The sequence below is a fragment of the Stenotrophomonas sp. 59 genome, assembly GCF_030291095.1.
GTDB classification, from domain to species: domain Bacteria; phylum Pseudomonadota; class Gammaproteobacteria; order Xanthomonadales; family Xanthomonadaceae; genus Stenotrophomonas; species Stenotrophomonas maltophilia_Q.
The window spans coordinates 3,260,072-3,488,793 of sequence record NZ_CP127408.1; the positions used below are offsets into that span (position 1 = coordinate 3,260,072).

Genomic DNA, 228,722 nt, shown 5'->3' on the forward strand with positions numbered 1-228,722 from the left:
GCGCCAGGACCGGCTGAACTTCGCACCGGGCACGCAGTACCGCTACAGCAACAGCGGCTATGCACTGCTGGCACTGATCGTGGGCCGCGCTTCCGGCCAGGATTTCGCCGCCTTCCTGCAGCAGCGCGTCTTCGCACCGCTGGGCATGGCCCACACCGTGGCCCACCAGGACGGTGTCGATACGGTGCCAGCACGTGCCTATGGCTACAGCTGGATCGACGGCCGCTGGCAACGCACCGACCAGAGCACCACCAGCGCCGTGCTCGGCGATGGTGGCATCTATTCCTCGCTGGACGATCTCGCCCGCTGGGACGCCGCGCTGTATGACAACCGCCTGCTGTCGAAGGCGTCGCGCCGCGCGATGTTCAGCCCGGCCACGACCACATCGGAACCGGACGTGCCGCATTACGGCTTCGGCTGGCGCCTGAACGGCCCGGTGCAATGGCACAGCGGCGAGAGCATCGGCTTCCGCAACGTGATCGTGCGCCACCCGGAAAAGCACCTGACCGTGATCGTGCTGACCAACCGCAACGACCCCGAACCCTATCCGCTGGCACTGAAGATTGCCCAGCGCTGGCTGGACACCCTGCAATGACTGCCGCTTCCGACGCCCTGCTGGGCATCCACCACGCCGCACTGATCTGCAGCGACTACGCGCGTTCGAAGGACTTCTACGTACGGATCCTCGGCCTGCGCGTACTGGCCGAGAACCACCGCGCCGCGCGCGACTCCTGGAAGCTGGACCTGGCGCTGCCCGATGGCAGCCAGCTGGAGTTGTTCTCCTTCCCCGCGCCGCCGCCCCGGCCCAGCCGCCCCGAAGCCCAGGGCCTGCGCCACCTCGCGTTCCGGGTCGCCGCGCTGGAGCCGTTCATCGAACGCCTGGCCAGCCACGGCGTGGACTGCGAACCGATCCGCGTGGATGAATACACCGGCCGCCGTTTCACCTTCTTCGCCGATCCGGATGGTCTGCCGCTGGAGCTGTACGAAGTCGATTGACGCCCCCGGGGGTCAGAACCCTTTTCCGACGGAAAAGGGATCTGACCCCGCCGCCGCCACCGGAAACGCCATCCACGCATGGCGTGGATCTACGTGTCGACCAAGGTCGACACCCACCAAGAGAGGCCGTGCCATTCCGACAGATCTCCGGAAACTGTCGAAGGCGGGGTGGGTCCGGTTGCGGGGGTGTCCGCGGCATGGATGCCGCGGCCAAGCCCCCAGGGACGGGTTCACGGCGTCCCCCGCAACCGGACCCACCCCGCCATCCCGCGGAATGCTGGCTGTTGCTGTTGCCTTCGCCTCTGCGGGTGCCGGGTGCAACCCGGCCAACGCCCCCCTTCCCCATACCCCGCCGAATGGGTATACAGTCGACCCGTACCGGCATCGTGCCGGAATGAACCCTGGGAGGGGACCATGCGCAAGACCTTCAAGACCCTGCTGCTGGCATTGCCGCTGTGCCTGGCCGCGCTCTCGGCGCAGGCCGCCGATGGTGCCGCCGGCCGCTGGAAGACCATCGACGACAAGACCGGCAAGGTGAAGTCGATCGTCGAGATCACCCAGGCCGCCAACGGCACCCTGACCGGCAAGGTGGTCGACATCCTGCACTCGGACAAGGGCCCGAACCCGGTCTGTGACGGCTGTGAAGGCGCCAACAAGAACAAGCCGGTGAAGGGCATGACCATCCTCTGGAACCTGAAGGCCGACGGTGCCAACAAGTGGTCCGGCGGCACCATCCTCGATCCGGCCAATGGCAAGACCTACAAGTCGAAGATGGAACTGCAGCCCGGCGGCACCAGGCTTGACGTGTCCGGCTGCATCGCCTTCATCTGCCGCGCGCAGACCTGGCAGCGCGAATAAGCGTCCTGGCCCCCGCTCCATCCCCGTGACCCGGCCCCGGCCGGGTCACCTCGTTGCGAGGCATGCGATACTCTGCGGTTCCCCTCGGCTTCACCCCGCGACCATGACCCGTACCGCCCTCGTCACCACCGCCCTGCCCTACGCCAACGGCCCGCTGCACCTGGGCCACCTGGTCGGCTACATCCAGGCCGACATCTGGGTGCGTGCACGGCGAATGAGCGGCGGCAAGGCCTGGTTCGTCTGCGCCGACGACACCCATGGCACGCCGATCATGCTGGCCGCGGAAAAGGCCGGGGTCACCCCGGAAACCTTCATCGCCAACATCCAGGCCAGCCACGAACGTGACTTCGCCGCGTTCGGCGTCGCCTTCGACCATTACGACTCGACCAATTCGGCGGCCAACAAGGCGCTGACCGAGCAGTTCTACCTGAAGCTGGAAGCGGCCGGCCACATCAGCCGTCGTTCGGTGGCACAGTTCTACGACCCGGCCAAGGGCATGTTCCTGCCCGACCGCTACGTCAAGGGCATCTGCCCGAACTGCGGCAGCCCCGACCAGTACGGCGACAACTGCGAAGTGTGCGGCGCCACCTATGCGCCGACCGACCTGAAGGAGCCGCGTTCGGTGATCTCCGGTGCGACGCCGGAAATGCGCGATTCGGAGCACTTCTTCTTCGAGGTGGGCCACTTCGACGCGTTCCTGCGCGAATGGCTGGCCGGCGACGTCGCCCTGCCGGGCGTGAAGGCCAAGCTGGGTGAGTGGCTCAATGCCGAAGGTGGCCTGCGCGCATGGGACATCTCGCGCGATGCGCCGTACTTCGGCTTCCAGATTCCCGGCCAGCCGGGCAAGTACTTCTACGTCTGGCTGGATGCGCCGATCGGCTACCTGTCCAGCTTCCAGACCCTGTGCGGGAAGATTGGCGAGGACTTCGAAGCGCACCTGCGTGCCGGCACCAGCACCGAGCTGCACCACTTCATCGGCAAGGACATCGTCAACTTCCACGGCCTGTTCTGGCCGGCGGTGCTGCACGGCACCGGCCACCGCGCGCCGACCCGCCTGCACGTCAACGGCTACCTGACCGTGGACGGCGCCAAGATGAGCAAGTCGCGCGGCACCTTCGTGATGGCGCGCACCTTCCTCGACGCCGGGCTGGAACCGGAAGCGCTGCGTTACTACTACGCGGCCAAGTCCGGCGGTGGCGTCGACGATCTCGACCTGAACCTGGGTGACTTCATCGCCCGTGTCAACGCCGACCTGGTCGGCAAGTTCGTCAACCTGGCCAGCCGCTGCGCCGGCTTCATCAGCAAGCGCTTCGACGGCCAGCTGGCCGCGCAGCTGCCCGATGCGGCGCAGTACCAGCGCTTCGTCGACGGCCTGGCGCCGATCCGTGAAGCCTACGAGCGCAACGACCCGGCCGCGGCGATCCGCCTGACCATGACCCTGGCCGACGAAGCCAACCGCTACATCGACGACGTCAAGCCGTGGGTGATCGCCAAGCAGGAAGGCGCCGATGCGCAGCTGCAGGCCGTGTGCAGCCAGGGCCTGAACCTGTTCCGCGTGCTGGTCACCGCCCTGAAGCCTGTGCTGCCGGCCACCGCCGCGCAGGCCGAGGCCTTCCTGGCCGCGCCGGTGAACGACTGGACCGACCTGGCGCAGCCGCTGCTGGGCCACCGCATCACCGAATACACCCCGCTGTTCACCCGTATCGACCCGAAGAAGATTGACGCCATGATCGACGCCTCCAAGGACACCCTGCAGCCGGCCGCTGCCGCCGCCCCCGCCGCCAAGACCGAAGCGGTCAAGCCGGCCGCACCGGCACCGGCCAAGGAAGAAGCCAAGAGCGCCGACGCCCCGGCCTACATCGGCATCGACGATTTCGCCAAGCTCGACCTGCGCATCGGCAAGGTGCTGGTCTGCGAGTTCGTGGACGGTTCGGACAAGCTGCTGCGCTTCGAACTGGATGCCGGTGAACTGGGCAAGCGCCAGATCTTCTCGGGTATCCGCGCCAGCTACGGCGAGCCGGAGAAGCTGGTCGGCCGCAGCGTGGTGTTCATCGCCAACCTGGCCCCGCGCAAGATGCGCTTCGGCCTGAGCGAAGGCATGATCCTGTCGGCCGGTTTCGACGGTGGCGCGCTGGCGCTGCTGGACGCCGACAGCGGCGCACAGCCGGGCATGCCGGTCCGCTGATGCCTGCAGCGGGCGTGGTTGCGGCCACGCCCGCCGGCAGCACCGACCACGGGGCAACGCGATGGGAGGCAACGGAATGGAACTGGCGCTGTTCGACTTCGACCACACCGTGACCACCTGCGATACCTATGGCCGTTTCCTGCGCCGCGTGGCCACCGCCGAACAACTGGCACAGGCGTGGTGGAAGGTCGGCCCGTGGCTGCTCGCGTACAAGCTGAAGCTGATCTCCGCCGAACGCATCCGCGCGCGCGTCACCCGCCTGACCTTCAGCGACCGCCACAGTGACGACATTGCCACCCTGGCCGCCGGCTTCTCGCGCGAGTTCCTGCCCGACGTGGTGCGCCCGGAAATGCTGGAGCAGATCCGCTGGCACAAGGAACAGCAGCACACCGTGGTGATCGTGTCCGGCTCGCTGGACCTGTACCTGCGGCCGTGGTGCGAGCAGCTGGGCCTGCAGTTGATCTGCAACCGGCTGGAAAGCCAGGACGGACGCCTGACCGGCCGCTACGCCGGTGGCGACTGTGGCCCGCGCAAGGTCGAGCACATCCGTCGCCAGTTCGATCTGTCGCGTTACGTGCGCATCCATGCCTACGGTGACAGTTCCGAAGACAAGCCGATGCTGGCGCTGGCCCACGAGCGCTGGTTCCGCGGCAAACCCCTGAAGTAACCCAACGCGCAGCCTTCGCCACGCATGAGCCTGATCCCGCCCCTGACCGAACGCCTCGACCGCCTGCTGCCACAGACCCAATGCGGGCAATGCGGCTACGACGGTTGCCGCCCGTATGCGCAGGCGATGGCGCGTGGCGAGGCAGGCGTGGACCGCTGCCCACCGGGTGGCGATGCCGGTGCACGTGCGCTGGCACAGGTACTGGGCGTCCCGGCGATTCCGTTCGATCGTTCGCGCGGCCAGCACAAGGCGCCGCAGGTGGCGTTGATCGTGGAAGCCGACTGCATCGGCTGCACCAAGTGCATCCAGGCCTGCCCGGTGGACGCCATCGTCGGCGGCGCCAAGTACATGCACACGGTGATCGCCGATCTGTGCACCGGCTGCGAGCTGTGCATCCCGCCGTGTCCGGTGGACTGCATCGAGATGCTGCCCGTGCAGCTGGGGTCAGATCCCTTTTCCGGAGGAAAAGGGATCTGACCCCGCAAGACGGTTACGGCACCGCTGCCGTCACTACGATCTCGACCTTCCACTCGGCGTGGGCCAGCTTGGCCTCGACCGTGGCGCGAGCCGGGGTCGCACCTTCCACCACCCACTCATCCCATGCCTTGTTCATGCCGTCGAAGTCGGCCATGTCGGCCAGAAACACTTCGGCGCGCAGCACATGCTGGCGATCACTGGCCACCAGCGCCAGCAGCTTGTCGATCTCCGCCAGCACCTGCCGGGTCTGCCCGGTGATGTCCTGGCTGGTGTCTTCCGGAATCTGGCCGGAGAGGTAGGCGACCTTGTTGTACACGGTCATTTCGGACATGCGCGGTCCGACGTCGTAACGCTCCATCATGGGCGTGGCTCCTGCGGGTGATCAGGCCTGCATTGTCCTCCAAACCGGTCAACAATGGGTGCAGGGCAGCCGTCCACGCACGGTCACTACCGGCTTCCGACAGCGACGCTGGTCAAATGCCAGCGACAGGCGCACGATGCGCCACGGCTGCATTGACACCGCCCTCGCCCTCCCTGACGCACGCTTGCGCCGATGACCGAAACCACCGAACCCGCCACCGCTCCCTCCACCCCGGCATGGAAGCGGGTCCTCACCATCGTCGTCCCGCTGCTGATCCTTGCGCTGGCGCTGCACGGCCTGGCCAACGAGTTCGATGAGAACGGCTACCGCGCGATCCGCCATGCCTTCCACCAGCTCAGTGGCACGCAGATCGCGCTTACTGTCGTGCTGGGCCTGGCCAGCTATGCCTGCCTGATCGGTTTTGATGCCATCGGCCTGCGCCGCAGCGGCATCCGCGTGCATCCGGCGCGCATCGGCATTACGGCATTCCTGGCGCACACGCTCGGCCAGACCGTGGGCTTTGCCGCGCTGACCGGCGGTGCGGTGCGCCTGCGCGGCTACCGCACCGCCGGCCTGGACCTGGCGCAGATCGGCCAGGTCGTGCTGATGAGCACGCTCGGCTTCGTATTCGGCGCCTGGCTGCTGATCAGCGTGGCGCTGTGCATGGAACCGGCGGCCGCGGCACTTGCACTGCCACTGGACCCGGATGCGGTGCGCGTGGTCGGCATCGTCGCGCTAGTGGCCTATGCGGCCACCCTGCTGCTGGTCGGCCGCGATGGGCGTCAGTTCAGCGTGTTCGGCCATGCGCTGTGGCTGCCCGACCGCCGCACCATGATCGGCGTCACCGTGCTCAGCGTGATTGAGCTGGTACTGGCCAGCGCCGCGTTCTATGTGTTGCTGCCGGACTCGACGCCGACCGGCCTGCCCGGCTTCGTTGGCCTGTACCTGGTCGCGGTGCTGGCCGGACTGGTTTCGACCGTGCCCGCCGGCCTCGGCGTGTTCGAATGGAGCCTGCTGAAGCTGCTGCCACAGGTCGCACCAGCTGCGGTGCTGGCTGCGGCGTTGATCTACCGCGTCACCTACTACGTGCTTCCGCTGCTGCTGGCCACCCTGCTGGCGCTGGCGCCGGCGCTGCGGCAACCGCTGCAGGCCAGTGCCGGGGCAACCCGTGCCGGCTGGAACGCATTGCGACCGTGGCTTCCGCAGATCATCGCGCTGGCGGTGTTCAGCATCGGTGCTGCACTGGTCATCGATGGCACCTTGCCCACGCCGCGCCGCCACCTGGTCAACGCATCACTGCCGATCCTGGAAACGTCCCATCTGATCGGCAGCCTCAGCGGCGTCGCCCTGTTGCTGATCGGCCAGGGCCTGGCCCGGCGCAGCCATGCCGCGTGGATGCTGGCGATGGCCGTGTGCGTGATCACCCCGTTGCCACTGTGGCTGCGCGGTGGCCAACCGTTGATCGCGGTCTCCGCCCTGCTGGTGGCGATGGCGCTGTGGGCCGCGCGCCGCGAGTTCTATCGCCAGGGTGCGCTGCTGGATGAAGCATGGTCGTGGCCATGGCTGCGCAACCTCGGCCTGGTGCTGGTGGCGGTCACCTGGCTGTTGTTCTTCACCTACAGCCATGTCGAATACCAGAACGAGCTGTGGTGGCAGTTTGCGATATCCGGCAACGCACCGCGTGCACTGCGCGCCCTGCTGGTGGTGGCCATTGCACTGGTGATGTTCGGCCTGGCGCGGCTGCTGCACAGCACCCGCAGCCCGCTACCACCGGCCGACGAAGCCACGTTGCAGTCACTGGCTCCGGTCCTGGCCGGTGCCACCGACACCCAGGCCTGCCTGGTGCTGACCGCCGACAAGGCGGTGCTGCGCGATGACGCGAAGCAGGGCTTCGTGATGATGCAGCGCTACGGCGGATCGCTGATCGCGATGGGCGATCCGGTCGGCCCGCCCGAGGTCGCGCGCGCGCTGATCTGGCGCTTCCGCGAGGAAGCCGACCGGCTCGGCCTGCGCCCCGTGTTCTACCAGATCGGCGAGACGTACTGGCAGACCTATCTCGACCTTGGCTTGGGCCTGGTCAAGCTGGGCGAAGAAGCGATCGTGCCACTGCACGACTTCGGCCTGGAAGGCCGCGAACGCGCCGACCTGCGCCAGGCCTGGAACCGCGGCAAGCGCGGCGGCCTGTCGTTCCGCGTGGCACCGGTGGAAGAGGTTCCCAGCCTGCTTCCGCGCCTGCACGCGATCTCCAACGCGTGGCTGGAAGACAAGGCCGGCGACGAGAAGGGTTTCTCGCTGGGCAGCTACGATCCGGATTACCTGGCGCGCTTCCCGGTGGCACTGGTCGAAGCCGAGGGCCAGATCGTGGCATTCGCCAACCTATGGCAGGCACCGGCCGGTGCCGAGCTGTCGGTGGACCTCATGCGCCACGTCAACGAGGCACCAAAGGGCACGATGGACTTCCTGTTCATCGAGCTGTTCCTGTGGGGACGCGCGCAGGGCTATGCGCGGTTCTCGCTGGGCATGGCGCCGCTGTCCGGGCTGGCCCAGCACCGCCTGGCTGGGCGCTGGAACCGGCTGGCCGGCCTGCTGGCGCGGCATGGCGAACGCTTCTATGGATTCAGTGGCCTGCGCCGGTTCAAGTCGAAGTTCGACCCGCAGTGGCGGCCGCGTTACCTGGCCGCGCCGGGCGGCATGCACCTGCCGGCGGCGCTGCTGGATGCCACGCGGCTGATCTCGCTGGACCCGCGGCGGAACTGACGCGCCGACCCGCCGGGCATGGCCCGGCGCTACCAACTCGCTCTGGTGGGTGCGAACCGTTGGTTCGCACGCCCTCCGCTTTACGCGCCGCCCTTGAGGATCACTTCGGCCAGGCGGTCGTAATCGCCATTGAAGTGATGGTCGCCCGGCAGCTTCACCTTCTGCACGCCGTCGTTGGCCGGCAGGTCCGGGCACAGCGCATCGTCATCCTTGTCGCCATACACGCAGAGGGTCTTCGCCGCCGGCAGCTTCGCCACTTCCGGCGCGATCGGTAGGCCGTCGCCGCCGCCACCCAGCCAGTTGCTGACATGGAATTCGAAGTCAGCCTTCTTGCCCACCGACAGCAGCACGATGCGGTCCAGCGCGTCACGTGTGCCGGCATCAAGCTGGTTGATGGTGGCCGGCAGCACGTCGGCGCCCTGCGAGAAACCGATCAGCATCACCTTGTCGCGATGCCACTGCTGGCGGTAGTGATCGATGATCTTCTGCAGGTCAGTGGCGAAGCCCTTCGGCGTGCGCTCGCTCCAGAAGTAGCGCAGCGAGTCGATGCCGACCACGGCCACGCCATGCTCGTTGAGCGACGATGCCACGTCCTTGTCCAGGCCGGCCCAGCCGCCATCGCCGGAAACGAACACGGCCAGCGTGTCGCCATTACCGGCAGCGGGTACCTCCACCACGGGCAGGCCCTTCAGCGCGGCCGGAGGCGGTGCCAGGCTGACGCCCACCTGCGCGCCCATCACCCGCGCCGCCGCCACCAGGCCCGGTGAAGCATCGCCGCGTGCGGTGCGCTTGAACTCGCGTGCCATCGCCACCTGCTGCACGAAGCGGCTGGCCTCGCCAACCTTGCAGCCATGGTCGCCGGCGGCGCTCAGCCACGGAAAATTCAACTCGGCAGGCTGCAGCTTGTTGTGCTTCACACCGTCGCCGCAGACCATGCGCTCGTGGCTGTGGTCCGGGCAGAAGCCGGTGGTCAGCAGGCCAGCGAACACCTGGGTGTCGGCCTGTGCGGCCAGCGTGTAGGCCATCTCGGCGCCTTCGCCATCACCACCGACCAGCGGCAGGTGGTAGCCGGGCAGATGCAGGGAGGCCTGCAACCAGCGCGAGAAGTTCTCGACGTCGCCGGAACCGAACGAACAGGTCGGATCACCCTCGCGCTTGAGCACGCTGCGCAGGTGCGCGATGTCCACCGCAGCGACCATCGCGCCATCGGCACGCAGGGCCTCGATCGGAAGGCGGCTGGTATCACCACCGGCGGTGGGTTCATGGAACCAGATCACCACCCGCTGCGGCGTACCGGCCGGCATGTGCACCGGAATCTGCTCGAACCGCCCGTGGCTGAACTGCTGCACGTTGGCCGCCGCCATTGCCGGCAGCGCTGCCAGCGCCAGAACCACACCCATTGCCCTGCCCAGCCCTGCACGCTTCATATCGCATCCCCGATGGAATGCGCACACGATACGCCGCCGCCGCGTGCACGGCACGTACCGGCGCAGGCCGTTGGGGATTCAGTGGGCCGCGGTACGGCGGCTGCGCCGGTACAGCGCCAGCGCCAGGTACAACAGCCAGCCCACGATCACGACGATCACGGCCTTCTGGCCCAGCCCGCGCGGCGGGCCGGCGCGCCACAACACATGCAGCCACAGCAGTACGAACGCCAGCCAGGCCCAGCCCCAGAGCAGGCCGGCGGCGGATTGCCAGCCCGGTTCACGGCGCAGGTACCAGGCCTGCAGCAGCATGCCCACGCTGGCACACAGGAACGCGGTGTTGGCCGCCAACCCATGGATGAACGGTGCAAGCAGCGGAGTCGCTTCAGGCAGCCAGCTGTCACCGATGGCGACCGTCGCCAGCCCCAGTGCAGAGACAGTGAACAACAGCGGCGCCGCCGCACTGCGCCGCGGGCCGATGCTGCCGCGATACAGCGCCATGCCAAGAACCGCGATGGCCAACGCCAGCAGGCAGTACGCAGCGCGCAGCGCCAACCCCCACGGCCCGTGCAGGTAGAGGCTGAGCGTGGCCCGCACCCAGTCCAGATCGCTGCGTGCGAACTGGGTCCACAGCGCGGTGGCGACGAACAGCAGCAACGCCACCAGTGCCAGCACTGCCGCCGGGCGTGCACGGTTCATGGCGTTGCCTCCGGATGCCGTGCCTTCCATTCGGCCAGCGCCTTGCGATAGCGCTGCAGCTCATCGGCATACAGATCCAGCACGCACAGCGGACAGCCGCTGCCACAGCACTCGTTGGGACCGGGCTCTTCGGGGGGCAGCGGGCGGGGATCGGGATCAGGGACGGACACAGTCGGAAGCGGCAATCGGTGGAAGCAGGCTCCAGTGTACCGGGCCGGCTCAGCGGGCCAGCTGCCGGCGCAGGTTTTCCCGCGCGGCCGCGTCCAGGCGCTGGTGGAAGAAGTCGCTGAGGAAGATGCGCGGCGCACGCAGCAGCCCCTGCAGGAAACGGCGACGCCCGGCGCGGTACAGGAAGCCCGGCACGACCCCCTTGTACTCTTCGGCCACGCCACGATCGTAAGCGGCGAACACCGGCTCGGGCGCGGCCAGGATCGCCATGTCGCAGTCCAGGAACAGCGCCGCCTCGGCATCAACGTCGCCCGGGCCCAGATCGCCATGGCGGGCGGTCAGCAGGATCAACTGCTCGACCCGTGCGGCGTCGACGCCGGCCAGTTCCGGGGCCCGTGCGATCGCCTGCAGGGCCAGCGCCGCCGAACGCGCTTCGTTGTCCTTGCGCCCCGCCACATAGATCGCGTCGTGGTAGAGCACGGCCAGGTACACCTCGGCGGGCCCCTGCCAGCCCGGGCCGTCAGCCACGTCCTGGCAGTGCTGCAGCACCGCGCGTACGTGTCCGAAGTGGTGGTAGGCGCGGGGCGGCGTTGCGTAGCTGTCCTGCAGCGCCTGCCACTGCGCTGGAGCCAGCGTCAGCGGAGAGAAATCCATACCCGGATCATCCCGCCTGCGCTGCCCTGCGGCAAGCTGGCTGTTTTTTCACCACGCACTCACAACGCTTGCCCGGTGAGGCCTGGACGCGGTTGTCCACAGCTTTGTCGAGCGCTGGTCCACATCGGTTGTGGATGAAACGCCGTGCCGGCCACGCGCCGACCAACGGTCACTGCGGCGCGGCGCCGCCGGGTCTACACTCGCTGCAGGCGGGAGCGCCCGCCGCTGCCGGGAACTGTCATGTACCGCCCTGCCGCCCGCATCTTCGTCCTGGCCCTGGCCGCCTTGATGGCCGCGCCACTCTGCGCACAGGACCACCCGCGCACCGATGCAATCCCGCCCATCGGAAGCATCACCCCGGTGGAGATTCCCTCACCGGAACAGGTCTTCGCGATTCCTCCCGCAATGCGCGCGATGCTGCAGGCGCAGGTGATGGACCGCAGTTCATCGCGCGAGCAGCGGCTGCAGGCGCTGGTGGAAATGATCTTCGGCCGCCAGGGACTGGACCTGCAGTACGACGCGAACGCGACCTACACCGTGGGCGAAGTCTGGCAGCAGCGCCGCGCCAACTGCCTCGCCTTCACCCTGATGTTCGTGGCACTGGCGCGCGAGGCTGGCATCCAGGCCCGCGTGCAGGAAGTCGGCCAGGTCGTGTCCTGGTACCAGGACCAGGACGCCGGTGTGGTCTACAGCGTGGGCCACGTCAACGCGGGCGTGGAGATCGCGGGGCGTTACGCCACGGTCGACCTCGATCGCAACGTGCTCTACGACCGCCATGGCCCGCAGCCGGTCAGCCGCGCGCGCGCACTGGCCCACTTCTACAACAATCGTGGTGCCGAACGCATGGCCGATGGAGACCTCGTCGGCGCCCGCGCGTTCTTCGATGCCGCGGTCGTGCAGGACCGCGCGTTCCCCTCGGTCTGGAACAACCTGGGCGTGCTCGACAACCGTGAGGGCAACACCGATGCGGCGCGGCAGGCACTCGACCGCGCCCTGCGCCTGGACGGCCGCCATGATGCGGCGCTGACCAATGCCAGCGCGTTGTATCGGCGGCTTGGGCTGGATGCGCAGGCCAAGGCCCTGGAGCGACGCTTGAAGTCGGTGCAGCGTGAGGACCCGTTCGCGCAGTACATGCTGGGCACGCAGGCCGAGCAGGCCGGAAGGCTGGCCGAAGCCATCCGCCATTACCGGCAGGCCGTGCGCCTCTATGACACCGCGCACCAGTTCCACTTCGGGCTGGCGCGCGTGTATTTCCTGTCCGGCCAGCTCGAGCGCGCCGACCGTGAACTGACCCGCGCGCAGCTTCTGGGCGGTGCACCGGAGCAGGCACGCTACCAGGCCAAGCTGGACAGCCTGGCCCGCTGGCGCGCGCAGCAGCAGGCCAGGCGCTGAGACCGATCAGGCCTTCTTGAGGAAGCAGGTCTTCAGGACCAGGCCCTTGATCTTGTCCGAGTTGCCTTCGATGTGCTCGGCATCATCTTCGACCAGGCGGATGTTGCGGATCACGGTGCCCTGCTTGAGCGGGATCGAAGACCCCTTCACCTTCAGGTCCTTGATCACGGTGACGGTGTCGCCGGCCTGCAGGGTATTGCCGTTGCTGTCACGCACGACCAGGGTCGAACCGGCGCTTTCCTCGGCGGTCCATTCGAAACCGCAATCGGCGCAGATCCACAGCGCGCCATCGGCATAGGTATTTTCCAGGGTGCACTGCGGGCAGGCGGGAACAGACGACATCGGCAAGTACCTCAAAGTGAATCAACAGCGGCCATTGTAACCGCCCGGCTCCCCGGGCCTTTTTCGGGCAGTACCCGGCTGCTCCTCGAGCCAGTCAGAATTTCCGAACCGGAACCGGAAGCTGCGGGAACTTGCAGTCCGCGGCGAACTGCAGCAGAGTGCGCGGCCCCTGATCGCCCCCGGAACTCCCCATGCGCCTCGGCATCGACTTTGGTACCAGCAACTCCGCCGCCGCCATCGTGCATGAGGGGAAACTGCTGCCGATCCGTTTCGGCGACGCCGAGCAGTTCCGCACCAGCGTGTACTTCCCTGGCGTGGTGCCCGACCCGGACGACTTCCAGCTCGATGACGGCCAGGAACACCAGCTGCAGCAGATGATCGACAGCGCCGCGCGTGCAGCCCGTGCCGCCGGCCAGGAACGCACGCCGCAGGCGCTGCGCCGCGAAGCCCTGCGCGCCCTGCGCCGTGAATGGATGGAGGCCCGCGCCGGCCAGGAACGCAGCGCCAGCGACCTGCTGCAGAACGCGGTCTACGGCGACGAAGCGCTGGAAGCCTATTTCGAGGAACACGAAGGCAACCTGGTGCAGAGCCCGAAGTCGATGCTCGGCTACAACCTGCACCCGCGTGCGAAGCAGACCATCACCGGCATCGCCGCGCACATCCTCGAACACATCCGCCTGACCGCCAGCGCCCAGCTTGGCCAACCCCTGCGCTCGGCCCTGCTCGGGCGCCCGGTGCAGTTCCGCAGCTCGATCGGCGCGGCCGGCAACGACCAGGCGCTGGACATCCTGCGCGAGGCCGCCACCCAGGCCGGCTTCGACCAGATCGATTTCCTCGAAGAACCCGCCGCGGCGGCCATGCACTACCACGCCGAAAGCCGCGAGCGGCACCAGGCGGTGATCGTCGACATCGGCGGCGGCACCACCGATATCGCGCATGCCGAAGTCGGCGGCGACGATGCCCCGCGCATCCACCGTGCCTGGGGTATCGCCCGCGGCGGTACCGACATCGACCTGGCGCTGAGCCTGTCCAGCTACATGCCGCTGTTCGGCCGCGGCATCACCCGCGTGCCGGCCCACCACTATGTGGAAGCGGCCACCGTGCAGGACATGACCCGCCAGCGCGAGTTCCGCCTGCACAAGTACGACCATGTGGACGCACCGTGGGGCGACCGCCTGCAGGCGCTGCAGGACACCGGCAATACCGCCCGCCTGTACCGCGATGTCGAACGCGCCAAGATCGCCCTGAGCGCTGCCAGCGAGCACCGCAGCACGCTGGACTACATCGCCCGCGATCTGCATGCCGACAGCAGCGCCGACGGCCTGGCCGCCGCCGCCCATGGCTACCTTGAGCAGATCCGCGAACTGCTGGCCCAGGTCCGCAGCGACATCGGTGGCGACCCGGATGCGGTGTTCCTGACCGGCGGCATGTCCCGTGCCGGCTACCTGCGCCAGGCCGTGGCCGAAGCCTTCCCGGGCGCCCGCATGGTCCACGGCGAACCCTCGCTGGGCGTGGTCCAGGGCCTGGCGCTGGCGGCAGCCAGCCAGGATTAACAAAACGTTACGCGGTCTAAGTTACTCTTGGTCGGCTAGATCCCAGCTGCACCTTCCACCGGCCACGCCGGTGTGTCCACCGTGCAGCCCGGCCCGCCCTGCGGGCCTAGCGGCCATGCCTTCCTGGCTCGTTCATGGTCCGCGTACTACCGGAGCCGCCATCGAGACCCGCTTTGGGCACCCGCCAGGCCCCTGAGGCCTTACAACCTGACGCAACACCTGCACCCATCGACTGCCGCCGTTGTGACGCGGTCTGTTGCCGGCTGCCCGTTCTGCTGCAGCCCGGCGACCAGGTGCCCGGCCAGTTCCTCTCGCGCGACGCGCACGGCCATGCCGTGATGGCGCGCAACGAGGAAGGCTGGTGCGCGGCGATCGATCCCTATCACCTGCGCTGCACGATCTATTCGCAGCGCCCGGCGATCTGCCGCCAGTTTTCGATGGGCGGCGATGACTGCCGCCGCGAGCGGCAGGACTACCTGCACCAGGCCGATGCCTGGGCGCTTTCCTCCCCTTCCACCTGACAGGAGCAACCATGCCCCGCAAGGCAAAGACCCCCGCGAAGGCCAGCAACAGCATCCGCAGCGAACGCAAGGGCGCGGCCGCCAGCACCGTGGTCAGCAGCGATTCGATCGCTTCGGACCTGGCAGCGTTCCGCAAGGCCGGTGGCAAGATCGAAGTCCTCGGCACCACCTGGGCGCTGAAGAAAGCCAGCTGACCCAGCTCCGACCGCGGCGGCGCTGCCGCCGCGGCCTGCCGGACCGTGCTCAGCGGTCCAGCCGCACCCGCACACTGCCCGAATGCGACTGGATGCGGATGTCTCCATCACCGCCGCCCAGACGCGTATCGAGATGGCTGCCCGGCCCATAGCGCGGCCGCTCCACCTGACCGGCATCGCTGTTGATCGAGCCGCTGAAGCTGTTCACCGACAGCTGTGCCGACACCGTGCGCGGCAGGCTCAGCGTGACCGAGGCACTGACCGATTCGACATTGATGCGGCCGCCGGGCGCCAATCCGGCTGCTGCCAGGTCGATGCTGCCCGAGACGGTCTCCACCGCCAGCCGCTGCACGCGCCCGGCGTCGACCTCGACCCGTCCGGACACCGTCTGCGCACCGATATCGCCGGATACCCCACCGCCGGCCTCGATCCGGCCACTGACGGTGTTCACATCCAGCTTCGGCGTCTGCAGGCGTGCGCTGACGCTGCCACTGACCGTGTTGAGCTTGCTGTCGCCACTGCGGCCAGCCGCGCTCAGGCTGCCGCTGACCGTGTCGGCCTGCAGCCGTCGCACGTCGATGCCGCTGATGTCCTGGCTGGCGCTGACCGTGCTCAACAACAATTCCACCGAGCGCGGCACGTTCAGCACCAGCGTGGCCCCACCGTTGTTGTTGCGGCGCGGGTATTCGATCTCCCAGCGAACGCGGTTGGCGCTTTTCTCCTGGCGCAGCTGCAGGCCGTCGCTGAGCGTTCCGGTCAGCTGCACGTCATTCCGGTCCCAACCACGCACGGTCACCTTGCCGGCGACGTTGCTCAGCTCGATGCGACCGCCCGCGGCCAGGGTATGGCGCTCGTCGATGCGGGTATCGGCCAGCGCCACGGCAGGGGCCAGCAGCAGCGCGACACAGCAGGAAATCAGGGTTCGGGTCATGGGGGTCTCCTCAGGTCGTCAAGCCGGACTCGGCGGCATAGGCCGCCTGCCGGGTCAGTTCCAGCCGCAGCGTGTAGGTACGCTTGAGCTGGCCAAGCAGGTGCGGCGCACGCGGGTCCTGCGCCAGGGCGGCACGGATCTGCGCCGCGCTTTCATCCAGTTCATGCAGGGCCGGCTGCCATTCCGGCGCCCGTCCATCGGGCAGCGCGGCCACGGCCTGCTGGTACTGCTCGGTCATCGCCGCGGCCTGCAGCTGCAGAGCGGACGGCACCGGCGTATCCGGCTGCGCATGCCGCCACGGCGCCACCGCATACAGTGCCAGGCTGGCAGCCAGGGCAGCACCGACCGGCAACCACCAGCGGCGCCGCGAACGCACCGGCAGGGCCACCACGTTGCCGGTGGTCACCGGAGCAGCCTGCGCTTCGCGTGGCGGCAGCCTGGCCGACAGGCGTGCCCAGCCATCGGCGGGTACATCGCGCTCGTTCGGCAGCGCGCGCAGCCGGGCCAGCAGGTCGTGATCGGAATCGTGTTCGTGTGTACTCATGTCATGTCTCCCAGCCGTGCGCGCAACAGGCCGCGCGCACGATGCAACTGTGCCTTGGAACTGCCGACAGCCATCTGCAGCTGCTCGGCGATTTCCTGGTGTTTCCAGCCTTCGATGTCGTGCAGTACCAGTACCGCACGCGCCCGTGGTGGCAGTGTCGACAATGCGCGCTCCAGGTCACGCTCGGTACCCGCGCAACGGTCATGCACCGCCAGTTCCTGCAGGCCACCGTCGATATCATCGAGGCTGTCGTGGTCCTGCCCGGCAGCGCGACCGCGCAGTTCCATCAGTGCGGCGTTGACCCCCAGCCGATGCAGCCAGGTCGACAGGCTGCTCTCGAAACGGAACCCTGGCAGGGCTTTCCAGGCCTGCAGGAAGGCCTCCTGCAGCGCATCCTCGGCACGTGCCTGCTGGCCGCCACACAACCGCCACAGGACAGCGAATACACGCGGCGCGTGACGCCGGTACAGCAGTTCATAGGCAGCGGTGTCGCCCGCGGCCGCCGCCCGCACCAGAGCGGGTTCGTCGACGGCGTCGTTGGCGGCAGGCGGCGCGGGCATGGTGGTGTCGAGCATATCCCTTGGATGCGGCGACCCGGAAAAAGGTTTAGAGCCGATCAACGGCCGATGCCATGCAACCTTTTCGACGGCTGCTGCATCCATGGAAGGTCCTTCGCGAATCTGCCGTCCAGGAGCTCTGTCATGTCCAGCCCATCCTGCGCCGCCTTGCTGGTGATCACCGCCTGCGTACTGCTGCAGGCATTGGGCCTGTCCTTGCAGCTGCGTCCAGACAACGGCCGCGCCTGCCTGCAGCAGCACCGCCAGGAACTGATCTGCCTGGCCTGGACCCCGGCGGTCGAATCCACTGCACGCGCCGGGTAACATCGAAGGCCGTTATTGCCACCTGTCGTCGCCCCCATGATGTTGTCGCTGAAGGATCACCTGCCGGCCTGGACCTACCCTTGGCTCCACGACGCGGGTATCGCCGTGAAGATCCTGCTCACCCTGCTGGCCGCGTGGCTGTTGCGGGTTCTGGCACGGCGCTTGATCCGCCGCTTCGCCGAGCACTACACACTGCCGCCGGAGATGGCGATGGGCGCGCGCCGGATCAGCAGTTTCGTGGTCTATTTCAGCGCAGTGCTGTATATCCTCAGCCTGCTCGGCGCATCGCCTTCGGTACTGTGGACCGCGTTCACCGGCTTCGCAGCCGTGGGCGCAGTGGCCTTTTTCGCGGCCTGGAGCGTGCTCTCCAACATCTTCTGCACGCTGCTGATCTTCACCACGCGTCCGTTCCGCCTGCATGACTACATCGAGGTACTGGAGAACGGCGAGAAGCCGGGCCTGAAGGGGCGGGTGATCGATGTGAACCTGATCTACACCACGCTGCAGGAAACCGGCGACGGCCACGAGGGCACCGTGCTGCAGCTGCCAAACAACCTGTTCTTCCAGCGCACGGTGCGCCGCTGGCGTGATCCGGCGCAGGCACCCGGCGGCATCCAGGGCGACGGCTGAGGGAGTTTTTCTTTGCAGGGCTTGCAGCCCTGCCGAACCCCCTTACCTCAGCTGGCTGTCCTTGCTGCCGCGCCGGTTGTAGCCGGCATGCGCCTGCGCTTCGTCGTCATGCGCCTGCTGGCACGCCACGCACAGCCGTACCCCGGGCACAGCCCGGCGCCGCGCCAACGGGATCGGCGCGTCGCATTCCTCGCAGTGTTCCAGACCCGGGCCCTCGCGCAGCTGGCGCCGCGCGCGGGCGATCGCATCGTCGACGGTGGCGTCGATCTGGTCCTGGACCGCGCCGTCTCCCGCCCAACCGGTGGCCATGGCCATCCTCCGCAGGTGTGTCGCCTGATATGGGGACGATACACCCGCGCCCAAAGGAGCAGACCTGGGTTGAGCCGAGCCATGCTCGGCGAGCCTTCAGCAAGCCGAGCAGGAAGTGGACGGATCCGACCAGGCCGATTGCGACTTAATCCCCTCCGTCCCCTTTTTGATTACCAGACCAGGTCGTCGGGTACCTGGAACTGGGCGTAGTAGGCGTCGTCCTCGGCGTTGCCGGTGGAGATCTCGGCAGTCGAGCCCGGCTGGCCGTGGTCGACGATGATCGCCTCCGGGGCGCGTTCACGTACCTTCTCGGCGGCGGCGCGCGGCAACAGGGCGTAACCGTCGCCGTGGGCAACGATGACCAGCACGCCGACCGACAGCGCCTTGCGCAGCTTGGGGTCGATCAGCAGGGTGCGGATCGCTGCGCCATCGCTGAAGCGGTACTCGTCGTCGCCCTTGTGGGGCACAGCGTGGGCGCTGATGATCTGCCGGGCCTGGGCTTTCTGTTCAGCCTGGCGGGCCTGCGCATTGCGCTCGGCGGCCAGCGCGCGGTCGCGCTCGATCTTTTCGACACGGGCGCGTTCGGCCTCGCGCTGGACCTCGGCCGAGGTCGATTCGGCCTTGCCCTGGCGGGCCTTGGCCTGCGCGCTCGCGGCGGCGCTTGCCTGGGACTTCTTGGCCAGGCCGGCCTTGAGCAATTGTTCCTGCAGCGCGTTGGGCTTTGCCATGGTCGATGCGTACCGCGTGTAATCTTGGATGCCCCATTCTACCGACGCCCCGCCGCCCCTGCATGGCAGTCCTGAAGTACCTCACCGGCTATCCCGAACCCCTGGTCGCCCAGGTCAGCGAACTGCTGGCGCAGGGCAAGCTCGGCCCCTGGCTGCAGCAGCGCTACCCCGACCCGCACGAGGTGCGCAGCGACCGCCAGCTGTACGACTACACCCAGGACCTGAAGGATCGCTACCTGCGCAAATCGGTGCCGCTCAACAAGGTCTGCTACGACAACACGCTGGAGGTGATCAAGCATGCGCTGGGCACCCACACCGCCATTTCCCGCGTGCACGGTGGCCGCCTCAAGGCCAGCCGCGAGATCCGCATCGCCACCGTGTTCCGCCAGGCCCCGGCGGCGTTCCTGCGCATGATCGTGGTGCACGAGCTGGCCCACCTGAAGGAAGCCGACCACAACAAGGCCTTCTACCAGCTGTGCCAGCACATGGAGCCGGATTACCTGCAGCTGGAGTTCGATACCCGCCTGTACCTGACCGAGCTGGCCAACCGCGGCCAGCGCTGACCGGCCGCAGCAGCTACACTGCGCGCCCCCTGCCCGACCTGCCCGCCATGGAACCGATCCGTCTCGACAAACACCTGTCCGCCCTGCTCGGTATCCCGCGCGGCGAAGCGCGGCGCTACATCGAGGGCGGCTGGGTGACGGTCAATGGCGACGTAGTGGAACAGCCGCAGCGCCCGGTCGATGACAGCGCGGTGATCGTAGTGGCGGAGCAGGCCAGCGATGAAAAGGCCGAACGGGCCAGCATGCTGCTGCACAAGCCCGCCGGTGTCGCCGCCGAAACCCTGTGCGCGCTGGTCAGCAGTGACAGCCGCAGCGAACTCGATGCCAGCGACATCCGCCCGCTGCAGCGGCATTTCCACGGCCTGCAGCTGGCCGCTGCACTTCCGGCCAGCGACAGCGGCCTGGTGGTGGTCAGCCAGGACCCCGCCACGCTGGCCCATCTGCAACGCAACCTGGGCCGCACCGAACAGGAATACCTGATCGAAGTGGCCGAGGGCGGCCCAGAGCGCGGGCCCTGGTTGATGGCGCGCTTGCAGCAGGAGGCCGGCGGCGGCAAGGTCAGCTGGCAGAGCGAACAGCGGCTGCGCTTCGCCGGCAAGGGGCTCACCGCCAAGGGCCTGCGTGCAGCGGTGACGGCCGCCGGGCTGCAGGTGACCGCGGTGCGCCGGCTGCGCATCGGCCGCGTGGCGCTGGGGCCGCTGCCGCCGGGCCAGTGGCGCTACCTGGGCAGCGACGAGCGCTTCTGAGGCTCCGGGGTCAGAGCCCTTTCCTGTGGAAAGGGATCCGCCCTCATCCGTGACGCCCGCCGGGGTCGGATCCCTTGCCGCAGGCAAGGGCTCTGACCCCAGATTGATCCTGCAGATCTTCTTCCACGCACGGCGTGGATCTACCATCGGGGCATGAGCCTGTCCAAGCCCTTATGGCGACGCCTGCTGCGCGTCGTTGCGATCGTCCTTGCCGTGCTGTTGTTGCTGGTCCTGTCCGGCCTGCTGCTGGCCGACCATCTCACCCCGCAGGCACGGGGCACGCCCTCGCAGGTGCTGCCGCTGCAGCCGGCACAGACCCGCATCGACCGGGAGATCGAGCCGCTGCAGGACGCCCATCCCGGCAAGTCCGGCGTGGCCTTCCTCAGTGATGGCATGGATGCCTTCGCCGCACGCGCGATGATCACCGCGCGGGCCGGCCGCAGCCTGGACCTGCAGTACTACATCTGGCACGACGACCTGATCGGCCACCTGATGGCCAAGGCGTTGTACGACGCCGCAGAGCGCGGCGTGCGCGTGCGCATCCTGCTCGACGACATGAACGCCAAGGACAAGGATGCGTTGATGATGGCGCTCGATGCGCATCCCAACATCGAGCTGCGCCTGTACAACCCGTTCCGCAACCGCAGTGGCATCGCGCGCACGCTGGAGCTGGTGCAACGCGCCTTCAGCGTGAACCACCGCATGCACAACAAGAGCTGGATCGCCGATGGCCGCATTGCGATCGTCGGTGGCCGCAACATCGGCGAGGAGTACTTCAGCGCGCGCAACGACGTGAACTTCCAGGATCTGGACCTGGTTGTGGCCGGGCCGGCGGTGCAGCAGGCCAGCCGGATCTTCGACGACTACTGGAACAGCAGCGCGGCCGTCCCGATTTCCGCGCTGGCCTCGTATACCGATGCACAGTTGCAGCAACTGGTACGCCAGTCGGACCTGGATGCGATGCATGCCAAGGCACAGCCCTACCTGCAACGCGTGGCCGAATCACGCCGCCTGCAACGCCCCAGCCCGGATCCGCTGCACTGGAGCGCAAACGTGCGCATCGCCTCCGATCCGCCGATGAAGCACCGTGGCGATGATCGCCGCAGCTGGCTGGTCAGCACCCTCAGCGACGAACTGCACAGCACCCGCAGCAGTGCGCTGTTGATCTCCCCCTACTTCGTGCCTGGCCATGATGGCGTGCAGGCGCTGTCGGCGCTGGCCGCGCGCGGTGCACAGGTTGGCGTGGTCACCAACTCGCTGGCCGCCAACGACGTGGCCGCAGTACACGGCGGCTACATGGGCTACCGCGTTCCGCTGCTGAAGGCCGGCGTGCAGCTGTACGAACTGAAGGCACACGGCAGGCCCGATACCAGCCTGTTCGGCAGCAGTGGCGCCAGCCTGCATACCAAGGCGTTCGTGGTCGATGACCGGCGCGGCTTCGTCGGCTCGTTCAACCTCGACCCGCGCTCGGCCTATCTCAATACCGAGATGGGCGTGCTGTTCGACGACCCCGTACTGGGGGCGCAGCTGCGCAACGAATACCTGCGCCTGGCCAGCCCGGAACACAGCTGGTGGCTGACGCTCGGTCACGACGATGACCTGCGCTGGCTGGAACGGCAGCCACCACCGCACTGGGTGGAACCAGAGCCCGGTGCCGGCCTCGGCAAGCGCTGGACCGCGCGGGTGATCAGCTGGCTGCCGGTGGAATCGCAGCTGTAACCCCACCCTCAGCGCACCGGACCGACCTCTTCCTGGCCGGCGTCATCCCGCGTCTCCACGCTGCGCCCATGCAGGCGCCGCCAGATCCAGCGCAGCGCGTGCGGCGGCGCCGACGGCAGTTGTTCGAGCAGGGCCAGCATGCGGCTCTGGCTGGCATGTCCATGCCGGCACAGCAGGCTGGCCGCCGCCGCAGCGCTGGCCAGACGCAGGCTGTCGGCGAGTGGGCCATCGGCCTCCGGCGCCAGTGCCTGGTGCACGGGCTCGGGCAGCTCCCAGGCTGCAGCCACGCGTTGTGCCAGCGGCAACGACCATTGCTGGAGCAGTTGCAGGGCCAGCGCCGGCTCCACGGTTTCGTCGCGCGCCTGCGCTTCCTGCAGCAACTGGCGCATCACCAGCGCTGATCCCAGCCCCTGCACCAGGCCCAGCCACTGCGCAGCGAAGGCATCACCGAAGGTGACCGTGCGCGCGTGATCGGCGGCCGCACGCGAAGCCAGCAGTGCGTGTTCCCAGATGATCGTGCTGAACTGCGGAAACATGCCGCACTGCACCTGCATCACCGGCTGCACCAGCACCGCGCTGATGATCTGGCGCACGCCCTCGGTACCGACCAGGGTCACCGCACGCTGCAGGCTTTCCACCGGCCGCTCATGCACCTTGTAGGCCGGGCTGTTGGCGATGCGCAGCAGATTGCCGGTCAGCACCGGGTCCTGGCCGATGATCGCCGCCATCACCCGTGCCGAGGCGGCATCGTCGTTGACGGTCTGGATCAGCTGCGGCAGCAGTTGCGGGCGCCGCGGCAGGTGCCGGGCGGCCCAGTCACGGTCCTGCAGCGCGCGCGCCACCGCTTCGCCCAGTGCCGGATCCTGGACGGGGGCAGGCTCGCCGGCCAGCCGTGGGTACAGGGCCAGTGCGTGCAGGCCGCGCTGCAGGTGCGCGGCGATCTCACCGGCCTGCAGGGCCTCGCCCTGCAGGCTGGCTGCGGCAGCAGCTACGGCCTGTCGCGATACGGCCGCCAGGCGCAGCGGAGCCGCCCCGGTCGACCGCGCCAGCCAGGCGCGCAGCGATCGCCACCAGGCCGGCCTCATCGCCGCCCGCCCTGTCGTTGTGGTGCCCTTGCCGTCACTGACCGCCCTGCCTCTTCACGCGAATCCGGCCACCCGCCGTCGTCGCAGCATCGGCCGCACTTTCATCTTCTTTAACCGGAAGGCCGCCGATGTCGACGGCAGCGGCCGGGGGAATGGACTAGAATGGCGCCGCGCGACCCGTCCCCCTGCACTGACGACGTCGCTTTTTTTGTTTTGGGACCCTACCGTTCACTGGCCGTTCGCTGCAGTTCGCCGCTGTTCGCGCCATCGGAGACGCCATGCTATTCGAAACCCTCGCCACCACCGGCCACGAACAAGTGGTGTTCTGCCACAACCACGATGCCGGCCTGAAGGCGATCATCGCCATCCACAACACCACCCTGGGCCCGGCCCTGGGCGGCGTGCGCATGCGCCCTTACGCCAGCACCGACGAGGCGCTGGCCGATGCGCTGCGGTTGAGCCGGACGATGACCTACAAGAATGCGCTGGCCGGGCTCAACGTGGGCGGCGGCAAGGCGGTGATCATCGGCGACCCGAAGACGGACAAGACCGAGGTGCTGTTCCGCGCCTTCGGCCGCTACGTCGATTCGCTGGGCGGCCGCTACATCACCGCCGAGGACGTTGGCACCGACGTCAACGACATGGAGAACATCTACCTGGAGAGCCAGTTCGTGACCGGCGTGCACCAGGTCCACGGCGGCTCCGGCGATCCGGCGCCTTTCACCGCCTACGGTGCGCTGCAGGCGCTGATGGCGGCGATGCGCTTCAAGTTCGGCCACGAGGAAGTGGGCAAGACCAGCATCGCGGTGCAGGGCTTGGGCCACATCGGCATGGAGCTGGTGAAGCTGCTGCGTGACCGTGGCGCCAAGCTGTACGTCACCGACCTGGACAGTGCGCTGGTCGATCGCGCGGTCAGCGATTTCGGCGCCGAGGCGGTCAAGCCGGACGAGATCCACGAAGTGAACGCCGACGTGTTCGCGCCGTGCGCGCTGGAAGGCGCGATCAACGCCGACACCCTGCCGCGGATCAAGGCCAGGATCATCTGCGGCACCGCCAACAACCAGCTGTCGAGCCTGGAAATCGGCGACGAACTGCATGCGCGCGGCATCCTGTATGCGCCGGACTATGCGGTCAACGCCGGTGGCGTGATGAACGTGTCGCTGGAGATCGATGGCTACAACCGCGAACGTGCGATGCGCCTGATCCGCAGCATCTACCACAACCTCACCCGCATCTTCGAACTGTCGCAGCGCGAGAACATCGCGCCGCAGCGCGCGGCCGACCGCATCGCCGAAAGCCGCATCCTGTCGATCGGCAAGCTGAAGATGCCGCTGGGCCGCAGCACGCCGCGCCTGGGCAACCTGCGCGGCGGCTGAGCCTGCAGACGTCGCGCCGGGAGTCTTCCCGGCGCGACCGATTGCTCAGAACCCGGTGCTGTAGCGCAACGCAGCCTGCCGCGCGCCCTCGCCACCGATACGCTGGTCGAAGCCCAGGCTCAAGCGGCCATTGCGGCCCCACCACGATTCCAGCGCCAGGCCGATCAGCGCACTGCCACGCGGCGCATTCCAGCCTGCCAGCGGCGCCCATGCATCCACGCCGACAAAACTGGCCTGCCAATCGGCGTCACCGCCGTCCAGCCGCTGCTGCCACTCGGCGTGTCCACGCAGGGTCCAACGCCCCCATCCACGCTCGCCGCGGATGCCGGCCAGCATCTGGCTGCGCTGCACCCGGGTGGCATCACCCCGCAGGCCGAAGCCGAAACCGCCCAGCTCATTGAACGCATCGGTATCGACACGCGTAGTGCTGGCACCAAGGTAGGGCGTCAACGAAGCGCCTGCGCGGCCCAGCCGATATCCGCCTTCCACGCTGGCGCTGCTGAAACGCCCGCCGTAACGCGCCGAGACACCGTAGACGCCCGCACCCAGCAGCAGCTGGCGATCCAGCGCGCGGGTGAACTGGCCACTGCCGAACTGGGCCAGCGCATAGCCTCGGCCCAGGCTCCAGCCAGCGTACAACTGTGCCTGCGCCTGGCGGTCACGCCCACGATCACCGCCGAAACTGCTGCCACCATTGCTGCGGGTCTCGCCGAAGGCAACGCCCATCAGGCCGTTGCCGCCCAGCGGCAGATCCTGTCCGGCCATCCAGCCACGGCTGTCTGCGCTGTTGCCGGCAAAGCTGCCCTGCCCGGCCTCGCCCAACGCGCTCTGCCAGGTGCCCCGCAGGCGCGGGGTGGCCTGCACGCGGTCGAAGCGCTCGGCAATCGCACGTCGCGACATGTCGATGCTGTCGAAGGTGGCGGCCTCGGCGCGCGCATGCGCCTGGCCGGACAGGCTCTGCAGGCTGTCGGCCAGGCCCTGCTGGCCGCCGCCGGTCCACTGCAGCGCACCGGCTGCCGCACCGAAGGGCGATCCCTGCAGGCCGGTGTTGCCGTCGAGCACTGCGAATGCGCCTTCCAGGCGCTGCGCGGCCACCTGTGCGGAAGCGCTCAGCCCGCTGGCTGCGGCGGTGACGCTGACCTGGGTCACGTTCAACCAGGCGTTGTTGCGGTCGTAGCCATAAGTGGGCGCCACCAGGGTCAGTCCCTGCAGGCCGGTGGACGTGGCCTCGGTACTGAAGATGCCGTTCAGCCCCCCCGCGGCGTGAATGAGGTCCTGGCGGGTTCCGTTCTGCGGCACATAGCCGGAGACGAAGCCATGCACGCGCACACTGCCATTGATCGTTGCGCTGCCGGTGACCTGCAGGGCGTTGGCGCCAAGGGCGATCATCAGCTGCGCGCCGGGCTGCTGGGTATAGTTGCCCTCGATGGTGCCGGTGGTGTTGCCGGTGGTGAGGAACACGCTGCCGCCGTTGACCACGTTGCCGATCACCCGCGGCGTGCCACCGTTGAACTGCAGACCGGTGGAATCCGGGTCAGGCTGGGCGAGGATCGTCACGTTGGAACGGATCACGCCTCCGTTCTGCAGCGCCAGGATGCCGCGCTCGACACGGGTGGCACCGGTGTAACCGTTGTTGCCGGTCAGCACCAGCTTGCCGTCCCCCTGCTTGACCAGGCCACCGCTGCCGGTGATGTCGTTGCTCCACGTCGAACCGGTCGAACCCGCATCCACATTGGCGGCCACATCACCCCAGTCGAAGCGGCCGGGACCATTGATCGCGCGACCGATGTCGAGCAGGCCATAGCCGAACACCGGATCCACACCGGGCGCGCCGATGTCCTTGGCGGTCCCCAGCAGGGTCTGCCGCACCAGATCGTTGTTGAAGTAGGGGAAGCGCTGCCAGACCAGCGCAGCCGCACCGGAGACCAGCGGCGCGGCGAACGACGTACCGTAGTTCCAGTAGTAGCTGCCACCATTGGCATCCGGGTACACCGCGCTGCCCGGCGCCGCCAGGCAGTAGCGGGCCGCCTGGCCGCAGGCATTCGAATAGCTGGCCAGCGTGCCCGGCGTATACGGGTCCACCGCCGTGGCCACCAGCCAGCCGCGCTCCAGGTCGGCCGCCGGAAGCGTGCCTGCCACGCCCTTCTGGCTGGGCAGCGCGGCCAGGCTGCTCGGCTCGCTGCGGCCGTCATTGCCGGCGGCAAACACCACCAGGCCGCCGTGGTTGATCACGAACGGCCGGTACTCGGCGGCCACCTGCGCGGTGGTCGGCAGGTCGGTCCAGTACAGGCCGCCCCACGAGTTGTTCATCACCTTCACGTTGTAGCTGATCAGGTCCTGGTGGACCTGGGCCACGCCCAGCGGCCCACTGAAGGCATTGCCCTGGCCACTGCCGTCATCGGTCGGCGGCTTGTCGGAAATGATCCGTGCCGAGACGATCTGCGCACCTGGCGCGATACCGCCCGGCCAGCTTCCCACTGCTGCACCGGCAGCGAGGCTGGCCACGGCAGTGCCATGCCCGACCACGTCATCAACCCCCAGGTTGTTCCTGGCCGGATCGATGTAATTGAAGTTGGCCAGCACGCGACCATTCAAGGCCACCGCATTGCGCTGCACGCCCGAATCGACGATGCCGATGCGCACGCCCTGCCCGGTCAGGCCGGCGGCCTGTGCGGCGCGCGCGTTGGTGACTGAAAGATGCGCATCAAAGGCCGGCTCCTGCGGCTTGGCCGGCGGTGGTGTCGTCGGGGGAGGCGTGGTCGGAGGTGTCGGCGTGGTCGGGGGCGGGTCGACACGCACGTTGCTGCCGCCTCCGCCGCCGCCGCCACAGGCCGTCAGCGCCATCGCCAGCGCGGTTGCCAGCACAGACCTCACCATCATCGTGCGTTCCATCGATTCCTTCCCGTGAACGTTGGCCTGCCTTCATCCCGGCAGGCGTTCGGCGCCGCACAGCGGCAGCCCTCCCCGACCCTCTATACTTGGGCCGACCCCCACGCAGTCTGCCGGGAAACCGGGGCGCATCCAACGGCCTCCGGTCTCCTTTCCGAACATTGCTTACGCATCAACGAGATTGCCATGTCCAACATCGTCATCGCCGCCGCCAAGCGCACCGCCATCGGCTCCTTCCTCGGCCAGTTCAACGGCGTGCCGACCCCGACCCTCGGCGCGGCCGCCATCGCCGCCGCCCTGGAACAATCGGGTGTCCCGGCCAGCGACGTTTCTGAAGTCCTGATGGGCTGCGTGCTGCCGGCCAACCTCGGCCAGGCGCCCGCCCGCCAGGCGGCGATCGCCGCCGGCATCCCGCTGTCGGCCGGTGCCACCACGCTGAACAAGGTGTGCGGCTCGGGCATGAAGACCATCATGCTCGGTCATGACCTGATCAAGGCCGGCTCGGCCAGCATCGTGGTCGCCGGCGGCATGGAATCGATGTCCAACGCCCCGCACATGCTGCCAAACTCGCGTACCGGCAACCGTTTCGGCAACTTCCAGGCGGTCGACCACATGGCCCACGATGGCCTGGTCAACGCCTACGACGGCAAGGCAATGGGTGAATTCGCCGAGTGCGCGGTGGACAAGTACCAGTTCAGCCGCGAAGAGCAGGACGCCTATGCGATCGAGTCGGTCAAGCGGGCGCAGGCTGCCCAGGCCAATGGTGCGTTTGCCGATGAAATCGTCGCGGTGAAGGTCGCCACCCGCAAGGGTGAGGTCGAGGTCGCTACCGACGAGCAGCCGGGGCGCTCCGACATCGCCAAGATCCCGACCCTGCGTCCGGCCTTCAAGAAGGATGGCAGCGTGACCGCCGCCAGTTCCTCCAGCATTTCCGACGGCGCCGCCGCGGTGGTGCTGCTGACCGAAGAGGACGCCGCCGCGCGAGGCATCACGCCGCTGGCCCGCATCGTCGGCCACGCCACCCACTCGCAGGAACCGGAGTGGTTCACCACCGCCCCGATCGGCGCGCTGCACAAGCTGCTGGACAAGACCGGCTGGTCGCTGGACCAGGTCGATCTGTTCGAAATCAACGAAGCCTTCGCTGTGGTGGCGATGGCCCCGATGCGCGAACTGGGCATCCCTCACGACAAGCTCAACGTGAATGGCGGCGCCTGCGCACTGGGTCATCCCATCGGTGCCTCCGGCGCACGTCTCGTGGTGACCTTGGTCAACGCTCTGCGCACGCGTGGTGGCAAGCGCGGCATTGCCACCCTCTGCATCGGCGGCGGCGAAGCAACGGCAATCGCCATCGAATTGATTTAAAAAGATTTAACGATGATTTCGCAAAAATGAATGCGGGATCGCTTGACACCCAATCTTGGCTTGTCATCATGTTGTCGGCGCGCAGCATGCGCGTTGCCTAATTCTAACGACGAGGATTTACACAATGAGCATCAACAAGCTGCTGGTCGCGATGTCCCTGGCTCTGGCCCTGGCCGCCTGCTCGAAGCAGGAAGCTGCCCAGGACGCCGCTGCTTCGGCCAACGAAGCCGCCACCGAAGCCCAGGCTGCTGCCGACCAGGCCGCCGCTGCTGGCGCCCAGACCGCCGACGCTGCCCAGCAGGCCGCTGACACCGCCGCCACCGCTGCTGACGCTTCGGTCGACGCTGCTGCCCAGGCTGGCGCTGCTGCCACCGACGCCGCTGCCGGCGCCGCTGCTGACGCTGCCAAGGCTGCTGAAGGCACCGCTGAGAAGGCCAAGGACGCTGCTGAAGAAGCCAAGAAGTAATAACTTCTTTCTTCACGCTGTTCTGGAAAAGCCGCTGGTTCGCCAGCGGCTTTTTCTTTGCGTGGATGCCGGCGATCAAGCCCCTGCATCGCGACCCGGTCTTCACAACGGCATGAATAGGCTGGCGTCCCCATCCATTGCAGTGCCGGAGACCGCCATGAAGATTCGTCCGATCACCACCACCCTGCTGGCCGCCTCCCTGCTGCTGGCCCTGGCCGCCTGCAAGGGCCCGGAAGCCGAACAGGCCAAGCAGGACGCGCAGCAGGCGGCCGACAGCGCCGGCGCTGCCGCCCGCGACGCCGTCGACAAGGCTGCTGCCGCCACCCGCGAAGCCGCCGACAAGACCGCCGCCGCTTCCGAGCAGGCCGCCGCCGATACCCAGCAGGCGCTGGACAAGGCCGCAGACGCCACTGCCAACGCCGCCGACAAAGCCAAGGACGCCGCAACCGACGCCGCTGCGCATGCCAGCGACGCCACCGCCAACGCCGCGCAGAAGGTCGCCGACAAGGCCCGCGATGTCGCCAACGACGCGAAGGCAAATGCCGCCAAGGAAGAAGCCAAGCACTGAGGCCTCCGCGTTCGCCGGGTATGACCCGGCGCTACCGGCCAGCCGGGCATGCGCCCGGCGTTACAGGAAAAGCCGCGGCACTGCCGCGGCTTTTCGCTTTTCGCTTTTCGCTCTCCGCCTTCTCTGTTGATTCCGTGGTGGACGCGCGCGGAAAGTGTCCAAGGCCGCGCGAGTGGGTTGCGCAGGGGTGTCCGCGGCATGGATGCCGCGGCCAAGCCCCCAAGGACGGGTTCACGGCGTCCCCTGCGCAACCCACTCGCGCGGCCTCCGCCGATATCAGCGCCCACCACGAGGGGCTCCGCCGCTGGCCGTCCCCTACGGCATCGCGCGCGCCAGCATCACCGACAGATCCAATCCCGCCGGCAGCGTCCCGAATGCCAGCCCGTGCTCCCCGTCCAACCGGCTGCGCACGAACGCCTCCGCCATTGGACTGCGCGCACGCAGCAGCAGCGCCGCCTGCAGCAGCAGCGCAGTGCGCTCGCAGAACAGCCGCGCCTGCGATTCCCCAGGCGCTGGCGCCGCTGCCCAACGCTGCAATGCAGCTGCATAACGCGCATCGAGATCGGCCACCGCGGCCAGCTCGCTGCGCAATGCCGCCATTGCTTCCGGCTCGCGTGACAGCGCGCGCAGGACGTCCAGGCACTGGATGTTGCCGCTGCCTTCCCATATCGAATTCAACGGCGCCTGGCGGTACAGCCTCGGCAGCATCGACTCCTCAACGTAACCCGCACCGCCCAGGCATTCCTGCGCTTCGTTGACGAAGGACGGCGCGCGCTTGCACAACCAGTACTTGCCCAGTGCAGTCCCCAGCCGCGCCAACGCGGCTTCGCTGGCATCCTCGCCGGCGCGATCCACCGCCCGCGCGATGCGCATCGCCAACACGGTTGCCGCTTCCGACTCCAGCGCCAGGTCGGCCAGCACATTGGCCATCAACGCATGCTCCACCAACAACTTGCCGAAGGTGCGCCGATGGCGTGCATGATGCAGCGCCTGCGCCAGCGCCATGCGCATCTCCGCGGCCGCACCCAGCATGCAGTCCAGGCGGGTCATCATCACCATGCCGATGATGGTCGCCACGCCACGCCCTTCTTCGCCCACACGCCATGCCTGCGCGCCACAGAACTCGACCTCGCTGGACGCATTGGCCCAGTCGCCGAGCTTGTCCTTCAGCCGCATCAGCCGGAACGCATTGCGGTCACCGTCGGCCAAGCGGCGCGGCATCAACAGGCAGGTCAGTCCGCCCGGCGCCTGCGCCAGCACCAGGAAGCCATCGCACATCGGCGCGGAGAAGAACCACTTGTGGCCGACCAGGCGGTAGCGTTCGCCATCGATCGGCTCGGCGCGCGTGCTGTTTGCGCGCACATCCGAACCGCCCTGCTTCTCGGTCATGCCCATGCCCAGAGTGATGCCGGCTTTGTCCGCCACGGGCACATCACGCGGGTCATAGACCGGCGCGGCGGCCTTGCGCGCCCATTCGGCCAGGTGCGGCTGCGACTGAAGCACTGCCACCGCCGCATGGGTCATGGTCAAGGGGCAACTGGTACCGGCTTCGGCCTGGTGGTGCAGATAGCTCAGTGCCGCACGCGCCACATGCGCGCCGGACTGCGGCTCATGCCAGGACAAGCCCGCCACGCCATGCTGCTTCGCTGCGGCCATCAGCTGGTGGTACGCAGGATGGAACTCGACCGTATCAATGCGATGGCCCTGCGCATCGTGCGTGCGCAGGCGCGGGCGATCACGGTTGGCGTCAAAGCCGAGCCGGTACAACTCGTCGCCGGCCAGTGCCCCGTACACGGCCAGGCGTGGCGCGAAGGCACCGCCCCCCTCACGCTGCACCGCCTCCGTCAACGCCACATCGTCGGTCCACAGCTGGCGGCCCGCGAACGGTGGCGGCTGGTTCAGCACCACATGGGTTTCAAACGGCGCGTTGATGCTGAAGCTGGGTCCACTCATCCGGTCCATCCTGGCGGCAAGAGGTATGCGGTCCGATTGTGCCGCATGCACCGCCAAGCCCGTGTTCAGGCCGGTTCTCACCCCGTGCACGAGACGCACGCCACAGTGGCCGCATGGCAGGCAATGATGATCTGGTGGTGCTGCGCCCGGAAGGGCTGTACTGCGCAGCTGGCGAATTCCATATCGACCCGTGGCGCCCGGTCCCGCGCGCGGTCATCACCCATGGCCACGGCGATCACGCGCGCCCGGGCATGGGCGAGTACCACTGCAGCGAAGGCAGCCTGCCCATCCTGCGCTGGCGGCTGGGCGATGTGCCGGTGCAGGTGCATGCCGAAGGCGTGCCGTTCCGCCTGGGCCGGGTGCAGGTATCGCTGCATCCTGCCGGCCATGTGCTCGGCTCGTCGCAGGTGCGCATCGACGATGGCGAACAGGTCTGGGTGGCGTCCGGCGACTACAAGCGCCAACCGGACCCGACCTGCACGCCCTTCAAAGTGGTGCCCTGCGATACGTTCATTACCGAAGCGACGTTCGCGCTGCCGATCTATCGCTGGCCGGACACGCCTGCGGTGGCTGCGGAAATCGTGGCGTGGCGCCGCGAATGCGAACAACGTGGCGAAGCGGCGATCCTGCTGTGCTATGCACTCGGCAAGGCGCAGCGGGTGCTGGCCGAGCTGTTGCCACTGGACGACCGCCCGGCCTGGCTGCATGGCGCGATCGCCAATGGCGTGGCGGTCTATCGGCAGGCCGGCGTGCCGATGCTGGAGACGCTTACCGTGGCCGAACAGGGGCGACATCCCGATGCCGCCGGCCAGCTGATCCTGGCCCCGCCCTCGGCCGCAGGCACGCCATGGATGCGCCGCTTCGGACCGCATCAACTGGGGTTCGCCTCGGGCTGGATGCAGCTGCGCGGCAATCGGCGGCGACGCAACGTCGACCGTGGCTTCGTCATTTCCGATCACGCTGATTGGCCCGCGCTGCTGCAGACCATCGAACAGACCGGCGCACGGCGGGTCATCGCCACCCATGGCAATACCGATGCGTTGATTCCGTTCCTGCGCGAGCGCGGCGTGGCGGCTGAAGCCTTCCGCACCGATTTCGGGAGCGAGGAATGAAGAGCTTCGCCGCGCTCTACCAGCGCCTGGACCGCAGCACCGCCACGCTGGACAAGCGTGCGGCGCTGGTCGACTACTTCCGCCAGGCGCGCGTGCATGACGCGGCGTGGGCGATGTACCTGCTCAGCGGCGGCAAGGTGGGCGGCGCACGCCGGAAGATCGCCGCCAGCGGCGAACTGCGCGCGTGGGTGAGCGAGGAATCAGGCCTGCCGCCATGGTTGGTGGAGGACAGCTATGCGCAGGTGGGCGACCTGGCCGAAACGTTGACCCTGCTGCTGGATGACCCGGCGCAGGTTGCCCCCGACCGCCCGCTGGCCGACTGGATCGAACAGCACCTGCTGGCCGTCGCCAACCGGCCGGAGGAGGAACGCCGGGCCGCCGTGCTCGCGGGGTGGCGACAATTGCCGGCCAGCGAACGACTGGTGTTCAACAAGCTGCTGACAGGCGCCCTGCGGGTGGGTGTTTCGCAACGCCAGGTACAGCAGGCGCTGGCCGAATGGTCCGGCCTGGACATCGCACGCATTGCCCAGCGCATGCTCGGCGAGTGGGTGCCCTCGCCGGGTGTGCTGTCCGAGCTGCTGTCGCCGGACGAGCTGCCATCGGACCGGCAGCAGCCCTATCCGTTCTTCCTCGCCTCGCCGCTCGAAGGCGACCCTGCCGAGCGCCTCGGGCCCATCGACGACTGGCTGCTGGAGTGGAAATGGGACGGCATCCGCCTGCAGCTGCTGCGCCGCCGCGGCGAGGTGGCGCTGTGGTCCCGCGGCGAGGAACGACTGGATGGCCGCTTCCCCGAGATCGAGCACGCAGCGCTGGCGCTGCCGGAGGGCTGCGTGCTGGACGGTGAGCTGCTGGCATGGGACGAAGCCGGCAACCTGCCGCGCGCGTTCACCGCGCTGCAGACCCGCATCCAGCGCCGCAAGCCGGGCGCGGCGACGTTGCGCAATACGCCGGTGCGCGTACTGGCGTACGACCTGCTGGAACGCGAGGGCGAGGATCTGCGCGGGCTGCCGCTGCAGCAACGGCGAGCACAGTTGGCCGAGGTCATCGGTGCCCTGGGCGATACGCGCATCCAGCTGTCGCCCGACGTACCCGCGGAAGACTGGGTGCAGGCCGCCGCATTGCGGGAGGCCTCCCGCGAGCGGGGCGTGGAAGGGTTGATGCTGAAACGTCGCACGTCCACCTACCAGTCGGGGCGACGGCGCGGCGACTGGTGGAAATGGAAGGTCGATCCGCTGACCATCGATGCGGTGCTGCTGTACGCGCAGGCCGGCCATGGACGGCGCAGCACGCTGTACACCGATTACACCTTCGGGGTCTGGGACGGCGACACGCTGGTGCCGGTGGCCAAGGCCTATTCGGGATTGGACGACAAGGAAATCCTGGCCCTCGACCGCTGGATCCGCGCCAACACCCGCGAACGGTTTGGCCCGGTGCGCAGCGTGCGTGCCGAACAGGTATTCGAACTGGGCTTCGAGGAGGTCAACCGCAGCAGCCGGCACAAATCCGGTATCGCCGTGCGCTTTCCGCGCATCCTGCGCTGGCGCCACGACAAGCCTGCTGTCGAAGCCGACCGGCTGGCCACGCTGCAGGCGCTGGCGCGATGACCCGCCGCCAGGCGTTGCGCCGGCTGGAAGACTGGTTCGCCGCGCGCGGTTGGCGCTCGCTGCCGTTCCAGCGCGCGATGTGGCGGCACTATCTGGCGGGCGACTCCGGTCTGCTGCACACGCCCACCGGCAGCGGCAAGACGCTGGCCATGTTCGGCGGCCCGCTGCTGCAGGCGATGCTCGATCCGCCGCCGGCACCGCGTCGGGCCAGTGCGGTGCGGCCGCTGCAGGTGCTGTGGGTGACGCCGCTCCGCGCCTTGGCCAGTGATACCGCACGTGCACTGCAGACGGTGATCGACGGGCTGGGGTTGGGCTGGCGGGTCGGCCTGCGCAGCGGCGATGCCAGCAGCCGCGAGCGCCGGCAGGCGCGCGAGGGCCGGGTCGACGTGCTGGTGACCACGCCCGAATCACTGGCACTGCTGCTGAGCTATCCCGACACGCTGCCGCGCATGCGCCAGCTGCGCTGCGTGGTGGTGGACGAATGGCACGAACTGCTGGGCAACAAGCGTGGCGTGCTGCTGCAGCTGAACCTGGCGGTGCTGCGCGACGCCGCCCCGTCCCTGCAGCTATGGGGACTGTCGGCCACGCTGGGCAACCTGGCGCAGGCCCGCGACGTGCTGTTGCCCGGCCAACCGGACGCGCCGATCGTGCAGGGCGTGCGCCCGCGTGCGATCAGCGTGCGCAGCCTGCTGCCCGCACCCGGCGAACGCTTCCCGTGGGCCGGCCACCTCGGGCTGGCGCAGCTGCCACGCGTGCTGGATGCGCTGATGGCCGCACGCAGCAGCCTGCTGTTCACCAACACCCGCGCACAGGCCGAGCTGTGGCACCAGGCGCTGGCAGCGGTATGGCCGGAAGATGCGGACACGCTGGCGCTGCATCACGGCTCGCTGGACCCGGCCCTGCGCCAGCAGGTGGAGGACGGCCTGCGCGCAGGCACGTTGCGCTGCGTGGTGGCGACCTCCAGCCTCGATCTCGGCGTGGATTTCCCGGAGGTGGAACAGGTACTGCAGCTGGGCAGCCCCAAGGGCGTGGCGCGGCTGCGCCAGCGCGCCGGGCGAGCACGCCATCGTCCCGGCGCCAGCGGTGCCATCGTCTGCATTCCCAGCCACGCACTGGAACTGGCCGAATATGCGGCGGTGCGCCGCGCACTGCACGACGGCGTGGTTGAAGCGCGTCCGCCACCGACGCTGTCACTCGACGTGCTGGCACAGCATGCGGTCAGCCGCGCGCTCGCTGGTGGCTTCGACAGTGATGCGCTGCTGGCGCAGGTGCGTCGCACGCATGCCTTCGCCACGCTGGGCGATGAACAATGGCAGGCCGTGCTGGAGTTCATCGTGCAGGGTGGGCAGGCGCTGGCGCAGTATCCGGATTTCCACAAGGTCGTGCGCGATGCCGATGGCAGCTACCGCATGCATGATCGCCGCCAGGCGCTGCGCCACCGCTTGTCGATCGGCACCATCAGCAGCGATGGCAGCGTGCGCGTGCAGTTCCTGCGCGGTGGTGGGCTCGGTGCGGTGGAGGAACAGTTCGCCAGCCGCCTGCGCCGGGGCGATCGCTTCCAGTTCGCCGGGCGCCTGCTGGAACTGGTGCAGCTGCGTGACATGACCGCCTTCGTGCGCTTGGCGCGCGGACGCGGTGACGGCGTCGTGCCGCGCTGGCAGGGCGGCCAGCTGCCGCTGTCGATGGCGCTCGGCCGTGAACTGGAAGCGGTCCTGTCCGGTTCCGATGACAGCGCCGAGTCACGCTGGCTGGCGCCGCTGCTGGCATTGCAGGCGCAGTTGTCGGCGCGCCCCGGTGCGGATCATCTACTGGTGGAAGACGTGAGGCGCCGCGATGGCCAGTTCCTGTTCGTCTATCCCTTTGCCGGCCGCCACGTGCACGAAGCCCTGGCCGCGTTGCTGGCGCTGCGCTGCACCCGTGGCCAACGCAACAGCATCGGCTATGCGGTGAACGATCACGGCCTGGTGCTTGCACCGGCGCAGGCCATCGAACTCGACCTGCCGCAGTGGCGCGCCTTGTTCAGCCGTGAACAGCTGCTGGAAGACCTGCGTGCGGCGGTGAACCTGGGCGAGCTGGCCCGCCGCCAGTTCCGCGGCATCGCGCGCGTGGCCGGCCTGCTGGTTCCCAGCCTGCCCGGCGGCATGCCGCGTTCGCTGCGCCAGCTGCAGGCCTCGGCGGGATTGCTCTACGATGTGCTGCGCGAGCACGATCCGGATCACCTGCTGCTGGCACTGGCCGAGCGCGAAGTCCTGCACGACAGCCTCGACCTGCCGGGCCTGCAGCAGGTCCTGGACCGGATCGGCACACAGGCGCTGTCGCTGCAGCAGCCGGCATCACTCACACCGTTGGGCTTCCCGCTGTGGGCCGAGCGCCTGCGCGGGCAGTTCAGCAACGAAGACTGGCGCACCCGCGTGCAGCGTGCCGCGCAGCAGCTGGAGCGGCGTCATGGTCGATGAGCAGCTGCTGCCGCTTGCCGGCGAGCCCATGCGGTTGCTCGGCGCCCGCGCACTGTACTGGCCCGCGCGGCAGGCCCTGCTGATCGCCGACCTGCACCTCGGCAAGGCAGATATTTTCCGTCGTGCCGGCATCGCCCTGCCCCGTGGCGGAACCGTTGACGACCTGTGCCGCCTGCAGCGGCTGCTGGATACGCATGCCTGCCGCGAACTGTGGATCCTCGGCGACATCCTGCATGGGCCTGCGCATCGCGCGGCGTGGTACCAGCACTGGCTGGGCTGGCGCGAACGCAATGCCGCGCTGGACGTGCACGTGCTGCGCGGAAACCACGACCTGCATCTGCCGCATGCACAGCTTCAAGTGCAGATCCACGACGCGGTCCGCCTGCCGCCGTTCCTGCTTCGGCATGAGCCGATGCCCGATGCGGCGTTGCACGTGATCGCAGGACATCTGCACCCGCAGATCGCTCTGGCGCCCTTGCGAAGGCGCTTCCCCGCATTCTGGTTGCGTGACCGGATGACGATCCTGCCGGCCTTCTCCGCATTCACTGCCGGCATCGTGCCTGCCCCCGCCCGCGGCGAACAGATGATCGCCTGCGTGGAGAGCGGTCTGGTGGAACTGCCGGTCGCCTGACTCAGGCCGGGCGAATGCCCAGCTGTGGCATCAACTGGAAATCAGGCGTGTCGTCCTCGCGCCGCCGCGGCAAGGCCTGGATTGCCGCCAGCATCTCCTGCGCGCAGGTGCGGATGCGTGCGTGGTGTTCCGGTGACGCATGGCTGATCAGGCTGCCGACATGGAACTCGAATACATCCTCCAGTACGTCGGGCTGGTCCTCGTGCAGCATCTGCAGCAGTCCGCGCAGCTTGCAGATTTCCGATTCCAGCTCCTCGACCGCGAACAACATGGCATCCTCCTCTTCAACATCAGGCGGCACGTCCGGGCCGCAACAGGCCGCAACGGCAGCGTAGCCCGGGCCACGCGCGATGTTGATCACGGAAAGGAAAACGGGCGACGCGCAGTCGCGTGCAACCTACTTCTCGCACATCCGCGGTGAGGCAACCGTTAATTCACGTGATGGCTCGCTTCACGCGCTGGCCGTGACCACGTTGCTGCGAGGCATGTCCATCGTCGTGGCCAGTGCGTCGATGAAGGCCGGATCCAGCGTGAGCGAACCGAACCAGCCCTGCTGCGTTCCACTGAGCACGCGCAGCATGTGGCCACGGCCTCCGGGCAGGCGCCCCATCGGGCCCAGCAGCACGTCGCGCGCCTTCGCCCAGGCATCGCGGTCGGACTGGAACAACGGCGTCAGCCAACGGCTCCAGCGCTGGTAGACCGCAACATGCGCCCTGCGTTGCGCCTGGTACGCCTGCAACGCTTCGGCACCACCGCCATGCGTGCGAACGGCATCGCGCAATGCCAACGCATCGAGCAGCGCCATGTTCACCCCCTGCCCCAGCTGCGGGCTCATCGCGTGCGCGGCATCCCCTGCCAGCACCATGCGGCCCTGGTGCCAGCGCGTCATCACTGCATCGCGATAGACCGCGCGCGCCAGCTGGCCGGCATCGCGCAAGTGGGCGAAGCGCGCACTGGCCTGCGGCCACAGCGCATGCAGCTCGTCCAGCCAGGGCGTCATGCCATCGGCCTGCCAGCGCTCGAAGTCGGCGCGTGGCAGGCTCCAGAAGAAGCTCAGGCGCGGCGTGTCATCGCCGGGGCGCGTACCGACCGGCAGCAGGCCGATCATCTTGCGCGCGGCCACGTAGCGCTGCCGCAGCTCCTGCACGTGCGGCCAGTCTTCGGCCGGCAACAGGCACCACAGCGCCCCCCACGGGTACACGCGGTCCAGCCCGGCACCGCCGGCGATCGTGCCGCGCAGCGCAGAGGCCGCGCCATCGGCGGCCACCACCAGATCGAACGGGCCATGCGTGCGCCCATCGCTGTCGCGCAGGCGTCCGTGCCCGGCATCCACCTCGGTGATGGTGGTACCGGCATGCAGCTGCCCAAGCCCGCCACGGGCATCATCCAGCAGCGAGAACAACGCCCCACGCTGCATGCCCAGTCCGTGCAGGCGCGCATCCAGGCCGTCGTAGCGCATGTCCATCACCGCGCGCTCGCATGGCGTGTCGCCATACAGGCGGTGCACCGGCGCCGCATGCGCGCGCACCGCATCCAGCAGGCCCATCTGCCACAGCACCTGCAGGCCGCTGGGCTGCAGCAGGAAACCTGCACCCACCGGCCCCGGCGTGGGCACGCGTTCGAAGATCTCCACCTCGTGGCCGTCACGGGTGAGCAGGATGGACACTGCCTGTCCAGCGGTGCCGTAGCCGATCACGGCGATACGCAGTCGTTCCGTCATGGCCGCATTGTGCCCGAGGCGGGTGGATCGCGAACGGCCCGCGGGCACGCCGCGCAAAAAAAACCCCGCCGAAGCGGGGTTTTCAACGCACTGTCGAGTGGATCACTCGGCCGGCGTGATGTTCGAAGCCTGGGCACCCTTCGGGCCCTGGGTCACGTCATAGGTGACACGCTGGCCTTCCTGCAGGCTGCGGAAGCCCTTGGAGTTGATGGCGGAGAAGTGCGCGAACACGTCGGCGCTGCCATCCTCCGGCGAGATGAAGCCAAATCCCTTGGCGTCGTTGAACCACTTGACGGTACCGTTCGGCATGGTGATGCGAGACCTTATGCAATGAATGGGTGGTGTACGCTGAACCCGCGCACAAGCTGAGTATGCAAAGCTTGCTCGGGGAAGACAATCACCCCCGCGCCAATTCGCCCACCAGTTCCGGAAGTCCGTTGCTCGCCGCCTGTACGTTGGCCAGCACTTCGGCCATCGTAATCTCCTCGCCATCACCGCAGCCCGCCGCCCAGTTGGCGATGATCGCCAGGCAGGCGTAATCCAGCCCAAGCTCCCGTGCCAGCGCGGCTTCGGGCATGCCGGTCATGCCCACCAGATCACAACCATCGCGGCGCATGCGGGCGATCTCGGCGATGGTTTCCAGGCGTGGGCCCTGCGTCGCGCCGTAGCAGCCACCGTCATGGACCGTGACACCGGTCACTTTGGCCGCCGCCAGGATCTTGCTGCGCAGCATCGGCGTGTACGGGTGGCCGAAATCGACGTGGACCACGTCGGTGCCTTCTTCTTCACAGATGGTGCTGATGCGGCCCCAGGTGTAGTCGATGATCTGGTCCGGGCAGGCCAGCACGCGCGGACCGAAATCCTCGGTGATGCCGCCGACCGTGTTCAACGCCAGCACGCGCTGCGCGCCCAGCTGCTGCAGCGCGGCCAGGTTGGCGCGGTAGTTGATCTTGTGCGGCGGCAGCGAGTGGCCTTCACCATGGCGCGCCAGGAACGCGACGCGATGGCCGAGCAGCGTGCCCACGCGCACCGGACCGGACGGGCGGCCGAAGCGGGTGTCGACCTCGTGGGTCTGCACGTCGTCGAGCTTGGCCAGGTTGTAGACACCGGTACCGCCGATCACGGCCAGGGCGATCTGTTGCATTCGAAGCACTCCATGAAAAGACGAACGCCGGCACCCGAGGATGCCGGCGATGGAAGAAGACGCGCCGCAGGCGGCTGCGCCGTTATTCCTTCATTGCGTAGATGGCCGGCACGCAGCGCAGGGTTTCGTTGACGTCCATGCCGAAGCCGAACACATAGCGGTCCGGCAGTTCGATGCCGGCGTAATCGGCGGTCACGTCCGGCAGCGCGCGGTCGTGCTTCTTCACCGTCATCGCGGCGATGCGCACGTCGGTCGCGCCTTGCTCCAGGCACCAGGTGCGCACGCCCTGCAGGGTGTAGCCCTCGTCCAGGATGTCGTCGACCAGCAGCACGCGGCGGCCGAACAGCGAGGTGGCCGGCTTGTGCTTCCAGACCAGGTCGCCGCCGGTGGTTTCGCCACGGTAGCGGGTGGCGTGCAGGTAATCGAACTGCACGTCCTGCCCGCGCGCACCCAGTTCCAGCGCCAGCTGGCCGGCGAACGGCAGCGCGCCGTGCATGATCGACAGGAACAGCGGCACCTCGCCCTTGTAGTCGCGCGCGATGGCGTCGGCGATACCAGCAATGGCCTTGTCGATGGTGGGGCGGTCGACCAGCAGGTCAGCCTGGGCCAGGGCCTGGGAAATGGTGAGGTTGGGCATCAGACGGTTCTTCCAAGGGTTTCAAGCAGACGGGTTTGGGTATCGCCATGGCGGGCATCGGCCAGCAGGCCATCCCAGCCAAGCGCGCCGCGGCCGATCAGGCCCAGCAGCGCAGCGGTATTGAGGGAGCGTCCCTGCACCGCGTGCAGGGCTTCATCGACCAGCTCCGGGTGGCAGACCAGCACCACGTCGCAGCCGGCGTCCAGATGGGCGTGCACGCGCGCCGGTACGCCGCCGGCACTGTGCGAGGCGGCCATGCCGATATCGTCGGAGAACACCACGCCACGGAAGCCGAGCTCGCCGCGCAGGATGTCCTGGATCCAGCGCGGCGAGTAACCGGCTGGTTCCGGCGCCACCTGCGGGTAGATCACGTGCGCCATCATCACCGCGTCGGCACCGGCGGCGATGCCGGCCTGGAAGGGCACCAGGTCCTGCGCACGCAGCTCGTCCAGCGCGCGCGGGTCGATCGCGGTATCCACGTGGGTATCTTCCAGCACGGTGCCGTGGCCGGGGAAATGCTTGAGCGTGGCGGCCATGCCGACCGAATGCATGCCACGCACGTAGGCGGCGGTGAACGCGGCCACCACCTGCGGGTCTTCACTGAAGGCGCGGTTGCCGATGGCACGGTTGCCACGGCCAAGGTCGACCACCGGCGCGAAGCTCAGGTCCACGCCGCTGGCCCGTACCTCGCTGGCCATCAGCCAGGCGTGCCGTTCGGCCAATGCCAAGGCCTGCTGCGGGTCGGTGGCATACAGCGCACCAATGTCCTGCAGTGGCGGCAGATCGCTGTAACCCTCGCGGAAACGCTGCACGCGTCCGCCTTCCTGGTCCACGCAGATCAGCTGCGGGCGCGGCGCGGCGGCGCGGATGGCCGCGCTCAGATCGGTCACCTGCTGGCGCGAGGCGAAGTTGCGCTTGAACAGCACGACCCCGGCCACGGCATCGTGCTGCAACCAGTCACGTTCCTGGGCAGTCAGTTCGGTGCCGGCAACGCCGATCAGCAGCATGGTCGATCTCCACAACGCGCGCCCGCATGGCGCAGTGCCGCATTGTCGCAGAACCGGCCGACAGGCGCAGTGGTCAAGGCATATAGGACGTGTGGGGTCAGCGCCGCAGTGCGGATCTGACCCCGGAGTCGGATCCCCGCAGGGGCTCTGACCCCGCGCAGTTCAGACCTTGCAGCCGTCCGGGCCGCAGGCCTCGTCGCCATCGGCCGGGGGCTCTGGCGCGCCCTGCTCGGCGGCGATCTGGCGCAATGCGTTGGCGAAGGCCTCGGGCGGCTGCGCCCCGGAAATGGCCCACTTCCCATCGATGACGAAGGTCGGCACCGAAGAAATGCCCAGCGCATGGGCCTGGGCCAGCTTGGCGTCGACTTCGGCCAGGCCGCGATCGGAGGCCAGCATCTGCGCGATCTCACCCGCATCGAGGCCGCCAGCGACGCCGGCCTTGATCAACACCTGCGGGTCGGCCAGGTTCTGGCCCTGCTCGAAGTGGGCGCGGAACAGCGCCTCGCCCACCGCGTCCTGCACGTCGTGCTGCCCGGCCAGCCACAGCACCCGGTGCGCCGGCAGCGTGGTCACCCGCACCTGGCCCTGGCTGAAGTCCATTGGCAGCCCTTCGGCACGCGCGGTGGTCTGGGTCTGGCTGAGGATCTGCTCGGTACGTTCGGCACCGCCGAACTTGCGCACGTAGGCCTCGCGCAGCGGTACCGGTGTGGCGTCCGCGTCCGGATCCAGCTGGAACGGCTGCCAATGGATGTCGAGCTCAGGCGCGTCGGCGCCCAGCAACTGCACGCCCTGCTGGAAACGATGCTTGCCGATCCAGCACCAGGGACAGACCACGTCGGAGTAGATGTCGATTCTCATCCCCCCGACATGGGGCCCACCCTCGCCGAAAAAAGGGGACGGAGGGGATTAAGTCGCTCTCCGCACAGGCGGGGTAAAGACGACTTAATCCCCTCCGTCCCCTGTTCAGGGGTTCACCACTGTGAATAGGGGTGGCTGGCGAGCGCGACGTTGTAGTAGCGGGCGTCGTCGGTCACTTCGGCGCCAACCCAGTCCGGCAGTTCGATGACCTGGTCAGCGCTGTCCAGCTCGACCTCGGCCACCACCAGGCCGGCGTTGTCGCCGAGGAATTCATCCACTTCCCAGGTGAGCCCGGCGTGCTCGACCAGATGGCGGCGCTTGTCGATCAGGCCGCCAACACAGAGCGCCAGCAGCGCGCGCGCATCGTCCACCGGGATCGGGTAGTCGAACTCCTGTCGGGTGTGGCCGATGGTGCGCGACTTCAGGTTGAGCGCGGCGTGGTCGCCTTCGATGCGGACCCGCACCGAGGCATTCTGGGTGCCGCGGTCGAGCGCCCCCATATCGTTGATGTAACCCTGCGCCATCGGGATCACCCGATGCGCGGCGGCACGCCAGCCGTCATTGCTGACGAGGAATTTGCGTTCGATTTCGATGCCCATCGCGCCATTATGCGCGATGGGCATGACAGCCGATCAGCGCTTTTCGAACACCGCGATGCTTTCCACGTGTGCGGTGTGCGGGAACATGTCCATGGCACCGGCGCTGACCAGGGTGAAGCCCTGTTCGTTGACCAGATAGCCGGCATCGCGTGCCAGCGAGCCCGGGTGGCAGCTGACATAGACGATGCGCTTGAACTGCTTCAGCGGCAGCTGCTGCAGCACTTCGATCGCGCCCGAGCGCGGCGGGTCAAGCAGCAGCTTGTCGAAGCCCTGGCGCATCCACGGGGTGCTGCGCTGGTCCTGGGTCAGGTCGGCGCTGAAGAACTGCGCGTTGGCCAGACCATTGCGCTCGGCATTCTCACGGGCGCGCGCGACCAGGCCGGCATCACCTTCCACACCGACCACTTCGCGCACGCGACGCGCCAGCGGCAGGGTGAAGTTGCCCAGGCCACAGAACAGGTCCAGCACACGCTCGTCCTCACCCGGCTCCAGCAGGTCGAGGGCGTGGGCGATCATCTTCTCGTTGAGCTTGGCGTTGACCTGGATGAAGTCCAGCGGGCGGAACGCCAGCTCCACATCCCACGGCGCCAGCCGGAACGACAGCGGCACGCCCTGCCCGTCCAGCGGCTGCACGGTGTCCACGCCGCCGGACTGCAGGTAGATCACGAAACCATGCTGCTGGCCAAAGGCGGCCCAGGCGGCGCGGTCGGCATCGCTGAGCGGCTGCAGGTGGCGCACGGTCAGCACCACGGCCTGGTCACCGGCGATGAACTCGATCTGCGGAATGTCGCGCTTGCCATCGAGCGATTCGATGAAGGTCGACAAGGCCTCGACCTTGGTGCCGATCTCGGGGATCACAGTCAGGCACTGGCTCAGGTCGGCGACGAAGCGGGGATCCTGTTCACGGAATCCGACCAGGGTCTTGTCCTTCTTCTCGACCCGGCGCACCGAGAACCGGCCCTTGCGGCGGTAGCCCCAGCTCTCGCCGACCAGCGGCGCCAGCACTGCGCCCGGCTTCACGTGGCCGATGCGCTCCAGGTTGTCCATCAGCACGCGCTGCTTGGCGACGATCTGCTGCTCTTCGTCCAAGTGCTGCAGCACGCAGCCGGCGCAGGTACCGAAATGCGGGCACTTCGGGGTCACGCGCTGTGGCGAGGCCTGCAGTACTTCCACCGTGCGTGCCTCGTCGAAATGGCGGCTGCGGGCGGTCTGTTCGGCCATCACCACCTCGCCCGGCAGGGCGCCGCTGATGAAGGTGACCTTGCCACCCTCGCCTTCACGGCGGGCGACGCCGCGACCATCATGGCTGAGGTCGAGGATCTCGGTCTGGAACGGAGTACGGTCGATGCGGGAGCGGGATCGGGCCACGTGGCAACAGGCTGCGGGCAAAAATGGGGGCACATTGTCGCAGATCCTGACTGGCAGGGTCCGGACCCGCTTGCGCCCGCCGCCGCCGTGCTTGATGATTGCAGCAGCTGACATGGAGGCAGCCCTGATGCAGATGACCCCGCGGGCCAGCCGGCCCCGCTTCCTGCTTGTCGAGGACGACATCATCAGCCGCGGTTTTTTCAAAGCGGCGTTGGAAACGTTACCGGCGGACGTGGACACCGCAGATTCATTGGCCAGTGCGCTGGCCAGCGCCGAGCCCGGCGCGCATGACCTGTGGCTGATCGACGTCAACCTGCCGGACGGCAACGGCGCGCAGCTGCTGCGTGAACTGCGCCGTTCGCACCCTGATACCCCGGCATTGGCGCATACCGCCGATGGCGACACCTCCATCCATGCCCGCCTGCGTGAAGCTGGCTTCAGCGACACGCTGGTCAAGCCGCTGGGCCGCGACCAGTTGCTGAAAGCCGTGCGCCGCGCGCTGGTGAACAGCCCGGCGGGGATCTTCGTTGCCCCGGCCCCAGCAGCGGTCGAGCTGCAGGTGCAGGACTGGGACGAGACCGCGGCACTGGCCGCGCTCAATGGCCAGCGCAACCACCTGATCGCCCTGCGCGAGCTGTTCCTGGCCGAGTTGCCGGGGGTACGCGACGCGGTCGAGCAGGCCGTGGACCAGCACGACGAGCGCCAGCTGCGCAGCCAGCTGCACCGGTTGCAGGCCAGCTGCGGGTTTGTCGGCGCGGCTCGGTTGGGGCGTGCGGTACGCCAGCTGCATCATGCGCCGGAGTCTGGACAGGCGCAGGCCGGGTTCCGCGCCGCGGTGGCTGCCCTGCTGCATTGAGGGTTGCTCGGCAGGGCTGCGCCCTGCACCCGCAGAGGCTTCAAGCCAAGGCAACGGCAACGGCAACAGCAACAGCAAAAGCAAAAGCTGGCATTCCGCGGGTTGGCGGGGCGGTATCGGAGCGCGGGGACGCCGTAAACCCGTCCATGGGGGCTTGGCAGCCGCATCCATGCGGCTGACACCCCGCCCTCCGATACCGCCCCGCCTCTGACAGTTTTCCGCGATCGGGTAGATCCACGCCATGCGTGGATGAATTTCTGTCAGATATCGAAATCAATCTGGGGTCGGATCCGTTTTCCGAGGGAAAACGGATCTGACCCCGTCGGCATGTCCAACAGCTCGCGGAAAACTGTCGAAGGCGGGGTGGGTCCGGTTGCGGGAGTGTCCGCGGCATGGATGCCGCGGCCAAGCCCCCAAGCATGGGTTTACGGCGTCTCCCGCAACCGGACCCACCCCGCCTACCCACGGACAGCCAGCTTTTGCTTTTGACGTTGACGTTGATTCGGCAGGTGCAGGGCTGCAAGCCCTGCCGAACACCCCTACCGTCGGGGGGCCAGCTGCTCCAGCAGTTCCCAGGACTTCAGGCCGCGCGCACCCAGGTGATGGGCCAGCACCCGCCGCATTGGCAGGCGCAGGCTGGCCAGGTCGGCCGCATCGGGTTCTTCGTCCGCCGCCAGCGCCAGCAGCGCCGATCCTGTGGCCGCCGCCCGGCGTTCCCCGCCGCGCTCGCTGAGCAGACGTTGCGCCCCTTCCTGGGGATCCAGTTCGTAACGTGCCGCCGGGTCGATCGGCTGGCCGTCGCTGGCACTGTCCAGTTCGAAGCCCAGGCCCAGTGCGGTCAGCAGCTCACGCTCGAAACGACGCAGCGTCCAGGCCAGGCCGGCACCGACCGCCAGCCGCGCGCGCGCTTCGCCATAGGCCAGATACAACTCAGGCAACGGGTCCTGGCGAGGTGCCAGGCGCAGGGTCAGTTCACTCAGGTAGAAGCCGGCCAGCATCGCCTGGCCGACCAGCCGCGGTGCGGCGTCCAGCGCTTCGGCGCCGCGCAGCTGGGCCAGTTCACCGCGCTGCTGGGCACTGAAGCGGATCCACTGCAGCGGCTGCAGGGCGGCGCGCAGCACCTGGCCCTTGGCGGTGGACACGCCACGCGCGAGCAGGCCGATGCGGCCATGCTGCGCGCTCAACACCTCGACCAGCAGGCTGGTCTCGCGGTAGGCCCGCGCGTGCAGCACGAAGCCGGTGTCGTCCTCGATCATCATCGAAGCGACCGCAACGGCTTACTCGTAACCGAAGGCCTTCAGCGCGGCCTCGTCATCGGACCAGCCTTCACGCACGCGCACCCAGGTCTCAAGGAACACCTTGGCCCCGAACAGACGTTCCATCTGCAGGCGGGACTTGGCGCCGATCTCCTTGAGGCGGGCGCCGCCCTTGCCGATCACGATGGCCTTCTGGCCTTCGCGCTCGACCCAGATCACCGCACCGATGCGCAGCAGGTTGCCGTCCTCGGTGAAGCGTTCGATCTCAACGGTGGTGGCGTACGGCAGCTCTTCGCCGAGCTGGCGCATCAGCTGCTCACGTACCAGTTCGCCGGCCAGGAAACGCTGGCTGCGGTCGGTGATCTCGTCCTCGCCGAACATCGGCGGCGCTTCCGGCAGCAGCTTCAGCACGTCGCGCACCAGTGCTTCCAGGCCGTTGCGCTTCTGCGCCGAGATCGGATGCACGGCAGCGAAATCACGGCCCTCGGTCACCTGCTGCAGGAACGGCAGCAGCGCGCCCTTTTCCTTCAGGCGGTCGATCTTGTTGACCACCAGCACCACCGGAATGCCAGCGTCGCGCAGCACATTGAAGGCCAGGCTGTCTTCTTCATCCCAGCGACCGGCCTCGATCACCAGCAGGCCGGCATCGACGCCTTCCAGCGAGCCGCGCGCGGCGCGGTTCATCACCCGGTTCATCGCCCGCTTCTGCACCTTGTGCAGGCCGGGGGTGTCGACCAGCACCAGCTGGCCTTCCGGGTAGGTGGCGATGCCCAGCAGGCGATGACGCGTGGTCTGCGGGCGGTTGGAAACGATGCTGACCTTCGCACCGACCAGGGCATTGGTCAGGGTCGACTTGCCCACGTTCGGGCGGCCGATGACGGCCACGCTGCCGCAATGATGAGGGGTTTGTTCGCTCACTTGGAATCCAGTTGTTCTAGGACGGCAGCAGCCGCCTGTTGTTCGGCAAGCCGCCGCGAGGCGCCTTCGCCCTCTGTGCTGGCGGCCGGGTCGGCTACGTTGCAGCGTACCCGGAAGTGCTTGGCATGGTCGTCACCGGATTCTGACACCAGTTCATACTGCGGCAACGCCTTCTGTCGGGCCTGCAGCCATTCCTGCAGGCGGGTCTTGGGGTCCTTCTCGGGCCGGCCGGTGGACGGCAGTGCCTCGATCGAGGCGCCGAACCAGGGCAACACCACCGCCCGGCAGGCCTCGAAGCCGGCATCCAGATAGATCGCGGCCACCACGGCTTCCACCGCGTCGGCCAGGATCGAGTCGCGGCGATGGCCGCCCGACTTCATTTCACCCGGCCCCAGGGTCAGCCGCTCACCCAGTTGCAGGGTACGCGCGATCACCGCCAGCGCGCCTTCACGCACCAGTTCGGCGCGGGCACGGGTCAGCGCACCCTCGTCGGCCTTGGGCCAGCGCTGGTACAGCGCCTCGGCCACCATCATGTTGACGATGCTGTCGCCCAGGAACTCCAGGCGCTCGTTGTGCGGCGCGCCGGCACTGCGATGGGTCAGCGCCTGCTTGAGCAGGGCCGGATCGCCGAAGGGATGACCGATGAGGTCGCCGCGTTGGATGAATTTACTGGGCACCGCTTCGTGTCAGGTCCTGGGAAGAATCGAATTTGCCAACCACATCGAGGTTGCCGATCAGCTGGCGACGCACTTCGTAGTTGACCTTGAGGGTCCAGCCATTGTCGCGACGATCGAACTTCACGTTGGCCGGCTTCACATTGTCCGAGTAGTTGATGTACAGGCGCTTGAAGAACAGGTCCTGGATCCGCGACGGCTCCATGCTGCCCACGCCCGGCTCGTTGGCCAGGCTCTTCATCGCCGAGCGCACGGCGTAGTACTCCTGGTACATCGGGAACAGCTTCATGCCGATGTAGAGGAAGAAGCCGACCACGATCAGAACCGTCAGGAACGAGGTCAGGGTCATGCCGCGCTGCGTGTTCATCGCCTTCATTGCGTTCTCCCCAGATACGCGTTGGATGTGAAAGTACTCAGTTGATGCCCGATCAGTTGATGCTCGAGCCGATCCGCGACGGCTCGAAGCCATCCTTGCAGAACCAGCCCTGGCAGTTCAGCCAGATCAGGAAGGCCTTCCCGCGCAGGTTCTCTTCCGGCAGCAGGCCCCAGAAACGGCCGTCGTCGCTGTTGTCGCGGTTGTCGCCCATCACCAGGTACTTGCCGGCCGGCACGGTCCACTGCCCCTGGCCGCGCGGGTAGTCGGTCTCCAGCACGGTATGGGTGCGGCCCGGCAGGTGCTCGACCAGCAGATTGGCGCCCTCGCCCTGGCCCTTGTGGCCGGCGTAGATGCCCTTGTTGTCGTACTTCAGCGGCTCGCCATTGAGGATCACGCCGTCGCCTTCGAAGACCACGGTGTCACCCGGCACGCCGATCACGCGCTTGATGAAGTTCTCGCCCTTGGCCGGGTCGTTGTCGCTGTGGCCGGGGAAGTGGAACACCACCACGTCGCCACGCGAGGGCTCGCCGAACGGCACGATCTTGGTGTTGCTGATCGGCAGGCGCAGGCCGTAGGAGAACTTGTTGACCAGGATGAAATCGCCGATCAGCAGGTTCGGCATCATCGAGCTGGACGGGATCTTGTACGGTTCGGCAATGAAGCTGCGCACGATCAGCACGATCGCCAGCACCGGGAAGAACGCACGCGAGTAATCCACCAGCACCGGCTCGGAATCGAGCAGGCCGGCGCGCTGGGCGCGACGCTTGGCGAGGTACAGCTTGTCCGCAAGCAGGATCAGGCCCGAGGCCAGGGTCAGCACGACCAGGAGGATCTCAAACAGTTTCATTCAGGGTCCTTTGCAACGTCACCGGACGACCGGCCCCGCAGGGCCGGTGCGGGATTACTTGTTGTCCATCTGCAGCACGGCCAGGAACGCTTCCTGCGGAATCTCCACACGGCCGACCTGCTTCATGCGCTTCTTGCCTTCCTTCTGCTTTTCCAGAAGCTTCTTCTTGCGCGAAACGTCGCCACCATAGCACTTGGCCAGCACGTTCTTGCGCATGGCCTTGACCGTGGTACGGGCGATGATCTGCGAGCCGACCGCAGCCTGGATGGCGACGTCGAACATCTGGCGCGGGATCAGGTCCTTCATCTTCTCGCACAGCTCGCGGCCACGGCGGTCGGCATGGCTGCGGTGCACGATCAGCGACAGCGCGTCGACCTTGTCGCCGTTGATCAGCACATCCACGCGCACGAACGGGCCGGCATCGAAGCGCACGAAGTGGTAGTCCAGCGAGGCGTAGCCACGGCTGACCGACTTCAGCTTGTCGAAGAAGTCCAGCACCACCTCGGCCATCGGCAGCTCATAGCTGATCTGCACCTGGCTGCCCAGGTAGTTGATGCCGATCTGGCTGCCGCGCTTTTCTTCGCACAGCTTGATGATGTTGCCGATGTACTCCTCGGGGGTGAGCACGTTGGCACGGATGATCGGCTCGCGGATCTCCTCGACCTGGTTCACCGGCGGCAGCTTGGCCGGGTTGTCCATGTTGATGATCGAGCCATCGGTCTTCAGGACTTCATACACCACCGTCGGCGCGGTGCTGATCAGGTCCAGGTTGTATTCGCGCTCCAGGCGCTCCTGCACGATCTCCATGTGCAGCATGCCCAGGAAGCCGCAGCGGAAGCCGAAGCCCATCGCCTCGGAGCTTTCCGGCTCGAAGCGCAGCGCGGCATCGTTCAGGCGCAGCTTGTCCAGCGCTTCGCGCAGGTCCGGGTAATCCTCGGCATCGACCGGGAACAGGCCGGCGAACACGCGCGGCTGCATTTCCTGGAAACCGGGAAGCGGCTTCGGTGCCGGGTCGCCGGCCAGGGTCAGGGTGTCGCCGACCGGCGCACCGTGCACGTCCTTGATGCTGGCGGTGACCCAGCCCACTTCACCGGCACGCAGCGCCGGCAGCACTTTCCGCTTCGGCGTGAACACGCCTACGTTGTCGACCTGGTGGTTGCGGCCGGTGGACATCACCTGCAGCTTGTCACCGGCCTTGATCTCGCCCTGCATCACGCGCACCAGCGAGACCACGCCCAGGTAGTTGTCGAACCACGAGTCGATGATCAGCGCCTGCAGCTTCTCGGTATCGCGCGGCGTCGGCGGCGGGATGCGATGCACGATCGCTTCCAGCACATCCTGCACGTTCAGGCCGGTCTTGGCGCTGACCGGCACGGCGTCGGAGGCGTCGATGCCGATCACGGCCTCGATCTCGGCCTTGGCGCGCTCGATGTCAGCGGTCGGCAGGTCGATCTTGTTGATCACCGGCACCACTTCCAGGCCCTGCTCCACCGCGGTGTAGCAGTTGGCCACCGACTGCGCTTCCACGCCCTGGGCAGCATCGACCACCAGCAGCGCGCCTTCGCAGGCGGCCAGCGAGCGGCTGACTTCATAGGAGAAGTCGACGTGGCCGGGGGTGTCGATGAAGTTCAGATGGTAGGTCTGCCCGTCCTTGGCCAGGTACGGCAGCGACACCGACTGCGCCTTGATCGTGATGCCACGCTCGCGCTCGATCGGGTTGGAGTCGAGCACCTGCGCTTCCATCTCGCGGGCCTGCAGGCCACCACAAAGCTGGATGATGCGGTCGGCCAGCGTGGACTTGCCGTGGTCGACATGGGCGATGATGGAGAAGTTGCGGATGTTCCGCATCGAATCAGAAGACATAGGTGGCGGCGGCGCGCGGCGTCGTCAGGGTAACGGTCGATTATCGCATGCCCGGCGCCCCGCCGCGAAAGCGGTCTCATCGGGGGCCGCCCGGAACGGCCGAAGCCCCGCCAGGGCGGGGCTTCGGGGGACGGACAAGGGCCGCGGGGGCGGCCCGGGCAGGCCTTACTGGCCGGCCTTCACCGCCACGAAGGCGCTGTTGCCGTTGCCGGTGCGCACCAGCAGCATCACCACGTCGTCCTTCTTGTAGCTGGACAGCGCCCGGTTCAGGCTCTCCACGCTGCCGACCGGGGTGCGGCCGACCTGCAGGATCACCATGCCAGGAGACAGGCCGGCATCACGCGCCGCCTGGCCCTTGACCCCGGTGATGCGCACGCCTTCGTTGCCATCCAGGCCGAACTGCTTGCGCTGCGGCGCGGTCAGGTCGCTCACGTCCAGGCCCAGCAGGGCGTTGGCGCCGGCCTGCGGTGCCGCATCGGGCTTGGCGGCAGCCGCCGCACGGGCATTGCCCTGACCGTCTTCGCTCAGCGCCGTGAGCGTGGCACTGAGATCGCGCGGCTTGCCATCGCGGATCACACCCAGGGTGACACGGCTGCCCGGCGCCATCGCACCGATCAGCGGCGGCAGGTCGGACCAGCTGTTGACCGGGCTGCCGTTGACCGAACGCACCACGTCGCCGATCTGCACACCGGCCTTCTCCGCGGCACTGCCAGCGACGATCTGATTGACCAGCGCGCCTCGGCTGTCGGGCAGGCCCAGGCCCTGCGCCTTCAGCGCATCGATCGGCTCGACCACCGCACCCAGCTGGCCACGGGTGACCTTGCCGCTCTTCTTGATCTGCTCGACCGCGCTCATCGCCAGGTCGATCGGGATCGCGAAGCTGATGCCCATGTAGCCGCCGGAGGCGGAGAAGATCTGCGAATTGATGCCGACCACTTCGCCACGGGTGTTCAGCAGCGGACCACCGGAATTGCCCTGGTTGATCGCCACGTCGGTCTGGATGAACGGCACGTAGCGCTGGTCGGCGCCACCGGTGCTGCGGCCCAGTGCACTGACGATACCGGCGGTGACCGAGTGGTCGAGACCGAATGGCGAGCCGATCGCGACAACCCACTGGCCCGGCTTCAGCGTGTTGGAATCGCCCACGCGCACGGTCGGCAGGTTCTTGCCATCGATCTTCAGCAGCGCCACGTCGTACTGCTGGTCGCTGCCCACCACCTTGGCGTTGAACTCACGGCTGTCGCCCAGCTTGACCTTCACGTCGCTGGCATCAGCCACCACGTGGTAGTTGGTCAGCACATAGCCGTCGGGCGAGATGATGAAACCCGACCCCATGCCGCGGCCCTTGATGCTGGGGCCACCGTCCTGCCCACCCGGTCCCTGCCCCGGCATCGGGAAGTCCGGGCCGAAGAAGCGGCGGAAGAACTCCGGCATGTCGTCGTCACCGCCCATCGGGCCCCGCGAAGCCTGGCGGTTGTTGCGGACGATGGTGGTGTCGACGTTGACCACACCCGGCCCGACCTGTTCGACAAGGTTGGTGAAATCGGGCAGGCCGCTGACCAGCGGCTGTGCCGGCGCCCTCGGCGCGGCGGCCGAAGCAGCCTGGGTCGGAGCGGCAGGCGCCGGGGCCTGCGCGCAGGCCATCAGCGGCAGGGTCAGGGCCAGCAGGCCAATGGCCTGCGTGCGGAGTCGGGGAGTCATCGGACGGCAACCTCCGGATCGGATGGAAAGAGGAATACGGGCCCCGCCGGCGGCGGGGCGTGAAAGCGCCCGGCTCAGTCGCGCGGGCGCGGCGGCACCGGCAGGTCGTCCTGCAGGCGCGGCTCGAACGGGTAGAACGCGGCGCCACCGGTATGGGCCGGGAAGCTGGCATTGAGCGCGCCGCCAGCGGCAGGCGCCAGGCTGGAACGCGGCCACGGCCGGGCCTGCAGCCCACCAACCTCACCAAACGGCATGTTGCGGCCGGTACTGGCCGGTACGGTCGGGGTCAGCGGCGCCTGCGCAGAAGCCACCGCGCGCTGCGGCACGTCCTCACGCTGGGCGACACGCGCGGCCTGCTGGCTGCGGGTGGCACTGGCGCGGCGGCTGTCCTGGCGGCGACCGGCAGCGGCCATCGCCAGGGCGGGAGCCGCCGCCACGGCCATCGCGGCAGTGTCTGCAGAGGCCTCGGTCACCGGGGCAGGATTGGTCGGCGCGGCCGGCAGCTCTGCCTGGCTGGCGATCACCTGCGGTGCCAACGGCTCGCCCGGGGTGGCTTCCTTCAGCTTCTCACCGCCCATGAACAGCGCGACCGCCGCCACCGAAGCGGCCAGTGCGGCACCACCGCCCCAGGCCCGCCAGCCACTGCGACGCACCTGACGGCGTGGCTCGGCCTGCGGCGCTGGCTCGGCGGCGATGGCGGCAGCCACGGCGGCACTGAACCCGGCAGGCGCCAGTGCCGACGCCTGCCCGCGCATCACGTCGCCCAGCAGCTGCCAGCGCTCCTGGCAGCCGGCCAGTTCGGGGTCATGCTCCATCCGGCGCAGCAGGAAGCGCGCTTCATCGGCGCCCAGCTCGCCATCGACCAGGGCCGACAGCTGCTCGCGATGGCGCTGGTCCAGGCGCTGCCCGGCGGGCGATTGATGGTTCTGCGATTCGTTGAGCGGATTACTGGTCATACGCGGCTCTTCTCACGGGTGGCGCTGCCGATGTCCAACAGCGGCCGGAGTTCGGTGTCGATCGCCTCGCGCGCCCGGAAGATCCGTGAACGCACGGTGCCGATCGGGCACCCCATTTTCTGCGCGATTTCCTCGTAGCTCAGGCCTTCCACCTCGCGCAGGGTGATCGCCGACCGGAGCTCTTCCGGCAGCGCGTTGACGGCCTTCATCACCGTCTGTTCCAGCTCCTGGCGCATCAACTCGCGTTCGGGCGTGTCGGTGTCGCGCAGGCGCGTACCACTGTCGAACTGTTCGGCATCGCCGATGTCGATGTCATCGGTCGGTGGCCGTCGATTGTGTGAAGCCAGGTAGTTTTTGGCGGTATTCACGGCGATTCGATGCAACCAGGTTGAGAACTGGGCATCGCCACGGAAACTTCCGATCGCGCGGTAGGCACGGATGAAAGTGTCCTGGGCGACGTCCTGACATTCGCTCCAGTCGGCGATGTAGCGACCGACAAGGGCCACCACGCGATGCTGGTACTTGCGCACCAGGACATCGAACGCGGCGCTCTCGCCGTGCTGCACGCGCCGGACCAGTTCCAGATCCAGCTCCTGTGGTGTATCAACCTCGGCCATGAGGGGCCGCACTCCTGTCAGCCCAACCGACGTCGGGCAATGAGACTGCCAATCCCGGGAAAAGTTCAGTCGCCGATCACCCGGCGCCGCACCAGCTTTTAACCACCGTTCCGTTAGCGTCCCGGTCCACGGCCATGGATCCGGGGTCGCCACTCCCCTGCTATTGGGATTTGACGCGGGGGAAACAACCTCTGGATCATAGCCGCTTCTCCATACACAACCGGATGGAACGTCCATGCTCTCAGGCTTCGATGGTCTCCGCTTCAGCCACTGGCACCCCGAGATCCGCGACGACGGCGTGGTGGTCCTCTCCCTGGATCGTCAGGACAGCAGCGTCAACGCGATGTCGCAGGACGTGCTGCTGGAACTGGGGGACCTGCTGGAACGCATCGCGCTGGACCCGCCCAAGGGCGTGGTGATCCAGTCGTTGAAGAAGGCGGGGTTCATTGCTGGCGCGGACCTGAAGGAGTTCCAGGAGTTCGACCGCCGCGGCACCGTCAACGACGCCATCCGCCGCGGCCAGGCCACCTACCAGAAGCTGGCCGAGCTGCCCTGCCCGACCGTGGCGGCCATCCATGGCCACTGCCTGGGCGGTGGCACTGAGCTCGCACTGGCCTGCCGCTATCGCGTGGCCTCCAATGACAGCAGCACCCGCATCGGCCTGCCGGAAACCCAGCTCGGCATCTTCCCCGGCTGGGGTGGCAGCGCGCGACTGCCGCAGCTGGTGGGTGCCCCGGCGGCGATGGACATGATGCTGACCGGCCGCACCCTGTCGGCCTCGGCCGCGCGTGGCATCGGCCTGGTCGACAAGGTGGTGGCACCGGCGGTGGTACTCGATACCGCCGTGGCGCTGGCCCTGTCCGGCACCACCCGCCCGTTCAAGCAGCGCGCCACTGCGTGGGCGACCAACACCTGGCTGGCCCGCACCCTGCTGGCCCCGCAGATGGTCAAGCAGGTCGCGCGCAAGGCGAAGAAGGACCAGTACCCGGCGCCCTACGCGCTGATCAGCACCTGGCAGCGCAGCGGCGGCAAGCCGATCCAGGCACGCCTGGATGCCGAACGCCGTGCGGTGGTGAAACTGGCCAGCACCCCGACCGCGCGCAACCTGATCCGCATCTTCTTCCTGACCGAGCGCCTGAAGGGCCTGGGTGGCGGCGACTCTGGCATCCGCCACGTGCACGTGGTCGGCGCCGGCGTGATGGGCGGCGACATCGCCGCGTGGGCCGCGTACAAGGGCTTCGACGTAACCCTGCAGGACCGCGAGCAGCGCTTCATCGACCCGGCCATGGAACGCGCGCAGGCGCTGTTCGCCAAGAAGGTGCGCGACGAGAGCAAGCGCCCGGCGGTGGCCGCACGCCTGCGTGCCGACCTGGAAGGCAACGGCGTGGCCAAGGCCGACCTGGTGATCGAAGCCATCATCGAGAACCCGGAAGCCAAGCGTGCGCTGTACCAGACGCTGGAACCGAAGATGAAGGTGGATGCACTGCTGACCACCAACACCTCGTCGATTCCGCTGGTGGAACTGCGTGACCACATCCAGCGCCCGGCGCAGTTCGCCGGCCTGCACTACTTCAACCCGGTGGCGCAGATGCCGCTGGTGGAAATCATCCACCACGATGGCATGGCGCCGGAAACCGAGCGCCGCCTGGCCGCGTTCTGCAAGGCACTGGGCAAGTTCCCGGTGCCGGTGGCCGGCAGCCCCGGCTTCCTGGTCAACCGCGTGCTGTTCCCGTACATGCTGGAAGCGGCCACCGCGTATGCCGAAGGCATTCCGGGCCCGGTAATCGACAAGGCGGCGGTGAAGTTCGGCATGCCGATGGGCCCGATCGAACTGATCGATACCGTGGGCCTGGACGTGGCCGCCGGCGTCGGCCGCGAGCTGGCGCCGTTCCTGGGCCTGCAGATTCCGGCCGCGCTGCAGACGGTGGAACCGGACAAGCGCGGCAAGAAGGATGGCCAGGGCATCTACACCTGGGAGAACGGCAAGCCGAAGAAGCCGGACGTGGCCAGCGATTACCAGGCCCCGGCGGATCTTGAGGATCGCCTGATCCTGCCGCTGCTGAACGAAGCGGTGGCGTGCCTGCACGAAGGCGTGGTGGCCGATGCGGACCTGCTGGATGCCGGCGTGATCTTCGGCACCGGCTTCGCGCCGTTCCGCGGCGGCCCGATCCAGCACATCCGCGCGGTGGGTGCCGATGCGATCGTCGAGCGGTTGAAGGCGCTGCAGCAGCGCCACGGCGACCGCTTCGCCCCGCGCCCGGGCTGGGACAACCCCGCCCTGCGCGAACCGGTGGTGTAAGAGGTTTTATCGGCCGGGCCTGCGGCCCGGCACCCGCAGAGGCAACCGCCGAAGCAAAAACCAGAGCCAGAGCCAGAGCCAGAGCCGGAGCAACAGCCGGCTCTGGCTTTTCTGTTTGTTGGGCGGGGCGGTGTGGGCAGGCAGGACACGCCGTAAACCCATCCATGGGGGCTCGATGGCGCCATCCATGGCGCCAACGGTCCTGCCCACCCACACCGCCCCACCCCTGACAGATTTCCGGTGACGGTGGGTGAACTTCGATGACTTGTAGGTGTCGACCTTGGTCGACACGTTTGATCCACGCCATGCGTGGATGCGAGCGAAGCGGCCGGCGTTTGATTTTGATTTTCTTTTTTCTTCTCCGTGGCTGGACGCATACGGAAACTGTCAAAGGCCGGGCGGGTGGGTTGCGCAGGACCGTTGGCGCCACGGATGGCGCCATCGAGCCCCCATGGATGGGTTTACGGCGTGTCCTGCGCAACCCACCCGCCCGGCCAAGCACGAGATACGCAATGCGCGTCCAGCCACGAGGGGCTGCGCCGTTGGCTGGAACAACCTGTTACCCATACGGGGCATGTCCCCGTCACAGCTGCATGCGATGCTGATCACCTGATCCCTGCCAGCGAGAACGCCCGCATGACCACCATCATCGCCCCGCGCGTGCACGACATCGGCGGCCTCGAAGTCCGTCGCGCCGTCCCCACCCTGCAGGCCCGCAGCATCGGCTCGTTCGTGTTCGTCGACCAGATGGGCCCGGCACTCATGCACCCCGGCACCGCCATCGACGTGCGCCCGCATCCGCATATCGGCCTGGCCACGGTGACCTACCTGTGGTCGGGTGCGATCGGCCACCGCGATACGCTCGGCTCTGACCAGGTGATCCGTCCCGGTGACGTCAACTGGATGACCGCCGGCCGCGGCATCGCCCATTCAGAGCGCACGCCGCAACCGGACCGCGACCATGACAACCCGATCCACGGCATGCAGACCTGGGTGGCGTTGCCGAAGTCGCACGAGGAAATCGAACCGGCGTTCTACCACCACGCTGCGGCCACCCTGCCCGAGCAGCGCCGCAACGGTGCCTGGCTGCGCGTGATCGCCGGCCGCGCCTATGGCGAGGAATCGCCGGTGAAGGTATTCGCCGACACCCTCAACGTGGCGATCGATCTCGACCCGGATGCGGAAATCGACATCGACGACGGCCATCGCGAACGCGCGCTGTACATCCTCGAGGGCGAGGCGCAGCTGGATGGCGTGGACATCCCCGCGCAGCACCTGGTGATCCCGGAAGCCGGCGCGCGTGGCCGCCTGCGCGCGAAGACGCCGGTGAAGGCGATGCTGTTCGGCGGCGAGCCGCTGGATGGCCCGCGTCATCTGTGGTGGAACTTCGTATCCAGCTCGAAGGAGCGTATCGAGCAGGCCAAGCACGATTGGGAAGCCGGCCGCTTCGGCACCATTCCGGGCGACGACAAGGAATTCATCCCGCTGCCGCAGTACTGAACATCGCGTGTTGCACACATCCGAAGGTGTATCCCTGCACCCGGCGTTGACGCTACAGTCACCCGCTGATCACTGAAATGTGACATAAATCACACTTTCACCGTCAAAGGAGTGCAACACATGAGCATGGGTAAACGCTTGTCCGCCGAATTCCTCGGCACGTTCTGGCTGGTTCTGGGTGGCTGCGGCAGTGCGGTGCTGGCCGCCAAGTTCGGCGGTGACGGCAATCCGCTGGGTATCGGCTTCCTCGGCGTCGCCCTGGCCTTTGGCCTGACCGTGGTGACCGGCGCCTATGCGTTCGGCCATATCTCCGGCGCGCACTTCAATCCGGCGGTCAGCGTCGGCCTGTGGGCCGGCGGCCGCTTCCCGACCAGGGACCTCGTGCCGTACATCATCGCCCAGGTGGCAGGCGGCCTGCTGGCCGGCTTCATCCTGCTGCAGATCGCCTCCGGGGCCAGCGGCTTCGCCATCGACGGCAGCCAGGCCGGTGCGTTCGCCAGCAATGGTTATGGCGCGCTGTCGCCCGGCGGTTACAGCGTGGCGGCGGCCTTCCTGTGCGAAGTGGTGCTGACCGCAGTGTTCCTCATCGTGATCATGGGCTCCACCCATGGCAAGGCACCGGCTGGCTTCGCGCCGCTGGCGATCGGCCTGTCGCTGACCCTGATCCACCTGATCAGCATCCCGGTCACCAACACCTCGGTGAACCCGGCGCGCTCCACCGCCGTGGCCTTCTTCGCCGGCAGCGGTGCGGTCAGCCAGCTGTGGCTGTTCTGGGTCGCCCCGCTGCTGGGCGGCGCGATCGGCGGCATCATCTACAAGTGGATCGGCAACGACCGCTGAGGCCTGTACGAACCATTGCGGCCGACCTTCGGCCGCAATGGTTACGCTTGTAACCGCAATTTGTGCGAGCGCTCACGTTCCGTTAAGGTTGAGTTGACCGTCCGTGCACATGCCGGCCGGGGTGGCATCCGGGGATGGGATGCCAAGGCTGCCGGTCCATCCGGCGGAGCCAACGACACACCACCTTGGGGGATGCATGAAGTTCGCGCCTGTAGTGTTGTCGAGCCTGCTGTTCGCTGCGGCCCAGGCCGCCGCGCAGGCTCCCACCGAATGTCCTTCATTGCCGGCCAGCAGCGGCCTGCAGTGGCAACGGCAGGCACAGGCCGATTTCCTGGTCTGCCGCGCCAGCACCGGCGATGGCCGCGAGGTACTGACCCTGATGCTCAGTGCGCGCGATCCCAACCTTCCATTGAACCGCTCGCTGCGCCAGGAAAAGGGCAGCTTCGGCGGTGAATCGCTGTACTGGTACCAGCCCGATCTGGGAGGCCAGCAGCCGCCCGGTTATGCCGAGCGCCGCATCAGTGTGGTCAAGCTCGACAAAGGGCGTTACGCGCAGATTTCGCTGTATCCGGACAGCGCGCAGGAACTGGGCTCGCTGCAGCAGCTGGCGCAGGGCATGAGCCTGACCCCGTCGGCCGTGGCTGCCGGGAACTGACGATGGCGGGGATGACTGCCTGGCAGCATCCCCGCAGGATCCGACGCGCGGGACGTCCGCCGGGCATGGCCCGGCGGCGTTACCGGTTTCTTTCACCGGGCATGGCCCGGCGCAATCCGTCAGAACTTGCCTTCCTGGAAATCGACGAAGGCCTGCATCAGTTCCTGCCGCGTGTTCATCACGAACGGGCCATGGCGCATCACCGGTTCGCGCAACGGACGACCGGCCACCAGGATCAGCCGCGCACCCTCGCTGCCGGCCGACAGATGCAGCTGCTCGCCACCACCCAGCACCGCCAGTTCCTGGCGGGCGACATCGCGCGCCGCGTCCTGCTCACCCACGGTCACGCCACCTTCGAACACGTATGCAAAGGCGTTGTGCCCTTCCGGCAACGCATGGGTCCAGGCGCGATCCGGGGCCAGCGTGATGTCCAGGTACAGCGGCTCGGTGGCCGGCTGCACGATCGGGCCCTGCGTGCCATCCACGTTGCCGGCAATCACCTTCACGTCCACGCCCGCTTCCGGGTGCATCACCGGAATCCGCTCAGGGGCGAATTCCTGGTACTTCGGATCCGTCATCTTCTCCTTCGCCGGCAGGTTCACCCACAGCTGGAAGCCGCGCATCTGCCCACTTTCCTGCTCGGGCATTTCCGAATGCACCAGGCCACGGCCTGCGGTCATCCACTGCACGCTGCCCGGGGTCAGCAGGCCCTCGTTGCCGTGGTTGTCGCGATGCCGCATGCGCCCGTCAAGCATGTAGGTGACGGTCTCGAAACCACGATGTGGATGCTCCGGGAAGCCGGCGATGTAGTCCTCGGCACGGTCCGTGCCGAATTCATCGAGCAGCAGGAACGGATCCAGGTCCGGCAGCGTGGGGCCGCCGATGACACGGGTCAGGCGCACGCCGGCACCGTCGGAGGTGGGCATGCCACGGATGGTCCGCAGCACGCGGACCGGTTCGGGAAAGCTCATGGCGACTCCTGTTGGATGGATGCCACTGAAGATGGACGCCACACGGCTGCGCGCCAATGGACGGCGCCGCAACCGATTGTTCCATCCCTGATGTTCGCTGCACGTCAGCACAACAAGCGTACGACCAAAGTACTACCGCCGATTCGTCCTGTGCCAATTGACCCTGCCGAGGGCACGCGGGACTCTTTGACTGTCTTTCCGGGAGAGAGCACCTCATGAAAGGGTTTTCCAAAATAGGCTGGGCGGCCCTCGCCCTGCTCGGCGCCTTCTGTCTGGGCACCGTGGCCCTGCGCCGCGGCGAACACATCAATGCGTTGTGGATCGTCGTCGCAGCAGTTTCGCTGTACCTGGTCGCCTACCGCTTCTACAGCCTGTTCATCGCCAACAAGGTGATGCAGCTGGATCCGACCCGGGCCACCCCGGCGGTGATCAACAACGATGGCCTGGACTACGTGCCGACCAACAAGCACGTGCTGTTCGGCCACCATTTCGCCGCCATTGCCGGTGCCGGCCCGCTGGTCGGCCCGGTGCTGGCCGCGCAGATGGGCTACCTGCCCGGCCTGCTGTGGCTGGTGGTGGGCGTGGTGCTGGCCGGCGCGGTGCAGGACTTCATGGTCCTGTTCCTGTCCAGCCGCCGCAACGGTCGTTCGCTGGGTGACCTGGTGCGCGAGGAAATGGGCCAGGTGCCTGGAACGATCGCGTTGTTCGGCGCGTTCCTGATCATGATCATCATCCTGGCAGTGCTGGCGATGGTGGTGGTCAAGGCACTGGCCGAAAGCCCGTGGGGCATGTTCACGGTGATCGCGACGATGCCCATCGCGATCCTGATGGGCGTGTACATGCGCTACATCCGCCCCGGCAAGATCGGCGAGATCTCGGTGGTCGGCCTGATCCTGCTGCTGGCCGCGATCTGGTACGGCGGCAAGGTCGCCGCCGATCCGGTGTGGGGCCCTGCGTTCACCTTCACCGGCACCCAGATCACCTGGATGCTGATCGGCTACGGCTTCGTCGCCTCGGTGCTGCCGGTGTGGCTGCTGCTGGCACCGCGCGACTACCTGTCGACCTTCCTCAAGATCGGCACCATCATCGCGCTGGCCATCGGCATCCTGGTGGTGATGCCGGAACTGAAGATGCCGGCGCTGACCCAGTTCGCCGCCAGCGGTGATGGTCCGGTGTGGAAGGGCGGCATGTTCCCGTTCCTGTTCATCACCATCGCCTGCGGTGCGGTGTCCGGCTTCCACGCGCTGATCTCCTCGGGCACCACGCCGAAGCTGCTGGCCAATGAAGCACACATGCGCTACATCGGCTACGGCGGCATGCTGATGGAATCGTTCGTGGCGGTGATGGCACTGGTCGCGGCCTCGATCATCGATCCGGGCATCTACTTCGCGATGAACAGCCCGGCGGCAGTGATCGGTGCCGATGCCGCATCGGCAGCGCACTACATCACCAACACCTGGGGCTTCACCATCACCCCCGAACAGCTGACCGCGACCGCGGCGGCGATTGGTGAACCGACCATCCTGCATCGCGCAGGCGGCGCGCCGACACTGGCGGTGGGCATCGCGCAGATCCTGCACGAAGCGATTCCCAGTGGCAGCGACGCGATGATGGCGTTCTGGTACCACTTCGCGATCCTGTTCGAAGCACTGTTCATCCTCACTGCAGTCGACGCTGGCACCCGTGCCGGCCGCTTCATGCTGCAGGACCTGCTGGGCAACTTCGTGCCGGCGCTGAAGAAGACCGAATCGTGGACCGCCAACATCATCGGTACCGCCGGCTGCGTGGCGCTGTGGGGCTACCTGCTCTACACCGGCGTGGTCGATCCGTTCGGTGGCATCCAGACGCTGTGGCCGCTGTTCGGCATCTCCAACCAGATGCTGGCCGGTATCGCGCTGATGCTGGGCACGGTGGTGCTGTTCAAGATGAAGCGTGACCGCTATGCGTGGGTGACGGCAGTGCCAGCCATCTGGCTGCTGATCTGCACCACCTACGCCGGCTTCATCAAGATCTTCGACAGCAACCCGGCACAGGGCTTCCTGGCCCAGGCACACAAGTTCCAGGCCGCCCTCGCCAGCGACACCATCACCGCACCGGCCAAGTCGGTGGCGCAGATGAAGCAGATCGTGGTCAACGCCTACGTCAACACCGGCCTGACCGCGCTGTTCCTGCTGGTGGTGGGTGCAGTGCTGGTGTATTCGATCAAGACCATCCTGGCGGCACGCCGCAACCCGCAGCGCAGCGACCGCGAGACCCCTTACGTGGCCCTGAAGCCGCATGAAATGGTGGACCTGTGATGAGCACGCAACTGGTTCCCGCCGGCCAGTACCAGGCGCACCGCCGCATCTGGCGGCGCCTGGTGCAGACCGCACGGCTATGCTGTGGCATTCCTGATTACGACAACTACGTCCGGCACATGCTGGAAAAGCATCCGGACCAGGAGCCGATGGACTACAAGACGTTCTTCCGCGAGCGCCAGGAAGCGCGCTACGGCGGACGCAACGGTGGTCGCTGCTGTTGAGGGTTGGGTGCCGGGCTTGCAGCCCGGCGCCCGCGGAGGCAACGGCACCTGCAGAAGCTGGCTTCCTGAGGGATGGCGGGGCACTGTGGGTTTGCGGGGCCGCCGTGAACCCGTCCATGGGGGCTTGGTCGCGGCATCCATGCCGCTCACACCCCGCAAACCCACAGTGCCCCGCCTCTGACAGATTGCCGGTGACGGCAAGACACAACCGGGGTCAGATCCGTTTTCCTTCGGAAAAAGGATCTGACCCCATCTTGTTTGTCGACATCTGACAGATTTCATCCACGCATGGCGTGGATCTACTGGACGCCGGCCAACCGTCGAAGGCGGGGTGGGTCCGATTGCGGGGGCGTGAGCCGCATGGATGCGGCGACCGAGGCTACATGGACGTACTTGCGCCGTCCCCCGCAACCGGACCCACGCCGCCATCCTGCGGAATGCCGCTCTTGATCTGGCCGTTGCCGCTGCATTGAGCGGGTGCAGGGCTGCAAGCCCTGCTGACCTACTCCACCAGCGTGATCGGCGTCAGCGTGACCCTGGCGTTGTTCGCCGCGCCCATGCGATCGGTGTACGCCTGGCCACGCTGTACCAGGTAGAAGCTGTCCACGTAATCGATGTCGTTGGAGAACCACGACGTTGGCATCGCCTTCAGGATCGCACCGGCGATATCGGCGATCACTGAATACTCCGGCGCAAACGCGCCCAGTGCCGCCTTCACACCGTTGCTCAACGCCACCAGCAGGTCCTGGTAGTTGGTGTCGCCGTCATCCTCGAACAGCTGCACGTTGGCCGCGTTGAAGCGGTAGTTGCCCCACAGGATCAGCGCCTGTTGCGGGGTGTAGTCGGTCTTGTCGTAGTCCAGGTAGGGCATGTCGACCGTGGCCATTTCCGGCTCGGTCTTGCCGACCTGCAGCCCGGACACCACCGCGAACACCTCGGCCGCGCCCAATGCCCACGGCTCCTGGTCATCGGCCAGGCGGATGCGGTCGAGACGGGTGATATCCAGCGACGCGCGCGCGCCATCGGCAGACAGCTGGATGCGCTCGGGTGACTGCAGGCCGCGTGCGCGCAACCCGGCGTTGACCAGCGCCATGCCCTCCTGCACCGAACGGCGGGTATCAACATCGACGATCAGCACCGGAAATGACGGCGCACGCTTCGCATCCAGCACATGCGCGCGGCCCTGCGCGTCATAGGCGGTCAAGGTGGTCCAGTCCCGGTCGTTGCCGCGCGGCAGGCTGGCCACCCACAGCAGTTGCGGAGCGGTGTCCGCCAGCGACTGGCCCTCGGGAACATAGGCGCGCAGCTGCAGCAGGCCCTCACCCTGCTCCGGCAATCCCTTGGCCTGGCGCAACCGTTGATCGTTGCTGGCCAGGGAGACACTGGCCCGGGTACGAACATCCGGGTCAAAGCGCTCCATCACCGCATCCAGTGCCACGGCCTGCTCGGGCGATGCCACCAGCGTGCCGCGCACGATCTCGGCAAAGCCCGGTTGCGTGATCAGCGAAGCCACCTCGCGCGCACTCGCCTCGGTCACGGCCTGAACCTGGGCGCCACGCGCAGTTGCAGCACCTTGTGCAGCTGCCCCCGCACTGGCCAGCAGCAGCGCCAGCGCTGCAACCCCGCGAATCATCTGTCGTTGCGTCATTCCAGCCCCCGGCAACGTCGCTGCGGATGAGCGACAGGTGCTGCCTACGCTACGACGCTGACACCATACGTTCCGGTATGTACTGCACAGTTCCGCCTGCGGCCGGCAAAAAAAGAGCCGAGCATGGGCTCGGCTCTACATGGGACGCGATCCCACGGAGGCCCGGACTCAGCCGTTGGCCATCCACTTCAGGATCAGGCCAGTGACATAGGCCAGCCCGGTGCCGGTGGCATAGCCCACCGTACCCAACAGCACGCCCACGGGAGCGAGTGTCGGATGGAACGCCGCCGCCACCACGGGGGCCGAAGCAGCCGCACCGATGTTGCCTTGCGAACCGATCGCGAAGAAGAACAACGGCGCGCGCAGCAGCTTGGCCACCACCCACAGCACCAGCACGTGGGTGGCCATCCAGATCGCGCCGAGCAGGAACAACCACGGCCGGTCCAGCAGCGACAGCAGGTTCATCTGCATGCCGATGCAGGCGATCAGGAAGTACAGGAACACCGTGCCCAGCCGCGACGCACCGGCCGCTTCCAGCCGCCGCGCGCGGGTGAAGCTCAGGCCCAGGCCCATTGCGGTGGACAGCAGGATCACCCACACGAACTGGCTGTCCAGGCTGAACTGGCTAGCCCAGCTGACGTTGGCCTTGAACCAGCCCGACAGCGGCGCAGCGATGGCATGCGCCAGGCCGACACCGCCCAGTGCCACGCCGACGATCACCATCAGGTCGGTCATGCTCGGAATGCGTGCGTTCTGCGCCTCGTAGGCACTGATGCGCGCCTTCATCTCGTCGATGGCACGGGTATCGGCACCGTTGCGGGTGTCGATCTGCTGTGCGCGGTTGGCCAGGAACAACAAGATGGCCATCCACAGGCTGGCGCAGGCCACGTCGACCACGGCGAACTGGCCGAAGGTGGTGGCATCGGTGCCGAACACTTCGCGCATGGCGACCATGTTGGCGCCGCCACCGATCCAGCTGCCGGCCAGCGCCGCCATGCCGGCCCAGGTATCACCGGCCACGGTTTCCGGGTGGATCAGCTTCATCAGCTGGAACGAGACGATGGCGCCGAGCATGATGCCGGCGGTACCGGCGCAGAACACGATCAGCAGTTTGGGGCCGAGCTTGGCAATGCCTTTGAGGTCGATCGACAGGGTCAGCAGGACCAGCGCGGCCGGCAGCAGCACGTCGCGTGCAACCGGGTTGTACAGCGAGGTGTTGTGGCCATCGATGACACCGGCGGTGTTGTAGATGGCGGGGATGAAGTAGCACAGCAGCAGCGCCGGCACCCAGGCGAAGATCTTCTTCAGCAGAGGGGTCGGGCCACTGGCAGCCCAGAAGATCAGGGCCAGGGTGGCGGCAATCAGGCCCAGGCCAACGATGTCGTTGCTGATCAGGGCAGTAGCGGGTTCGGTCGGCATGGGATCCTCTGTCGATCGAAAGAGCGGGAAAAAAAAGCGCCGCATAAAGCGGCGCATCCGCAGATTAACATTGTCTTCACGCCGGGTCATGCTGCAGTGCCGGCTTCCCTTTCCCGGAGCCTCTCCCATGCAGCTCGGCGCCTTCTCCGTCAGCCTCTCGGTCAGGGACCTGTCGGCCTCCCGCACCTTCTACGAAGCACTGGGCTTCTCGGTGACCGGCGGCGAGCCGGCGCAGAACTGGCTGGTGATGCGCAACAACGGCATTGTCATCGGCCTGTTCCAGGGCATGTTCGAAGGCAACCTGCTCACCTTCAACCCGGGCTGGGACCAGAACAAGCAGGAACTGCCCCACTTCCAGGACGTGCGCGAGCTGCAGGCGGAGCTGGATGCGAAGGGCATCGAACTGGCGGTGCGCACCGATCCTGATGGGCACGGCACCGGCTACCTGCAGCTGGCCGATCCGGATGGCAACGTGATCCTGATCGACCAGCACGTGGCGCGGCCGGACAGGCGGTGATGCGGACGGCATGCCAACCAGGGTTGGCATGCCGCAGGACGGCCGGTTCAGCCCGGACGTGAGGCGCTGAAGTCGAGGGTGGCACGCGTGCCTCGCGGCTCACAGGGATGCAGCTGCAGGGTCCAGCCCAGGTGTTCACACAGTCGTGCGATCAGATCCAGGCCAATGCCGCCGCCACGGTCGGCACGCTCGCCACGGGCCATCCGCGCGTGGATCGCCGCAATCTCCTCCGGGCTCATGCCATGCCCGGGATCCTGCAGCGTCAGTACCGCCGACGAGCTCAGGCGCAACTCAATGTGGCCACGCCCACTGTTCTCGATGGCATTGCGCAGCAGGTTGCCGATCGCGGCCTGCACAACGGCCAGCGGCGCAACGATATCCACCGGGGCAGCCTGGATGCCGATGCTCAGGTCCTTGTCGCCGAGCAGATGACGATGGTCGTCAACGATTTCCGGCAACAGCTGGTCCAGCGCGATGCGCTCGGCGCGCGCGGCCAGGCGCGCCGGGTCACGGGCCAGCACCAGCAACAGTTCGATCAGCTGCTCCACGCTCTGCGCGGTGCGAAGTACGCGCTGCATCTGCTGGCGCGCGCGCTCGGGCAGGCCCGGCTGTTCCAGCGCCAGCTCTGCAGCACCGGTCATCACCGCGATCGGCGTACGCAGTTCGTGGCTGGCGGTGCTGATGAAGACCCGTTCGCGTTCGACGAACTGCTCGTTGCGGTCCAGGTAGTCGTTCAATGCATCGGCAATGGTATGCAGCTCGGAGCTGCCGCGCGGGTCGACCTCGATGCGCTGCCCCTGAACCCCCGGCCGCAGCGCGGCGATGTGCTGCGCCAGCAGGCTCAACGGGCGCACCATGCGCTCCATGCCGAACGACGCCATCAGCACGGTGACGAAGATCATGATCACCCCGGCCAGCATCACCCAGCGCGTGGCGAACTGTTCCAGGTCATGGAAGTCGGAGATGTCCAGAACCAGCGCGACCCGGCCCATCGGCTCGGTTTCGCGCACCATCACCGCCGTCTCGCGCCCCTTGACCATCACGCCGTCATGCAGCCCCGGATGCAATGTGCGCAGGCCCTCGGGCAGGTTGACCGCATCGAACCGGTACAGGCTGAGCGTGTCCGAATCCTGCCAGCGGTAATGCGGCTCGTGCTCGACGTGCTCGACGATGCTGTCCAGTTCGGAATTGAGCAGTGCGCGCCAGGCGGCATGCTCGGCATGTTCATGCACATAGTTGCCGACGCTGAACACCGCGATCGACAGCAGCGCCAGATAGCCCAGCAACCACCACACCACGCGCCGGTACAGCGGCCCCGGCTTACGCGCCTTCATCGTCAACCTTGCTCGCATCGCTGGCGGTGGTCACCGCCAGCCGGTAGCCCACCCGCGGCAGGGTATGGATCAGTTTCTCGGCGAACGGACCATCGACGCTGCGGCGCAGTTCGTAGACATGCGAACGCAGCAGATCGCCATCCGGCGGTTCGTCGCCCCACAGGGCGAATTCCAGCTGCTGGCGGGTGACCGCCCCCGGGCTGGCGCGCATCAGCACTTCCAGCAGCTTGCGGCAGGCCGGGTACAGGTGCAGCACCTGGCCCTCACGCTGGGCCTCCAGCGTCGCCAGATCCAGCACCAGGTCGCCCACCTGCAGGCGCTTGCGCGGGTTGCGGCCCTGCGCACGCAGCAGCAGCGCTTCCAGCCGCACCTCCAGCTCGGGCAGCGCGAACGGCTTGGTCAGGTAGTCGTCGGCGCCGGCGCGGAAGCCGGCAATCTTGTCCGGCAGCTCGTCACGCGCGGTCAGCATGATCACCGGCACTTCCGATGCATGCTCGGCGCGCAGCCGGCGCAGCACCTCCGGGCCCTCCATGCGCGGCAGCATCCAGTCCAGGATGACCGCGTCATACGGATGGCTTCCGGCCAGGTGCAGTCCGGTGATGCCATCCGGCGCCACGTCGAGCACATGCCCGCGCGACTCGAAATAGTCGAACAGGTTGGCCACCAGCTGGCGGTTGTCCTCGATCACCAACAGACGCATGCACGAAACATCCACGGAAGTTCGTACCATGGTAGCGCCGCACATGTCGGAATGCGGTCGCCCCGGCGTCGCTCTGACGCTTTTCCCACCCCCGCCACCTCAGAATGGCCGTTTTGCTCCCGGAGCCTGCCGTGCCCGTAGCCCTGCCCCGCCGTTGGCGCCTGCCCCTGTTGTGGCTGCTGATCATTGCTGCGCTGGCAGCGGGGATCGGCCTTCGGCAGCCGCAGCCGCCGGACGAGCCGCGCTTCGTGCTGGCGGCGAGGACCATGGTCGAGAGCGGGCAATGGCTGCTGCCGCACCGCGGCGTGGAGCTGTATGCGGAGAAGCCGCCGGTCTTCATGTGGCTGCAGGCCGCCGCCTACGAGATCGTCGGCAGCTGGCAGTGGTCGTTCCTGCTGCCATCGTTGCTGGGCGCCCTGCTCAGCCTGTGGCTGGTGTCGGACCTGGCACGGCGGCTGTGGTCGCCACGGCATTCCATCTACGCCCTGGCGGCGCTGTTCTGCACCCTGCAGTTCGGGCTGATGGCCAAGCGCGCGCAGATCGACATGGTGCTGGTGGGCATGACCACCGTGGCCCTGTGGGGCCTGATGCGCCACCTGTGCGAACGCCGCAATCTGCCCGCCCTGTGGCTGGCCGGCTTTGCCGCCGGCGTGGGTACCGTGACCAAGGGCGTGGGCTTCCTGCCGCTGCTGATGGTGCTGCCCTGGTTTGGCTGGTGGCTGTACCAGCGTCGCCGGGGGTACGCGGTGGAAGGCCCGCATCCGGCCACCCTGCTGTGGCTGATTCCGGCCTTCCTGCTGGGTGTCGGGGTGTGGCTGGCGCCGCTGGGCTGGGCCCTGCTGCACACGCCCACGGCCGAACTGCAGGCCTACGCGCATGAGCTGTTGTTCAAGCAGACCGGTACCCGTTACGCCAATGCCTGGCACCACCGGCAGCCCGCCTGGTACTACCTGCAGGTGATCCTGACCCTGTGGCTGCCGGGCAGCCTGCTGCTGCCGATGCTGTTCAAGCCCTGGTGGCGCCGTATCCGCCGCGGCGACCGCCGCCAGTGGCTGCTGCTGGGCTGGGCCGTGCTGGTGCTGGTGTTCTTCAGCGCCAGCCCGGGCAAGCGCGAGGTGTACCTGCTGCCGATGCTGCCGGCGATGGCCCTGGCCGTGGCGCCATTGCTGCCCGGCCTGCTGCGCCGCCTGTGCGTGCGCCGCTACCTGTTCGGCTACAGCGTGGTGCTGATGCTGGCCACCGGCACGCTGGGCGTGATGCTGATGACCGAACACCCGTGGGCGGTGGCCCAGCTGGAACGCCGGGCGATGCCCGACACCCTGCTGCCAGTGCTGGGTGATGGCCTGCTGACCTTCGCCATCGCGCTGGCGACGTTGATTGTCTGGTTGCGGGTGCGCCGCGCAGCGACGCTGGTGCTGCTGACCCACGGCATGCTGTGGATGCTCTACGGCCTGGTGCTGATTCCGGCGCTGGACCCCTACGCCTCGGCGTCGGCGCTGATGCGCCGGGTCGGCGCGCGGATCGGACCAGACGCCGAACTGGCGCTGGTGGCCTGGCGCGAACAGAACCTGCTGCAGGCCGACCGCCCGGTACGCGAGTTCGGCTTCAAGCGCCCCTGGGCCGAGCAATGGCACGATGCCGGCCCGTGGCTGGCCGAGGCACCGGACAAGCGCTGGCTGCTGGTGCTGGACGACGCGATGAGCCCCTGCGTGGATCCGGCCAAGGTGATCGACATCGGTGTCGCCAACAGGAATCGTTGGCAACTGCTTCCCGGTACTGCATGGAACCCGGACTGCCACGCCGAGCGGACAGGATCGACCGCCGAAGAAGACTGAACGTTGACATGTGCCGGGCAAGCATTAACCCGGCACGAACGAGCGTCCGACCCTTCTCCGACATCCAGGTGACGAGCATGACCGCGGATTCCCGAACCGCCCTTTCCCAGCATGCCCGTCCGTCCCCTTGATTCGGTAGCGCCGCTTGCGACATCGCCACTGGCGTCACGATTTGCCGTAACTCACCTCTGGCTGCCTGTCGCAATCGGTCTGCCCGTGTTTACGCTGCTGATGGGATTCGGCGGTGATCAATGGGTGGCCGACCACCTGTTCCGTCTTGAGGGCGGCCATTGGGCGTTGCAGGACGCCTGGGGCACCCGCACCCTGGTGCACAAGGCCGGCAAGTGGCTGAGCACGGCAGCGGCGCTGGTCGCGATCCTGCTGTGTTTCCACCACTGGCGTAAGGGTCGCGATCGCACCCTGCAATGGGCGCTGCTTTATGTCGTGATTGCCATGGCGCTGGGCACCGGCGTGATCTCCCTTCTGAAGTCGCTGGTGCCGATGGAATGCCCCTGGGACCTGCTCCGCTATGGTGGCAACCAGCCTTTCATCGGTCTGTTCACCACACGCCCGGCCGGCATGGCCGCGCAGGCCTGCTTCCCGGCAGGGCATGCCAGCGCAGGCTACGCGTGGCTCTGCCTGTATTTCTTCGCGTTGCTGTGGCGCCCGTCCTGGCGCTTGGCAGGGCTGTGGATCGGCCTCGGCACCGGCCTGGTATTCGGCATCAGCCAGCAGCTGCGGGGCGCCCATTTCCTTTCGCATGACGTTGCCACTGCGTTGATATGTTGGCTGCTTTCGCTGGGCCTGTATCTGATCGTCAAACGCGTCCTGACACGCCGTCAGCTGGACCGTCCCAACCGCCAGGAGGCAAACGCATGAGTGCATCGGTCCAACGCCCCGCCCGCCTCCCCGCGCTTGCGGGTCTTCGCAACTGGCGGCCGCAGCTTTCCACCGAAGCACTGATCGCGCTGACCAGCCTGTTCTTTGCGGTGGCCGGCAACGGCCTGTTCTGGCACAGCGCGATGGCCAGCCATCCGGGCAGCCTGCGCTACGGACTTTCGCTGCTGCTGTTGCTGCTGGGTGCACATGGCGTGCTGCTGGGCATCCTGGTCTGGCGCTGGAATGCCAAGGTGGTGATCAGCCTGTTGCTGCTGGTGACAGCGTTTGCTGCGCACTACATGAGCCGCTACCACATCTACCTGGATGCGGACATGCTGCGCAACGTGCTGGCGACCGACCCCAAGGAAAGCCGCGAGCTGATGACCGTGTCGCTGCTGTGGCCGGTGCTGTTGCTGGCCATCCTGCCGATGGTCGTGCTGTGGCGCGTGCAGCTGCGCCGCCGCAGCTGGGGCCGCAGCCTGCTGTGGCGCCTCGGCTTCCTGGTCGTGGCAGCGGTGACCGCCATTGGCGGTGCGCTGATCTCGTTCCAGGATGTCTCCGCACTGATGCGCAACCAGCGTGAAGTGCGTTACCTCGCCACCCCGGCCAACGTGCTGCTGGGCCTGCCGCGTGCACTGCGTGGCGACAACCCCGTGCAGCGCGCGCCGAAGCTGCCGATCGGCACCGACGCCAAGGCCACGCCGCGCGCTGCGGCCAGCAAGCCTCGCCTGCTGGTGATCGTGATGGGCGAGACCGTGCGTGCGCAGAACTGGGGCCTCAACGGTGGCCGCAACACCACCCCGGAACTGGCCCAGGCACCGGTGATCAACTTCCCCGACATGCACTCCTGCGGCACCAGCACCGAAGTGTCGCTGCCGTGCCTGTTCTCGCCGTGGGGACGCCACGAGTACGACGAGAAGAAGATCCGTGCACACCAGTCGCTGCTGCATGTGCTGAACCGCGCCGGCATCGCACCGCTGTGGCGTGACAACCAGTCTGGCTGCAAGGGCGTGTGCGAAGGCCTGGAGTTCCAGTCACTGTCCGATGCGACCACGCCGGGGCTGTGTGCCGATGGCCGCTGCATGGACGAAATCCTGCTGCAGGACCTGGCTACCCAGGTACGCGCAAAGCCCGGCGACCGGGTGGTGGTGCTGCACCAGCTGGGCAACCACGGCCCGGCGTACTTCGAGCGCTACCCGGCCGCCTTCGCCCGCTTCAAGCCAACCTGCGACACCCGTGACATCGGTCGTTGCTCGCGCGAAGAGATCACCAACAGCTACGACAACGCGGTGCTGTACACCGATCACTTCCTGAGCAAGACGATCGGCACGTTGCAAGGCATGCAGGATTACGACACGGCGATGATCTACCTGTCCGACCATGGCGAATCGCTGGGCGAGAAGGGCCTGTTCCTGCATGGCGTGCCGTATGCGATCGCCCCGGCCGAGCAGACCCGTGTGCCGATGACGATGTGGTTCTCGCCCGGCTTCGCCAGCAGCCGTGGGCTGGACCTGCAGTGCGTGCGCAAGCGTTCGGCAGCGTATACCGACCACGACAACCTGTTCCCATCGGTGCTGGGGCTGATGCAGGTGAAGACATTGCTGTATGAGCGCGACCGCGACGTGTTCGCCAACTGCGAAGGTTGAGGGTTGTTCGGCAGGGCTTGCAGCCCTGCACCTGCAGAGGCAACTGCAACGGCAAGTGCCGCAGCAACACCAGAAGCAGGTTTCCTGGGGATTGGCGGGGTGGGTCCGGTGGCGGGGGACGCCGTGAATCCGTCCCTGGAGGCTTGGCAGCCGCATCCATGCGGCTGACACCCCCGCCACCGGACCCACCCCGCCTTCGACAGTTTTCCGCGATCTGTTGGAACGACCTTGGGGTCGGATCCGTTTTCCTGAGGAAAACGGATCCGACCCCATTTTGATTTTCGATACCTGACAGATGTGTCGACCAAGGTCGACACCCACCAACGGCCGCCGCGATCTGTCAGAGGTGGGGCGGTGTGGGATTGCAGGACCGTTGGCGCCATGGATGGCGCCATCGAGCCCCCATGGATGGGTTTACGGCGTGTCCTGCAAGCCCACACCGCCCCGCCATCCCACGGATAGCCCGCTTCTGCTGTTGCTTCGGCCGTTGCCGTTGCTTCTGCGGGTGCAGGGCGCAGCCCTGCCGAACCCTACCGACTTCCGCCACTTGCGGTGGCAGCGGCTGCCCACTAGCCTTCGGCCGTCGTTCACCACCCAAGGACCGCCCGTGAAACACCGTCATCTCCTGCTGGCCTCGGCTGTCGCCGCCGCCACGCTGGCCCTGGCCGCCTGCAAGAAGGAACCCACCCCAGGCACCGATACCGCCAGCAGCAGCGCTCCGGCCGGCGAAACCGCCGACCAGTTCGTGGCCCGCATCAATGCCGAATTCAAGGCCGCCTACCCGGAGATGACCTCGGCGCAGTGGCTGTCCTCCACCTACATCAACAGTGATTCCGAACGCATCGCCGCCAAGGCCAACGAGCGCTCGCTGACCCAGCTCAACAGCTGGATCGAACAGGCTGCCAAATTCGACGGCAAGCCGATGAGCGAGGACAGCAAGCGCGCGATCCATCTGCTGAAGCTGATGTCCTCGATGCCGGCGCCGCGCGATCCGGCCAAGCTGGCCGAGCTGACCCAGATCGCCACCCGTATGGAAGGCAGCTACGGTGCCGGCAAGTACTGCACCGATGCCAATGATCCGAACTCCTGCCGCCAGCTTGGCGAGCTGGAGCAGGTGCTGGCACGCAGCCGCGACTACGACAAGCAGCTCGATGCGTGGCAGGGCTGGCACAGCACCACCAAGAGCATGCGCGGCGACTACCAGAAGTTCGTCGGCCTGGTGAACGAAGGCGCCAAGGGCATGGGCTTCACCGATGCCGGCCAGATGTGGCGCAGTGGCTACGACATGCCGCCGGAGCAGATCGGCCCTGAAACCGATCGCCTGTGGGAGCAGGTCAAGCCGATGTACGAACAGCTACACTGCTACGCGCGCGGCAAGCTGGACAAGACCTACGGCAAGGACAAGGCCGAAGTGGGCAATGGCCTGATCGCTGCGCACCTGCTGGGCAACATGTGGCAGCAGGACTGGTCCAACCTGTGGGACCAGCTGGAACCCTACCCTGGCGCCGGCAGCCTGGACATCACCGCGGCGCTGGAAAAGCAGTACCAGACCAACCTGAGCGCGGCACTGGCGAAGGCCGGCGGCAAGGATGCCAACGTGGCCGCCCAGTACAAGGCGCAGCGCGAGGCCGAACTGCGTACCGCCAAGCAGATGACCGAGCGCGCGCAGGACTTCTACGTGTCGCTGGGCATGCCGTCGCTGCCGCAGTCGTACTGGGAAAAAACCCAGTTCATCAAGCCCGATGACCGCGACGTGGTCTGCCACGCCAGCGCCTGGGACATGAACATGGAAGGCGATGTGCGCACCAAGATGTGCATCAAGCCGAACGAAGAGAACTTCACCACCATCTACCACGAGCTGGGCCACATCTATTACGACCTGGCCTACAACCCGCTGCCGCCGCTGTTCCAGGGCGGTGCCAACGATGGCTTCCACGAAGCGATCGGCGACACCATCGTGCTGGCGATGACGCCCAAGTACCTCAGCTCGATCGGCCTGGTCGATGCGCCGACCGAGAGCCGTGAGGCGGTCATCAACAACCAGATGCGCATGGCGCTGTCGGGCGTGTCGTTCCTGCCGTTCGGGCTGATGATCGATCGCTGGCGCTGGGGCGTGTTCGACGGTTCGATCACCGCCGACAACTACAACAAGGCGTGGTGGGACCTGAAGGCCAAGTACCAGGGCGTGGCCCCGGCCAGCACCCGTGGCGAGGAGTTCTTCGACCCGGGCGCGAAGTACCACGTGCCGGGTAACACCCCCTACACCCGCTACTTCCTGGCGCGCATCCTGCAGTTCCAGTTCTACAAGGGCCTGTGCGACGCGTCGGGCTACAAGGGCCCGCTGCATGAGTGCACCTTCTACGGCAACAAGGAAGCCGGCCAGAAGTACTGGGCGATGCTGAGCAAGGGTGCCAGCCAGCCGTGGCAGGCCACGTTGAAGGAGCTGACCGGTACCGACAAGCTCGATGCCGGCCCGATGATCGAGTACTTCACGCCGGTCAACGAGTGGCTGAAGCAGCAGAACGAAGGCCAGATGTGCGGCTGGCAGGCCAACGCGGCCCCGGCGGCGAAATGAAAGAAGGGGCGGGTCCGCGAGGATCCGCCCCTGATGTTTCCGGTAGCGCCGGGCATGCCCGGCGGCTCTTCATCGCACCGCTGCGCTCGCCGCGCATGGCCCGGCGCTACCCACGGCGGATCAGCTGTTCTTCTTCGCTGCCATCGCTGCGGCCAGCTCCGCCTTGAATTCCTCGAAGGTCTGGCCCTTCTCCTTGGCTTCGGCCTGTGCGGCATCGCGCAGTGCGTCGGAGTACACCAGGCGCACCGGCGTGCCATTGCGTTCGTGCAGCTCACCGGCCTGCATGATCAGCGCCAGCACCTGCGCCGCGCTCTCGCTGTGGCCGGCAATGCGGCCATCCATGCCCAGCACCCATTCGCCGTCACGGCGCACGACTCCGGCCAGCAGGGTGCGCTGTGCATCGCGCAGTTCCGCATGCGGCTCCACCGGCGAGGCCTGGGCAGCGGCCTTGTTGGCGGCCTGCTTTTCCTGGCGACGGCGCTGGTCGCGGCGGGTCTTGGAGCTGGTGGACATGGTGCGGTACCGCTGCGAAAGGGGGGCGCAAGGATAGCGCACCCCACCCGCCACGCCGCTTCACACCCCTCAGTCCAGCACTTTGCCGTGCCGCCAGTAGCCCATGAAGGTGATCGCGCGGCGGTCCAGCCCGCAGTCGCGGACCAGGTGGCGACGGATCGCCATCACCGCCCCCGCCTCGCCTGCCACCCAGGCATACAGCGGCCCGGCCACGCTGGCATCGGCCTGCTCCCAGAGGATCTGCGCGTCGACATCGATCTCCTCCAGTTCGTCACCAGCAGACACCGCCGAGGCCGCTGCCAGCCGCGACTGGACCGCCTGCAGCAGCGGCTGGCCGTGGGCCGCCTGTCCGCGTGGCAGCCAGACCAGCTCGGCCGTGTCCGGCGCCTTCAGCGGCACCGCATCGCCGGCCTGCGCCACTTCCAGCAGCGCCAGCGTGCGTGGCGGATCGGCCAGCGCGGCCAGTTCCTCGAGGATGCCAGCCACTGCCGGCAGCGCGGTTTCATCCGCCACCAGCAGCACCTGGCCGACACCCGCCGGCGGTTTCCATTCCCAGCCTTCGCTGCTGTCGGCACAGTCGGCATCGGGGGCCAGCAGCACTACGCGGTCGCCCGGCCGCGCGTGGATGGCCCAGCGCGAGGCCGGCCCCGTCTCGCCATGCAGCACGAAATCAACGTCGACCTCGCCCTGCTCGGCACGCAGCTGGCGGATGGTGTAGGTGCGCATGGGCGGGCGCTGATCGTCCGGCAGCGCCCGGTAGCGCGGATACCAGTCCTCGCCGCTGGGCACCTGCGGCACGTCCTGGCCGGGCAAGGGGAAGAACACCTTGATGCGCTGGTCCGGGCCTTCGGTCTTCATCCGCGCCACGTCGGCACCGGTGAACACCATGCGGTCCAGGGAAGGGGAAAGAACGCGGCGCTCCTTCAGCGCCACCTCGAACAGGCGGTAGGTCTGCTGCGCAGCCATGGGGGAACCTCATGCAACGACATCGGATCGGCTGGCTGTCGTGCATCCACGCACCGGCTGGCTGGAGTCCCCAGCCTAGTCCGGTCGTTCCTCGCCGCAAGCGTTGCTGGCATGACCGCCCACCCTACCCCTGCGCGCTGCTCAATGGCCCGTGCAGGCTGCCTGCGCCGCGCGTTCACGCTGGTGTTCCCAGTACCAGAACACGAAGCCGGCGCCGAAGAACGCGGCCTGGCCCAGTGCCAGGTGCAGCGGGCTTGCACTGAGCAGCGGCGACACCACGCCGGCCACCACCGTACTGATCATCAGCTGCACGAAGGCCTGCAGCGACGATGCCAGGCCACGCTGGTGCGGGTACATGTCCAGCACCGCCAGGGCCAGGATCGGGAAGATCAGCGACATGCCCATGCCGCCGAGGAAGATCGGCAGCACCGCCCACGGCAGCACGAACTGCGGCGACAGCGCCACGTAGCCGACATTCAGCAGCGCCGACAGCGCGCACAGGCTGAAACCGATGGCGACCTGGCGGGTGGGCGTGGTGTGCCCGGCCATGCGCCCGGACAGGAACGAGCCGGTGGTCATGCCGCCGATGGTGGGAATGAACAGCCAGGCGAAGCCCCCCTCGCCCAGGTGCAGGTGCTGCATCACGAACACCGGCGCCGAGGAGATGTACAGGAAGATGCCGCCGAAACCGATGCTGCCGGCCAGCGCCAGGCGCAGGAAGCGCGGGTTGAAGCCGATGCGCACGTAGTCACGCATCAGCACCCGTGGCGACAACGGTACGCGTGCCTCGACCGGATGGGTTTCCGGCAGGTAGCGCGCGGTAGCCGCCAGCAGCACCAGCGCGAACACCACCAGGAACCAGAAGATCAGCGGCCATCCGGCGCCGCTGAGCAGGATCCAGCCACCGATGATCGGCGCGATCGCCGGGGCGATGCCGAACAGCATCGACACCTGGCTCATCAGCCGCTGTGCGTCATGGCCGTGGTACAGGTCGCGGATCACCGCGCGGCCGACGATCATGCCCACACCCGCCGACAGGCCCTGCAGCGCGCGGAAGGCCAGCAGCGTGCTCAGGTCGGTGGACAGCGCGCAGCCGACCGAGGCGCCGACGAACACCACCAGGCCACCGAGGATCACCCGCTTGCGGCCCCAGGCATCGGACAGCGGGCCGTGCGCCAGGCTCATCAGGCCGTAGAACAGCAGGTACACGCTGATGGTCTGCTGCACCGCCACCTCGTCCACCGCCAGGCGCTGGGCCAGCTGCGGGAACGCCGGGAAGATGGTGTCGATCGAGAACGGGCCGAACATGGCCAGGCCGGCAAGCAGCAGGGCCATGCGGCGGGTGGAGGGAGCAACGGCGGCGGTCATGGAGGAAGCGTCCGGCAGGGCCATGCGGGGCACGCACGGCGGGCGCCGGTCCCGCTGCACGGGGACGGCGCCAGATGAATTCGGGTATCCGCCCATCATAGGCGGGGATTGCGCCCGGCGCCATGCAGCACTGCACAAAACGCACGCCCGGGCCATCGGCCATTCAGGCGCGGCGACCTGGGGCGGAGGCGGCCGCCGCGCCCGCAACGGGCTATAATCGGCGGGCAACACGGTGGGAGAAGCGGAACACCGCTGCCGAAGGCGCAACGCCCGTAATCGCTCAGGCCCGATACCACCCGTAACACAACTCTGGAGAGACCGGTTCGATCCGGCGCCGAAGGGGCACGAAGCTGCGGTTTTCCGCGCTTTTAAACTCTCAGGCAAAAGGACAGAGGGGCGCCCCGCAGACCGCCGACCGGCGGCTTGTGCCCGTGCGTGTGCCCTTTCCTGACGGATCCTTCGCCATGTCCCAGAACACCCCTTCCCTGCGTGAGCTTGAGCACCACAACGCGTTCGTCGAGCGCCACATCGGCCCCAACGACGCCGAGATCGCGCAGATGCTCGATGTCGTCGGCCACGCGTCGCTGGATGCGATGACCGATGCCATCGTGCCGGCCAAGATCAAGTCGCCGGCGCCGCTGGCGCTGCCGGAGTCGATGACCGAAGTGCAGGCACTGGCGAAGATCCGTGCGATCGCCGACAAGAACACCGTGCTGCGCAGCTTCATCGGCCAGGGCTACTACGGCACCCACACGCCGAACGTGATCCTGCGCAACATCCTGGAAAACCCGGCCTGGTACACCGCCTACACCCCGTATCAGGCGGAAATCTCGCAGGGCCGCATGGAAGCGCTGATCAACTTCCAGACCCTGTGCGCCGACCTGACCGGCATGGAAATCGCCAACGCCTCGCTGCTGGACGAAGCCACCGCCGCTGCTGAAGCGATGACCCTGGCCAAGCGTTCGGCCAAGTCCAAGTCGGACACCTTCTTCGTGCACGACGCCGTGCATCCGCAGACGCTGGAACTGCTGCGTACCCGCGCCGAGCCCATGGGCATCGTGCTGCGCGTCGGCACCCCGGCCGAAGCGCTGGAAGCGGAAGCCTTCGGCCTGCTGCTGCAGTATCCGGATACCTTCGGCCAGGTGGGCGACTACAAGGCGCTGGTCGATGCCGTGCACGCACGCGGCGGCCTGGTGGCCGTGGCCACGGACCTGCTGGCCCTGACCCTGCTGGCCGCCCCGGGCGAATGGGGAGCGGACATCGTGGTCGGCAACAGCCAGCGTTTCGGCGTGCCGTTCGGCTTCGGTGGCCCGCACGCCGCCTTCATGGCCTGCCGTGACGCCTACAAGCGCTCGATGCCGGGCCGCCTGATCGGCGTTTCGGTCGATGCCCAGGGCAACCCGGCCTACCGCCTGACCCTGCAGACCCGCGAGCAGCACATCCGCCGCGAGAAGGCGACTTCCAACATCTGTACCGCGCAGGTGCTGCTGGCGGTGATGGCCTCGATGTACGCCGTTTACCACGGCCCGGAAGGCCTGACCCGCATTGCCCGCCGCACCCATCGCCTGGCTTCGATCCTGGCCGCAGCGCTGCGCAATGCCGGCGTGCAGGTTGGTGGCGACTTCTTCGACACCCTGCATGTCACCGGCGTGCACGCCGATGAGATCCATGCCAAGGCCCGCGCCGCCGGCTACAACCTGCGCGCGATCGACAGCGACTCGGTCGGCATCAGCCTGGACGAAACCACCACCCGCGCCGACATTGTTGCCGTGGCTGCCGTGTTCGGTGCCGCGCTGGATGTCGATGCGCTGGATGCCAGCACCGCCGATGCGCTGCCGGCCGGCCTGCTGCGCCAGTCCGCGTTCCTGACCCACCCGGTGTTCAACACCCACCACAGCGAGCACGAACTGCTGCGCTACCTGCGCTCGCTGGCCGACAAGGACCTGGCGATGGACCGCACGATGATCCCGCTGGGCTCGTGCACGATGAAGCTCAACGCCACCGCCGAAATGATCCCGGTGACCTGGCCGGAGTTCTCGCAGATCCATCCGCTGGTGCCGGCCGACCAGGCGCTGGGCTACAAGGAACTGATCGATACGCTGGAAGCGATGCTGGTCGAATGCACCGGCTACGACGCGGTCAGCCTGCAGCCGAATTCCGGCGCGCAGGGCGAGTACGCCGGCCTGCTGGCGATCCGCGCCTACCACCGCTCGCGCGGTGAAGGCCACCGCGACATCTGCCTGATCCCGGATTCGGCGCACGGCACCAACCCGGCTTCGGCACAGATGTGTGGCATGAAGGTCGTGGTCACCAAGACCGATGCCAACGGCAACGTCGACGTCGAGGACATCCGCCTCAACGCCGAGAAGTACAGCGACCGCCTGGCCGCGATCATGATGACCTACCCGTCCACGCACGGCGTGTTCGAGGAAGAAGTTGTCGAGATCTGCGAGATCATCCACCAGCACGGTGGCCAGGTGTACACCGACGGCGCCAACATGAACGCCCTGGTGGGCGTGGCCAAGCCGGGCAAGTGGGGTTCGGACGTTTCGCACCTGAACCTGCACAAGACCTTCTGCATCCCGCACGGCGGCGGCGGCCCGGGCGTCGGCCCGTGCGCGGTCAAGGAGCACCTGGCACCGTTCCTGCCGGGCAAGCTGGGTGACAACGGCCCGGTCGGCATGGTCAGCGCCGCCAGCTTCGGCAGCGCCTCGATCCTGCCGATCAGCTGGATGTACATCGCGATGATGGGCCGCGAAGGCCTGCGCAAGGCCACCCAGGTCGCGCAGCTCAACGCCAACTACATCGCCAAGCGCCTGGCCCCGCACTTCAAGACCCTGTACACCGGTCGCAACGGCCTGGTGGCGCATGAGTGCATCCTGGACGTGCGCCCGCTGGAGAAGACCAGCGGCATCGGCGCCGAGGATGTGGCCAAGCGCCTGATCGACTTCGGCTTCCATGCCCCGACCCTGAGCTTCCCGGTGGCTGGCACGCTGATGGTCGAGCCGACCGAGAGCGAATCGCTGCACGAACTGGATCGCTTCATCAGCGCGATGATCCAGATCCGCGAGGAAATCACCGCAATTGAAGACGGCCGCCTGGACCGCGAGGACAACCCGCTGAAGAACGCGCCGCACACTGCGACCGCGGTGACCGCCAGCGAGTGGACCCACGCCTACCCGCGTGAACTGGCTGCATTCCCGCTGGCCAGCCTGAAGCAGAGCAAGTACTGGCCGCCGGTGGCGCGCGTGGACAACGTGTACGGCGACAAGAACGTGATGTGCGCCTGCATCCCGGTCGATGCCTACAAGGACGATGAAGTCGAGGCATGATCGACAAACGGCCCGCGCAAGCGGGCCGTTTTTTTTAAAGAGTGTGGACCAAGGTCCACACCCACCATGATCCGATCACGGGTCCGGCATCTGCCCCAGGCTCAACTGCCACGACACCCCGAAGCGGTCCTGCACCCAGCCGTAGCGGTTGCTGAAATCGTAATCGCCCACCGGCATCAGCCAGTGCCCACCCTCGCCCAGCACCCGCGCGGCGCGCTCGAACTGCTCGGCACCGGAACACTCGACGAACAGCGAGATCGACGGGCTGAAGGTGAAGTCGTGCACGTCCAGGCTGTCAAAGCACAGGTAGTGGGTGCCACCCAGCAGGAAGATGGCCTGGCGGACCTGCCCGGGCACGCCGGCGCCGGCGCCGGCGCCATCGGGATGGCGTTGCAGGGCCAGCAGGCGGAAATCGGCAAAGGCTTCGGCGTACAGGGCCAGCGCGGCCTCGGCCTGGCCGGTGAACATCAGGAAGGGACGGCTGCGCAGCATGCGGTACTCCCGGTCGACGGGCCGATGACGGCCTATCTGCACACAGTGCCACGCGGAATGTGTGCCCGCTGTAGAGCCGAGCCCATGCTCGGCCGGCGACCACGCAAACAGCAGCCGACCACAGGGTCGGCGCTACAGAAAACTCGGCGACCGCAGCCGACCGTGGGGTCGGCTCTACCCGATCAGGCCTCGCGCATGCGCCGGGCGATGGCGCTGCCGGCGGCGATGGTAGCGGTCAGCGCCACCATCGACAGGAACTGCAGGCGGGTGTGCGACTCGCTCAGCAGAAGGCCGAAGATCAGCGCCAGGATCGCCAGCGCGCACACCGTCAGCCACGGGAAACCGGCCATGCGGAACGGCAGGCGGGTGCCCAGGCGATCCGCGCGGCGGCGCAGCACCAGCTGCGAGACCAGCGACAGCGTCCACACCAGCAGGCAGGTGGAACCGACGATGTTCAGCAGCACCGGCAGCACCCGGTCCGGGAACAGCAGTTCCATCACGGTGGCGGCGAAACCGAACAGCACGCTGGCCAGCACGGCGATGACCGGCACCTGGCGCGGGTCGGTCCAGCCCAGCACGGCAGGGGCTTCACGACGCTGCGCCAGCGAATACATCATGCGCGAGGCGCCGTAGAGGTTGGCATTGAGCGCCGACAGCAGCGCGATCACCGCGATCAGGGTGATGGCGGTGCCCGCGCCCGGGATACGGGCGATATCCAGCACCGCAGCGAACGGCGATTTCAGCGCCTCGCTGGTCCATGGCACCACAGCGATGATCACGCTCAGCGAGCCGATGTAGAACACCAGGATGCGCCAGGCCACCGTGCGGATCGCACGGGCAATGCTGCGTTCCGGGTCTTCGGTCTCGGCAGCAGCGACGGCCACGATCTCGGTGCCGCCAAAGGCGAACACCACCACCAGCAGCGCGGCACCGATGCCGGCCAGGCCCTTCGGTGCGAAGCCACCGTGTTCGGTGAAGTTGCTCAGGCCCGGCGAGGTCACCTGCGGCAGCCAGCCCATCAGCAGCGCCACGCCGATGGCGATGAAGGCCAGGATCGCCGCGACCTTGAGGATGGCGAACCAGAATTCGAACTCGCCGAAGTTCTTCACCCCGAGCAGGTTGATCGCAGTGAAGAACAGCATGAAGGCCAGCGCCGCCATCGGTACAGGTACCGCTGGCCAGACGGTGGCCAGCAGACCGGCCGCCCCCACCGCTTCGGCAGCGATCACGATCACCAGCTGCACCCACCACAGCCAGCCCACGGTGGCACCGGCGGTGGCGCCCATGGCATCGGCGGCATAGACCGAGAACGCGCCACTGGTCGGTTTGGCCGCCGCCATTTCGCCCAGTGCGTTCATCACGATGATCACCAGCGCGCCAGCGACCAGATACGACACCAGCACCGCCGGACCGGCCGCCTGCACGCCCACGCCCGAGCCGAGGAACAGGCCGGCGCCGATGGCGCTGCCCAGGCCCATCATGATCAGCTGGCGGGGCTTGAGCGAATGTCCCAGGCGGGACGGCGAAGCGGTCGGAATCGAGTTGGGCATCGGCGGGGCTGGCGGCGGGCTACAGGGGCGACACCTTACCCTGTCCCATGCCCGCGGGGATAGGCACAGCGCAGCAGGCCGCTCAGGCCAGTGCGGGCTCGCCGACGTTGCCGCCGATACGGGCACGGTAGGCGCGCGGCGAGAAACCGGTTTCAGCCTTGAACTTGCGGGTGAAGGCGCTCTGGTCGCTGAAACCGCAGGCCTGGCCGATGCTGGCGATGCTCTCGTCACCGTGCAGCAGGTGCATGGCCATCTGGATCCGCAGCCGGGTCAGCACCTGCTGCGGGGTCATCTGGAACACCTTGCGGAAGCTGCGCTCCAGCTTGGACAGCGAAAAGCCGGTGATGTCCAGCAGGGTCTGCATGCGCACGTTCTCGGCGTAGTGCGCGTTGAGGTGGGCCAGTGCCAGCCGCAGCTGTTCGTACTGGGTACCCAGGCTGTCCTTCTGGCCAAGGTCGCGGGAAATGCCGATCAACCCCTCGATGGCCCCATCGACCACCAGCGGGCGCTTGCAGGTCAGGCACCAGCCCGGTTCGCGGTTGGCGAACAGGTGCAGCTCCATCAGGTTCTCGATGACCTCACCGGACAGCACGCGGGCGTCCTGATCGACGTAGTCCGCACTGAGGCCGGTCGGGTAGATTTCGGCCGCCGTGCGCCCGATCACGTCCTTGCGCGCGCGCAGGCCCAGCCGCCGCAGCATGGTCTGGTTGACGTGGGTGTAACGCCCCTGAAGATCCTTGATGAAGAACAGCACATCCGGGATGGCGTCGAACAGGGCTTCGATGTCGGCGGGCTCGACTCGCATGCGGCAAGCATAACCGAGGCCCCTTGCCGGTGCGATCACCCTTGCGGGACTTGCGCTTAACGCTGCCAGGCCCACCGTGGGGGCAGTTCCTGCCGGAGACCGGTCATGCCCCGCGGTGACAAGTCCGCCTATACCGAAAAGCAGAAGCGCCAGGCCGAGCACATCGAGGACAGCGAGCGCGAGCGCGGTGCCAGTAAAAGCACCGCCGAACGCATCGCCTGGGCCACCGTGAACAAGCAGGATGGTGGTGGCAAGCGCAGTGGCAGTGGGCGCAAGGTGGTGAAGAAGGCGTCGGCCCGCAAGACAGCCACGAAGAAGGCAACAAAGAAGACGGTGGTCAAGAAGGCCAGCACCCCCGCCTCGCGTAGTGCTGCTGCGAAGAAGGCGGCGAAGACCCGTGCGGCAAAGAAGACCGTGCGCAAGGTGGCGGCAAAAAAAGCGGCACGTACCCGCGCCCGTGGCTGAGAGCATCGTTCAGGTCGGCAGCGCCCGCACCCACGCGGCAACTTCGGCTGCCGCGGCATCAGCGCGCGCCTGCAGCAGCAGATGTGGTCCCTCCAGCGACACATGGCGGGCATCGGGCAACAGAGCCTGCAGCTCGGCCACACTGGGCGGCCACAGCAGGCGGTCCTGCCGGGCATGCAGGCATAGCGTCGGCAACACGAGTTCCGGCAGCAGTGCACGAACGTCCACCTGCAGTGTCGCCGCAGCACGTTGGCGCAGGGTTGCAGCCGGTACCTGCGTGATTGCCAGGCCCAGCTCGCGCAGGTTCGCGCGCGTCCGCCACTGCCCCAGCAGCAGCCGGGCCATCAACGCGAGTGGCGGCAACGGCCACGCCGGAGCCAGTATCCGTGCGCTTGCCGCAGGCAGCGGCACCGGCCGCCGTGCGAAGGTCGTACTCAGTACCAACCCACGCAATCCAGGCAGCCCGGCCGCCGCCAGTTCGATGGCCAGTGGCCCGGCGAACGATTCGGCCAGCAGCACGAAAGGAGATGCGGGAAGCTGCGGGCGCAGGATCGACGCCAACGTGGTGTAGTCCTGTTGCCCCCGCGCGGGCAACGGCAGCACCTGCATCTGGACGCCTCGCGCCTGCATCGCCTCCACGAAGTGTGCCGACAGCAGGCTGGTGCCATCCAGGCCCGGCAGCATCACGACCGGCAGCATCACAGCATTCATCACGTTGATCACCCTTCAGGTTTCTTCGCACGGCTCCCTGCCTGCAGCTTCACTCATTGGCTCGACCCAAGGAAGTGCACGGCGGCGCACGCGGCGCTACGCTGGTGGTCCCGACGGAACGGACAAGGCGGCATGCGCAAGCCACGCTGGCTCAGCTGGACCGGCATTGCCATATGCACACTCTATCTCGCGCTGACCGCCTGGCTGGTGCTCGATGCCCAGGCCAACAGCGATCCCAAGAGTGTCTACATCCTCATGCAGCTGCCGGTGATGCTGCAGACCGCAGCACTCGACGTCATCGGCATGGGTGGGTGGCTTTCCGGAAAGACCTGGACGACCGTCTACCTTCTGGTGATGCCCCCTACCCTGGCCGTGCTGTATGCCGTGGGGGCCATGCTCGGCAGTGTTCTTGAACAATGATGACGGTGTGCCCCTCTGTCTGGGCAGGCAATGGAAATACGGCCGCCCAAGGCGGCCGCATTCCTGTCACCGGGTCAGCAGCCTGCTCAGGCTGCGCGACGCGACACGGCTGAAGCCGCTGCGCCTTCCACCCTGAACACCGACACCGACGTGGTCAGTGCATGCGCCTGCTCCTCCAGCGCGCGGCTGGCCGCGGTCGCTTCTTCCACAAGTGCGGCGTTCTGCTGGGTCACCTGGTCCATCTGCACCACCACCTGATTGACCTGCTCGATACCGGCCGCCTGTTCCTTACTGGCTGCGGCGATGTCGCTCATCAGCTGGGTGGTGCGCGAGCTGGCCTGGGCCACGCGCGCGATCGCGGCTTCGGATTCAACGGTCACCGCCAGGCCACTCTTCACCTTGGCAGCGGCGTCTTCGATCAGTTCCTTGATCTCCTTGGCAGCGACACCGGCACGCTGTGCGAGCGTGCGTACTTCGCTGGCGACCACGGCAAAACCACGCCCCTGTTCGCCTGCACGCGCAGCTTCCACGGCAGCGTTCAGCGCCAGGATGTTGGTCTGGAACGCGATGCCGTCGATCACCGTGGAAATCTCCGAGATGCGCGCCGACGACTGGTCGATCTCACCCATGACCGACGCCATCTGTGCCATCGCCTGCTCGGTCTCGCGTACCGCGGCACCGGCGGCATGCGCCTCACTGTCGGCCTGTCGCGCCAGTTCGGCATTCTGGCGCACGGTGGAGGTCAGTTCCTCCATCGATGCAGCAGCTTCTTCCAGATTGGCGGCCTGCTGCTCGGTGCGGCGCGACAGGTCGTTGTTGCCGGCAGCCAGTTCCTGCGCCGCGTTGTTGATGCTGTCGGCAGCCACCTGGATGCCACGCACAATGCCGGTCAGCTGCGCGGTAGTGGTGTTGGCGTCGTCGCGCATGCGCGCGAACACACCGTCGTACTCGCCGTCCATGCGTGCGGTCAGGTCGCCGTGCGAGATTGCACGCAGAACATCGGAGACATCGGCGATGCTGGCCTGCGAACTGGCCATCATGCCGTTGAGGTGCTCGACCATCGCCTTGAACTGGTACTGGAACGCTGCGGCATCGCCACGCATGCTGAAATCACCGGCGCGTGCGGCGCGGGCCAGTTCATCGATCTGCGCGTTGATCGCCATCAGGCTCTGCTTCACCGCCGCCAGGGTGCGGGTCAGCGTGCCCTTCTCGCCCGGGTAGTCCGGCAGGTCACGGCTGAGGTCACCGATGGCGTAGCGCTGCATCACCTCGGCCATCAGCAGCTCCACCTGCACGTGCGATTCGACCAGGCTGTTGGTGGCCTGCACCATGCGGCCGAAATCACCGGGGAACGCACTGGCGTCCATGCGATAGCGGATCGCACCGGCCTCATGCTGCTCGGCCATCTGCAGCTGCGCGCCGATCGCCGCCTGCACGCTCTGCCGCACGCTGGCCATCGCCTCGCCCAGCTGGGTCAGTTCGTCACGGCCACCAAGGCGGAACTCCTGGTCCAGTTGGCCCTTGGACAGGCGCTCGGCCAGGTTCACCGCGCGGGCCAGCGGGCCGGTCAGGCTGCGGCCGATCATCACCGAGGCACCGATGCCCACCAGCAGCGCGACGCCGCCCAGCACCAGCAGCTGCAGTAGGCTGCGCTCGCCCAGGCGGATCGCCTCGGCGGCGGCGTTGCGGCTTTCCTTCTCTTCGAAGTCCACGCCATCGGACAGCGCCTTGTTCCAGCCATTGGCCGCTTCCTGCACCGGGCCCAGGGTCAGCGCCACGGCGCCGGGGTAGTCACCCTGCTCCATCAATTCGCTGGTCTGCTTGTTGAGCGGGCGCGCGACGGCACGCTTGGCCGCGATGGTTTCCGCGATGGCCTTGCCCTGGGCGTCGCTGGGCAGCGCTTGGTAGGCGGTCCAGCTGGCCTCGTAGCGCTTGACCAGATCGGCGATGCGCTGCTCGTCGTGACCGCGGTCTTCGCCCTGGCGGATCAGCATTTCGCGGCGCACCACCATCATCTGGTTGTTGGCATCGAGCATCTGCGACAACAGGCGCACCTTGGCCACGCTGACGTCGACCACCTGCTGCATCGCACGCTTCTGCACGACACTGGCGGTGGCGCCGGTGGCCACCACGGCGGCAACCAGCAGCAGCAACAGGCCAAAGCCCAGCCCAAGACGCCAGGCAACCCTGACATTCCTCAAGTAGTTCATCGGTACATCCAAAACGGGGGGATGCGCCCCTATCGGCAGCTTTGCGCCATGGCTTGATGGCAGCAATGCCATCCATCCGGGTACGGTTCAGACAGGTGATTGCCGATGTGAACCAACATCCGCGTTGGCGTTGCGTAGAAACACGAGGATGAAGAACACCGAGTGCATGGTCCCAAGAATTGATTCGACGATCACCGCCCACTTCCCAAGATCCGACTTCGGCACCATGTCACCGAATCCCAACGTCGTGAATGTCGCCGCGGAGAAGTACAGCGAGTCGATGAGACTCCCAATCGTCCAGCCTGACTGTGCGGCCGGACCAGCCCACGGGAACCTGGCGTAGTAGAAGGCAAACACACCGATGAGCATCGACGATGTCATCACATAGAGCAGGGGAGCAAAGATCCCATCCTTTTGCCGATAGCGCAGGCGGCTATTGGTGACATAGGCCATCAGCGCATAGCCCGCCAGCAGAAGCCCCAGCCCGATCAGCGCGGCGAGTTCCTGGGAACCGAATTGCATTACTTTCGCAGGTAGCATCGCCAGCATCATCAATGCGCCTGATCCAAGGATCCCTAGCCCTGCCTTGCGATCGATGCGCTTCCAATGATCGCAAACCCGTCTCATGATCCTGTTCAATCACCCCCTCCACTCTTGATGTTCATACATCCAAGATCGGCCGGGCCAGGTAACTCTTGAGATTTCAGTAGTCGCCGCCATTGAAATCGCATAACGAAAAAGCCCCGCTTTCGCGGGGCTTTTCCTGTCACCTACGCCGGGCATGGCCCGGCGCTACCTCAGGCGAACGGATCCTGCAGGACCATGGTGTGGTCGCGGTCCGGGCCGGTGGAGACGATGCTGATCGGGCAACCGGCCAGCTCTTCCAGCGAACGCAGGTAGGCACGGGCGGCCGGCGGCAGCTCGTCCCAGTTGGTGATGCCGTGGGTGTTCTCGCTCCAGCCCGGGAACTCCAGGTACACCGGGGTGCAGTCTTCCCAGCCCTGCGCGTCCAGCGGCGCGTACTCGGTACGCTTGCCGTTGTATTCGTAGGCGATGCAGACCTTCAGCTTTTCCATGCCATCCAGCACGTCCAGCTTGGTGATGCACAGGCCACTGATGCCGTTGATGGCCACGGCGCGCTTCAGCGCGACGATATCCATCCAGCCGCAGCGACGCGGACGGCCGGTCGAAGCGCCGTACTCGGCGCCGCGGTCACGGATGCCCTGGCCGACTTCGTCGTCCAGTTCGGTCGGGAACGGGCCGCCGCCGACGCGGGTGGCGTAGGCCTTGGCGATGCCCAGAACGTAGTCGATCGAATCGGCGCCAACACCGGAACCGGCCAGCGCGCCACCGACGGTGGTGTTGGAGCTGGTGACGTACGGGTAGGTGCCGTGGTCGATGTCCAGCAGCGCCCCCTGCGCGCCTTCGAACAGCACGCGCTTACCCTGCTTGCGCAGGTCGTGCAGGATGCCGGCCACGTCGGACTTCATCGGCTGCACGTACTCGCCGAAGGCCAGCGCTTCGTCGAAGGTCTTCTGGAAATCGACCGCATCGGTGTTCAGGTACTTGGTCAGCACGAAGTTGTGGTAATCCAGCGCAGTGCGCAGGAGTTCTTCCAGCTGCTTCGGGTAGTGCAGGTCGGCGATGCGGATGCCGCGACGCGCCACCTTGTCTTCGTAGGCCGGGCCGATGCCACGGCCGGTGGTGCCGATCGCCTTGCCGCCGGCAGCGCGTTCGCGCGCCTGGTCCAGGGCGATGTGGTACGGCATGATCAGCGGCGCGGCCGGCGAGATCTTCAGGCGCGAACGCACTTCCACGCCGGAGGCTTCCAGCTCGGCGATTTCCTTCTGCAGCGCGGCGGGCGAGATCACCACGCCGTTGCCGATCAGGCACAGCGCATCGTCACGCAGGATGCCCGACGGGATCAGGTGCAGGACGGTCTTCTTGCCGTTGATGACCAGGGTGTGGCCGGCATTGTGGCCGCCCTGGAAGCGCACGACGGCGCCGATTTCCTCAGTGAGCAGATCGACGATCTTGCCCTTGCCTTCATCGCCCCACTGGGCACCAAGCACTACGACAGACTGACCCATGACGGGCTCCTCATATGTTGCGGCCATCGGGGCCGCGGACGGGTAAACCGTGGCGGGGCTGGTCAGCACCTGGATGGCGGCTCCAAACGGGGAGCGCCGGCGATGGAAGGCCCAGACACGGAAAAAGCCGAACGGGGAGGCCCGTCCGGCTTTTGTGCATTATCCGGGTTTCCGGGGTCGGGTGCCACCTTTCCGACGGACGGCTTCACCCACCGGTCAGGGGCCCGAAACGGGGTCAGATCCCTTTCCTGCGGAAAGGGATCTGACCCCTGCTAATGCCTCACCCACCACAGCAGGCTCAGGCCGGCCAGCAGCACCAGCCCACCGAAGCTGCGCAGGGCCGGGCTGGGCAGGTCCAGCAGGCGCTCGGCCATGCGCTTCCAGGCGAACGGCGCGACGAACAGGAACAGGCCTTCCAGCACCGCCACCAGGCAGACGGCGGCGAACAGATCTTTCATGGGGGACTCCGGAAAAAACACGGGGCCCGGCATTCAGCCGGGCCCCGTGGGGTAATGCCCTGCGACCTCAGCGGTCGTTCTTCAGGTACTGCAGGAACGGGTCGTTCTTGTCCAGCACGATCACGCCGTTGCCGTCGGTCATGGAGCCACGGTAGGCCTCCAGGCTGCGGTAGAACGCGTAGAACGACGGGTCGGCCGAGCCGGCCTTGCCGTAGATGCGGGCGGCATCGGCATCGCCTTCACCGCGCAGGCGCTGGGCATCACGCTCGGCTTCGGCGATCAGCACGGTGCTGTCACGGTCGGCCTGGGCGCGGATGGTCAGCGACTGCTCCTCGCCCTCCGCACGCAGCTTGGCGGCTTCCTGCTTGCGCTGGGCGCGCATGCGCTCGTACACGTCGTTGATCACCTGGCTGTCGGTCGGCAGGTCCACCTGCTTGATGCGCAGGTCGATCATCTGCATGCCCAGGCCGGCAACGGCTTCATTGATCCCCTTCAGCTGCTCGGCGATCAGCTCGCTGCGGTCGCCGGACACCAGCTGCTGCAGGGTGCGCGAGTTGATCTGGTTGCGCAGCGAGTCGGTGATGATCGGTGCCAGGCGGGCATTGGCGATACGCGGATCGCCGCCGGTGGCACGGAAGTAGTCACCCACGTTGGAGATGTAACCGATGGCGAAGAAGTCGACGCTGACGTCCTTCTGCTCGGCGGTGAAGTAACGTGCCGGCGCGGTGTCGAGCACCTGGAAGCGGCGGTCGAAGACCTTCACCGTTTCCACCACCGGCACCTTGAAGTGCAGGCCCGGCTTGATGTCCGAACGCACCACCTTACCCAGGTTCAGCACCATGGCAGTCTGGTCCTCACGGACCACGTACACCGAGCCGAGCAGGCCCAGCACCACCGCCACGATCACGGCGATCCAGATTGGACTCTTCATCGGCTGCCCTCCTCACGGCCGCTCGGTCGCCCGGTCGGGCGGCCCACCGGCCGGCCCGGATCACGGGACTGTTCCACCGCCGTACCCGGCAGCGACGGCATCACCACCTCCGGGTTGGTCACCCCGGGCGGGGCAGAGGTGGTGGGACGGGTATCGCCGGTCATCGGCACGTAGATCAGCTGGCGGCCATCGCCGCCGATCACCTTGCGGTTCTCGCTCAGCACCTGCTGCACGGTCTCCAGCCACAGGCGCTTGCGGGTCACTTCCGGGGCGTCCTTGTACTGGGCCTGCAACAGGCTGAAGCGCTGCGCGTCACCTTCGGCCTTGGACACCACGGCCTGCTTGTAGCCTTCGGCGGTGGTACGGGCACGCGAGGCCTGGCCTCGGGCTTCCGGCACGACCTTGGCGGCGTAGGCCTGGGCTTCGTTGATCAGGCGTTCCTTGACCTGCTGGGCGCCGTTGACCTCGTCGAAGGCCGGCTTCACTTCTTCCGGCGGACGGGCGTCCTGCAGGGTCAGGCCGGTCACGGTCAGGCCGGTCTTGAACGCCTTCAGCAGCGCCTGCAGGCGCTCCTCGGCGGCCACGGCCAGTGGGCCACGGTTGTTCAGCACCGAATTGAGGTCGGCACGGCCGACTTCCTCGCGCACCGCGCTCTGCGCGGACTGCTCCAGCACCTGGTCGGCGTTGAAGGTACCGAACAGGTAGGTCTGCGGGTCGTCGATGCGGTACTGGACGTTCAGCGAGACGTTGACGATGTTCTCGTCACGGGTCAGCACCGGCACCTGGATCGAGAAGGTCTTGATCTCGGTGGCGTTGACCTTGGTGACAGACTCAATCGGCCACGGCAGCTTGAAGTTCGGGCCGGGCTGCAGGATGCGCGAGAACTGGCCGAAGCGCAGCACCACGCCACGCTGCTGTTCGCCGATCAGCTGGAAGCTGGAGAACAGCACCAGCAGCACCACGGCCGCCACCACCCAACGCACGATGCCGCCGTCGAACAGGTCCTTCAGTGGCCCGGGCAATCCGCCCCAGCCACCACCATTGCCACCGCCGCGTGACCCGAACGGCCCGCGTCGATTGTCCTCGGGGCCTTGTCCGCCCTTGTTGCCGCCGGGTGTATTCCAGGCCATGCACGCTCCATCAAGATTTGGGCTGCGGCGCGGGCCCTTCCCGCACCGCCAGCCGTGAAACCATCACCGATCATACAAGATGGGGCGGATCGGCAGGATCGAAAGGGGGGCAACGGGGTAAGGTGGCGTTTTCCTCGAAGTCAGGCAACGCCGATGGCCCCCACCACCCCGTTCACCGCCTTCCGCATCGAAAACGACGACGCCGGCTACCGCAGCGGCCTGGCCCAGCTGGGTGTCGACGACCTCAACCCCGGCCAGGTGCTGATCCGCGCCCACTGGTCCTCGGTCAACTACAAGGACGCGCTGGCCGGCACCGGCAAGGGGAAGATCCTGCGTCGCTTCCCGCTGGTCGGCGGCATCGACGTGGCCGGTACCGTGGTCGCCAGCTCCGACCCGGACTGGCGTGAAGGCGATGCGGTGCTGGCCACCGGCTGCGGCCTCAGCGAGACCCGTGATGGCGGTTACAGCCAGTACGTGCGGCTGGAATCGCGCGCGGTGATCGCCCAGCCGGCCGGGCTGACCCCGCGCGAGGCGATGGTGCTGGGCACCGCCGGCTTCACCGCGGCGCTGGCCCTGCTGCGCATGCAGGACAACCGGCAGACCCCGGAACTCGGCCCGCTGGCAGTCACCGGTGCCAGCGGCGGCGTCGGTGCGCTGGCGCTGTCGATCTTCAGCCGTGCCGGCTACAGCGTGCACGCGGTCAGCGGCAAGCCGGACCAGGCCGATTTCCTGCGCAGCATCGGCGCCACCGAGGTACTGCCTCGCGACGCGCTGGCCGATACCGGCCCGCTGCAGTCGGCGCGCTTCGGCGGTGGCCTCGACAATGCCGGAGGCGACATGCTGGCCAGCCTGCTGGCGCAGACCGTGCCCTACGGCAGCGTGGTCAGTGCCGGCCTGGCCGCCAGCCCGGCGCTGGACATGACCGTGATGCCGTTCATCCTGCGGGGTGTCTCGCTGCTGGGGGTGTCCTCCGCCAATGCGCCGCGCGGGCTGCGCGAAGAGGTGTGGTCGCGACTGGGCAGTGACTGGAAGCCGCAGCACCTGGAGCGCATCTGCACTGCCGAAGTCGGCCTGGATGGCCTGCCCGCCGTGTTCGAGCGGATGCTGGCCGGCGGCTCGCTGGGCCGCACCGTGGTGCGGATCGACTGAACGTCGCAGGCAGGCGACGGACGGCAGGCGCTCCCCTCCCGCCGGTAATGTGCCCGCACTACACTGCGGGCATTACATGGGGAACAACATGGCACGCATTCTGATCGTCGACGACTCACCGTCGCAGCTGTTGGGGATACAGCGCATCGTCGAGAAGCTCGGGCACCAGATCCTGACCGCCACCGATGGCGCCGCCGGGGTCGAAACCGCCAAGGCCGAGCTGCCCGACCTCGTCCTGATGGACGTGGTGATGCCCAACCTCAACGGCTTCCAGGCCACCCGCACCCTCGCCCGCGACGAGGCAACCCGCCACATCCCGGTGATCCTGGTGACCACCAAGGACCAGGACACCGACCGCATGTGGGGCATGCGCCAGGGCGCCAAGGCCTACATCACCAAGCCGTTCTCGGAAGACGAACTGTCCGAGGTGCTGGAACGGGTGTTCGCCGGGCAGGGCTGAAACATTCCGGTGGGTGCCAACCTTGGTTGGCACGCCTTGAACGGCCAAAAGGCGTGCGGACCAAGGTCCGCACCCACCAGAATCCACCTCAGATCGTTTCGCCGAACGCCTTGGCCAGGTTCCGGTACGCCTTCTTCTGCGCCTCATCGGTCGCGGCCGGGGCCACGATCTCGATCTCGACGATCTGGTCGCCTTCCGGATTGCCCGGCAGGCCACGGCCACGCAGGCGCAGCTTGCGCCCGGCATCGGAATCGGCCGGAATCTTCAGCTCCACCGCACCGCCCAGGGTCGGCACGCTGATGCTGGTGCCCAATGCGGCCTGCCACGGGGTGACCGGCAGCGTATAGAGGATGTTGCGGCCATCGACCTCGAACTGCGGGTGCGCGGCGTACTCCACTTCCAGCAGCAGGTTGCCGCCATGATTGCCCTGCCCGGCCAGCCGTATCACCTGGCCCGGACGGATGCCCTTGGGCACGCGCACGTCCAGCTGCTTGCCGTTGACGGTGATGCGCAGGCTGTCACCGTTGTAGGCCGCCTCCAGCGGTACCGACAGCTTGGCGCGGGTATCGCGATTGGGCGCATGGCCCTGGCTGCTGAAGCCCGGCCCGGGACCAGCGCCGCCACCGCCACGCTGGCGCGCGAACAGGCTTTCGAAGAAGTCGCTGAAGCCGCCGTTGGGGCCGCCGCCGCCGAACACTTCCTCGAAATTGAAGCCCCCGGCGCCGCCGTAGTTCGGCGGCACGTTGAACTCCTCGCCCGGGCGATAGCCCTGCGCGCGCAGCTGGTCGTAGGCCGCGCGCTTCTCCGGGTCACGCAGCGCCTCGTAGGCCTCGTTGACCGCCTTGAACTTGTCTTCAGCCCCGGCCTCCTTGCTGACGTCCGGGTGGTACTTGCGTGCCAGCCGGCGGTAGGCGGTCTTGATCTCCGCCTCGCCCGCGCTCGGTTCCACCCCCAGGGTGGCGTAGTAATCCTTGAATTCCATCCAGCTACCTCGATTCGCTTCGGCCGCGCCGGTGGCGCCGCCCCGGGTTCATTCTACGCGCCGGCGATGCTACGCCGCCCCTCGTGCGGCCCCGGTGAGGCCGACTGATCCTGCGCAATGCGGCTGCCATCCCCGTGCGCCACGCTGTGGCTGGAAGCCCCTGCCACAAAGCCTGAAGATGGGGCCTGCACACCGGGTTTCCAATGTCTTGACGCCCCTGTCCCATCCGGCCCACTAGCCTGCCCCAGCAAGGAGTTCCCCATGACCATCCACGTTGGCGACCGTATTCCCGAAGTGACCCTCAAGCGCATCCGCGAGGGCATCGAAACGCTCGATACGCATTCGCTGTTCGACGCGCGCAAGGTGGTCCTGTTCGCCGTGCCCGGTGCGTTCACCCCGACCTGTTCGGCCCGTCACCTGCCCGGCTACGTCGAAAAGTTCGAGGCCTTCCGCCAGCGCGGTATCGACGTCTACTGCGTGGCGGTCAACGATCCGTTCGTGATGAAAGCCTGGGCCGCCGACCAGCATGTGCCCGACGGCCTGCTGATGCTGTCCGACGGCAATGCAGAACTGACCCGCGCGCTCGGCCTGGAGCTCGACGCCAGCGCCTCGGGCATGGGCGTCCGCTCGCGCCGCTTCGCACTGTACGTGGTCGATGGCGTGGTGCGCGCGGCGTGGGTCGAACAGCCCGGCCAGTTCGAAGTGTCTTCGGCCGAGTACGTGCTGGAGCACCTGCCCACCTGATTCTCCACCGCAAGAGGAAACGGCCAGCCATGTCCAGCAAGCCAGCCAAAGCCAGCAAGCCCGCCGCGAGGATTCCCGGCATCAGCGACCGCAAGACCCTGCGTGATCGCGCCCGGCGCAACATCGAGGACGGCGCGATCACCGACAGCTACAGCGCCGACCGCAAGGTGGTGATCAAGCTGCTCAACGACGCGCTGGCCACCGAGTACGTCTGCGTGCTGCGCTACTACCGGCACTATTTCATGGCCAAGGGCATGCTGGCCGATGCGGTGAAAGCCGAGTTTCTCGAGCATGCACAGCAGGAACAGGCGCACGCCGGCAAGCTGGCCGAGCGCATCGTCCAGCTCGGCGGAGAGCCGGACTTCAACCCGGACACGCTGACCGCGCGCTCGCACGCCGAGTACAAGGAAGGCAGCGACCTGCGCGACATGGTGCGCGAAAACCTGGTGGCCGAGCGCATCGCCATCGACAGCTACCGCGAGATGATCAACGTCATCGGCGACCGCGACACCACTACCAAGCGCATCCTTGAGGAAATCCTGGCGCAGGAAGAGGAACACGCCGACGAGTTCGCCGATCTTCTGGATGGGTGGATCGGGGAATAGCTTCACCGGTAGCGCCGGGCCATGCCCGGCGTATGCAATGTGATCCGAACGGTTCCGCCGGGCATGGCCCGGCGCTACCGCAGCACGTTGAACCGCACCTGCGTCCATGCGCCATCAGCGGCCAGTGCGGTCAGGGTATGTGCGCCCGGATCGGCAAACTCGCGCTGCATCAGCTGCGCCCCACGGGTCTGCGCGATCCAACGGCCGTCCAGCAACCAGTCCACCGTCTGCTCGCTGCCCAGCGCGCGCAGCTGCAGGCGCACGCCATGCTCCGCATTGGGCGCGCGCGCCAGTGCGGCGCCGTCGTTGAGCCCGTCGATGTGCAGCGCGACGCTGGCCTCACGGCCATCATCACGGCAGTCCGGCGACAGCGCCGGCAGCTGCGAGGCCTCGCGCGTGGCCTTGGACAGCCACGGCGACAGCAACGCTGGCCAGCGCGCGATCTCGCGCGCGACTTCTTCGTGTGGCAAGCGGCAATCAGCCGACACGCGCAGCCCGGTACGCGCGTCGGCAAGGTAGCGCTGCCGACCCGGCTGCCAGCGCCGCGCCTCGCGCTCGGGGAAGGTCGGTGGTGCAGCCCCCTCCAGCAGATAGGCCGGCATCCGCCGCTGGCACAACGCAGCAGTCAGGCCTTCGGCACGCTCGCCGGTCGGCCAGCAGACGTCTTCCTGGCTGACGCTGGCCGGCATTGGCGCAGCGGCCGAGTCACCGCGCTGGCGTGGCAGGCTGTCCACCACTTCGAACATCAACGGCAACGCGGTGACCGCACCGTACTGCCCCGGCAGCGGTGTGCCGTCGGGCCGGCCCACCCACACGCCCACGGTGTAATGGCGGGTACTACCGATCGCCCACGCATCGCGGTAGCCATAGCTGGTGCCGGTCTTCCACGCAACACGCGGGCGGCCACCGACATCGAAGGTGCCGATGCTGTATCCCGGTCGCGGATTCGACTCCAGCATCTCGCGCACGATCCAGCTGGCACCCGGCGACGCGAGGCGCCGCTCGATCATCGGCTCGTCATCGGTGTAGCGCACGCGTCCGGCAATGCCGTTGCGGTTGAGTGCGGCGAATGCGCCGACCAGGTCTTCCAGGCGCGCACCGGTGCCCCCCAGGATCAGCGACAGGTTGGGCGTACTGCCCGGCGGGAACCGCAGCTGGATGCCGGCGTGCGACAGCCGCGCGGCGAAGCGCGCCGCACCGACCCGCTGCAGCAGGTCCACCGAGGGCACGTTGAGTGACAGCCGCAATGCGCTGGAGGCGCCAACAGGTCCATTGAAGGCCATATCGAAATTGCCCGGGCGATAGCTGCCGAAACTCTGCGGCGCATCGACCAGCAGGCTTTCCGAATGGATCAGGCCATCATCCAGCGCCATTGCGTAGAGGAACGGCTTGAGCGTGGAGCCCGGCGAACGCCAGGCCTGCACCATGTCCACGTGGCCAAGCCGCTGGCGGTCGCCAAAGGACAACGTACCTACGTAGGCACGCGCCTGCAGGGTCTGGTTGTCGACCACCAGCAGCGCGGCCGAGGTGCGTTCAGGCAGCGTCGAGAAATAGCTGGCCACGCGCTCTTCCAGGGTGCGCTGCAGGCCGATGTCGATGCTGCTCTGGATGCGTGCCTGGCCCGGATGCGCCGAGTGCAGGCGCTGCGCCAGCAACGCAGCATGCAGCGGCGGCCGCAGCGAGCGCGCCACCACGTTCTCGATGCGCGCGTCTTCCACCTCTTCCGGTGTCCATGCACCCAGTTCGGCCATGCGTGACAGCACCTTGTCGCGCGCCTTCTGTGCCGCTTCCGGATGGCGGTCCGGGCGCAGCCGGCTCGGCGCCTGCGGCAGCACCGCCAGCAGCGCGGCCTCGGCATGCGACAGCTGTGCCGCCGGCTTGCCCAGATAGGCCCAGCTGGCGGCTTCCACGCCTTCAATGGTGCCGCCGTACGGCGCGCGCTCCAGGTACAGGGCCAGGATCTGCCGCTTGCTCAGGTGCACTTCCAGCTGCACCGCACGCAGCATCTGCTTGAGCTTGCCCCAGGGGGTGCGCGTGTGCGGATCAAGGATGCGGGCGACCTGCATGGTCAGGGTCGAGCCACCGGAAACAATACGGCCGCCGCGCAGCAGTTGGCCGCTGGCACGCAGGATCGCCAGCGGATTGATGCCCGGGTGCCTCCAGAACCAGCGGTCCTCGTAGGTCAGCAGCGCCTGCAGGTACAGCGGTGAGACGCTGTCGATCGAGGCCGGATAGCGCCACACGCCCTCGGCATCGGCGAACGCACGCAGCGGTGTGCCGTCCGCCGATACCACCAGGGTGCTGGTATCGCGCTGCTTCGGCAGTGGCGGCGGGAAGGCGGCGTCCAGCACCAGCAGCAGCGTCAGCGTCGCTGCGGTGCCCCAGCGCAGCCACGGCCACAGCGGCCGCAGCCGGCGGCGCAGGGCCGCCAGCCGGGCCTTCATTGCGTCCTTCATTGCGTAGTGCCCGCAGGACGGGCCGCGCCGTCGCGGCCCATCCGTGGGATCACGGCTGCACCACCGTGATCGTGGTCGGGTTGCTGCGGCCAACGCCACGCAGCTGCGGCCGGTACATGTCCTCCACCAGCGGCGGCGGCACCGAGTAGGTACCCGGAGTCACCGCACGCACCAGGTAGAACACGTTGGCCTTGCTGCCACGCGAGAGCTTCAGCGCGGCCACGTAGCGGTCGTCGCGGAACTCTTCGTGCTTGGTATCGGCCGCTTCACCGCGATCACTGATGGTGATGCCATCGACCACCACGTCGGCCCACTGCTTGGCGTCGCCCAGGTTGAAGTTCTCGATCTCCAGGCCGGCCGGCAACAGGTCGGTCAGCAGTGCATCCGGCATGGTGGTATCGGCGGTGACAGTGACGCGCACGATCAGGGCTTCACCTTCCTTCAGCGGGCGCGGCGACCACGGCTTGCCATCGGTACCGTAGTAGCTGCGCTCGACGCCCAGCACGCTGTTGTCCGGCGCCGGTGCGCTGCGCGGGATGCCGGCCACGTCGATGCTGGCGAACATCGGCGGCTGGCCCTGCGGGGTGAAGCGCACGCCGCTGGCAAGTTCGCTGGCACTGAAGTTGCGGCCGAACAGCTTGCGTTCGCCGATCGCTTCGGTCGTGCCACCGATCACCAGTTCGCCCGCCACCAGTGCCTTCTGGTTGGCGGCGAGTGCCTTGCCGAGGCGGGCAATGGCTACCTGTTCCTGCGTGCTCAACCACATCCAGCCGGCACTGCGGCGCGCATCGAGGCCACGGCCCAGATCGACGGCACGTGCGTCCCAGGCCGGCTTGGCCAGCTTGTTCTCGTGCGTCAGCGCGATCATCAGTGCGTCGTCGCGGATCGCGCTGCCGTAGTCGCCGAAGTACGACGGACGTTCGCTGCTTGACTTGGCGAAGGCCGCCGCCAGCGCCGCCTGGCCACGCTTGGCATCGCCCTGCAGCGACAGCGCCACGCCCAGGTGGACCAGCGACAGGCCGCCGACTGCCTTGCTGCGCTCGTTGTCGTACAGCGCGCGCAGGGTACCCAGCGGTGCGCGGTTGACCCGGGCCAGCACATAGCCCGAATACGCCTTGTTGGAGAACGTCAGCTTCTCGCGGTCATCCTGGCCGTAGAACTGGTTGCCACCGGACAGCAGGTCCTCGCTGAGGCGGTTGAGTGCCTTCTGCAGCACGTTGTCGGGCACCGCGAAGCCGGCGTCCTTGGCATCGAGCAGGAACTCGGTGACATACGGCGTCAGCCACGGGTTCACGTAGCCATCGTCACCCCACATCGAGAAGTTGCCATTGGCCACCTGCATGGATGCCAGGCGACCGAACGCACCTTCCATGCGTTCACGGCGGGCCTTGGCGTCCAGGCCATCGGCGCCGAGCATCGACGACGTCGCCTGGTCCAGGATCAGCGCGGCGTAGCCCTTGCTGGTGGTCTGCTCGGCACAACCGTAGGGGTAGTTCAGCGCGCCCTGCAGTGCGCTGGCGAACGGAATCGGCGGCAGCGGGCTGACCAGCAACCGTGCGTTCACCGACTCGGACATCAGGCCCTCGGTCAGGCTGTTGTCGAGGCTGACCGCAGCCAGCGGATCCAGCGTGCGCACCTGCGAACGCAGCACCTGCGGCCATGCCGCACGCACCGGCAGGTCGTAGCGGCGGTCGGCCTTGAAGCCGTTGCCGTCCACGCGCACCCGCACCTTGGCCACGCTGTGGCCTTCGCGCGCGGACAACGGGAAGCTCAGCGTGGTCTTGGCATCGGCATTCAACTGCACGCTGCGGCTACCCTCGCCCAGGTTCAGCGGGCCCTCGGTTTCCACCCGCACATTGAACGCACCCGGCTTGCCGGTGAAGTTCTGCACGTCCAGGGTGACGGTGCTGCGGTCGCCCGGGGCGAGCACGCGCGGCATGCTGGCTTCGGCCAGGATCGGCGCGCGCACCACGGTTTCCACGTCACGCTTGCCGTACTGGTCATCGCTGTAGACCAGCGCCGATACCCGCAGCGTGCCGTTGAAGTCCGGCACCTTCAGGCGGATGCGGGCGATGCCCTTGGCGTCGAGCTGCACCGGTCCGGAGAACAGGTCCACGGTCTGCACGCGTGCGGTCGGGCGCTTGGCCTGCGGAAGTGCCTGCAGCGCCATGTCGCCACCGAACTTGAGCTTGCCGGCACCGCCGTCGAAGCTCTCGATCACCCGGCTGTAGATGTCGTAGGCATCGATGCCGAGGCGACGCTGGGCGAAGAAGTGCGCGCCGGCATCGGGCACCGGGAAGCGGGTGATGTTGAGGATGCCCACGTCCACCGCCGAGACGGTGACGTGCGCGGTCTTGCCGGCCAGCTGCGGTGCGCTGACCGTCACCGGCAGGTCCTGCTCCGGCCGCATCTGCTTGGGCGCGGCCAGGCCGACCGCCACGGTGCGGCCCTTGCGGTCCATCGGCACATGCACCACGCCCACGGCACGGGCCGGGGTGATCTTGCTCGGCGCACTGCCACCACGGAACACCAGCGCAGTGATATAGACGTCGTGGCGTTCCCAGTCGGCGGTGACCGGAATCTTGAAGGTCGAACCCGGCTTGGCGTCGATGTCCTGCACGTACAGCATGCGGTCGGTCTCGACCATCAGGATGCCCTTGCCGGCGTGCGGCGGGGTCACCGTCACCTCGAGCGTGTCGCCTGCCTTGTAGCCGGTCTTGTCCAGGCCCAGCTTGATCTTGTCAGGGCGCGCGTCCAGGCCACGATTGTCATCACCCCAGCTCCAACCGGCACGGAACGGGTAACGGCTGGTCAGGCCGGTGGACGGATCGAACACGTCCACCCGGTACTCGCCCCACTCCACCGGGAAATCAAAGGCGACCGCGCTGCTGCCGGCATCGACGGTGCGCGTTTCCTTGTTCTCGAAGCGGCGGGTGAAATCGTAGTCCCAGCGGTTGTCGTTGAAGGTCCAGTGGTAATCGCGCAGTTCGCGCACCAGGGTGATCTTCAGGCCCTTGGCCGGCTGCGGCGTACCGGCAGCATCCACGCGCATCAATTCGAAGCGCGCGTTGCCGTTGGAATCGGCGCCGTCCTCAGGGTTGAACAGCGGACGCACGCCCACCAGCGCATTGGCCGGCCACATCACCCGCTTCAGGGTGCGGGTGACCGTGCGGCCACCGGTCTCGTACAGGCTGCCGGACAGCACCACGGCGATCGGCGCCTTGGCCTTGGCCGCCTCTTCCGGCAGGGCCACGTCCTCGCGCAGCTGGCCGTTGGCCGGCAGCGTGGTATCGATCACGTCCTTGGCTTCGCGCGGCAGCTGCAGGGTCGGGTCGCCGAAGAAGTAGCCCGGCAGGCCTTCCACCGGCCGCTGCTCGGCGGCCACCGCCATCCGCGCGGTGAAGCGGTTGCCATTGGCCGGCGCACCGTACAGATAGGCGCCATTGGCCTGCAGGCGCAGTTCCTCGCCCGGCTTCAGCGTCTTCTGCGCACTGTCCAGGTCCAGCTTCATGCGCTCGGGCAGGAACTCCTCGATACGCAGGGTCATGCCCTGGATCGCTTCCTTGCTGGCCGGGTCGGTACGGAACTCGACCTGCCAGCGCCCGGTCGGCGCCTCGGCGGGGATGACCTGCTCGAAATTGATGTAGCCCTGCTCGCCCGGCTGCAGGCGGGTCTCGCGGAAGGTCTTGCCGTCGGGCTGTTTCAGGCGCAGGAACACCGGCTGTGCCTTGACCGGCTTGCCATCGTTGTCGCGCAGCAGCGCGGACAGGCGCACGGTCTCGCCCGGCCGGTACAGGTCGCGCCCGGACCAGGCGTAGACGTCGAACCAGGCATTGTCACGGCCGGCCACGGCGAATTCGCTCAGGTCCAGCGCCGGCTGGTTGAACGGCAGGAAGCTGGTGTCCTTGCCACTGCTGGCGACCAGCACGTGGGTGGCATCCAGCGTGTAGTTCAGCAGCGCATTGCCGTTGCCGTCGGTGCTGCCCTTCAGCACCACCTCGCCCTTGGCATCGAGCACGCGCAGGTCGATGCCCTTCAGCGGCGCACCGTCCTTCAGGCCGGCGGTGTGCACGAACAGCTTGTCCTTGTAGGCACGGGTATGCAGGCCGATGTCACTGACCGAGAAGAACGCGGTATCGAACTCGCCCTCGTAGTCACCGGTGCGCTTGAGCAGGGCGAAGTACAGGCCCGGCTCCTGCAGCTCCTTGATGTCCTGGGTCGGCAGGTAGGTCAGCACCCGCTCGTTCTTCTTGCCGCCAAGGATGAAGCGGTTGACGTAGACCGGCTCGGCCAGCTTGTTGATCGGGCTGCGCTCGTAGTCGCTGCTCAGTTCCCAGCTGCCGCGGCGGCCGCCGCGCTGATACTGGCTGAAGAAGGTTGGCAGGTCCTTCTCGCGCACGCGCAGGAACTCGACGTCGACCTCGGGCACGTTCACCGACACCACCGGCAGGCCACGGCTGTCCTTGGCCGGCAGCACGCTGCCCTGCGAAGCGAAACCGACCACCGGCTTCAGCTCGCCGCTGAACACCTTCTGCTTCAGTTCCTTGCCCAGCCTGCTGCCATCAGCGGCCAGCAGGTCTGGCGAGACCACCAGGCTGAATTCCTTGCCCGCCTCGACGAACGGGTAGCGCAGGGTCAGGCCGTCATCGGACAGCGTCCAGCTGCTGTCGTCGGTGCCGACCTTCTCCTCGAAGCGCACCAGCTTGTCGAAGTCCTGGGTGCCGACCAGCGGGCGCGAGAACTCCAGTGCCAGCGACAGGCCGTCATTCTTCTGGTCCGGGTAGGCACGCAGCAGGGTGAACTCCTTCACCTGCTCGGCCTTGGTGGTGATGGCTTCACCGCTGGCCTTGGGCAGCTGCCCGCTGTCGTTGCGGCAGCCGGCCAGGCCCAGCAACAGGCCTCCTGCCAGTACCGCCGCCGCCCATCCCCACCGCTTCCGCCGTGCCGGACCGCTCATGTCGTCACTCCTTGATCGAGGTGGCCATTATAGGCAGGCCGCGTCAAGGTGTTGACGCGGATTCGGCAGGAATGCATCGGAACGGTAGCGCCGGGCCACGCCCGGCGGTCCCCGGTAGCCGCCAACCTTGGTTGGCGTTGGGCCCGTGCCAACCAAGGTTGGCACCTACCAAAGCCGATCGAGCCACGTGCCCGGCAAGCAGGTGCGGTGTCAGACCCACCAAGGGGCGCCCTACCCCGGCAGGTACAGGTCCACGTAGTCGGTCACCGGCATCGCTGCCAGCGCCACCGGGTCCAGCGATGCGGCCAGGATGCGCTGCTGCTGGGCGGTCGGGAAGCGGTGGGCCAGGTGCCGGCGGAACTTGTCCATCAGCAGGGGGATACCTTCCTCGCGGCGTCGGGCGTGGCCGAGCGGATACTCCACCAGCACCTCCGGCAGTTCCATGCCATCGCTGAAGCGCACGCTCAGGCCGTTGGCGATGCTGCGCTTGTCCGGGTCCAGGTAATCGGCGCTGAGCTGCGGATCCTCATGGCAGGCCATCTTCGCCCTCAGGGCATCGATGCGCGGATCGGCGGCGACGTCGTCCTCGTAGTCCTCGGCCACCAGCCGCCCATGCAGCAGCGCGATGGCGACCATGTACTGCACGCAGTGGTCACGGTCGGCCGGATTATGCAGCGGCCCCTGCTTGTCGATGATGCGGATGCAGGCTTCCTGGGTACGGATGGCGATGTGCGCGATGTCCTCGACCCGCCGCCCCATCGCGCGCAGTTGCTGGTGCAGTGCAATCGCCGCCTCCACGGCAGTCTGGCCATGGAATTCGGCCGGGTAACTGATCTTGAACAGCACGTTCTCCATCACATAGCTGCCCAGCGGCCGCCCCAGCGTCAACGCCTGGCCGTGCATGGATACAGCCTCGAAACCCCATGTCGGTGCACTCAATACGCTGGGATAGCCCATCTCGCCGCTGGCCGCCATCAGCGCCAGGCGCACGCCGCGGCTGGTCGCATCACCGGCCGCCCAACTCTTGCGCGAGCCGGTGTTGGGCGCGTGCCGGTAGGTGCGCAGTGCCTGGCCGTCGACCCAGGCCAGTGACAGCGCATTGAGCATGCGCTCGCGGTCCAGGCCAAGCAGCTGCGCGACCACCGCGGTGGTGGCGACCTTGACCAGCACTACATGGTCCAGCCCGACCCGATTGAAGGAATTCTGCAGGGCCAGCACGCCCTGGATCTCGTGCGCTTTGATCATCGCCAGCAACACATCGTGCACGGTCGGCGGCGGCCGGCGCAGGGCCTGCGCGTTGCGCCCCAGCCAATCGCAGACGGCCAGGATTCCGCCCAGGTTGTCCGACGGATGCCCCCACTCGGCGGCCAGCCAGGTGTCGTTGAAATCCAGCCAGCGCACCATTGCGCCGAGGTTGAAGGCGGCCTGCACCGGGTCCAGCACGTAGTGCGTGCCCGGCACGCGCGCGCCGTTGACCACGCTGATGCCCGGCACCAGCGGACCAAGCAGCTTGCTGCAGGCCGGGAAGGACAGCGCCTCCAGCCCGCAACCGAGCGTGTCGAGCAGGCAATGGTGTGCGGTCTGGAACGCCAGCGGTGAGTCGATGCGGGCGTCGCGTACGTAATCGACGATGTCCACCAGCAGCGCATCCCACACTGCACGCTCGTTGGATGGGGTGTGGCTGCTGGACATCATGTGTTCTCCGGTAGCGCCGGGCCACGCCCGGCGGTTCATCGGCAGGGCCCGCTGCGCTCGCCGGGCGTGGCCCGGCGCTACCGCAATGAACCTGCCTTACAACGTATCGGCCGGCACCCGCACCTTGCCTTCCATCAGCACGCGGGCGCTGCGGCTCATGATGGCCTTGGTCACCGTCCACTGGCCGTCAACGAGGCCGGCCTGCGCGCCCACGCGCAGCGTGCCGGAGGGATGGCCGAAGGTCACCGCTTCACGTTCGCCACCACCGGCCGCACGATTGACCAGCGTGCCCGGAATCGCCGCTGCGGTACCGATCGCCACGGCGGCGGTCCCCATCATCGCGTGGTGCAGCTTGCCCATCGACAGCGCACGCGCATGCAGGTCGATCGCCGAGGCCGGAATGGCCTTGCCGCTGGACGACACGTAGTCCTGTGCCGGTGCCACGAAGGCGACCTTCGGTGTGTGCTGGCGGGTTACCGCGTCTTCCAGCGTGTTGATCAGGCCCATGCGCAGCGCGCCGTAGGCACGAATGGTCTCGAACTTCTGCAGTGCCGCCTTGTCTTCGTTGATCGCCGGCTGCAGCTCGGTGCCGGTGTAGCCGAGGTCGGCGGCGTTGAGGAAGATGGTCGGAATGCCGGCGGTGATCATCGTCACCTCGAAGCTGCCCACGCCCGGAACGTCCAGCGTGTCCACCAGATTGCCGGTCGGGAACATCGCGCCCGCATCGCCGTCATCGGATGGGTCGATGAATTCCAGTGGGATCTCGGCCGCCGGGAAGGTCACGCCGTCCAGCTCGAAATCGCCGATCTCCTGCACTTCGCCATCGCGCATCGGCACGTGGGCGATGATGGTCTTGCCGATGTTGGCCTGCCAGATGCGCACGGTGCACAGGCCATCGCGCGGCACGCGGGCGGGATCGATCAGGCCGTTGGCAATCGCGAACGGGCCGACCGCGGTGCTGAGATTGCCGCAGTTGCCGCTCCAGTCGACGAAGGCGGTATCGATCGAGACCTGGCCGTACAGGTAGTCCACATCGTGGTCCGGCACCGAAGAAGTGGAGATGATCACGCACTTGCTGGTGCTGGAGGTGGCACCGCCCATGCCATCGGTCTGCTTGCCGTACGGATCGGGCGAACCGATCACGCGCATCAACAGCGCATCGCGTGCGGTACCTGGCACCTGCGCGGCTTCGGGCAGGTCCTGCAGGCGGAAGAACACGCCCTTGCTGGTGCCGCCGCGCATGTAGGTGGCGGGAATACGGAGTTGCGGGAGGAAGGTCATGGATCAGTATCCTGGATGCGACGAACCAATATCGGGGTTGAGCTCCTCGTCTTCGAACAATGCTTCCATGCCCCGCGAAGCATTCCAGAGGCGCACGATGGAAACGTGCACAGGTAGCTCCACGTAGTAGACCAGGTAGCCGTCGAAGCGACGAACCGGATGAAAACGCAACGGCGCTGGCAGCGAGGGCAACAGACCCGCATGCAGTGTGGAACCAGCACCCGGGTGGGCCTCGATCAGCTTGACGACGGATTCCACCGCATCGATGAAGCCGATTTCCAGCACTTCTCCGCCCTGATCTGCATACCAGGCTGCTGCCTGGTCAAGATCTCGAACCGCTGCAGGAGACCAGTGCGAAGGTTTCACTTACGGTTCCGAGCACGCTCACGGAGCTTGTCGAAGTGATCCTGCGCCAGAGGCGCCGAAGGACCAGAAGACAGCCCCTCGGCAATCAGCTGCTTGAGCAGTGCTTCGGCCTTGCTGCGCTGGCGCTGGCGGATCAGGTCGCGCACATAGTCCGACGTGCTGGAGTAGCCGCCCTCGCGCACTTCTTCGTCCACGAACTGCTTGAGCGGATCAGTCAGCGAAATGTTCATGGTGGCCATGAAACTCTCCTTTGGCAGTTTTTGCCAAGCCAGTGTGCGCCGCGCCCGGGTGTCGGACAAGCCCGCCCCCGACCGTCGGGGGCGGGCATTCAGCCCACCATCACGCCACCTTGGCGCCTTCCAGGAAGTCCTGGGCGAAGCGCTGCAGCACGCCACCGGCTTCGTAGATCGCCACTTCCTCGTCGCTGTCCAGGCGGCAGGTGACCGGCACGATCACGTCCTGGCCGTCGCGGCGATGGATGACCAGGGTCAGGTCGGCGCGCGGAGTGCGCTCGCCGATCACGTCGAAGGTCTCGGTACCGTCGATGCCCAGGGTCAGGCGGGTGGTGCCCGGCTTGAACTCCAGCGGCAGCACACCCATGCCGATCAGGTTGGTGCGGTGGATGCGTTCGAAGCCTTCGGCCACGATCGCTTCCACGCCGGCCAGGCGCACGCCCTTGGCGGCCCAGTCACGCGAGCTGCCCTGGCCGTAGTCGGCGCCAGCGATGATGATCAGCGGCTGCTTGCGGTCCATGTAGGTCTCGATCGCTTCCCACATGCGCATCACCTTGCCTTCCGGCTCCACGCGCGCCAGCGAACCCTGCTTCACGCTGCCGTCGTCGTTGCGCACCATCTCGTTGAACAGCTTCGGGTTGGCAAAGGTGGCGCGCTGCGCGGTCAGGTGGTCGCCGCGGTGGGTGGCGTAGGAATTGAAGTCTTCCTCCGGCAGGCCCATCTTCGCAAGGTATTCGCCGGCGGCGCTCGAGGCCAGGATCGCGTTGGACGGCGACAGGTGGTCGGTGGTGATGTTGTCCGGCAGCACCGCCAGCGCGCGCATGCCTGCGAGCGCGCGCTCACCGGCCAGTGCACCCTCCCAGTACGGCGGACGGCGGATGTAGGTGCTCTGCGGGCGCCAGTCGTACAGCGGGCTGACCGCCGCGCCGTGCTCCACGCGCACGTTGAACATCGGGTTGTAGACCTTGCGGAACTGCTCCGGCTTCACCGCCGCCTTGACCACGGCATCGATCTCGGCGTCGCTCGGCCAGATGTCCTTCAGGCGCACCTCGTTGCCATCGGCGTCAACGCCCAGCACGTCCTTTTCGATATCGAAGCGGACGGTACCGGCGATGGCGTAGGCGATCACCAGCGGCGGCGAGGCCAGGAAGGCTTGCTTCGCATACGGATGGATGCGGCCGTCGAAGTTGCGGTTACCCGACAGCACGGCGGTCGAATACAGATCACGGTCGATGATTTCCTGCTGGATCGCCGGATCCAGCGCGCCGCTCATGCCATTGCAGGTGGTGCAGGCGAAGGCGACGATGCCGAAGCCCAGCTTTTCCAGGTCTGGCAGCAGGCCGGCCTCTTCCAGGTACAGCTGCACCGCCTTCGAACCTGGCGCCAGCGACGACTTCACCCATGGCTTGCGCACCAGGCCACGTTCATTGGCCTTGCGCGCCAGCAGTGCGGCGGCGATCACGTTGCGCGGGTTGGAGGTGTTGGTGCAGCTGGTGATGGCGGCGATGATCACCGCGCCATCGGGCATCAGGCCCTGCGCCTGCTCGGCCTTGCCCGCTTCCAGCTTGGCTTCGTCGGCAATGCCACGCTCGGCCAGCTCGGACACCGGCAGGCGGCGGTGCGGATTGCTCGGCCCAGCCATGTTGCGCACCACGCTGGACAGGTCGAAGCGCAGCACGCGTTCGTACTGCGCGGTGGCCAGATCGTCAGCCCAAAGCCCGGTGGTGCGCGCGTAGTTCTCCACCAGCGCCACCTGCGATTCCTCGCGGCCGGTCAGGCGCAGGTAGTCGATGGTCTGCTGATCGATGTAGAACATGGCGGCGGTGGCGCCATATTCCGGGCACATGTTGGAGATGGTGGCGCGGTCACCGATGGTCAGTGCCGCGGCACCCTCGCCGAAGAATTCGAGCCAGGCACCGACCACACGCTCCTTGCGCAGGAACTCGGTCAAGGCCAGCACCACGTCGGTGGCGGTAATGCCCGGCTGCGGGCGGCCGCTCAGTTCGACGCCGACAGTGTCGGGCAGGCGCATCCACGACGCGCGACCGAGCATCACGTTCTCGGCTTCCAGGCCGCCAACACCAATCGCGATCACGCCCAGTGCATCCACGTGCGGGGTGTGGCTGTCGGTGCCGACGCAGGTATCCGGGAACGCCACGCCGTCCTGCACGTAGACCACCGGCGACATCTTCTCCAGATTGATCTGGTGCATGATGCCGTTGCCCGGCGGAATCACGTCCACGTTCTCGAACGCCAGCTTGGTCCAGTCGATGAAGTGGAAACGGTCTTCGTTGCGGCGGTCCTCGATGGCGCGGTTCTTCTCGAACGCCTGCGGATCGAATCCACCGCACTCCACCGCCAGCGAATGATCGACGATCAGCTGTACCGGCACCACCGGATTCACCTTGGCCGGGTCGCCGCCCTTGTCGGCGATCGCATCACGCAGGCCGGCCAGGTCCACCAGCGCGGTCTGGCCGAGGATATCGTGGCAGACCACGCGCGCCGGGAACCACGGGAAATCGAGGTCGCGACGGCGCTCGATCAGCTGCTTCAGCGAGTCGCTGAGCGTGGCCGGATCGCAGCGGCGCACCAGGTTCTCGGCCAGCACGCGCGAGGTGTACGGCAGGGTGGCATAGGCGCCGGGCTGGATGGCATCGACGGCGGCGCGCGCGTCGAAATAGTCCAGCGCGCTGCCGGGGAGGTTCTTGCGGTAATCGGTATTCATGGGCTGGCGGAGTACTTGGGGCGGGCCGGGTGCCGGCGGTGCGGCGGCGAAAGCATCCGGCCGGCACAGGGCCGGCCGGATGGGAACAGCAGGTGGATCAGACGCGCTTGTCGATGGCGACGAAGTCGCGGTCTTCCGGACCGATGTAGTTGGCGCTCGGGCGGATGATCTTGCCGTCGATGCGCTGCTCGACGATGTGCGCGCTCCAGCCGGCGGTGCGCGCGATCACGAACAGCGGGGTGAACATCGCGGTCGGCACGCCCATCATGTGGTAGCTGACGGCGCTGAACCAGTCCAGGTTCGGGAACATTTTCTTGATGTCCCACATCACCGACTCCAGGCGCTCGGCGATGTCGTACATCTTCATGCTGGACTGTTCTTCGGACAGCTCGCGGGCCACGTCCTTGATCACCTTGTTGCGCGGATCGGAGACGGTGTAGACCGGGTGACCGAAACCGATCACCACTTCCTTGCGCTCGACGCGGGCCTTGATGTCTTCCTCGGCCTCATCGGGGTTGTCGTAGCGCTTCTGCACTTCGAACGCCACTTCGTTGGCGCCGCCGTGCTTCGGGCCACGCAGCGCGCCGATGCCACCGCAGATCGCGCTGTACATGTCGCTGCCGGTACCGGCGATGACGCGGCAGGTGAAGGTCGAGGCGTTGAACTCGTGTTCGGCGTACAGGATCAGCGAGGTGTGCATCGCCTTCACCCACGACTCCTGCGGCTTCTCGCCATGCAGCAGGTGCAGGAAGTGGCCGCCGATCGAGTCATCATCGGTTTCCACGTCGATGGCGCGGCCGTTGTGGCTCCAGTGGTACCAGTACAGCAGCATGGAACCGAGGCAGGCCATCAGCTTGTCGGCGATGTCACGCGCGCCCGGATGGTTGTGGTCGTCCTTCTCCGGCGCCACGCAACCGAGCACGGACACGCCGGTGCGCATCACGTCCATCGGGTGTGCCGACGGCGGCAGTTCTTCCAGCGCGGCCTTCACCGCGGCCGGAATGCCACGCAGCGACTTCAGCTTGGCCTTGTACGAGACCAGCTCGGCGCGGGTCGGCAGCTTGCCGTGCACCAGCAGGTAGGCGATTTCCTCGAATTCGCTGGTGTTGGCCAGGTCCAGGATGTCGTAGCCACGGTAGTGCAGGTCGTTGCCACTGCGGCCCACGCTGCACAGCGCGGTGTTGCCGGCAGCGGTGCCGGACAGGGCGACGGACTTCTTCGGCTTGAAGGTCGGGGTTGCGGTCGTATCGTTCATGTTTCCCTCCGAAAACTTGATGGTGCAGGGTACTGCTTATTTCTTGGCGGCGAACAGTGCGTCGAGCTGCTGCTCGAAGGCGTGGTAGCCGATGCGGTCGTAGAGTTCTTCGCGGGTCTGCATGGTCTCCACCACGTTGCGCTGGTGGCCATCGCGGCGCACCGCCTGGTAGACGTTCTCGGCCGCCTTGTTGGCCGCTCGGAACGCCGACAGCGGGAACAGCTGGATGGCGACGCCGGCCGAAGCCAGTTCATCGCGGCTGAACAGCGGGGTGGCACCGAACTCGGTGATGTTGGCCAGCACCGGCACCTTCACCGCGTCGACGAAGCGGCGGTAGGTGTCCAGGTCGTAGGCGGCCTCGGCGAAGATGCCGTCGGCACCGGCCTCGACGCAGGCGATGGCGCGCTCGATGGCCTTGTCCACGCCGTCCACCTGGATGGCGTCGGTGCGGGCGATCAGGAAGAAGTCCGGGTCGGTCTTGGCATCGGCGGCGGCCTTCACGCGGTCGACCATTTCACCCTGCGAGACGATCTCCTTGCCCGGGCGATGACCGCAGCGCTTGGCGCCGACCTGGTCTTCGATGTGGCAGGCGGCCGCGCCGGCCTTGATCAGCGACTTCACGGTGCGCGCGATGTTGAACGCGCTCGGGCCGAAGCCGGTGTCGATGTCGACCATCAGCGGCAGGTCGCAGACATCGGTGATGCGGCGCACGTCCACCAGCACGTCTTCCAGGGTGTTGATGCCCAGGTCCGGCAGGCCCAGCGAGCCGGCGGCCACACCGCCACCGGACAGGTAGATGGCGCGGAAACCGGCGCGCTTGGCCAGCAGGGCGTGGTTGGCGTTGATCGCGCCGATCACCTGCAGCGGCGATTCGGCAGCCAGCGCCTCACGGAAGCGGGCACCGGCAGAGAAAGGAGTGGAAGCGGTCATGCGGCAATCCAGGTTGGAGAACGTGTGTGTAGGCGCAAACACCATGCCAACCTGCAAGCGCTTGATTTCACGGGGATGACTGACCCGCATCAGTGAAACATATGAAACACTGAAACAGATGTATCATGAAACACCCCTCCCGGTCCGAGCCACCATGTATCTGCCCCGCTCGCCCCTGCGCCACACCGATGCCGACCCCGGCCGCCCGGTGATCTGGACGGTCAGTGTCTCGCGACTGACCGGCCTGCTGGGCGACGTCATTCCCGAGTTCGACCGCCGCGCTCGCATCGAGCAGATCAATCTCGGCTTCGAGGAAGCCGTCGAGGTGATCGGCCAGCGCCTGCGCCGTGAGCATTGCGACGTGGTGATCGCCGGTGGCTCCAATGCCGCCTGGCTGCGCAGCCGGCTGGAGCTGCCGCTGGTGCCGATCCAGGCCAACGGCTTCGACCTGATGGAGGCGCTGGCGCGTGCACGCCGCATCGCCAGCCGCATCGGCCTGGTCACCCACGCCAGCGACGTTCCGGTGTTCAGCAACTTCCAGCAGAGCTTCGACCTGGACATCGAACACCGCCGATTCGTCACCCGCGAAGACGCGCGCGATTGCATTGCAGACCTGCGCGCCAATGGCATCGAGGTGATCGTCGGCACCGGCATGGCCATCGACCACGCCGAACAGGCCGGCCTGCCCGGCGTTCTGTTGTACTCGGCCGACTCGGTGCGCCAGGCCTTCGAACATGCGCTGGAGCTGACCCAGACCCTTGCCCGCTCCGCTGGCAACCGCGCCGCGCCGCGCCGGCGCCCTGCAGCGCGCACAGACGCGCATGAACTGCTCGGCGACAGCGAGGCCATGGCGCAGGTGCGTGCACAGATCGCGCTGTACGCCCCGCATGACAGCACCGTACTGGTCACTGGCGAGACCGGCACTGGCAAGGAACTGGTCGCGCGCCAGCTGCACGCGGCCAGCGGCCGCCGTGGCCGCTTCGTGGCACTGAATTGCGGCGCGATCAGCGAATCGCTGCTGGAAGCCGAGCTGTTCGGCTACAGCGATGGCGCTTTCACCGGCGCGCGTCGTGGCGGCCGCGTCGGCCTGGTTGAAGCCGCAGACGGTGGCACCTTGTTCCTGGATGAAATCGGCGAGCTGCCGCTGCCGTTGCAGACCCGCCTGCTGCGGGTACTGGAAGAACGCGAAGTGCTGCGCGTGGGCGCCACCGAACCGACCCCGGTCGACCTGCGCGTGGTCGCCGCTACCCTGCAATCGCTGGAGCAGCGCGCAGCGACCGGCAGCTTCCGGCGCGACCTGTATTACCGGCTGGCGGCACTGCGCATCGCCCTGCCCTCGTTGCGCGCGCGACGCGGTGACGTTCCGCTGTTGGCACAGCATTTCTTCCGCCAGCTGCGTGGCGTCGATGCGCCGCTGGATGAAGAAGCACTGGCCGTGCTGACTGCCGCCGAATGGCCGGGCAACGTGCGCGAGCTGCGCAATCTGGTGGATCGCCTGCGCATCCACTGGCAGCCCAGTGAAGGCCCGATCGATGCTGCGCGACTGCTGCAGCTGGCGCCCGAGCTGGCAAGCGAAGGGGCGACGGCACTGCCGCTGGAAAGCAACGGCAAGCGCCCGCCGCGTGCGCAGCTGGAAGCATTGCTGCAGGAACACCGCAATGACCGCGAGGGCATGGCGCAGGCGCTGGGCGTATCACGCACCACACTGTGGCGCTGGCTGCGCGCGGAGGGCCTGTAGAGCCGAGCCCATGCTCGGCTGCTTCTACGGGGACAGCAGCCGAGCATGGGCTCGGCTCTACAGGATGCGTGCCGTCAGCGCGCCCAGCGCGCCTCTATCGCAAACCGGCCACTGCCCACCGCCGCCACCCACAGCAACAGCACACCCAACGGCACTTCGCTCAGATAGAAGAACCAGCTGAGCCAATCCGGCACGCTCAGTCCAGCGGGAATGCGCGCGATACCATCGGTCAGCGCCGCCACCGCGCAGATCGCCGCCAACAGCAGGGCCGAAGGGCGGCTCAACAGCCCCAGCACCAGCAGGCCACCCGCAATCCATTCAATCGCACCGAGCACCGGCGCACTGAACACCGGGAACGGGATGCCGGCATCGACCAGCGTATGCACCATGCGCTCGCGCCCGGCATCGGTGAACACCTTGTTCCAGCCGGAGACACAGAACATCACACCGGCGACGATGCGGGCGAGCAGCAACAACAACGCTTCCACGCCGCGGCGTGGTGGCGGCACGGCAAACAGGCAACGCCAGGAAGGCATGGCAACTCCGCAGATCGAGGGCATCGCAGCGAGTGTGCCCGTCGCCGACCTGCTCGCGCATGAAGCGGACCAGTCCGTTCGCGACAAACGCAGGCTTCTGTAGAGCCGAGCCCATGCTCGGTTGATGTTCTCGCAGGAGCAGCCGAGCGTGGGCTCGGCTCTACGGCAGCCCCAGCACCACCCCGACTTACGGGTACAGCAGGCGCTTGCTCCAGCGCCCTTCGGCACCGGCCTCATAGCACCAGCGCTCGTGCAGGCGGAACTGCGCGCCGTACCAGAATTCGATGCGGTCGGGCACCACGCGCAGGCCACTCCAGCCTTCCGGGCGCGGTACGTCCTTGCCCTCGAAGCGGGCCTCGATCCCGGCCACGCGCGCGTCGAATTCCTCGCGGGTCGCCAGCGTCTTCGACTGCTGCGAGGCCCACGCGCCGATCTGGCTCATGCGCGGACGGCTGGCGAAATAAGCATCGGCCTCGGCATCGGCAACCTGCTCGACACGGCCTTCAATGCGCACCTGGATGCCGGCTTCGCGCAGGCTGCGCCACAGGAACAGCAGCGCCGCCTGCGGATTGGCCTGCAGTTCCTGGCCCTTGTGACTGTCCAGATGGGTGTAGAAGACGAAGCCACGCTCATCGAACGCCTTCAGCAGCACGGTGCGTGCCGAGGGACGGCCCTGCGTATCGGCGGTGGCCACGGTCATCGCATTCGGCTCGACCTCGCGGCTCTGCTTGGCCTCTTCGAACAGGCCGGCAAACGTGGACAGGGCTTCGGCGTACAGGTCGCTCATGATTGCGTTCTTCTCACACGGATTGGGCTATTGTGGCTGCATGGCCGCTGCTGCGTATATGCCCCAGGTGAAAGGATTCCCCGAAACATTGGCCGAACAGGCGCTGGACGATGCGCTGGGCAGCGGCGCAGCGGTTCCAGTATTGGCGATCAGCGGCCTGCAGGGGAGCGGCAAATCGACGCTGGCCGCGCAGGTGGTGGCGCGTGCACAGGCGCGCGGCCTGAACGCGGCGACGCTGTCCATCGATGACGTCTACCTGACCCGCGCACAGCGCCAGCGGCTGGCCCGACAGGTGCATCCACTGCTGATCACCCGCGGTCCGCCCGGCACTCATGACCTGCCGCTGGCCCACGGAGTATTGGACGCCGTGGCCGCACGCCAGCCCTTCGCGATGCCGCGCTTCGACAAGCTGGCCGACGAACGCCTGCCCGAAGCGCAGTGGCCACGTATCGAGCAGCCCCTCGACCTGCTGGTATTCGAGGGCTGGTTCCTGGGCACCCCCGCACAGAACGATGACGCGCTGGACAGCCCGCTGAACGCGCTGGAACGTGAAGCCGATGCCGATGGCCGCTGGCGGCGCTGGTGCAACCAGGCCCTGGCCCGCGACTACCCGGCGCTGTGGCAGTGCTGTGATCGCCTGTGGTTCCTGCAGCCACCGGACTTTTCGGTGGTACCGCGCTGGCGCTGGCAGCAGGAGCAGAACCTTCAGGCCGCGCAACCAGGCCGGCACGGCATGAGCCGGCCGCAGCTTGAGCGCTTCGTGCAGTACTACGAGCGGGTCAGCCGGCAGGCGCTGCGTGCCCTGCCCTCGCTCGCCGACCACGTGGTGGTGCTGGACGGCCAGCGCCAGGTGCAGGACGTGCGCTGAGCGCGCCTACTCCACCAGGAAGGTCACCCGCAGGTTGACCCGCCATTCGGTGATCTCGCCGCTGCCATTGGTCACCACCTTGGTCTCGTTCACCCAGGCGCCCTGGATGCCCTTGACCGTCTCGGAGACCTTCTTCAACCCATTGCGCACAGCATCCTCCACGCTCTTCGGCGAGGAGGCGGTGATTTCGATGACCTTGGCGACCGTCATGACCTGTACTCTGGCTGATGCGGGAGGCCCGCAGGAATGTCCAGCCTGACGTGAAGAACGTAAAGGTCGGGACACGGAGGTGTTAGCATCACGGGGCATGAATCCTGCTCCGAACCTGATCCTAATCGGCCCGATGGGCGCCGGCAAAACCTGCATCGGCCGCCGCCTGGCCGAGCGCTTCACGCTGGACTTCGTCGATGTCGACCAGGTCATCGTCGATGCCGCCGGCGCAGGCATTCCGACCATCTTCGAGCACTCCGGCGAAGCCGGCTTCCGCAGCCATGAACGCGAGGCCCTGGCCCGCGTACTGGAGGGCCGCGGCCAGCTGGTCTCTACCGGCGGTGGCGCCGTACTCGATCCGGACAACCGTGCGCTGATCGCACGACGCGGCTTCGTGGTCTACCTGCGGGTCAGCGTGGCCGCGCAGCTGGAACGCCTGGCCCGCGACAAGGGCCGGCCGTTGCTGCAGCGCCCGGACCGCGAGCAGGTGCTGCATGATCTGGCCGCGCACCGCGACCCGCTGTACCGCGAACTGGCCGACCTCACCCTTGATACCGACCCGTACACCGCTGCTGACGCAACCGCCCACCTGGTGGTGAAGCTGGCCACGCAATGGCAGCGCCAGGACCTGACTGCATGACTTCCCCCGCCCTGCTGCAGGTCGCCGTTGGCGGCGACCGCCCCTACACCATCACCATCGGCGCCGGTGCCCAGGCTGACGGCGCCGCGCTGGCCTCGCATGTGCGCGGCCGCCATGTGCTGCTGCTCAGCGACAGCGAAGTGGCCCCGCGCTATCTGGATGCCGTGAAACAGACCCTGCTGGCTGCACGCCCCGACCTGATCGTCGGCGAGCACGTGCTGGCCGCCGGTGAGGCGTCCAAAACCCTGGCCGAATTCGGCCGCGCGATCGAAGCGCTGGCCGCGCTCGGCGCCACCCGCGACGCCTGCGTGTTCGCCCTCGGCGGCGGCGTGGTTGGTGATCTGGCGGGCTTCGCCGCGGCGTGCTGGATGCGCGGCGTTGACTGCGTGCAGCTGCCGACCACCCTGTTGGCAATGGTCGATTCGTCGGTGGGCGGCAAGACGGCGGTCGACATTCCTGCCGGCAAGAACCTGGTCGGTGCGTTCCATCCGCCGCGTGCGGTCATTGCCGATACCCGCGTGCTGGGTACCCTGCCGCCGCGCGAGCTGCGTGCCGGCCTGGCCGAAGTGGTGAAGTACGGCGCACTGGGTGATGCCATGTTCTTCGAATGGCTGCAGCAGCATGCCGATGCGCTGGCCGCCGGCGAAGACAACGTGCTTTCCGAAGCCATCGCACGCAGCTGCCGGCACAAGGCCGCGATCGTCGAACGCGATCCGTTCGAGAAGGGCGAGCGTGCCCTGCTCAACCTGGGCCACACCTTCGGCCATGCCATCGAAACCGAACAGGGCTACTCGGCCCCAGGCCGCGATGCGCTGAACCATGGCGAGGCGGTGGCGGTGGGCATGGTACTGGCTGCGAAGCTGTCCACCGACCTGGGCCTGGCCGACGATGCCGACCGCGCGCGCCTGCAGTCGCTTCTGGAACGCCTTGGCCTGCCGGTGGCGATCCCGGCCGGGCTGGACCCGCAGGCCCTGCTCGGCCGCATGCGGCTGGACAAGAAGAACGTGGCCGGCCGCCTGCGCCTGGTGCTGTGGCGGGGCATGGGCCGCGCCGAAGTGGTGCCGGACGTGGATGAGGCAGCGGTGCTGAAGGTGCTGGGCGCGGGCTGACCCTTCCGTGTTCGCCGGGCATGGCCCGGCGCTACCAGATTGTGTCGCGGCATGAAGCGCAGCCGAGCGTGGGCTCGGCGCTACAGGTCCGTGCCGCCCCGGGGCGATACAATCGGCCCATGCACGTCTACCTGCAACATCCCGACGCCGGTGCGCAGGCACCGCGCTTCCTGCGCCTGAGCCTGCAGCCGGACCTGTTCGGCGGCTGGGAGCTGCTGCGCGAGAGCGGCCGCGTCGGCAGCCGGTCGCAGCTGCGGCGCGAGCTGTTCCTGCAGGCCGACGAAGCCCGCCATGCCTTCGAGAAAGCCCGCGATGCCGAACTGCATCGCGGCTTCCAGATCCTTTCGCACGGCGACTGACGCCGCTGCCAACTTTCGTCCAAGGAATGCCCATCGTGACCAGCCCTCTCCGCAACGATCGCCTGCTGCGCGCCCTGCGCCGCGAACCGGTGGACTGCACCCCCGTCTGGCTGATGCGCCAGGCCGGCCGCTACCTGCCGGAGTACCGCGCAACCCGGGCCAAGGCCGGCAGCTTCCTGGCCATGGCCAAGAACCCGGAGATCGCCTGCGAAGTCACGCTGCAGCCGCTGCGCCGCTTCCCGTTGGACGCCGCCATCCTGTTCTCGGACATCCTCACCATTCCCGACGCGATGGGCCTGGAGCTCTACTTCGTCGAAGGCGAAGGCCCGAAGTTCCGCCATCCGGTGCGTGACGAGGCGGCCATCGCCCGGCTGGCGGTACCGGACATGGAACAGGACCTGGGCTATGTGATGGACGCAGTGCGCCTGATCCGTCGCGAGCTGGACGGCCAGGTACCGTTGATCGGTTTCTCCGGCAGCCCCTGGACGCTGGCCTGCTACATGGTGGAAGGCGGCGGCAGCAAGGATTTCGCCCGTATCAAGGCGATGGCGCTGAACCACCCGCAGGCCCTGCACCGCCTGCTGGAGGTCACCACCGACGCGGTGATCGCCTATCTGGGCGCGCAACGTGCGGCCGGCGCGCAGGCACTGCAGGTATTCGATACCTGGGGCGGCGTGCTGTCGCCGGCCATGTACCGCGAGTTCTCGCTGCGCTACCTGCAGCGCATCGCCGAAGGCCTGGAGCGTGGCGAAGGCAGCGAGCGCACGCCGCTGATCCTGTTCGGCAAGGGTACCGGCCTTCACCTGGAAGCACTGTCGCAGACCGGCGCCGATGCGCTGGGCCTGGACTGGACACTGGACCTGGACGAAGCCATGCGCCGCACCGGTGGCCGCGTTGCCCTGCAGGGCAACCTCGACCCGACCACGCTGTACGCCTCGCCGGATGCGATCGCTGCCGCTGCCGCGCGCGTGCTCGACACCTATGCCGCAGGCAATGGTGGTTCGCGCGAAGGCCATGTATTCAACCTCGGCCACGGCATGTCGCCGGACATGGACCCGGCCCACGTGCAGGTGCTGGTCGACGCGGTGCACGCGCACAGCCAGCGCTGAGCATTCGGCATACGGTTGCGGCGCGATGTTGATCGCGCCGTGACCCGCAGTGCGCGATCATGGTAGCCCCCACGCTGCACCGGCCGCACCCCATGTCCACATCGCCATCGACCTACAACCGCCAGCGCCCCCTGCTGTGGCTGGTGTCCTTGGCGATCTTCATGCAGATGCTGGACTCGACCATCGTCAACACGGCGTTGCCGGCGATGGCGGCCAGCCTGGGCGAAAGCCCGCTGCAGATGCAGTCGGTGGTGTTCAGCTACGCGCTGGCAGTGGCCACCTTCATTCCTGCCTCCGGCTGGATCGCCGACCGCTACGGCACCCGCCGCACCTTCCTGGTGGCGATCATCCTGTTCACCCTCGGCTCGCTGGCCTGCGCACTGGCCCAGCACCTGCACCAGCTGGTCGGCGCACGCGTGCTGCAGGGCATTGGCGGCGCGATGCTGCTGCCGGTCGGGCGGCTGGCGGTGATGCGGTCGGTCCCGCGCGAGGATTTCCTGCGCGCGATGAGCTTCATCGCCATCCCGGCCCTGGTCGGCCCGCTGATCGGTCCCACGCTGGGCGGCTGGCTGGTCGAGATCGCCTCGTGGCACTGGGTGTTCCTGATCAACCTGCCGATCGGCGTGATCGGATTCATCGCCGCGATGAAGATCATGCCCGACCACTACGCCAGCCATCGCACCCGTTTCGACCTGCGCGGCTACATCATGCTGGCCTTCGCGATGGTGGTGCTGTCACTGGCGCTGGACGGCATCTCCGGGCTGGGCACGCCACACGCGCTGGTGATGCTGATGACCGTTGCAGGCCTGGCGGCACTGGTGGGCTACTGGCTGCATGCGGCCAATTCGACGGCGCCGTTGTTCTCGCTGGCGCTGTTCCGCGTGCCCAGCTACCGCATCGGCATTCTCGGCAATCTGTTCTCGCGCATCGGCAGCAGCGCCATGCCGATGCTGATCCCGTTGCTGCTGCAGGTCGGCCTGGGCCTGGGCCCGATGAACGCCGGCCTGATGATGGTGCCGGTGGCCGCCGCTGGCATGGTCTCCAAGAAACTGGCAGTGAAGCTGGTGGAGCGCTACGGCTACCGTCGCGTGCTGATGGTCAACACCGTACTGGTAGGCCTGGCCATGGCCAGCTTCATCCTGATGACACCCGGCCAGCACCTGGCCTGGCGCCTGCTGCAGCTGGCGTTCTTCGGCGCGGTCAATTCGCTGCAGTTCACCGTGATGAACACCGTGACCCTGCGCGACCTGGACCGCGAATTCGCCAGTTCCGGCAACAGCCTGCTGTCGATGGTGATGATGCTCGCCGCCGGCTTCGGTGCTGCTGCGGCCGGCAGCCTGCTGGCCGCGTTCGGCAACCACCTGGACAGCAACAGCGCGACCGCGGCGCTGCATGCGACGTTCCTGTGCGTGGGCGCGATCACGCTGACCTCGACGATGATCTTCTGGCAGCTGCCCGATACCAAGCCGGAGCCACGGCAGGTCGAGCACGTCGCGGAGTGAGGGTGGTTCGGCAGGGCTGCGCCCTGCACCCGCCGAAGCCGAAGCCGAAGCCGAAGCAACAGCAACAGCGAGCATTCCGTGGGTTGGCGGGGCGGTGTGGGCTTGCAGGACACGCCGTAAACCCATCCATGGGGGCTCGATGGCGCCATCCATGGCGCCAACGGTCCTGCAAGCCCACACCGCCCCACCTCTGACAGATTTTCGCGATCGGGTAGATCCACGCCATGCGTGGATGAATCTCCATCGAAATCGAATATTTCGAATTGAAATCGAAACGCATCCACGCATGGCGTGGATCTACTGCACCTCGCAGAAGACTGTCGAAGGCGGGGTGGTGTCGGAGTGCGGGGTGTCAGCCGCATGGATGCGGCTGCCAAGCCTACAAGGACGTACTTGCGGCGTCCCCGCACTCCGGCACCGCCCCGCCATCCCACAGGAAGCCAGCTTTTGCTTCGGCTGTTGCTGTTGCTCCGGCTTGCAGCAGGTGCAGGGCCGCAGGCCCTGCCGAACCTACCTACCCATCACCCTGGCGATCGCTTCCACCAGCAGCTCACCGGTCACCGGCTTGCGCAGGAAGCCGCCGATGCCGGCCGCTTCCACCTGCTGCTGCAGGTCCGGATCGGTCCGCGCCGTCACCGCCAGCAGCGGCAGCATGTAGCCCTGGTTGCGCAGGTGCTGGGCCAGCTCGAAGCCGCTCAGGCCCGGCAGGTCCAGATCCAGCAGACCGACATCGAAATCACCGGCACTGATCTCGCGCAGTGCCGCCAGCGCATGGCCCGCGTGCACCACTTCATGGCCGCGTGCACTCAACAGCCCGCGCACCACATCAGCCACGGTTGCATCATCCTCGACCAGCAGCACGCGCAGCGGCGGCATGTTGGCCGCATCCTCGCGGTGCGCTTCGCCCTCGGCCTCTGCGCTGGCATCGACCACCAGCGGCAACGGCAGGGTCACGCCAAAACACGTGCCGCGGCCAAGCTGGCTCTCCACCTGGATACGCCCCTGCATCGCCTGCGCCAGTTCGCGGCAGATGGCCAGGCCCAGGCCACTGCCACCGTACTGCGCAGCGGTGCGGGCACCGTCGGCCTGCTCGAAACGGCGGAACAGGCGCTGCTGCTGTTCCTGGCTGATGCCCGGCCCGGTGTCGCGCACTTCGAAATGCAGTGCGCGCAGCTCGCCATCGCTGCGCGCATGCAGGGTGATGGTGCCGCGGCTGGTGAACTTGACCGCGTTGGAGAGCAGGTTGAGCAGGATCTGCCTTACCCGCATCGCATCGCCGGTCGCCTGCAGGCCCGGCGGCAGCTGGTTGTCGAGAGTGAAACGCAGGCCCTTCTGTGCTGCCAGCGGTCCCATCAACGCGGCCAGGTCCTGCAACAGGCAGCTCAGCGCGAACGGCTTGGACTGCAGTTCCAGCCGTCCGGACTCGATCCGTGCCAGGTCCAATGCATCGTTGACCAGGTGAAGCAGGTGTTCGCCGGCGTGCCGGATCGACTGCGTGTAGCCGCGCTGCTGCGGGTCCAGCGGTGAAGCCAGCAGCAGTTCGCTCATGCCGAGCACGCCGGTCATCGGCGTGCGGATTTCGTGGCCGAGATTGGCCAGGAAGCGGGTCTTGGCCGCCGAGGCCTGCTCGGCCAGTTCCTGTTTGTGCAGTGCCAGCTGATAGGCATGGCGCCGCTGCAGGCGGCGGCGATACAGCCAGGCAAACCAACTGGTCAGCAGAAGCGCGATCGAGGCCAGCACCAGCAGCCCGGACAGGCTGCGCCACCACGGTGGCTGTACGCGGAATTCCAGACTCTGCACCCGCGACCAGACATGGTCTGCCGAGCGCGCCTGTACTTCCAGGCGGTAGCTGCCCGGCGGCAGGCGCGAGAACAGGCGCTCACCGGCCGGTCCCACTTCCACCCAATCGGGGTCGTAGCCGGCGAGGCGGTAGCGGTAGCTGTTGGAAGCCGAATCGGCGAACGACAACAGTCGCGCGACGATGCGCAGGTCACGGTCACCATCGGCAATCTGCAACGGCGTGTCGTGGGTCAGGTCGAGTACCTGCTCGTTGCGGCGGACTTCAACGCGTTCGATCACCAACGGCGCGCGCCGCACCGACGGCCGCACCTGTTCGGGGTCGAACACCACCACGCCGGCCGGGGTACCGGCGACCAGATGGCCATCGCCGGACATCGTCAACGTGTGCTCGCGGAACTCCTGGCTGGGCAGGCCGTCGTGCACGCCATACAGGCGCACGCTCTGCCCGTCGGCGCCAACCCGCACCAGGCCGCGCGCACTGGTGGCCCAGGCCACGCCCTGTGCGTCGACCACCAGCCCGGAAGCGGAAATCGCCGGGTAACCCTGCTCCGCGCCGACCACCGCCTGCCGTTCAAGCCGCCCCTGGCTCCAGCGGTAGCGCGACAGGCGGCCATCCTCCGACAACCAGACCTGGCCATCGCGGCCCACGTGCAGCGCATGGATCGCCGTCGCCGGCGCACCCGGCACCGGCTGGAAGCGCTCGCTCTCCGGCAGCCACTGCAGCAGGCCACGGCTGCTGGCCAGCCAGATGTGGTCCTGTGGTCCGCATTCCACGTCGAGGTTGAGCTGGCCCTGCTGCAGGCCGCGCTGGCCGTTGTCCAGCTGGCGGCGCAGGCGACCGTCGAGGTCACGCTGCTGCAGGCCTGCAGGCAACATCAACCACAGACTGTCGCCGTCGCAGGTCATCATCGACTCGATGACCCCTTCCATGGTTGCGTCGGCCCCGGCATCACGGCCCCAGCGACGCAGGTCACGCCGCTTCGGGTCGTAGCGCAGCAACGCATCGGTCGAGCCGATCCAGACCTGGCCACGGCGATCCTCGCGAACCGAGGACAGCCAGTACATGCCGTTGACCCAGGTGCGGTGCTGCTCAATCTTTCCGGTCTTGGGATCGAACCGGTCCAGCGCGCCGTGGCTGCCGACCGTCCAGATGCCGCCATTGCTGGAAGGGCTGGTGCCCAGCACGAAGGCATTGCGCAACGAGCCGGCGTCATCCTCCAATCGCGACAGCACCGAGAACTGCCACCAGCGCGGCAGCAGGTGCCACAGGCCGGCATTGGTACTGGCCAGCCAGATGCCGCCTTCGCGGTCCTCGTAGGCGCCAGTCCAGTTCGGCCGCACCGGCCCGCGCGCAACGGCGCTGTACAGCGGAACGGTCTGGTACTGCCCATCTACGGCCCGGCCCAGCCCGGTACGGGTATCCAGCCAATGCCCGCCCTGTTCATCGCGCAGCATCATGCCGAGCACCTGCTCGCCCGGCGGTAGTTTCCATGGCGGCGATTCAAAACGCCCGTCGGGGCGACGCACCGTAGCGCCGGCCATCGTACTGATCCACAGGCTGCCATCGGGTTCGCTGGTCAACCCATTGATCAGCAGGCTGGGAATGACATCCGTGCCGACCCGCTCGAAGTCGGTGCCGGTCCAGCGCGCCACGCCATGCTTGGTGCCGACCCACAGGCTGCCATCGGCCAGCGTCGCCAGATACGGCACAGAGGCCGCGGGCAGGCTGCGTGGATTGTTGGCCTCGGGCAGGAAACGCTGCAGGCGGTCCTGGCTGTCCAGCCGGTACAGCCCACCTTCGTGGGTCCCGAACCAGATCGCACCGTCGGGGGTGGTCGCCAGGCTCCAGACCGTGTTGGTCCCCATCAACGGCTGGCTGCTGCGGTCGTAGAAATGCAGCTGGCGGCGGTCGGCCGACATCCGTACCAGGCCCGCGTTCTCGGTCCCGATCCAGAGCTGGTTGCGCGCATCGACCAGGACCGTCCAGATACGGTTGTCGCGCAGGCCATCCTCCGAACGCCAGATCCGGTAGTTGCGCCCGTCGTAACGGGCCAGGCCGTCGTTGGTGGCGATCCACAGGTAGCCGTAGCGGTCTTCGGCCATGCGGTTGACGGTATTGGACGGCAGGCCGTCGAACACCGTCACCTGGCGCGGGCTCGGTGGCACCGGCTGCGCGGCAGCGGGTGACAGGCCGCACAGGAGGATCAGCAGCAGCATCGCCGCCCGCAGATAAACCACCGATTGCCTCCTCACGCTGCCCTGATGATTCCCGCGCCGCGGGCGTCGGCATGGTAAACCGAAAGTCGCGCCGTTCACGCCCGGCGCCGACGTTTTCAAGTTGTGGTCTGTCGTTTGGCGCGAGCCTGGATGATCGCTGCCACCAGCATGTCGCCGGTGACCGGCTTGCGCAGGAAACCATCGAAACCGGCGGCGAGTACCTGCGATTCTGCATAGGCATCGGAGCGGGCGGTCACCGCCACCAGTGGCAGCTCGTAGCCCAGGGTGCGCAGCTGGCGGGCGATCGCAGTGCCGTCCAGTGCTGGAAGGTCGAGATCGAGCAGGCCAACATCGAAGCCGTCGGTGGCGATCTCCGACAAAGCCCCCAGGCCGTGCAGCACATGCACCACGTCATGGCCGCGGCTGCGCAGCAGGCCGGCGATGACCTCGGCCACGGTGGCATCGTCCTCCACCAGCAGGATGCGCAGTGGCGGCAGCACCGGCTGCGCAGGCGCTTCGCCCGCGGCGGCGGCGGCCTGCCGGGTCCAGGGCAGCGGCAACCGCACCCGGAAGCGCGCGCCCTTGCCTGGCTGGCTGTCCACTTCGATGCGCCCGCCCATCGCCACGGCCAGCTCCTGGCAGATCGCCAGGCCCAGCCCGCTGCCGCCATAGCGCGAGGCCGTGCGCGGACCCTCCGCCTGCTCGAATCGGTGGAACAGCCGCTCCTGCTGCTCGGCATTGATGCCCGGGCCACTGTCGTGCACTTCGAAACAGAGACCGCCGCCGTTCTCTTCCAGGTGCACGGCCAGGCCGACATGGCCGCGCTCGGTGAACTTGATCGCATTGCCCAGCAGATTGAGCAGGATCTGCCGCACGCGCATCTCGTCGCCACTGACGCTGATCGGGCCGGGCGGATCGTCGCCACGCTGGAAATCCAGCTTGCGCTGTTTCGCCATGGGCTGCATCAGCGCCTGCACCTGGTCGAGCAGGCCGGCCAGGTCGAACGGGTGCAGATCCAGCTCCAGCCGGCCCGCCTCGATGCGCGCGAGGTCCAACGCATCGTTGACCAACCGCAGCAGATGGCTACCGGCCTGCTGGATGGAGCCGGCATAGCTGCGCTGCACCGGGTCCAGCGGTGTGGCCAGCAGCAGCTCGCTCATGCCCAGCACGCCGGTCATCGGCGTGCGCACTTCATGCCCCAGCGTCGCCAAGAACCGGCTCTTGGCCTGCGAGGCCTGTTCGGCCAGCTCCTGCTTGTGCACGGTCAGCTGCCATTGCTGGCGACGGCGCAGGCGCGCACGGATCGACCAGACCAGGATGAGCAGCAGCAGCGAACCGATCAGGATGTAGCCGAAGATCGCCATGCCGCTGCGCCACCACGGTGGCAGCACCTTCACCTGCAGCTGCTGCGAAGGCGTCCATGCACCATTGGCGGTGGCCGCCTGCACTTCGATAACGTAACTGCCGGTGGGCAGTCGCGACAGCGTGCGCTGGCCGTCGCCGCCCTGCTCCACCCAGTTCTGGTCATACCCGCGTACCCGGAAGCGGTAGCGGTTGCCCTGTGGATTGGCATACGACAGCAGCCGCGCATCGATCTGCAGATCGCGATCATCCGGTCCCAGCAGCAGGGTGCCGGTGTTCGGCAGCGGCTGCCAGCCGCGTGCATCGTCGCGGCGCACGCGCACCTCGGCAATCACCAGCGACGACCCGGGCAGCGCCACGTCGTCGGCATTCACGTCGAAAGCGACCAGGCCGGTCTGGGCCACGGCCAGCACGCGGCCATCGGCATTCACCGCCGGCGGCCGGCTGGTGAACTCGGCATCGGACAGGCCATCGCGTTCATTGAACAACTGCAGGCGTCGTGTTTTCGGGTCCCAGCGCAGCAGGCCGCGCGGCGTGGTCGCCCACACCCGGCCATTGTCGGCCAATGCCAGGCCCCCCATGCTGACCGGCGGCACACCGGCGCTTCCATCAATGCGCTGGATCAGGCGCAGGCTCATGCCATCCCACTGGTAGCGCTCCAGCGCGCCCTGGCGGGCCAGCCACAGCTGCTGCGGATCCACCCACACCAGGTCGTAGATCAGCCCGCGCGAGACCCCCGGCACCGCTTCGAAGCGACCGGCCTGCTCACGCCAGATGCCCATGTCGCCCATCACCCATGCCTTGCCATGGGCATCGAAGCGGATCTGCTCGATGGGTGAATCAGCCGCCTTGCGGAAATCGTCGAGTGGATAGCTGCGCAGCACCCGGCCATCCGCGCTGCGCTGCTGCAGGCCCAGGTTCATCACCGAAAGCCAGACCGTGCCATCGGGCGCCTGCCGCATCAGGTCGATGCGCTGGCGCAGGTCGGCACCTCCATCGATATGCCAATCGTGCAGCGCGCGGGTGGCCGGGTCATACACGCTGATGCGGCCGGCACGCCCCAGCCACAGGCGCCCGTCCGGCCGCGGGAGTACCGACCACACCGCACCGCTGCCGATCTCGCGGTCGCTGGCCAGCAGGCGCAGCGTGCCGTGCGCATCCAGCTGATACACGCCGTGCGCCGAACCCACGTAGTAGTTCTGGCCGTCACTGGCCGCGCCCAGCAGGTACTGGCTGTCCAGCGGCTTGCCATCGAGCTGGTTCCAGATCGAGAAGCGGCGCCAGTCCGGCGGCAGATAGGCCAGCCCCTGGGTCAGCAGGGCCACCCACAGTCCGCCCTCATGGTCCTGCAGCAGATCGAGCACACCGCTCTGTGCAGTGAGGAAACCACTGCCGCGGTCGCCATCGAGCCGCCACAGCGCACTTGCGTCGCCTCGCAGCAGGCCGTCGGACGTGCCCGCCCAGTAGCCGCCCTGGCGATCGGCCAGCACCAGCGCCGAGCGCAGGCGGGCGCTGTCGCTCCAGCGCGGACGACTGACCCGGTCCTGCGCGTCGATGCGGTACAGGCCATCGTTCTGGCTGCCGACCCAGATCGAGCCATCCGGATCGCGGCTCATCCGCAGCACGCTCAATGCGCCCAGCTCGTGCGGCGCCACAGGCTCGAAGTCACGGCCATTCCAGCGTGCGACGCCGGCCTCGGTACCGATCCACAGGCGCCCCCGCGCATCCACCAGGCTGCTGTAGATGGTGTTGCTGGGCAGGCCGTCGGCACGGGCCGGGTCGTGCTTGAAGAAACGCAGGCTGCCGTCCTCCCCGAACCGGCAGATACCCTGGCTGCTGGTGCCGATCCACAACGCATCCCCGGCGTAGGCCAGCGTCCAGAACTGGCCCAGGCACGGACCATTGACTGCATCGAAGGTCTTGAACCGTTCGCGGTCGGCATCCAGGCGGGCCACGCCCTTGCCATTGATGCCCACCCACACGCGGTCCAGCGGATCGACCAGCAGGGTCTCGATCTCGTTGCCGGGCAACGAGCCGGGCTGTTCCGGATCATGTTCCCAGACCCGCAGCGAGCTGCCGTCGTAACGCACCAGGCCGCCATCGGTTGCGGCCCAGACATGGCCCTGGCGGTCTTCGGCCAGCGCCAGCACCATGCGCGAAGGCATGCCTTCGGCGGCACCGAAGCGCCGCAGGCGTGGTGTTTCTGCCATGTCCAGGGCTGCAGCCGCCGTGGCAGACGCCAACAGCAGCAGCCCCGTTGCCGCGATGCCCAGGCACCACAGGCGCCAGCTGCTCGTCATCCTGAACCCCCTGTCCTGTCCCGATTGTCACACAGGGCCGGGGTCATGGCTGCAACAGCCTGTTGCCGGGGCAGGACCACCACGAACTGTTGCAGCCATGCACGCATCGTTGGCAGGGGCCTGTGCGTATGATCACAGCGTCCCCCTTCCGGAGCCCGCCATCGATGCGTCCCTGCCTGGCCCTGCTGCCGATGCTGCTCGCCACCGCCCCCGCCTGGGCGGATGCGGACACCTACCGCCTCGATCCGGTGCACACGCGGGTGCTGTTCAGCATCGACCACGCCGGCTATTCGCAGGCCATGGGTACGGTGTCCGGCAGCGAGGGCCGGCTACAGTTCGATCCCGACAACTGGCGCGAGGCCACGCTGGACGTCGAGGTCCCCGTGTCGCGATTGGACCTTGGTGATGCCAAATGGAACCAGGCCACGCTGGCCCGCAGCCTTCTGGATGGCGAGCGTTTCCCGAAGGCACACTTCGTCTCCACTCGGGTCGAACCGATCGATGCCAAGCGCGCCCACGTGATCGGCACGCTGACCCTGCGCGGGGTCAGCCAGGAAATCACGCTGGATGTGACCCTCAACGCTATCAAGCGCTACCCGCTCCCCCCGTTCCGACGCACCGCCGGCTTCTCCGCCAGCACCACACTGAGCCGGCGTGCGTTCGGCATCACCGCCTGGCCGGGCGTCATCGGTGATGCAGTACAGCTGAGGATCGAGGCTGAAGCCACCCTCGACCGCAGCGACGCCCCGGGAACTCCCGCTCCCGTTCCGCACTCCGACCCCAAGACGGCCCCCTAGAGGACCCTTCATGACCGCCAAGAACACCCCCGCCGCCTGGGGGAGTGTCAGCCAGATCCTGCATTGGTTGATCGCACTGCTGATCCTCGCCCTCGGCGTGGTCGGCCTGACCATGGGTGAACTGCCCAGGACCCCCAAGTATTTCTGGGTCTACACCGCGCACAAGTCGATCGGCATCACCGTGCTGGCGCTGGTGCTGTTCCGCCTCGGCTGGCGCCTGTACGCCGGCGCGCCCAAGCCGGTGCCGGGCGTGCCCAGCTGGCAGGAACGCATTGCCAGCGCCACCCACGTGCTGCTGTATGTGCTGATGTTCGCCATCCCGCTGTCGGGCTGGCTGTACGACTCGGCCAGCGGCCTGCGCCCGTTCCGCTGGTTCGGCCTGGTCGACGTGCCCAAGCTGAGCGGCCCCGACCCGCAGGTGGTCGCGGTATCGCATGCCATCCACGAATACGGCTTCTGGCTGTTGATCGCGGTGGTGCTGGCCCATGCCGGCGCTGCCTTCTACCACCACCTGTTCCAGCGCGATGCGACCTTGTCCCGCATGTTGCCGCGCGGCTGGCTTGCCTCCCCTCAGAAGGACTGACCGATGAACCTGAAACTGACCACTCCGGCCGCCGTGGCCGCCGCCCTGGCCGGCATGCTGGCCACCGCCCCGGTGCTCGCCGCCGACTACGCACAGGCCCCCGGCGCCGGCTCGATCCTGGTGTTCGCCACCAAGTACGACGGCGAAGTGTTCACCGGCAGCTTCCCGGGCTTCGCCACCAAGCTCAGCTTCGACCCGGCCAATCCGGCCGCCGGTTCGCTGGACGTGGTGATCCCGCTGGCCGGCGCCAAGAGCGGCAACAGCGACCGTGACTCGACCCTGCAGACCGCCGACTTCTTCAATGTCGGCAAGTTCGCCACCGCACGCTATACCGCCAAGGGCTTCCGCGCGGTGGGCAATGATCAGTTCGCCGCCGATGGCACCCTCGAACTGCGCGGCGTCAGCAAGCCGGTCACCCTCACCTTCACCTGGAAGCCGGGCACCCAGCCGGTGCTGACCGGCAAGGCCACGGTCAAGCGCCTGGACTTCGGCGTCGGCGGCGGCGACTGGGCCGACACCAAGACCATTCCGGACGAAACCGCGATCAGCACGATCGTGAAGTTCGACGCGAAATAAGACGGGTATGCCGCCGGGCATGGCCCGGCGCTACCGTAGAACGGTGGCACAGGGTAGCGCCGGGCCATGCCCGGCGGATTCAACCCGTGGCCAGCCAGGCCTGCACACGTGCCGCGTCGAACGGCCAGTCCAGCTCACGACCGCCAGTCTCGTCACGCAGCACCGGCACCCGTGCGCCGTAGCGCGCTTCCAGCGCCGGCTGGTCGTCCAGGAACACCGATTCGAACTCGGGTGCCCGCGCCTTGGCCAGCTCGGCCAGGGCCATGTCACACAGATGGCAGTCGTCGCGCTGGAACAGGGTCAACACCGGTTTTGCTCCCTCTGCCGAAATGCTGCGCCGCAGCCATGGAAGTGCGGCATGAACCGCTAGAATAGCGGTCTCCTCCGGTACCCGCAGTACGGCAACCATGGCTGTCAGCACGTTCGACGTTTTCAAGATCGGCATTGGCCCGAGCTCCTCGCACACCGTCGGGCCGATGAAGGCTGCCGAGCGATTCATCCATCGCTGGCTGCTCGACCCGGGTCGCCTGCACGAAGTCGCGCGCATCCGCGCCGATGTCTATGGCTCGCTGGCGCTGACCGGCCGCGGCCATGGCACCGACAAGGCGATCCTGCTGGGCCTGGAAGGCCAGCGACCGAACCTGATCGACCCGGACATCATCCCGGCCACGCTGGAGCGCATCCGCAGCAGCAAGCGCATCCAGCTGATGGGCCAGCACGAGATCGCATTCGACGAGAAGCGCGACCTCGGCATGAACAAGCGCCAGAAGCTGCCGTACCACACCAACGGCATGCGTTTCACCGCGTACAACGCCGAGGATGAAGTGATCGCCACCCGCGATTACTACTCTGTCGGTGGCGGCTTCGTGGTCAACCAGGACGACGCGGCCGATGACCGCATCGTGCCCGATGAAACCCCGCTGCCCTACCCGTTCAAGAGCGGCGACGAGCTGCTGGCACAGACCGCACGCAGCGGCCTGAGCATCGCCCAGCTGATGTTCGAGAACGAGAAGTGCTGGCGCAGCGAAGACGAGATCCGCGCCAACCTGCGCGAGATCTGGAGCGCGATGCAGTCGTGCGTGGCGCGCGGCATCCGCGAGGAAGGCGTGCTGCCGGGTGGCCTGAAGGTGGGCCGTCGTGCGCCGGCGCTGTACCGCGAGCTGTCGTCGAAGCCGGAAGCAGCGATGCGTGATCCGCTGACCACGCTGGACTGGGTCAACCTCTATGCGCTGGCGGTGAACGAAGAGAACGCGGCCGGTGGCCGTGTGGTCACGGCGCCGACCAACGGCGCAGCCGGCGTGCTGCCGGCGGTGCTGCACTACTTCGATCGCTTCTGCCCGGGTGCGAACGAGCAGCGCGTGTTCGACTTCCTGCTGACCTCCGCGGCGATCGGCATCCTGTACAAGGAGAACGCCTCGATTTCCGGCGCTGAAGTAGGCTGCCAGGGCGAAGTGGGCGTGGCCTGCTCGATGGCGGCCGGCGGCCTGGTCGCCGCCCTGGGCGGCAACCCCAGCCAGATCGAGAATGCCGCGGAAATCGGCATGGAACACAACCTCGGCCTGACCTGCGACCCGATCGGTGGCCTGGTGCAGATTCCGTGCATCGAACGCAATGCGATGGGCGCGGTGAAGGCGATCAACGCCTCGCGCATGGCCATGCGTGGCGACGGCAAGCACAAGGTGTCGCTGGACAAGGTGATCAAGACCATGCGCGATACCGGTCGTGACATGCAGGACAAGTACAAGGAAACCAGCCGTGGTGGGCTGGCGGTGAACGTCATCGAGTGCTGAGGTCGACCGGGCCCGACGCGATGGCGCCGGGCCGCAGGTAGCGTCGACTGTTGGTCGACTATCGCGCGCAGCGCGGGATTTTCGCGGTCGGAACGAAGAGCAGTCGACGAACAGTCGACTCTACCCAGTCGACTCTACCCGGTCGACTCTACCCGGTCGACTCTACCCGGTCGGACGACACCGTCACTGCGTTCCGGTTAGGCTCGGGGCTCCCGTACCCAGGACCGCCCCATGCGCGTGATTGCTGCCGCCCTGCTTGCCTGCCTTCCGCTGTCCGCCCTCGCCGCGCCCACCTATGGGCCACGCCTGGAGGGCTTCGACTACGGCTATCCGGTGAAGACCTTCGCACTGGAATCGCAGCGGCAGTCGCTGGAAATGGCCTACCTGGACATCGCGCCGAAGAAGGCACCGGTCGGTGTCGTGGTGCTTCTGCATGGCAAGAATTTCTGTGCGGCCACCTGGAAGGAATCGATCAAGCCACTGATCGCCGCCGGCTACCGGGTGATCGCCCCGGACCAGGTGGGCTTCTGCAAGTCCAGCAAGCCCGAGCGCTACCAGTACTCGTTCGCGCAGCTGGCCGCCAACACCCATGCGTTGCTGCAGCAACTGCAGCTGGGTGATGTTCCGGTACACCTGGTCGGCCACTCCATGGGCGGCATGCTGGCGGTGCGCTACGCGCTGATGTTCCCGCAGGACCTGCGCAGCCTGTCGCTGGTCAACCCGATCGGCCTGGAAGACTGGAAGGCGCTGGGCGTGCCCTGGCGCAGCGTGGATGCGTGGTACGCCGGCGAAATGAACATCAGCTATGACAGCATCCGCCGCTACCAGCTGGAGGTGTACTACGACGGCAGATGGAAGCCGGCCTACGAGCCGTGGGCGCGGATGCAGTCGGGCATGTACGAAGGCCCGGGCAAGCAGGCCGTTGCCTGGAGCCAGGCGCTGGCCTCGGACATGGTGTTCAACCAGCCGGTGGTCTACGAACTCAAGAACGTGCAGGTGCCGACCACGCTGTTCATCGGCCAGAAGGACCGCACCGCGATCGGCCGCGACCTGGCGCCGCCGCAGGTGAAGGCGACGCTGGGTAACTACCCGCTGCTGGGCAAGGCTGCGGCCGCAGCGATTCCCGGCGCAACGCTGGTCGAGTTCGCCGAACTGGGGCATTCGCCGCAGGTGCAGGACCCGAAGCAGTTCAACAGCGCGTTGTTGAAGGCGCTGAAGGCGCGCTGAGGTTTTCCGTCCGCCGGGCATGGCCCGGCGCTACCAGGATCGGCACGGGTAGCGCCGGGCCATGCCCGGCGATCCCTCAACCCACGATCCGCAACACGTCATCCAGCAGCGCGGCGGCGGTGACTTCCGCCCCCGCACCCGGTCCCTGGATCAACAGCGGCTGGCGTTGGTAGCGATCACTGTGGATGGCCACGCGGTTGTCGGTGCCTGCCCCCTGCGCCAGCGGGTGATCCGCAGGCAGCTCACGCAGGCCCACCTGCGCGCCCTCGCCATCAACACGGCCAACGAAACGCAGCACGCGGCCGTTGTCGCGCGCCTGCTGCCAGCGCGCCTGCAACGGCGCGTCCAGCTGTTCCAGCGCGCCCACCGCTTCCTCCAGCGGCAACGCCGCCAGCGCCGCTGGCACCAGCGAATCCACCTGCACCTGCGCGGCATCCAGCGCCAGGCCACTGCTGCGGGCGAGGATCAGCAGCTTGCGCCGCACGTCTTCGCCGGACAGGTCCAGGCGCGGATCGGGCTCGGTGTAGCCGGCCGCCAACGCCTCGCGCACCGCCGCCGAGAACGGCGACTGGCCGTCGTAACGATGGAACAGCCAGGCCAGCGAACCGGACAGCACGCCCTCGATGGCATGGATGTGATCGCCACCGGCCACCAGCGCACGCAGGCTGCTCAGCAGCGGCAGGCCCGCGCCCACCGTCGCGCTGTCGCCATAGCGCGCGCCACTGTCGGCGCAGCTTTCGGCAATCGCCTGCGCGCGTGCCAGCTGCGCACCACGGCCCAGCTTGTTGGCGGTCACCACGTGCACGCCGCGCGCCAGCCACTGCACGTGGCGCGCGGCCACGTCTTCGCTGGCGGTGGCGTCGACCACAACATCGCCACGCTCCAGCCCCTCGGCGCTCGCCCACGGCGGCGAACTCTGTCCATCGCGCGGTGCACGTCGTGCCAGCTCCAGCGGCAACGCCAGGTCACGATCGATTTCCAGCGCAGTGCGTGAATTGGCCAGCCACTGCACGCTGGGCAGTTCCAGACCACGCGCCCGCAATGCCTGGTAACGCTGCACGAAGGCCGAGCCGACCGTGCCGGTGCCGAGCAGCGCCAGGCGTCCCACGCCCAGCGCAGGAATTTCAGCGGCGAGCGCGCTCATGCATCCACCACCTGTTTGCGGCGTGCAGCCGCATCGATCACTGCTTCGGCGCGCTGCAGCGCGGCGCCCAGGTCGGCCAGCAGGTCACGCTCGGCCTCGATGCCCACCGACAGGCGCAGCAGGCCTTCGCTGATGCCGGCGGCGGAACGCGCTTCGGCGGTCATCGCCGCATGGGTCATGGTGGCCGGATGCGCGACCAGGCTTTCAACACCGCCCAGCGATTCGGCCAGGGTGAAACAGCGCAGGCCATCGACAAAGGCACGCACTGCGGCATGCGGATCATCACCTTCGCAGTCAGCCAGTTCGAACGACAGCATCGCGCCGAAACCACTCTGCTGGCGGGCGGCGATGGAGTGGCCCGGGTGATCGGACAGGCCTGGATAATAGACGCGGCCGACCGCCGGATGCTGGTCCAGCAACGCCACGATCGAAGTGGTGTTCTCCTGGTGCACGCGCAGGCGCGCATCCAGCGTGCGCAGGCCGCGCAGAGTCAGGAAGGCATCGAACGGCGAACCGGTCAGGCCCAGCGCATTGCCCCACCACACCAGCTGCTCGTGCAGCGCCGGATCGCGCGCGACCACCGCACCACCGACCACATCGCTGTGGCCATTGATGTACTTGGTGGTGGAATGCAGCACCAGATCCGCACCAAACGACAGCGGCTGCTGCAGCGCCGGCGACAGGAAGGTGTTGTCGACCACCACCAGAGCGCCGGCCTTGTGCGCGGCATCGATGACGAAGCGCAGGTCGGTGATGCGCAGCAGCGGGTTGGACGGGGTTTCCACCAGCACCAGCTTCGGCTGGGTGGCCAGCGCCTGCGCCAGCGCGCGCGGATCGGTCAGGTCGGCGGTGACCAGTTCGAAATGGCCCTTCTTCGCCAGCGCATTGAACAGGCGCCAGCTGCCGCCGTAGGCATCGTGCGGCACCACCAGGGTGTCACCTGGCTGCAGCAGTGCGTTCAGCACCAGGTTGATCGCGCCCATGCCGGTGGCGGTGATCACGCCGCCGGCGCCGCCTTCCAGCTCGGCCAGCGCTTCCCCCAGCAGGTCGCGGGTCGGGTTGCCACTGCGCGTGTAGTCGTACTGGCGCTTGTTGCCGAAGCCTTCAAAGCTGAAGTTCGACGACAGCACGATCGGCGGCGTGACCGCGCCATGCGCGGTGTCGCGATCGATGCCGGCACGGACGGCGGCAGTGGTGCGGCTACAGGACGGCTCGTTGGCGTGCAGGCTCATGCGGACTCTCCAGAGGTGCGGAAGGCGGTGGCGAGGATCGCGTCGATGCGATCGGTTTCTTTGAGGAAGGCGTCGTGGCCGTAGGGCGAGCGCAGCACGCGCAGGCTGCCGCGCGGCCCCAGCCCCTCGACCAGGCCGACCAGGTCGGCCAGCGGTACCAGGCGGTCACCTTCCACGGCCACCACCACGGTCGGCGGCAGGATGGCGGCGGGGTCGACGCGGTGCAGGTCGATCGATTCGGACAGGCGCAGGTAGGCGGTCACCGGTGTGCGTGCGACGTACTGCGCACCGGCTGCATCGAGATAGTCTTCGGCGGCGACGCGCACGCGGCCGTTGATCACTTCCGGCGCGGCGTCGAAGCGCTCGCCGAACTCTTCCGGGGTGCGGTAGCTGAGCATGGCGAACTGCCGGGCCAGCGCCAGGCCGTGATCTTCACCGCATTGCAGCTGGCCCAGTGCGACGGCGCGGCGCTGCAAGGCACGCCAGGCGGCGGCATACGGGTGCGGGCGATGCGCACCGCTGGCCAGCACCAGCTGGCGCACGCGGGCACGATGGCGGATCGCGAACTGCTGGCCGACCAGCGCGCCATACGAATAGCCGACGAAGGCCTTCAGCGTGCGGATACCCAGATGATCCAGCAGCAGTGCCAACGCATCGGCCTGGTCGGCGGTATCGATCGGCACGTCCAGCGCACCATCAGCCCCGATGAAGTCGAACGCCAGCACGCGCAGCTGCTGTGGATCCAGCGTGCGGCCACTGCCTACCAGCTCTTCGGCCCAGCCCTTCTCGCTGAACTGCGGGTTGGAGGCCACATGGCGATGCGCGGAAATGCCGCCGGCCAGCACCACCACCGGCGCGTTGGCCGGGCCGACCCACTCGTAGCGCAGGCGCACCGGGCTGGGGCCGGCATGACGCATCGACAGCACCGCGGCGAACTCGCCGCGCTCGGCATGCACGCGGTCTTCGACCGGCACGCTGACGGGGACAAAGGGTTCGGGGCGAACGGCGGTACTGGCAGCGAAGCTCATGGCGGGATCCGGTTGGGGAATCGGCCATCGAGCCTTCGCGGGGCTCGCGTTCGAGATGCACGTGCGGTGCATGGTTCGAACCATCTTTCGGTGGACGCCACGGTCCCCGCAGGATTTGGCACCTACGCGGACGCTTTCGCATCCGCGGGCTGCCCCGGCTTCAAAGGGCCTGTCCCTCTGCCGGTCTCGATGGTGGGGCCACGATGCCAGCCCTGCCGGGCACTGTCAATCCCTTCATGCGGATAAAGCGATGAATATTTTCATCCTCAGTATGCGAGGGGCGTCGCGGTCCCTCCGTTCAGGATCGGGTACAGTCCCGGCGGTCCATTTTTCTGAATCCGCTGATGCCACGCCTGCCCTTGACCTGCCTGCTCCTGCCGCTGCTGGCCAGTGCCTCCGCCGGCGCCAGTGACTGGCGCCAGGGCTGGGGGATGCTGCCGAAGGCGCCCACCACCGCCCGCGCCGACGCGAGGACAGGGGTCGCGAAGGAGGCCCTTCCGATGGCCCAGCTGCGCCTGCAGCCGATCGGCGAGCAATGGCAGGCCCGCATCGACAACACCCTGGCCGGCCCGTTGCAGATCGAACTGCGCGCGGCCCCCGGGCACCCGGTCGACGGCCTGCCGGTGCAGTCACTGATACAGGGCGACAGCAGCCTGGTGGTCGGCCACCTCCCCGCGCCGGTCAACGGCCGGATGCTGGACCTGCGCCTGCAGTCGGTACCGGGCAACCCCGCCGCACAGGCCGAAGATGTGGCCTACCGCCTGCCCTTCGATGATGCGCGCCTGCGCGTGGATCAGGCGCCGCAGGGCCGGTTCAGCCACGATGACGAGGAAAACCGCGATGCGGTCGACTTCGCGCTGCCTGAAGGCACGTTGGTGCTGGCCGCACGCGAGGGCACGGTGATGCAGATCCAGGATGGCTTCCGTGGCAACGGCCAGGACCGCGAACGCGATGGCGGCCGCGCCAACTTCATCCGCGTGCTGCACAGCGACGGCAGCATGGCCCTGTACGGCCACCTGCAGGCGGGCGGCATGCGCGTGCGCCGTGGCCAGGCGGTGGGAGCCGGGCAACCCCTCGGCCTGTCCGGCAACAGTGGCTACAGCAGCGCCCCACATCTGCACTTCGTGGTACAGGTCAACCGCGGCATGGGCCTGCGCTCGGTGCCGGCGCGCATCTTCACCGAGCAGGGCCAGCTGCAGTTCGCCCGCCAGGGCGAGGCCGACGGTGGCACCGGGCGCTGACCGGCCCCGGCCGGTATAATCGGGCGCTTATCTCTTTGAAAAGCGCCCCGGGCGGGCGCCACTGCCATGTCCGAAGTCGCCAACGAAGCGTCGCGTCGCCGCACCTTCGCCATCATCTCCCACCCTGACGCCGGCAAGACCACGCTGACCGAAAAGCTGCTGCTGTTCGGAGGCGCGATCCAGATGGCCGGTTCGGTCAAGGGCCGCAAGGCCGCCCGCCACGCCACGTCCGACTGGATGGCGCTGGAAAAGGAGCGCGGCATCTCCGTCACCTCCTCGGTGATGCAGTTCCCATACGAAGGCAAGATCGTCAACCTGCTCGACACCCCCGGCCACGCCGACTTCGGCGAGGACACCTACCGCGTGCTGACCGCGGTGGACTCGGCGCTGATGGTGATCGACGTGGCCAAGGGCGTGGAAGAGCGCACCATCAAGCTGATGGAAGTCTGCCGCCTGCGCGACACCCCGATCATGACCTTCATCAACAAGCTCGACCGCGAGGGCAAGGACCCGATCGAGCTGCTGGATGAAGTGGAAACCGTGCTGGGCATCCAGTGCGCCCCGGTCACCTGGCCGATCGGCATGGGCCAGCGCCTGAAGGGCGTGGTGCACCTGCTCACCGGCGAAGTGCACCTGTACGAACCGGGCCGCAACTTCACCCGCCAGGACTCGACCATCTTCCCGTCCATCGATGCACCCGGCCTGGCCGAGAAGATCGGTGCACAGATGCTGGCCGACCTGCGCGACGAGCTGGAACTGGTGCAGGGCGCCAGCCACCCGTTCGACCTGGAGGCCTACCGCGCCGGCAAGCAGACCCCGGTGTTCTTCGGTTCGGGCGTGAACAACTTCGGCGTGCAGCCGCTGCTGGACTTCTTCGTCGAGCATGCGCCGTCGCCGCAGGCACGCTCCACCACCGGCCGCGAGATCGCCCCGGAAGAGAACAAGCTCACCGGCTTCGTGTTCAAGATCCAGGCCAACATGGACCCGCAGCACCGTGACCGCGTGGCGTTCATGCGCGTCTGCTCGGGCCGTTTCAGCGCCGGCATGAAGACCTTCCACGTGCGTACCGGCAAGGAAATGAAGCTGGCCAACGCCCTGACCTTCATGGCCAGCGATCGTGAAATCGCCGCCGAAGCGTGGCCGGGCGATGTGATCGGCATCCACAACCACGGCACCATTTCCATCGGCGATACCTTCACCGAAGGCGAAGCGGTCACCTTCACCGGTATTCCGAACTTCGCCCCGGAACTGTTCCGCCGCGCGCGCCTGCGCGATCCGCTCAAGCTCAAGCAGCTGCAGAAGGGCCTGGCCCAGCTGTCCGAAGAGGGCGCGACCCAGTTCTTCCGCCCGCTGACCAGCAACGACCTGATCCTCGGTGCCGTCGGCGTGCTGCAGTTCGACGTGGCGGCCTATCGCCTGAAGGACGAGTACGGCGTGGAAGCCACCTTCGAGCCGGTCAGCGTGACCACCGCGCGTTGGGTCCACTGCAGCAACGAGAAGAAGCTGGAAGAGTTCCGCGAGAAGAATGCGCTGAACCTGGCACTGGATGCGGCCGGCCACCTGGTCTACCTGGCACCGACCCGGGTCAACCTGCAGCTGGCGCAGGAACGCTCGCCGGACGTGCGTTTCTCGGCCACCCGCGAAGCGGCGCATACCGTTTCGGCAGGCTGATGCGACGGGGTCGGATCCCTTTCCACGGGAAAGGGCTCTGACCCCAGTGCTACCGGCATTTATCCACGTATGGCGTGGATCTACTGATCGCCCGTTCGGAGCCGTGGGGTCGGATCCCTTTCCGCAGGAAAGGGCTCTGACCCCAGCACCAATCGCCGGTTCATCCATGCAACCCAGGGATTCATCGACCATACGGTGACCGGCGTGCATGCGCCGCCCATCGCGGCGATGATAGGGGGGTGCGGGTCCCCCTCCCCGCGAACGATGCCTACGCCATGTCCACGACTTCCGTTGCTTCGATCCGCGAAGAAATCGCCAGCGCCCTGACCCACGGCCTCGGTGCCGTGCTCGCCCTGGGCGCCGGTGCAGTACTGATCACCCTGGCGGCCATCTACAGCGATGGCTGGCAGCTGGCCGGCGCGATCGTATTCGGCATTGCGCTTCTGCTGCTGTACACCGCCTCCACGCTGTACCACGCCATCCAGCACCCGGTCGCCAAGGGCCGCCTGAAGGTGTTCGACCACTGCGCGATCTACGTATTGATCGCCGGCACCTATACCCCGTTCACCCTGATCGGCCTGCGTGGCCCCTGGGGCTGGGGCCTGTTCGCCGCGATCTGGACCCTGGCCCTGGCCGGGGTGGTGTTCAAGCTGTTCTACACCGGCCGCTTCAAGGCGCTTTCCACCGGCATCTACATCGCCATGGGCTGGCTGGTGATCGTGGCGATCAAGCCGATGCTGGCCTCGATCGACGGCTGGACCCTGGGCTGGCTGCTGGCCGGCGGCCTGTCGTACACGCTGGGCACCTACTTCTATCACCGCGAATCGATCCCCTATTCGCACGCGATCTGGCATCTGTTCGTGATCGGCGGCAGCGTCTGCCACTTCGTCGCGGTGACCATGCAGGTGCTGTAACACGGACCTGCGCGCCGCATGTGCACATGATGCACATGGACGCTTCGCGCCCCGTCCACGATGAGGGGGCAACCATGGCGGCGTGAATGCTGCCATGTCCCCTGCCGCGCCCCGTACGTCGCGCTGGCTGCGCCCGCCGGGCCCGCGCGGTCGGCGCTGGCTGGCCGTACTGATCTTCCTGCTGGCCGCGCTGCTGGTGCTGATCGCGCTGTGGGACTGGAACTGGTTCAAGGGGCCGGTCGAGCGCACGGTGCAGGCACGCACCGGCCGTGCGCTGCACATCGGCCATCTGGATGTCGACCTCGGCCGCACCAGCACGATCCGTGCCGATGCGATCACCTTCGCCAACGCCGGCTGGGCAAAGCAGCCGAACATGGCCACGGCCGACCGCGTCGAAATCGACGTGCGTGTGTGGCCCCTGCTGCGCGGCAGCGTGCAGCTGCCGGAAGTGCGCCTGACCCGGCCCGACGTGCTGCTGGAAACCGCCCCGCGCAAGGGCGAGCCGGGCAATTGGGATTTCCTGGGGGACAGCAGCGGCGGGACAAGCCCGCAGCTCAAGCGCCTGCGCATCGACGACGGCCGGCTGCAGTTCCTCGACGCACTGGGCCGCACCGACATCCGCGTGGGCGTGCGCAGTGGCCAACCGAAACAGGCCGATGCCTCGCCGCCGCTGCTGGTGCAGGGCAAGGGCCACTGGCAGGGCAATCCGTTCACCCTGCAGGGCGGAACCGAATCACCGCTGGAGCTGACCAACAGCGACCATCCGTTCCGCATCCACCTCGACGGTCGTGCCGGCGCTACGCACGCGGTGGCCAGTGGCACGCTGACCAATCCGTTCCAGCTGCGGATGTTCGACCTGCAGTTCGCGCTCAGCGGACAGGACCTATCGGATCTGTACCCGCTGCTCGGCATTGCCATCCCCCCCTCACCGCCCTACGCCCTGGACGGACGACTGAAGCGCGACCACAACGTCTGGCGCTACGACAGCTTCACCGGCAAGGTCGGCGACAGCGACCTCGGTGGCAACCTGCAGTTCGAGGTGGGACGCGACCGTCCACGGCTGACCGCAACACTGGAATCCAAGCGCCTGGACTTCGATGACCTGGCCGGCTTCGTCGGAGCGCCACCGAAGACCGGCGGCGGCGAAACCGCGAATGCGGAACAGAAGGCACAGGCCGCCCGTGTCGCCGCCAGCAGCCGGGTATTGCCCGACACGCCCTACAACCTGGGCAAGCTGCGCGCGATGGATGCCGACGTGCGCTGGAAGGCCCACCGCATCAATGCGCCCTCGTTGCCGCTGGACGACATGGACGCGCACCTACTGCTGGATGACGGCGTGCTGCGGCTGGACCCGCTGAACTTCGGCGTGGCCGGCGGCGATATCCGCAGCACGATCCACATGGATGCACGCCAGCCGCAGATCCGCACCGTGTTGAAGGCCAGCGTGCGCGGCGTGCAGCTGGGCCAGCTGTTCCCGGACGCGAAGTTGGCCGAGCAGGCCAAGGGCGGCATCGGCGGCGAAGTGGACCTGAGCGGGCGCGGCAACTCGATCGCCGCGATGCTGGGCAGCAGCAGCGGCAAGGTCGGCCTGGCGATGGGGCGCGGCCACGTCGGCAACCTGGTGATGGAACTGGCTGGGCTGGACATCACCGAATCACTGAAATTCCTGGTGACCGGCGACAAGCAGATTCCCCTGCGCTGCGCCTTCGCCGACTTCGGCGTGCGCGATGGCCTGATGACCAGCCAGGCACTGGCGGTGGATACCACCGATACGATCCTCATCGGCGAAGGCACGGTCAGCCTGCGCGACGAAACCCTTGACCTGCTGCTGAAGCCACGCCCGAAGGACAAGAGCATCCTGGTGCTGCGCTCGCCATTGCACATCGCCGGCACCTTCAAAGCCCCGTCGTTCCGCCCGGACTTCAAGGCGCTGGGCATTCGAGGCGCCGTGGCGTTGGCGCTGGGCAGCATTGCCCCGCCGGCGGCGCTGCTGGCAACGATCGAACTGGGGCCGGGGAAGGATGCCGACTGCGGTGGGCAGTATGCGAAGTAGGTTTACGGCGTTGTTCGCGGCGCCTCTTTTCCCGCGCGTAGAGCCGGAGCAAGGCGACAGGCAGGACACGCCGTAAATACGTCCCTGTAAGCTCGGTCGGCGCATCCATGCGCCTCACGGTCCTGCCTGCCGCCTTGCTCCGGCTCCGGACAGTTTCCTGCGTGCGCGGAACGAGAGCGGAAATTCAAAGTCAAAAGAAAAAAGCAGAGTCAAAAGCTGTTGCCAACCAAGGTTGGCAGCTACCAAAGGCTAGGCACCGCGCATGTACGCACCGCGCTCGCAGAAATGTGTCCGGAGGCGGAGGGCATGGGCGTGCAGGACCGTTGGCGCCATGGATGGCGCCATCGAGCCTACAGGGACGTACTTGCGGCGTGTCCTGCACGCCCATGCCCTCCGCCTCTCCGACGTATCAGGAAGGCGCTGCTTTGGCTTTGGCTGTGGCTTTGAGCTTCGAAAAGCGGGCCGGCGGGCCGCAGGCCCGCCAGCGAAAAACTCACCCCGCAACGATGTACTGCTGCAGCTGATCCAGCTCGCGCCGCTGCGCATCGATCACCGACTTCACCAGGTCACCGATCGAGATCACCCCCAGCACCTGCGCGCCCTCCACCACCGGCAGGTGGCGGATGCGGTAGTCGGTCACCAGCTGCAGGCAATGCTCCACCTGCTCACCCGGCGACACCGTCACCACCTGCGCCGTCATGATCTCCGCTACCGCCGTATCGCGCGAAGAACGATCACGCAGCACGATCTTGCGCGCGTAATCGCGCTCGGACAAGATGCCGACCAGCCTCGGGCCGTCCATCACCAGCACCGCACCAATGCCCTTTTCCGCCATCAACCGGATCGCATCGATCACCGCCGCATCCGGCGCGACCGCATGTACTTCAGGAGACTTGCCGTCCAACAGTTGCCGTACCGTGGTCATCCGCCTGCCCTCCGAGGGTGGGTTGCAGGGCCGAGTCTGCCACGGACGATGCTAGCCACGCGTCAACCAGGTACAACGGCCGCTGCTTGGACTCTTCGTACAGCCGCCCCAGGTACTCGCCGATCAGGCCCAGCGCGATCAGCTGCACCCCGCCCAGGAACAGGATCACCGCCATCATCGTCGGCCAGCCCGCCACCCGGTCGCCGTACAGCGCAGCCTTGACGATCACCCACAGGCCGAACACGAAGGCCACCGCCGCGGTTGCCAGCCCCAGGTAGGTCGCCGCACGCAGCGGCACGGTCGAGAACCCGGTAATGCCTTCCAGGGCGAAGTTCCACAGCCGCCACAGGCTGAACTTGCTGGTGCCGGCCACGCGTGCGTGGCGGTGATAGGGCACCGCCACGCGCTTGAAGCCCACCCAGCTGAAAAGCCCCTTCATGAAACGATGGCGCTCACGCATCTCGCGCAGCGCACTCAGCGCGCGCGGAGACAGCAGGCGGAAATCCCCGGTGTCGGCCGGGATCGGCGTACGCGAAAGGCGCCCCATCACGCGGTAGAAGATCGCCGCCGTGGCACGCTTGATCCAGGCCTCGCCATCGCGCGCCAGGCGCGTGCCATAGACGTTGTCATGGCCCTCGCGCCAGCGCGCGATGAACTGCGGCACCAGTTCAGGCGGATCCTGGCCATCGGCGTCGAGGATCATCGCCGCACCTTCGCGCACCAGGTCCAGGCCAGCGGTCAATGCCGCTTCCTTGCCGAAATTGCGCGACAGCTTCAGTGCGGAGACCCGCGCGTCGGCCTGCGCCAGGCGGGCGATCACCTCCCAGGTCCCGTCATGGCTGCCATCGTCCACGTACAGGATGTGGCCGTCGATGTCGGGCAGCGCATCGAGCACCGCGCACAACCGCGGATGCAGCAACGGCAGTGCCAGGGCCTCGTTGTAGGCGGCGATGACGAAAGTGAGCCGTTCGCGGGTCATGCCCGGATTGTACGTTGCCGCCGCCCACAGATCAGGCGGCGCGCGCTCACTCGTCCGACAGGTACGCGGCCCCACCCAGCTGCCGTGCCTGGCGCTGGATCCAGGCAGCGCGCCGCTGCACGTACGGCCCGGGCTTTGCGGCGTTGTAGCGCCGTGGCGCCGGCAGCACCGCGGCCAGCCGCGCGCTCTCGGCCGGACTCAGCCGCGCCGCATCCTTGCCCCAGAACGTCTGCGCTGCCGCCTGCGCGCCATAGACACCGTCGCCGAACTCGGCGATGTTGGCGTACATCTCCAGGATGCGTTCCTTCGGCCACAGCGCTTCGATCAGCACTGTGTACCAGACCTCCAGGCCCTTGCGCACCCAGCTGCGCCCCTGCCACAGGAACAGGTTCTTGGCCACCTGCTGGCTGATCGTGCTGGCACCGCGCAGGCGCCCGCCCTTGGCATTGTGGTCGCGCGCCTTCTCGATCGCCTGCAGGTCGAAGCCGTTGTGGTCGGGGAAGCGCTGGTCCTCCGCCGCCACCAGCGAGATGGGCAGGCTCGGCGCCATCTGGTCAAGGTCGCGCCACTGGTAATGCAGGCGATAGGACCAGTCCGCCTCGCCCAGCGCCTCTGCGTAGCGCCACAGCATCACGGTGGATACGGGCGGGTCGATGAACCGCAGCACCAGGACCTGCAGGCAGCTGAAAGCAGCCAGCAGCACCGGCAGCCACAGCAGCCGTTTCCAGCGCCAGCGCCTGCGGCGCGGGCCTTCTGCGACGGCTTCCACCTTGTGCTGCTCTCCCCCTGCCCCCATTACTGGTGCATCCTTCTTCTATCTGGTTGTCGGCGCATTATCCGGCAACCGCCCCCGTTTACGCGCGATGTGAGCCGATGACCGCCAACCCCGATTCCCTGATCCGCTTCCTGCTCCCCGACGCTGGCGTCCGTGGCGTCCACGTGCGCCTGCAGGCCACCTGGCAGGAAATCCTGTCCCACGCCGAGTACCCGGATACCGCTGCCGAGCTGCTGGGCGAGGCCTGCGTGGCTTCGGCGCTGTTCACCGGCCACACCAAGATCGACGGACGCCTGTCGATCCAGCTGCGCAGCAGCACCGCCCTGCGCACCCTGTTCGCCGAGTGCACCGCCGCCGGTACCCTGCGCGGCATCGCCCAGCTCAGCGAAGGCGCCGATGCGCCGCGCGACCTGTCCAGCCTTGGCGATGACGCCCTGCTCGCGATCACCATCGAGAACCCGGGCCTGGACCCGCGTGAACCACAGCGCTACCAGAGCCTGGTCGGACTGACCGCACCGGAGCTGGACGAAGCCTTCGAGGACTACTTCCGCCAGTCCGAGCAGCTGCCGACCCGCCTGCTGCTGGCCGCCGACCGCAATGGCGCCGCCGGCCTGCTGCTGCAGAAGCTGCCGGGCGACGAAGGCGACGAGGACGGCTGGGCGCGCGCCAGTGCCCTGTTCGAGACCCTGGGCAAGGCCGAACTGCTGGCCACCCCGGCCGAGCAGCTGCTGCACCGCCTGTTCCACGAGGAGAAGCCGGCGCTGATGGGCGAAAAGCCGCTGTCCTTCGCCTGTTCGTGCTCGCGTGAGCGGGTCGCGTCGATGCTGCAGTCGCTGGGTGAGGACGAGGCCCGTGCCGCCGCTGCAGACACCGGCGCCGTCGAGGTCCGTTGCGAATTCTGCGGGCGGGAGTATCACTTTCCGTTGACGGAGTTCGGCATACTGTTCCACGGTGCCGAGGGGACCGTGCCGGCACCTGAACGGCTTCAGTAAAACAGCTTGTCTTGCATCTGGGGGGATCAAGGCTTGTTAAGAATTCATAAACACCCTACGATCAAGTTCCCGTATCTGCGGGAACTTCCGTTGTCCTTTCCTGTCTGAACTGGTTCGATGCGTACCTTCCTGCGTCTACCGCTGGCCATGATGATCGCCCTTGGCGCGATCACGGGCGTGCATGCGCAGAGCAAGGACACCCGCACCGTGCTGCCGGTATGGAACAAGGGCAGCGGCAAGGTCGAGGCCCTGCTGTACCTTGAGCCGACCGGTGAACAGGCGGCCGGGGCGCGCTGGCATTTCGGCCGCAACTCGCTGGATGCGGCCTTTGGCCTGTCCTCCGGCGATTCGCTGGGCCTGCTCTGCAGCAGCAGCGGGACCAGCATGAGCGGTCTGGCCAGTCACTGCATGCTGGCCAGCCTCGGCGACGAGGACGACCTCAACAGCCGGCGCTTCACCGGCACCGCCGCGTTGAACCGTGGCAGCAGCCGCCTCGGCATCACCGCCGGAACCGGCCGTGAAACCCTGCCGGCATGGCTGGCGGGCCCGAACAAGACCCCTTCGCTGCGCGCCGAGCAGAATGACCTGACCGTGTTCGCGCAGAAGAACATCGGCCGCGAAGGCTTCGTTTCCATCGCCGGCACCTACGCCAAGGCCCGCCTGGTACCGCTGGCCGACGCTTCGCCGGCCATCGCCGACCGCTGGGACAGCAAGAGCCTGAGCATCGGCGCCGGCTACGGCAATTTCACCGGCAGCATCATCGGCCGCGTCATCGACGTGCCGGGCAAGCCCGGCAAGTGGGAAGGCCTTGGCATCGGCCTGACCTGGCGCACGCCGTGGTCCGGCCAGCTCACCGTGGGCGCCGAGAACGTGATCAGCCGCGGCAAGAATCCGTTCTCGCCACGCAACGAAAGCAACGACGACGGCACCGTGCCGTACGTACGCTACGAGCAGGACCTCTAAAGGCCCTGGTCTCGTCGCAGCGGCAACGCTGCCGAACCCCCTCCTTTTCCATGGCGCCACCGCTACCAGCATAGCGCTGCGCGCAGCTTCCGCTCGTGCGCCAGGCATGCATCGCCTTCGCGCCCATGAAAAAAGCCACGCCCCTTTCGGGGCGTGGCCATGTCACACGTACGGACTACGCCGCGATCAGAAGCGCTGGGTGTACTTCATGTACAGGAAGCGACCGATGTCGAAGCCACCATAGTAGGAGACGTTCGCGCTCGGCTGGCTGTACATGGTCGGACCCACGCGGCCGAACACGTTGTTGGCACCCACGGCCACGGTCGCATTCCACGGTGCGTTCCAGCGCAGCTGGACATCGTTGAACACGGTCGCGCCACGCTGGTTGGTCGCGCTGCCCACCGCCACGCCCTGGTTGTTCGGCGAGGCGTAGTTCGGCAGGTTGCACTCTTCCGGGAACGTGGTGGCGCTCAGGCACGATTCCTTCATGCCCGAGAAGTAACGGACGGTCCAGCTGGCGCCGAAGTCACCCATTTCCCAACCCAGGTTCAGGTTCGAACGCACGCGGAAGGCGCCGCCCGCCCAGCCCACGCCGGTGCGGGGATTCGGGTGGGTGACCGGGTTCTTGGTGGTGACCAGGTCATCACGCGAGGTGTAGGTGCTGGTCCACTGCGCGCTGAAGTTGCCGAAACGATCGGTCGGCAGGCGGTAGCTGACATCCAGGTCGAAGCCTTCCACCTCGCGGTAGCCGGCGTTGATGCCGGTGCGCTTGAGGTTGTTGACGATGCCGGTCACCGGATCACGCGTGAACGCCGAGCAGCGTGCCGCGATGTCGTTGACGTAGCAGTCGTTGAGGATCAGGTTGGCCGTGTCCGAGATGATGGTGTTCTCGACGCGGATTTCCCACCAGTCCAGCGACATGTTGAAGTTCTGGATGAAACCCGGGCTCCAGACGAAGCCCAGGGTCTTGGACGTCGAGGTTTCCGGGGTCAGCTGGTCGTTGGAGCCGGAGACGAAGGCCAGCGGGGTCTGCGACGATGCAGCGGTGGTCGGGGTGAAGCCCTGCTGCTGCTGGCGGAAGGTGGCCGCACTTACGCCGGCCGGCAGTGCAGCGGCGCAACGGGCACGCACCGCAGCGTTGGTGCGCGCTGCACCGTAAACCGAATCGCACGGATCGGTGAAGAAGTCGAACGACTGCGAACCGCCGCTGTACAGGTCGGCGATGGTCGGGGCACGGAAGCCCTCCGCCCAGGTACCGCGGATGAGCAGCGAGTCGATCGGCTTCCACTTGAAGCCGAACTTGCTGTTCAGCGTGGTGCCGAAGGTGTCGTAGTCCGAATGACGGGTGGCCGCGTTGAGGCTCAGCTCGCGGGCGCCCGGCAGGTCGGCCAGGATCGGCACGTTGAACTCGGCATAGACTTCGTCAACCTTGTAGCCACCACCGGTCGGGAAGTTGGCCAGGCCGGAGGTGTTGCCCGACTGCACCAGCGCGTCCGGGCTGAAGCTGCCCGTTTCCTTGCGGTGTTCGATACCCACGGCGAAGCCCAGGTCACCGGCAGGCAGGGTGAACAGGCTGCCGGCCAGGTTGGCGGTGACGACCTTGGTGGTGGTCTCGGCGGTGGAGTGCGCGGACGGGAACAGCAGGTTCTGCAGGGCGGTATTGCCGGTCAATGCGCCGTTGGCACCATTGCTCTGGATGCCGGCATGCAGGAACGGGTTGTACGGCACGCACTGGTTCAGCCCGATCGGGTTGGCCACGGTACCGCACTGCGCCACGCCGCTGCTGTTGATGAACGACGGACCCACGGCCGCACGCAGCGCGGTCAGGTTGAGGTCGCCGGTGCTGGTCTGGACCAGCTTGTTGTTGTTGTACAGGTAGCCGACATCCCAGTCGAACAGGCGGTCGGAGAACTCGAAGCTGCCTTCCAGGCCGCCGCTGAAGCGGAAGGTGGTCAGCTCGGCGCGGGTGTTGCGCGGCACTTCCGAAGTACGACGCCACCAGTTGGCGATGTCAGCACCCAGCGGATTGAACACACTGCTGGCCGAAATCGGCGAACCGAAGGCCAGTGCGCCGTACGGATAGCCGGCGATCTGGCGGTTCGAATCGCGGAAGCTGTACAGCATGTTGGTGCGCAGGCGCACGTTGTCGGTCAGGTCGTAGATGCCATCGACGAACACCGCACGGCGTTCCTGCGGGGTACGCAGGTCGGTCTGCAGGTTGGTGTTGGTCTTGTCCTTGGTGGAGAAGCTGTTGACGTTCTGCGCGACGTAGTCGGCCTTGTTGCTCGCGTTGCCACCCTCACGCAGGATCACGCGCACTTCGCGGTTCGGGTTGCTCGCGCTGGCCGCCGGATAGGTGACGCCCGGCAGGCCATCGGCCGGACGGCTGACGAAACCGCCGAACTCACCGACGGTGGTCCAGCCGAAGTCCGGATGGTTGGCGCTGCGCGGGAAGGCGCCGTACGGACGATCCGCCGCGGCCACCTTGTCTTCCTTGGCGTACTCGGCACCGATGGTCAGCGAACCGCGCTCACCCTTCACGCCCATGGTGAAGTCCATGGTGCGGGTGGCACCGTCGCCTTCACTGTACTGGCCGTAGTAGACGCTGCCGGTAGCGCCTTCGAAGTTGGTACGGGTGATGATGTTGATGACGCCGGCGATGGCATCGGAACCGTAGATCGACGAAGCGCCGTCCTTCAGCACTTCGATGCGCTCGATGGCCGAGACCGGCACGGTCGAGATGTCCTGCAGGCCACCGGTGGTGATGCCCAGGCGCTTGCCGTTGAGCAGCACCAGGGTGCGGGTGGCGCCCAGGTCACGCAGGCTGATGTAGGTGCCGCCGACGGCTTCGCCCGAGGACAGCGGCTGGGCACGGCTGATCGGCGGCGTACCCACGGCGCTGATGTTCTGCAGGATGTCAGCGACCGACGAGAAGCCCTGCTTGTCGATGTCGGCGCGGCTGAGGGTCAGGACAGGCTGGGCGGTTTCGACGTCGACGGTACGGATGCGCGAACCGGTGACTTCGATGCGGTCCAGGTTGGTGGCGGTCTGGGCAGACGCCACACCGGTGCCGGCAACGGATGCGGCGCTGGCGGCCAGCGCAACGCACACAGCATCGCGCAGCTTGTTGCTGTTCAACTTCATGGGCTCTCTCTCCATGGATCTTGGGTTGTGTGCTGAGTCCAACCGACGTACCCCAAAAGGGAGGCACAAAAAACGGCTGGTGACCCGATAGTAGCCACACTTGATCTGGAATTAAAGAGTCGTTAAGAAAACGCCCAAATCGCGTGAAACCAGTCTCACTACGACATACGTTGGCGCATTGAGGTCGCCCTGCAAGGCGCATTCGGCACTTGCAGGGCGCCGTTTTCCCATTCAGCTGGGAATGAGCGTCTCGATCAGATGCTCGACATAGGCCTCGAAATCCTCGCGGGCCTGCTTGGGTTGCTGCAGCTGCAGCGAAAGCTGCAGGAAGCCAACGTAGGCTGCATAGGCCAGGCGTGCGCGATGCCGTGCATCGGTGGAGCTGAGCCCGGCCTGGCGGAACGAAGCAACCAGGTAGTCGAGCCGGCGCTGCGACACGCGGTCGATCACCGGGCGCACCATCGGGTGGTCCAGCGCCTTCAGCAGTTCGCTGTAGATGATGTGCGGCTGCACTTCGTGCGCCACCATCTGGAACAACTGGCGCAGGCGCACGCGCGGATCCGGCACATCCTCCAGGCTGCCGAACACCTGTTCCTGTTCGAACAGTTCCCAGCGTTCCAGCGCCGCCTGCAGCAGCGCATCACGCGACGGGAAGTGCCAGTAGAAACTGCCCTTGGTCACACCCAGGCGCCGCGCCAACGGTTCCACCGCGACGGCACCCACACCTTGTTCAGCAATCAGATCGAGAGCTGCCTGGGCCCAGTCTTCGGCACTCAGGCGGCTGTTGCGGCCGGCGCGCGGTTCGCCGGCGGAAGCGTCAGGTTGATTCATGGGCTGATTTAACCATACGCCGGGGTTCGTTGCAGTACGCGGTTGCGGCCGAAACCGTCGCGGCGCCCGCCCGGGCACCTGCCGCAGCGCACCATACCGTGCAGTATTGACTTCCCTCACAAGCGATCCATACTAGCAAGTATGGTTACGTCCCCTACTCCCGCTGCGTTCCATGATCTTCGCCTGGAGGCCGCCCATGGCGCGCGCCTGGCTGCGACTGCCAGCGACCATGGCCGCCGTGGCCGGGTGTTGTTCGCGCATGGCTTCGGCCAGACCCGGCATGCCTGGAACGCCACCGCGCGGGCCCTGTCTGCGGCGGGACTGCAGACATTGGCCTACGACGCTCGTGGCCACGGCGATTCGGACTGGAATGCCGCCGAACTGCCCTATCACGGCGAACAGTTCGCTGATGACCTCATCGTGCTGGCCGGGGAACAGCCGCGCCCGCCGGTGCTGGTTGCAGCCTCGATGGGCGGCCTGTTTGGCCTGCTGGCCGAATCGCGCTGGCCGGGCCTGTTCTCGGCGATGGTGCTGGTGGACATCACCCCGCGCTGGGATACCGCCGGCGTTGAACGCATCCTGGCCTTCATGACCGCCCATCCCGACGGCTTCGCCTCGCTCACCCAGGCCGCCGATGTGATCTCGGCCTACATGCCGCACCGTCCTCGCAAATCCGAGCAGTCGCTGCGCGCATTGCTGCGCGAGGACGGCCAGGGCCGCTGGCGCTGGCACTGGGACCCGCGCCTGGTGGCCGAACTGGCGCGCGACAGCGAGCAGCACCAGGATGCGCTGGCCGAGGCCGCACGCCAGGTGAAGTGCCCGCTGCTGCTGGTCAGCGGCGGCCGCAGCGACCTGGTCACGCCACAGACCGTGGCCGAATTCCTGGCGTTGGCGCCGCACGCGCGTCACGTACAGCTGCCGCAGGCCACGCACATGGTCGCCGGCGATGACAACGACGCCTTTACCGCTACTGTGTTGGACTATCTGGACGTGTTGCCCGCAGCGGATGCTGCGGCTTCGTCCGCCACAAACGAGCACGTCACCGGAGCACGCTCATGAGCATCGTTCTTCCCTTCCTCGCCCTGCTGCTGGCAGGCGCGTTCGTCGCCTACCACCGCATGCGGCTGGTTACCTGGACGCTGATCAGCGTGGCCCTGCTGGTCGCCTGCTGGTTCATCCCCTACGTCAACCAGACCGCCACGATCGTGGCTGCCGCCGTGTTGGCCGTCATCGCTGTGCCGCTGCTGCTGCCGTTCATCCGCAAGCCGCTGCTGACCGGCCCGATGATGAAGGTGTTCCGCAAGGTGCTGCCGCCGCTGTCGCAGACCGAACGCATCGCGCTGGAGACCGGCTCGGTCGGCTTCGAGGGCGAACTGTTCACCGGTGATCCGGACTGGAACATCCTGCTCAACTACCCGAAGCCGCAGCTGACCACCGAAGAACAGGCCTTCCTCGATGGCCCGGTCGAAGAGCTGTGCACGATGGTCAACGACTGGGAAATCACCCACGTCCACGCCGACCTGCCGCCGGAGCTGTGGGCCTTCATCAAGAAGAACAAGTTCTTCGGCATGATCATCCCGAAGGAATATGGCGGCCTGGGCTTCTCCGCGCTGGCCCACCACAAGGTGATCCAGAAGCTGGCCTCGGTGTCCTCGGTGGTCAGCTCCACCGTCGGCGTGCCGAACTCGCTGGGCCCGGGTGAACTGCTGGTGCACTACGGCACCCAGGAACAGAAGGACCAGTACCTGCCGCGCCTGGCCGATGGCCGCGAAGTGCCCTGCTTCGGCCTGACCGGCCCGTTCGCCGGCTCCGACGCCACCTCGATTCCCGACTACGGCATCGTCTGCAAGGGCGAGTGGAACGGCGAGCAGGTGCTCGGCGTCAAGCTGACCTTCGACAAGCGCTACATCACCCTGGCCCCGGTCGCTTCGCTGATCGGCCTGGCGTTCCGCATGTACGACCCGGACGGCCTGATCGGCGATACCCGCGACATCGGCATCACCCTGGGCCTGCTGCCGCGCGACACCGCCGGCGTTGAAATCGGCCGTCGCCACTTCCCGCTGAACTCGACGTTCCAGAACGGCCCGATCCGCGGCAAGGACGTGTTCATTCCGCTGACCCAGCTGATCGGTGGCGCTGCCATGGCCGGCAAGGGCTGGAACATGCTCAACGAGTGCCTGGCCGTGGGCCGCTCGATCACCCTGCCCTCCACCGCCAGCGGCGGTGCCAAGGCAGGTGCCGCCGTGACCGGCGCCTATGCACGCATCCGCAAGCAGTTCGGCCTGTCGGTCGGCCGCTTCGAGGGTGTGGAAGAAGCGCTGGCCCGCATCGGCGGCAAGGCGTACAAGATCAGCGCGCTGTCGCAGGCCACCGCGGCTGCGGTCGACCGTGGCGACGTGCCGTCGGTGCCGTCGGCGATCGCCAAGTACCACTGCACCAACATGAGCCGTGAAGTGATCTCGGACATGATGGACGTGATCGGCGGCAAGGGCATCATCCTGGGGCCGCGCAACTTCGCCGGCCGCAGCTGGCAGGCGGCACCGATCGCGATCACCGTGGAAGGCGCCAACATCATGACCCGCAGCCTGCTGATCTTCGGCCAGGGTGCGATCCTCTGCCACCCGTGGGTGCTGAAGGAAATGAAGGCGGCGCAGGATCCGGACACCCGTGCCGGCCTGCAGGAGTTCGACCGCAGCCTGTTCGGCCACATCCGCTTCGGCCTCTCCAATGCCGTGCGTTCGTTCTGGTTCGGCCTGACCGGCGCGCGCTTCGGTGCCGCCCCGGGCGATGCCTACACCCGCCGTTACTTCCGCAAGCTGGACCGTTACTCGGCCAACCTGGCGCTGATGGCCGACATCTCGATGATGACCCTCGGCGGCAAGCTGAAGTTCAAGGAATCGCTGTCCGGCCGCCTGGGCGACGTGCTGAGCCATGTCTACATGACCAGCGCCATGCTCAAGCGCTACCACGACGAGGGCGCACCGCAGGCCGACCAGCCGCTGCTGGCCTGGGCCTTCCATGACAGCGTGCACAAGATCGAGGAATCGCTGTCGGCCGCCCTGCGCAACTTCCCGATCCGTCCGATCGGCTGGCTGATGTGGGCGCTGATCTTCCCGCTCGGCCGTCGTGCCGAGGCCCCGGGTGATCGCCTGAGCCGCCGTGTTGCCGCCCTGCTGATGGCACCGAACGAAGCGCGCGATCGCCTCGCCAGTGGCGTGTTCCTGACCCCGTGCGAGAACAACCCGGGTGGCCGCATCAACAGCTACCTGAGCAAGGCGATCATGGCCGAGCCGGTGGAGCGCAAGTTCCTGAAGGCACTGAAGAGCAAGGGCATCGAGGCGCTGGACTTCAAGGCGCAGCTGGACGAGGCCGTGGCCGAAGGCGTGATCACCCAGGACGAGCGCAGCCTGCTGGAAGAGCTGCGCACGCTGACCCTGGACACGATCACCGTGGACGACTTCGACACCCACGAACTGCGCGCGGCCAGCTACTACGACCGCCAGCACAAGGACCCGCATTCGCAGGCGGCCTGATCGCCCGCGACACGCGTTGCCTTCGACGGCGGGCCTCGGCCCGCCGTCGCTCTATCCGACGACCGGAACACCGACCATGTCCACGCCCCTGCTCTCGCTCTACCACCGGCTGCAACGCTGGCCTGCCGGCACCTGGCTGTTCTCGCGCGCGGTCTGCTTCAAGGCGCCCTACTTCGCCAGCATCGCCCCGCGCATCACCCGCCTGGAGCACGGCCGCTGCGAAGGCACGCTGGCCGACCGCCGCAGGGTGCGCAACCACATCGGCACGGTGCACGCGATCGCGATGTGCAACCTGGCCGAACTGACCGCCGGGCTGATGGTCGACGCGTCACTGCCGAAGGGGATGCGCTGGATCCCGAAGGGCATGCAGGTGCAGTACCTGGCCAAGGCGCGCGGCACGCTGCAGGCGGTGGCGCTACCGGCGCAGCCGATCGTGGCGGCGGCACAGGGTTACGCGTTGCCGGTGACGGTGAGTGTGCGGGATCGTGCGGGGACGGAGGTGTTCAGCGCGGTCATCGACATGTGGATGTCGCCGGCGAAGTAGTGTGTTCCCGCGAACGGCGGAGCCCCTCGTGGGTGGGTCGCGAAATGCGGTTTATCGGCTGGGCCGGAGGGGTGGGGCCGGGCGGGGACGCCGCAAGTACGTCCGTGTAGGCTTAGCCGCGCCATCCATGGCGCGGATACCCCGCCCGGCCCCACCCCTCCGACCTCTGACAGATCTCTGTGGCGTCCACCCACGCAAGAGAAAAAAGAAGAGCAAGAGCAAAAGCAAAAGCAAAAGCGGCCCTTCGGCCGCTTTTTTCATGCGCGCAGAACCCACGAGCGCAGCGACCCGCTGTTGCCCTTGATCTTCCTTTTCCTTCTCCGTGGCCTGGCCGCACACGGAACCTGTCAGGGGCCGGGCGGGTTGGGTTCGCGGGGGTGTCCGCGGCATGGATGCCGCGGCCAAGCCCCCAAGGATGGGTTTACGGCGTCCCCTGCCCAGCCCATCCGCCCGGCCAAACCCACGACCCGCATTCCGCGACCAACCCACGAGGGGCTGCGCCGTTGGCTGGAAACTACGCCACCGCGCGAAGAACCAGCGCCAGGATCGCCGGCACCGCCTGGATCATGAAAATGCGTCGGCTCACGCTGTACGCGCCATAACACCCCGCCACCACCACGCACGCCAGCGAGAACGTCACCAGCGCCGGCTGGTCGATCACCAGCCCCACCACGATGCCCGCCGCCAGGAAGCCGTTGTACAGGCCCTGGTTGGCCGCCAGCACGCGCGTGGTCTCCGCCTTCTCCGGCGTGTTGCGGAACGTCTTCAGGCCCAGCGGACGGGTCCACAGGAACATCTCAAGCACCAGGAAATAGACGTGCAGCAGGGCGACCAGCAACGTCAGGGCGAGTGCGATCCAGTACATGGGCGGTTCCTTGGACAGGGATGGGGAATGGGGTCAGATCCCTTTCTCTGAGGGAAAGGGATCTGACCCCGGAAAATCAGCGGTCGCGCGGCAGTTTCTTTTCTTCGCGCAGCACGCCGAACGCGGCGGCGGTCATGCACGCGGCCACCAGCATGCCGCCGATGAACACCACATGCGAGCCGAACAGGGACAGGCCCTTGTGCACCCAGGCAAAGCTCAGGTCCGCACCGCGGTAGACCACGGTGTCGATGGCTGCGCCGGCCTTGTAGCGCCACTGCCGGTCCACGCGGGTGTAGATGGTTTCGCGGGCCGGCTTGGCCAGTGCGAACTCGCTGGCGCGGGTCATCACCTGCACCACCGCCACCAGCAGGGGCATCGGCGAAGCGGCCAGCACCGAGAAGCCGATCAGGATCGCGAAGCCGGGAATCAGCAGCGCCGGTGCGATCCCGTGGCGGGACAACAGCCAGCGGGTCAGGCCCAGCTGCATCAACAGCGCCAGCGCATTCACCGCCAGGTCGATTCGCGAGAAGAACGCGGTGCTCGCTGCCGGGTCGGTGAACGCCGCACGCACGATGGCAGCCTGCTGGTTGTAGAGCAACGTTCCCAAGCCCACGCCGAACACCACCATGATCGCCAGCCAGCGCAGCAGGGGCTCGCAAACGATCAGCTTGAGACCATCGAGCACACTGCCGCCCATCGGTTTTTCGCCCGACACCAGCTGCTGTTCCTGCTCACGAAGCACCGCCCAGTGCCTCAGCCTCCAGATGCTCAACAGGCAGATGGCAAGGAAACCGGCCGACACCAGCATCAGGTTGGCGATGCCCACACGCTGTACCAGCGCACTGGTGATGATCGGGCCGAGGAAGGCACCGATGGTGCCCGCCGCGCCGATGTATCCGTAGAAGGCCCGGGCCTGCACATTGGAGAACACGTCGGCCATGAAGCTCCAGAACACCGCCACCGCGAACAGATTGAAGACGGTGATCCAGAAGAAGAACGCCATGCCGCGGCCCGGCACGCCGCTGTCGAACATCACGTAGAAACCCAGCAGGGTGACGATGAAGAAGCCGTACACCGCCGGCAGGAACACCCGCCTCGGGAAGCGGCTGACCAGCCAGCCATAGACCGGCTGCAGCACCAGCATGATCACGAACACGCAGGAGAACAGGAACTGCAGCACGAAGTCTTTCAGCGCGATGCCGTGGCTCTCGAACCAGGCGATCAGCACGGGCGGGAACACTGTTTCCAGGTCGGCCGATGCCGCCATCGCCTCGCGCACCGGGCGCAGCACGTAGTAGCCGCTGAGCAGGCAGAAGAAGTACAGGAACGACCACCACAGCGCCGGTGACTCGCGCAGCGCCGCCGCCAGGCCCTGCAGCGGCCCTTTCCCCCGTACCGCACTCACGCGGTGTCCCTCGCCTGAAGACGGCGGTTGGACAGCGGCATGGCAGGCTCCGGGGGCGGGGAAGCGCGTACGTTATCCAATGCACTGCAACATCGCCAGCAGGTGACCGTTTGAAGGCTGCAACGCAGTGTCATGACCGGGCCCGGATGACACGTTCCGATACACGCTTCGGGGGCGTCAAAATTCCAACTTTTTCAACGAGATGCGCATTCATCTTCGCTTTGTTTGTGCACAGAGGAAAAGCGGCGCTAGAATCGCCATCAGCAGTCGCGCACGGGTCCAACCGATGAAAAAGAACAGCCTGCGTCGTCCGATCCGTTCGGCGGCCACCGGTTTGCTGGGCATGTTGATGCCCGTTGCCTTGTCCACCACCGCGCAGACCCCGCCACCGTTGCCGCCGATGCCGGCCAACATCGAGTCCGCTGCGGCCTCCGCCGTCGCCCACACCCAACCGGCGGCCTACCGCACCGGCCTGGTGCCGCAGGTGCAGGCGCCCGCCGCAGGCTTCAACGTCGCCAACATCGAATCGATGGCGCAGCAGCTCACCTATGGCGAGCGCGTGCCAGGCATGGCCGTGGCCATCGTGCAGGGCGGCCGCATCCTCAGCGCGCGCGGCTATGGCGTTACTGACGTCAACAATCCGCTGCCGGTCGATGCGCACACCGTGTTCCGCCTGGCATCGTTGTCCAAGGCCTTCGCCGGCACCATGGCCGGCCTGCTGGTCAACGACGGCACGCTGCGCTGGGACAGCAAGGTCACCGATTACGTGCCGGGCTTCCGCCTCAACTCGCCCGAAGCCACCGACCGCCTGACGGTGGCCGATGTGCTCAGCCACCGCGTCGGCCTGCCGTACAACGCCTACGACCGCGATATCGAAGGCAATGCCGAGTACTACTCGCTGACCCAGAAGCTGGCCAACACCAGCCTGAAGTGCCTGCCGGGCGACTGCTACGCCTACCAGAACGTGGCCTTCAGCCTGATCGGCGACGTTGTCTACGCCGCTTCCGGCAGCTTCTACGAGCAGTCGGTCGAGCGCCGCATCTTCAAGCCGCTGGGCATGAACGATGCCAGCCTCGGCCTGGCCGGCATCCAGGCCAGCTCGCGCTGGGCGCGTCCGCACGTGCGCAGCCGCAATGGCTGGGTGTCGCTGACGCCGAAACCGACCTACTACCGCGTCGCCCCGGCTGCCGGCGTCAATGCCAGCGCCAGCGACATGGCGCAGTGGCTGCTCGCCCACACCGGGCACCGCCCTGACGTGCTGCCGGCGCCGCTGCTGGCCACCCTGCACTCCAGCCTGATCAACACCCCCGGTGAGATGCGTTCGGGCTGGCGCCGCGAGCGCCTGCATTCGGCCGGCTACGCACTGGGCTGGCGCACCTTCGACTATGCCGGCCACGACGTGGTGTTCCATGCCGGCGCCGTGCAGGGCTACCGCGGCCTGGTGGCATTGGTGCCAGAACGCGATCTCGGCATCGCCATCATGTGGAATGGCGAAAGCGGCCTGCCCAGCGGCCTGCTGCCGACCGTGCTCGATTCCGCACTCGGCCTGCCGGCACAGCGCTGGCTGGATGTGGACACCGACTTCGGCAGCGACAACCTGATGGCCGAAGGCGCAAGCCCGGCGCAGCAGGACAAGCGCAAGGGCAAGGGTGCCTCGAGCAACCGCGCGGTGGCGTCGCCGCGCTGATCTGGCGGGCTCGACGGTAAGCATGAAGGGCGGCCCATGGGTCGCCCTTTTCGTTGTTTCTGTAGAGCCGAGCATGGGCTCGGCTCTACAGCTCCGCAGCGCTAGTGCGCGAAGTAGTGCATGCCACCGTCCACTGGAATCACCGCGCCGGTGATGTAGCCGGCCAGCGGCGAAGCCAGGAAGGCCACCAGCGGCGCCACCTCCTCCGGCTCGCCGAAGCGCCCGATCGGAATGTTGCGCGCAATGAATTCGTGTCGGCTTTCTTCGGTGGGATGCAGGCGGTCGAGGATCTGCGGGCTGTTGATCCGCCCCGGCGCGATTGCATTCACCGTGATGCCCTGCCCGGCCACTTCGGACGACAGGCCCTTGCTCCACAGATGCAGCGCCGCCTTCGCCGCCGTGGCCGCGTTCACCGCGCGCGGCTCCATCGAACCGCTGAAGTTGATCACCCGCCCCCATCCCTGCGCCTGCATCGCCGGCAGCAGTGCCTGGGTCAGCCGGCGTGCGGCAGAGAAGTTCAGGGCCAATGCCTCCTCCCAGATCGTATCGGCTCCATCAACGGTCGTTGGCCGCGAGCCGCCAGCTGCATTGACCAGGATGTCCACCCGCTGCAACGCCGCCAGTGCGGCGTCGGCGATGCGGCGCACGTCCCCAGCGTCGGTGACATCGCCCAGCAGGATGATCGGCGCGGGTGCGCCCGCCGCTTCGATCTCCGCCGCCAGCACCTGCAGCGGTGCCTGCCGCCGTGACGAGATGGCGACACGCACGCCCTGCGCGGCCAGTTGCCTGGCGACAGCGGCACCGATGCCACTGCCCGCCCCGGTGACCAGCGCGGTGCGTCCCTCAAGGTTCAAATCCATGGTGTTCTCCTGTCAGCGCGGCCGGTGGATCCGGCCCGTGCGGTGCATGCTGTTTGATCACCCCTGATTGATAAACTCCGCACAGGTTTCAGCATTCAACACCCGGAGTGTCAGATGAACCTGCTGGAAAGCATGCAGGTCTACGTGCTGATCGTGGACAAGGGCAGCCTCAGCGCTGCGGCGGCAGCACTGGACATCTCCGCGACGATGGCCGGCAAGCACCTGCGTGCATTGGAGGCGCGGCTCGGCATGCAGTTGCTCAGTCGTACCACCCGGCGCCAGCACATGACGCCGTTCGGCGAGGACTACTACGCCCGCTGCCGGGAGATCCTGCGGCTGGTGGAGGAAACCGATGCGCAGGCCCAGCACCAGCACCTGGCACCGGCAGGCACGCTGCGCATCAGCGCGCCGGTGATCTTCGGCACGCATGCACTGCTGCCGGCGTTGGCCGATTACATGGCGCACTACCCCGACGTGCGTGTCGACGCGGTGCTGACCGACCGCGTCGTCAATCTCGCCGAGGAGGGTTTCGAAGCGGCGCTGCGCATCGGTACGCTGGCTGACAGCAGCGCGCTGGTCGCGCGTGCGCTGACACCCTATCGATTGATGATGTGCGCCTCGCCCGGATACCTCGCCCGGCACGGTACGCCTTCCGACCTGCAGGCACTTTCCCGGCACCAATGCCTGTCCTTCGAACCCAGCGCACTGGCGCAGTGGCTGCAGGCCGATGCTGGCGGGCTCGACCATGTGCCCACAGGTCGCCTGCAGATCAACAACGGCGAAGCGCTGCGTACGGCGGCGCTGCATGGGCTGGGCATCGTGCTGCAATCGGCACTGCTGCTGGCTGCCGACGTCGACGCCGGGCGCCTGGTGCAGCTGTTCCCGGAGCATGGCCAGACCGGCCGGCCGATGCACGTGGTCTATGCCCACGACCGCTACCACTCGACCCGGCTGCGCAGCTTCATCGATTTCCTGGTGGAGCGCTTTCCACCGGCGCCGCACCGCTAGCGTCAACCATCAGAAAGGCAGTCGAGCATGGCTCGACGCTGCAAATGGCCCCATAAAAAAACCCCCTCCCCGCTGGGCAGCCAGGGAAGGGGGTTTCAGGATGCGGCTATCGGGAAGTACTTAGATCAGCGGCGCCGGGGTTGCCGGCAGAGCGACCGGAGCGGCCTTCTTCTTGCGGGCGGCCGGCTTGCGCTTGGCAACCTTCTTCGCTGCCTTCTTCGGGGCAGCCTTCTTGGTGGCCTTCTTCGCGGTCTTCTTTACTGCCTTCTTGGCAGTCTTCTTGACGGCCTTCTTGGCAGTCGCCTTCTTCGCGACCTTCTTGGCAGGCTTGCGGGCCGTTGCCTTCTTGGCAGTCTTCTTGGTGGCCTTCTTGGCTACCTTCTTGACGGCCTTCTTCGCGGTCTTCTTGACGGCCTTCTTGGCAGTGGACTTCTTGGCTACCTTCTTTGCCGCCTTCTTCACTGCCTTCTTCGCAGTGGTCTTCTTGGCGACCTTCTTCGCAGCCTTCTTCACTGCCTTCTTGGCGGTCGCCTTCTTCGCGACCTTCTTCACTGCCTTCTTGGCAGCGGCCTTCTTCGCGACCTTCTTCACCGCTTTCTTGGCGGCGGGCTTCTTCTTCGCAGCTTTCTTGGTTGCCATGGGATGGCTCCTCGTCAGTGATAGGGAGTTGAAACGCCCAGGTGGATCAAACCCGCGGATGCTGCGTGCGGGGACCGCCGGCGCGTCAGGCGCGCCGTTACGGATACGGCAATGCCCGCCTCGATCGGCGGAGCGGGCATCGGAACAGGAGGTGCCTTGCATTTCTCCGGGGGAAGCGGGGCCATGTCCACCGTCATCTGGGTCGCGGTGGTCTTGAAGGGGCTGCTTCGCATCGGACGATTGATTCTGCGCACTCGGTTGGGCAGGCAAGGTCTGCTGAGGCGAAACCTAATCACGGTTTTTTTTACTGTCAACAACCCCCGCGAAAAATTTTCACATCCGCGCCATCCGCGGTGTTGCCTGCACGGTCGCCACGCTCCGCCTTCGACGACCACCAAAGCGCCACGCACGCACGTTGCCTGCAACGACAACAACGCAAGCGTTGAACAAAAAGCACTTGAAATAAGCACTCCGCGCAGATGCATGCATGTTGGCGGCCACTGCATGCACGCATCGCCAGCAGCGGTCGCCGCCCCCACCAACGCCAGCACAACGGCACCGCAACGGGGGGCGAAAAGTTTTCACATCCGGACGCGCCGGCGCGGGGTGGAAACGCGGATTTGCGCAAAACTGCGCACGCCCATCGGTACCGTTCGCGGGTCTGCTGATGCCGCGCCGAGGGCGCGCAGCAAACCCTGCGTCATGAGCCGACGTACTCGCCAAAACAAAAACGGCCACCCGAAGGTGGCCGTTGCAGAACCCGGAAACGACGACTCAGTGGTCGTCGTTCTCCAGGGCTTCGGCGTACGCGTCCGGGTCCAGCAGCTCGTTGACCTCTTCAGCGTTGGTCAGTTCGACCACGAACATCCAGCCTTCGCCGTAGGCATCTTCGTTGATGGTTTCCGGCTTGTCGGACAGGGCCGAGTTGACCTCGACAACCTTGCCGCTGATCGGGCTGTAGACGTCCGAGGCGGCCTTCACCGACTCGACGACGGCGATCTGTTCGCCAGCCTTGGCGTCGGCGCCGACTTCCGGCAGTTCGACGTAGACCAGGTCACCCAGCAGGCCCTGGGCGTGGTCGGAAATACCGACGGTGACGCGGCCATTGCCTTCGACACGGGCCCACTCATGGGACTTGAGGAACTTGAGGTCGCCGGGGATCTCGCTCATGGGACTGCTCCAGAGATATGCAGGGGTGGAAAAAACGGGGCTAGTGTAACCAACCGGCCGCCACTGCTGTCAGTGACGACCGGCATGTTCGGATCAGGCGTCGGCGAGCACGCCGGGCTGGGCCTGGCCTTCGCGCACGAACGGGAACTTGACCACGCGCACCGGCACCTGCCGGCCGCGGATGTCGACGGTGACTTCGCCGAGTTCACCGGCCGGTACACGGGCGAAGGCGATGCCCTTGGCCAGGGTCGGCGAGAAGGTGCCGGACAGGATCTCGCCCTGGCCACCCGCGGTGGTCACCGCCTGGCCGTGGCGCAGCACGCCCTTCTCGTCCATCACCAGGCCGATCATCTGGCGTGCGGTGCCGGCAGCCTTCTGCGCTTCCAGCACGTCGCGGCCGATGAAGTCGCGGCCTTCGTCCAGCGACACCGTCCAGGCCAGCGCCGCTTCATACGGGCTGATCTCTTCGTCCATGTCCTGGCCGTACAGGTTCATGCCGGCTTCCAGGCGCAGCGTGTCGCGCGCGCCGAGGCCGGCCGGCTTCACGCCCGCTGCCAGCAGGCGGTTCCAGAACGCGACCACGGCATCCTGCGGCAGCAGGATTTCGAAGCCGTCTTCGCCGGTGTAACCGGTGCGGGCGACGAACAGCTCGACGCCGTCGTCGGACTGCACCTGCAGGGCGGCGAAGCGGCCCAGCTTGGTCAGCGCCTCGCGCTCGGATTCGCGGGCCAGGCCGATCACGATCCCGCGCGCCTGCGGGCCCTGCACGGCCAGGATGGCCAGGTCCGGGCGCTGCTCGACGCTGACGCCGAACGGCGCGGCCTGCTCGCGCAGCCAGGCCAGGTCCTTTTCGCGGGTGGAGGCGTTGACCACCATGCGGAAGAAGTCGTCGCCCAGGTAGTAGACGATCAGGTCGTCGATGACGCCGCCGCGCGGATTCAGCATGCACGAGTACAGCGCCTTGCCCGGCACCTTCAGCTTGTCGACCGAGTTGGCCAGCAGGCGGCGCAGGAACGGCTTGATCTGGTCACCGCGCAGGTCGACCACGGTCATGTGGCTGACGTCGAACACACCCGACTCGCGACGCACCAGGTGGTGCTCGTCCAGCTGCGAGCCGTAGTGGATGGGCATGTCCCAACCCCCGAAATCGACCATCTTGGCGCCAAGGGCGCGGTGGGTATCGTTGAGCAGCGTCTTCTGGGTCATGACCGGGTCCGGCAGCAGAGGAAACAAGAATCCCCATTATCCCAGATCGGTCGCCCGCAGGTCGCGCCGCAGCGCAGCGGGGATGTTTGGCCGGCCTGCGGCCGGCGGGCGCCTTCCACAAGCCAGGCAACGGCAACAGCCAAAGCGTATCGGCTCGGCGAAGTCGACGGCTTGGCCGGATCGGTATGGGCGATCGGGACACGCCGTGAACCCATCCCTGGGGGCTCGGTCGCGCCATCCATGGCGCGAACGGTCCCGCTCGCCCATACCGCTCCAGCCTTTCAACGTTCCCAGTGACGGAACGGAAGTCAAATGCAGGAGCAAGAGCAGATTTGGGTGTCGATACAAATATAGAGAGATGTCGGATCCCATTCCTGCGGAATGGGATCCGACCCCGAGTTCACAGAGAGCAGCGACCGGCTTCTGCTTCTCGCTTTTGATTTCTTCTCCGTGGGCTGTACGCGCACGGAAACTGTCGGGGGTCGGGCGGGTTGGGTTCGCGGGACCGTTGGCGCCATGGATGGCGCCATCGAGCCCCCAGGGATGGGTTTACGGCGTGTCCCGCGAACCCAACCTGTCCGACCCACCACACAATGCCAGTCGACTAACAGTCGACTCTACCCGCGGCAGACTCGACTACCAGCGTGCTGCCCTGCACCGCCACCACCCGCACCAGGCTGCCGGCCTGCAGTTCCGGCCCACTGACCTGCCAATACGCATCATCGATGCTGACCCGGCCCTGCCCGCCGACGATGCCCTGCTGCAATGGCACCACCCGTCCGACCAGCTGCTCGGCGCGGCGGTTGAGCAACGGTGCATCGCTGGGTCGCGCCCTTGCCTTGCCCCAGCGCCGGTAGCACTGGATCGAGACCACGCTCAGCACGACGAAGGCAACGACCTGCCACAGCAATGGAATGCCGCTGAACACGGCCACCAGCACGAACACGGCGGCCGCGCCGATGCCGATCCACAGCATGAACGCGCCCGGCGCCAGTGCCTCTGCGGCAAACAGCAGCAGTGCCAGCGCGCCCCAGCCCACGACTTCCCAGCGCATGTCAGCCTCCGATCGGCGGCGGCCGCTTGCCCGCGGCCTTGGTGTTCTGGTCGCCCAGTGCCTGCTTGGCCAGTTCGGCCACGCCGGCGATCGAACCGATCACACCGCTGGCCTCCATCGGCATCAGCACCAGCTTCTGGTTCGGCGAGCTGGCCAGCTCCTTGAACGCTTCCACGTATTTCTGGGCAACGAAGTAGTTGATCGCCTGCACGTCGCCTTCGGCAATCGCCGCCGACACCACCTTGGTTGCCATCGCTTCGGCTTCGGCCAGGCGCTCGCGCGCCTCGGCGTCGCGGAACGCAGCCTCGCGCCGGCCTTCGGCCTCGAGCACGGTGGCCTGCTTCTCGCCATCGGCACGCAGGATCTCCGACTGCCGCGAGCCTTCGGCTTCGAGGATCTGCGCGCGCTTCTCGCGCTCGGCCTTCATCTGCCGCGCCATCGCATCCAGCAGGTCGCGCGGCGGCTGGATATCACGGATCTCGATGCGGTTGACCTTCACGCCCCACGGGTTGGTGGCATGGTCGACCACGCTCAGCAGCTGGGCGTTGATCACCTCGCGCTGGCTGAGCGATTCATCCAGGTCCATCGAACCGATCACGGTACGGATGTTGGTCTGCACCAGGGCGATCATCGCCACTTCCAGATTGGCTACCTCATAGGCCGCCTTGGCCGCATCCAGCACCTGGAAGAACACCACGCCATCCACGCGCACGGCGGCATTGTCCTTGGTGATCACTTCCTGGCTGGGCACGTCCAGCACCTGTTCCATCATGTTCACCTTGCGCCCGACCCCGTACACGATCGGGATCAGGAAGTGCAGGCCGGGGGTCATGGTGTGCGTGTAGCGCCCGAAGCGCTCGACGGTCCATTCGTATCCCTGCGGCACCATCCGCACCGCCTTGAACAGGATCACCACGGCCACGAAGGCCAGTACCACGGTAAAGAACATGGTCGGGAACATCGCGCTTTCCTTATCTATGGCGTCCAGGCCCCAGCATAGCGCGTGAGGGCGGCCTCCACAGCGGCCGCTACCAGGGCACGCGCCGGCGCAGGATGTCAGCGAACATCACCCAGTCGCCCATGAACGAGTACAGCGGATGCTGGAATGTCGCCGGACGGTTCTTCTCGAAAAAGAAATGACCGACCCAGGCGAAGCCGTAACCGCAGAAGAGCGCGGCAAGCACCAGGATCGCTTGCCCGCGCAGGATCGCCGCCGCAACCAGCAGCAGCACTCCGCAGCTGCCGATGAAGTGCAGGCGGCGCGACACCGGGTGGCGGTGCTCGCTGAGATAGAACGGATAGAACTCGCGGAAGCTGGCGAAGCGGGACATGCGCGTGCTCCGGGGACCAGGGGCGCCCCCATCATGCACCTTCCGGGAAGGGATCGCTGCCCTTGTAGAGGCTTGCGCGTGCCAGCGCGGCCGGAAGGAAGAGCAGCCGAGCATGGCTCGGCTCTACATTGATGAGGTGCGCGGCCCAAACATGATCACCGCCATGCCGGCCAGGCACAGGGCGGCGCCGAACAGGTCCCAGCGGCTGGGACGGATGCCATCGACCAGCCACAGCCAGAACAGCGCGGTGCCGATGTAGACGCCACCGTAGGCCGCATAGACCCGGCCGCTGGCGGTCGGGTGCAGGGTCAGCAGCCAGGCGAACAGCGCCAGGCTGGCGGCCGCCGGCAGCAGCAGCCAGATGCTGCCGCCCTTGCGCAGCCACAGCCACGGCAGGTAGCAGCCGACGATCTCGGCCACTGCGGTCAGCAGGAACAGGCCGAGTGTCTTCACGCTTTCTCCGCTGCCTTGGCGTGCTGCCACAGCGCTTCCTGCGCATCCAGGTCCATCGCGGCCAGCGCTTCCCCCTGCGCGTCGGCCTGCGTTTCCATCGCACGGAAGCGACGTTCGAACTTGTGGTTGGCCCCGCGCAGCGCGGCACCCAAGTCGATATCGGCGTGACGGGCCAGGTTGGCGCAGACGAACAGCAGATCACCCAGCTCTTCCTGCAGGCGCGCCTTGTTGCCGGCGATGTCGCCGCGCTCGAACTCTTCGCGCAGTTCCTGCAGTTCCTCGGCCGCCTTGTCCAGCACCGGCAGCGGGCCTGGCCAGTCGAAGCCGACCTTGGCCGCGCGCGACTGCAGCTTCACTGCCCGCTGCCATTCCGGCAGGCCGCGCGAGATGCCGGCCAGTGCGGAGGTGTCCTGCTCGCCCTTGGCGGCGCGCTCGGCGCGCTTGATCGCCTCCCAGTTACGCATCACCCCGTCGGCATCATCGACGCTGACCTCGGCGAACACGTGCGGGTGGCGGCGCTGCATCTTGTCGCTGATCGCGCGGGCCACGTCTGCGAAGGCGAAGCTGCCCTGCTCTTCGGCCATGCGCGCATGGAACACCACCTGCAGCAGCAGATCGCCCAGTTCATCGCAGAGATCATCGAGATCGCCGCGATCGATCGCATCGGCCACCTCGTAGGCTTCCTCGATGGTGTACGGCGCGATGGTCGCGAAGTTCTGCTCCAGGTCCCACGGGCAGCCGCCCTGCGGGTCGCGCAGGCGCGCCATGATCGCCAGCAGGCGCTCCAGCTCATGGGTGGCGGCGCTGCCGGTGGTGGGGTTGTCGTGCGCGCTCATGCGGCCTCCAGGGTCAGTCGGACAACCAGTCGCGCCACGGCAGGCTGGTATCACCAAGGGCAATGAAATCGCCGTTCAACAGGGTTTCGCGGCGGTTGTAACGGAACGGCTTGCCGGTCGCGGCCGACAGCACCGCACCGCCGGCGGCATGCAGCACGCACTGGCCGGCAGCGGTATCCCATTCGGAGGTCGGGCCCAGCCGCGGGTAGACATCCAGGCCGCCTTCGGCGATCCGGCAGAATTTCAGCGACGAGCCCTGCGCGATGGTCTCGATGCGGCCCATGCGCGCCAGCAGCGCCTCGGTTTCCGGCGAACGGTGCGAGCGGCTGGCGGCGACGCGCAGCGGTGCGGTGGCCGGCGTGCGGGTGCGCAGCACGGTGTCGTGCAGGCCCTGCCGGCGATAGGCCAGCTCGCCACGCATGGCATGCCAGACGATGCCGGTGACCGGGGCCAGCACCACGCCGAAGGCAGGTGCGCCCTGGTAGATCAGGGCAATGTTGACGCTGAACTCGCCATTGCGCTTGACGAACTCGCGGGTGCCGTCGAGCGGATCGACCAGCCAGTACGCGCCCCAGTGGCGCCGCTGCTCCCACCCCACCTGCGCCGATTCCTCGGACAGGATCGGCAGGTCCGGAGTCAGCTGCTGCAGGCCCTGCTCGATCACGAGGTTGGCGGCCAGGTCGGCGGCGGTAACCGGGCTGTTGTCATCCTTGATCTGCACCTCGAAGCCATCGGCATACACCTGCATGATGGCTTGTCCGGCTTCCTGGGCGATGGCGATGGCGGTCTCGCGCAGGTCCGTGGTCAGTTTGATCATCGCGTTCCCTGCAGCCACTGGCGCGCGATGAACAGCGCCGCCAGCGAGCGTCCCTCGGAGAAGTCCTCGCGCAGCATCAGCTGGTCCAGTTCGGCCAGCTTCCACGGCACCACTTCCAGTTCTTCCGGCTCGTCACCGGCCAGCTTTTCCGGATACAGGTCACGTGCCACCACCAGCCACGACTGATGGCTCATATAGGTCGGGGCCAGGGTCATTGCGCGCAGCACGTCGACCCGGCGCGCACCGTAACCGGCTTCTTCCTTCAGCTCGCGGTCGGCGGCCTGCTCGGGGGTTTCGCCGGCGTCGATCCGGCCCTTGACCAGGCCCAGCTCGTAGCGGTGCATGCCGGCGGCGTATTCACGTACCAGCAGCACGGTCTCGTCATCCAGCATCGGCACCACCACCACCGCGCCGTGGCCACGGCTGACCAGGCGCTCGAAGCGGCGGCGTTCGCCGTTGGAGAACTCCAGGTCCAGGTGCTGGCGCTGGAAGGGGCCGTTCTCCTCATCGGTGATCCGATGGATGATCGGCAAGCGACGGCCGGCACGGTCATCGTTCATGCGGAATCTCCGCGGCGGCCGGCGCCAGCGCCGGGGCCGATAGAATGTGCAGGCAGCAACATGTTCATGAGCCCGAAATGCTAGCAGACCCAACCCCCTTCCCGCTGGCCCAGCACTGGCGGCAACGCGACCTGCAGGTGCTGTGGCACCCGTGCACGCAGATGCGTGAGCACCCGCATACCCTGCCGCTGGTGCCGATCGCCCGTGGTGAAGGCGCATGGCTGATCGACCACGACGGCAACCGCTACCTGGACGCCGTCAGCAGCTGGTGGACCAATCTGTTCGGCCATGCCGAGCCGCGCATCGGCAGCGCCATCGCGGCGCAGGCCGGGCGGCTGGAACAGGTGATGCTGGCGGGCTTCGGCCACGAGCCGGCGATCACCCTGGCCGAGCGCCTGCTGGCGCTGGCGCCACGCCAGCCAGGCCGCGAGCCGTTGGCCAAGGTGTTCTACGCCGACAACGGCTCGGCCGGCGTGGAAGTCGCGCTGAAGATGGCGTTCCAGTATTTCCAGAACCGCGGCGAGCCACGGCGCACGCGTTTCATCGCGCTGGAGAACGGCTACCACGGCGAGACCCTTGGCGCGCTGGCGATGGCGGACATTCCGCTGTACCGCCGTGTCTACGCACCGCTGCTGGCCGAAGGCCTGTTCGCGCCCTCGCCCGATGCCTACCTGGCCGAGCCGGGCCAGAGTGCGGCTGATCGTGCGCGCCAGGCCGCCGATGGCCTGGCCACCCTGTTCGACCAGCATCCCGGCGAGATCTGCGCGGTGATCCTGGAGCCACGCCTGCAGTGCGCCGGCGGCATGCGCATGCACGACCCGGTCTACCTGCAGCGTGTGCGCGAACTGTGTGATGCGCACGGCGCATTCATGATCGCCGACGAGATCGCCACCGGCTTCGGCCGCACCGGCACGCTGTTCGCCTGCGAGCAGGCCGGCGTGATGCCGGACCTGATGTGCCTGTCCAAGGGCCTGACCGGCGGCTTCCTGCCGCTGGCCGCGGTACTGGCCACGCAGGCACTGTACGACGCCTTCCTTGATGACTCGCGCGAGCGCGCCTTCCTGCATTCGCACAGCTACACCGGCAACCCGCTGGCCTGTGCGGCCGCGCTGGCGACGCTGGACATCTTCCGCGACGACGATGTCATCGCCCGCAACCGTGGCATCGCCTCGGTGATGGGCACGCTGGCTGCGCCATTCAGCGACCATCCGCACGTGGCCGACGTCCGCCAGGCCGGCATGGTGGTGGCCTTCGAGCTGTCGCGTGATGGCAACAAGCGCACCCCGTTCGACCCGGCGCTGCGACTGGGACTGCACGCCTACAAGGCCGCGCTGAAACGTGGCGTGGTGCTGCGTCCGTTGGGCGACGTGCTGTACTGGATGCCACCCTACTGCGTGGATGACGAACAACTGGAGCTGCTGGCACATACCACGCTGGCGGCGATTGACGAGGCGATTGCATGCGCGTGACCCGCTGCCCCATCGACCTGGCGCTGCACAGCGGCCAGACCGTGACCCTGCCGGAAGAGACGGCCAACCATCTAGTGCGGGTGATGCGCCTGCGCGAGGGTGATACCTGCGTGCTGTTCAACGGCGATGGCCACGACTACAGCGCCACGCTGACCGCGGCCGGCAAGCGCGAGGTGCAGGTGCGCATCGATGCGGTGCAGGCGGTGGACAACGAATCCCCGCTGGCGATCACTCTGCTGCAGGGCATTGCCCGAGGCGAGAAGATGGACCTGATCCTGCAGAAGGCCACCGAGTTGGGCGTGAGCGCCATCGTTCCGGTAAATGCCGAGCGCACCGAGGTGAAGCTGGATGCCGCGCGCGCGGAGAAGCGCGTGGCGCACTGGAACAACGTGGTGACCTCGGCCTGCGGCCAGTCCGGGCGCGCGCGCATTCCGCAGGTGGGTTCGCCGCTGTCACTGGCGCAGGCTGCGGCAACGCTGCCGGCCGATACGCTGCGGCTGACGCTGGACCCGCTGGGTGCCCATCGCCTGTCGACGCTGGACGCGGCGCCGGCGGGCGGCATCGTGATCGCGATCGGCCCGGAAGGCGGCTGGTCGCCGCGCGACCGCGATCAACTGGCGGCGGCCGGCTTCCAGGGGCTGCAGCTGGGCCCGCGCATCCTGCGCACGGAAACGGCCGGTCTGGCCGCGATCGCGGCATTGCAGGCGCGGTTGGGGGATCTGGGATAAGGCGCAGGTCCGGTGACCGCGGCGCTCGCCGGGCATGGCCCGGCGCTACCCCGGGAATCCGGGTCACCTGTGGTAGCGCCGGGCCATGCCCGGCGGATTCCCCATCAGGCCGCCAGCGAATCCAGGGCGGCTTCCAGCGCGTCCAGGTTCGGCAGCAACGCGCTCTGCTCACCCAGCAACACGCGCATGTGCACGATCTGCGGCAGGGTTTCCTCGGAAGCATCGGCCAGCAGGCCATCGCGCGGCACCGAGATCAACTGCGGGAAATTCTGCGTCAGCAGCGCGTAGTACGGGCGCTGCGCGTTGCCGCTCAGGGCCTTCAGCACCACCACCTTGTTGTGGCCACCCACCGCTTCCTCGCCCAGCCCGGAAAGCCGCGCGAACGACACCAGCGGCACCTGCCAGCCGTGCCAGCCGATCTCGCCGACCAGCCAGCGCGGTGCATCGGAGACCGGCTGTACCGGCACCCGCGACATCATTTCGGCCACGGTGGCATTGGGCAGCAGCACGCGCTCGTTGCCGGCCTGGATCAGGACGCCGCGGATTTCGTCATTGCTGGCATAGCTCATGGTGCGTCTCCGTTGTCGTCCTGCTCGCCCCAGCGCGCGGCAATCGCCTGCGCCAGCTCCTGCGGTTCGCCGGCCACCATGCCGGCAGCCACCACGGCCGTCGCCGCGGCGGGGTCGTAGCAGCCCTCGCCCACCTGGCCGGCCACCCAGGCACCGGCTGCGGCAAGGTCCAGTGCCGGCCCGACATGGGCCAGGTCGGCGCCACTGAGCAGCACCAGCGCAGTGTGCTCCGCCGGCAGCGCGGCCAGCGAGATACCCTGTGCATCGCTGAGGAAATGCAGGCCGTCGGCGGTCACGCTTACGCCGATGTCATCGGCCAGCACGTGCACCTCACCGGGGACGGCCCGCTGGCCGGCTTCGGCCAGCTGCACCGGCAACGGCGACACGCGTGCCATCTGCTTGACCAGGTTGCCGTAGCGGCCGCCATCCAGGCGCATGTGCACCAGCACCGGTACGCTCAGCGACGACGGCAGCGCGCCGAGCAGGCGGCGCAGCGCATCCGGGCCACCAATGCCGGCCAGCACCAGCAGCGAGCCGGCACGTGCGCCCGCAGGCGCCGCAGCGTCCAGGTCCACCAGGCTGAGGTGATCGGTATCGAAGGATGGCAGCGGCGCTTCCACCGCGGCGCTGTGGCCGGTGGCCGCGGGTACGTCTGCCACGTCATCGACCAGCGACCACGCGGTGTGGTCGAAGGATACCGGCGGCGTAACCGGTGCGGCGGGCGTGGCGACCGGCTGCATCGGCACTGCCTCCAGCGGCTCCGGCACGACCGGCTGCAGCGCGGCCAGTGCCTGCTCCAGCGCGATCGGTTCGTGCAGGTGCGCCGGTGGCGCATACAGGCTGTCCGCCGGCACTTCGTCCGCCCAGCTCAATGCCTGGTCCAGATGCGGCTGAAGCGCTTCCTCCCGTGGTGCCGGCGGCGGTGCCGGGTGACCCGGTTCCAGCTGCAGGGCGGGTTCGTCTTCCGCACCCGGCGGCAGCACCTGCTGGTGACCGTGCAGCTTGGCGGCCAGGTGGCGGCCCCAGCGCTGTGCCTCCCAACCATCACGGCGCGCCGCGAGTTCGGCCTCGTCGAAGACCAGGGTCAGGCCCGGTGCGGACAGCACCGCTTCAAGCCGTTCCAGAGCATCCTCGATGGCCGCCTCCAGCGCGATCACCACGAACTGTGGACGCGCGTCCTGCAGGAGCTGCGGCTCCAGGCCGTTCGGGTCGTCTTCCAGCACCAGCTGCACATCGGCATGCGACAACGCCTCGCGCAAGCGCTCGCGCGCCGCGCCAGGGCGGGCCAGCAGGGCGACGGCCGGAACCGCCTGGGCTTCACTCACGGACACGGGCGATCCCCAGCAGGTCGTACACGTTACGCATCAGGTCCAGCTCCTGGTACGGCTTGCCCAGGTAGCGCTGCACGCCGATTTCGAAGGCGCGCTGGCGGTGCTTGTCGCCGCTGCGCGAGGTGATCATCACGATCGGCACGTCCTTGTAGCGTGGGTCGGCGCGCATCGCAGTGGCGAGCTCGTAGCCATCCATGCGCGGCATCTCGATGTCCAGCAGCATCAGGTCGGGCACGCGTTCTTCCAGGCGCTCCAGTGCTTCCACGCCGTCGCGGGCGACACTGACCTCGAAGTTGTGGCGTTCGAGAATGCGCCCGGTGACCTTGCGCATGGTCAGCGAGTCGTCCACCACCATCACCAGCGGCACCTGGCGCTCCTGGCGCGGGGCGTTGGCCAGCACCGGCAGCGTCGGGTTGGCGAGGAAGCGACGCACCAGCGGCGCCACGTCCAGGATCACCACCACGCGGCCATCGCCGGTGATGGTGGCGCCGTAGATGCCCGGCACCGAAGCGATCTGCAGGCCGACCGGCTTGACCACGATTTCGCGGTTGCCCAGCACCTGGTCGATCGCCACGGCGGCACGCAGGTCACCGGCACGGACCAGCAGCAGCGGCACCTGGTCCTGGCCATCGGCACGCGCCGGAGCCTGCCCGACCAGGCTGCCGAGGTCGTACAGCGGATAGTCCTCGCCGCTGTAGCGATAGCTGCTGTCGGCCGCTTCGAAACGCTCGCGCGACAGGCGGCCGATGCCACTGACCGAGGCGACCGGCACCGCAAAGGTGGTTTCGCCGATCTGCACGAACACCGCCTGGGTGACGGCCAGCGTCTGCGGCAGGCGCAGGGTGAAGCGCACGCCCTGGCCACGCACCGACTGGATGTCGACCGAACCACCCAGCTGGCGCACTTCGTTGCGCACCACGTCCATGCCCACGCCTCGGCCTGCCAGCTGGCTGACCTGGTCGGCGGTGGTGAAACCAGAGGCGAAGATCAGGTTGTCCAGTTCCTGCTCGTTAGGCTGCGCATCGGCAGCCAGCAGGCCACGGTCGATGGCGCGGCGGCGGATCGCTTCGCGGTCCAGGCCGGCGCCGTCGTCGGCCACTTCCAGCACGATTTCCGAGCCTTCGCGATGCAGGCGGATGGCGATCTCGCCCTCCTCCGGCTTGCCAGCGGCGCGACGCTGTTCCGGCGCTTCCAGGCCATGGGCCACGGAGTTGCGCAGCATGTGCTCCAGCGGCGCGACCATGCGATCGAGGACGTTGCGGTCCAGTTCGCCGTGAGTGCCTTCCAGGGTCAGGTGGACCTGCTTGCCGGTATCCATGCCGGACTGGCGGACCACGCGGCGCAGGCGCGGCACCAGGCCATCGAACGGCACCATGCGCGCGCGCATCAGGCCGTCCTGCAGTTCCGAGCTTACGCGCGACTGCTGCTGCAGCAGGGAGTCGTACTGGCGCGACAGATCGTCCAGCACGCCCTGCAGGCCGCCAAGGTCGGCGGCGGACTCGTTCAGCGCACGGCTGAGCTGCTGCAGGGTCGAGAAACGGTCCAGTTCCAGCGGATCGAACTTCTGGTCAGCCTGGTCCTGCTCGCGCTGGTAGCGGGCGACGATCTGCGCCTCTGTTTCCAGGTCGAGGCGGCGCAGCTGGTCGCGAAGACGCGCATTGGTGCGCTCCAGTTCGCCCATGGCGCCACGGAAGGCGCCGAGCTGCTGTTCCAGGCGCGAACGGTAGATCGCCACTTCACCGGCGTGGTTGACCAGGCGGTCGAGCAGGTCGGCGCGCACGCGCACCTGTTCCTGCTGCGGACGGGCCGACGGGTCTTCGTCGGCCACGCCTTCGGCCGGCAGCGGTGCCGACAGCGGGGCATCGGCCGGCGTCGCCAGCGGGCCCGCAGCCTGTGCCGGCACAGTTTCGGCCTCGCTGGCCGCACGCGCGGCCGCAGCGGCCGCCGCGATATCGGTGGTGGTGCGGACCTCGAAGGCCTCCACCAGATCCTGTGCAGGCTCCACCACGCGGTGGGCACCGGTCCGCGTGAGCAGCTGGTGCAGGCGGTCGAAGCCACGCTCCAGCAGCTGCACGTCGCGGCGTTCGATCTCGGTGCGGCCGGCCGCCACGGCTTCCAGCAGGGATTCGATGCTGTGGCCAAGGTCGCCGATGGCATTGATGCCGGCCATGCGTGCGCCACCCTTCAGGGTGTGCAGGTCACGCTGCAGGCCGGCCAGGACCTCTCGATCCTGCGGCGCATCGCGCAGTTCGCTGATCAGGCCATCGCAGTGGTCAAGCAGATCCTTGCCTTCCTCGACGAAGATGTCGACCAGCTCGCGGTCGTACACACTGAAGTCGAGCGCATCGGCGCCGTCCGCGGAGTCTTCCGGAGTGGAAGCTTCATCGTGGAGCGGGGCACGCTCCACAGCGTCGGCTTCGGCGGCATCGACATCGGCCGTGCCCTGCCCCGGTGCATCTTCCAGTTCGAAGAACCGCACCGGCTCGGCGGTGGCCTGCAGTGCTTCGGCAGCGCTCACCTCGTTCACCGTCGCCGGGGACGGCTGATCGGCGCTCTCTCCTTCGCCGACCGCCGCCTCCCCGCCGACGTCCGCATCCTCGGCAAAGGCTTCCGCCTCGCCCGGCGCGAGTTCGCTGGCCTGGAGGCCGAGCACGGGCCATTGCCCGTCGTCGTCCAGGGTCTGCTCTTCGTCGATCACGTGCAGGCCGGCCTCGAGCGCGGCTGCCAGCGTGACCGGTTCTGCAAAACCCGGCGCAGCCATTTCATCCTGCAGGCTCGACAGCTCGCTGTCGAGTGGCAGTGCAGCAGCGTCGTCGTCGAGGCTGGCGTCGGCATCGCCCAGGCCAGCGGACATCGACGTATTCAGGTCGATTGCGTCAACTTCCACGGACACCGGCATCTCATCGGCGTCGCGGTCATCCACCGGCAGCGCGCGGGCGTCGAGGTAGGGCGACAGGTCGTCCGCGGCGGTCAGATCGGCCTCGGCGACAGGCGTCGTCGCGGCGTCCACGTCGGTCGTCGCAACAACCGGCTCGCTCTCGACGGGCTGGATCGATTCAATCGATCCGATGCCCTCGGCGATGGCTTCGCCTTCACCCGGTACCGATGGCCATCCGGCATCGAAGTATCGCGACAGATCATCGCTGCCGGTCAATTCGCCGACATCGAGGCCTGTGTCGATCGCGCCCGCGGTCCCGGCGGCCTGCACATCGGCGGCAAGCGGTTCCAGCTCGGGCCCGGCAGGTTCGATCCCGGGCGCAGCAGCTTCGAACGCAGGACCGGTCTCGCCGGTCTCCAGCGCAAGATCCTCGTCGTCGTCCTCCAGCCCGACCATCGGCCAGCGCGCTTCCGGCAGTTCACCGGCCAGCGCCTGCAGGCGCTGCACCAGCGCTTCCTGCGGAGTGATGCGCGGCTGTTCGGCCTGCAGCGCTTCCATGGTCGCGGTGATCGCCTGCGCGGTCGCATCCAGTGCAGCCACGCCCTCGTCGCCCGGCACCACGTCCGCGGCCAGCGCGCGCTTGATGTAGGACTCGGCACCGCCGGTAACGGCAGTGATTTCCGGCACTTCGGTCATCGCGAAGGCGCCGTTCATGGTGTGCACCGCGCGCAGCAGCGCGTCGCTGACCGGCTGCGGCGCCTGCTGCGCCGAGCGCAGCCAGTCCTGCAGGGTCGCCTGGTGGACTTCCACTTCGGCTTCCAGTATCTCGCGCAGCACGCTGTCGATGTTGGCCGGCGTGCCCAGTGCTTCGGGCGCCGGGTCCGCATCGGCTTCAGCCTGCACCGACGCCATTGCTTCGGCTTCGAGGATGCGGCTGATCTCGTCCTCGCCATCGGCTTCGACCACCGGTGCGGCGGGAGCAGCCGCAACCGGCAGCGGTACGTAATAGGTTTCCTCACCCGCGCCGACGCGATCGGCAATGGCCTGCATCGCCTGCAGGTCCACGCTGATCCGCTGGCCATGGCGCAGTGCGGCGTTCAGCTGCGGCAGCGCGGCATGCGCGTTGTCGACCATGGCCAGCACGGCTGGCGTCGCCGGGCGGCTGCCGTCGAGCACGCGGTTGAGCATGCCCTCGATCTTCCACGCGAATTCACCCAGGGTGCGTGCACCGACCAGTCGGCCACTGCCCTTGAGCGTGTGGAAGATGCGGCGGATAGGACGCAGACGGTCCATGTTGTCCGGCTGCATGCGCCATGCCGGCAGCAACGTACCGAGGTTGGCCAGTTCGTCGTCGAACTCTTCCAGGAACACCTCGCGGATGTCCTCGTCGATGTTCTCGGCATCGTCGTCGAAACCCGCCTCGAAGCCGGCTTCTGCACCTTCCGCGTCGCCCACGGCGACCGGCGCTTCCGCATCGGCCGGCGTCGGGGTCGCCTGCGGATTGAAGTCCGCGGCGGCAGCGCTCAGCTCGGCAAAGAACTGCGCGTCGGCTTCGCTGAAATCAATCGGCGCGATGGTGTCGATGTCGATCATCGACACCGCCGCTGCCGGCGCATCGGCAAGCGGCGCGGGCGTTTCCACCGGCACATCCACAGGGGTGATGTCCGGTTCTGCGGCAACAGGGTTCTCTTCCACCACCCCAGGGGCAGTGGCATCGACGCTCTCCAGCGACGGATGCAGCGCGGCATCGTCGTCCAGCGACAACGTTTCCATCGCGTGCAGCGACAGCACATCGTCGGCGTTATCCAGCGAGTCGGCATCGAAACGGAACACGACGTCGTCGCTTGCAGAAACCGCATCATGCTCGGCGGCCACCGGGTCGAACACCGGTGCGGCATGCGTGCCGGTCTCGATGGACAGCGTCGCGTCGGCGGTGTCTTCGACGTCCAGGCCAGCCGTCGCACCGGACTGTACCGGCAGCGTCCACTGCGTGGCGGCCCCCTGCCCTGCATCGACCTGTTCGAAACTGACCGGATCGAAGCTGGCAAACGTCGGGCTGCGCTCATCGTCCGCTGGTGCGAGCGGATCGGCCTCCGGATGGAACGGTGCCAGATCCCATTGCGGGACCTCGGGCGCCGGTGCACTGGAAGCGGCAAAGACCAGCGGTGCATCCGCCTCGTCATGCAGCGACAGCGGCGCGGAGGCGACGGATCCCAGCCCACCGAACATCAGGCTGTTGTCCACCGCCACCGGCGAAGGCGTGGCCGGCGGCGGATCGAAAGTGAAGTCCGGCAGCGGTACCGGCACCTCACCGGGTGCCGGCGCGGCCGACTGTACCGCGATCTCGATGTGCTCGGGCTGCAGTGCCGTGGCCAGCAGCGAAACCGGCTCGCGCTCGATGGGCTGCGGCGCAAACAGTGCCGGCTCGGCCGCATCGCGGTCCGGCAGCGGCCAGTAGCGCAGCGCCTCAAGGCTGCTGCGGGTAATGTCGAGGATGTCCTCGCGGCCCGGACGACGGTCGCGCAGGGCTTCCAGGTAGTACTCCAGGCTGGCCATGGCGTCGGCCAGGGTGTCCAGCTGGCGGCCGCTCGGCACGCGCTGGCGACCAATCAGCTCCGCCTCGATGTACTGCTGTACACCGCGCAGGTAGTCGGCAGCGGTACCCAGGTCGAGCATGCGCAGCGCACCGGAGACATCGCCCAGCAGGCGCGGCACGTCCTGCAGCTCCGCATGGTGCCAGCCGGTTTCGATGAAAGCGACGAAATGCTCGCGGGCGGCGGCGAAGTTGGCGATGGCCTCATGGGCCAGCACCTCTACCGTGCGCCGGTTCTCCACTGCGCTCGGATCGTCCTCGCCACTGCCGCCGGCGCCCAGATGGGCCACCTGGTCATCCAGCGAGGCATCCACGTAGAGCAGCGCGCCGGCGATATCCAGCAGCAGGTTTTCGTCGATCTGCTGGCGGCCTTCGACCACGCCACGCAGTGCATCACGCTGCTGCACGACCACACCGCGGGCCACGCCCAGGCCCATCATGCCCAGCGTATCGGCCACCGCACCCAGCTCATTGGCCTGGGTCTGCAGCTGTTCCGGTGCACCACCGGTACGCAGGTGCAGGTCCAGTGCGTCCTTGATGCGCAGCAGTTCTTCCTTCACCGCGCTGCCAACCGTGTCGAGCAGCTCGCGGTTGCGCCCGCTCAGGCTGCCACGGGCATGGTCCAGCTCGGCTTCGGTGGCGGTGACGCTGTCCGGCGCGAACGCCAGCAGCACGCTGTCATGCACGCCGTCCTCGCCACGCGCGGCGCGGATCTCGTTGAGCAACGGCATCAGCACGATCGGAATGTCGCGATGACCGTTCTGCAGGCGCTCCAGGTAGTCGGGCAGCAACACGCTGCCGCGCATCAAGGTTGCGCAGGCTTCATCGCGATCGGCCACGCCACCGGCGCCGATGGCATGGGCCAGCTGTTCCAGCTCCTCGGCCACCATCGCCGGCGCATACAGCTCGACCATGCGCAGGGTGCCCTGCACCTGGTGCAGGTAGCCGGCGCAGATGCGCATGCGGCTGGCATCGGTCGGGTCTTCCGCGTAGTACTCGACCTCGTTGCGCACCTGGCGCAGGGTCTCGTCCAGCTCGGGCTTGACCCAGCCCAGCGCTGCGTGGCTCATCGCATCGCGCAGACTGCTCATGGACGCGCTCCGTTCGCCGCCGCGCGGAGGCCGCGCGAGTTCTGGCGTGGGGAATGGAAATGCTTCATCGACTGGTTCCTTGCTCGCCGCCCTGCCCGCGTCACGCCGGCAGCTTGAAGTCGGCGACCGAACGACGCAGGTCCGCCGCCAGCTGCGCGAGGTGGCCGATCGATTCGGCGGTCTGCCCGGCACCCTGCGAGGTCTGGCCGGTGATCTGCCGGATCACGCCCATGGTGCGGGTGATGTCCGAGGCCGCGGCCGACTGCTGCTGGGCGGCGATGGAGATGTTCTTGATGAGGGTGTTCAGTGCATTGGACACGCGCTCGATTTCGGTCAGCGCGGTGCCGGCGTCCTCGGCCAGGCGTGCGCCGGACACCACTTCGGCGGTGGTCTGTTCCATCGAGGTGACCGCTTCGTTGGTATCGGCCTGAATGGCCTGCACCAGGTTTTCGATGCGTCGGGTCGCGCCCGAGGTGCGTTCTGCCAGGCGCTGCACTTCGTCGGCCACGACCGCGAAACCGCGGCCGGCTTCACCGGCCGAAGCCGCCTGCACCGCCGCGTTCAACGCCAGGATGTTGGTCTGCTCGGAAATGTCGTTGATCAGTTCCACGATCGAGCCGATTTCCTGCGACGACTCGCCCAGGCGCTTGATGCGCTTGGAGGTTTCCTGGATCTGGTCGCGGATCTGGTCCATGCCCTGGATGGTCTCGCGCACCACGCCGGCACCCTCGGCGGCGATCACCACCGAGCGCTGTGCCACGTCGGCCGATTCGGCCGAGTTGCGCGACACCTGCTCGATGCTCGCCGCGATTTCGCCGATGCGGTCCGACGCCGAGGTGATCTGGTTGGCCTGGTGGCCCGCTGCCTCTGCCAGCTGCATGGCGGTGGCCTGGGTTTCCTGGGTGGACAGCGCGACCTTGGCCGAGGTGTCGTTGATGGTGGTCACCAGGTGGCGCAGCTCGTCGACCGCGTAATTGATTGCGTCCGCAATCGCGCCCGTCATGTCCTCGGTCACCGAGGCCTTCACCGTCAGGTCACCCTCACCGAGCGAGGAAATTTCGTCCAGCAGCCGCATGATGGCCTGCTGGTTGCGGCTGTTGAACTCCACCTGGGTCTGGTAACGCAGTTCCTGCTCGCGCGAGCGGCTGCGCACGTTGGTGGAGACGAAACCGATGATCGCGATCAGCGACAGCGCACCGGACACCACGCCGATCCAGAAGTTCGGGAACAGGCGGGTATCGGACACCGAACCGAACGAGGAGAAGGCCTCGAACAGCTTGCGGCTGTCGTCCAGCATGTGCGCCGAACCCTGGCCCAGCGCGGTGGCCGCCGACTGCGCGGCGAACAGCTGGCGCGAGCTGGCCAGGATCGCGTCGGCGTCCTGCTTCATCGCTTCCCACTTCTGCTGCGACTGCTCCAGCGCGGCGACGGCGGCGGCACCGCGCACGGCGGTGATGCCCAGTTCTTCGTTGCCGTTGCGCAGGCCGTCGAGCACCTGCGAGAACACGGTGATGTCGCGTGCCAGGGCGTCGCCGGAGGTCGCCGCGGCGCTGCCACCGGCACGCATTTCGGTCACGCGGCGAGCCATCGAGCCGGCCACCACGACCTGCTGCAGTGCGCTGTACACCTGCGACGACGGCGCACCCGAGGCCGACATCGCGCGCACCAGTTCGTTCAGCTGGGCCTGCAGGCCCGGCACCGCGCCGGTGAAGTTGTTGGCGTTGCCGGCCAGGGCCAGCACCGCCGGCTCGCTGGCCACCAGCTGCCCGGCCTGCTTGCCCAGCGGCGCCCAGGTTTCACCCAGCGTGGTGATCGGGCCGGACACGCCCGGCTCCTTGCCGTAGCGTCCCTGCAGGGTCGACACGTTCTGTTCGATCGCATTGCGGGTCGCCTTGAAGGCGGTGAACGCCTGCGCGTTGCCGCCGACGGCATCACGGCCCTGGTTGGCCAGCTGCTGCGACAGCACCTGCAGGTCGGCGGCCTTGGAGCCGGCGTCGGCCAGGCGGCTGCCCTGCCAGGTGGCGACGCCGGTGTTGACGCCGAACAGGATCATCGATGCCAGCAGCAGGAACAGCCAGAGGTTGCTGCCGCCCAGCCGCAGCTTGCCGGATTTGGTGGCGTCCGAAGCAGTACTCATCGTTCAACCTCGATCTTCAATGCAGGGGGCGATGCCCGGCCTCAGGCCGCGGCTTGCCGGAATTCAGGGGTGCGCGACAGCAGCGAGAGCGAGAACACGCCCCAGTCATGGCCGTCGGCGTGGAAGGCGCGATCGACGAAATGGCCGTAGCGCCCTTCGGCCAGCGTGCCGGCCGCGATCTGCTGGTCCAGTTCAAAGCTGCGCTGGCCGAACAGTTCATCGATGGTCAGCGCGACGTCGCCACCGGCCTGGCGCATGATCAGCACGCGCTGGCCTTCCTGCTGCACGGTACGCGTGCCTTCCAGGAAGTACTTCAGGTCGACCACCGGGAACAGGTTGCCGCGCAGGTTGCCCACGCCCAGCAGCCACGGCTGGGCGCACGGCACCGGGGTGACCGGCGGCATCGGCACGATCTCCACCACTTCGCGGAAATCGGACACCAGCCGGCGCTGGCCGACGCGGTACCCCACGCCACGCCAGAGATCCTGCGCGAACTGCCGTTCGGGCAGCTGCACCGCGTGGGCCAGGCTGCGCCGTTCATAGGCTTCGAGGATGTCGAAGGGCGAGCGCATCAGGCCACCAGTTCGTTGATCCGCGCGATCAGTTCATCCTCGCGCGGCGGCTTGACGATGTAATCGGCCGCGCCCTGGCGCAGGCCCCAGGCCTTGTCGGTTTCCATCGCCTTGGTGCTGACGATGATCACCGGGATGTGCTTGATCGCCGCGTCACGGGCCATCGCCCGGGTCGCCTGGAAGCCGCTCATGCCGGGCAGGACCACGTCCATCAGCACCAGCTGCGGCACCTGGTCGCGCACCAGCTGCAGTCCATCCTCGGCGTTGTCCGCTTCCAGCACCTCGTGGCCGGCACGGCGCAGCCACTGGGTGAACACCGCGCGGTCGGTCGGTGAATCCTCGATCAGAACGATACGAGCCATTGTGCCTTTCCCCCCTGGTCAGGCGTTGACGTATGTGCGGATGGCACCCAGCAGTTCTTCACGCGTGAAAGGCTTCGTCAGGTATTGCTCCGAGCCGACGATGCGTCCCCGCGCCTTGTCGAACAGGCCATCCTTGGACGAGAGCATGATGACCGGGGTCGCCTTGAACAGCTGGTTGCCCTTGATCAGCGCACAGGTCTGGTACCCGTCCAGGCGCGGCATCATGATGTCGACGAAGATGATCTGCGGTTGCTGGTCTGCGATCTTCGCAAGCGCTTCGAAGCCGTCGGTGGCGGTGACCACCTCGCAGCCTTCGCGCTTGAGCAGCGTTTCCGCAGTCCTGCGGATGGTCTTCGAATCATCGATGACCATCACCCGGAGTCCTGCGAGTTCCCCGCCCGCAGTCGTGTTTTCAGTCATTGCCTATCCCCAAGCGCACGGCCCGATCTCTGGCGGGGGCCGCTACGAAAGCGTATCTATATCGCACTTTCCGCGCCCGCTTCAAGGCCGCCCCACGGCGTGGGGCATGGCAGCCTCCTGAACGTGACGGGTTTCGCAATGACTGCGCGAGCGCCGGGCGGACGCAGCGTTGCAGGACGGCGGGGAGGCGCGCGACCGGCGTTGCCGCTACCATCAACGCCTTGCCTGACAGGTGCGCCCATGCCGTTGAACGTCATCGTGGTGATGGATCCCATCGCCCACATCAAGATCGCCAAGGACACCACCTTCGCCATGCTGCTGGAAGCCCAGCGCCGCGGCCATGCCCTGCACTACGTGCGTCCGGGCGGCCTGGCCCTGGAGGGCGGCGTGGCGGTGGCCCAGACCGCGCCATTGCAGGTGCGCGACGACCCGGCCGGCTGGTATGAGCTGGGCGCATTCAGCCGCACCGAATTCGGCCCCGGCCAGATCGTGCTGATGCGCAAGGACCCACCGGTCGACGCCGAGTACATCTATGACACCCAGGTGCTGGACGTGGCTGCAGCTGCCGGCGCCTGCGTGGTCAACAACCCGCAGGGCCTGCGCGACTACAACGGGAAGCTGGCCGCCCTGCTGTTCCCGCAGTGCTGCCCGCCCACCCTGGTCAGCCGCGATGCCAAGGCATTGAAGGCCTTCGCGCTGGAGCATGGCCAGGCCGTGCTGAAGCCGCTGGACGGCATGGGCGGCCGCTCGATCTTCCGCAGCGGCCAGGGCGATCCGAACCTGAACGTGATCCTGGAAACGCTGACCGACGGTGGCCGCAGGATGGCGCTGGCGCAGAAATTCATCCCGGACATCACCGCCGGCGACAAACGCATCCTGCTGGTCGATGGCGAGCCTGTCGACTACTGCCTGGCGCGCATCCCGCAGGGTGATGAATTCCGCGGCAACCTGGCCGCCGGTGGCCGTGGCGAAGGCCGGCCGCTGAGCGAACGCGACCGCTGGATCGCCGCCCAGGTCGGCCCGGAGATGAAGCGCCGCGGCATGCGCTTCGTCGGCCTGGACGTGATCGGCGATTACCTGACCGAGGTCAACGTGACCAGCCCGACCTGCGTGCGCGAACTGGACGCACAGTACGGCCTGAACATCGCCGGCACCCTGTTCGACGCACTCGAGGCCGGCCTGCGCTGATGCCTGCCGCACCTGCCGTACTGCCCCCGCCGCCGCGCGAAGCGCAACGGCTGGGGGCGACCATCGCGCTGTCGGTGCTGGTCCACGCCCTGCTGATCCTGGGCGTGGGCTTCGCCGTGAAGGGCGATGCGCCGCTGGTGCCGACGCTGGAAGTGATCTTCAGCCAGACCCGCACCGCGCTGACCCCGAAACAGGCCGACTTCCTGGCTGCCGCCAACCAGGAAGGTGGTGGCGAGCATGACCGCGCGCAGCGTCCGCGCGACAACCAGGCCGGCATCGTGCCGCAGGCCCAGTCCGGAATCAGCCCGGTTCCACAGCAGCAGCAATCGGCCGCGCCGGTTCCGCCGCCACAGGCACGGGTGGTCAGCAGCCGCAATGGCGAAGAAGTGGTGGCGCAGGCACAGTCCCGCCCCACACCGGATCAGCCCGAACCGGATGCGCCCTTGAGCGCACGCGAACAGCGCGACGTGGAGATGGCGCGGCTGGCTGCCGAAGTGCACCTGCGCTCGGCGCAGTACGCCAAGCGCCCGAACCGCAAGTTCGTGTCGGCCAGCACGCGCGAATATGCCTATGCCAATTACCTGCGCGCCTGGGTCGACCGTGCGGAGAAGGTAGGCAACCTGAATTACCCGGATGAGGCCAGGCAGCGCCGCCTCGGCGGCCAGGTGGTGATCAGCGTGGGCGTGCGCCGCGATGGCAGCGTGGAGAGCAGCCGGATCCTGCGTTCGAGCGGTACGCCGTTGCTGGATGAGGCCGCCCTGCGGGTGGTGCAGCTGGCGCAGCCGTTCCCGCCGTTGCCGAAGACCGAGGACGAGATCGACATCCTGCAGGTCACCCGTACATGGGTGTTCCTGCCGGGCGGCACCCTGCACGACGACCGGTAGAGGTTTGTTGCCCGGGCCTGCGGCCCGGGACCCGCTGCAAGGCTGGAGCAACGGCAACAGCAACGGCAACAGCGGCGGTCGGTGTACTGAGGCTTGGCGGGGCGGTGTCGGGCGGCGGGGACGCCGCAAGTACGTCCCTGTAGGCTTAGCCGCGGCATCCATGCCGCGGATACCCCGCCACCCGACACCGCCCCACCTCCGACAGATCGCGGCGCATCATCGCTTTTGGTAGGTGTCGACCTTGGTCGACACACATCCACGCCATGCGTGGATGCGAGCGAAGCGATCCGCTTTTGACTTTGATTTTCTTTTTGATTTTCCGTGGCGGACGCGCACGGAAACTGTCCGAGGCCGGGCGGGGTGGGTTCGCGGGGGTGTCCGCGGCATGGATGCGGCGACCGAGCTTACAGGGAAGTACTTGCAGCGCCCCCTGCGCAGCCCACCCGCCCGGCCAAGCGCGGCTTTTGATTTACACGACCAACCAACCCCGCCACGAGGGGCTCAGCCGTTGGCCTTCGCCTTCGCCTCGCGCGCGGCCTGCTGCTCCACCAGGGTCAGTGCCACGTTGTCACGCAGGTACGCGGGCTCGACCTTTTCCGGCGCAATCGCCTCGCCACGCGCGAAGGCCGGCATCGCCAGTGCCAGCACGTCCGACGCCCGCGGCAATGCCGTGGCATCGAATCCGCGAAGGCCACTGCCCAACTGCGCCACCAGCGCGCCGTCGGCCGCGCCGAAGCCGGTGCCGACGCCGTAGGCCGACAGCCCGTCCGGCAGCGCCACTGCTGCCGGTGCACATACACGCTCGCCATCGCGCGCGAGCGGCAGGCCGTCCACACGCTCGAAGCGGGCGACATACAGTTCACCCATCCGTGCATCGATCGCCGACAGGATCTGCGTTTCTTCAACGGGAGCACGCAGCGCCAGCACCTGCAACGTGGACACCGGCAGCAACGGACGATCCAGCGCCAGTGCGATGCCCTGCGCGATGGCGATCGCCAGGCGCACGCCGGTGAAAGCACCAGGACCACGGCTGAGGGCGATGCCGTCCAGCTGGCGACGGCTGATGCCGGCCTCGGCCAGCAGCGCCTCGGCCCACGGCAGGCTCAGTTCGGCATGCCGGCGCGGGGCGATCTCGAAGCGTTCCAGCACCTGCCCATCGACATGCAGGGCAACGGAACAGGCTTCGGTGGCGGTTTCAAAGGCGAGCAGTTTCATCGGATCAGGTCAGAACAGGGGGAACGTGGCACCGGGCGCCGGCTCCGGGCCCGCCGCGGCGGCGGCGGTCGGAACGGCATCATCGGCCACGGGCGCCCATTGTGGCGTAAAGAAGGCCTGCACATCGGCCAGGCTGCGGGTACGGCGGAACGGTGGCAGTGAATCGAGGAACACCCGGCCGTAACCCCGGTTGAGCAGGCGCGGGTCGCACAGCACCAGCACGCCACGGTCGCTCTCGCTGCGGATCAGGCGGCCGACGCCCTGCTTCAATGCGATCACCGCCTGCGGCAGCTGTTCATCGCGGAACGGGTTGCCGCCCTGGCTGCGGATCGCCTCCAGCCGCGCCTCGTACACCGGGTCATCCGGTGCCGCGAACGGCAGCTTGTCGATCATCACCACGCTCAGCGCCTCACCGACCACGTCCACGCCTTCACGGAAACTGGCCGAGCCCAGCAGCACGCCATTGCCCGATTCGCGGAAGCGCTGCAGCAGGGTCGCGCGCGGCGCCTCGCCCTGCACGAACAGCGGCCACGGCCCGTCGCGCAGCGCCTCGGCTGCCTCGCGCAGCGCACGGTGCGAGGCGAACAGCAGGAACGCCCTGCCCTGCGAAGCCTGCAGCACCGGCCGAAGGGTCTGGATCAGCGCGGTTCCGAAACCACGTGCGGCCGGATCGGGCAGGCCTTCGGGCAGGTAGCACAACGCCTGCTTGGGCCAATTGAAGGGGCTTGGCTGGACCAGCGTGTGCGGATCGTCCAGGCCCAGGCGCGTGGCGATGTGATCGAATCCGCCGCCGACGGTCAGCGTCGCCGAGGTGAAGATCCATGCGGCGCGACTGCGTTCGCGATGCTCGCGCAACGGGCCGGACACATCCATCGGCGTGCGCTGGCAGCGGAAACCACGCGGCGTTAGCTCGTACCAGAGCACGTCGGCGGCGCTGGCGGTCTCCGCCGGATCGGTATCGAAATCGAGGCTGGGTTCGTCATCGCCCAGCCAGCGGCCGAGCCGCGAAACCGCTTCGCGCGCACGCGCATGGCAGGCATCGAGGCCGGCAGCCGCTTCGCGCAGCGGCTGCAGCGCCTGTTCCAGCGTCACCAGGCCGGCCATCACCGTGTCGAAGCCATCACGCACCTGCGGCATCGCCAGTGCACGCCATTGCGTGCCACGCGCTGGCAGCCCTTCCATCGCCGAGCGCAGCGCCAACAGCGCCTGCTGCAACTGGTCGACCGGTTCCTGCAGCGCCGACTGCGCGCCTCCCACGCCACGCGCTTCGGCCAGGCAGTCGCGGCCCAGTTCCTGCCACGGGCGCATGCCGAAACCTTCGCCGAAGAACTGCGCGGCCAACTCGGGCAGCTGATGCGCTTCGTCGATGACGAAGGCCTGCGCCCCCGGCAACAACTCGCCAAAGCCATCCTGCTTCAATGCCAGGTCGGCCAGCAGCAGGTGATGGTTGACCACCACCACGTCCGCGGCCTGCGCGCGTTGCCTCGCACGCACCACGAAGCAGTCGTCCCAGAACGGGCAATCGGTGCCCAGGCAGTTGTCGACGGTGGAGGTGACCATCGGCAGCAGCGGTGAATCGTCGGCCAGTCCGTCGAGTTCGGCGACATCGCCGAACTCCGAACGACCGGACCAGGCCAGGATGCGCTGGAACTGCGCGGCCTGTTCGGGACTGGAAAAACGCGGTTCGCCGCGCGCCTGTTGCAGGCGATAGCGGCACAGGTAATTCGCGCGCCCCTTCAGCAGCGCGCTGCGCAGGCCGACACCGAGCGCCTGCCGCACACGCGGCAGGTCACGGTGGTAGAGCTGGTCCTGCAGCGCGCGGGTTCCGGTGGAGATGATGGTGCGCAGCCCGGACAGCAGCACCGGCACCAGATAGGCGAAGGTCTTGCCGGTACCGGTACCGGCCTCGGCCAGCAACAGATCGCGCTGCTGCATCGCGTCGGCGATGGCTTCGGTCAGGCGCAGCTGGGCCGGGCGCGGGACGAAGGCGTCCAGATGCGAGGCGAGCGCGCCGCCGTCGCTGAGGGCTTCGCGGCTGGCATGGACAAGATCGGACATCAGAGGGAAAGGATACCCGGCCGGGCGCTGCCCGGCACCCGTTTCAAGCCAGGGCACCAGCGAAAGCAACGGCAACAGCCTGGTTCATGGCTCTGGGTTTCTACGTGCTGGGCGGGTCGGGAGGGGCAGGCAGGACACGCCGTAAACCCATCCCTGGGGGCTCGATGGCGCCATCCATGGCGCCAACGGTCCTGCCTGCCCTCCCGACCCGCCTTCGACAGTTTCCGGGTGACGGACGGACGCGCTCCGTAGCGTCGAGCCTGCTCGAATGGCAGCTCAGAAGCTGTGGCAGGAACGGGAAAAGAAGATGGACTACTGCGAGAGCGCGCAGCGCGCGACCCGCTTTTGATTTTCTTTTTCTTTTCCGTGGCTGGCCGCACACGGAAATTGTCAGAGGTCGGGCGGGGTGGGTTCGCGGGGGTGTCCGCGGCATGGATGCCGCGGCCAAGCCCCCATGGATGGGTTCACGGCGTCCCCCGCGAACCCATCCCGCCCGGCCAGGCGCGGCTTTTGCTTCACGCGGCCAAACAGCCAGCCACGAGGGGCTGCGCCGTTGGCAGGAAACCTAGTACCGCTTGATCCCCGGCACGGTGCAGCCTTCCAGCTGCGCATGCGCCGACACCGCATTCTCCTTCTCGCCCCGCGCCAGGCGCGACTGCTCGATCGTCGCCCAGTGCCGGCGGCACAGCGGCCCCGTCTTCGAGCCCAGGTCGACCGCCTTGCGTGCAAACGTCTCCGCCTGCGCCCACTGCCCCTGCAGCAGCGCCAGCTCGGCACGCTCCTGCAGCACCGCCGGATCACCAGCGACGATCTCCAGCGCATGGTCCAGGCTGCTGGCGGCACCGGCCAGATCATTGGCCTGGCGTTGCGCCTGCGCGGTCACCCGCAGGTCTTCCACCTGCGAATCACGCAGCGGCTGCACCGAAAGCTCCTTGTCGTCCGGGCCAGCGGCTGCGTCCACCGCGGCCAGGCGCTGCGCCGGCGTCGTGGTATCGACCGGCTTGACCACCGGCGGCGCACTGGTCACGCAGGCGGCCAGGGCCAGGCTGAGGCCGGTCAAGGCCAGGGGCTGCAGCAGGGATCGCATGTTCATCGGCATCATCGGCTCGGAGGAGGAGTGGCAGCGGCAGGCGCCGCGGCAGGTTCGGCAGGGGTGTCCGGCTTGCGGTCCAGGCCGAACCAGCTGCGCCAACCACCACCCTCGCCTTCGGCCTCGCCCTGCCCGTCCGGCGACACCGCCGGTGCGCAGGGCGCATAGGCCGGCGCATAGCCGACCACGAACGGGAAGCGGCGCGCTCCCGGGCAGCCCTCATCGGTCGTGTTGAGGCCGGTGGCGGCCACCGACTGCCAATCCAGGCCCTTGTTGCTGACCCGCAGCGGCGCACTGGGAAGGCGCTGGAAGATGCCCGACCAGACCCGCATCGCGCCAGTGGCGCCGTACAGGCCGGCCTGCTCGTTCTGGTCGTTGCCGATCCAGATCACCGCCAGGTGATCGCCGGTGTAACCGGCATACCAGCTGTCGCGGCCATCGTTGGTGGTACCGGTCTTGCCGGCGGGCTGCAGGCGGCCCAGGCCATCGGCGTTCAAGCGCTGCGCGGTGCCGCTGGCAACCACCTGCTGCAGGCCGACACTGATCAGGTTGGCGGCAATCGAGTCGCCCTCCTGCGCCGGTGCCGGGGTCTTGTCGTAACGCTTGAGCAGCTTGCCCTGCGGATCGAGCACGCCACGCACCGCGTGCAGCGGCTGGATCTCGCCACCGGACGCCAGGAACTGGTACAGCTGCGCCATCGCATACGGGCTCTGGTCGGTCGAGCCGAGGATCACTGCAGGATTGGCCTCAGCCTTGATGCCCGCCAGCACATGGATCAGCTGGGTCACGCGCTCGGGACCAACCTGCATGCCCACGCGCACCGTGGCCTGGTTGTAGGAATGCGCCAATGCATCGATCAGGCGCACCGTACCGTGGCTGCGGTTGTCCGCGTTGCCGGGGTTCCAGTTGCGGCCGCGGCCGAGCTGCACGGTCACCGGTGAATCATCGACCCAGCTGGCCAGCGAGTAACGATCCGGCTGCGCCAGCGCCAGCAGGTAGACGAACGGCTTCAGCAGCGAGCCGACCGGGCGCTGTGCTTCGATCGCGCGGTTGAAGCCCACCTCGGACACTTCACGGCTGCCGATCACCGCCAGCACGTCACCGTTGTGCACGTCGGTCAGCACCATGCCGGCCTGCAGTTCGGGACGGCGCTTGCTTTCCAGCGACTTGATGGTGCGGGTCACCGCGCCTTCGGCATAGGCCTGCGCGGACGGCGACATGCCGGTCATCACGCTCAGGCCGGCGCCCTGCAGCGCCGATTCCGGATAGTCATGGCCGAGCTGGCGGCGAACCAGGTCCACATAGGCCGGGAAGCGGTTGGCCGCCACCAGGCCCGGCGTCTTGGGCACGCCCAGCGGCGATTTCAGCGCACGCTGGTACTCGGCATCGTCGATCAGCGTCGCCTCGTGCAGCTTGCCCAGCACGAAATTGCGGCGATCCAGCGCGCGTTCCGGATTGCGCCGCGGGTCGTAGAAGGACGGCCCCTTGACCAGGCCGATCAGCAGCGCGATCTGCTCGGTTTCCAGCGACTGCAGGTCACGGCCGAACCAGAACTCGGCGCCGGAAGACATGCCGTGGATGGCCTGGCTGCCACGCTGGCCCAGGTACACCTGGTTGAGATAGGCCTCGAAGATGGTGCGCTTGTCGTAGCGCGCTTCCATGATCAGCGCGTACAGCACTTCGTTGAATTTGCGGGTGACCGTCTGTTCCTTGCCGATCCCGAGCAGACCGCTGCGAGCCAGCTGCTGGGTCAGCGTGGAAGCACCCTGGCGGCTCTGGCCACCGGAGCGGATCGTCACCCACACCGCGCGCGCAATGCCGGACAGATCGATGCCGTGGTGGCGGTTGAAGTCCTTGTCCTCCACCGCCTGCAGGCCGGTCACCAGCAGGTCCGGCGCCTCGTCCATGCGGATCAGGCGACGTTCTTCCTGCTTCTGCCCGTACAGGGTGGCAATACGTGCCGGGTCCAGGCGCGCAGCCTTCAGCGCCTTGCGGTTGTCGGCGTCACGCAGCGAGGCGACCGCACCGTCGGCCAGCGACAGTTCCAGCCGGCGCGCTGCGACGCGGCCATCCACATCGTTGTAGCCACGGCTGGAAATGACGAAGCGCCCGCCGTTCACCGCATAGGTGGCCGGCTCCTTGCCCTGCCCGTCATCGCGGTAGGCGGATGCGGCGAGCTCGGTCTTCAGGGTCGCCGCGTCCATCGCCTTGCCCGGCGTGAGCACCAGCGGGCGTGCGTACACGCGGGTCGGAATCTGCCAGCGAAGTTCGCCGAAGCGCTGGGTCACCTGTTGGTTCAGGTACAGCGTATAAGGGATCAGGAAGCCCAATCCCAACGCGACCGCAGCCATGCTCCAGGTGATCAGGCGACGCCGCCACAGCGGGCTGTCGTCCTGCTGGTCGTCGTCGTCGAAATCGTCGATGTCGTCGGAATCGTAGCGTCGGGGCACGGGGATGCAGGCAGGTAGGGTCTGGCGAGTCTAACGCAGGCGCCGCGGTGGCTGGCAGGCGATGGCCCGCGGTTTCACTGCAGTTCAAGCAGCGCGCGGCGCCCGCCACCCGGCCCAGGCGCCCGCAAGCGCCGCCCAGCCCCCTTTCCAGCCGCCCCCAGCCAGGCAGACGTTGGCCAGGCGTGCGACCAACCGCGGCCCATCATGGGCGATCCAGCCTGCCGGCACGTCCGCGCGGCGATACAGCTGCAGTCGCGACCAGGCCATGCGCCAGGCGAGCGCGTGAAGTCCCTGGAAGCGCTCCGGCGCCACCACCACGCCGCGCTGCCCCAGCAGATCGGCCAGGGCAAGCAGGCGCCCGGCCGTGCGCTGGCGCGCCTGCGAATCGAACAGATCGAGATGGCGCAGGCGTTGCAGGAAACCGCGGCGACTGGCACCGATCTGGTTGTTGCCATGCTGCCGGTAGTCGATGGTCGGTTCGGCCAGCATGTCCAATCCTCCACGCAGCGATGCGTGGACTGCCAGCCATTCGTCGTGGCTCCAGCCCGGCGGTACCGGCAGCGATTCGGCCAGCAGCCCACGGCGCAGCGCACAGGTGGCACCGGTGATGAAGTTGCGCAGCAGGATCGCATCGATCGCAAGCCCCGAGCGTTCCAGCTCGACCTCGGCCGGATGGACCACCAGTACCTCCAGCAGCCGCTGGCCCAGCGGCGCGCCCTGCGCGTCCACCAGCCGTGCATCGCTGTGCAGCAGCAACAGGCCCTGATCGGCGTGGAAGCGCTCCACGTAGCTGCGGACACGCCCCGGATGCCAGACATCATCCTGGTCGCACAGGAACAGGATGTCGGACTGGCAACGCATCAGTGCGTCGGCGAAATTGCGCACATAGCCGAGATTGCGCGCATGCTGGACGATCTCGACACGGATGCCCAGCGCCTGTGCGCGCGGCACGAAGGCCTGCAGCAGCGGCAGCGTCTGGTCGCTGGAACCGTCATCGCCGATCATGACTTCGTTCACCGGAAGATCCTGGTCGAGGATGCTGTCCAGCTGCGCCTGCAGGTAGCGCGCACCGTTGTAGGTGCACAGCGCGACGCCAATGCGCTCGGCAGGGGCCGATCGGGATGGCGCGTCAGGCATCGAACGTACTCGCGGAAACAAGGGCCGGGGGATGGTAGCAGAGCCTCCCTGGCGGATGGATGCGGTGGCTGGCTAGCCGTTGCCGGGATACGCAGCGATCCGCTGCAGCGCCTGGGCCGCGCTCATCGGTCGCCACGTATCCGCGTCAGGCTGGAACGGCCGCGGATGTACGCCCAGCAGCGCCTGCAGCGGACCGTTGTCCGCAATCAGATCCTGCTGCAGGCGTGACACCGGACCACGCGCTCGCGGCAGCACCGCAGCCAGGCCTCGCAGTGCACCGCCGGGCAGCGGCAGTGCCAATGTTGGTTGTGCCAGGCTGGCGTGCACGCGGCGGAACATCGCGTGGTACGGCAGGCGCTCGCCGCCACCGATTTCCAGCACCCGCGCCGACGCTGCACCGGTGGCGATGCAGGCCACCACGGCACGGGCGATATCGTCGGCATGCACCGGTTGGCGCAGGCCTCCCACCAGCGGTATCGGGAACAGGCGCAGGCGCAGCGCGCGCTGCACGATCGGGGTGATGCTGCGGTCGATGCCGGCCCCATAGATCAGGGTTGGGCGCAGGATCGTCCACGCCATGCCAAGACGCTCGGCCTGCGCGATCAGGCCCGCTTCGCCCCGCTGCAGCATCGCCACAACGTCCTGCTCGTCGGCCTGCTCGGAATCCTGCTTGCTCAGCACGCTCATCGAACTGGTGGCGATGACCTGCCGCGCCGGGGCCGCCGTCTGCCGCGACAACCACTGCGCCAATGCTTCAAGGGGGCCGAAGCTGGCAATGGCCTGCCAGTCCGGAGACGGCACGCTGTCCAGCGCAGCCGCCAGGTCCCCGCACAGCCACTGCACGCCGTCCTGTGCCGGTTGCGGTCGCCGGCTCACTGCCTGTACCCGCCCATGCACCTGCAGCAGGCGCGGCAGCAGGAACCGGCCGATCTGGCTGGTGGCTCCGGAAACAAGGACGGTCATCTGCACTCCGTGGGGATGTTGCGGGGGTGGCTACTATAGCGGCCCCTCCGGCAGCGGCGGGCTCAGGGCGACGACACCCCGATGTCACGCAGGCGCTGCCGCAACTGCTGGTACTCGCTGCTGGAAGTGCCAACGCCAAGCTCGCCCGCCTGCTGGAGCGCACGTTCGGCAAAGGCGACATCACCGTTGCCCAATCGTTCGCTGCCAATCGCAAGCCAACGCTGCGCAAGGCGCTGGCGGGCCGCAGGCAGGCCGCCAGCGGTGGGAGCCAGCGTCTGCCAGGCCTGCAGGCAGGCACCTGCAGCCTGCACCCGGTTCTGCCGCAGGTTGTCGTCGAAGCAACTGCGGCTGGCAGGCAGCAGGCGCGCGGCAGCGGCCTTCACCCGTGCATCGCGCGGTGCCAGCGCCTGTGCTTCGCGCAGGGCATCGAACGCGCTGTGCCCCGGCGGGCTGATCCATTGCCCTGCGCGCTCGGCGCGTTCGATCCGGCGCAGGTGATCGCGCAGCTCGCGTTCACGCTGCGCGTTGCTCACCGCGGGCTGCTGCAGTGCCTCCCGGGCCTGCCGTGCACGCTGCAGGCGCTGCGCCAGTTGCTGTTGTGCCGCCTGCGAAGCGCCCAGTGCTTCCGCCAGCACGGCATCACGCTGCGCGGCTTCGAACTGGAAATCGTCGGCCTGGACCTGGCTTCGCGCCAGCACCGCCTGCAGCACCTGCTCACGGCCGCGCTGGGCAGTAGGATCATCCGGCGCCACCGCCAGCACGGCCAGGAACCCCTTTGCGGCACTTTCCAGCTGCTGTCGCTTCAGTGCGCGCTGTGCCTGCAGCAAGTGCTCGTCGACCGCCCGTGCCAGTGCCTCCTGGCTGGCGGGCAGATCGGCGTGGCCTGCGTCGAACAGGCGCGCGCGCTGCAACGTCGCAGCAGCTTCAGCCAGTTCCCCGCGTCCGGCCAGCGTGCGCGCGTGCTGCAGCAGATCGCTCAGTGCGTCCTCGCGCCCCTCCAGTGCAGGCAGGTTGTCCGGCTGCAGTGCCAGGATGCGCTGGAACAGCGGCAACGCACTGCTGTCGCCATCGTCCAGCCGGCCGGCTGCGAACGCGTTGCGGGCCTGGGCCAGCAACGCGCCGATACCGGCGCCGGCACTACGCCGCGCCTGCAGTTGCCGGGCCACGGCGTCGGCGTCGCCCTGCGGCACCTGCAGCTCGCGGGCCAGCGCCAGTGACTGCGCGCTGCCCTCAAGATCGTCGCTCTGCAGCTTGTCGCGGGCCTGCTGCAGGGCCGCCGCTGCGGTTCGTGCAAGGCCCTGGCGGGCCTGCGGCCGATCACCATCCAGTGCCAGCACCGCCTGGTAGCGCTCGCGCGCACCACTGCCGTCAGCCGCACTCAGCCGGCCGGCGGCGAGCGCACGATCACCTTCGACCAGCAGCTGTTCGATCTGCGGCTCGTCCCAGAACCAGTCGGCCAGCGGCTTGCGCAGCAGCACCAGCAGCACGAACACCGCCAGCGCCGCGACCAGCGCCCAGCGCCAGACCCGCCGCGCATGGCGTGCCTGCAGCCACCACCAGCGACCCTCGCGGCGGACGCGATCCAGCGCAGGATGTTCAGCGCCATGCGGGCGATGCGGGGGCTCGCGTTCCATGCGTGCAGGGTAGCCGGGGCAGCGTGAAGCTCAGCCGAGGCGACGCGCCTCGCTCACGCCCGGCAGCGCGTCCAGCTTGCCCAGCAGGTTCGACAACTGGCCGTAGTCGCTGACCTTCAGCCGCAGGCGCAGATGGGCACGGCCACTGTTGCGCACGTTGTCACTGTGGATGTCCAGCACGTAGGCGTCTTCCTGGGCGATCAGGTTGGTGATGTCCTTCAGCAGCCAGCGGCGGTCGACCGCATCGACCACCACGTCCACCTCGTAGCCGCCCCCGGCCTGGCCCCATTCCACCGGCAGGATGCGCTGCGGGCTGGTGGCCGCCAGCCGGGCCAGCGCGGCACAGTCTGCCCGGTGCACGGTGACACCGCGGCTACGGGTGAGGTAGCCGACGATCGGTTCGCCGGCCACCGGCTGGCAGCAGCGCGCCAGCTGCACCAGCAGGTTGCCCACGCCCTGCACCGTGAACTTGGACTTGCCCAGGTTCTCGCGGCGGGCGGTCGGGCGCGGAAGCGCCGGCGCAGGGGCCGGCTGGCTGGCCGCGCGCTCTGCTTCCAGCAGGGTTCGGCTGACCTGGTTCGGGCCGGTATCGCCCAGCGCCACCTGGATGTAGAGGTCATCAACGCTGTCGGCGTGGAACTTCTTCGCCGCCACCGCCAGATCCGAATGCTGCAGCCCCAGGCGCTTCAGCTCGCGCTCGAGCAGTTCGCGCCCGGCCTGCACGTTGCGCGCGCGGTCCAGCTTGTGGAACCAGCTGCGCACCTTTTCGCGCGAGCGGTTGCTGGCCAGGAAGCCCAGCGCCGGCATCAGCCAGTCGCGACGTGGATCGGCCTCCTTGCCGGTGAGGATCTCGACGCGATCGCCGCTGCGCAGGCGGTAGGTCAGCGGCACGATGCGGCCATTGACCTTGGCGCCACGGCAGCGGTGGCCCACCATCGTGTGCACCTGGTAGGCGAAATCGAGCGGCGTGGCCCCCTGTGGCAGGTCCAGCACCTCGTCCTTTGGGCTGAGCGCATAGACCCGGTCCTCGGTCAGCTCGGCGTCGAGTGCCCCGGCCAGCTCATTGCCCTGCCCGTCCTGTGCCTGCTCCAGCAGCTGGCGCATCCAGGTGATCTTGCGATCGAACGACTTTTCCGCGCCCTTGCCGCCTTCCTTGTACTTCCAGTGCGCGGCCACGCCCAGCTCGGCCTGCGAATGCATCTCGTGGGTGCGGATCTGCACTTCGATCGTGCGCCCTTCCGGGCCGACCACGGCGGTGTGCAGCGAACGGTAGTCGTTGGCCTTCGGGCGTGCGATGTAATCGTCGAACTCGCTCGGCACCGGCGCCCACAGCGCATGCACCACGCCCAGCGCGGCATAGCAGGCGGCGACGTCGTCGACCATCACCCGCACCGCGCGGATGTCGTACAGCTGGTCGAACGCCAGCCGCTTCTTCTGCATCTTCCGCCAGATGCTGTAGATGTGCTTCGGGCGGCCACTCACTTCGGCATGGATGCCCTGTGCGGCCAGCTCGCGCGACAGCTGCTTCTTCACGTTCTGCACGTAACGCTCGCGCGCCACGCGGGTTTCGTCCACCTCACGCGCGATGCGGCGGTAGGTTTCCGGCTCCAGGTGGCGGAACGCCAGATCCTCCAGCTCCCACTTCAGCTGCCAGATGCCCAACCGGTTGGCCAGCGGCGCGTGGATGTCGCGGGTCAGCTGGGCCAGCGCACGGCGCTGTTCGTCGTCCAGCTTGTCGGCCGCGCGCATCCGCGCCAGCTGCCGGGCCAGCAAGATCGGCACCACGCGCAGGTCGCGGATGATCGCCAGCAGCAGGCGGCGCAGGCCCTCGCTGTTGCGCCCGGCCTCCCGGCCAGCATGCAGCGCCCAGACCGGATCAGCGGCGTCCTGGCCGTCGAGCAGGCCGATCACCGCCGCCTTGTGGTTGCCCAGCGGCAGCTGGTCCAGGCTGGCACGCAGGCCAGGCAGGTCGAACAACAGCGCGGCGACCACCGCGCCTTCGTCGGCCGAGAGCATCGACAGCGCGTCGAGGGTATCGCCCAGCACCGACCAGCTGGCGCGCATCTGGTGGTCGCAGTCCGGTGCTTCCCAGTGCTCGCGCAGGGCCTGGCGCAGCGGAGCGGGCAGCACCGCTGCGGAGGGACGGTTCAACAAGGCATCCAGGCCGGGGACAGAAGCGCGGTTCACAGCATCGAGCAGGCAAGACAGAGGTTCCTACACTAGCGCCGGCGCCGTTCAGGGACAATCACCGCGGCCACCATCACCCGGCATGAAGACATGCCGCTACACTCGCGGGCAAACCCAGGAGAGTTCCGCCATGCCCTCGATCACCCCGCGCTTCCGCCCACGGCTGCTGGCCTGCGCCGCACTGCTGCTGTCCCTGTCGGCGCCTGCGCTGGCCCAGCGTGTGGTGGACGGTGACCTGCAGCAGCAGATGTCGCCGACCGAGTTCAAGGCGGCAGGCCTGGACAAGCTGAGCGCGCAGGAACTGGCCACGCTCAACCGCTGGCTGCAGGGCAAGGTCGAAGCGGCCACCACCCAGGCCGTGGCCGCGGTGCGCGAAGAAGCCCGCGAACAGGGCCGCCAGGAAGTGATCGTGAAGAACCGCGGGTTCTTCGATTTCGGCAGCAGCGAGCCGATCACCGGCGTACTGCAGGGCGAGTTCCGCGGCTTCGGCAAGGGCCGTGTCTACGTGCTGGACAACGGCCAGGAATGGGAGCAGACCGACAGCACCAGCGTGGTCGGTGTGCGCAAGCAATCGCCCAAGGTCAGCATCAAGCCTGGCGTGATGGGCGTGTGGTACATGAAGGTGGAAGGCGTGAACAGCCAGCCCAAGGTGCGCCGCTCCAAGTAACGCCGCCGCTTTCCTGCAGAGCCGAGCCCATGCTCGGCTGCTTCCTGCGATGGATGATGACAGCGCATGGAAAAGCAGCCGAGCATGGGCTCGGCTCCACAGGAAGAGAGTTACGCCTGGCGCAATGCGGTCACCCGCTGCGCCAGCTTCTTCGCCGAGATGCCAGTGCGCGCGCCCAACTCCTGCGCAAACAGCGACACCCGCAGCTCTTCCAGATCCCAGCGCAGCGCCTGCCATTGCGGGCGATCGCGCAGGCCCTGCTGCTCGCCCACCTCCAGCGCTTCCAGGAATGGGTGCAGCTCCAGCATGCGCGCCTGGTCACGCGGCGGATCACGCTTGGCACGCTCGGTGCGCAGGATCATCGCCTTCAGGTAACGCGGATACTGCGCCAGCGCGTCGGCCGGCGTATCGCGCAGGAAGCCGGGGTGGATCAGCCCGGCCAGCTGCGCTTCCATGTCATCCAGGTTGCCGCGCGCCCAACCCATCAACGGCGCCTCCAGCATCGGCTTCAGTTCCGCCACCAGCGCCAGGATGGACTCGGCCAGCTTCAGCCGCGACATCGCCTCGCCGAACAGGGCCTTGGCCGCATGCTCGCGGCGTTGCTCGAAGGCGGCCGCATCGCGGATGTCTTCCAGGCCTTCGGCCAGCACCGCGTTCATCGCCGCATCCACCAGGTCTCCGCGCAGGCGTTCCTGTGATTCGATCGCGGCATACAGCAGGCCGGTCTTGGCACCCACGGGCAGCTGCTTGCGCGCCTGCTTGACCTTCTCGGCCAGGGCGATCTCCAGCAGCCGGCGCACGCCCAGCGGGTGGGCCTCCTGTGCCTGCTGCCGATCGGCGAAGATGCGCAGCGCCACGCTGTCACCCTCGTCCAGCAGCGCCGGATAGGCCGGAACGCCGGCTTCACCGGGCACCTGCAGCGGGATCGGCGTGGCCGGGAACGTGCGCAGGCCGTCAGCCGCCATCTCGCGCCCGGCACGCGCCGCGAAGGCATCACCGGCACGGCCGCCAAACTTCGCGCGCAGCGCGTCCAGATCACGCGAGGTGGCCAGCACCTTGCCCTGTTCGTCGCGCAGGCGCAGGTTCATGTGCAGGTGCGGTTCGATCGAACCCGGCTCGAAATCGAGCGCGGTCACCGTGGCGCCGGTCGCGCGTGACAGGAAACGCGCCAGCTCGCCGGTGATGGCATCGGCGCCGGGCTGCGGGAACGCCTCGAAGAACGCGCGTCCGAAATCCGGGGCCGGCACATAGTTGCGGCGCATTGCCTTGGGCAGGCTGCGGATCAACGCCGAGGCCTTGTCGGCCACGAAGCCCGGCGCCAGCCAGCCCAGCTGCACCGGGTCCAGTGCATTGAGCAGGTGCAGCGGCACGTCCAGGGTCACGCCGTCATCGTCGGCACCCGGCTCGAAGCGGTAGTGCAGCGGCAACCGCGCCTGGCCCAGCGCCAGGTACTTCGGGTAGCGCTCCTGCTCGCTGCCCTCGCCGGGCAGCAGGTCCGCCAGCGACCAGTGCAGGGTCTTGCGCTGTTCCGGCGCCAGTCCCTTCCACCAGGTATCCAGGCCCGCGGCCGAATGGATCTGCGGCGGCACCCGGTCCAGGTACCAGCGTGCCTGCCAGTGCTCGTCGGCAACAATGCCGGCGCGACGCAGCTTGGCTTCTTCCTCGCGCGCGACCTCCAGCACCTTCTGGTTGTCGGCCACGAAGCTGGCGCGGGTGTTGATCTCGCCGGTCACCAGCGCCTGGCGCACGAAGATGTCGTGCGCTTCAACGGGCTCAATGCGGCCGTAGTGCACCGGTTTCTTCGGCGCCAGCACCAGGCCGAACAGGCTGATCTGCTCGGACGCCAGCACCTGGCCCTGCGCGCGCGACCAGTGCGGGTCGAAATGTTTGCGCAGCAGCAGGTGCGGCAGCTCGGCGATCACCCAGTCCGGTTCGATCGCGGCCAGGGTCATGCCCCACACCTTCTGCGTATCCAGCAGATTGGCCACCAGCAACCACGGCGGCGGACGCTTGGACAGCGCCGATCCCGGGAATGGCAGGAAGCGACGCTGGCGTGGTGCCTGGAAATCGCCCTTCTCGGTGCGGTGCCCGATCTGCGTCGGCAGGCCCGCCACCAACGCCCGGTGCAGGGTCTGGTAGGCGGCAGCGCGTACACGTTCGCTGAAGCCGCCGCCGGCAGGCGCCTGTTCCTTCTGTGCGCGCACCGGTACCGGCGCGGGTGCAGCCTCCGCTTTGCCTTCGCGGGCCAGGCGTGCAGCGCGGTGCAACTGGCCGCGGGTGGCCTTTACTGCGGCTGCGTCATCACGCGCCGGGGCCGGCGCACTGCTGCCGGCCAGCAATGGTGCCATCGACGCATCGACAGCCTCTTCCTTCCAGCCCAGTTCCTCGCACAACAGGCGCAGCTGGCGATGCAGCTCGCGCCATTCGCGCATGCGCAGGAAGCCGAGGAAGTGGCGACCACACCAGTCGCGCAACTTGGACTGGGTCAGGTCTTCGTGGGCCTGCCGGTAGGCATCCCACAGGCGCAGCACGCCGACGAACTCCGAGCGGCCATCGGCGAACTGCGCGTGCGCGCTGTCGGCCGCGCCCCGCGCCTCCGGCGGGCGTTCGCGCGGGTCCTGGATCCCGAGGAACGAGGCGATCACCAGCATCGGCCGCAGGCAACCGGCGGCCTGCGCGGCCACCAGCATGCGCGCCAGCTTCACGTCCACCGGCAGGCGGGCCATCTGCTTGCCGATGGCGGTCATGCGCCGCTCGGCATCGATCGCGCCCAGCTCGGTCAGCTGCTGCCAGCCATCGGCCACGGCACGTTCGTCCGGCGCCTCCAGGAACGGGAAGTCCTCGATGCGGCCCAGGCCCAGCTGCAGCATGCGCAGGATCACCCCGGCCAGGCTGGAACGGCGGATTTCCGGATCGGTGAACTCCGGCCGCGCCTGGAAATCGGCCTCGGCGTACAGGCGGTAACAGATGCCCTCGGCGATACGGCCGCAGCGACCCTTGCGCTGGTTGGCGCTGGCCTGCGAGATCGGCTCGATGTGCAGACGGTCCAGCTTGTTGCGCGGGCTGTAGCGCTTGACGCGGGCGAAGCCCGGATCGACCACGTAGCGGATGCGCGGCACCGTCAGCGAGGTTTCGGCCACGTTGGTGGCCAGCACGATGCGCCGGTTCGGACCCGGGTTGAACACCCGGTCCTGGTCCTGGTTGGACAGGCGCGCGTATAGCGGCAGTACTTCGGTATTGCGGTACTTGCGCCGTTCCAGCGACTGGTGCGCATCGCGGATCTCGCGTTCGCCCGGCAGGAAGATCAGCACGTCACCACGTGAATCCAGGCGGGTGATCTCGTCGATGGCCGACACGATGGCATCGTTGACCGTGCGCTCGCCCTGGTCTTCGCCTTCGCCTTCCAGCGCGCGGTAGCGCACTTCCACCGGATAGGTACGGCCTTCGACGCTGATCACCGGCGCATTGTCGAAATGCTGGGCGAAGCGCTCGGTGTCGATGGTGGCCGAGGTCACGATCAGCTTCAGGTCCGGGCGCTTGCGCAGCAGCTGCTTCAGGTAGCCCAGCAGGAAGTCGATGTTGAGGCTGCGTTCGTGCGCCTCGTCGACGATGATCGTGTCGTAGTTCGACAGCCAGCGGTCGCTGGCGATCTCCGCCAGCAGGATGCCGTCGGTCATGAACTTGATGCGGCTGTCCTCGCTGACCTTGTCATTGAAGCGCACCTGGTAGCCGACCAGCTGGCCCAGTTCGCTCTGCAGTTCCTGCGCCACGCGGCTGGCCACCGCGCGTGCGGCAATCCGTCGCGGCTGGGTGCAGCCGATCATGCCGGCCTGGCCGCGACCGGCGGCCAGGCACAGTTTCGGCAGCTGGGTGGTCTTGCCCGAGCCGGTTTCACCGGCGATCACCACCACCTGATGACCGCGGATCAGCTCGATGATCGCGTCGGCTTCACGCGCAATCGGCAGCTGCGGGTCCAGAGTAATGGACGGCTGCTGTTGCGCCCGCACCTGCCGGCGCTGCACCGACGCCTGCAAGGCCTGCTCGAAGGTGGCGGCCAGCGCCGCATCCTGTGGCTTGGCCTGGCACCGCGAGAGCATCCCCAGCAAACGGCCCCGGTCGCGGCTCATGGCGCCGTCGATGGCGGCGCGCTGTTGGCGCAGGCGGGGCGATGGATTTTTATCGATAGAGTTCATCAATCGGTTCGTTCAAAACTTTGAAAGCGACCAGTCATCACGACCGGTTTATTGTGAAGGCCAACGATTCCAGAAGGAGGAACCCCATGGCGAAGACCAAGAGCACGACCAAGGCCAAGACCGGCAAGCAGAAGCTTGCAGCGGCGGCACCGTCGGCACCGAACATCGATATCGGGATCACCCAGGGCGACCGCAAGAAGATCGCCGACGGTCTGTCGCGCTTCCAGGCTGATGCGTTCACGCTCTACCTGAAGACGCACAACTTCCACTGGAACGTGACCGGGTCGATGTTCAACTCGCTGCACACCATGTTCGAGACGCAGTACACCGAGCAGTGGGCGGCACTGGACGACGTGGCCGAGCGCATCCGCGCGCTGGGCTTCAATGCCCCGGGCTCCTACCGGGAATTCGCTGCGCTGACCTCGATCGCCGAGGAACCGGGCCTGACCGACAGTGCGGACTGGCGTGAAATGGTACGCCAGTTGGTGGTCGCCAACGAAGCGGTCTGCCGTACGGCACGTGAAGTGCTGGATGTGGCGGCCAAGGGTGACGACGCCCCGACCGAGGATCTGATGACCCAGCGCCTGCAGACGCACGAGAAGTACGCCTGGATGCTGCGTTCCCTGCTCCAGTAAGAGTTTGGGGGCCTCGGCAGGGCTGCGCCCTGCACCCGCAGAAGCAACTGCAACGGCAACAGCCGGAGCAAAAGCTGGTTTCCTGTGGGTTGGCGGGGTGGGTCCGGTGGCAGGGGACGCCGTAAACCCGTCCTTGGGGGCTTGGCCGCGGCATCCATGCCGCGGACACCCCTGCCACCGGCCCCCCGCCTTCGACAGATTTCCGCGATCTGCCAGGGCATTACTTGGGGTCAGATCCGTTTTCCGCAGGAAAACGGATCTGACCCCATTTCGTTTGTCGATATCTGACAGATTTCATCCACGCATGGCGTGGATCTACGAGCCGCCGGCCAACTGTCGAAGGCGGGGCGGTGTCGGAGTCCGGGGTGTCAGCCGCATGGATGCGGCTGCCAAGCCCCCAAGGGTGAGGGCGCTTTGCTTGCGAAGCACTGCTTCGCAAGCGCCCGAACGCATAGCCGCCAGCGGCTGGGCCGGACCGCGGAGCGGGGTTCACGGCGTCCCCGCACTCCGACACCGCCCCGCCAACCCACGGATAGCCCGCTTTTGACGTTGACGTTGCCGTTGATTCGGCGGGTGCAGGGCGCAGCCCTGCCGACTCCCCCGCCGGGGTAAACTAGCCGGATGGCTTCCCGTCCCGCGCACGACCTGCTCCAACGCGTCTTTGGTTACGACGATTTCCGTGGTCCCCAGCAGGACATCGTGGAGCATGTGGCTGCCGGTCACGATGCCCTGGTGCTGATGCCCACCGGCGGCGGCAAGTCGCTGTGCTACCAGGTGCCAGCCCTGCTGCGTGACGGTTGTGGCATCGTCATCTCGCCATTGATCGCCCTGATGCAGGACCAGGTCGAAGCCCTGCGCCAGCTCGGCGTGCGTGCCGAGTACCTGAACTCCACCCTGGATGCCGAGACCGCCGGCCGCGTCGAGCGCGAGCTGCTGGCCGGCGAGCTGGACATGCTCTATGTCGCCCCCGAGCGACTGCTGACCGGCCGCTTCCTGTCACTGCTGTCGCGCAGCCACATCGCGCTGTTCGCCATCGACGAAGCGCATTGCGTATCGCAGTGGGGCCACGACTTCCGCCCTGAATACCGGCAGCTGACCGTGCTGCACGAGCGCTGGCCGCAGATCCCGCGGATCGCGCTGACTGCCACCGCCGACCCGCCAACCCAGCGCGAGATCGCCGAGCGCCTCGATCTGCAGGAAGCCCGCCACTTCGTTAGCTCCTTCGACCGCCCCAACATCCGCTACACCGTGGTGCAGAAGGACAACGCCCGTAAGCAGCTGACCGACTTCCTGCGCGGCCACCGTGGCGAGGCCGGCATCGTCTACTGCATGTCGCGGCGCAAGGTCGAGGAAACGGCCGAGTTCCTGTGCGGCCAGGGTTTCAATGCCCTGCCCTACCACGCCGGCCTGCCGCCGGAAGTGCGCGCGAACAACCAGCGCCGCTTCCTGCGCGAGGACGGCATCGTGATGTGCGCCACCATCGCCTTCGGCATGGGCATCGACAAGCCGGACGTGCGCTTTGTCGCACATACCGACCTGCCCAAGTCGATGGAAGGCTACTACCAGGAAACCGGCCGCGCTGGCCGTGATGGCGAAGCCGCTGAAGCATGGCTGTGCTACGGCCTGGGCGACGTGGTCCTGCTCAAGCAGATGATCGAGCAGTCCGAGGCCGGCGAAGAACGCAAGCAGCTGGAGCGGGGCAAGCTCGACCACCTGCTGGGCTACTGCGAATCCATGCAGTGCCGCCGCCAGGTGTTGCTGGCCGGTTTCGGCGAGACCTATCCCCAGCCCTGCGGCAACTGCGACAACTGCCTGACGCCGCCAGCCTCGTGGGATGCGACCATTCCAGCGCAGAAGGCGCTGAGCTGTGTCTACCGCAGCGGCCAGCGCTTCGGCGTCGGCCACCTGATCGACGTCCTGCGTGGCAGCGAGAACGAGAAGGTGAAGCAGCAGGGCCACGACAAGCTCAGTACCTATGCGATCGGCCGCGACCTGGATGCACGCACCTGGCGCAGCGTGTTCCGGCAACTGGTCGCCGCCAGCCTGCTGGAAGTGGACAGCGAGGGCCACGGTGGCCTGCGCCTGACCGATGCCAGCCGCGACGTGCTGACCGGCCGCCGCCAGATCAGCATGCGCCGCGATCCGGCCAGCAGCACAGGTGGCCGCGAGCGCAGTGCGCAGCGCACCGGGTTGTCGGTGCTGCCGCAGGATCTGGCCCTGTTCAACGCCCTGCGCGGCCTGCGTGCCGAACTGGCGCGCGAACAGAACGTGCCGGCCTTCGTGATCTTCCACGACAGCACCCTGCGCAACATCGCCGAGCAACGCCCGACCAGCCTGGACGAACTGGCACGGGTCGGCGGCATCGGCGGCACCAAGCTGAGCCGCTACGGCCCGCGCCTGGTCGAAATCGTGCGCGAAGAGGGGTAGCGCCGGGCCGTGCCCGGCGACCCGCTGATTGGCCGCGCTTCGCGCTCGTCGGGCATGGCCCGGCGCTACCCTTGTCTTGCTCCAACCTTGAACCGGCCATTCAGCCGGAAGTGCATCCACGGCCGCTTGCGGCTAGATTAGCGCCATGTCCCTCGCCTCGACCCTTCTCCGTGTCGTGCTCATGCTCAGCCTGTTGCTCAACGGGCTGAACGCGGCCATGGCCAGCGGTCATGAGGAAATGGGGCGGATGGCCCATGCCATGGCCGCCACGGTTGGAGGCGGCGATGCCGACTGCCACCACCACGCCGCCATGCAGGCCGACGAGACCCCGCAGGCCAAGGCCCCCGCCCACGACGCCCACTGCCAGATCAAGGACTGCGTGCGCAGCTGCGCCCAGCACCCGTTGCTGGTGGTGCAGCCGCTGCCGTACCTAGCCGCTCCCGGCCTGTCGCTGGCACCGCAGCCGATGCCGGCCAATGGCCGCCCGGCGCCGCCGCTGCCGCCGATCTCACGCCCTCCCATCGGCTGATTCCCCACGAACCGTGCGCCCTGCGCACCGGAGCCGGCGGCCTGCCGGCGTCTTTCCGTGTCTGGAGTCTCCACCATGAATACCCGCAATCCCCCCGGTCCGGGCGCTGTGCCCATGCCGTCGCGACGCCTGTTCGTACAGGGTCTTGCCGCCGGTGGCGTGGTCGCCGGCATCGCTGCCGTCGGCGTGCCGCAGCGCGCGCTTGCCGCGGCCACTGCCACCCCACGCCTGGCCGGTGCCCCGGCCGTGCTCAGCGATACCCGCATCGAACTGGCCATCGGCGAATCGCTGGCCAATTTCACCGGCCGTACCCGCCCGGCGATCACCGTCAACGGCTCGCTGCCCGCGCCGATCCTGCGCTGGCGCGAAGGCCAGACGGTGGATCTGTTCGTACGCAATACGCTGAAACGCCACCCGACCTCGATCCACTGGCACGGCATCCTGCTGCCAGCCAACATGGACGGCGTGCCCGGGCTGAGCTTCAACGGCATCGGCCCCGGCGAGACCTACCACTACCACTTCGACCTCAAGCAGTCGGGCACCTACTGGTACCACAGCCACTCGATGTTCCAGGAGCAGGCCGGCCTCTACGGTGCACTGATCATCGACCCGGCCGAACCGGCGCCGTACCACCACGACCGCGAGCACGTGATCATGCTGTCGGACTGGACCGACATGGACCCGGGCGCGTTGTTCCGTCGCATGAAGAAGCTCGCCGAGCATGACAACTACTACAAGCGCACCCTGCCCGACTTCCTGCGTGACGTGAAGCGCGAGGGCTGGTCGGCCGCGCTGTCGGACCGTGGCATGTGGGGCCGGATGCGGATGACGCCGACCGACATCTCCGACATCAACGCGCACACCTACACCTACCTGATGAACGGCACCGCCCCGGCCGGCAACTGGACCGGGTTGTTCCGCAGCGGCGAGAAGGTGCTGCTGCGCTTCATCAACGGCGCCTCGATGACCTACTTCGATGTGCGCATCCCCGGCCTGAAGATGACCGTGGTGGCCGCCGACGGCCAGTACATCCATCCGGTCAGCATCGACGAGTTCCGCATCGCCCCAGCCGAGACCTACGACGTGCTGGTGGAACCGAGTGGGCAGGATGCCTTCACCATCTTCTGCCAGGACATGGGCCGCACCGGCTACGCCGCCGGCACGCTGGCGGTGCGCCATGGCCTGCAGGCACCGATCCCTGCGCGCGACCCGCGCCCGTTGCTGACCATGAGCGACATGGGGCATGACATGGGGGGTGACCACGCGGGGCACGACATGTCCGCGATGATGGGCATGGGCCAGGGTGGCATGGACCACAGTGCACATGGCGGCGGCAGTACCGCCAGCAAGGCACCGAAGCATCCGGCCAGCGAACGCAACAACCCGCTGGTGGACATGCAGAGTTCGGCCTCCGAACCGAAGCTGGACGACCCCGGCATCGGCCTGCGCGACAACGGCCGCCAGGTGCTGACCTACGGCGCGATGCGCAGCCTGTTCGAAGATCCGGATGGCCGCGAGCCCAGTCGTGAAGTCGAGCTGCACCTGACCGGCCACATGGAGAAATTCTCCTGGTCGTTCGACGGCATCCCGTTCGCCAGCGCCGAGCCGCTGCGGCTGAACTACGGCGAGCGCATGCGCATCGTGCTGGTCAACGACACCATGATGCAGCACCCGATCCACCTGCACGGCGTGTGGAGCGATCTGGAAAACGCGCAAGGTGAGTTCCAGGTCCGCAAGCACACCATCGACATGCCGCCTGGCACCCGCCGCAGCTATCGCGTGCGCGCCGATGCACTCGGCCGCTGGGCCTACCACTGCCATCTGCTGTACCACATGGAAGCGGGCATGATGCGCGAAGTGAGGATCGAAGAATGAGCCGCTCACTCCTTTCCCCCAGCCTGCTGGCCCTGGGCCTGGCCGCCGCATTGCCGGTGTTCGCGCAGTCGCACGCGGGCCATGACATGGGCGCGATGAACGCACCTGCGAAGGCCACGAAGTCCGCGAACACCCCTGCCGAACCGGTCGATCATTCAACGATGGATCATTCGAAGATGGACATGGACGCGGCAGACCACGCCGGCATGGACCACTCAACGATGGACCACTCGAAGATGGACCATGGCGCGATGCAGCCGGCGACGATGGACCATTCCAAGATGGATCACTCCAGCATGGATCACGCGGCGATGGGTCACGGCACGCCCGCACCGACCGAACCGCGCGAACCGATCCCGGTGCCGACCGACGCCGACCGCGCTGCCGCCTTCCCGCCGATCGCGCATGGCGCGATGGAACACGCGCCGGAGATCAACAGCCTGCTGCTGATCGACCGGCTCGAGCACTGGGACGGCAAGAGCAGCAACGGCCAGGCCTGGGAGGCCACCGGCTGGATCGGCGGCAACATCAACCGCCTCTGGCTGCGCACAGACGGTGAACGCAGCCGTGGCCGCACCGAGTCGTCATCGTTGGAGGCCCTGTACGGCCGTAGCGTGTCGCCGTGGTGGGACGTGCTGGTCGGCGTACGCCAGGACTTCCGGCCAGCCGACTCGCGCACGTGGGCGGCCATTGGCATCCAGGGACTGGCGCCGTACAAGTTCGAAAGTTCGGCCACGCTGTACATGGGTTCCGGTGGCCAGGTACTGGCCACGGCCGAAGTCGAGTACGACGTGCTGCTGACCAACCGCTTGATCCTGCAGCCGCTGCTGGAAGCCACGGTGGCGGCCAAGGATGAACCCGAGTACGGCATTGGCCGCGGCCTGAACAAGGTCGAAGCCGGACTGCGCCTGCGCTACGAGTTCAGCCGCCGCTTCGCGCCGTACATCGGTATCAGCCACGAACGCAGTTTCGGCGACACCGCCGACTATGCCGGTGACCACGCACGCGATACGCGTTGGGTGGCCGGCGTCCGCATGTGGTTCTGATCAGCGGATTGTGAGCAACCGCCAGCCCCGGCAGCCGCCGGGGCCGGCTACACTGCGCCTCGTTCCGTTACTGGCCCCGCCAATGTCGCTGCAGATCCGCCGCGCCACCCTCGCCGACGTCGACGCAGTGTCGGCCATTGCCATCACCACCTACAACGAAACCTGGGGCGACTCGTACCCGGCGCAGGAGCTGCAGGATTTCCTGCAGGCGCACTACAGCAGCGAACCGCAGCGCGCCGAGTTGTCCGATCCGCGCAGTGCGATCTGGCTGCTGATGGACGTCGACGCCGTGGTCGGCTACCTGGCCGCCGGTGCCAACACCCTGCCGCATGCCGAGGCCCGCGAAGGCGACATCGAACTGAAGCGCTTCTACATCCTGGCCGACTACCAGAACGGCGGCCACGGCGCGCGCCTGATGGATGCGTTCATGGAGTGGCTGGACCAGCCGCAGCGCCGCACCCTGTGGGTGGGCGTGTGGGAAGAGAACTTCGGCGCACAGCGCTTCTACGCGCGCTACGGCTGCAGCAAGGTTGGCGAGTACGAGTTCATCGTCGGCGACACCCACGACCGCGAGTTCATCCTGCGCCGGCCGTGAGCATGCGGCCCTTGTAGAGTCGAGCATGGCTCGACTCTACAAAAGCGAAGCGCCTAGAAATCGAACAGTTCCGACAGGAAGCTGTCCTTCTTCTTTTTCTTGTAGCCGTGGCTGTACTGCTGGCCACGGTTGTCCTCGTAGCGCTGGCCAAGGTGGCGGGTATCGCGGTGCATCACCGGCGGCGGCGCAGCGGCCGGCTGCGACTGCACCGGGGCGGGCGGCGGTACTGCAGCACCGGCGCCTGCACGCTCGATGATCTTGTCCAGCTCGCCACGATCCAGCCACACGCCGCGGCAGCTTGGGCAATAGTCGATCTCGATGCCATGGCGCTCGGCCATCTGCAGGGTCTGGGTCTTGCACACGGGGCACAGCATCGGCATGGCTCCTCTCGGTCTGGCTTCGACTGTACCTGCACCGCGATGACTGTGCGGCAACGCATGACCGATGGCACAGGGACTTCCGGCGCGCGCCTCGGCCGCCGCTGCGCCCGCACACTGCGCCCAGACCCGCAAGGAGTGCGTGCATGACCGTCCTGTCCCGCCTGCCCAACGCCGCGCGCCTGCTGCTGGTACTGCTCGGCGTCGGCGTTGGCCTGAATCTGCGCGATATCGCGGCCGCCGCAGGCACGCCGATTCCCGCCTTGCCCATTGCCTACGGCGGCAGCCTGCTCGACAACGCACTGGCCGTGCTGCTGGCCCTGCTGCTGGCCGCGCTGCTGCGCCCGCGTGGGGTAGGCCTGATGGCCAGCCTCGGGCTGCGCGGCAACGGCTGGAGCGGCCCGATATGGGTGCTGCTGGCCAGCCTGCCGTGCTGGCTAGGCCTGGCGCTGCTGGGCACGCCCAACACCGCACTGACCGCCCTGGATGCGACGATGCTCGCTGCGCTGTTCCCACTGGCCGAAGAAGTGCTGTTCCGCGGCCTCGGCTTCGTGCTACTGGTGAAGATTGTGCGTGGTCCGTGGGCCCTGCTTGCGCTGCCGCAGGCGCTGCTGTTCGGTTGGGTGCACTGGCTGGGCTTCGGCGGCTTCGACGGCGGCGGCACTGCCCTGTTCGTCGGCGCGGTGATCGCACTGGGCGGGTTCATCTTCGCCTGGCTGGATCATCTGGACGGCGACACCCTGTGGTGTGGCCTGGTGCTGCACGTATCGATGAACCTGGCCTGGAATGTGTTCAGCCTGGATGACGCCGTCGCGCTCGGCTGGCAGGCCACCAGCCTGCGCATCGGCACCGCGCTTCTGGCAGTGGCGGTGCTGGCCTGGCAGGTACGCCGGCGACGCTCGCGCCCGCTGTAACGCCCACTTAGCCTGGCGTGCACGCCGGGATCACCCCCGGCTTGCGCATACTTGCGCGCCTTTTCATTGCTGCTTTCCGGAGCTGTAGCGTCATGTTGCTGTCCAAGCGCCACGTTGAACCCCGCGTCCTGCTGATCGAGGACGCCGAGGAAACCCGCGAGCTGAGCCGTCTTGCGCTGGAAAGCCAGGCCTGCCACGTGGTGGGCGTGAGCTCTGCCGAAGCGGCATTGGGCCTGCTGGCGGCCGGTGAGCGTTTCGACCTGCTGTTCACCGACGTCAATCTGGGCCTGATCAGCGGCATTGAAGCCGCCAACCGGGTCCGCAGCCTGTATCCCCAGCTGCCGATCCTGGTGACCTCGGGCATGGACCAGCACCAGGTGCTGCCGCAGCTGCGCAATGGCATCCATTTCCTGCCCAAGCCCTACAACATGAGCGAGCTGCTGGACGCCATCCGGCTGTGCTTCCGGCACGCCGATGCAGGCGTGTTGACCGGACCGGATGCACAGGCGGCGTGAGGCGTTCATCCACGCATGGCGTGGATCTACCGATTCCGCCTCTCGTCGGCGTGGATCCAGCCGACGATGACCCGCCTGCATCACGCCATACGTGGATTGAAGCAGTAGATCCACGCCATGCGTGGATGCAGCCAACCATCACCCGCCGCCATCACGCCATACGTGGATGGCGCCCACCATCAACCGCTGCTGTACGGTCCGGTGCCCGGAAACACTTTCAGCAGCGCGCGGGTGATCATGTCCGGGTAGACGGTGAAGTGGTCCTCGTCATCGATCACCATGTTCTCCACCTTCAACGATCGCCCGCTGCTGCGCAGCTGCTCGGCGAAGTCGGCGTTGTGGCGCAGCATGTCGTTGCGGGTGAAATAGCGCGGTTCGGGCTTGACCGTTTCAAAGCTGCCCACCGACAGCACCACCGTGGTCGGCTGCGCCGGCGCCTTGGCTTCGGCCTGCATGCGCGGCACCCGATGGTCATCGAACCACAGCGACGGACTGGACAGGATGTAGGTGCGGAACATGTCCGGGCGCGTGGTCAGCACATAGGCGCCGAACAGGCCACCATAGGAATGACCCGCATAGGCGCGCCGCGCCGGATCAGTGCGGTAGCGCGCATCGATCATCGGCAGCACCTGCTCAGCGAGGAAATCGCGGTAGTGCGCCGCGCCGCCGTAGCTGACGTCATCGCTGTAGTCACGCGGATCGGTACGCGCCGGGTCGCTGGGCGTGTAATCGCGCGAGCGACTCTGCTTGGAAGTCAGGCCTTCCTGCGGCGGCAGCCCGACCAGGATGAAATCCTCCAGGTTGACGCCCTTCTGCCCCACCAGGTTGCGCACGCTGCGTACCAGCGGGAAGCTGTACAGCGCATCCGTCACGTACAGCACCGGGTAGTGCTTTTCCGGATGTGCGGCGTAGTCGGACGGCAACGCCACCCAGACCGGATAATCGCGGCCGACCGGGTCGTGCACGCGCAGCGCTTCGGTATCCGGCAGTACCACGCCCGGCGCAGCGGCGGCCGGGCTCTCCTTCGCTTCACTCTGCGCTGCCGGCGGCGCCACCGACATCGCACAGCCACTCACGGCCAGGCAGGCCGCCACACTCCATCCACGCACACGCTGCATCCACACTCTCCCGTTGCGGGCGGCGCACCGGATGGCGCCGCTGCCGCATCCTTGCATGGTGCGCAACCCGCTGCCAGTGCGGGTCAGGGCGAGGCCGGCGGCGGCGCCGGGAACAGCGTGCGCAGCGCCTGCAACGCGGCCGGATGATAGATCGTGGCGTGGGTTTCTTCCGGCAGAGGAAGGTACTTCACCAGCGGGGATGGCGACGCCTGTTGCAGCAGCGTTGCCAGTTGCGCGGCAGAGGCTGCAAGCTCCGGCTGCCCACTGCTGGCCAGGAACACGCGCGGCTGCGCACGCGTCACTGACGGCAGCTGCTTGGCCGCAGCACCCAGCATCGTGCCCCGGTTCCACCACAGGCTGGGGTCCAGCGCGATGTAGCTGTTGAACAGCGACGGTTCCTGCAGCAACGTCTCGACCACGAACAGGCCGGCCAGCGACTCGCCGATCAGCGCGCGCTCGTCGGTGGTCGGGTAGCGCTGGCGCACCTGCGGCATCAGTTCATCGCGCAGGAAGGTGCGGTAGGCCGCCGAGCCACCAATGCGTGGCGCGATCTTCTGGTCCTGCGGATCGCTGCTGGGGCCGGTCATGTCGCGGCGGCGCTCGGTGTTCTCGATGCCGACCAGCAGGAACGGACGCATGCTGCCGTTGCCGCTCAGCACCTGCACCAGCCCGGCCACATGCAGGAAGTCCTCGCCGATGCCGCCATCGGGCATGTAGAGCACCGGCAGCGGCGTTTTCGGGTCCAGGCCCCACGGCTGCGGGCGGTAGACGTTGATGCGGCGAGTCTCGCCCAGCGCCTTCGATTCGATGGTGAAGGTCTCGCCGATCACCAGCGGGGTCGCGGCAGCGGCCAGTGCAGTCGGTGCAGGTTCGACCGCCATCAAGGGTGCGGCGGAGATGGCGGACAACAACAGCGACAGCACGATGAGGCGCATGGGGAAAACCCATCCTGGGAAAGCGCTGAGCATAGCCCGTCGCATGCAGTGTCGTTCGCGGCACTTTGCCGATCCACCGGAACTGGAGCACCATGGAGGGCGTGTTGGTCATGGAGCGGGCAACCCGTCTCACGAATCGACCATCACCCCGTCGGCATCCACAAGGAGGTTTCCATGTTGAGCGTATTGATCGCCACCACCCTTGCTGCAAGTTCCCCCCAGGTGAACGGCACCGCCCCGGCGTCCGCGGCGTATGCGGACTGCGTGCTCGCCCACCTTCAACCGGGGTTGTCCGACCGCGCGATCCCGCTGCTGCAGCAGGCCTGCGCCTCGAAGCATCCGGAAAGCTACGTCGCATCGGCAGAACTGGAACGCACCTACAGCGCCCAGCGGCAGGCGCGGTTCGATGCGGATCGTGCCGCGGCGGAGCGGGCCGCCAATGCAGCAGCCTCTGCCGCACAGGCAGCGGCCGAACGCGAGGCGGCCCGAGCGCAGGGTGCCAAGGCCAAATAGAGGTTTGGCGGCAAGCAACAAAAAAGGCACCGCTTGACGGTGCCTTTCTGGATGACCTGGGTCATTGATGCAATGGTGGGCCGTGAAGGATTCGAACCTTCGACCAAAAGATTAAAAGTCTTCTGCTCTACCGACTGAGCTAACGGCCCATTGCACTGCCCCAGCCTTTCGGCGGGGTGGGCATTCTACCCTACTTTGGCCGATCGCGTGAAACCCCGGTGTGTCGAAGTTGCCGGCCAGCGGCCGGCACTACCTCGATCTGGGCCGCGGGCTTAAACCTTCCGGGCCAACGTCGCATCTCAGCTGTGATCCCATCGCGGAACTCCGGATGCGCCTGCCCTTCAGCCTGATTGCCGCCCTGCTGCTGCCCTGCGCAGCCCTGGCCGCCCCGTCCCAGGTCGTCACCGACGACATCGCCCGCTTCTGGGCCACCTACGACGCGGTGCGCGCCGAACCAGACGCCGAGCGCCAGGTGGCGCTGGTCCAGCAGCGCTACATCGATCCGGGCAGCCCTGGACTGCATGCGCTGATGCAGGTGCGCAACTACACCGCCCGCGAATACGCCGAGGCCATGAACGCGTGGCCGCGCTTCTGGACCTCGGTACGACCGCTCACCGCCAACGCACAGCAGGCCAGTGCCTCGTTGGAGCGCGATCTGGTCGCGTTCCGTGCGCTCTACCCTGCCCTGCGCCCGGCCACCATCACCTATGCGGTGGGCGTGCTGCGTACCGGCGGCACCACGCTGGGCGACAAGGTGCTAATCGGTGCAGAGATGGCGCTGGGCGATGAGCGCGTGGACGTGAGTGAGCTGCCGGCGAAGATGCGCGATCGCCTGCGGATCTTCTACGACAGCCGCCCGGGCGCGAACAACGCGCAGAACAACCTGCACGAGTACGTGCATACCCAGCAGCGCGAGACCACTGGCAGTCTGGCTCAGTACGCGGTGCGCGAGGGTGTGGCCGAGTATGTGGCAGAGCGGTTAAGTGGGCGTCGGCCGGCACTGCCCTTCTATCACTACGGCACGAGCCACGAGGCGGAGATCCGCACTCGCTTCATCGCTGAGATGGACGGCGATGACCTGGACAACTGGCTGTACAACAACGGCCGAAATCCGTTCGGGGTGAGTGATGTGGGTTACTACGCCGGGTATCGCATCGCGCAGGAGTACATGCGCCAGCAGGCCGATGAGAAGGCGGGGATCGCGCGGATGATCGAGCTGGATTACACCGATGCGGCCGCGGTGCGGGCGTTTATCGAGGCGTCGGGGTGGTTGCAGCAGCGGTAGCGCCGGGCAGCGCCTGGCGCTCAGTACCAACCAAGGTTGGCACCCACCAGAGTCAGACCTGCCCGGTAGCGCCGGGCCATGCCCGGCGCACAGTGCCAATCAAGGTTGGCACCCACCAGAGTCAGACCTGCCCGGTAGCGCCGGGCCGTGCCCGGCGCTCAATGCCAACCAGGGTTGGCACCCACCATTGGGGGCATCAGCCCCCATTACCTCAGGCGTACAGCGTGGGGTCCGGCACGCCGGCTTCGGTGAAGCCCTGCGCGCGCAGGCGGCAGGCATCGCAGTGGCCACAGGCGGCGCCGTTGGCGTCGGCGTTGTAGCAGGACACGGTCAGGCCGAAGTCCACGCCGAGGCGCACGCCTTCACTGACGATCTGGCCCTTGCTGAGGAACTGCAACGGGGCATGCACCTTGATGCCCGCGCCTTCCACGCCCGACTTGGTGGCCAGGTTGGCCAGCGCCTGGAACGCGGCCACGAACTCGGGGCGGCAGTCCGGGTAGCCGGAGTAGTCCACGGCGTTGACGCCGCAGAAGATGTCATTGGCACCGAGCACTTCGGCCCAGCCCAGCGCCAGCGACAGCATGATGGTGTTGCGCGCCGGCACGTAGGTGACCGGGATGCCTGCACCACCGGCCTCGGGCACGTCGATGTCGTCGGTCAGTGCCGAGCCGCCGATGCTGCGCAGGTCCACGTCCACGGTCTTGTGCGCGACCACGCCCTGGGCCTTGGCCACGCGGGCTGCGGCGTCCAGTTCGGAGGTGTGGCGCTGGCCATAGCGCACGCTCAGGGCATGCACGGCGAAGCCCTGTTCCTGGGCCATGGCGATGACGGCGGCTGAATCCATGCCGCCGGAGAGAAGCACGACTGCCTTCTTCATGGGTAAAACATCCGGTTGGGAGGGGAAAGCCAGCACGCTGTCCCGCGCCGGAGTTACATCAGGGAACGTTGCCTGGGCTCATCGGCCCGGCTCGTCGTTCCACAGGATTTTATGCAACTGCATCTGGAAGCGCACCGGCAGCCGGTCTTCGACGATCCAGTCGGCCAGCTGGCGCGCGGTGATCTCGCCCTTGCTGGGTGAGAAGAACACGGTGCAGCGCTTGACCAGATCGTGCTCGGCCAGCAGGGCCTTGGCCCAGTCGTAATCTTCGCGGCTGCAGATGACGAACTTGATCTGGTCGCGGGCGGTCAGCAGCGGCAGGTTTTCCCAGCGGTTGCGCGCCACTTCGGCCGAACCCGGGGTCTTGATGTCGACCACGCGCGATACGCGCGGGTCCACCGCGCTGACATCCAGTGCGCCGGAGGTTTCCAGCGAGACGTCCATGCCTGCGTCGCACAGCTTCTGCAGCAGCACCAGGCAGCGCTTCTGCGCCAGCGGCTCGCCACCGGTCACGCAGACGTGGCGCACGCCCTGGGCCAGCACCTCGGCCACGATGTCGTCGATATCCCACCAAGTGCCGCCGTGGAAGGCGTAGGCGGTGTCGCAGTACTGGCAGCGCAGCGGGCAGCCGGTCAGGCGCACGAACACAGTCGGCCAGCCGGCGGTATCGGCTTCGCCCTGCAGCGAGGTGAAGATCTCGGTGATCTTCAGGCGCGGCAGCGGCGACTGCACGATGTCGCTGGGGGTGGCGACGGCGTTGGACGGGGTAACGGCGGTCATGGCGGGCACTTCTTGGTGGGACACGTGGCGGGTGGGCTACCGTGGCCGGTAACGAAAGCAGCCGAGCATGGCTCGGCTCTACAACAGCAACCGGACGGGTATGTCCCAGCCGGCGACGCGAGCAGCCGAGCATGGCCCGGCGCTACCGGATCCGGGCGGGTTTGCCGATCCGGAAACGAAAGCAGCCGAGCGTGGGCTCGGCTCGACAGGGCATCTATTGTACGCCCGGTCAGCGGATCAGCGGATCTGCTTGCCGAGGCGGATGGACTGCAGCCGGTCCTGGGCGGTGCGCGCGGCGTCCGAGCCCGGGTACTGCGCCACGACGGTCTCCAGCGTCTGCTGGGCCTGGTCGACCTTGCCCTCGCCATACTGCGAGAGGCCAACCTTGAGCAGGCCGCCAGCGGCCTTGTCGTGGGTCGGATAGCGCGCGAGCAGTTCACGGAACTGGGTCTCGGCCATCGGGAAATTGCGGGTGGCGTAGTAGCTCTCGCCCAGCCAGTACAGCGCGTTCGGCGCGTAGACGCCGTTCGGGTACAGCTGCAGGAAGCTCAGGAACAGCTGCGCCGAATCATCGTACTTGCCGGCCTTCAGCGAATCGAAGGCGACGTTGTAGGAGGTGCGCTCGTCGCCGGTGGCGGCAAGGCTGCCGGCATCACCATGGACGGAAGGCGGCCGCTCGGAAGTGGCCGCCGCTGCGGGTTTTGCCGGGGCCGGTGCGGCCTTCGGCGCGCTCGCCGGAACGGGCGGCAGGGCCGGGGCGGCATTGCCCCCTTCCAACCGGTTCAGGCGGCTGTCCAGATCCAGGTACTGGTCCTGGGCGGACTGCTTGAGCTGGGCGTTGTCGTGCTGCAACTGCTCGATCGAGGCCTGCAGGCTGGTGACCTGCTGCCGCAGCTGGTTGATCTGGTTCAACAGGTCCTGGTTGGCACTGTTGTTATACATCTGCTGCTCGAGCGCGCCGACACGGTCAGCCAGGCTCTGTCGCTGTGCATGCGCCGGTGCGGCAGCCACGAGGGCTGCCGCAACGACCAGCATCAGTTTGATGCCAATGCGCATGGATTACTGCGCGGTGTAGACGATTTCGACGCGACGGTTCTGCGACCAGCAGGACTCGTTCGACTCGGTGCAGACCGGACGCTCTTCACCGTAGGACACGACGGTCAGCTGCGAAGCCGAGCCACCGTTGGCCTGCAGGGCCGAGTTGACGCCGTTGCCACGACGCTCACCCAGGGCCTGGTTGTACGCGCGCGAACCGCGCTCGTCGGTGTGACCCTGCAGGGTGATGCGCGAGGACGGACGGTCACGCAGGTACTTGGCGTGGCAAGCCATGATGGCCTGGAATTCCGGCTTCACGTCTTCCTTGTCCAGGTCGAAGTAGACAACGCGCTGGCGCAGGCAAGCGTCGGTGTCCAGGTCGCCCGGGCCGTACAGGCCCGAGGTCGACGGACCGGTCGGGGTGGTGGTCGAGGTGCCGGTGTCGACCGGGGCTGCCGGCTCTTCCTTCACCTTCTTCGAGCAACCGGCCAGGACGGCCACAGACAGCAGGGAAACAAGCAGAACGCGGGTGGACTTGTTCATGGCGATACCTTTGTGGCTCCTAGGCCGATGAGGGGTTCAAGACAACGAAAATATTAACACTCTTTTAGCGCTGGGTACGGTATGGGGACCATGCCGGTTCGCGCACATCACCATCGGCCAGGACCAGGCGCTGGCGGACCCGCGCATCGGCCGAGACGGCATACAACACACCACGGCCACCTTCGCGGGCGGCGTACAACACCATGCTTGCGTTGGGCGCAAAGCTCGGCGATTCATCCAGCGAACCCGGGGACAGCGTGCTCCAGCGCGGCGAACCCAGCGAGCTGTCCATCATCGCGATCTTGTAGCTGTTGCCCGAGCCCTGGGCGACGGCGATCTTCTTGCCGTCGTAGGACACCGAGGGCTTGGCATTGTAGTTGCCCTGGAAGGTCACGCGCTCGGCGCTGCCGCCGCCGGCACCGACCTTGTAGACCTGCGGACGGCCGCCGCGGTCGGAGGTGAAGTACACCGCGCTGCCGTCCGGCGCCCAGGTCGGCTCGGTATCGATGGCGAAGTGGTTGGTCAGCTGGGTCAGCTGCTTGCTGCCCAGGTCCATCACGTAGATTTCTGGATTGCCCGAACGCGACAGGGTCAGGGCCAGCTTGCGGCCGTCCGGCGAGAATGCCGGGGCGCTGTTGATGCCGCGGAAGCTGGTGACCAGCTCGCGCGCGCCGGTGCCGATGTTCTGGATGTAGATGGCCGAATTGCCACGCTCGAAGCTGACGTAGGCCAGCTTGCTGCCATCCGGGCTCCAGGACGGCGACAGCAGCGGCTCGGCCGAACGCACGATGGTCTGCGGGTTGTAGCCATCGGAGTCGGCCACCATCAGCGCATAGCGCATGGCGTCGCCCTTGCCGCTGGCGGTCACGTAGGCGATGCGGGTCCAGAAGGCACCGCGCACGCCGGTGATCTTTTCGTAGATGGCGTCGGCCATCTGGTGGGCGACGTCGCGCATGGCGTTGCCACGGGCGGTCATCGCCAGGCCCAGCAGGCGCTCGCCCTTGGGCACGTCGAACAGTTCGTACTCGACGCGATAGGCGCCAGCCCCGGCGTCGAGCACGCGACCGACCACGATGTAGTTCTGCTTCAGCGCACGCCAGGTGGCGAACTGGATGTCGCCGCCGCGCACCGGCTTCTCGACGATCTGCGCTTCGGGCAGCGTACGGAACTGGCCCGAACGCTCCAGGTCGGCACGGACCACGCCAGCGACGTCGGTCTGCGGTGCAGCCGCCGAACCCTGGTAGGGCATCGGCACGATGGTGATCGGCAGCGCGGAGGCATTGCCGCCGATGATGTCGATATCCAGCCCCTTCTGCTGCGCGACGGCAGCAAAGGGCAGCAACAGGGCCGCAAACACGGCAAGCCAGCGAGGCATCTTTTTCATGGAGCGCTCAATAGGGGGAAACCGGAACGAGGGATAACAAAGCGGAAGTGAACCGCTTCGCAATCATGAACCAAGGGTACGTGAATTCCGGGTCAGTTCCAGCCCGTCCTCTCACGCACCGTTAACGTCGTGGCTAACATCGCGCCCGCCCGCCCCGTCACGCCGCCCTGCGGGGCGGTGTTCGACAGCAGTCCACAGACTGCCCGGCCGGGACCGGGCCCACCAGAGGCAGGCACGACAACCGTGGGTACGAGCGGCCACGCTGGCCGCCCTGCCCGGCCGCTTCAGCGATCCTGGGCGGTGAAGGTGAAGTTGAGCGTGCGCGCGAACACCGATTCAAAGCCGCGATACGGCAGCGGCTGCGCATTGAGCACGGCGGCTTCGATCGAACGCTTGCCGGCCTCGTCGTACGGGCAGTTCGGGCTGACCTTGGCCTGCATCACCGTGCCACCCGGAATCTGGGTGATGGTGATCTGGCAGCGCTGGCCCAGCGGCACCGTATCCGGGCGCACCCACTGCGACAGTACCTTGGCCTGGATGGCGGCTGCGTACTTGGCCGAAAGATCGTCGCTGTTGCCACCGCCACCGGCGGCCGGCTGGGATGCACCGCTGGCACCGGCGGCGGCACTGCCGGCAGCGTTGCGCGCGGCGGCCACCTGGCGCAGCTTCTGTTCGGCCAGCTTGGCTTCCTTCTCGGCCTGCTCGCGGCGGGCACGGATCTCGGCGATCTTCTTCTGCTTCTCGGCCTCGGCCTTGTCAGCCGCCACGCGCTCCTGCTCGGCCTGCTTCTTCTTCTCGTCCGCTTCCTGCTGCTTGGCCAGGCGCAGCTTCTGCTCCGCTTCTTCCTGGCGCTTGCGTTCGGTCAGGTCGATCTGCTCCTGGCGGCGCTTGGCTTCCTGCTCCTGCTTGGCCTTCTCCTGCGAGATGGCCAGCGCGCTCACTGCTTCCTGGTCCTTGGTGTCCGGCTGCGCGACACGCTCCTGCGCCTGTTGCTGCTGCGGCGTGGGGGCGTCCTGCGGGCGCGGCTCGAGGATCGGCTGCGGCGGCGGAATGGTGTCTTCCGGCACCGGGACCGGCTCGGCCACCGGCGGCGGCAGGTCTTCCAGCTTTTCCGACTGGCGCAGGGCCTGGCGCGCAGCGGAGGCCTCGGACGCAGACAGCGCCAGGCTGGCCTCGACCGACGGATCACCGGCGGCGGCGTCGGTGTTGCGCTCCGGCGACCAGAACCAGGCCACGATGAAGACCAGCGCGACCAGCAGGTGCACCAGCAACGCCAGCGCCAGGGGCAGGCCCCAGCCGGGTTCGCGCTGCTGCGGGGGTGGCAGGGCGTCAGCGTGCATCGGTGGCCAGGCCTACCTTGTCTACCTTGGCGCGCTTGATCACATCCATCGCGGCGATGACCTTTTCATAGGCCACGGCACGGTCGGCGGCGACGATCACGCGCACGCCCTTGTCCTGGGCGGCGATGCCGGCCAGGCGGCCTTCCAGTTCCTCGGCCGACACGGCGGTCGGTTCCTTGGCATCGGGCAGCTTCAGGCTGAGCTGGCCGTCCTGGCGCACCGAGACGATCACCGGGTCCTGCTTGCTTTCCAGCGCCTTGGCATTGGACTGCGGCAGATCGACGTCGAAACTCAGGGTGAGCAGCGGCGCGGTGACCATGAAGATGATCAGCAGCACCAGCATGACGTCGATGTAGGGAACGACGTTGATTTCCGATTTCAGCTTGCGGCGCTTGCGGCGACCGATGGCAGCGGACATGGCTTGGACTCCCGGGTCAGGCGCTTACTCGTCGCCAGCGCTCTGGCGCTGCAGGATGGAGCTGAACTCTTCGGCGAAGGTCTCGAACCGCACCGACATGCGCTCTACGCGGGTGGTGAAGCGGTTGTAGGCCCACACTGCCGGGATGGCCACGAACAGGCCGATGGCGGTGGCGAACAGCGCTTCGGAGATGCCCGGGGCGACGGCGGCGATGCCGGCCTGCGCACCGCTGCTGATCATGTCGTGCATGGTCACCATGATGCCGAACACGGTGCCGACCAGGCCTACGTACGGCGCGGTCGAGCCGATGTTGGCCAGCAGCTCCAGGTTGCGCTCGAGCTGGTCCACTTCGCGGGTGTAGGTGGTGCGCATGGCACGCTGTGCGCCTTCCAGCTGCGCGCGGCCATCCAGCCGGCGCTTGTCGCGCAGGCGGGTGTATTCGCGGAAACCGGCTTCGAAGATGGCTTCCAGGCCGCCGACATTGCGGCTGCGGTCGGTGGCCGAGCTGTACAGCTTGCCCAGGTCGGCGCCGGACCAGAAACGGTTCTCGAACTCGTCGGCTTCACGGGTGGCCTGCTTGAACACGCGGGCCTTGCGGAAAATGATCACCCAGCTGACGAACGAGCCGACCAGCAGCAGCAGCACGATGATCTTCACCGGCAGGCTGGCCTTGGCCATCAGCTCGAGGTAGTTGATGCCGCCGCCGGTGGTGGCCTGGGCAAGGGTCTGGGTCGCGGCGTTGCTGACATCGGCCGGCAGTGCCTCGGTGACCGTGGCCTGCAGGGCCAGGAGCGTTGCGATCATCCGTTGTTCCTCAAAGTTCGGATTCGGGGTGGAGGTGGGGTTGCAGCATGGCAAGGACGGCGTCGTCCATGCCACGCGGGCGGAAACTGGCCGCTTCCAGTGCGGCGATGCGGACCTGGGCCGACAGCAGCAGTTCGCCATCGCGCAGGATCTGCTGCTCGAAGACCATGCTGGCCTTCTTCAGCTGGACCAGGCGGGCGCTCACCTGCAGGGTGTCATCCAGCCGTGCCGGCCTGATGAAATCCATCTGCATCGAACGCACCGCGAAGATCATGCCGTGCTCGATGCGCATGCGCTCCTGGCCGTAGCCCAGCGCGCGCATCCATTCGGTCCGGGCCCGTTCCATGAAGGCCACGTACCGGGCGTGGTAGACCACGCCACCGGCATCGGTATCTTCCCAGTAAATGCGTGTCGGCCAACTGAATCGCGGCTCAACCGACATCGGGAACCTCGGCGAACAGGTCCTGCGGCGGGTTCTTGGGCTTCAGGCCCATGTGCCGGTAGGCCTTGTGGGTGGCCATGCGGCCACGCGCAGTGCGCACCAGGAAGCCCTGCTGGATCAGGTAGGGCTCGACCACGTCTTCCAGCGTGCCGCGCTCTTCGGACAACGCCGCGGCCAGCGATTCGATGCCGACCGGGCCACCGTCGAAGTAGTCCACCATCGTTTTCAGCAGGCGCCGGTCAAGCTCGTCGAAGCCTTCCGGGTCGACCTTGAGCATCTTCATCGCGGCCTGGGCCACCGGCTCGTCGATGTGGCCACCGGCCTTGACCTGGGCGTAGTCGCGCACGCGGCGCAGCAGGCGGTTGGCGATACGCGGGGTACCCCGCGCGCGGCGCGCGATCTCCCCTGCCCCATCGGCGGTGCAGTCGATGCCGAGGATGCTGGCGGAGCGGCGCACGATACGGGTCAGTTCCTCGACGCTGTAGAACTCCAGGCGCTGGACGATGCCGAAGCGGTCGCGCAGCGGCGCGGTCAGCAGGCCGGCACGGGTAGTGGCGCCGATCAGGGTGAACGGCGGCAGGTCGATCTTGATCGAGCGCGCCGCGGGGCCCTCGCCGATCATGATGTCGATCTGGAAGTCTTCCATCGCCGGGTACAGCACTTCTTCCACCACCGGCGACAGGCGATGGATCTCGTCGATGAACAGCACGTCGTGCGGCTGCAGGTTCGTCAGCAGCGCGGCCAGGTCGCCGGCCTTCTCGATCACCGGGCCGGAGGTCACGCGCAGGGCCACGCCCAGTTCGTTGGCGATGACGTGGCTGAGGGTGGTCTTGCCCAGGCCCGGCGGCCCGAAGATCAGTACGTGGTCGAGCGCGTCGCCACGCCCCTTGGCCGCCTGGATGTAGATTTCCATCTGCTCGCGCACCGGCACCTGGCCGAGGTAGTCGGCAAGGCGCTTGGGGCGGATGCTGGCGTCGGCGGCGTCATCCTCGCGGGTGGCGCCGGCGCCGATGATGCGGTCGTCGGTCATGTGCTGATTATGCGGCAAAAGTACGGGTTTCGGCCGGGCTGCGCCCGGCACCCGCAGAGGCAACGGCAACGGCAACGGCAACGTCAAATGCGAATCCACTGGGGATGGCGGGGTGGGTCCGGTCGCGGGGGACGCCGTGAACCCGTCCTTGGGGGCTTGGCCGCGGCATCCATGCCGCGGACACCCCCGCAACCGGACCCACCCCGCCTTCGACAGATCTGCGCAATCTGCCGGAATGGCATGGCCTGCTCTTGGTGGGTGTCGACCTTGGTCGACACGGTAGATCCACGCCATGCGTGGATGGAACAGAGGGGGAGAGTTGGCTCAGCTTCTGGCGCGCGGTGCCTCCGCAAGCGGAGCCCCCTTGTTGTTCAAGGGGGCGCGCCGACAGGCGGAGGGATAAGGTGGAATGCGTGCGGGGCCCACGGTTTGCGCAGCAAATCGTGGGACGTAGCGCAGGTGGAGATTAAATCTCCACCTGCGCGCCCAGCTCGACCAGACGGTTGCCTGGAATGCGGAAGAAGCCGGTCGCGGGCGCGGCATTCCGGTGCATCAGCGCGAACAGCTTGTCGCGCCAGATCGGCATGCCGCGGTTGGCGGTGGCCACGATGGTCTCGCGGCTGGCGAAGAAGGTGGTGTCCATCGGGTCGAAATAGATGCCGCCGTGGTCACACGAGCGCATCAGCGCCAGCGGCACGTCCGGGGTCTCCATGAAGCCGAAGCGCACGTAGACCCGGTAGAACTCGTCGCCCACCGATTCGATCTTCAGCCGCTGTCCCTCCGGCGCGTATGGCACCGGCAGAGTGACCACGTGCAGGAACACGTTGCGCTCGTGCAGCACCTTGTTGTGCTTCAGGTTGTGCATCAGCGCATGCGGGGCCACGGTCGGGTCGGCGGTGAGGAACACGGCGGTGCCCGGCACGCGCACCGGCGGTGCCAGCATCAGGCCCGGCAGGAAGGTATCCAAGCGGATGCCGTCCTTGCGGATCTCATCGCGCAGCAGTTCGCGGCCACGGCGCCAGGTGCGCATCATGGTGAACAGGAAGATGCCCAGCACCACCGGGAACCAGGCACCCTGCAGCAGCTTGGCGCCGTTGGCGATGACGAAGCCGAGGTCGATGATGAAGAACACCACGCACAGCGGCAGCAGCCAGGCGCGCGCCTTCGGCCACAGCGAGCGCGCGACCAGGGCCAGCAGCAGGGTATCGATCAGCATGGTGGCCGACACCGAGATGCCGTAGGCCACGGCCAGGTTGGACGAGCTGCGGAAGGCCAGCACCAGGCCGATCACCATCACCGCGATGCCCCAGTTGATGCCCGGGATGTAGATCTGGCCGATGGTGTCGTGCGAGGTGTGCTTGATGCGCATGCGGGGGATGTAGCCCAGCTGCATGGCCTGGCGCGAGACCGAGAACGCGCCGGTGATGACCGACTGCGAGGCGATCACCGCCGCCATCGTGGCCAGGATGATCATCGGGTACAGCGCCCACGACGGCACGGCCTCGAAGAACGGGTTCTTCAGCGCCTCGGGATGGTTGAGCACCAGCGCGCCCTGCCCCAGGTAGTTCAGCACCAGGCACGGCAGCACGAAGAAGTACCAGGCGTGGCGGATCGGCTTGGCGCCGAAATGGCCCATGTCGGCATACAGCGCTTCGCCGCCGGTCACCGCCAGTACCACCGCACCGAGGATGAAGATGCCGTGCCAGCTGTGCTCCATGAAGAAGCGGATCGCCCACCACGGGTTGAAGGCTTTCAGCACTTCCGGAGCGTCGACGATGTTGTAGATGCCGATCGCCGCCAGCGAAATGAACCAGACCGAGGTGATCGGGCCGAACGCCTTGCCGATCTTCTCCGTACCGAAGCGCTGCGCGGCGAACACCATCAACAGGACCACCACCGTGATCGGCACGATGAAGGCATGCAGGCCGGGGGCCGCCACCTCCAGGCCTTCGACCGCGCCCAGTACCGAGATCGCTGGGGTGATCACGCCGTCGCCGAAGAACAGCGAGGCGCCGAAGATGCCCAGGATGCCCACCACATAGGCCGAGCGCGACCCGTTGCGCAGGGTGCGCTGGGTCAGCGCCATCAGCGCCATGATGCCGCCCTCGCCGTCATTGTCGGCGCGCATGATGATGGTCACGTACTTCAGCGTGACCACGATGTTCAGCGCCCAGAACGCCAGCGACAGCACGCCCAGCACGGTGTCGTGGTCGCTGTTGAGCCCGTAGTGCGGCGAGAACGCCTCCTTCAGGGTGTACAGCGGGCTGGTACCGATATCGCCGAAGACCACGCCGATCGCACCG

198 protein-coding genes, 1 tRNA gene and 2 riboswitches (2 of these 201 running past the window's edge) are annotated in these 228,722 nt (G+C 67.4%); of the genes, 81 read left to right on the forward strand and 118 right to left on the reverse strand.

Annotation, left to right across the window (positions count from 1 at the left end):
- From QP552_RS15155 to rnfB, 6 genes are all read left to right on the forward strand, one after another.
- A protein-coding gene (locus QP552_RS15155) for a serine hydrolase domain-containing protein (protein WP_111112134.1) crosses the window boundary here: on the forward strand, positions 1-595 show its 3' portion. Its footprint begins 476 nt before the window's first position; the window shows 595 of its 1,071 coding nt (coding positions 477-1,071); its start codon lies off the left edge, out of view; the stop codon is at positions 593-595.
- Positions 592-996: a VOC family protein gene (locus QP552_RS15160; protein ID WP_049427711.1), complete on the forward strand. Its 405-nt coding sequence runs from the start codon at positions 592-594 to the stop codon at positions 994-996. The genes QP552_RS15155 and QP552_RS15160 overlap by 4 nt, the downstream gene beginning before the upstream one ends.
- A 414-nt stretch (positions 997-1,410) precedes the next feature.
- A complete protein-coding gene (locus QP552_RS15165; protein ID WP_049426799.1) occupies positions 1,411-1,854 on the forward strand; it encodes a DUF2147 domain-containing protein in 444 nt (147 codons plus the stop codon).
- Positions 1,855-1,957: 103 nt separating this feature from the next.
- Positions 1,958-4,039 carry a methionine--tRNA ligase gene (metG, locus tag QP552_RS15170; RefSeq protein ID WP_286073979.1) on the forward strand — a complete coding sequence of 694 codons (2,082 nt, stop codon included), beginning with the start codon at positions 1,958-1,960 and terminating at the stop codon, positions 4,037-4,039.
- A 76-nt stretch (positions 4,040-4,115) separates the two neighbouring features.
- Positions 4,116-4,706, forward strand: coding sequence for an HAD family hydrolase (locus QP552_RS15175; protein WP_049426797.1), 591 nt, complete (start codon positions 4,116-4,118; stop codon positions 4,704-4,706).
- Positions 4,707-4,730: 24 nt separating this feature from the next.
- On the forward strand, positions 4,731-5,183 hold the full coding sequence (gene rnfB, locus QP552_RS15180) for an Rnf electron transport complex subunit RnfB (protein WP_106551107.1): 453 nt from the start codon (positions 4,731-4,733) through the stop codon (positions 5,181-5,183).
- Positions 5,184-5,196: 13 nt separating this feature from the next.
- Here the strand turns inward: rnfB and QP552_RS15185 are convergent, their stop codons facing one another.
- The gene (locus tag QP552_RS15185; RefSeq protein ID WP_049426796.1) at positions 5,197-5,544 is read right to left on the reverse strand and encodes a RidA family protein; all 348 of its coding nucleotides are present in this window, start codon (positions 5,542-5,544) and stop codon (positions 5,197-5,199) included.
- A 192-nt stretch (positions 5,545-5,736) separates the two neighbouring features.
- Here QP552_RS15185 and mprF point away from each other — a divergent pair, with 192 nt between their 5' ends.
- Positions 5,737-8,301 carry a bifunctional lysylphosphatidylglycerol flippase/synthetase MprF gene (gene mprF / locus QP552_RS15190; protein ID WP_111110914.1) on the forward strand — a complete coding sequence of 855 codons (2,565 nt, stop codon included), beginning with the start codon at positions 5,737-5,739 and terminating at the stop codon, positions 8,299-8,301.
- Between the two features lie 80 nt (positions 8,302-8,381).
- On the opposite strand, the gene QP552_RS15195 is transcribed toward mprF, so the two are convergent.
- From QP552_RS15195 to QP552_RS15210, 4 genes are all read right to left on the reverse strand, one after another.
- Positions 8,382-9,728 (reverse strand): AcvB/VirJ family lysyl-phosphatidylglycerol hydrolase, encoded by a 1,347-nt coding sequence (locus tag QP552_RS15195; protein ID WP_286073982.1) that lies wholly within the window; start codon positions 9,726-9,728, stop codon positions 8,382-8,384.
- Positions 9,729-9,806: 78 nt separating this feature from the next.
- Complete coding sequence (locus tag QP552_RS15200; RefSeq protein WP_286073983.1) at positions 9,807-10,424, reverse strand: DUF998 domain-containing protein; 618 nt, start codon at positions 10,422-10,424, stop codon at positions 9,807-9,809.
- Positions 10,421-10,594: an oxidoreductase-like domain-containing protein gene (locus QP552_RS15205; RefSeq protein WP_049402330.1), complete on the reverse strand. Its 174-nt coding sequence runs from the start codon at positions 10,592-10,594 to the stop codon at positions 10,421-10,423. Before QP552_RS15205 ends, QP552_RS15200 begins: the two co-directional genes overlap by 4 nt.
- Before the next feature lie 49 nt (positions 10,595-10,643).
- The gene (locus tag QP552_RS15210) at positions 10,644-11,246 is read right to left on the reverse strand and encodes a hypothetical protein (protein ID WP_111110920.1); all 603 of its coding nucleotides are present in this window, start codon (positions 11,244-11,246) and stop codon (positions 10,644-10,646) included.
- Positions 11,247-11,486: 240 nt separating this feature from the next.
- On the opposite strand from QP552_RS15210, the gene QP552_RS15215 reads away from it, so the two are divergent.
- Positions 11,487-12,638, forward strand: coding sequence for a tetratricopeptide repeat protein (locus QP552_RS15215; protein WP_286073984.1), 1,152 nt, complete (start codon positions 11,487-11,489; stop codon positions 12,636-12,638).
- A gap of 6 nt (positions 12,639-12,644) precedes the next feature.
- On the opposite strand, the gene QP552_RS15220 is transcribed toward QP552_RS15215, so the two are convergent.
- Positions 12,645-12,980, reverse strand: coding sequence for a zinc ribbon domain-containing protein YjdM (locus QP552_RS15220; RefSeq protein ID WP_005414225.1), 336 nt, complete (start codon positions 12,978-12,980; stop codon positions 12,645-12,647).
- Positions 12,981-13,171: 191 nt separating this feature from the next.
- Between QP552_RS15220 and QP552_RS15225 the strand changes: the two genes are divergently transcribed.
- The 3 genes from QP552_RS15225 to QP552_RS15235 all read left to right on the forward strand — a co-directional run bounded on the left by QP552_RS15225 (position 13,172) and on the right by QP552_RS15235 (position 15,248).
- Positions 13,172-14,533, forward strand: coding sequence for an Hsp70 family protein (locus QP552_RS15225; RefSeq protein WP_111110924.1), 1,362 nt, complete (start codon positions 13,172-13,174; stop codon positions 14,531-14,533).
- Between the two features lie 263 nt (positions 14,534-14,796).
- A complete protein-coding gene (locus QP552_RS15230) occupies positions 14,797-15,054 on the forward strand; it encodes a YkgJ family cysteine cluster protein (RefSeq protein ID WP_345782984.1) in 258 nt (85 codons plus the stop codon).
- Between the two features lie 11 nt (positions 15,055-15,065).
- Positions 15,066-15,248: a hypothetical protein gene (locus QP552_RS15235; RefSeq protein ID WP_005410566.1), complete on the forward strand. Its 183-nt coding sequence runs from the start codon at positions 15,066-15,068 to the stop codon at positions 15,246-15,248.
- A gap of 49 nt (positions 15,249-15,297) precedes the next feature.
- On the opposite strand, the gene QP552_RS15240 is transcribed toward QP552_RS15235, so the two are convergent.
- The 3 genes from QP552_RS15240 to QP552_RS15250 are packed head-to-tail and all read right to left on the reverse strand — an operon-like array spanning position 15,298 to position 17,298.
- Positions 15,298-16,179, reverse strand: a complete 882-nt coding sequence (locus tag QP552_RS15240) for a DUF4097 family beta strand repeat-containing protein (RefSeq protein WP_049426787.1) — start codon at positions 16,177-16,179, stop codon at positions 15,298-15,300.
- Positions 16,180-16,189: 10 nt separating this feature from the next.
- Positions 16,190-16,723 carry a hypothetical protein gene (locus QP552_RS15245; RefSeq protein WP_286073986.1) on the reverse strand — a complete coding sequence of 178 codons (534 nt, stop codon included), beginning with the start codon at positions 16,721-16,723 and terminating at the stop codon, positions 16,190-16,192.
- Entirely contained in the window at positions 16,720-17,298 is a 579-nt protein-coding gene (locus QP552_RS15250; protein WP_057500355.1) for a sigma-70 family RNA polymerase sigma factor, read from the reverse strand. The genes QP552_RS15245 and QP552_RS15250 overlap by 4 nt, the downstream gene beginning before the upstream one ends.
- 126 nt (positions 17,299-17,424) lie before the next feature.
- Here QP552_RS15250 and QP552_RS15255 point away from each other — a divergent pair, with 126 nt between their 5' ends.
- Positions 17,425-17,604, forward strand: coding sequence for a hypothetical protein (locus QP552_RS15255; RefSeq protein WP_106551099.1), 180 nt, complete (start codon positions 17,425-17,427; stop codon positions 17,602-17,604).
- 36 nt (positions 17,605-17,640) lie between these two features.
- The gene (locus QP552_RS15260; protein ID WP_106551098.1) at positions 17,641-18,234 is read left to right on the forward strand and encodes a mechanosensitive ion channel family protein; all 594 of its coding nucleotides are present in this window, start codon (positions 17,641-17,643) and stop codon (positions 18,232-18,234) included.
- A 42-nt stretch (positions 18,235-18,276) separates the two neighbouring features.
- Here QP552_RS15260 and QP552_RS15265 read toward each other — a convergent pair whose 3' ends face one another.
- Positions 18,277-18,543: a DksA/TraR family C4-type zinc finger protein gene (locus QP552_RS15265; RefSeq protein WP_111110932.1), complete on the reverse strand. Its 267-nt coding sequence runs from the start codon at positions 18,541-18,543 to the stop codon at positions 18,277-18,279.
- Between the two features lie 170 nt (positions 18,544-18,713).
- On the reverse strand, positions 18,714-19,271 hold the full coding sequence (locus QP552_RS15270) for a DUF2058 domain-containing protein (RefSeq protein ID WP_106551002.1): 558 nt from the start codon (positions 19,269-19,271) through the stop codon (positions 18,714-18,716).
- Positions 19,272-19,333: 62 nt separating this feature from the next.
- Between QP552_RS15270 and QP552_RS15275 the strand changes: the two genes are divergently transcribed.
- The 3 genes from QP552_RS15275 (at position 19,334) to QP552_RS15285 (ending at position 22,299) form a co-directional block, all read left to right on the forward strand.
- Positions 19,334-19,834 (forward strand): M48 family metallopeptidase, encoded by a 501-nt coding sequence (locus QP552_RS15275; protein WP_014038064.1) that lies wholly within the window; start codon positions 19,334-19,336, stop codon positions 19,832-19,834.
- Positions 19,835-19,881: 47 nt separating this feature from the next.
- Positions 19,882-20,580, forward strand: coding sequence for an RNA pseudouridine synthase (locus QP552_RS15280; RefSeq protein ID WP_106551003.1), 699 nt, complete (start codon positions 19,882-19,884; stop codon positions 20,578-20,580).
- A gap of 153 nt (positions 20,581-20,733) precedes the next feature.
- Positions 20,734-22,299: a phospholipase D family protein gene (locus tag QP552_RS15285; RefSeq protein WP_286073988.1), complete on the forward strand. Its 1,566-nt coding sequence runs from the start codon at positions 20,734-20,736 to the stop codon at positions 22,297-22,299.
- Positions 22,300-22,307: 8 nt separating this feature from the next.
- Here the strand turns inward: QP552_RS15285 and QP552_RS15290 are convergent, their stop codons facing one another.
- A complete protein-coding gene (locus QP552_RS15290) occupies positions 22,308-23,384 on the reverse strand; it encodes an HDOD domain-containing protein (RefSeq protein ID WP_111110934.1) in 1,077 nt (358 codons plus the stop codon).
- A gap of 278 nt (positions 23,385-23,662) precedes the next feature.
- On the opposite strand from QP552_RS15290, the gene QP552_RS15295 reads away from it, so the two are divergent.
- Entirely contained in the window at positions 23,663-24,760 is a 1,098-nt protein-coding gene (locus QP552_RS15295) for a Glu/Leu/Phe/Val dehydrogenase dimerization domain-containing protein (protein WP_286073989.1), read from the forward strand.
- Positions 24,761-24,805: 45 nt separating this feature from the next.
- Here the strand turns inward: QP552_RS15295 and QP552_RS15300 are convergent, their stop codons facing one another.
- Complete coding sequence (locus QP552_RS15300) at positions 24,806-27,652, reverse strand: autotransporter serine protease (protein WP_286073990.1); 2,847 nt, start codon at positions 27,650-27,652, stop codon at positions 24,806-24,808.
- A 183-nt stretch (positions 27,653-27,835) separates the two neighbouring features.
- Here QP552_RS15300 and QP552_RS15305 point away from each other — a divergent pair, with 183 nt between their 5' ends.
- The 3 genes from QP552_RS15305 to QP552_RS15315 all read left to right on the forward strand — a co-directional run bounded on the left by QP552_RS15305 (position 27,836) and on the right by QP552_RS15315 (position 30,045).
- Entirely contained in the window at positions 27,836-29,011 is a 1,176-nt protein-coding gene (locus QP552_RS15305) for a thiolase family protein (protein WP_106551008.1), read from the forward strand.
- Between the two features lie 124 nt (positions 29,012-29,135).
- Positions 29,136-29,477, forward strand: coding sequence for a hypothetical protein (locus QP552_RS15310; RefSeq protein ID WP_004153024.1), 342 nt, complete (start codon positions 29,136-29,138; stop codon positions 29,475-29,477).
- 157 nt (positions 29,478-29,634) lie between these two features.
- Positions 29,635-30,045, forward strand: coding sequence for a hypothetical protein (locus QP552_RS15315; protein ID WP_006461120.1), 411 nt, complete (start codon positions 29,635-29,637; stop codon positions 30,043-30,045).
- A gap of 315 nt (positions 30,046-30,360) precedes the next feature.
- Here QP552_RS15315 and QP552_RS15320 read toward each other — a convergent pair whose 3' ends face one another.
- Entirely contained in the window at positions 30,361-31,998 is a 1,638-nt protein-coding gene (locus QP552_RS15320; protein WP_111110938.1) for an acyl-CoA dehydrogenase family protein, read from the reverse strand.
- A gap of 113 nt (positions 31,999-32,111) precedes the next feature.
- Here QP552_RS15320 and QP552_RS15325 point away from each other — a divergent pair, with 113 nt between their 5' ends.
- The 4 genes from QP552_RS15325 to pdeM are packed head-to-tail and all read left to right on the forward strand — an operon-like array spanning position 32,112 to position 37,801.
- Positions 32,112-33,110, forward strand: a complete 999-nt coding sequence (locus tag QP552_RS15325) for a ligase-associated DNA damage response exonuclease (protein ID WP_111110940.1) — start codon at positions 32,112-32,114, stop codon at positions 33,108-33,110.
- A complete protein-coding gene (locus QP552_RS15330) occupies positions 33,107-34,714 on the forward strand; it encodes an ATP-dependent DNA ligase (RefSeq protein ID WP_286073991.1) in 1,608 nt (535 codons plus the stop codon). The genes QP552_RS15325 and QP552_RS15330 overlap by 4 nt, the downstream gene beginning before the upstream one ends.
- Complete coding sequence (locus tag QP552_RS15335) at positions 34,711-37,170, forward strand: ligase-associated DNA damage response DEXH box helicase (RefSeq protein WP_286073993.1); 2,460 nt, start codon at positions 34,711-34,713, stop codon at positions 37,168-37,170. The genes QP552_RS15330 and QP552_RS15335 overlap by 4 nt, the downstream gene beginning before the upstream one ends.
- Positions 37,160-37,801 carry a ligase-associated DNA damage response endonuclease PdeM gene (pdeM, locus tag QP552_RS15340; RefSeq protein ID WP_286073995.1) on the forward strand — a complete coding sequence of 214 codons (642 nt, stop codon included), beginning with the start codon at positions 37,160-37,162 and terminating at the stop codon, positions 37,799-37,801. The genes QP552_RS15335 and pdeM overlap by 11 nt, the downstream gene beginning before the upstream one ends.
- A gap of 1 nt (position 37,802) precedes the next feature.
- Here the strand turns inward: pdeM and QP552_RS15345 are convergent, their stop codons facing one another.
- The 9 genes from QP552_RS15345 to rlmD form a co-directional block, all read right to left on the reverse strand.
- Positions 37,803-38,072, reverse strand: a complete 270-nt coding sequence (locus QP552_RS15345; RefSeq protein ID WP_111110957.1) for a hypothetical protein — start codon at positions 38,070-38,072, stop codon at positions 37,803-37,805.
- 180 nt (positions 38,073-38,252) lie between these two features.
- Complete coding sequence (locus tag QP552_RS15350) at positions 38,253-39,521, reverse strand: NAD(P)/FAD-dependent oxidoreductase (RefSeq protein ID WP_111110948.1); 1,269 nt, start codon at positions 39,519-39,521, stop codon at positions 38,253-38,255.
- A 102-nt stretch (positions 39,522-39,623) separates the two neighbouring features.
- Complete coding sequence (locus QP552_RS15355; protein ID WP_005410590.1) at positions 39,624-39,830, reverse strand: cold-shock protein; 207 nt, start codon at positions 39,828-39,830, stop codon at positions 39,624-39,626.
- Between the two features lie 88 nt (positions 39,831-39,918).
- A complete protein-coding gene (locus tag QP552_RS15360) occupies positions 39,919-40,665 on the reverse strand; it encodes an S-methyl-5'-thioinosine phosphorylase (RefSeq protein WP_006461208.1) in 747 nt (248 codons plus the stop codon).
- An 82-nt stretch (positions 40,666-40,747) separates the two neighbouring features.
- Entirely contained in the window at positions 40,748-41,302 is a 555-nt protein-coding gene (locus QP552_RS15365; RefSeq protein WP_005410592.1) for a hypoxanthine-guanine phosphoribosyltransferase, read from the reverse strand.
- Positions 41,302-42,309 (reverse strand): beta-N-acetylhexosaminidase, encoded by a 1,008-nt coding sequence (nagZ, locus tag QP552_RS15370; RefSeq protein WP_111110950.1) that lies wholly within the window; start codon positions 42,307-42,309, stop codon positions 41,302-41,304. The genes QP552_RS15365 and nagZ overlap by 1 nt, the downstream gene beginning before the upstream one ends.
- Positions 42,310-42,471: 162 nt before the next feature.
- Complete coding sequence (locus QP552_RS15375; protein WP_106551013.1) at positions 42,472-43,167, reverse strand: DsbA family oxidoreductase; 696 nt, start codon at positions 43,165-43,167, stop codon at positions 42,472-42,474.
- 113 nt (positions 43,168-43,280) lie between these two features.
- Positions 43,281-43,766: a CYTH domain-containing protein gene (locus tag QP552_RS15380; RefSeq protein WP_111110953.1), complete on the reverse strand. Its 486-nt coding sequence runs from the start codon at positions 43,764-43,766 to the stop codon at positions 43,281-43,283.
- A gap of 33 nt (positions 43,767-43,799) precedes the next feature.
- Positions 43,800-45,134 carry a 23S rRNA (uracil(1939)-C(5))-methyltransferase RlmD gene (gene rlmD, locus QP552_RS15385; protein WP_111110955.1) on the reverse strand — a complete coding sequence of 445 codons (1,335 nt, stop codon included), beginning with the start codon at positions 45,132-45,134 and terminating at the stop codon, positions 43,800-43,802.
- 127 nt (positions 45,135-45,261) lie between these two features.
- On the opposite strand from rlmD, the gene QP552_RS15390 reads away from it, so the two are divergent.
- On the forward strand, positions 45,262-45,990 hold the full coding sequence (locus tag QP552_RS15390) for a response regulator (RefSeq protein WP_099552126.1): 729 nt from the start codon (positions 45,262-45,264) through the stop codon (positions 45,988-45,990).
- Between the two features lie 539 nt (positions 45,991-46,529).
- Here QP552_RS15390 and recO read toward each other — a convergent pair.
- The 9 genes from recO to rpoE form a co-directional block, all read right to left on the reverse strand.
- Positions 46,530-47,249, reverse strand: a complete 720-nt coding sequence (gene recO / locus QP552_RS15395) for a DNA repair protein RecO (RefSeq protein ID WP_106551279.1) — start codon at positions 47,247-47,249, stop codon at positions 46,530-46,532.
- A gap of 18 nt (positions 47,250-47,267) precedes the next feature.
- Positions 47,268-48,164: a GTPase Era gene (era, locus tag QP552_RS15400; protein ID WP_005410599.1), complete on the reverse strand. Its 897-nt coding sequence runs from the start codon at positions 48,162-48,164 to the stop codon at positions 47,268-47,270.
- The gene (gene rnc / locus QP552_RS15405) at positions 48,161-48,841 is read right to left on the reverse strand and encodes a ribonuclease III (protein WP_286073998.1); all 681 of its coding nucleotides are present in this window, start codon (positions 48,839-48,841) and stop codon (positions 48,161-48,163) included. Before rnc ends, era begins: the two co-directional genes overlap by 4 nt.
- On the reverse strand, positions 48,831-49,214 hold the full coding sequence (locus QP552_RS15410) for a DUF4845 domain-containing protein (protein ID WP_106551281.1): 384 nt from the start codon (positions 49,212-49,214) through the stop codon (positions 48,831-48,833). Before QP552_RS15410 ends, rnc begins: the two co-directional genes overlap by 11 nt.
- Before the next feature lie 52 nt (positions 49,215-49,266).
- Positions 49,267-50,061 carry a signal peptidase I gene (gene lepB, locus QP552_RS15415; protein ID WP_014038087.1) on the reverse strand — a complete coding sequence of 265 codons (795 nt, stop codon included), beginning with the start codon at positions 50,059-50,061 and terminating at the stop codon, positions 49,267-49,269.
- A gap of 54 nt (positions 50,062-50,115) precedes the next feature.
- Complete coding sequence (lepA, locus tag QP552_RS15420) at positions 50,116-51,909, reverse strand: translation elongation factor 4 (RefSeq protein ID WP_005410603.1); 1,794 nt, start codon at positions 51,907-51,909, stop codon at positions 50,116-50,118.
- A gap of 180 nt (positions 51,910-52,089) precedes the next feature.
- The gene (locus QP552_RS15425; protein WP_286074000.1) at positions 52,090-53,625 is read right to left on the reverse strand and encodes a DegQ family serine endoprotease; all 1,536 of its coding nucleotides are present in this window, start codon (positions 53,623-53,625) and stop codon (positions 52,090-52,092) included.
- Between the two features lie 74 nt (positions 53,626-53,699).
- Complete coding sequence (locus QP552_RS15430; protein ID WP_286074001.1) at positions 53,700-54,581, reverse strand: sigma-E factor negative regulatory protein; 882 nt, start codon at positions 54,579-54,581, stop codon at positions 53,700-53,702.
- The gene (gene rpoE / locus QP552_RS15435) at positions 54,578-55,198 is read right to left on the reverse strand and encodes an RNA polymerase sigma factor RpoE (RefSeq protein WP_005414197.1); all 621 of its coding nucleotides are present in this window, start codon (positions 55,196-55,198) and stop codon (positions 54,578-54,580) included. The genes QP552_RS15430 and rpoE overlap by 4 nt, the downstream gene beginning before the upstream one ends.
- 235 nt (positions 55,199-55,433) lie before the next feature.
- Here rpoE and QP552_RS15440 point away from each other — a divergent pair, with 235 nt between their 5' ends.
- The 4 genes from QP552_RS15440 to QP552_RS15455 all read left to right on the forward strand — a co-directional run bounded on the left by QP552_RS15440 (position 55,434) and on the right by QP552_RS15455 (position 60,492).
- On the forward strand, positions 55,434-57,497 hold the full coding sequence (locus QP552_RS15440) for a 3-hydroxyacyl-CoA dehydrogenase NAD-binding domain-containing protein (protein ID WP_286074003.1): 2,064 nt from the start codon (positions 55,434-55,436) through the stop codon (positions 57,495-57,497).
- Positions 57,498-58,133: 636 nt separating this feature from the next.
- Positions 58,134-58,997: a pirin family protein gene (locus QP552_RS15445; RefSeq protein WP_049427674.1), complete on the forward strand. Its 864-nt coding sequence runs from the start codon at positions 58,134-58,136 to the stop codon at positions 58,995-58,997.
- Positions 58,998-59,117: 120 nt separating this feature from the next.
- Positions 59,118-59,837 carry an aquaporin Z gene (aqpZ, locus tag QP552_RS15450; RefSeq protein WP_106551167.1) on the forward strand — a complete coding sequence of 240 codons (720 nt, stop codon included), beginning with the start codon at positions 59,118-59,120 and terminating at the stop codon, positions 59,835-59,837.
- A gap of 196 nt (positions 59,838-60,033) precedes the next feature.
- Complete coding sequence (locus QP552_RS15455; RefSeq protein WP_111113886.1) at positions 60,034-60,492, forward strand: hypothetical protein; 459 nt, start codon at positions 60,034-60,036, stop codon at positions 60,490-60,492.
- Positions 60,493-60,611: 119 nt separating this feature from the next.
- On the opposite strand, the gene QP552_RS15460 is transcribed toward QP552_RS15455, so the two are convergent.
- Positions 60,612-61,463 (reverse strand): pirin family protein, encoded by an 852-nt coding sequence (locus tag QP552_RS15460; protein ID WP_286074005.1) that lies wholly within the window; start codon positions 61,461-61,463, stop codon positions 60,612-60,614.
- Positions 61,464-61,678: 215 nt separating this feature from the next.
- On the opposite strand from QP552_RS15460, the gene QP552_RS15465 reads away from it, so the two are divergent.
- Together QP552_RS15465 and QP552_RS15470 are read left to right on the forward strand one after the other, a co-directional pair.
- Positions 61,679-63,760, forward strand: coding sequence for a carbon starvation CstA family protein (locus QP552_RS15465; protein WP_049427667.1), 2,082 nt, complete (start codon positions 61,679-61,681; stop codon positions 63,758-63,760).
- Positions 63,760-63,984, forward strand: coding sequence for a CstA-like transporter-associated (seleno)protein (locus QP552_RS15470; RefSeq protein WP_005410613.1), 225 nt, complete (start codon positions 63,760-63,762; stop codon positions 63,982-63,984). Before QP552_RS15465 ends, QP552_RS15470 begins: the two co-directional genes overlap by 1 nt.
- 502 nt (positions 63,985-64,486) lie before the next feature.
- Here QP552_RS15470 and QP552_RS15475 read toward each other — a convergent pair.
- A complete protein-coding gene (locus QP552_RS15475) occupies positions 64,487-65,617 on the reverse strand; it encodes a DUF3103 family protein (RefSeq protein WP_181453930.1) in 1,131 nt (376 codons plus the stop codon).
- A 183-nt stretch (positions 65,618-65,800) separates the two neighbouring features.
- Complete coding sequence (locus tag QP552_RS15480; protein WP_106551172.1) at positions 65,801-67,051, reverse strand: DUF819 family protein; 1,251 nt, start codon at positions 67,049-67,051, stop codon at positions 65,801-65,803.
- Positions 67,052-67,178: 127 nt separating this feature from the next.
- On the opposite strand from QP552_RS15480, the gene QP552_RS15485 reads away from it, so the two are divergent.
- Positions 67,179-67,568 (forward strand): VOC family protein, encoded by a 390-nt coding sequence (locus tag QP552_RS15485; protein ID WP_106551173.1) that lies wholly within the window; start codon positions 67,179-67,181, stop codon positions 67,566-67,568.
- Between the two features lie 47 nt (positions 67,569-67,615).
- On the opposite strand, the gene QP552_RS15490 is transcribed toward QP552_RS15485, so the two are convergent.
- Positions 67,616-68,902, reverse strand: a complete 1,287-nt coding sequence (locus QP552_RS15490; protein WP_111111130.1) for a HAMP domain-containing sensor histidine kinase — start codon at positions 68,900-68,902, stop codon at positions 67,616-67,618.
- On the reverse strand, positions 68,889-69,602 hold the full coding sequence (locus tag QP552_RS15495) for a response regulator transcription factor (RefSeq protein WP_106551175.1): 714 nt from the start codon (positions 69,600-69,602) through the stop codon (positions 68,889-68,891). The genes QP552_RS15490 and QP552_RS15495 overlap by 14 nt, the downstream gene beginning before the upstream one ends.
- Before the next feature lie 131 nt (positions 69,603-69,733).
- On the opposite strand from QP552_RS15495, the gene QP552_RS15500 reads away from it, so the two are divergent.
- From QP552_RS15500 to QP552_RS15515, 4 genes are all read left to right on the forward strand, one after another.
- The gene (locus QP552_RS15500; RefSeq protein ID WP_286074008.1) at positions 69,734-71,437 is read left to right on the forward strand and encodes a glycosyltransferase family 39 protein; all 1,704 of its coding nucleotides are present in this window, start codon (positions 69,734-69,736) and stop codon (positions 71,435-71,437) included.
- 111 nt (positions 71,438-71,548) lie between these two features.
- On the forward strand, positions 71,549-72,316 hold the full coding sequence (locus tag QP552_RS15505; protein WP_111111126.1) for a phosphatase PAP2 family protein: 768 nt from the start codon (positions 71,549-71,551) through the stop codon (positions 72,314-72,316).
- The gene (locus QP552_RS15510) at positions 72,313-73,962 is read left to right on the forward strand and encodes a phosphoethanolamine--lipid A transferase (RefSeq protein ID WP_111111124.1); all 1,650 of its coding nucleotides are present in this window, start codon (positions 72,313-72,315) and stop codon (positions 73,960-73,962) included. The genes QP552_RS15505 and QP552_RS15510 overlap by 4 nt, the downstream gene beginning before the upstream one ends.
- 607 nt (positions 73,963-74,569) lie before the next feature.
- Positions 74,570-76,537 (forward strand): M2 family metallopeptidase, encoded by a 1,968-nt coding sequence (locus tag QP552_RS15515; protein WP_286074009.1) that lies wholly within the window; start codon positions 74,570-74,572, stop codon positions 76,535-76,537.
- Positions 76,538-76,657: 120 nt separating this feature from the next.
- Here QP552_RS15515 and QP552_RS15520 read toward each other — a convergent pair whose 3' ends face one another.
- The 3 genes from QP552_RS15520 to QP552_RS15530 form a co-directional block, all read right to left on the reverse strand.
- The gene (locus QP552_RS15520) at positions 76,658-77,050 is read right to left on the reverse strand and encodes a hypothetical protein (protein ID WP_049401356.1); all 393 of its coding nucleotides are present in this window, start codon (positions 77,048-77,050) and stop codon (positions 76,658-76,660) included.
- 69 nt (positions 77,051-77,119) lie between these two features.
- Positions 77,120-78,016, reverse strand: coding sequence for a siderophore-interacting protein (locus QP552_RS15525; RefSeq protein ID WP_286074010.1), 897 nt, complete (start codon positions 78,014-78,016; stop codon positions 77,120-77,122).
- Between the two features lie 141 nt (positions 78,017-78,157).
- Positions 78,158-79,384 carry a multidrug effflux MFS transporter gene (locus QP552_RS15530; RefSeq protein ID WP_286074011.1) on the reverse strand — a complete coding sequence of 409 codons (1,227 nt, stop codon included), beginning with the start codon at positions 79,382-79,384 and terminating at the stop codon, positions 78,158-78,160.
- Positions 79,385-79,683: 299 nt separating this feature from the next.
- Positions 79,684-79,786, forward strand: a riboswitch (glycine riboswitch).
- Between the two features lie 62 nt (positions 79,787-79,848).
- On the opposite strand from QP552_RS15530, the gene gcvP reads away from it, so the two are divergent.
- A complete protein-coding gene (gcvP, locus tag QP552_RS15535; RefSeq protein WP_286074012.1) occupies positions 79,849-82,716 on the forward strand; it encodes an aminomethyl-transferring glycine dehydrogenase in 2,868 nt (955 codons plus the stop codon).
- 75 nt (positions 82,717-82,791) lie between these two features.
- Here gcvP and QP552_RS15540 read toward each other — a convergent pair whose 3' ends face one another.
- The 3 genes from QP552_RS15540 to QP552_RS15550 form a co-directional block, all read right to left on the reverse strand.
- The gene (locus QP552_RS15540; protein ID WP_111111200.1) at positions 82,792-83,208 is read right to left on the reverse strand and encodes a VOC family protein; all 417 of its coding nucleotides are present in this window, start codon (positions 83,206-83,208) and stop codon (positions 82,792-82,794) included.
- A 182-nt stretch (positions 83,209-83,390) separates the two neighbouring features.
- Positions 83,391-84,758 (reverse strand): amino acid permease, encoded by a 1,368-nt coding sequence (locus QP552_RS15545; protein WP_049429964.1) that lies wholly within the window; start codon positions 84,756-84,758, stop codon positions 83,391-83,393.
- A gap of 82 nt (positions 84,759-84,840) precedes the next feature.
- Positions 84,841-85,563, reverse strand: a complete 723-nt coding sequence (locus tag QP552_RS15550) for an AraC family transcriptional regulator (RefSeq protein ID WP_049429965.1) — start codon at positions 85,561-85,563, stop codon at positions 84,841-84,843.
- 105 nt (positions 85,564-85,668) lie between these two features.
- Between QP552_RS15550 and QP552_RS15555 the strand changes: the two genes are divergently transcribed.
- A complete protein-coding gene (locus QP552_RS15555) occupies positions 85,669-86,028 on the forward strand; it encodes a hypothetical protein (protein ID WP_286074013.1) in 360 nt (119 codons plus the stop codon).
- A 9-nt stretch (positions 86,029-86,037) separates the two neighbouring features.
- Here QP552_RS15555 and QP552_RS15560 read toward each other — a convergent pair whose 3' ends face one another.
- Positions 86,038-86,739 carry an alpha/beta hydrolase gene (locus QP552_RS15560; RefSeq protein ID WP_286074014.1) on the reverse strand — a complete coding sequence of 234 codons (702 nt, stop codon included), beginning with the start codon at positions 86,737-86,739 and terminating at the stop codon, positions 86,038-86,040.
- A gap of 132 nt (positions 86,740-86,871) precedes the next feature.
- Here QP552_RS15560 and QP552_RS15565 point away from each other — a divergent pair, with 132 nt between their 5' ends.
- Positions 86,872-87,159 (forward strand): hypothetical protein, encoded by a 288-nt coding sequence (locus QP552_RS15565; protein WP_049429967.1) that lies wholly within the window; start codon positions 86,872-86,874, stop codon positions 87,157-87,159.
- Positions 87,160-87,245: 86 nt separating this feature from the next.
- Here the strand turns inward: QP552_RS15565 and QP552_RS15570 are convergent, their stop codons facing one another.
- The 6 genes from QP552_RS15570 to hflK all read right to left on the reverse strand — a co-directional run bounded on the left by QP552_RS15570 (position 87,246) and on the right by hflK (position 93,978).
- On the reverse strand, positions 87,246-89,369 hold the full coding sequence (locus tag QP552_RS15570; RefSeq protein ID WP_111111196.1) for a methyl-accepting chemotaxis protein: 2,124 nt from the start codon (positions 89,367-89,369) through the stop codon (positions 87,246-87,248).
- Positions 89,370-89,456: 87 nt separating this feature from the next.
- Positions 89,457-90,008, reverse strand: a complete 552-nt coding sequence (locus tag QP552_RS15575) for a potassium channel family protein (protein ID WP_146146983.1) — start codon at positions 90,006-90,008, stop codon at positions 89,457-89,459.
- A gap of 158 nt (positions 90,009-90,166) precedes the next feature.
- Positions 90,167-91,459: an adenylosuccinate synthase gene (locus tag QP552_RS15580; RefSeq protein WP_006463282.1), complete on the reverse strand. Its 1,293-nt coding sequence runs from the start codon at positions 91,457-91,459 to the stop codon at positions 90,167-90,169.
- A 272-nt stretch (positions 91,460-91,731) separates the two neighbouring features.
- Positions 91,732-91,917, reverse strand: coding sequence for a DUF2065 family protein (locus QP552_RS15585; RefSeq protein ID WP_005414170.1), 186 nt, complete (start codon positions 91,915-91,917; stop codon positions 91,732-91,734).
- Positions 91,918-91,984: 67 nt separating this feature from the next.
- The gene (locus QP552_RS15590) at positions 91,985-92,848 is read right to left on the reverse strand and encodes a protease modulator HflC (RefSeq protein ID WP_010482785.1); all 864 of its coding nucleotides are present in this window, start codon (positions 92,846-92,848) and stop codon (positions 91,985-91,987) included.
- Positions 92,845-93,978 carry an FtsH protease activity modulator HflK gene (hflK, locus tag QP552_RS15595; protein ID WP_286074015.1) on the reverse strand — a complete coding sequence of 378 codons (1,134 nt, stop codon included), beginning with the start codon at positions 93,976-93,978 and terminating at the stop codon, positions 92,845-92,847. Before hflK ends, QP552_RS15590 begins: the two co-directional genes overlap by 4 nt.
- 153 nt (positions 93,979-94,131) lie before the next feature.
- On the opposite strand from hflK, the gene QP552_RS15600 reads away from it, so the two are divergent.
- Together QP552_RS15600 and pilH are read left to right on the forward strand one after the other, a co-directional pair.
- Complete coding sequence (locus QP552_RS15600) at positions 94,132-95,127, forward strand: YhdH/YhfP family quinone oxidoreductase (RefSeq protein ID WP_286074016.1); 996 nt, start codon at positions 94,132-94,134, stop codon at positions 95,125-95,127.
- Positions 95,128-95,215: 88 nt separating this feature from the next.
- The gene (pilH, locus tag QP552_RS15605) at positions 95,216-95,587 is read left to right on the forward strand and encodes a twitching motility response regulator PilH (RefSeq protein ID WP_005410644.1); all 372 of its coding nucleotides are present in this window, start codon (positions 95,216-95,218) and stop codon (positions 95,585-95,587) included.
- An 88-nt stretch (positions 95,588-95,675) separates the two neighbouring features.
- Here pilH and QP552_RS15610 read toward each other — a convergent pair whose 3' ends face one another.
- The gene (locus QP552_RS15610) at positions 95,676-96,569 is read right to left on the reverse strand and encodes a DnaJ C-terminal domain-containing protein (protein ID WP_111111186.1); all 894 of its coding nucleotides are present in this window, start codon (positions 96,567-96,569) and stop codon (positions 95,676-95,678) included.
- A 261-nt stretch (positions 96,570-96,830) separates the two neighbouring features.
- On the opposite strand from QP552_RS15610, the gene QP552_RS15615 reads away from it, so the two are divergent.
- A complete protein-coding gene (locus QP552_RS15615; protein ID WP_286074017.1) occupies positions 96,831-97,313 on the forward strand; it encodes a peroxiredoxin in 483 nt (160 codons plus the stop codon).
- Between the two features lie 29 nt (positions 97,314-97,342).
- Complete coding sequence (locus tag QP552_RS15620) at positions 97,343-97,918, forward strand: ferritin-like domain-containing protein (protein WP_286074018.1); 576 nt, start codon at positions 97,343-97,345, stop codon at positions 97,916-97,918.
- Positions 97,919-97,992: 74 nt separating this feature from the next.
- Here QP552_RS15620 and pbpC read toward each other — a convergent pair whose 3' ends face one another.
- From pbpC to prpB, 9 genes are all read right to left on the reverse strand, one after another.
- Positions 97,993-100,374 carry a penicillin-binding protein 1C gene (gene pbpC / locus QP552_RS15625; protein WP_286074019.1) on the reverse strand — a complete coding sequence of 794 codons (2,382 nt, stop codon included), beginning with the start codon at positions 100,372-100,374 and terminating at the stop codon, positions 97,993-97,995.
- Between the two features lie 49 nt (positions 100,375-100,423).
- The gene (locus QP552_RS15630; protein WP_286074020.1) at positions 100,424-105,331 is read right to left on the reverse strand and encodes an alpha-2-macroglobulin; all 4,908 of its coding nucleotides are present in this window, start codon (positions 105,329-105,331) and stop codon (positions 100,424-100,426) included.
- 231 nt (positions 105,332-105,562) lie between these two features.
- Positions 105,563-107,023 (reverse strand): bifunctional 2-methylcitrate dehydratase/aconitate hydratase, encoded by a 1,461-nt coding sequence (locus QP552_RS15635; protein ID WP_286074021.1) that lies wholly within the window; start codon positions 107,021-107,023, stop codon positions 105,563-105,565.
- A 99-nt stretch (positions 107,024-107,122) separates the two neighbouring features.
- On the reverse strand, positions 107,123-108,307 hold the full coding sequence (gene prpF, locus QP552_RS15640; RefSeq protein ID WP_286074022.1) for a 2-methylaconitate cis-trans isomerase PrpF: 1,185 nt from the start codon (positions 108,305-108,307) through the stop codon (positions 107,123-107,125).
- 3 nt (positions 108,308-108,310) lie between these two features.
- The gene (locus tag QP552_RS15645) at positions 108,311-108,673 is read right to left on the reverse strand and encodes a type II toxin-antitoxin system RelE/ParE family toxin (protein WP_111202729.1); all 363 of its coding nucleotides are present in this window, start codon (positions 108,671-108,673) and stop codon (positions 108,311-108,313) included.
- Positions 108,670-108,912: a type II toxin-antitoxin system ParD family antitoxin gene (locus tag QP552_RS15650; RefSeq protein WP_111111174.1), complete on the reverse strand. Its 243-nt coding sequence runs from the start codon at positions 108,910-108,912 to the stop codon at positions 108,670-108,672. The genes QP552_RS15645 and QP552_RS15650 overlap by 4 nt, the downstream gene beginning before the upstream one ends.
- Positions 108,913-109,012: 100 nt before the next feature.
- Entirely contained in the window at positions 109,013-111,631 is a 2,619-nt protein-coding gene (gene acnD / locus QP552_RS15655) for a Fe/S-dependent 2-methylisocitrate dehydratase AcnD (protein WP_111111172.1), read from the reverse strand.
- 97 nt (positions 111,632-111,728) lie between these two features.
- On the reverse strand, positions 111,729-112,886 hold the full coding sequence (gene prpC / locus QP552_RS15660) for a 2-methylcitrate synthase (RefSeq protein WP_014038133.1): 1,158 nt from the start codon (positions 112,884-112,886) through the stop codon (positions 111,729-111,731).
- Positions 112,887-112,922: 36 nt separating this feature from the next.
- Positions 112,923-113,816: a methylisocitrate lyase gene (gene prpB / locus QP552_RS15665; protein WP_010482769.1), complete on the reverse strand. Its 894-nt coding sequence runs from the start codon at positions 113,814-113,816 to the stop codon at positions 112,923-112,925.
- A 154-nt stretch (positions 113,817-113,970) separates the two neighbouring features.
- On the opposite strand from prpB, the gene prpR reads away from it, so the two are divergent.
- The gene (prpR, locus tag QP552_RS15670; RefSeq protein WP_286074023.1) at positions 113,971-115,554 is read left to right on the forward strand and encodes a propionate catabolism operon regulatory protein PrpR; all 1,584 of its coding nucleotides are present in this window, start codon (positions 113,971-113,973) and stop codon (positions 115,552-115,554) included.
- 74 nt (positions 115,555-115,628) lie between these two features.
- On the opposite strand, the gene QP552_RS15675 is transcribed toward prpR, so the two are convergent.
- Both QP552_RS15675 and pdxH read right to left on the reverse strand, forming a co-directional pair.
- Entirely contained in the window at positions 115,629-116,090 is a 462-nt protein-coding gene (locus QP552_RS15675) for a DoxX family protein (RefSeq protein ID WP_106550307.1), read from the reverse strand.
- 187 nt (positions 116,091-116,277) lie between these two features.
- Positions 116,278-116,877, reverse strand: a complete 600-nt coding sequence (gene pdxH / locus QP552_RS15680; protein ID WP_049410407.1) for a pyridoxamine 5'-phosphate oxidase — start codon at positions 116,875-116,877, stop codon at positions 116,278-116,280.
- 40 nt (positions 116,878-116,917) lie between these two features.
- On the opposite strand from pdxH, the gene QP552_RS15685 reads away from it, so the two are divergent.
- A complete protein-coding gene (locus QP552_RS15685) occupies positions 116,918-117,745 on the forward strand; it encodes a kinase (protein WP_286074024.1) in 828 nt (275 codons plus the stop codon).
- Between the two features lie 6 nt (positions 117,746-117,751).
- Here the strand turns inward: QP552_RS15685 and QP552_RS15690 are convergent, their stop codons facing one another.
- A complete protein-coding gene (locus tag QP552_RS15690; protein WP_106550304.1) occupies positions 117,752-117,955 on the reverse strand; it encodes a dodecin family protein in 204 nt (67 codons plus the stop codon).
- Between the two features lie 97 nt (positions 117,956-118,052).
- Between QP552_RS15690 and QP552_RS15695 the strand changes: the two genes are divergently transcribed.
- From QP552_RS15695 to mdtD, 5 genes are all read left to right on the forward strand, one after another.
- Complete coding sequence (locus tag QP552_RS15695) at positions 118,053-118,595, forward strand: shikimate kinase (protein ID WP_106550303.1); 543 nt, start codon at positions 118,053-118,055, stop codon at positions 118,593-118,595.
- Positions 118,592-119,704, forward strand: a complete 1,113-nt coding sequence (gene aroB / locus QP552_RS15700) for a 3-dehydroquinate synthase (RefSeq protein ID WP_286074025.1) — start codon at positions 118,592-118,594, stop codon at positions 119,702-119,704. The genes QP552_RS15695 and aroB overlap by 4 nt, the downstream gene beginning before the upstream one ends.
- A gap of 119 nt (positions 119,705-119,823) precedes the next feature.
- On the forward strand, positions 119,824-120,063 hold the full coding sequence (locus QP552_RS15705) for a WGR domain-containing protein (RefSeq protein ID WP_032127800.1): 240 nt from the start codon (positions 119,824-119,826) through the stop codon (positions 120,061-120,063).
- A 26-nt stretch (positions 120,064-120,089) separates the two neighbouring features.
- Positions 120,090-121,172 (forward strand): uroporphyrinogen decarboxylase, encoded by a 1,083-nt coding sequence (hemE, locus tag QP552_RS15710; protein WP_012481016.1) that lies wholly within the window; start codon positions 120,090-120,092, stop codon positions 121,170-121,172.
- Positions 121,173-121,264: 92 nt separating this feature from the next.
- Positions 121,265-122,674: a multidrug transporter subunit MdtD gene (mdtD, locus tag QP552_RS15715; protein ID WP_010482759.1), complete on the forward strand. Its 1,410-nt coding sequence runs from the start codon at positions 121,265-121,267 to the stop codon at positions 122,672-122,674.
- Between the two features lie 510 nt (positions 122,675-123,184).
- Here the strand turns inward: mdtD and QP552_RS15720 are convergent.
- Positions 123,185-126,712 (reverse strand): hybrid sensor histidine kinase/response regulator, encoded by a 3,528-nt coding sequence (locus QP552_RS15720; RefSeq protein WP_106551027.1) that lies wholly within the window; start codon positions 126,710-126,712, stop codon positions 123,185-123,187.
- A 95-nt stretch (positions 126,713-126,807) separates the two neighbouring features.
- Positions 126,808-130,353, reverse strand: coding sequence for an ATP-binding protein (locus tag QP552_RS15725; RefSeq protein ID WP_286074026.1), 3,546 nt, complete (start codon positions 130,351-130,353; stop codon positions 126,808-126,810).
- A 164-nt stretch (positions 130,354-130,517) separates the two neighbouring features.
- Here QP552_RS15725 and QP552_RS15730 point away from each other — a divergent pair, with 164 nt between their 5' ends.
- The 3 genes from QP552_RS15730 to QP552_RS15740 are packed head-to-tail and all read left to right on the forward strand — an operon-like array spanning position 130,518 to position 132,309.
- Positions 130,518-131,150 (forward strand): YceI family protein, encoded by a 633-nt coding sequence (locus QP552_RS15730; RefSeq protein ID WP_106551025.1) that lies wholly within the window; start codon positions 130,518-130,520, stop codon positions 131,148-131,150.
- Positions 131,151-131,160: 10 nt separating this feature from the next.
- Positions 131,161-131,733 carry a cytochrome b gene (locus tag QP552_RS15735; RefSeq protein ID WP_093999702.1) on the forward strand — a complete coding sequence of 191 codons (573 nt, stop codon included), beginning with the start codon at positions 131,161-131,163 and terminating at the stop codon, positions 131,731-131,733.
- A gap of 3 nt (positions 131,734-131,736) precedes the next feature.
- Positions 131,737-132,309 carry a YceI family protein gene (locus QP552_RS15740; protein ID WP_006384701.1) on the forward strand — a complete coding sequence of 191 codons (573 nt, stop codon included), beginning with the start codon at positions 131,737-131,739 and terminating at the stop codon, positions 132,307-132,309.
- A 79-nt stretch (positions 132,310-132,388) separates the two neighbouring features.
- Here QP552_RS15740 and QP552_RS15745 read toward each other — a convergent pair whose 3' ends face one another.
- Positions 132,389-132,616: a glutaredoxin family protein gene (locus QP552_RS15745; RefSeq protein WP_106551023.1), complete on the reverse strand. Its 228-nt coding sequence runs from the start codon at positions 132,614-132,616 to the stop codon at positions 132,389-132,391.
- Between the two features lie 100 nt (positions 132,617-132,716).
- On the opposite strand from QP552_RS15745, the gene QP552_RS15750 reads away from it, so the two are divergent.
- Together QP552_RS15750 and QP552_RS15755 are read left to right on the forward strand one after the other, a co-directional pair.
- The gene (locus QP552_RS15750; RefSeq protein WP_024956918.1) at positions 132,717-134,099 is read left to right on the forward strand and encodes an L-serine ammonia-lyase; all 1,383 of its coding nucleotides are present in this window, start codon (positions 132,717-132,719) and stop codon (positions 134,097-134,099) included.
- A gap of 231 nt (positions 134,100-134,330) precedes the next feature.
- Positions 134,331-135,326, forward strand: a complete 996-nt coding sequence (locus QP552_RS15755; protein WP_286074027.1) for an alpha/beta hydrolase — start codon at positions 134,331-134,333, stop codon at positions 135,324-135,326.
- A gap of 76 nt (positions 135,327-135,402) precedes the next feature.
- Here QP552_RS15755 and QP552_RS15760 read toward each other — a convergent pair whose 3' ends face one another.
- Genes QP552_RS15760 through QP552_RS15770 form a run of 3 tightly spaced genes read right to left on the reverse strand, consistent with a single transcriptional unit; the run spans position 135,403 to position 138,730 of the window.
- Positions 135,403-136,470, reverse strand: a complete 1,068-nt coding sequence (locus QP552_RS15760; RefSeq protein WP_049428101.1) for a homoserine dehydrogenase — start codon at positions 136,468-136,470, stop codon at positions 135,403-135,405.
- On the reverse strand, positions 136,467-137,702 hold the full coding sequence (locus tag QP552_RS15765; protein WP_286074028.1) for an O-succinylhomoserine (thiol)-lyase: 1,236 nt from the start codon (positions 137,700-137,702) through the stop codon (positions 136,467-136,469). The genes QP552_RS15760 and QP552_RS15765 overlap by 4 nt, the downstream gene beginning before the upstream one ends.
- Entirely contained in the window at positions 137,699-138,730 is a 1,032-nt protein-coding gene (locus QP552_RS15770) for a homoserine O-succinyltransferase (protein ID WP_111204774.1), read from the reverse strand. The genes QP552_RS15765 and QP552_RS15770 overlap by 4 nt, the downstream gene beginning before the upstream one ends.
- Before the next feature lie 77 nt (positions 138,731-138,807).
- Positions 138,808-138,926: riboswitch (SAM riboswitch) on the reverse strand.
- A 148-nt stretch (positions 138,927-139,074) separates the two neighbouring features.
- On the opposite strand from QP552_RS15770, the gene QP552_RS15775 reads away from it, so the two are divergent.
- The 4 genes from QP552_RS15775 to QP552_RS15790 all read left to right on the forward strand — a co-directional run bounded on the left by QP552_RS15775 (position 139,075) and on the right by QP552_RS15790 (position 144,609).
- Entirely contained in the window at positions 139,075-139,971 is an 897-nt protein-coding gene (locus QP552_RS15775) for a M23 family metallopeptidase (RefSeq protein WP_286074029.1), read from the forward strand.
- 66 nt (positions 139,972-140,037) lie between these two features.
- A complete protein-coding gene (locus QP552_RS15780; RefSeq protein ID WP_106551018.1) occupies positions 140,038-141,642 on the forward strand; it encodes a peptide chain release factor 3 in 1,605 nt (534 codons plus the stop codon).
- Between the two features lie 275 nt (positions 141,643-141,917).
- On the forward strand, positions 141,918-142,556 hold the full coding sequence (locus QP552_RS15785) for a hemolysin III family protein (RefSeq protein WP_010482744.1): 639 nt from the start codon (positions 141,918-141,920) through the stop codon (positions 142,554-142,556).
- 82 nt (positions 142,557-142,638) lie between these two features.
- Complete coding sequence (locus tag QP552_RS15790) at positions 142,639-144,609, forward strand: AsmA family protein (RefSeq protein WP_286074030.1); 1,971 nt, start codon at positions 142,639-142,641, stop codon at positions 144,607-144,609.
- Positions 144,610-145,102: 493 nt separating this feature from the next.
- On the opposite strand, the gene QP552_RS15795 is transcribed toward QP552_RS15790, so the two are convergent.
- Genes QP552_RS15795 through mtgA form a run of 3 tightly spaced genes read right to left on the reverse strand, consistent with a single transcriptional unit; the run spans position 145,103 to position 147,309 of the window.
- Positions 145,103-145,534 (reverse strand): CBS domain-containing protein, encoded by a 432-nt coding sequence (locus QP552_RS15795; protein WP_012511858.1) that lies wholly within the window; start codon positions 145,532-145,534, stop codon positions 145,103-145,105.
- Positions 145,494-146,513 (reverse strand): glycosyltransferase family 2 protein, encoded by a 1,020-nt coding sequence (locus QP552_RS15800; RefSeq protein ID WP_099555279.1) that lies wholly within the window; start codon positions 146,511-146,513, stop codon positions 145,494-145,496. The genes QP552_RS15795 and QP552_RS15800 overlap by 41 nt, the downstream gene beginning before the upstream one ends.
- 46 nt (positions 146,514-146,559) lie before the next feature.
- The gene (mtgA, locus tag QP552_RS15805; RefSeq protein WP_106551269.1) at positions 146,560-147,309 is read right to left on the reverse strand and encodes a monofunctional biosynthetic peptidoglycan transglycosylase; all 750 of its coding nucleotides are present in this window, start codon (positions 147,307-147,309) and stop codon (positions 146,560-146,562) included.
- A 77-nt stretch (positions 147,310-147,386) separates the two neighbouring features.
- Between mtgA and QP552_RS15810 the strand changes: the two genes are divergently transcribed.
- Together QP552_RS15810 and QP552_RS15815 are read left to right on the forward strand one after the other, a co-directional pair.
- Positions 147,387-148,280 (forward strand): Hsp33 family molecular chaperone HslO, encoded by an 894-nt coding sequence (locus tag QP552_RS15810; protein WP_099555274.1) that lies wholly within the window; start codon positions 147,387-147,389, stop codon positions 148,278-148,280.
- Between the two features lie 150 nt (positions 148,281-148,430).
- Positions 148,431-149,243, forward strand: a complete 813-nt coding sequence (locus QP552_RS15815) for a hypothetical protein (RefSeq protein WP_024956328.1) — start codon at positions 148,431-148,433, stop codon at positions 149,241-149,243.
- A gap of 186 nt (positions 149,244-149,429) precedes the next feature.
- Here the strand turns inward: QP552_RS15815 and QP552_RS15820 are convergent, their stop codons facing one another.
- Positions 149,430-152,387: a TonB-dependent receptor gene (locus QP552_RS15820; protein ID WP_286074031.1), complete on the reverse strand. Its 2,958-nt coding sequence runs from the start codon at positions 152,385-152,387 to the stop codon at positions 149,430-149,432.
- A 231-nt stretch (positions 152,388-152,618) separates the two neighbouring features.
- Positions 152,619-153,218, reverse strand: a complete 600-nt coding sequence (locus QP552_RS15825; protein WP_005410690.1) for a TetR/AcrR family transcriptional regulator — start codon at positions 153,216-153,218, stop codon at positions 152,619-152,621.
- 141 nt (positions 153,219-153,359) lie between these two features.
- Here QP552_RS15825 and QP552_RS15830 point away from each other — a divergent pair, with 141 nt between their 5' ends.
- The 3 genes from QP552_RS15830 to QP552_RS15840 all read left to right on the forward strand — a co-directional run bounded on the left by QP552_RS15830 (position 153,360) and on the right by QP552_RS15840 (position 157,295).
- Positions 153,360-154,277 (forward strand): alpha/beta hydrolase, encoded by a 918-nt coding sequence (locus tag QP552_RS15830; protein WP_049428119.1) that lies wholly within the window; start codon positions 153,360-153,362, stop codon positions 154,275-154,277.
- A complete protein-coding gene (locus QP552_RS15835) occupies positions 154,274-156,751 on the forward strand; it encodes an acyl-CoA dehydrogenase (protein ID WP_111112534.1) in 2,478 nt (825 codons plus the stop codon). The genes QP552_RS15830 and QP552_RS15835 overlap by 4 nt, the downstream gene beginning before the upstream one ends.
- Before the next feature lie 76 nt (positions 156,752-156,827).
- Positions 156,828-157,295 carry a hotdog fold domain-containing protein gene (locus tag QP552_RS15840; protein ID WP_197633382.1) on the forward strand — a complete coding sequence of 156 codons (468 nt, stop codon included), beginning with the start codon at positions 156,828-156,830 and terminating at the stop codon, positions 157,293-157,295.
- 514 nt (positions 157,296-157,809) lie between these two features.
- Here QP552_RS15840 and QP552_RS15845 read toward each other — a convergent pair.
- Together QP552_RS15845 and QP552_RS15850 are read right to left on the reverse strand one after the other, a co-directional pair.
- Positions 157,810-158,160 (reverse strand): DUF1304 domain-containing protein, encoded by a 351-nt coding sequence (locus tag QP552_RS15845; RefSeq protein WP_111110833.1) that lies wholly within the window; start codon positions 158,158-158,160, stop codon positions 157,810-157,812.
- Positions 158,161-158,236: 76 nt separating this feature from the next.
- Positions 158,237-159,565 carry an MFS transporter gene (locus QP552_RS15850; protein WP_286074032.1) on the reverse strand — a complete coding sequence of 443 codons (1,329 nt, stop codon included), beginning with the start codon at positions 159,563-159,565 and terminating at the stop codon, positions 158,237-158,239.
- 286 nt (positions 159,566-159,851) lie between these two features.
- On the opposite strand from QP552_RS15850, the gene QP552_RS15855 reads away from it, so the two are divergent.
- A complete protein-coding gene (locus tag QP552_RS15855; RefSeq protein WP_111110837.1) occupies positions 159,852-161,252 on the forward strand; it encodes a serine hydrolase domain-containing protein in 1,401 nt (466 codons plus the stop codon).
- Between the two features lie 101 nt (positions 161,253-161,353).
- On the opposite strand, the gene QP552_RS15860 is transcribed toward QP552_RS15855, so the two are convergent.
- The gene (locus QP552_RS15860; RefSeq protein ID WP_286074033.1) at positions 161,354-162,112 is read right to left on the reverse strand and encodes an SDR family oxidoreductase; all 759 of its coding nucleotides are present in this window, start codon (positions 162,110-162,112) and stop codon (positions 161,354-161,356) included.
- A 114-nt stretch (positions 162,113-162,226) separates the two neighbouring features.
- Here QP552_RS15860 and QP552_RS15865 point away from each other — a divergent pair, with 114 nt between their 5' ends.
- Positions 162,227-163,120 (forward strand): LysR substrate-binding domain-containing protein, encoded by an 894-nt coding sequence (locus tag QP552_RS15865; RefSeq protein ID WP_286074034.1) that lies wholly within the window; start codon positions 162,227-162,229, stop codon positions 163,118-163,120.
- 120 nt (positions 163,121-163,240) lie between these two features.
- Here the strand turns inward: QP552_RS15865 and QP552_RS15870 are convergent, their stop codons facing one another.
- The 10 genes from QP552_RS15870 to nudE all read right to left on the reverse strand — a co-directional run bounded on the left by QP552_RS15870 (position 163,241) and on the right by nudE (position 171,186).
- Positions 163,241-163,759 (reverse strand): hypothetical protein, encoded by a 519-nt coding sequence (locus QP552_RS15870; RefSeq protein WP_032130057.1) that lies wholly within the window; start codon positions 163,757-163,759, stop codon positions 163,241-163,243.
- 774 nt (positions 163,760-164,533) lie between these two features.
- Entirely contained in the window at positions 164,534-164,929 is a 396-nt protein-coding gene (gene gcvH, locus QP552_RS15875) for a glycine cleavage system protein GcvH (RefSeq protein ID WP_005410701.1), read from the reverse strand.
- Positions 164,930-165,022: 93 nt separating this feature from the next.
- Positions 165,023-166,135, reverse strand: coding sequence for a glycine cleavage system aminomethyltransferase GcvT (gcvT, locus tag QP552_RS15880; protein ID WP_286074035.1), 1,113 nt, complete (start codon positions 166,133-166,135; stop codon positions 165,023-165,025).
- A gap of 604 nt (positions 166,136-166,739) precedes the next feature.
- Positions 166,740-167,189, reverse strand: a complete 450-nt coding sequence (locus QP552_RS15885; RefSeq protein ID WP_043034496.1) for an NfeD family protein — start codon at positions 167,187-167,189, stop codon at positions 166,740-166,742.
- A 1-nt stretch (position 167,190) separates the two neighbouring features.
- On the reverse strand, positions 167,191-168,150 hold the full coding sequence (locus QP552_RS15890) for an SPFH domain-containing protein (protein ID WP_106551036.1): 960 nt from the start codon (positions 168,148-168,150) through the stop codon (positions 167,191-167,193).
- Between the two features lie 67 nt (positions 168,151-168,217).
- Entirely contained in the window at positions 168,218-168,520 is a 303-nt protein-coding gene (locus QP552_RS15895) for a DUF962 domain-containing protein (RefSeq protein ID WP_049431766.1), read from the reverse strand.
- A gap of 123 nt (positions 168,521-168,643) precedes the next feature.
- A complete protein-coding gene (locus QP552_RS15900; protein WP_286074036.1) occupies positions 168,644-168,973 on the reverse strand; it encodes a YnfA family protein in 330 nt (109 codons plus the stop codon).
- A complete protein-coding gene (gene mazG / locus QP552_RS15905; protein WP_286074037.1) occupies positions 168,970-169,809 on the reverse strand; it encodes a nucleoside triphosphate pyrophosphohydrolase in 840 nt (279 codons plus the stop codon). Before mazG ends, QP552_RS15900 begins: the two co-directional genes overlap by 4 nt.
- 13 nt (positions 169,810-169,822) lie before the next feature.
- Positions 169,823-170,626, reverse strand: a complete 804-nt coding sequence (gene cysQ / locus QP552_RS15910; RefSeq protein WP_099552045.1) for a 3'(2'),5'-bisphosphate nucleotidase CysQ — start codon at positions 170,624-170,626, stop codon at positions 169,823-169,825.
- The gene (nudE, locus tag QP552_RS15915) at positions 170,623-171,186 is read right to left on the reverse strand and encodes an ADP compounds hydrolase NudE (protein ID WP_005418435.1); all 564 of its coding nucleotides are present in this window, start codon (positions 171,184-171,186) and stop codon (positions 170,623-170,625) included. The genes cysQ and nudE overlap by 4 nt, the downstream gene beginning before the upstream one ends.
- Positions 171,187-171,263: 77 nt before the next feature.
- Between nudE and bioA the strand changes: the two genes are divergently transcribed.
- Both bioA and QP552_RS15925 read left to right on the forward strand, forming a co-directional pair.
- Positions 171,264-172,655, forward strand: a complete 1,392-nt coding sequence (bioA, locus tag QP552_RS15920; RefSeq protein ID WP_286074038.1) for an adenosylmethionine--8-amino-7-oxononanoate transaminase — start codon at positions 171,264-171,266, stop codon at positions 172,653-172,655.
- Positions 172,646-173,383 carry a 16S rRNA (uracil(1498)-N(3))-methyltransferase gene (locus QP552_RS15925; protein WP_111113208.1) on the forward strand — a complete coding sequence of 246 codons (738 nt, stop codon included), beginning with the start codon at positions 172,646-172,648 and terminating at the stop codon, positions 173,381-173,383. Before bioA ends, QP552_RS15925 begins: the two co-directional genes overlap by 10 nt.
- A 104-nt stretch (positions 173,384-173,487) precedes the next feature.
- Here the strand turns inward: QP552_RS15925 and QP552_RS15930 are convergent, their stop codons facing one another.
- The 7 genes from QP552_RS15930 to pilG all read right to left on the reverse strand — a co-directional run bounded on the left by QP552_RS15930 (position 173,488) and on the right by pilG (position 185,336).
- Positions 173,488-173,952 (reverse strand): chemotaxis protein CheW, encoded by a 465-nt coding sequence (locus QP552_RS15930; RefSeq protein ID WP_005410712.1) that lies wholly within the window; start codon positions 173,950-173,952, stop codon positions 173,488-173,490.
- Positions 173,949-175,283, reverse strand: a complete 1,335-nt coding sequence (locus QP552_RS15935; RefSeq protein ID WP_111113209.1) for a chemotaxis protein CheB — start codon at positions 175,281-175,283, stop codon at positions 173,949-173,951. The genes QP552_RS15930 and QP552_RS15935 overlap by 4 nt, the downstream gene beginning before the upstream one ends.
- Positions 175,270-181,845 (reverse strand): Hpt domain-containing protein, encoded by a 6,576-nt coding sequence (locus tag QP552_RS15940; RefSeq protein WP_111113210.1) that lies wholly within the window; start codon positions 181,843-181,845, stop codon positions 175,270-175,272. Before QP552_RS15940 ends, QP552_RS15935 begins: the two co-directional genes overlap by 14 nt.
- A gap of 100 nt (positions 181,846-181,945) precedes the next feature.
- A complete protein-coding gene (locus tag QP552_RS15945; RefSeq protein WP_286074039.1) occupies positions 181,946-183,982 on the reverse strand; it encodes a methyl-accepting chemotaxis protein in 2,037 nt (678 codons plus the stop codon).
- 41 nt (positions 183,983-184,023) lie between these two features.
- Entirely contained in the window at positions 184,024-184,554 is a 531-nt protein-coding gene (locus QP552_RS15950; RefSeq protein ID WP_005410716.1) for a chemotaxis protein CheW, read from the reverse strand.
- Positions 184,554-184,916 carry a response regulator gene (locus tag QP552_RS15955; RefSeq protein ID WP_005410717.1) on the reverse strand — a complete coding sequence of 121 codons (363 nt, stop codon included), beginning with the start codon at positions 184,914-184,916 and terminating at the stop codon, positions 184,554-184,556. Before QP552_RS15955 ends, QP552_RS15950 begins: the two co-directional genes overlap by 1 nt.
- Positions 184,917-184,934: 18 nt before the next feature.
- A complete protein-coding gene (gene pilG / locus QP552_RS15960) occupies positions 184,935-185,336 on the reverse strand; it encodes a twitching motility response regulator PilG (protein ID WP_005418455.1) in 402 nt (133 codons plus the stop codon).
- A gap of 240 nt (positions 185,337-185,576) precedes the next feature.
- On the opposite strand from pilG, the gene gshB reads away from it, so the two are divergent.
- Both gshB and QP552_RS15970 read left to right on the forward strand, forming a co-directional pair.
- Positions 185,577-186,524: a glutathione synthase gene (gene gshB / locus QP552_RS15965; RefSeq protein WP_286074040.1), complete on the forward strand. Its 948-nt coding sequence runs from the start codon at positions 185,577-185,579 to the stop codon at positions 186,522-186,524.
- Positions 186,524-187,408 carry an energy transducer TonB gene (locus tag QP552_RS15970; RefSeq protein ID WP_106551028.1) on the forward strand — a complete coding sequence of 295 codons (885 nt, stop codon included), beginning with the start codon at positions 186,524-186,526 and terminating at the stop codon, positions 187,406-187,408. Before gshB ends, QP552_RS15970 begins: the two co-directional genes overlap by 1 nt.
- Positions 187,409-187,909: 501 nt before the next feature.
- Here the strand turns inward: QP552_RS15970 and tsaB are convergent.
- From tsaB to QP552_RS16010, 8 genes are all read right to left on the reverse strand, one after another.
- Positions 187,910-188,623, reverse strand: a complete 714-nt coding sequence (gene tsaB / locus QP552_RS15975; protein ID WP_286074041.1) for a tRNA (adenosine(37)-N6)-threonylcarbamoyltransferase complex dimerization subunit type 1 TsaB — start codon at positions 188,621-188,623, stop codon at positions 187,910-187,912.
- Positions 188,624-188,632: 9 nt separating this feature from the next.
- Entirely contained in the window at positions 188,633-190,681 is a 2,049-nt protein-coding gene (locus tag QP552_RS15980) for an ATP-dependent DNA helicase (protein WP_111113214.1), read from the reverse strand.
- A 565-nt stretch (positions 190,682-191,246) separates the two neighbouring features.
- Positions 191,247-191,783: a hypothetical protein gene (locus QP552_RS15985; RefSeq protein WP_049430084.1), complete on the reverse strand. Its 537-nt coding sequence runs from the start codon at positions 191,781-191,783 to the stop codon at positions 191,247-191,249.
- Positions 191,780-194,221, reverse strand: coding sequence for a penicillin-binding protein 1B (mrcB, locus tag QP552_RS15990; protein ID WP_111112066.1), 2,442 nt, complete (start codon positions 194,219-194,221; stop codon positions 191,780-191,782). Before mrcB ends, QP552_RS15985 begins: the two co-directional genes overlap by 4 nt.
- Before the next feature lie 84 nt (positions 194,222-194,305).
- Positions 194,306-195,358 carry a glycosyltransferase family 2 protein gene (locus tag QP552_RS15995; RefSeq protein ID WP_286074042.1) on the reverse strand — a complete coding sequence of 351 codons (1,053 nt, stop codon included), beginning with the start codon at positions 195,356-195,358 and terminating at the stop codon, positions 194,306-194,308.
- Between the two features lie 72 nt (positions 195,359-195,430).
- A complete protein-coding gene (locus QP552_RS16000) occupies positions 195,431-196,321 on the reverse strand; it encodes an NAD-dependent epimerase/dehydratase family protein (protein WP_111112263.1) in 891 nt (296 codons plus the stop codon).
- Between the two features lie 62 nt (positions 196,322-196,383).
- Positions 196,384-197,955 (reverse strand): hypothetical protein, encoded by a 1,572-nt coding sequence (locus QP552_RS16005; protein WP_111112262.1) that lies wholly within the window; start codon positions 197,953-197,955, stop codon positions 196,384-196,386.
- A 30-nt stretch (positions 197,956-197,985) separates the two neighbouring features.
- Positions 197,986-200,142, reverse strand: a complete 2,157-nt coding sequence (locus QP552_RS16010) for a bifunctional (p)ppGpp synthetase/guanosine-3',5'-bis(diphosphate) 3'-pyrophosphohydrolase (RefSeq protein ID WP_111112261.1) — start codon at positions 200,140-200,142, stop codon at positions 197,986-197,988.
- Positions 200,143-200,272: 130 nt separating this feature from the next.
- Here QP552_RS16010 and QP552_RS16015 point away from each other — a divergent pair, with 130 nt between their 5' ends.
- Positions 200,273-200,809 carry a hypothetical protein gene (locus QP552_RS16015; RefSeq protein WP_111112260.1) on the forward strand — a complete coding sequence of 179 codons (537 nt, stop codon included), beginning with the start codon at positions 200,273-200,275 and terminating at the stop codon, positions 200,807-200,809.
- A gap of 110 nt (positions 200,810-200,919) precedes the next feature.
- Here the strand turns inward: QP552_RS16015 and hrpA are convergent, their stop codons facing one another.
- Positions 200,920-205,002: an ATP-dependent RNA helicase HrpA gene (hrpA, locus tag QP552_RS16020; protein WP_111112259.1), complete on the reverse strand. Its 4,083-nt coding sequence runs from the start codon at positions 205,000-205,002 to the stop codon at positions 200,920-200,922.
- Between the two features lie 86 nt (positions 205,003-205,088).
- On the opposite strand from hrpA, the gene QP552_RS16025 reads away from it, so the two are divergent.
- The 6 genes from QP552_RS16025 (at position 205,089) to QP552_RS16050 (ending at position 212,109) form a co-directional block, all read left to right on the forward strand.
- Positions 205,089-205,637, forward strand: coding sequence for a Dps family protein (locus tag QP552_RS16025; protein ID WP_006439098.1), 549 nt, complete (start codon positions 205,089-205,091; stop codon positions 205,635-205,637).
- 621 nt (positions 205,638-206,258) lie between these two features.
- On the forward strand, positions 206,259-208,064 hold the full coding sequence (gene recQ, locus QP552_RS16030) for a DNA helicase RecQ (RefSeq protein WP_111112258.1): 1,806 nt from the start codon (positions 206,259-206,261) through the stop codon (positions 208,062-208,064).
- Between the two features lie 145 nt (positions 208,065-208,209).
- Positions 208,210-208,593, forward strand: coding sequence for a CopL family metal-binding regulatory protein (locus QP552_RS16035; protein ID WP_111112257.1), 384 nt, complete (start codon positions 208,210-208,212; stop codon positions 208,591-208,593).
- Positions 208,594-208,668: 75 nt separating this feature from the next.
- Positions 208,669-210,468, forward strand: a complete 1,800-nt coding sequence (locus QP552_RS16040; RefSeq protein ID WP_111112256.1) for a copper resistance system multicopper oxidase — start codon at positions 208,669-208,671, stop codon at positions 210,466-210,468.
- Positions 210,465-211,514, forward strand: coding sequence for a copper resistance protein B (locus QP552_RS16045; protein WP_286074043.1), 1,050 nt, complete (start codon positions 210,465-210,467; stop codon positions 211,512-211,514). The genes QP552_RS16040 and QP552_RS16045 overlap by 4 nt, the downstream gene beginning before the upstream one ends.
- Before the next feature lie 82 nt (positions 211,515-211,596).
- Complete coding sequence (locus tag QP552_RS16050) at positions 211,597-212,109, forward strand: GNAT family N-acetyltransferase (RefSeq protein WP_286074044.1); 513 nt, start codon at positions 211,597-211,599, stop codon at positions 212,107-212,109.
- A gap of 53 nt (positions 212,110-212,162) precedes the next feature.
- On the opposite strand, the gene QP552_RS16055 is transcribed toward QP552_RS16050, so the two are convergent.
- Positions 212,163-212,483: a zf-TFIIB domain-containing protein gene (locus QP552_RS16055; protein WP_106551061.1), complete on the reverse strand. Its 321-nt coding sequence runs from the start codon at positions 212,481-212,483 to the stop codon at positions 212,163-212,165.
- Between the two features lie 149 nt (positions 212,484-212,632).
- On the opposite strand from QP552_RS16055, the gene QP552_RS16060 reads away from it, so the two are divergent.
- The gene (locus QP552_RS16060; protein ID WP_286074045.1) at positions 212,633-213,400 is read left to right on the forward strand and encodes a CPBP family glutamic-type intramembrane protease; all 768 of its coding nucleotides are present in this window, start codon (positions 212,633-212,635) and stop codon (positions 213,398-213,400) included.
- A gap of 92 nt (positions 213,401-213,492) precedes the next feature.
- The gene (locus tag QP552_RS16065; protein ID WP_286074046.1) at positions 213,493-213,915 is read left to right on the forward strand and encodes a response regulator; all 423 of its coding nucleotides are present in this window, start codon (positions 213,493-213,495) and stop codon (positions 213,913-213,915) included.
- 179 nt (positions 213,916-214,094) lie between these two features.
- On the opposite strand, the gene QP552_RS16070 is transcribed toward QP552_RS16065, so the two are convergent.
- Together QP552_RS16070 and QP552_RS16075 are read right to left on the reverse strand one after the other, a co-directional pair.
- Positions 214,095-215,033 (reverse strand): alpha/beta hydrolase-fold protein, encoded by a 939-nt coding sequence (locus QP552_RS16070; RefSeq protein WP_286074047.1) that lies wholly within the window; start codon positions 215,031-215,033, stop codon positions 214,095-214,097.
- 83 nt (positions 215,034-215,116) lie between these two features.
- Entirely contained in the window at positions 215,117-215,968 is an 852-nt protein-coding gene (locus QP552_RS16075) for an alpha/beta hydrolase-fold protein (RefSeq protein WP_286074048.1), read from the reverse strand.
- Positions 215,969-216,142: 174 nt separating this feature from the next.
- On the opposite strand from QP552_RS16075, the gene QP552_RS16080 reads away from it, so the two are divergent.
- Positions 216,143-216,481 carry a hypothetical protein gene (locus QP552_RS16080; protein WP_286074049.1) on the forward strand — a complete coding sequence of 113 codons (339 nt, stop codon included), beginning with the start codon at positions 216,143-216,145 and terminating at the stop codon, positions 216,479-216,481.
- A gap of 73 nt (positions 216,482-216,554) precedes the next feature.
- On the opposite strand, the gene QP552_RS16085 is transcribed toward QP552_RS16080, so the two are convergent.
- Positions 216,555-216,630 (reverse strand) — tRNA-Lys (locus QP552_RS16085).
- A gap of 179 nt (positions 216,631-216,809) precedes the next feature.
- On the opposite strand from QP552_RS16085, the gene QP552_RS16090 reads away from it, so the two are divergent.
- Complete coding sequence (locus tag QP552_RS16090) at positions 216,810-217,766, forward strand: DUF2268 domain-containing putative Zn-dependent protease (protein ID WP_286074050.1); 957 nt, start codon at positions 216,810-216,812, stop codon at positions 217,764-217,766.
- Between the two features lie 211 nt (positions 217,767-217,977).
- On the opposite strand, the gene queC is transcribed toward QP552_RS16090, so the two are convergent.
- The 11 genes from queC to QP552_RS16145 form a co-directional block, all read right to left on the reverse strand.
- Positions 217,978-218,643 (reverse strand): 7-cyano-7-deazaguanine synthase QueC, encoded by a 666-nt coding sequence (queC, locus tag QP552_RS16095; protein WP_043400548.1) that lies wholly within the window; start codon positions 218,641-218,643, stop codon positions 217,978-217,980.
- Between the two features lie 78 nt (positions 218,644-218,721).
- Positions 218,722-219,423: a 7-carboxy-7-deazaguanine synthase QueE gene (gene queE, locus QP552_RS16100; protein ID WP_049432735.1), complete on the reverse strand. Its 702-nt coding sequence runs from the start codon at positions 219,421-219,423 to the stop codon at positions 218,722-218,724.
- A gap of 237 nt (positions 219,424-219,660) precedes the next feature.
- Positions 219,661-220,479 carry a tol-pal system protein YbgF gene (gene ybgF, locus QP552_RS16105; RefSeq protein WP_033832980.1) on the reverse strand — a complete coding sequence of 273 codons (819 nt, stop codon included), beginning with the start codon at positions 220,477-220,479 and terminating at the stop codon, positions 219,661-219,663.
- 3 nt (positions 220,480-220,482) lie between these two features.
- The gene (gene pal / locus QP552_RS16110; protein WP_005410748.1) at positions 220,483-221,001 is read right to left on the reverse strand and encodes a peptidoglycan-associated lipoprotein Pal; all 519 of its coding nucleotides are present in this window, start codon (positions 220,999-221,001) and stop codon (positions 220,483-220,485) included.
- A gap of 64 nt (positions 221,002-221,065) precedes the next feature.
- Positions 221,066-222,385 carry a Tol-Pal system beta propeller repeat protein TolB gene (tolB, locus tag QP552_RS16115; protein WP_032128528.1) on the reverse strand — a complete coding sequence of 440 codons (1,320 nt, stop codon included), beginning with the start codon at positions 222,383-222,385 and terminating at the stop codon, positions 221,066-221,068.
- Between the two features lie 284 nt (positions 222,386-222,669).
- Positions 222,670-223,725 carry a cell envelope integrity protein TolA gene (gene tolA, locus QP552_RS16120; RefSeq protein WP_286074051.1) on the reverse strand — a complete coding sequence of 352 codons (1,056 nt, stop codon included), beginning with the start codon at positions 223,723-223,725 and terminating at the stop codon, positions 222,670-222,672.
- Positions 223,715-224,143 (reverse strand): protein TolR, encoded by a 429-nt coding sequence (gene tolR, locus QP552_RS16125; protein ID WP_005410751.1) that lies wholly within the window; start codon positions 224,141-224,143, stop codon positions 223,715-223,717. Before tolR ends, tolA begins: the two co-directional genes overlap by 11 nt.
- A gap of 24 nt (positions 224,144-224,167) precedes the next feature.
- Positions 224,168-224,947 (reverse strand): protein TolQ, encoded by a 780-nt coding sequence (gene tolQ, locus QP552_RS16130; RefSeq protein ID WP_006438802.1) that lies wholly within the window; start codon positions 224,945-224,947, stop codon positions 224,168-224,170.
- Between the two features lie 10 nt (positions 224,948-224,957).
- A complete protein-coding gene (ybgC, locus tag QP552_RS16135) occupies positions 224,958-225,389 on the reverse strand; it encodes a tol-pal system-associated acyl-CoA thioesterase (protein ID WP_106551053.1) in 432 nt (143 codons plus the stop codon).
- Positions 225,379-226,419, reverse strand: a complete 1,041-nt coding sequence (ruvB, locus tag QP552_RS16140; RefSeq protein WP_005410754.1) for a Holliday junction branch migration DNA helicase RuvB — start codon at positions 226,417-226,419, stop codon at positions 225,379-225,381. Before ruvB ends, ybgC begins: the two co-directional genes overlap by 11 nt.
- Positions 226,420-226,885: 466 nt before the next feature.
- On the reverse strand, positions 226,886-228,722 hold the 3' portion of the coding sequence (locus QP552_RS16145) for a potassium transporter Kup (RefSeq protein WP_180848865.1). 14 nt of this gene lie beyond the right edge of the window; 1,837 of the gene's 1,851 nt are visible here — the last part of the coding sequence; its start codon lies off the right edge, out of view; it ends in the stop codon at positions 226,886-226,888.

What these genes read in the sequence shown, in the direction of transcription:
- queE (WP_049432735.1), bottom strand. Translation starts at nt 219,423, where the DNA reads ATGACCGCCGTTACCCCGTCCAACGCCGTCGCCACCCCCAGCGACATC.
- QP552_RS15995 (WP_286074042.1), bottom strand. Translation starts at nt 195,358, where the DNA reads ATGCCTGACGCGCCATCCCGATCGGCCCCTGCCGAGCGCATTGGCGTC.
- hflK (WP_286074015.1), bottom strand. Translation starts at nt 93,978, where the DNA reads ATGGCCTGGAATACACCCGGCGGCAACAAGGGCGGACAAGGCCCCGAG.
- QP552_RS15780 (WP_106551018.1), top strand. Translation starts at nt 140,038, where the DNA reads ATGTCCGAAGTCGCCAACGAAGCGTCGCGTCGCCGCACCTTCGCCATC.
- tolB (WP_032128528.1), bottom strand. Translation starts at nt 222,385, where the DNA reads ATGAAAAAGATGCCTCGCTGGCTTGCCGTGTTTGCGGCCCTGTTGCTG.
- mazG (WP_286074037.1), bottom strand. Translation starts at nt 169,809, where the DNA reads ATGAGCGCGCACGACAACCCCACCACCGGCAGCGCCGCCACCCATGAG.
- pilG (WP_005418455.1), bottom strand. Translation starts at nt 185,336, where the DNA reads ATGACTGAAAACACGACTGCGGGCGGGGAACTCGCAGGACTCCGGGTG.
- QP552_RS16065 (WP_286074046.1), top strand. Translation starts at nt 213,493, where the DNA reads ATGTTGCTGTCCAAGCGCCACGTTGAACCCCGCGTCCTGCTGATCGAG.
- QP552_RS16090 (WP_286074050.1), top strand. Translation starts at nt 216,810, where the DNA reads ATGCGCCTGCCCTTCAGCCTGATTGCCGCCCTGCTGCTGCCCTGCGCA.
- QP552_RS15800 (WP_099555279.1), bottom strand. Translation starts at nt 146,513, where the DNA reads ATGACCCGCGAACGGCTCACTTTCGTCATCGCCGCCTACAACGAGGCC.
- QP552_RS15455 (WP_111113886.1), top strand. Translation starts at nt 60,034, where the DNA reads ATGAAGTTCGCGCCTGTAGTGTTGTCGAGCCTGCTGTTCGCTGCGGCC.
- QP552_RS16045 (WP_286074043.1), top strand. Translation starts at nt 210,465, where the DNA reads ATGAGCCGCTCACTCCTTTCCCCCAGCCTGCTGGCCCTGGGCCTGGCC.
- QP552_RS15215 (WP_286073984.1), top strand. Translation starts at nt 11,487, where the DNA reads ATGTACCGCCCTGCCGCCCGCATCTTCGTCCTGGCCCTGGCCGCCTTG.
- QP552_RS15955 (WP_005410717.1), bottom strand. Translation starts at nt 184,916, where the DNA reads ATGGCTCGTATCGTTCTGATCGAGGATTCACCGACCGACCGCGCGGTG.
- QP552_RS15810 (WP_099555274.1), top strand. Translation starts at nt 147,387, where the DNA reads ATGACCGCCAACCCCGATTCCCTGATCCGCTTCCTGCTCCCCGACGCT.
- QP552_RS16025 (WP_006439098.1), top strand. Translation starts at nt 205,089, where the DNA reads ATGGCGAAGACCAAGAGCACGACCAAGGCCAAGACCGGCAAGCAGAAG.
- QP552_RS15235 (WP_005410566.1), top strand. Translation starts at nt 15,066, where the DNA reads ATGCCCCGCAAGGCAAAGACCCCCGCGAAGGCCAGCAACAGCATCCGC.
- QP552_RS15735 (WP_093999702.1), top strand. Translation starts at nt 131,161, where the DNA reads ATGACCGCCAAGAACACCCCCGCCGCCTGGGGGAGTGTCAGCCAGATC.
- QP552_RS15560 (WP_286074014.1), bottom strand. Translation starts at nt 86,739, where the DNA reads ATGAATGCTGTGATGCTGCCGGTCGTGATGCTGCCGGGCCTGGATGGC.
- QP552_RS16040 (WP_111112256.1), top strand. Translation starts at nt 208,669, where the DNA reads ATGAATACCCGCAATCCCCCCGGTCCGGGCGCTGTGCCCATGCCGTCG.
- rnfB (WP_106551107.1), top strand. Translation starts at nt 4,731, where the DNA reads ATGAGCCTGATCCCGCCCCTGACCGAACGCCTCGACCGCCTGCTGCCA.
- QP552_RS15620 (WP_286074018.1), top strand. Translation starts at nt 97,343, where the DNA reads ATGTCCAGCAAGCCAGCCAAAGCCAGCAAGCCCGCCGCGAGGATTCCC.
- QP552_RS15510 (WP_111111124.1), top strand. Translation starts at nt 72,313, where the DNA reads ATGAGTGCATCGGTCCAACGCCCCGCCCGCCTCCCCGCGCTTGCGGGT.
- QP552_RS16060 (WP_286074045.1), top strand. Translation starts at nt 212,633, where the DNA reads ATGACCGTCCTGTCCCGCCTGCCCAACGCCGCGCGCCTGCTGCTGGTA.
- QP552_RS16070 (WP_286074047.1), bottom strand. Translation starts at nt 215,033, where the DNA reads ATGCAGCGTGTGCGTGGATGGAGTGTGGCGGCCTGCCTGGCCGTGAGT.
- QP552_RS15730 (WP_106551025.1), top strand. Translation starts at nt 130,518, where the DNA reads ATGCGTCCCTGCCTGGCCCTGCTGCCGATGCTGCTCGCCACCGCCCCC.
- QP552_RS15675 (WP_106550307.1), bottom strand. Translation starts at nt 116,090, where the DNA reads ATGCCTTCCTGGCGTTGCCTGTTTGCCGTGCCGCCACCACGCCGCGGC.
- prpF (WP_286074022.1), bottom strand. Translation starts at nt 108,307, where the DNA reads ATGACCTTCCTCCCGCAACTCCGTATTCCCGCCACCTACATGCGCGGC.
- QP552_RS15630 (WP_286074020.1), bottom strand. Translation starts at nt 105,331, where the DNA reads ATGAGCGGTCCGGCACGGCGGAAGCGGTGGGGATGGGCGGCGGCGGTA.
- QP552_RS15895 (WP_049431766.1), bottom strand. Translation starts at nt 168,520, where the DNA reads ATGTCCCGCTTCGCCAGCTTCCGCGAGTTCTATCCGTTCTATCTCAGC.
- QP552_RS15795 (WP_012511858.1), bottom strand. Translation starts at nt 145,534, where the DNA reads ATGACCACGGTACGGCAACTGTTGGACGGCAAGTCTCCTGAAGTACAT.
- QP552_RS16075 (WP_286074048.1), bottom strand. Translation starts at nt 215,968, where the DNA reads ATGCGCCTCATCGTGCTGTCGCTGTTGTTGTCCGCCATCTCCGCCGCA.
- QP552_RS15770 (WP_111204774.1), bottom strand. Translation starts at nt 138,730, where the DNA reads ATGAGCTTCGCTGCCAGTACCGCCGTTCGCCCCGAACCCTTTGTCCCC.
- QP552_RS15775 (WP_286074029.1), top strand. Translation starts at nt 139,075, where the DNA reads ATGCCACGCCTGCCCTTGACCTGCCTGCTCCTGCCGCTGCTGGCCAGT.
- QP552_RS15570 (WP_111111196.1), bottom strand. Translation starts at nt 89,369, where the DNA reads ATGAACTACTTGAGGAATGTCAGGGTTGCCTGGCGTCTTGGGCTGGGC.
- QP552_RS15495 (WP_106551175.1), bottom strand. Translation starts at nt 69,602, where the DNA reads ATGCGTCTGTTGGTGATCGAGGACAACCGCCAGCTGGTGGCCAACCTG.
- QP552_RS15275 (WP_014038064.1), top strand. Translation starts at nt 19,334, where the DNA reads ATGGCAGTCCTGAAGTACCTCACCGGCTATCCCGAACCCCTGGTCGCC.
- QP552_RS15545 (WP_049429964.1), bottom strand. Translation starts at nt 84,758, where the DNA reads ATGCCCAACTCGATTCCGACCGCTTCGCCGTCCCGCCTGGGACATTCG.
- pal (WP_005410748.1), bottom strand. Translation starts at nt 221,001, where the DNA reads ATGAACAAGTCCACCCGCGTTCTGCTTGTTTCCCTGCTGTCTGTGGCC.
- nagZ (WP_111110950.1), bottom strand. Translation starts at nt 42,309, where the DNA reads ATGCTGCTGATCGGCGTTGCCGGCACCGAACTGACTGCCCAGGAACGT.
- QP552_RS15635 (WP_286074021.1), bottom strand. Translation starts at nt 107,023, where the DNA reads ATGTCCAGCAGCCACACCCCATCCAACGAGCGTGCAGTGTGGGATGCG.
- QP552_RS15890 (WP_106551036.1), bottom strand. Translation starts at nt 168,150, where the DNA reads ATGTTCCCGACCATGTTCTTTACCGTGGTACTGGCCTTCGTGGCCGTG.
- QP552_RS15580 (WP_006463282.1), bottom strand. Translation starts at nt 91,459, where the DNA reads ATGGGTCAGTCTGTCGTAGTGCTTGGTGCCCAGTGGGGCGATGAAGGC.
- QP552_RS15870 (WP_032130057.1), bottom strand. Translation starts at nt 163,759, where the DNA reads ATGGCAACCAAGAAAGCTGCGAAGAAGAAGCCCGCCGCCAAGAAAGCG.
- mdtD (WP_010482759.1), top strand. Translation starts at nt 121,265, where the DNA reads ATGTCCACATCGCCATCGACCTACAACCGCCAGCGCCCCCTGCTGTGG.
- QP552_RS15815 (WP_024956328.1), top strand. Translation starts at nt 148,431, where the DNA reads ATGATCGCCCTTGGCGCGATCACGGGCGTGCATGCGCAGAGCAAGGAC.
- gcvP (WP_286074012.1), top strand. Translation starts at nt 79,849, where the DNA reads ATGTCCCAGAACACCCCTTCCCTGCGTGAGCTTGAGCACCACAACGCG.
- QP552_RS15380 (WP_111110953.1), bottom strand. Translation starts at nt 43,766, where the DNA reads ATGGGCATCGAAATCGAACGCAAATTCCTCGTCAGCAATGACGGCTGG.
- tolR (WP_005410751.1), bottom strand. Translation starts at nt 224,143, where the DNA reads ATGTCCGCTGCCATCGGTCGCCGCAAGCGCCGCAAGCTGAAATCGGAA.
- QP552_RS15945 (WP_286074039.1), bottom strand. Translation starts at nt 183,982, where the DNA reads ATGAGTACTGCTTCGGACGCCACCAAATCCGGCAAGCTGCGGCTGGGC.
- gcvT (WP_286074035.1), bottom strand. Translation starts at nt 166,135, where the DNA reads ATGACCCAGAAGACGCTGCTCAACGATACCCACCGCGCCCTTGGCGCC.
- QP552_RS15550 (WP_049429965.1), bottom strand. Translation starts at nt 85,563, where the DNA reads ATGCGAGTCGAGCCCGCCGACATCGAAGCCCTGTTCGACGCCATCCCG.
- QP552_RS15750 (WP_024956918.1), top strand. Translation starts at nt 132,717, where the DNA reads ATGGCTGTCAGCACGTTCGACGTTTTCAAGATCGGCATTGGCCCGAGC.
- QP552_RS15740 (WP_006384701.1), top strand. Translation starts at nt 131,737, where the DNA reads ATGAACCTGAAACTGACCACTCCGGCCGCCGTGGCCGCCGCCCTGGCC.
- rpoE (WP_005414197.1), bottom strand. Translation starts at nt 55,198, where the DNA reads ATGGCCGAGGTTGATACACCACAGGAGCTGGATCTGGAACTGGTCCGG.
- QP552_RS15200 (WP_286073983.1), bottom strand. Translation starts at nt 10,424, where the DNA reads ATGAACCGTGCACGCCCGGCGGCAGTGCTGGCACTGGTGGCGTTGCTG.
- QP552_RS15755 (WP_286074027.1), top strand. Translation starts at nt 134,331, where the DNA reads ATGCGCGTGATTGCTGCCGCCCTGCTTGCCTGCCTTCCGCTGTCCGCC.
- QP552_RS15290 (WP_111110934.1), bottom strand. Translation starts at nt 23,384, where the DNA reads ATGAGGCCGGCCTGGTGGCGATCGCTGCGCGCCTGGCTGGCGCGGTCG.
- QP552_RS15390 (WP_099552126.1), top strand. Translation starts at nt 45,262, where the DNA reads ATGCAGATGACCCCGCGGGCCAGCCGGCCCCGCTTCCTGCTTGTCGAG.
- QP552_RS15685 (WP_286074024.1), top strand. Translation starts at nt 116,918, where the DNA reads ATGGCCGCTGCTGCGTATATGCCCCAGGTGAAAGGATTCCCCGAAACA.
- QP552_RS15855 (WP_111110837.1), top strand. Translation starts at nt 159,852, where the DNA reads ATGAAAAAGAACAGCCTGCGTCGTCCGATCCGTTCGGCGGCCACCGGT.
- QP552_RS15365 (WP_005410592.1), bottom strand. Translation starts at nt 41,302, where the DNA reads ATGCCCAACCTCACCATTTCCCAGGCCCTGGCCCAGGCTGACCTGCTG.
- QP552_RS15930 (WP_005410712.1), bottom strand. Translation starts at nt 173,952, where the DNA reads ATGAGCTATGCCAGCAATGACGAAATCCGCGGCGTCCTGATCCAGGCC.
- QP552_RS15760 (WP_049428101.1), bottom strand. Translation starts at nt 136,470, where the DNA reads ATGAGCGCGCTCGCCGCTGAAATTCCTGCGCTGGGCGTGGGACGCCTG.
- acnD (WP_111111172.1), bottom strand. Translation starts at nt 111,631, where the DNA reads ATGAATACCGATTACCGCAAGAACCTCCCCGGCAGCGCGCTGGACTAT.
- ruvB (WP_005410754.1), bottom strand. Translation starts at nt 226,419, where the DNA reads ATGACCGACGACCGCATCATCGGCGCCGGCGCCACCCGCGAGGATGAC.
- QP552_RS15160 (WP_049427711.1), top strand. Translation starts at nt 592, where the DNA reads ATGACTGCCGCTTCCGACGCCCTGCTGGGCATCCACCACGCCGCACTG.
- gshB (WP_286074040.1), top strand. Translation starts at nt 185,577, where the DNA reads ATGCCGTTGAACGTCATCGTGGTGATGGATCCCATCGCCCACATCAAG.
- QP552_RS15585 (WP_005414170.1), bottom strand. Translation starts at nt 91,917, where the DNA reads ATGAAAGATCTGTTCGCCGCCGTCTGCCTGGTGGCGGTGCTGGAAGGC.
- QP552_RS15425 (WP_286074000.1), bottom strand. Translation starts at nt 53,625, where the DNA reads ATGACTCCCCGACTCCGCACGCAGGCCATTGGCCTGCTGGCCCTGACC.
- QP552_RS15285 (WP_286073988.1), top strand. Translation starts at nt 20,734, where the DNA reads ATGAGCCTGTCCAAGCCCTTATGGCGACGCCTGCTGCGCGTCGTTGCG.
- QP552_RS15505 (WP_111111126.1), top strand. Translation starts at nt 71,549, where the DNA reads ATGCCCGTCCGTCCCCTTGATTCGGTAGCGCCGCTTGCGACATCGCCA.
- QP552_RS15480 (WP_106551172.1), bottom strand. Translation starts at nt 67,051, where the DNA reads ATGCCGACCGAACCCGCTACTGCCCTGATCAGCAACGACATCGTTGGC.
- QP552_RS15410 (WP_106551281.1), bottom strand. Translation starts at nt 49,214, where the DNA reads ATGAAGGCGATGAACACGCAGCGCGGCATGACCCTGACCTCGTTCCTG.
- QP552_RS15615 (WP_286074017.1), top strand. Translation starts at nt 96,831, where the DNA reads ATGACCATCCACGTTGGCGACCGTATTCCCGAAGTGACCCTCAAGCGC.
- QP552_RS15210 (WP_111110920.1), bottom strand. Translation starts at nt 11,246, where the DNA reads ATGGATTTCTCTCCGCTGACGCTGGCTCCAGCGCAGTGGCAGGCGCTG.
- QP552_RS15525 (WP_286074010.1), bottom strand. Translation starts at nt 78,016, where the DNA reads ATGGCTGCGCAGCAGACCTACCGCCTGTTCGAGGTGGCGCTGAAGGAG.
- QP552_RS15310 (WP_004153024.1), top strand. Translation starts at nt 29,136, where the DNA reads ATGAGCATCAACAAGCTGCTGGTCGCGATGTCCCTGGCTCTGGCCCTG.
- QP552_RS15970 (WP_106551028.1), top strand. Translation starts at nt 186,524, where the DNA reads ATGCCTGCCGCACCTGCCGTACTGCCCCCGCCGCCGCGCGAAGCGCAA.
- QP552_RS15840 (WP_197633382.1), top strand. Translation starts at nt 156,828, where the DNA reads ATGTCCACGCCCCTGCTCTCGCTCTACCACCGGCTGCAACGCTGGCCT.
- QP552_RS15785 (WP_010482744.1), top strand. Translation starts at nt 141,918, where the DNA reads ATGTCCACGACTTCCGTTGCTTCGATCCGCGAAGAAATCGCCAGCGCC.
- lepB (WP_014038087.1), bottom strand. Translation starts at nt 50,061, where the DNA reads ATGAAACTGTTTGAGATCCTCCTGGTCGTGCTGACCCTGGCCTCGGGC.
- QP552_RS15490 (WP_111111130.1), bottom strand. Translation starts at nt 68,902, where the DNA reads ATGAAGGCGCGTAAGCCGGGGCCGCTGTACCGGCGCGTGGTGTGGTGG.
- pbpC (WP_286074019.1), bottom strand. Translation starts at nt 100,374, where the DNA reads ATGAAGGACGCAATGAAGGCCCGGCTGGCGGCCCTGCGCCGCCGGCTG.
- QP552_RS15330 (WP_286073991.1), top strand. Translation starts at nt 33,107, where the DNA reads ATGAAGAGCTTCGCCGCGCTCTACCAGCGCCTGGACCGCAGCACCGCC.
- QP552_RS15950 (WP_005410716.1), bottom strand. Translation starts at nt 184,554, where the DNA reads ATGCGCTCGCCCTTCGACATCCTCGAAGCCTATGAACGGCGCAGCCTG.
- QP552_RS15530 (WP_286074011.1), bottom strand. Translation starts at nt 79,384, where the DNA reads ATGACCGCCGCCGTTGCTCCCTCCACCCGCCGCATGGCCCTGCTGCTT.
- QP552_RS15185 (WP_049426796.1), bottom strand. Translation starts at nt 5,544, where the DNA reads ATGATGGAGCGTTACGACGTCGGACCGCGCATGTCCGAAATGACCGTG.
- recO (WP_106551279.1), bottom strand. Translation starts at nt 47,249, where the DNA reads ATGATGATCGAGGACGACACCGGCTTCGTGCTGCACGCGCGGGCCTAC.
- QP552_RS15475 (WP_181453930.1), bottom strand. Translation starts at nt 65,617, where the DNA reads ATGATTCGCGGGGTTGCAGCGCTGGCGCTGCTGCTGGCCAGTGCGGGG.
- metG (WP_286073979.1), top strand. Translation starts at nt 1,958, where the DNA reads ATGACCCGTACCGCCCTCGTCACCACCGCCCTGCCCTACGCCAACGGC.
- QP552_RS15825 (WP_005410690.1), bottom strand. Translation starts at nt 153,218, where the DNA reads ATGAATCAACCTGACGCTTCCGCCGGCGAACCGCGCGCCGGCCGCAAC.
- QP552_RS15690 (WP_106550304.1), bottom strand. Translation starts at nt 117,955, where the DNA reads ATGACGGTCGCCAAGGTCATCGAAATCACCGCCTCCTCGCCGAAGAGC.
- QP552_RS15980 (WP_111113214.1), bottom strand. Translation starts at nt 190,681, where the DNA reads ATGTCCGATCTTGTCCATGCCAGCCGCGAAGCCCTCAGCGACGGCGGC.
- QP552_RS15845 (WP_111110833.1), bottom strand. Translation starts at nt 158,160, where the DNA reads ATGTACTGGATCGCACTCGCCCTGACGTTGCTGGTCGCCCTGCTGCAC.
- QP552_RS15245 (WP_286073986.1), bottom strand. Translation starts at nt 16,723, where the DNA reads ATGAGTACACACGAACACGATTCCGATCACGACCTGCTGGCCCGGCTG.
- QP552_RS15270 (WP_106551002.1), bottom strand. Translation starts at nt 19,271, where the DNA reads ATGGCAAAGCCCAACGCGCTGCAGGAACAATTGCTCAAGGCCGGCCTG.
- QP552_RS15725 (WP_286074026.1), bottom strand. Translation starts at nt 130,353, where the DNA reads ATGACGAGCAGCTGGCGCCTGTGGTGCCTGGGCATCGCGGCAACGGGG.
- QP552_RS15225 (WP_111110924.1), top strand. Translation starts at nt 13,172, where the DNA reads ATGCGCCTCGGCATCGACTTTGGTACCAGCAACTCCGCCGCCGCCATC.
- QP552_RS15830 (WP_049428119.1), top strand. Translation starts at nt 153,360, where the DNA reads ATGGTTACGTCCCCTACTCCCGCTGCGTTCCATGATCTTCGCCTGGAG.
- QP552_RS15325 (WP_111110940.1), top strand. Translation starts at nt 32,112, where the DNA reads ATGGCAGGCAATGATGATCTGGTGGTGCTGCGCCCGGAAGGGCTGTAC.
- QP552_RS15175 (WP_049426797.1), top strand. Translation starts at nt 4,116, where the DNA reads ATGGAACTGGCGCTGTTCGACTTCGACCACACCGTGACCACCTGCGAT.
- QP552_RS15555 (WP_286074013.1), top strand. Translation starts at nt 85,669, where the DNA reads ATGCCCCGCGGTGACAAGTCCGCCTATACCGAAAAGCAGAAGCGCCAG.
- QP552_RS15360 (WP_006461208.1), bottom strand. Translation starts at nt 40,665, where the DNA reads ATGCAACAGATCGCCCTGGCCGTGATCGGCGGTACCGGTGTCTACAAC.
- gcvH (WP_005410701.1), bottom strand. Translation starts at nt 164,929, where the DNA reads ATGAGCGAGATCCCCGGCGACCTCAAGTTCCTCAAGTCCCATGAGTGG.
- ybgC (WP_106551053.1), bottom strand. Translation starts at nt 225,389, where the DNA reads ATGTCGGTTGAGCCGCGATTCAGTTGGCCGACACGCATTTACTGGGAA.
- aroB (WP_286074025.1), top strand. Translation starts at nt 118,592, where the DNA reads ATGACTTCCCCCGCCCTGCTGCAGGTCGCCGTTGGCGGCGACCGCCCC.
- QP552_RS15260 (WP_106551098.1), top strand. Translation starts at nt 17,641, where the DNA reads ATGATGTTGTCGCTGAAGGATCACCTGCCGGCCTGGACCTACCCTTGG.
- QP552_RS15565 (WP_049429967.1), top strand. Translation starts at nt 86,872, where the DNA reads ATGCGCAAGCCACGCTGGCTCAGCTGGACCGGCATTGCCATATGCACA.
- bioA (WP_286074038.1), top strand. Translation starts at nt 171,264, where the DNA reads ATGCTAGCAGACCCAACCCCCTTCCCGCTGGCCCAGCACTGGCGGCAA.
- QP552_RS15250 (WP_057500355.1), bottom strand. Translation starts at nt 17,298, where the DNA reads ATGCTCGACACCACCATGCCCGCGCCGCCTGCCGCCAACGACGCCGTC.
- QP552_RS15305 (WP_106551008.1), top strand. Translation starts at nt 27,836, where the DNA reads ATGTCCAACATCGTCATCGCCGCCGCCAAGCGCACCGCCATCGGCTCC.
- pdeM (WP_286073995.1), top strand. Translation starts at nt 37,160, where the DNA reads ATGGTCGATGAGCAGCTGCTGCCGCTTGCCGGCGAGCCCATGCGGTTG.
- QP552_RS15940 (WP_111113210.1), bottom strand. Translation starts at nt 181,845, where the DNA reads ATGAGCAGTCTGCGCGATGCGATGAGCCACGCAGCGCTGGGCTGGGTC.
- QP552_RS15540 (WP_111111200.1), bottom strand. Translation starts at nt 83,208, where the DNA reads ATGCTGCGCAGCCGTCCCTTCCTGATGTTCACCGGCCAGGCCGAGGCC.
- QP552_RS15820 (WP_286074031.1), bottom strand. Translation starts at nt 152,387, where the DNA reads ATGAAGTTGAACAGCAACAAGCTGCGCGATGCTGTGTGCGTTGCGCTG.
- hrpA (WP_111112259.1), bottom strand. Translation starts at nt 205,002, where the DNA reads ATGAACTCTATCGATAAAAATCCATCGCCCCGCCTGCGCCAACAGCGC.
- QP552_RS15220 (WP_005414225.1), bottom strand. Translation starts at nt 12,980, where the DNA reads ATGTCGTCTGTTCCCGCCTGCCCGCAGTGCACCCTGGAAAATACCTAT.
- QP552_RS15350 (WP_111110948.1), bottom strand. Translation starts at nt 39,521, where the DNA reads ATGACGGAACGACTGCGTATCGCCGTGATCGGCTACGGCACCGCTGGA.
- QP552_RS15300 (WP_286073990.1), bottom strand. Translation starts at nt 27,652, where the DNA reads ATGGAACGCACGATGATGGTGAGGTCTGTGCTGGCAACCGCGCTGGCG.
- QP552_RS15280 (WP_106551003.1), top strand. Translation starts at nt 19,882, where the DNA reads ATGGAACCGATCCGTCTCGACAAACACCTGTCCGCCCTGCTCGGTATC.
- QP552_RS15600 (WP_286074016.1), top strand. Translation starts at nt 94,132, where the DNA reads ATGGCCCCCACCACCCCGTTCACCGCCTTCCGCATCGAAAACGACGAC.
- QP552_RS15465 (WP_049427667.1), top strand. Translation starts at nt 61,679, where the DNA reads ATGAAAGGGTTTTCCAAAATAGGCTGGGCGGCCCTCGCCCTGCTCGGC.
- mprF (WP_111110914.1), top strand. Translation starts at nt 5,737, where the DNA reads ATGACCGAAACCACCGAACCCGCCACCGCTCCCTCCACCCCGGCATGG.
- QP552_RS15650 (WP_111111174.1), bottom strand. Translation starts at nt 108,912, where the DNA reads ATGGCCACCATGAACATTTCGCTGACTGATCCGCTCAAGCAGTTCGTG.
- QP552_RS15460 (WP_286074005.1), bottom strand. Translation starts at nt 61,463, where the DNA reads ATGAGCTTTCCCGAACCGGTCCGCGTGCTGCGGACCATCCGTGGCATG.
- lepA (WP_005410603.1), bottom strand. Translation starts at nt 51,909, where the DNA reads ATGCGGAACATCCGCAACTTCTCCATCATCGCCCATGTCGACCACGGC.
- mtgA (WP_106551269.1), bottom strand. Translation starts at nt 147,309, where the DNA reads ATGGGGGCAGGGGGAGAGCAGCACAAGGTGGAAGCCGTCGCAGAAGGC.
- tsaB (WP_286074041.1), bottom strand. Translation starts at nt 188,623, where the DNA reads ATGAAACTGCTCGCCTTTGAAACCGCCACCGAAGCCTGTTCCGTTGCC.
- QP552_RS16050 (WP_286074044.1), top strand. Translation starts at nt 211,597, where the DNA reads ATGTCGCTGCAGATCCGCCGCGCCACCCTCGCCGACGTCGACGCAGTG.
- ybgF (WP_033832980.1), bottom strand. Translation starts at nt 220,479, where the DNA reads ATGCGCATTGGCATCAAACTGATGCTGGTCGTTGCGGCAGCCCTCGTG.
- hemE (WP_012481016.1), top strand. Translation starts at nt 120,090, where the DNA reads ATGCCCATCGTGACCAGCCCTCTCCGCAACGATCGCCTGCTGCGCGCC.
- QP552_RS15590 (WP_010482785.1), bottom strand. Translation starts at nt 92,848, where the DNA reads ATGAAGAGTCCAATCTGGATCGCCGTGATCGTGGCGGTGGTGCTGGGC.
- prpB (WP_010482769.1), bottom strand. Translation starts at nt 113,816, where the DNA reads ATGACCGCTTCCACTCCTTTCTCTGCCGGTGCCCGCTTCCGTGAGGCG.
- pdxH (WP_049410407.1), bottom strand. Translation starts at nt 116,877, where the DNA reads ATGAGCGACCTGTACGCCGAAGCCCTGTCCACGTTTGCCGGCCTGTTC.
- QP552_RS16080 (WP_286074049.1), top strand. Translation starts at nt 216,143, where the DNA reads ATGTTGAGCGTATTGATCGCCACCACCCTTGCTGCAAGTTCCCCCCAG.
- QP552_RS16000 (WP_111112263.1), bottom strand. Translation starts at nt 196,321, where the DNA reads ATGACCGTCCTTGTTTCCGGAGCCACCAGCCAGATCGGCCGGTTCCTG.
- QP552_RS15885 (WP_043034496.1), bottom strand. Translation starts at nt 167,189, where the DNA reads ATGCGCTGGGAAGTCGTGGGCTGGGGCGCGCTGGCACTGCTGCTGTTT.
- QP552_RS15255 (WP_106551099.1), top strand. Translation starts at nt 17,425, where the DNA reads ATGTCCAGCCCATCCTGCGCCGCCTTGCTGGTGATCACCGCCTGCGTA.
- QP552_RS15335 (WP_286073993.1), top strand. Translation starts at nt 34,711, where the DNA reads ATGACCCGCCGCCAGGCGTTGCGCCGGCTGGAAGACTGGTTCGCCGCG.
- prpR (WP_286074023.1), top strand. Translation starts at nt 113,971, where the DNA reads ATGTATCTGCCCCGCTCGCCCCTGCGCCACACCGATGCCGACCCCGGC.
- QP552_RS15240 (WP_049426787.1), bottom strand. Translation starts at nt 16,179, where the DNA reads ATGACCCGAACCCTGATTTCCTGCTGTGTCGCGCTGCTGCTGGCCCCT.
- QP552_RS15470 (WP_005410613.1), top strand. Translation starts at nt 63,760, where the DNA reads ATGAGCACGCAACTGGTTCCCGCCGGCCAGTACCAGGCGCACCGCCGC.
- QP552_RS16055 (WP_106551061.1), bottom strand. Translation starts at nt 212,483, where the DNA reads ATGCTGTGCCCCGTGTGCAAGACCCAGACCCTGCAGATGGCCGAGCGC.
- QP552_RS15835 (WP_111112534.1), top strand. Translation starts at nt 154,274, where the DNA reads ATGAGCATCGTTCTTCCCTTCCTCGCCCTGCTGCTGGCAGGCGCGTTC.
- aqpZ (WP_106551167.1), top strand. Translation starts at nt 59,118, where the DNA reads ATGAGCATGGGTAAACGCTTGTCCGCCGAATTCCTCGGCACGTTCTGG.
- tolA (WP_286074051.1), bottom strand. Translation starts at nt 223,725, where the DNA reads ATGCACGCTGACGCCCTGCCACCCCCGCAGCAGCGCGAACCCGGCTGG.
- QP552_RS15345 (WP_111110957.1), bottom strand. Translation starts at nt 38,072, where the DNA reads ATGTTGTTCGCGGTCGAGGAGCTGGAATCGGAAATCTGCAAGCTGCGC.
- recQ (WP_111112258.1), top strand. Translation starts at nt 206,259, where the DNA reads ATGGCTTCCCGTCCCGCGCACGACCTGCTCCAACGCGTCTTTGGTTAC.
- pilH (WP_005410644.1), top strand. Translation starts at nt 95,216, where the DNA reads ATGGCACGCATTCTGATCGTCGACGACTCACCGTCGCAGCTGTTGGGG.
- QP552_RS15375 (WP_106551013.1), bottom strand. Translation starts at nt 43,167, where the DNA reads ATGAGAATCGACATCTACTCCGACGTGGTCTGTCCCTGGTGCTGGATC.
- nudE (WP_005418435.1), bottom strand. Translation starts at nt 171,186, where the DNA reads ATGAACGATGACCGTGCCGGCCGTCGCTTGCCGATCATCCATCGGATC.
- QP552_RS15765 (WP_286074028.1), bottom strand. Translation starts at nt 137,702, where the DNA reads ATGAGCCTGCACGCCAACGAGCCGTCCTGTAGCCGCACCACTGCCGCC.
- QP552_RS15430 (WP_286074001.1), bottom strand. Translation starts at nt 54,581, where the DNA reads ATGACCAGTAATCCGCTCAACGAATCGCAGAACCATCAATCGCCCGCC.
- tolQ (WP_006438802.1), bottom strand. Translation starts at nt 224,947, where the DNA reads ATGATCGCAACGCTCCTGGCCCTGCAGGCCACGGTCACCGAGGCACTG.
- QP552_RS16015 (WP_111112260.1), top strand. Translation starts at nt 200,273, where the DNA reads ATGCCCTCGATCACCCCGCGCTTCCGCCCACGGCTGCTGGCCTGCGCC.
- QP552_RS15295 (WP_286073989.1), top strand. Translation starts at nt 23,663, where the DNA reads ATGCTATTCGAAACCCTCGCCACCACCGGCCACGAACAAGTGGTGTTC.
- QP552_RS16035 (WP_111112257.1), top strand. Translation starts at nt 208,210, where the DNA reads ATGTCCCTCGCCTCGACCCTTCTCCGTGTCGTGCTCATGCTCAGCCTG.
- QP552_RS15925 (WP_111113208.1), top strand. Translation starts at nt 172,646, where the DNA reads ATGCGCGTGACCCGCTGCCCCATCGACCTGGCGCTGCACAGCGGCCAG.
- prpC (WP_014038133.1), bottom strand. Translation starts at nt 112,886, where the DNA reads ATGAACGATACGACCGCAACCCCGACCTTCAAGCCGAAGAAGTCCGTC.
- QP552_RS15445 (WP_049427674.1), top strand. Translation starts at nt 58,134, where the DNA reads ATGACCACCATCATCGCCCCGCGCGTGCACGACATCGGCGGCCTCGAA.
- QP552_RS15695 (WP_106550303.1), top strand. Translation starts at nt 118,053, where the DNA reads ATGAATCCTGCTCCGAACCTGATCCTAATCGGCCCGATGGGCGCCGGC.
- QP552_RS15440 (WP_286074003.1), top strand. Translation starts at nt 55,434, where the DNA reads ATGCTCTCAGGCTTCGATGGTCTCCGCTTCAGCCACTGGCACCCCGAG.
- QP552_RS15610 (WP_111111186.1), bottom strand. Translation starts at nt 96,569, where the DNA reads ATGGAATTCAAGGATTACTACGCCACCCTGGGGGTGGAACCGAGCGCG.
- QP552_RS15315 (WP_006461120.1), top strand. Translation starts at nt 29,635, where the DNA reads ATGAAGATTCGTCCGATCACCACCACCCTGCTGGCCGCCTCCCTGCTG.
- QP552_RS15195 (WP_286073982.1), bottom strand. Translation starts at nt 9,728, where the DNA reads ATGAAGCGTGCAGGGCTGGGCAGGGCAATGGGTGTGGTTCTGGCGCTG.
- cysQ (WP_099552045.1), bottom strand. Translation starts at nt 170,626, where the DNA reads ATGATCAAACTGACCACGGACCTGCGCGAGACCGCCATCGCCATCGCC.
- QP552_RS15320 (WP_111110938.1), bottom strand. Translation starts at nt 31,998, where the DNA reads ATGAGTGGACCCAGCTTCAGCATCAACGCGCCGTTTGAAACCCATGTG.
- QP552_RS15520 (WP_049401356.1), bottom strand. Translation starts at nt 77,050, where the DNA reads ATGTCCACCAGCTCCAAGACCCGCCGCGACCAGCGCCGTCGCCAGGAA.
- QP552_RS15165 (WP_049426799.1), top strand. Translation starts at nt 1,411, where the DNA reads ATGCGCAAGACCTTCAAGACCCTGCTGCTGGCATTGCCGCTGTGCCTG.
- queC (WP_043400548.1), bottom strand. Translation starts at nt 218,643, where the DNA reads ATGAAGAAGGCAGTCGTGCTTCTCTCCGGCGGCATGGATTCAGCCGCC.
- QP552_RS16005 (WP_111112262.1), bottom strand. Translation starts at nt 197,955, where the DNA reads ATGGAACGCGAGCCCCCGCATCGCCCGCATGGCGCTGAACATCCTGCG.
- QP552_RS15265 (WP_111110932.1), bottom strand. Translation starts at nt 18,543, where the DNA reads ATGGCCACCGGTTGGGCGGGAGACGGCGCGGTCCAGGACCAGATCGAC.
- QP552_RS15985 (WP_049430084.1), bottom strand. Translation starts at nt 191,783, where the DNA reads ATGATGCCGATGAACATGCGATCCCTGCTGCAGCCCCTGGCCTTGACC.
- QP552_RS15355 (WP_005410590.1), bottom strand. Translation starts at nt 39,830, where the DNA reads ATGCCGAACGGTACCGTCAAGTGGTTCAACGACGCCAAGGGATTTGGC.
- QP552_RS15860 (WP_286074033.1), bottom strand. Translation starts at nt 162,112, where the DNA reads ATGGATTTGAACCTTGAGGGACGCACCGCGCTGGTCACCGGGGCGGGC.
- QP552_RS15705 (WP_032127800.1), top strand. Translation starts at nt 119,824, where the DNA reads ATGCACGTCTACCTGCAACATCCCGACGCCGGTGCGCAGGCACCGCGC.
- QP552_RS15865 (WP_286074034.1), top strand. Translation starts at nt 162,227, where the DNA reads ATGAACCTGCTGGAAAGCATGCAGGTCTACGTGCTGATCGTGGACAAG.
- QP552_RS15485 (WP_106551173.1), top strand. Translation starts at nt 67,179, where the DNA reads ATGCAGCTCGGCGCCTTCTCCGTCAGCCTCTCGGTCAGGGACCTGTCG.